The sequence below is a fragment of the Pseudomonas songnenensis genome (assembly GCF_003696315.1).
GTDB classification, from domain to species: Bacteria; Pseudomonadota; Gammaproteobacteria; order Pseudomonadales; family Pseudomonadaceae; genus Stutzerimonas; species Stutzerimonas songnenensis.
In genome coordinates this window covers 624,419-853,660 of the sequence record NZ_RFFN01000002.1, presented here as the reverse complement: position 1 = coordinate 853,660, position 229,242 = coordinate 624,419, and the positions used below count along the sequence as shown (strand labels likewise).

At 61.8% G+C, this 229,242-nt stretch carries 209 protein-coding genes, 2 tRNA genes, 1 other RNA gene and 2 pseudogenes (2 of these 214 only partly in view); 86 read left to right on the top strand and 128 right to left on the bottom strand.

The genetic code is table 11. The features are described 5' to 3' along the window. Window positions 1-997, top strand: partial view of a D-alanyl-D-alanine carboxypeptidase/D-alanyl-D-alanine endopeptidase gene (gene dacB / locus EA798_RS08400; RefSeq protein ID WP_122098631.1) — the 3' portion only. 461 nt of this gene lie to the left of the window's left edge; only the last 997 of its 1,458 coding nucleotides appear in the window; the start codon falls outside the window, past its left edge; its stop codon occupies window positions 995-997. A 38-nt stretch (window positions 998-1,035) separates the two neighbouring features. On the opposite strand, the gene rlmKL is transcribed toward dacB, so the two are convergent. After that, window positions 1,036-3,216, bottom strand: coding sequence for a bifunctional 23S rRNA (guanine(2069)-N(7))-methyltransferase RlmK/23S rRNA (guanine(2445)-N(2))-methyltransferase RlmL (rlmKL, locus tag EA798_RS08395; protein WP_122098630.1), 2,181 nt, complete (start codon window positions 3,214-3,216; stop codon window positions 1,036-1,038). Between the two features lie 357 nt (window positions 3,217-3,573). Between rlmKL and rmf the strand changes: the two genes are divergently transcribed. Further along, entirely contained in the window at window positions 3,574-3,789 is a 216-nt protein-coding gene (rmf, locus tag EA798_RS08390) for a ribosome modulation factor (RefSeq protein ID WP_003280740.1), read from the top strand. Window positions 3,790-3,881: 92 nt separating this feature from the next. Here rmf and EA798_RS08385 read toward each other — a convergent pair whose 3' ends face one another. Both EA798_RS08385 and EA798_RS08380 read right to left on the bottom strand, forming a co-directional pair. After that, window positions 3,882-4,913, bottom strand: coding sequence for a quinone-dependent dihydroorotate dehydrogenase (locus EA798_RS08385; protein WP_015276786.1), 1,032 nt, complete (start codon window positions 4,911-4,913; stop codon window positions 3,882-3,884). 110 nt (window positions 4,914-5,023) lie between these two features. Next, entirely contained in the window at window positions 5,024-5,245 is a 222-nt protein-coding gene (locus EA798_RS08380) for a DUF2835 domain-containing protein (RefSeq protein ID WP_106158484.1), read from the bottom strand. 164 nt (window positions 5,246-5,409) lie between these two features. Between EA798_RS08380 and EA798_RS08375 the strand changes: the two genes are divergently transcribed. After that, complete coding sequence (locus tag EA798_RS08375) at window positions 5,410-6,324, top strand: DUF6685 family protein (protein WP_122098629.1); 915 nt, start codon at window positions 5,410-5,412, stop codon at window positions 6,322-6,324. Window positions 6,325-6,465: 141 nt separating this feature from the next. Here EA798_RS08375 and EA798_RS08370 read toward each other — a convergent pair whose 3' ends face one another. Further along, window positions 6,466-11,316 (bottom strand): NAD-glutamate dehydrogenase, encoded by a 4,851-nt coding sequence (locus tag EA798_RS08370; protein WP_122098628.1) that lies wholly within the window; start codon window positions 11,314-11,316, stop codon window positions 6,466-6,468. 211 nt (window positions 11,317-11,527) lie between these two features. Between EA798_RS08370 and EA798_RS08365 the strand changes: the two genes are divergently transcribed. From EA798_RS08365 to EA798_RS08320, 10 genes are all read left to right on the top strand, one after another. Further along, a complete protein-coding gene (locus EA798_RS08365) occupies window positions 11,528-12,487 on the top strand; it encodes an AAA family ATPase (RefSeq protein ID WP_003298329.1) in 960 nt (319 codons plus the stop codon). Further along, a complete protein-coding gene (locus EA798_RS08360; RefSeq protein ID WP_122098627.1) occupies window positions 12,487-13,449 on the top strand; it encodes a DUF58 domain-containing protein in 963 nt (320 codons plus the stop codon). Before EA798_RS08365 ends, EA798_RS08360 begins: the two co-directional genes overlap by 1 nt. Beyond that, window positions 13,446-13,940, top strand: coding sequence for a DUF4381 domain-containing protein (locus EA798_RS08355; RefSeq protein ID WP_106158480.1), 495 nt, complete (start codon window positions 13,446-13,448; stop codon window positions 13,938-13,940). The genes EA798_RS08360 and EA798_RS08355 overlap by 4 nt, the downstream gene beginning before the upstream one ends. Next, complete coding sequence (locus EA798_RS08350; RefSeq protein WP_122098626.1) at window positions 13,933-14,952, top strand: vWA domain-containing protein; 1,020 nt, start codon at window positions 13,933-13,935, stop codon at window positions 14,950-14,952. The genes EA798_RS08355 and EA798_RS08350 overlap by 8 nt, the downstream gene beginning before the upstream one ends. Further along, window positions 14,949-16,676, top strand: coding sequence for a VWA domain-containing protein (locus EA798_RS08345; protein WP_122098625.1), 1,728 nt, complete (start codon window positions 14,949-14,951; stop codon window positions 16,674-16,676). Before EA798_RS08350 ends, EA798_RS08345 begins: the two co-directional genes overlap by 4 nt. After that, the gene (locus EA798_RS08340; protein WP_122098624.1) at window positions 16,673-18,301 is read left to right on the top strand and encodes a BatD family protein; all 1,629 of its coding nucleotides are present in this window, start codon (window positions 16,673-16,675) and stop codon (window positions 18,299-18,301) included. Before EA798_RS08345 ends, EA798_RS08340 begins: the two co-directional genes overlap by 4 nt. Before the next feature lie 172 nt (window positions 18,302-18,473). After that, window positions 18,474-19,694, top strand: a complete 1,221-nt coding sequence (locus EA798_RS08335; RefSeq protein ID WP_122098623.1) for a CmpA/NrtA family ABC transporter substrate-binding protein — start codon at window positions 18,474-18,476, stop codon at window positions 19,692-19,694. A 14-nt stretch (window positions 19,695-19,708) separates the two neighbouring features. Then, the gene (locus tag EA798_RS08330) at window positions 19,709-20,287 is read left to right on the top strand and encodes an ANTAR domain-containing response regulator (protein WP_106158475.1); all 579 of its coding nucleotides are present in this window, start codon (window positions 19,709-19,711) and stop codon (window positions 20,285-20,287) included. Between the two features lie 299 nt (window positions 20,288-20,586). Then, window positions 20,587-21,306: a hypothetical protein gene (locus EA798_RS08325; protein ID WP_122098622.1), complete on the top strand. Its 720-nt coding sequence runs from the start codon at window positions 20,587-20,589 to the stop codon at window positions 21,304-21,306. 147 nt (window positions 21,307-21,453) lie between these two features. After that, a complete protein-coding gene (locus EA798_RS08320) occupies window positions 21,454-21,897 on the top strand; it encodes a thioesterase family protein (protein ID WP_106158473.1) in 444 nt (147 codons plus the stop codon). Here EA798_RS08320 and EA798_RS08315 read toward each other — a convergent pair. Beyond that, window positions 21,894-22,832 carry a 1-phosphofructokinase family hexose kinase gene (locus EA798_RS08315; RefSeq protein WP_122098621.1) on the bottom strand — a complete coding sequence of 313 codons (939 nt, stop codon included), beginning with the start codon at window positions 22,830-22,832 and terminating at the stop codon, window positions 21,894-21,896. The two genes, EA798_RS08320 and EA798_RS08315, sit on opposite strands and share 4 nt — an antisense overlap. Before the next feature lie 364 nt (window positions 22,833-23,196). On the opposite strand from EA798_RS08315, the gene EA798_RS08310 reads away from it, so the two are divergent. Both EA798_RS08310 and EA798_RS08305 read left to right on the top strand, forming a co-directional pair. After that, complete coding sequence (locus EA798_RS08310; RefSeq protein WP_122098620.1) at window positions 23,197-24,408, top strand: nitrate/nitrite transporter; 1,212 nt, start codon at window positions 23,197-23,199, stop codon at window positions 24,406-24,408. 67 nt (window positions 24,409-24,475) lie between these two features. Further along, on the top strand, window positions 24,476-26,149 hold the full coding sequence (locus EA798_RS08305; protein WP_122098619.1) for a bifunctional protein-serine/threonine kinase/phosphatase: 1,674 nt from the start codon (window positions 24,476-24,478) through the stop codon (window positions 26,147-26,149). Window positions 26,150-26,152: 3 nt separating this feature from the next. On the opposite strand, the gene EA798_RS08300 is transcribed toward EA798_RS08305, so the two are convergent. Beyond that, window positions 26,153-26,461 carry a hypothetical protein gene (locus EA798_RS08300; protein ID WP_015276770.1) on the bottom strand — a complete coding sequence of 103 codons (309 nt, stop codon included), beginning with the start codon at window positions 26,459-26,461 and terminating at the stop codon, window positions 26,153-26,155. A 488-nt stretch (window positions 26,462-26,949) separates the two neighbouring features. Here EA798_RS08300 and nirB point away from each other — a divergent pair, with 488 nt between their 5' ends. Genes nirB through cobA form a run of 4 tightly spaced genes read left to right on the top strand, consistent with a single transcriptional unit; the run spans window position 26,950 to window position 33,265 of the window. Continuing rightward, complete coding sequence (nirB, locus tag EA798_RS08295; RefSeq protein ID WP_122098618.1) at window positions 26,950-29,400, top strand: nitrite reductase large subunit NirB; 2,451 nt, start codon at window positions 26,950-26,952, stop codon at window positions 29,398-29,400. Window positions 29,401-29,424: 24 nt separating this feature from the next. Then, window positions 29,425-29,754, top strand: coding sequence for a nitrite reductase small subunit NirD (gene nirD, locus EA798_RS08290; protein ID WP_043297066.1), 330 nt, complete (start codon window positions 29,425-29,427; stop codon window positions 29,752-29,754). 42 nt (window positions 29,755-29,796) lie between these two features. Then, window positions 29,797-32,502 (top strand): nitrate reductase, encoded by a 2,706-nt coding sequence (locus tag EA798_RS08285; RefSeq protein WP_122098617.1) that lies wholly within the window; start codon window positions 29,797-29,799, stop codon window positions 32,500-32,502. A 25-nt stretch (window positions 32,503-32,527) separates the two neighbouring features. Next, complete coding sequence (cobA, locus tag EA798_RS08280; RefSeq protein ID WP_122098616.1) at window positions 32,528-33,265, top strand: uroporphyrinogen-III C-methyltransferase; 738 nt, start codon at window positions 32,528-32,530, stop codon at window positions 33,263-33,265. An 85-nt stretch (window positions 33,266-33,350) separates the two neighbouring features. On the opposite strand, the gene EA798_RS08275 is transcribed toward cobA, so the two are convergent. From EA798_RS08275 to EA798_RS08240, 8 genes are all read right to left on the bottom strand, one after another. Further along, window positions 33,351-35,705 (bottom strand): efflux RND transporter permease subunit, encoded by a 2,355-nt coding sequence (locus EA798_RS08275; RefSeq protein ID WP_106158466.1) that lies wholly within the window; start codon window positions 35,703-35,705, stop codon window positions 33,351-33,353. Window positions 35,706-35,721: 16 nt separating this feature from the next. After that, entirely contained in the window at window positions 35,722-36,813 is a 1,092-nt protein-coding gene (locus EA798_RS08270) for a WD40/YVTN/BNR-like repeat-containing protein (protein WP_420849517.1), read from the bottom strand. A 316-nt stretch (window positions 36,814-37,129) separates the two neighbouring features. After that, the gene (pepN, locus tag EA798_RS08265; protein ID WP_122098615.1) at window positions 37,130-39,790 is read right to left on the bottom strand and encodes an aminopeptidase N; all 2,661 of its coding nucleotides are present in this window, start codon (window positions 39,788-39,790) and stop codon (window positions 37,130-37,132) included. Between the two features lie 226 nt (window positions 39,791-40,016). Then, complete coding sequence (locus EA798_RS08260) at window positions 40,017-40,850, bottom strand: DUF2797 domain-containing protein (protein WP_003280700.1); 834 nt, start codon at window positions 40,848-40,850, stop codon at window positions 40,017-40,019. Then, complete coding sequence (locus tag EA798_RS08255; protein ID WP_003280698.1) at window positions 40,850-41,128, bottom strand: YeaC family protein; 279 nt, start codon at window positions 41,126-41,128, stop codon at window positions 40,850-40,852. Before EA798_RS08255 ends, EA798_RS08260 begins: the two co-directional genes overlap by 1 nt. 68 nt (window positions 41,129-41,196) lie before the next feature. After that, entirely contained in the window at window positions 41,197-42,060 is an 864-nt protein-coding gene (locus EA798_RS08250) for a rhomboid family intramembrane serine protease (protein WP_122098614.1), read from the bottom strand. Continuing rightward, entirely contained in the window at window positions 42,057-43,025 is a 969-nt protein-coding gene (locus EA798_RS08245; protein WP_122098613.1) for a metallophosphoesterase, read from the bottom strand. Before EA798_RS08245 ends, EA798_RS08250 begins: the two co-directional genes overlap by 4 nt. Next, on the bottom strand, window positions 43,025-43,912 hold the full coding sequence (locus tag EA798_RS08240; protein WP_003280695.1) for an NAD(+) kinase: 888 nt from the start codon (window positions 43,910-43,912) through the stop codon (window positions 43,025-43,027). Before EA798_RS08240 ends, EA798_RS08245 begins: the two co-directional genes overlap by 1 nt. Before the next feature lie 226 nt (window positions 43,913-44,138). Here EA798_RS08240 and EA798_RS08235 point away from each other — a divergent pair, with 226 nt between their 5' ends. Further along, on the top strand, window positions 44,139-45,119 hold the full coding sequence (locus EA798_RS08235) for a DUF1853 family protein (RefSeq protein ID WP_122098682.1): 981 nt from the start codon (window positions 44,139-44,141) through the stop codon (window positions 45,117-45,119). A 38-nt stretch (window positions 45,120-45,157) separates the two neighbouring features. Continuing rightward, complete coding sequence (gene chrA / locus EA798_RS08230; protein ID WP_122098612.1) at window positions 45,158-46,378, top strand: chromate efflux transporter; 1,221 nt, start codon at window positions 45,158-45,160, stop codon at window positions 46,376-46,378. 4 nt (window positions 46,379-46,382) lie between these two features. On the opposite strand, the gene EA798_RS08225 is transcribed toward chrA, so the two are convergent. Further along, the gene (locus EA798_RS08225) at window positions 46,383-47,135 is read right to left on the bottom strand and encodes a sulfite exporter TauE/SafE family protein (RefSeq protein WP_122098611.1); all 753 of its coding nucleotides are present in this window, start codon (window positions 47,133-47,135) and stop codon (window positions 46,383-46,385) included. 109 nt (window positions 47,136-47,244) lie between these two features. On the opposite strand from EA798_RS08225, the gene EA798_RS08220 reads away from it, so the two are divergent. Further along, window positions 47,245-48,201 (top strand): LysR family transcriptional regulator, encoded by a 957-nt coding sequence (locus tag EA798_RS08220; protein WP_122098610.1) that lies wholly within the window; start codon window positions 47,245-47,247, stop codon window positions 48,199-48,201. Window positions 48,202-48,207: 6 nt separating this feature from the next. Here EA798_RS08220 and EA798_RS08215 read toward each other — a convergent pair whose 3' ends face one another. Then, window positions 48,208-48,549, bottom strand: a complete 342-nt coding sequence (locus EA798_RS08215) for a ribonuclease E inhibitor RraB (protein ID WP_106158457.1) — start codon at window positions 48,547-48,549, stop codon at window positions 48,208-48,210. A gap of 329 nt (window positions 48,550-48,878) precedes the next feature. After that, window positions 48,879-49,739: a polyamine aminopropyltransferase gene (gene speE, locus EA798_RS08210; protein ID WP_122098609.1), complete on the bottom strand. Its 861-nt coding sequence runs from the start codon at window positions 49,737-49,739 to the stop codon at window positions 48,879-48,881. Window positions 49,740-49,926: 187 nt separating this feature from the next. Here speE and EA798_RS08205 point away from each other — a divergent pair, with 187 nt between their 5' ends. Then, window positions 49,927-50,811, top strand: coding sequence for a DNA-3-methyladenine glycosylase family protein (locus EA798_RS08205; RefSeq protein ID WP_106158455.1), 885 nt, complete (start codon window positions 49,927-49,929; stop codon window positions 50,809-50,811). On the opposite strand, the gene EA798_RS08200 is transcribed toward EA798_RS08205, so the two are convergent. From EA798_RS08200 to aroC, 6 genes are all read right to left on the bottom strand, one after another. Further along, window positions 50,808-51,365 (bottom strand): histidine phosphatase family protein, encoded by a 558-nt coding sequence (locus EA798_RS08200; protein ID WP_106158454.1) that lies wholly within the window; start codon window positions 51,363-51,365, stop codon window positions 50,808-50,810. The two genes, EA798_RS08205 and EA798_RS08200, sit on opposite strands and share 4 nt — an antisense overlap. Before the next feature lie 3 nt (window positions 51,366-51,368). Beyond that, window positions 51,369-51,560, bottom strand: coding sequence for a PLDc N-terminal domain-containing protein (locus EA798_RS08195; protein WP_106158453.1), 192 nt, complete (start codon window positions 51,558-51,560; stop codon window positions 51,369-51,371). Between the two features lie 6 nt (window positions 51,561-51,566). Beyond that, window positions 51,567-51,776 (bottom strand): PLDc N-terminal domain-containing protein, encoded by a 210-nt coding sequence (locus tag EA798_RS08190; protein WP_015276750.1) that lies wholly within the window; start codon window positions 51,774-51,776, stop codon window positions 51,567-51,569. A gap of 267 nt (window positions 51,777-52,043) precedes the next feature. Then, complete coding sequence (locus tag EA798_RS08185) at window positions 52,044-52,589, bottom strand: 1,2-dihydroxy-3-keto-5-methylthiopentene dioxygenase (protein WP_106158452.1); 546 nt, start codon at window positions 52,587-52,589, stop codon at window positions 52,044-52,046. 117 nt (window positions 52,590-52,706) lie between these two features. Beyond that, entirely contained in the window at window positions 52,707-53,858 is a 1,152-nt protein-coding gene (locus tag EA798_RS08180) for an MFS transporter (RefSeq protein ID WP_038659095.1), read from the bottom strand. Window positions 53,859-53,932: 74 nt separating this feature from the next. Continuing rightward, complete coding sequence (gene aroC, locus EA798_RS08175) at window positions 53,933-55,024, bottom strand: chorismate synthase (RefSeq protein WP_106158450.1); 1,092 nt, start codon at window positions 55,022-55,024, stop codon at window positions 53,933-53,935. Between the two features lie 145 nt (window positions 55,025-55,169). Here aroC and EA798_RS08170 point away from each other — a divergent pair, with 145 nt between their 5' ends. Further along, window positions 55,170-56,129 (top strand): alpha/beta hydrolase, encoded by a 960-nt coding sequence (locus tag EA798_RS08170; RefSeq protein WP_122098608.1) that lies wholly within the window; start codon window positions 55,170-55,172, stop codon window positions 56,127-56,129. 80 nt (window positions 56,130-56,209) lie between these two features. Then, a complete protein-coding gene (locus EA798_RS08165; protein WP_106158448.1) occupies window positions 56,210-56,989 on the top strand; it encodes a hypothetical protein in 780 nt (259 codons plus the stop codon). Between the two features lie 10 nt (window positions 56,990-56,999). Here the strand turns inward: EA798_RS08165 and EA798_RS08160 are convergent, their stop codons facing one another. The 14 genes and pseudogenes from EA798_RS08160 to EA798_RS08095 all read right to left on the bottom strand — a co-directional run bounded on the left by EA798_RS08160 (window position 57,000) and on the right by EA798_RS08095 (window position 72,442). After that, window positions 57,000-58,223, bottom strand: coding sequence for a maltoporin (locus tag EA798_RS08160; RefSeq protein ID WP_122098607.1), 1,224 nt, complete (start codon window positions 58,221-58,223; stop codon window positions 57,000-57,002). Between the two features lie 110 nt (window positions 58,224-58,333). Next, entirely contained in the window at window positions 58,334-59,506 is a 1,173-nt protein-coding gene (locus EA798_RS08155) for an ABC transporter ATP-binding protein (RefSeq protein WP_122098606.1), read from the bottom strand. A gap of 11 nt (window positions 59,507-59,517) precedes the next feature. Further along, entirely contained in the window at window positions 59,518-60,360 is an 843-nt protein-coding gene (locus EA798_RS08150) for a carbohydrate ABC transporter permease (RefSeq protein ID WP_106158445.1), read from the bottom strand. Next, entirely contained in the window at window positions 60,353-61,270 is a 918-nt protein-coding gene (locus EA798_RS08145; RefSeq protein WP_122098605.1) for a carbohydrate ABC transporter permease, read from the bottom strand. The genes EA798_RS08150 and EA798_RS08145 overlap by 8 nt, the downstream gene beginning before the upstream one ends. A gap of 109 nt (window positions 61,271-61,379) precedes the next feature. After that, entirely contained in the window at window positions 61,380-62,627 is a 1,248-nt protein-coding gene (locus EA798_RS08140; protein WP_122098604.1) for an ABC transporter substrate-binding protein, read from the bottom strand. A 158-nt stretch (window positions 62,628-62,785) separates the two neighbouring features. After that, window positions 62,786-64,201 (bottom strand): ATP-binding protein, encoded by a 1,416-nt coding sequence (locus EA798_RS08135; RefSeq protein ID WP_167462920.1) that lies wholly within the window; start codon window positions 64,199-64,201, stop codon window positions 62,786-62,788. Window positions 64,202-64,220: 19 nt separating this feature from the next. Next, a complete protein-coding gene (locus tag EA798_RS08130; protein WP_015276738.1) occupies window positions 64,221-64,955 on the bottom strand; it encodes a response regulator in 735 nt (244 codons plus the stop codon). A gap of 56 nt (window positions 64,956-65,011) precedes the next feature. Continuing rightward, a complete protein-coding gene (locus EA798_RS08125) occupies window positions 65,012-65,974 on the bottom strand; it encodes a glucokinase (protein WP_122098602.1) in 963 nt (320 codons plus the stop codon). After that, window positions 65,971-67,859 (bottom strand): annotated as a pseudogene (locus tag EA798_RS08120) (dihydroxy-acid dehydratase domain-containing protein). The gene EA798_RS08125 and the pseudogene EA798_RS08120 overlap by 4 nt, the downstream one beginning before the upstream one ends. A 172-nt stretch (window positions 67,860-68,031) precedes the next feature. Further along, window positions 68,032-68,802 carry an SMC-Scp complex subunit ScpB gene (gene scpB / locus EA798_RS08115; RefSeq protein ID WP_122098601.1) on the bottom strand — a complete coding sequence of 257 codons (771 nt, stop codon included), beginning with the start codon at window positions 68,800-68,802 and terminating at the stop codon, window positions 68,032-68,034. A gap of 19 nt (window positions 68,803-68,821) precedes the next feature. Beyond that, complete coding sequence (locus tag EA798_RS08110; RefSeq protein WP_167462919.1) at window positions 68,822-69,520, bottom strand: segregation and condensation protein A; 699 nt, start codon at window positions 69,518-69,520, stop codon at window positions 68,822-68,824. Between the two features lie 157 nt (window positions 69,521-69,677). Beyond that, complete coding sequence (locus tag EA798_RS08105; RefSeq protein WP_208643717.1) at window positions 69,678-70,883, bottom strand: tryptophan--tRNA ligase; 1,206 nt, start codon at window positions 70,881-70,883, stop codon at window positions 69,678-69,680. A gap of 55 nt (window positions 70,884-70,938) precedes the next feature. Beyond that, window positions 70,939-71,562 (bottom strand): L-threonylcarbamoyladenylate synthase, encoded by a 624-nt coding sequence (locus tag EA798_RS08100; protein WP_106158437.1) that lies wholly within the window; start codon window positions 71,560-71,562, stop codon window positions 70,939-70,941. A 13-nt stretch (window positions 71,563-71,575) separates the two neighbouring features. Continuing rightward, on the bottom strand, window positions 71,576-72,442 hold the full coding sequence (locus EA798_RS08095; RefSeq protein ID WP_106158436.1) for a PHP domain-containing protein: 867 nt from the start codon (window positions 72,440-72,442) through the stop codon (window positions 71,576-71,578). 407 nt (window positions 72,443-72,849) lie between these two features. Here EA798_RS08095 and EA798_RS08090 point away from each other — a divergent pair, with 407 nt between their 5' ends. The 5 genes from EA798_RS08090 (at window position 72,850) to EA798_RS08070 (ending at window position 76,299) form a co-directional block, all read left to right on the top strand. Continuing rightward, complete coding sequence (locus EA798_RS08090; RefSeq protein WP_015276730.1) at window positions 72,850-73,149, top strand: YciI family protein; 300 nt, start codon at window positions 72,850-72,852, stop codon at window positions 73,147-73,149. A gap of 75 nt (window positions 73,150-73,224) precedes the next feature. Continuing rightward, complete coding sequence (locus EA798_RS08085; RefSeq protein ID WP_106158435.1) at window positions 73,225-73,602, top strand: SH3 domain-containing protein; 378 nt, start codon at window positions 73,225-73,227, stop codon at window positions 73,600-73,602. A gap of 14 nt (window positions 73,603-73,616) precedes the next feature. Next, the gene (locus EA798_RS08080) at window positions 73,617-74,294 is read left to right on the top strand and encodes a response regulator transcription factor (RefSeq protein WP_106158434.1); all 678 of its coding nucleotides are present in this window, start codon (window positions 73,617-73,619) and stop codon (window positions 74,292-74,294) included. 140 nt (window positions 74,295-74,434) lie between these two features. After that, window positions 74,435-74,848, top strand: coding sequence for a periplasmic heavy metal sensor (locus EA798_RS08075; RefSeq protein WP_106158433.1), 414 nt, complete (start codon window positions 74,435-74,437; stop codon window positions 74,846-74,848). A gap of 92 nt (window positions 74,849-74,940) precedes the next feature. Next, on the top strand, window positions 74,941-76,299 hold the full coding sequence (locus EA798_RS08070; protein ID WP_122098598.1) for a sensor histidine kinase: 1,359 nt from the start codon (window positions 74,941-74,943) through the stop codon (window positions 76,297-76,299). On the opposite strand, the gene EA798_RS08065 is transcribed toward EA798_RS08070, so the two are convergent. Together EA798_RS08065 and EA798_RS08060 are read right to left on the bottom strand one after the other, a co-directional pair. Further along, window positions 76,284-76,856 carry an NAD(P)H nitroreductase gene (locus tag EA798_RS08065; protein WP_106158431.1) on the bottom strand — a complete coding sequence of 191 codons (573 nt, stop codon included), beginning with the start codon at window positions 76,854-76,856 and terminating at the stop codon, window positions 76,284-76,286. The genes EA798_RS08070 and EA798_RS08065 overlap by 16 nt on opposite strands. Window positions 76,857-76,943: 87 nt before the next feature. Beyond that, the gene (locus EA798_RS08060; protein ID WP_106158430.1) at window positions 76,944-77,315 is read right to left on the bottom strand and encodes a YkgJ family cysteine cluster protein; all 372 of its coding nucleotides are present in this window, start codon (window positions 77,313-77,315) and stop codon (window positions 76,944-76,946) included. 187 nt (window positions 77,316-77,502) lie between these two features. Here EA798_RS08060 and EA798_RS08055 point away from each other — a divergent pair, with 187 nt between their 5' ends. Continuing rightward, window positions 77,503-78,954 (top strand): TrkH family potassium uptake protein, encoded by a 1,452-nt coding sequence (locus EA798_RS08055; RefSeq protein ID WP_106158429.1) that lies wholly within the window; start codon window positions 77,503-77,505, stop codon window positions 78,952-78,954. Here EA798_RS08055 and EA798_RS08050 read toward each other — a convergent pair whose 3' ends face one another. Both EA798_RS08050 and EA798_RS08045 read right to left on the bottom strand, forming a co-directional pair. Beyond that, complete coding sequence (locus tag EA798_RS08050) at window positions 78,955-79,887, bottom strand: DUF808 domain-containing protein (RefSeq protein WP_122098597.1); 933 nt, start codon at window positions 79,885-79,887, stop codon at window positions 78,955-78,957. Between the two features lie 81 nt (window positions 79,888-79,968). Next, window positions 79,969-80,982, bottom strand: coding sequence for an AraC family transcriptional regulator (locus tag EA798_RS08045; protein WP_106158427.1), 1,014 nt, complete (start codon window positions 80,980-80,982; stop codon window positions 79,969-79,971). A gap of 123 nt (window positions 80,983-81,105) precedes the next feature. Between EA798_RS08045 and EA798_RS08040 the strand changes: the two genes are divergently transcribed. From EA798_RS08040 to EA798_RS08025, 4 genes are all read left to right on the top strand, one after another. Next, complete coding sequence (locus EA798_RS08040) at window positions 81,106-81,423, top strand: Mpo1-like protein (RefSeq protein WP_106158426.1); 318 nt, start codon at window positions 81,106-81,108, stop codon at window positions 81,421-81,423. A gap of 253 nt (window positions 81,424-81,676) precedes the next feature. After that, on the top strand, window positions 81,677-83,065 hold the full coding sequence (locus EA798_RS08035) for an adenylate/guanylate cyclase domain-containing protein (RefSeq protein ID WP_106158425.1): 1,389 nt from the start codon (window positions 81,677-81,679) through the stop codon (window positions 83,063-83,065). A gap of 77 nt (window positions 83,066-83,142) precedes the next feature. Next, window positions 83,143-83,901, top strand: coding sequence for an AraC family transcriptional regulator (locus EA798_RS08030; protein ID WP_122098596.1), 759 nt, complete (start codon window positions 83,143-83,145; stop codon window positions 83,899-83,901). A gap of 130 nt (window positions 83,902-84,031) precedes the next feature. Continuing rightward, the gene (locus EA798_RS08025) at window positions 84,032-84,910 is read left to right on the top strand and encodes a DMT family transporter (protein ID WP_122098595.1); all 879 of its coding nucleotides are present in this window, start codon (window positions 84,032-84,034) and stop codon (window positions 84,908-84,910) included. Window positions 84,911-84,913: 3 nt separating this feature from the next. Here EA798_RS08025 and EA798_RS08020 read toward each other — a convergent pair whose 3' ends face one another. After that, complete coding sequence (locus tag EA798_RS08020; protein ID WP_015276716.1) at window positions 84,914-85,195, bottom strand: Rdx family protein; 282 nt, start codon at window positions 85,193-85,195, stop codon at window positions 84,914-84,916. Window positions 85,196-85,262: 67 nt separating this feature from the next. Between EA798_RS08020 and EA798_RS08015 the strand changes: the two genes are divergently transcribed. Then, window positions 85,263-87,449, top strand: a complete 2,187-nt coding sequence (locus EA798_RS08015) for a patatin-like phospholipase family protein (protein ID WP_122098681.1) — start codon at window positions 85,263-85,265, stop codon at window positions 87,447-87,449. 163 nt (window positions 87,450-87,612) lie between these two features. On the opposite strand, the gene EA798_RS08010 is transcribed toward EA798_RS08015, so the two are convergent. Both EA798_RS08010 and recQ read right to left on the bottom strand, forming a co-directional pair. Continuing rightward, entirely contained in the window at window positions 87,613-88,044 is a 432-nt protein-coding gene (locus tag EA798_RS08010) for a MarR family transcriptional regulator (RefSeq protein ID WP_015276714.1), read from the bottom strand. A gap of 183 nt (window positions 88,045-88,227) precedes the next feature. Further along, window positions 88,228-90,351, bottom strand: a complete 2,124-nt coding sequence (gene recQ / locus EA798_RS08005) for a DNA helicase RecQ (protein WP_122098594.1) — start codon at window positions 90,349-90,351, stop codon at window positions 88,228-88,230. Between the two features lie 173 nt (window positions 90,352-90,524). Here recQ and EA798_RS08000 point away from each other — a divergent pair, with 173 nt between their 5' ends. The 4 genes from EA798_RS08000 (at window position 90,525) to lapD (ending at window position 94,517) form a co-directional block, all read left to right on the top strand. After that, window positions 90,525-91,112: a UPF0149 family protein gene (locus EA798_RS08000; RefSeq protein ID WP_106158421.1), complete on the top strand. Its 588-nt coding sequence runs from the start codon at window positions 90,525-90,527 to the stop codon at window positions 91,110-91,112. Window positions 91,113-91,299: 187 nt separating this feature from the next. Continuing rightward, complete coding sequence (locus tag EA798_RS07995; protein WP_106158843.1) at window positions 91,300-91,719, top strand: YbaN family protein; 420 nt, start codon at window positions 91,300-91,302, stop codon at window positions 91,717-91,719. A gap of 49 nt (window positions 91,720-91,768) precedes the next feature. Beyond that, window positions 91,769-92,485, top strand: a complete 717-nt coding sequence (gene lapG / locus EA798_RS07990) for a cysteine protease LapG (RefSeq protein WP_106158420.1) — start codon at window positions 91,769-91,771, stop codon at window positions 92,483-92,485. A 58-nt stretch (window positions 92,486-92,543) separates the two neighbouring features. Next, complete coding sequence (lapD, locus tag EA798_RS07985) at window positions 92,544-94,517, top strand: cyclic di-GMP receptor LapD (protein ID WP_122098593.1); 1,974 nt, start codon at window positions 92,544-92,546, stop codon at window positions 94,515-94,517. 117 nt (window positions 94,518-94,634) lie between these two features. Here lapD and EA798_RS07980 read toward each other — a convergent pair whose 3' ends face one another. Both EA798_RS07980 and EA798_RS07975 read right to left on the bottom strand, forming a co-directional pair. Further along, a complete protein-coding gene (locus tag EA798_RS07980; protein WP_106158418.1) occupies window positions 94,635-94,976 on the bottom strand; it encodes a tryptophan synthase subunit beta in 342 nt (113 codons plus the stop codon). A gap of 60 nt (window positions 94,977-95,036) precedes the next feature. Beyond that, window positions 95,037-98,384 carry a retention module-containing protein gene (locus tag EA798_RS07975; RefSeq protein WP_122098592.1) on the bottom strand — a complete coding sequence of 1,116 codons (3,348 nt, stop codon included), beginning with the start codon at window positions 98,382-98,384 and terminating at the stop codon, window positions 95,037-95,039. A gap of 431 nt (window positions 98,385-98,815) precedes the next feature. Here EA798_RS07975 and EA798_RS07970 point away from each other — a divergent pair, with 431 nt between their 5' ends. The 3 genes from EA798_RS07970 (at window position 98,816) to EA798_RS07960 (ending at window position 103,770) form a co-directional block, all read left to right on the top strand. Further along, complete coding sequence (locus tag EA798_RS07970) at window positions 98,816-100,171, top strand: TolC family outer membrane protein (protein ID WP_106158416.1); 1,356 nt, start codon at window positions 98,816-98,818, stop codon at window positions 100,169-100,171. A gap of 31 nt (window positions 100,172-100,202) precedes the next feature. Further along, entirely contained in the window at window positions 100,203-102,353 is a 2,151-nt protein-coding gene (locus tag EA798_RS07965; RefSeq protein ID WP_122098591.1) for a type I secretion system permease/ATPase, read from the top strand. A 64-nt stretch (window positions 102,354-102,417) separates the two neighbouring features. Beyond that, entirely contained in the window at window positions 102,418-103,770 is a 1,353-nt protein-coding gene (locus EA798_RS07960; RefSeq protein WP_122098590.1) for an HlyD family type I secretion periplasmic adaptor subunit, read from the top strand. A 44-nt stretch (window positions 103,771-103,814) separates the two neighbouring features. On the opposite strand, the gene EA798_RS07955 is transcribed toward EA798_RS07960, so the two are convergent. Next, the gene (locus EA798_RS07955; protein WP_122098589.1) at window positions 103,815-104,402 is read right to left on the bottom strand and encodes a tRNA-uridine aminocarboxypropyltransferase; all 588 of its coding nucleotides are present in this window, start codon (window positions 104,400-104,402) and stop codon (window positions 103,815-103,817) included. A gap of 87 nt (window positions 104,403-104,489) precedes the next feature. On the opposite strand from EA798_RS07955, the gene EA798_RS07950 reads away from it, so the two are divergent. Then, on the top strand, window positions 104,490-105,161 hold the full coding sequence (locus EA798_RS07950) for a glutathione S-transferase (protein WP_122098588.1): 672 nt from the start codon (window positions 104,490-104,492) through the stop codon (window positions 105,159-105,161). Between the two features lie 13 nt (window positions 105,162-105,174). Here the strand turns inward: EA798_RS07950 and EA798_RS20805 are convergent, their stop codons facing one another. Both EA798_RS20805 and aceK read right to left on the bottom strand, forming a co-directional pair. Next, the gene (locus tag EA798_RS20805) at window positions 105,175-105,300 is read right to left on the bottom strand and encodes a PA1414 family protein (protein ID WP_256075639.1); all 126 of its coding nucleotides are present in this window, start codon (window positions 105,298-105,300) and stop codon (window positions 105,175-105,177) included. A 217-nt stretch (window positions 105,301-105,517) separates the two neighbouring features. Continuing rightward, window positions 105,518-107,239 (bottom strand): bifunctional isocitrate dehydrogenase kinase/phosphatase, encoded by a 1,722-nt coding sequence (aceK, locus tag EA798_RS07945; protein ID WP_106158411.1) that lies wholly within the window; start codon window positions 107,237-107,239, stop codon window positions 105,518-105,520. Window positions 107,240-107,367: 128 nt separating this feature from the next. Between aceK and EA798_RS07940 the strand changes: the two genes are divergently transcribed. Next, window positions 107,368-108,282 carry a DMT family transporter gene (locus tag EA798_RS07940; protein WP_122098587.1) on the top strand — a complete coding sequence of 305 codons (915 nt, stop codon included), beginning with the start codon at window positions 107,368-107,370 and terminating at the stop codon, window positions 108,280-108,282. A 48-nt stretch (window positions 108,283-108,330) separates the two neighbouring features. Here the strand turns inward: EA798_RS07940 and cysK are convergent, their stop codons facing one another. Further along, window positions 108,331-109,305 (bottom strand): cysteine synthase A, encoded by a 975-nt coding sequence (cysK, locus tag EA798_RS07935; RefSeq protein ID WP_106158409.1) that lies wholly within the window; start codon window positions 109,303-109,305, stop codon window positions 108,331-108,333. Window positions 109,306-109,429: 124 nt separating this feature from the next. Between cysK and EA798_RS07930 the strand changes: the two genes are divergently transcribed. The 4 genes from EA798_RS07930 (at window position 109,430) to EA798_RS07915 (ending at window position 113,175) form a co-directional block, all read left to right on the top strand. Continuing rightward, window positions 109,430-110,500 carry a DUF748 domain-containing protein gene (locus tag EA798_RS07930; protein ID WP_122098586.1) on the top strand — a complete coding sequence of 357 codons (1,071 nt, stop codon included), beginning with the start codon at window positions 109,430-109,432 and terminating at the stop codon, window positions 110,498-110,500. Between the two features lie 145 nt (window positions 110,501-110,645). Continuing rightward, window positions 110,646-111,494, top strand: a complete 849-nt coding sequence (locus tag EA798_RS07925) for an AAA family ATPase (RefSeq protein WP_106158407.1) — start codon at window positions 110,646-110,648, stop codon at window positions 111,492-111,494. 48 nt (window positions 111,495-111,542) lie between these two features. Further along, window positions 111,543-111,947 carry a GFA family protein gene (locus EA798_RS07920; protein ID WP_106158406.1) on the top strand — a complete coding sequence of 135 codons (405 nt, stop codon included), beginning with the start codon at window positions 111,543-111,545 and terminating at the stop codon, window positions 111,945-111,947. Between the two features lie 49 nt (window positions 111,948-111,996). Next, window positions 111,997-113,175 (top strand): vWA domain-containing protein, encoded by a 1,179-nt coding sequence (locus EA798_RS07915; protein ID WP_106158405.1) that lies wholly within the window; start codon window positions 111,997-111,999, stop codon window positions 113,173-113,175. Between the two features lie 63 nt (window positions 113,176-113,238). On the opposite strand, the gene EA798_RS07910 is transcribed toward EA798_RS07915, so the two are convergent. From EA798_RS07910 to EA798_RS07900, 3 genes are read right to left on the bottom strand one after another with little or no spacing between them, the layout of a single operon-like run. Then, window positions 113,239-113,754 carry a DUF2937 family protein gene (locus tag EA798_RS07910; protein ID WP_122098585.1) on the bottom strand — a complete coding sequence of 172 codons (516 nt, stop codon included), beginning with the start codon at window positions 113,752-113,754 and terminating at the stop codon, window positions 113,239-113,241. Beyond that, window positions 113,748-114,530 carry a class II glutamine amidotransferase gene (locus tag EA798_RS07905; protein ID WP_106158403.1) on the bottom strand — a complete coding sequence of 261 codons (783 nt, stop codon included), beginning with the start codon at window positions 114,528-114,530 and terminating at the stop codon, window positions 113,748-113,750. The genes EA798_RS07910 and EA798_RS07905 overlap by 7 nt, the downstream gene beginning before the upstream one ends. Before the next feature lie 39 nt (window positions 114,531-114,569). Beyond that, entirely contained in the window at window positions 114,570-115,046 is a 477-nt protein-coding gene (locus EA798_RS07900; protein WP_122098584.1) for an MFS transporter, read from the bottom strand. A 199-nt stretch (window positions 115,047-115,245) separates the two neighbouring features. Between EA798_RS07900 and EA798_RS07895 the strand changes: the two genes are divergently transcribed. After that, window positions 115,246-115,686: a universal stress protein gene (locus tag EA798_RS07895; protein WP_015276691.1), complete on the top strand. Its 441-nt coding sequence runs from the start codon at window positions 115,246-115,248 to the stop codon at window positions 115,684-115,686. A gap of 49 nt (window positions 115,687-115,735) precedes the next feature. Here EA798_RS07895 and EA798_RS07890 read toward each other — a convergent pair whose 3' ends face one another. After that, window positions 115,736-116,428, bottom strand: a complete 693-nt coding sequence (locus EA798_RS07890) for a DUF6901 family protein (RefSeq protein ID WP_106158401.1) — start codon at window positions 116,426-116,428, stop codon at window positions 115,736-115,738. Window positions 116,429-116,589: 161 nt separating this feature from the next. Beyond that, complete coding sequence (locus EA798_RS07885; RefSeq protein ID WP_122098583.1) at window positions 116,590-118,500, bottom strand: ATP-binding cassette domain-containing protein; 1,911 nt, start codon at window positions 118,498-118,500, stop codon at window positions 116,590-116,592. 292 nt (window positions 118,501-118,792) lie between these two features. Between EA798_RS07885 and EA798_RS07880 the strand changes: the two genes are divergently transcribed. After that, window positions 118,793-120,715 (top strand): transglycosylase SLT domain-containing protein, encoded by a 1,923-nt coding sequence (locus tag EA798_RS07880; RefSeq protein ID WP_122098582.1) that lies wholly within the window; start codon window positions 118,793-118,795, stop codon window positions 120,713-120,715. Window positions 120,716-120,770: 55 nt separating this feature from the next. On the opposite strand, the gene EA798_RS07875 is transcribed toward EA798_RS07880, so the two are convergent. The 3 genes from EA798_RS07875 to yegS form a co-directional block, all read right to left on the bottom strand. After that, complete coding sequence (locus EA798_RS07875; protein WP_122098581.1) at window positions 120,771-121,571, bottom strand: MOSC domain-containing protein; 801 nt, start codon at window positions 121,569-121,571, stop codon at window positions 120,771-120,773. A gap of 80 nt (window positions 121,572-121,651) precedes the next feature. After that, on the bottom strand, window positions 121,652-122,584 hold the full coding sequence (locus EA798_RS07870; RefSeq protein ID WP_106158397.1) for a chemotaxis protein CheV: 933 nt from the start codon (window positions 122,582-122,584) through the stop codon (window positions 121,652-121,654). Window positions 122,585-122,694: 110 nt separating this feature from the next. Continuing rightward, a complete protein-coding gene (yegS, locus tag EA798_RS07865) occupies window positions 122,695-123,606 on the bottom strand; it encodes a lipid kinase YegS (protein WP_122098580.1) in 912 nt (303 codons plus the stop codon). A 375-nt stretch (window positions 123,607-123,981) separates the two neighbouring features. Here yegS and EA798_RS07860 point away from each other — a divergent pair, with 375 nt between their 5' ends. The 11 genes from EA798_RS07860 (at window position 123,982) to EA798_RS07810 (ending at window position 137,645) form a co-directional block, all read left to right on the top strand. Beyond that, the gene (locus tag EA798_RS07860) at window positions 123,982-125,409 is read left to right on the top strand and encodes an undecaprenyl-phosphate glucose phosphotransferase (RefSeq protein WP_106158395.1); all 1,428 of its coding nucleotides are present in this window, start codon (window positions 123,982-123,984) and stop codon (window positions 125,407-125,409) included. 157 nt (window positions 125,410-125,566) lie between these two features. Further along, entirely contained in the window at window positions 125,567-126,004 is a 438-nt protein-coding gene (locus EA798_RS07855) for a low molecular weight protein-tyrosine-phosphatase (RefSeq protein ID WP_122098579.1), read from the top strand. 13 nt (window positions 126,005-126,017) lie between these two features. Further along, window positions 126,018-128,234 (top strand): polysaccharide biosynthesis tyrosine autokinase, encoded by a 2,217-nt coding sequence (locus EA798_RS07850; protein ID WP_122098578.1) that lies wholly within the window; start codon window positions 126,018-126,020, stop codon window positions 128,232-128,234. 129 nt (window positions 128,235-128,363) lie between these two features. Next, a complete protein-coding gene (locus EA798_RS07845) occupies window positions 128,364-129,446 on the top strand; it encodes a glycoside hydrolase family 5 protein (protein WP_122098577.1) in 1,083 nt (360 codons plus the stop codon). A 19-nt stretch (window positions 129,447-129,465) separates the two neighbouring features. Next, entirely contained in the window at window positions 129,466-130,653 is a 1,188-nt protein-coding gene (locus tag EA798_RS07840) for a polysaccharide pyruvyl transferase family protein (protein ID WP_122098576.1), read from the top strand. Between the two features lie 2 nt (window positions 130,654-130,655). Then, window positions 130,656-131,888, top strand: coding sequence for an oligosaccharide flippase family protein (locus EA798_RS07835; protein ID WP_122098575.1), 1,233 nt, complete (start codon window positions 130,656-130,658; stop codon window positions 131,886-131,888). Window positions 131,889-131,952: 64 nt separating this feature from the next. Then, complete coding sequence (locus tag EA798_RS07830) at window positions 131,953-133,203, top strand: Coenzyme F420 hydrogenase/dehydrogenase, beta subunit C-terminal domain (protein ID WP_106158389.1); 1,251 nt, start codon at window positions 131,953-131,955, stop codon at window positions 133,201-133,203. Window positions 133,204-133,247: 44 nt separating this feature from the next. Further along, entirely contained in the window at window positions 133,248-134,501 is a 1,254-nt protein-coding gene (locus EA798_RS07825) for a hypothetical protein (protein WP_122098574.1), read from the top strand. Continuing rightward, window positions 134,461-135,336 (top strand): glycosyltransferase family 2 protein, encoded by an 876-nt coding sequence (locus EA798_RS07820; protein ID WP_122098573.1) that lies wholly within the window; start codon window positions 134,461-134,463, stop codon window positions 135,334-135,336. The genes EA798_RS07825 and EA798_RS07820 overlap by 41 nt, the downstream gene beginning before the upstream one ends. Beyond that, window positions 135,329-136,096 carry a WecB/TagA/CpsF family glycosyltransferase gene (locus EA798_RS07815; protein ID WP_106158386.1) on the top strand — a complete coding sequence of 256 codons (768 nt, stop codon included), beginning with the start codon at window positions 135,329-135,331 and terminating at the stop codon, window positions 136,094-136,096. The genes EA798_RS07820 and EA798_RS07815 overlap by 8 nt, the downstream gene beginning before the upstream one ends. A 448-nt stretch (window positions 136,097-136,544) precedes the next feature. After that, window positions 136,545-137,645: a polysaccharide biosynthesis/export family protein gene (locus EA798_RS07810; protein ID WP_106158385.1), complete on the top strand. Its 1,101-nt coding sequence runs from the start codon at window positions 136,545-136,547 to the stop codon at window positions 137,643-137,645. A gap of 260 nt (window positions 137,646-137,905) precedes the next feature. Here EA798_RS07810 and EA798_RS07805 read toward each other — a convergent pair whose 3' ends face one another. Both EA798_RS07805 and pap read right to left on the bottom strand, forming a co-directional pair. Further along, window positions 137,906-139,090 (bottom strand): thiolase family protein, encoded by a 1,185-nt coding sequence (locus EA798_RS07805; protein ID WP_122098572.1) that lies wholly within the window; start codon window positions 139,088-139,090, stop codon window positions 137,906-137,908. A gap of 477 nt (window positions 139,091-139,567) precedes the next feature. Further along, entirely contained in the window at window positions 139,568-141,067 is a 1,500-nt protein-coding gene (pap, locus tag EA798_RS07795) for a polyphosphate:AMP phosphotransferase (RefSeq protein WP_106158383.1), read from the bottom strand. Between the two features lie 280 nt (window positions 141,068-141,347). Here pap and EA798_RS07790 point away from each other — a divergent pair, with 280 nt between their 5' ends. Both EA798_RS07790 and EA798_RS07785 read left to right on the top strand, forming a co-directional pair. Continuing rightward, window positions 141,348-142,085 carry a 4'-phosphopantetheinyl transferase family protein gene (locus EA798_RS07790; RefSeq protein ID WP_122098570.1) on the top strand — a complete coding sequence of 246 codons (738 nt, stop codon included), beginning with the start codon at window positions 141,348-141,350 and terminating at the stop codon, window positions 142,083-142,085. Window positions 142,086-142,352: 267 nt separating this feature from the next. Continuing rightward, window positions 142,353-142,760 (top strand): PA2817 family protein, encoded by a 408-nt coding sequence (locus EA798_RS07785; protein WP_038658904.1) that lies wholly within the window; start codon window positions 142,353-142,355, stop codon window positions 142,758-142,760. Between the two features lie 213 nt (window positions 142,761-142,973). Here the strand turns inward: EA798_RS07785 and EA798_RS07780 are convergent, their stop codons facing one another. The 18 genes and pseudogenes from EA798_RS07780 to EA798_RS07695 form a co-directional block, all read right to left on the bottom strand. Then, window positions 142,974-144,983 carry a polysaccharide biosynthesis protein gene (locus EA798_RS07780; protein WP_420849520.1) on the bottom strand — a complete coding sequence of 670 codons (2,010 nt, stop codon included), beginning with the start codon at window positions 144,981-144,983 and terminating at the stop codon, window positions 142,974-142,976. A 61-nt stretch (window positions 144,984-145,044) separates the two neighbouring features. Then, on the bottom strand, window positions 145,045-145,596 hold the full coding sequence (locus tag EA798_RS07775; RefSeq protein ID WP_122098569.1) for a sugar transferase: 552 nt from the start codon (window positions 145,594-145,596) through the stop codon (window positions 145,045-145,047). Further along, a complete protein-coding gene (locus tag EA798_RS07770; RefSeq protein WP_122098568.1) occupies window positions 145,593-146,582 on the bottom strand; it encodes a UDP-glucose 4-epimerase family protein in 990 nt (329 codons plus the stop codon). The genes EA798_RS07775 and EA798_RS07770 overlap by 4 nt, the downstream gene beginning before the upstream one ends. After that, window positions 146,582-147,772, bottom strand: coding sequence for a glycosyltransferase family 4 protein (locus tag EA798_RS07765; protein WP_122098567.1), 1,191 nt, complete (start codon window positions 147,770-147,772; stop codon window positions 146,582-146,584). The genes EA798_RS07770 and EA798_RS07765 overlap by 1 nt, the downstream gene beginning before the upstream one ends. A gap of 129 nt (window positions 147,773-147,901) precedes the next feature. Continuing rightward, window positions 147,902-149,935, bottom strand: a complete 2,034-nt coding sequence (locus tag EA798_RS07760; protein ID WP_122098566.1) for an acyltransferase family protein — start codon at window positions 149,933-149,935, stop codon at window positions 147,902-147,904. A 25-nt stretch (window positions 149,936-149,960) separates the two neighbouring features. Further along, on the bottom strand, window positions 149,961-151,172 hold the full coding sequence (locus tag EA798_RS07755) for a glycosyltransferase (RefSeq protein WP_167462913.1): 1,212 nt from the start codon (window positions 151,170-151,172) through the stop codon (window positions 149,961-149,963). A 95-nt stretch (window positions 151,173-151,267) separates the two neighbouring features. After that, window positions 151,268-152,278: a phosphotransferase gene (locus EA798_RS07750; protein ID WP_122098564.1), complete on the bottom strand. Its 1,011-nt coding sequence runs from the start codon at window positions 152,276-152,278 to the stop codon at window positions 151,268-151,270. Between the two features lie 110 nt (window positions 152,279-152,388). Beyond that, entirely contained in the window at window positions 152,389-153,279 is an 891-nt protein-coding gene (locus EA798_RS07745) for a hypothetical protein (RefSeq protein ID WP_147456780.1), read from the bottom strand. 29 nt (window positions 153,280-153,308) lie between these two features. Continuing rightward, window positions 153,309-154,079, bottom strand: coding sequence for a hypothetical protein (locus EA798_RS07740; protein ID WP_122098562.1), 771 nt, complete (start codon window positions 154,077-154,079; stop codon window positions 153,309-153,311). After that, complete coding sequence (locus EA798_RS07735) at window positions 154,076-155,491, bottom strand: polysaccharide pyruvyl transferase family protein (RefSeq protein ID WP_167462911.1); 1,416 nt, start codon at window positions 155,489-155,491, stop codon at window positions 154,076-154,078. The genes EA798_RS07740 and EA798_RS07735 overlap by 4 nt, the downstream gene beginning before the upstream one ends. Before the next feature lie 143 nt (window positions 155,492-155,634). Then, window positions 155,635-157,383 carry a glycosyltransferase family 4 protein gene (locus EA798_RS07730; protein WP_167462909.1) on the bottom strand — a complete coding sequence of 583 codons (1,749 nt, stop codon included), beginning with the start codon at window positions 157,381-157,383 and terminating at the stop codon, window positions 155,635-155,637. Between the two features lie 23 nt (window positions 157,384-157,406). Beyond that, window positions 157,407-158,675 (bottom strand): UDP-N-acetyl-D-mannosamine dehydrogenase, encoded by a 1,269-nt coding sequence (gene wecC / locus EA798_RS07725; RefSeq protein ID WP_122098559.1) that lies wholly within the window; start codon window positions 158,673-158,675, stop codon window positions 157,407-157,409. 1 nt (window position 158,676) lies between these two features. Beyond that, the gene (wecB, locus tag EA798_RS07720) at window positions 158,677-159,807 is read right to left on the bottom strand and encodes a non-hydrolyzing UDP-N-acetylglucosamine 2-epimerase (protein WP_122098558.1); all 1,131 of its coding nucleotides are present in this window, start codon (window positions 159,805-159,807) and stop codon (window positions 158,677-158,679) included. 33 nt (window positions 159,808-159,840) lie between these two features. Further along, entirely contained in the window at window positions 159,841-160,995 is a 1,155-nt protein-coding gene (locus tag EA798_RS07715; RefSeq protein WP_122098557.1) for an INTS11 family MBL fold metallo-hydrolase, read from the bottom strand. A gap of 239 nt (window positions 160,996-161,234) precedes the next feature. Further along, window positions 161,235-161,519 (bottom strand): integration host factor subunit beta, encoded by a 285-nt coding sequence (gene ihfB / locus EA798_RS07710; protein WP_015276650.1) that lies wholly within the window; start codon window positions 161,517-161,519, stop codon window positions 161,235-161,237. A 236-nt stretch (window positions 161,520-161,755) separates the two neighbouring features. Beyond that, the gene (locus EA798_RS07705; RefSeq protein ID WP_122098556.1) at window positions 161,756-163,426 is read right to left on the bottom strand and encodes a DEAD/DEAH box helicase; all 1,671 of its coding nucleotides are present in this window, start codon (window positions 163,424-163,426) and stop codon (window positions 161,756-161,758) included. 375 nt (window positions 163,427-163,801) lie between these two features. Further along, window positions 163,802-164,320 (bottom strand): annotated as a pseudogene (locus EA798_RS20915) (methyl-accepting chemotaxis protein); the annotation flags it as partial. 1,893 nt (window positions 164,321-166,213) lie between these two features. Beyond that, window positions 166,214-166,963 carry a spermidine synthase gene (locus tag EA798_RS07695; RefSeq protein WP_106158364.1) on the bottom strand — a complete coding sequence of 250 codons (750 nt, stop codon included), beginning with the start codon at window positions 166,961-166,963 and terminating at the stop codon, window positions 166,214-166,216. Between the two features lie 133 nt (window positions 166,964-167,096). Here EA798_RS07695 and EA798_RS07690 point away from each other — a divergent pair, with 133 nt between their 5' ends. Beyond that, on the top strand, window positions 167,097-168,446 hold the full coding sequence (locus tag EA798_RS07690) for a class II 3-deoxy-7-phosphoheptulonate synthase (protein WP_122098554.1): 1,350 nt from the start codon (window positions 167,097-167,099) through the stop codon (window positions 168,444-168,446). Between the two features lie 201 nt (window positions 168,447-168,647). Then, complete coding sequence (locus EA798_RS07685) at window positions 168,648-170,096, top strand: SLC13 family permease (RefSeq protein WP_106158362.1); 1,449 nt, start codon at window positions 168,648-168,650, stop codon at window positions 170,094-170,096. A gap of 104 nt (window positions 170,097-170,200) precedes the next feature. On the opposite strand, the gene efp is transcribed toward EA798_RS07685, so the two are convergent. The 3 genes from efp to ffs all read right to left on the bottom strand — a co-directional run bounded on the left by efp (window position 170,201) and on the right by ffs (window position 172,380). Then, window positions 170,201-170,767 (bottom strand): elongation factor P, encoded by a 567-nt coding sequence (efp, locus tag EA798_RS07680; protein WP_003280508.1) that lies wholly within the window; start codon window positions 170,765-170,767, stop codon window positions 170,201-170,203. A gap of 138 nt (window positions 170,768-170,905) precedes the next feature. Beyond that, window positions 170,906-172,060, bottom strand: a complete 1,155-nt coding sequence (gene earP / locus EA798_RS07675; protein ID WP_122098553.1) for an elongation factor P maturation arginine rhamnosyltransferase EarP — start codon at window positions 172,058-172,060, stop codon at window positions 170,906-170,908. Window positions 172,061-172,283: 223 nt separating this feature from the next. Continuing rightward, an RNA gene (gene ffs, locus EA798_RS07670) (signal recognition particle sRNA small type) lies at window positions 172,284-172,380 on the bottom strand. Window positions 172,381-172,687: 307 nt separating this feature from the next. On the opposite strand from ffs, the gene EA798_RS07665 reads away from it, so the two are divergent. The 3 genes from EA798_RS07665 (at window position 172,688) to EA798_RS07655 (ending at window position 175,340) form a co-directional block, all read left to right on the top strand. After that, window positions 172,688-173,674 carry an NAD(P)/FAD-dependent oxidoreductase gene (locus EA798_RS07665; RefSeq protein WP_122098552.1) on the top strand — a complete coding sequence of 329 codons (987 nt, stop codon included), beginning with the start codon at window positions 172,688-172,690 and terminating at the stop codon, window positions 173,672-173,674. A 113-nt stretch (window positions 173,675-173,787) separates the two neighbouring features. Then, entirely contained in the window at window positions 173,788-174,603 is an 816-nt protein-coding gene (locus tag EA798_RS07660) for a motility protein A (RefSeq protein WP_106158359.1), read from the top strand. Next, window positions 174,600-175,340, top strand: a complete 741-nt coding sequence (locus EA798_RS07655; RefSeq protein ID WP_122098551.1) for an OmpA/MotB family protein — start codon at window positions 174,600-174,602, stop codon at window positions 175,338-175,340. Before EA798_RS07660 ends, EA798_RS07655 begins: the two co-directional genes overlap by 4 nt. A gap of 14 nt (window positions 175,341-175,354) precedes the next feature. On the opposite strand, the gene EA798_RS07650 is transcribed toward EA798_RS07655, so the two are convergent. Then, window positions 175,355-176,287 (bottom strand): ZIP family metal transporter, encoded by a 933-nt coding sequence (locus EA798_RS07650; RefSeq protein ID WP_122098550.1) that lies wholly within the window; start codon window positions 176,285-176,287, stop codon window positions 175,355-175,357. 189 nt (window positions 176,288-176,476) lie between these two features. On the opposite strand from EA798_RS07650, the gene EA798_RS07645 reads away from it, so the two are divergent. The 7 genes from EA798_RS07645 to EA798_RS07615 all read left to right on the top strand — a co-directional run bounded on the left by EA798_RS07645 (window position 176,477) and on the right by EA798_RS07615 (window position 184,567). After that, complete coding sequence (locus tag EA798_RS07645; protein ID WP_122098549.1) at window positions 176,477-177,661, top strand: efflux RND transporter periplasmic adaptor subunit; 1,185 nt, start codon at window positions 176,477-176,479, stop codon at window positions 177,659-177,661. 4 nt (window positions 177,662-177,665) lie between these two features. Further along, a complete protein-coding gene (locus EA798_RS07640; protein ID WP_106158355.1) occupies window positions 177,666-178,886 on the top strand; it encodes an ABC transporter permease in 1,221 nt (406 codons plus the stop codon). Further along, window positions 178,879-179,607, top strand: a complete 729-nt coding sequence (locus EA798_RS07635) for an ABC transporter ATP-binding protein (RefSeq protein ID WP_122098548.1) — start codon at window positions 178,879-178,881, stop codon at window positions 179,605-179,607. The genes EA798_RS07640 and EA798_RS07635 overlap by 8 nt, the downstream gene beginning before the upstream one ends. A 174-nt stretch (window positions 179,608-179,781) precedes the next feature. Next, entirely contained in the window at window positions 179,782-180,645 is an 864-nt protein-coding gene (locus tag EA798_RS07630) for an MBL fold metallo-hydrolase (RefSeq protein WP_122098547.1), read from the top strand. Window positions 180,646-180,666: 21 nt separating this feature from the next. Further along, window positions 180,667-182,415, top strand: coding sequence for a bifunctional protein tyrosine phosphatase family protein/NAD(P)/FAD-dependent oxidoreductase (locus EA798_RS07625; RefSeq protein ID WP_122098546.1), 1,749 nt, complete (start codon window positions 180,667-180,669; stop codon window positions 182,413-182,415). Further along, window positions 182,412-184,190 (top strand): SulP family inorganic anion transporter, encoded by a 1,779-nt coding sequence (locus EA798_RS07620; RefSeq protein ID WP_122098545.1) that lies wholly within the window; start codon window positions 182,412-182,414, stop codon window positions 184,188-184,190. Before EA798_RS07625 ends, EA798_RS07620 begins: the two co-directional genes overlap by 4 nt. Then, window positions 184,187-184,567, top strand: a complete 381-nt coding sequence (locus tag EA798_RS07615; protein WP_106158350.1) for a rhodanese-like domain-containing protein — start codon at window positions 184,187-184,189, stop codon at window positions 184,565-184,567. Before EA798_RS07620 ends, EA798_RS07615 begins: the two co-directional genes overlap by 4 nt. A 68-nt stretch (window positions 184,568-184,635) precedes the next feature. On the opposite strand, the gene EA798_RS07610 is transcribed toward EA798_RS07615, so the two are convergent. Genes EA798_RS07610 through EA798_RS07595 form a run of 4 tightly spaced genes read right to left on the bottom strand, consistent with a single transcriptional unit; the run spans window position 184,636 to window position 186,017 of the window. Further along, on the bottom strand, window positions 184,636-184,833 hold the full coding sequence (locus tag EA798_RS07610; RefSeq protein WP_106158349.1) for a YgaP family membrane protein: 198 nt from the start codon (window positions 184,831-184,833) through the stop codon (window positions 184,636-184,638). Between the two features lie 13 nt (window positions 184,834-184,846). Continuing rightward, the gene (locus EA798_RS07605; RefSeq protein WP_122098544.1) at window positions 184,847-185,266 is read right to left on the bottom strand and encodes a YeeE/YedE family protein; all 420 of its coding nucleotides are present in this window, start codon (window positions 185,264-185,266) and stop codon (window positions 184,847-184,849) included. Window positions 185,267-185,268: 2 nt separating this feature from the next. Further along, the gene (locus EA798_RS07600) at window positions 185,269-185,703 is read right to left on the bottom strand and encodes a YeeE/YedE family protein (protein WP_122098543.1); all 435 of its coding nucleotides are present in this window, start codon (window positions 185,701-185,703) and stop codon (window positions 185,269-185,271) included. Beyond that, window positions 185,700-186,017, bottom strand: coding sequence for an ArsR/SmtB family transcription factor (locus tag EA798_RS07595; RefSeq protein ID WP_122098542.1), 318 nt, complete (start codon window positions 186,015-186,017; stop codon window positions 185,700-185,702). Before EA798_RS07595 ends, EA798_RS07600 begins: the two co-directional genes overlap by 4 nt. 183 nt (window positions 186,018-186,200) lie before the next feature. Here EA798_RS07595 and EA798_RS07590 point away from each other — a divergent pair, with 183 nt between their 5' ends. Further along, window positions 186,201-186,491, top strand: a complete 291-nt coding sequence (locus EA798_RS07590) for a metal-sensing transcriptional repressor (protein ID WP_106158345.1) — start codon at window positions 186,201-186,203, stop codon at window positions 186,489-186,491. 199 nt (window positions 186,492-186,690) lie between these two features. Here the strand turns inward: EA798_RS07590 and EA798_RS07585 are convergent. Next, window positions 186,691-186,766: transfer RNA gene (locus EA798_RS07585), tRNA-Gly, on the bottom strand. A gap of 5 nt (window positions 186,767-186,771) precedes the next feature. After that, window positions 186,772-186,847, bottom strand: a tRNA-Glu gene (locus tag EA798_RS07580). 225 nt (window positions 186,848-187,072) lie between these two features. On the opposite strand from EA798_RS07580, the gene EA798_RS07575 reads away from it, so the two are divergent. Both EA798_RS07575 and EA798_RS07570 read left to right on the top strand, forming a co-directional pair. Further along, entirely contained in the window at window positions 187,073-187,828 is a 756-nt protein-coding gene (locus EA798_RS07575) for a hypothetical protein (protein WP_106158344.1), read from the top strand. Window positions 187,829-187,884: 56 nt separating this feature from the next. Further along, window positions 187,885-188,562, top strand: coding sequence for a glutathione S-transferase family protein (locus EA798_RS07570; RefSeq protein ID WP_106158343.1), 678 nt, complete (start codon window positions 187,885-187,887; stop codon window positions 188,560-188,562). A gap of 52 nt (window positions 188,563-188,614) precedes the next feature. On the opposite strand, the gene EA798_RS07565 is transcribed toward EA798_RS07570, so the two are convergent. The 3 genes from EA798_RS07565 to msrB all read right to left on the bottom strand — a co-directional run bounded on the left by EA798_RS07565 (window position 188,615) and on the right by msrB (window position 190,490). Then, the gene (locus EA798_RS07565) at window positions 188,615-189,505 is read right to left on the bottom strand and encodes an ATP-binding protein (protein ID WP_122098541.1); all 891 of its coding nucleotides are present in this window, start codon (window positions 189,503-189,505) and stop codon (window positions 188,615-188,617) included. Between the two features lie 75 nt (window positions 189,506-189,580). Then, on the bottom strand, window positions 189,581-190,063 hold the full coding sequence (locus EA798_RS07560) for a glutathione peroxidase (protein WP_122098540.1): 483 nt from the start codon (window positions 190,061-190,063) through the stop codon (window positions 189,581-189,583). Between the two features lie 28 nt (window positions 190,064-190,091). Then, the gene (gene msrB, locus EA798_RS07555) at window positions 190,092-190,490 is read right to left on the bottom strand and encodes a peptide-methionine (R)-S-oxide reductase MsrB (protein WP_122098539.1); all 399 of its coding nucleotides are present in this window, start codon (window positions 190,488-190,490) and stop codon (window positions 190,092-190,094) included. A gap of 190 nt (window positions 190,491-190,680) precedes the next feature. On the opposite strand from msrB, the gene EA798_RS07550 reads away from it, so the two are divergent. The 4 genes from EA798_RS07550 (at window position 190,681) to EA798_RS07535 (ending at window position 194,061) form a co-directional block, all read left to right on the top strand. Beyond that, window positions 190,681-191,892, top strand: coding sequence for a pyridoxal phosphate-dependent aminotransferase (locus EA798_RS07550; RefSeq protein ID WP_106158339.1), 1,212 nt, complete (start codon window positions 190,681-190,683; stop codon window positions 191,890-191,892). A 4-nt stretch (window positions 191,893-191,896) separates the two neighbouring features. Then, complete coding sequence (locus EA798_RS07545; RefSeq protein WP_106158338.1) at window positions 191,897-192,367, top strand: hypothetical protein; 471 nt, start codon at window positions 191,897-191,899, stop codon at window positions 192,365-192,367. Window positions 192,368-192,455: 88 nt separating this feature from the next. Beyond that, entirely contained in the window at window positions 192,456-193,328 is an 873-nt protein-coding gene (gene htpX / locus EA798_RS07540) for a protease HtpX (protein WP_106158337.1), read from the top strand. Window positions 193,329-193,410: 82 nt separating this feature from the next. Beyond that, on the top strand, window positions 193,411-194,061 hold the full coding sequence (locus EA798_RS07535) for a DUF2959 domain-containing protein (protein WP_106158336.1): 651 nt from the start codon (window positions 193,411-193,413) through the stop codon (window positions 194,059-194,061). A 16-nt stretch (window positions 194,062-194,077) separates the two neighbouring features. Here EA798_RS07535 and EA798_RS07530 read toward each other — a convergent pair whose 3' ends face one another. From EA798_RS07530 to ccmA, 15 genes are all read right to left on the bottom strand, one after another. After that, window positions 194,078-194,737 carry a thiopurine S-methyltransferase gene (locus tag EA798_RS07530; protein WP_122098538.1) on the bottom strand — a complete coding sequence of 220 codons (660 nt, stop codon included), beginning with the start codon at window positions 194,735-194,737 and terminating at the stop codon, window positions 194,078-194,080. A gap of 57 nt (window positions 194,738-194,794) precedes the next feature. Further along, window positions 194,795-196,192, bottom strand: coding sequence for a sigma-54-dependent transcriptional regulator (locus EA798_RS07525; RefSeq protein ID WP_122098537.1), 1,398 nt, complete (start codon window positions 196,190-196,192; stop codon window positions 194,795-194,797). Further along, window positions 196,192-197,385 carry a sensor histidine kinase gene (locus EA798_RS07520; RefSeq protein ID WP_122098536.1) on the bottom strand — a complete coding sequence of 398 codons (1,194 nt, stop codon included), beginning with the start codon at window positions 197,383-197,385 and terminating at the stop codon, window positions 196,192-196,194. The genes EA798_RS07525 and EA798_RS07520 overlap by 1 nt, the downstream gene beginning before the upstream one ends. A gap of 146 nt (window positions 197,386-197,531) precedes the next feature. Continuing rightward, the gene (locus EA798_RS07515; RefSeq protein ID WP_106158332.1) at window positions 197,532-199,001 is read right to left on the bottom strand and encodes a sigma-54 dependent transcriptional regulator; all 1,470 of its coding nucleotides are present in this window, start codon (window positions 198,999-199,001) and stop codon (window positions 197,532-197,534) included. 398 nt (window positions 199,002-199,399) lie between these two features. Continuing rightward, window positions 199,400-199,696, bottom strand: coding sequence for a flagellar protein FliT (gene fliT / locus EA798_RS07510; RefSeq protein WP_106158331.1), 297 nt, complete (start codon window positions 199,694-199,696; stop codon window positions 199,400-199,402). Window positions 199,697-199,840: 144 nt separating this feature from the next. Next, window positions 199,841-200,281, bottom strand: a complete 441-nt coding sequence (locus tag EA798_RS20745; RefSeq protein ID WP_242504673.1) for a hypothetical protein — start codon at window positions 200,279-200,281, stop codon at window positions 199,841-199,843. 18 nt (window positions 200,282-200,299) lie between these two features. Continuing rightward, the gene (ccmI, locus tag EA798_RS07500) at window positions 200,300-201,520 is read right to left on the bottom strand and encodes a c-type cytochrome biogenesis protein CcmI (protein ID WP_122098535.1); all 1,221 of its coding nucleotides are present in this window, start codon (window positions 201,518-201,520) and stop codon (window positions 200,300-200,302) included. Continuing rightward, window positions 201,517-201,990, bottom strand: coding sequence for a cytochrome c-type biogenesis protein (locus EA798_RS07495; RefSeq protein WP_106158329.1), 474 nt, complete (start codon window positions 201,988-201,990; stop codon window positions 201,517-201,519). The genes ccmI and EA798_RS07495 overlap by 4 nt, the downstream gene beginning before the upstream one ends. Beyond that, window positions 201,987-202,517 carry a DsbE family thiol:disulfide interchange protein gene (locus tag EA798_RS07490; protein WP_106158328.1) on the bottom strand — a complete coding sequence of 177 codons (531 nt, stop codon included), beginning with the start codon at window positions 202,515-202,517 and terminating at the stop codon, window positions 201,987-201,989. The genes EA798_RS07495 and EA798_RS07490 overlap by 4 nt, the downstream gene beginning before the upstream one ends. 1 nt (window position 202,518) lies before the next feature. Continuing rightward, window positions 202,519-204,492 (bottom strand): heme lyase CcmF/NrfE family subunit, encoded by a 1,974-nt coding sequence (locus EA798_RS07485; RefSeq protein WP_122098534.1) that lies wholly within the window; start codon window positions 204,490-204,492, stop codon window positions 202,519-202,521. Further along, window positions 204,489-204,956: a cytochrome c maturation protein CcmE gene (ccmE, locus tag EA798_RS07480; protein WP_015276606.1), complete on the bottom strand. Its 468-nt coding sequence runs from the start codon at window positions 204,954-204,956 to the stop codon at window positions 204,489-204,491. The genes EA798_RS07485 and ccmE overlap by 4 nt, the downstream gene beginning before the upstream one ends. Further along, window positions 204,953-205,129, bottom strand: a complete 177-nt coding sequence (gene ccmD / locus EA798_RS07475) for a heme exporter protein CcmD (RefSeq protein WP_015276605.1) — start codon at window positions 205,127-205,129, stop codon at window positions 204,953-204,955. The genes ccmE and ccmD overlap by 4 nt, the downstream gene beginning before the upstream one ends. Next, window positions 205,126-205,881 (bottom strand): heme ABC transporter permease, encoded by a 756-nt coding sequence (locus EA798_RS07470; RefSeq protein WP_106158326.1) that lies wholly within the window; start codon window positions 205,879-205,881, stop codon window positions 205,126-205,128. The genes ccmD and EA798_RS07470 overlap by 4 nt, the downstream gene beginning before the upstream one ends. 92 nt (window positions 205,882-205,973) lie before the next feature. Beyond that, window positions 205,974-206,645: a heme exporter protein CcmB gene (ccmB, locus tag EA798_RS07465; RefSeq protein WP_106158325.1), complete on the bottom strand. Its 672-nt coding sequence runs from the start codon at window positions 206,643-206,645 to the stop codon at window positions 205,974-205,976. Further along, on the bottom strand, window positions 206,642-207,277 hold the full coding sequence (gene ccmA / locus EA798_RS07460) for a cytochrome c biogenesis heme-transporting ATPase CcmA (RefSeq protein ID WP_106158324.1): 636 nt from the start codon (window positions 207,275-207,277) through the stop codon (window positions 206,642-206,644). The genes ccmB and ccmA overlap by 4 nt, the downstream gene beginning before the upstream one ends. A gap of 135 nt (window positions 207,278-207,412) precedes the next feature. Here ccmA and fliK point away from each other — a divergent pair, with 135 nt between their 5' ends. Both fliK and EA798_RS07450 read left to right on the top strand, forming a co-directional pair. Next, on the top strand, window positions 207,413-208,942 hold the full coding sequence (fliK, locus tag EA798_RS07455; RefSeq protein WP_122098533.1) for a flagellar hook-length control protein FliK: 1,530 nt from the start codon (window positions 207,413-207,415) through the stop codon (window positions 208,940-208,942). Continuing rightward, on the top strand, window positions 208,939-209,271 hold the full coding sequence (locus EA798_RS07450; RefSeq protein ID WP_122098532.1) for an EscU/YscU/HrcU family type III secretion system export apparatus switch protein: 333 nt from the start codon (window positions 208,939-208,941) through the stop codon (window positions 209,269-209,271). Before fliK ends, EA798_RS07450 begins: the two co-directional genes overlap by 4 nt. On the opposite strand, the gene EA798_RS07445 is transcribed toward EA798_RS07450, so the two are convergent. From EA798_RS07445 to flhA, 15 genes are all read right to left on the bottom strand, one after another. After that, window positions 209,252-209,695 (bottom strand): rhodanese-like domain-containing protein, encoded by a 444-nt coding sequence (locus tag EA798_RS07445; protein WP_122098531.1) that lies wholly within the window; start codon window positions 209,693-209,695, stop codon window positions 209,252-209,254. The two genes, EA798_RS07450 and EA798_RS07445, sit on opposite strands and share 20 nt — an antisense overlap. Before the next feature lie 134 nt (window positions 209,696-209,829). After that, on the bottom strand, window positions 209,830-210,243 hold the full coding sequence (locus tag EA798_RS07440) for a DUF2802 domain-containing protein (RefSeq protein WP_106158320.1): 414 nt from the start codon (window positions 210,241-210,243) through the stop codon (window positions 209,830-209,832). A gap of 3 nt (window positions 210,244-210,246) precedes the next feature. Then, window positions 210,247-210,726 (bottom strand): chemotaxis protein CheW, encoded by a 480-nt coding sequence (locus tag EA798_RS07435; RefSeq protein ID WP_015276597.1) that lies wholly within the window; start codon window positions 210,724-210,726, stop codon window positions 210,247-210,249. An 82-nt stretch (window positions 210,727-210,808) separates the two neighbouring features. Next, window positions 210,809-211,618, bottom strand: a complete 810-nt coding sequence (locus tag EA798_RS07430; RefSeq protein WP_122098530.1) for a CheW domain-containing protein — start codon at window positions 211,616-211,618, stop codon at window positions 210,809-210,811. Between the two features lie 87 nt (window positions 211,619-211,705). Then, window positions 211,706-212,494 carry a ParA family protein gene (locus EA798_RS07425; RefSeq protein WP_015276595.1) on the bottom strand — a complete coding sequence of 263 codons (789 nt, stop codon included), beginning with the start codon at window positions 212,492-212,494 and terminating at the stop codon, window positions 211,706-211,708. 89 nt (window positions 212,495-212,583) lie between these two features. Next, a complete protein-coding gene (motD, locus tag EA798_RS07420) occupies window positions 212,584-213,426 on the bottom strand; it encodes a flagellar motor protein MotD (RefSeq protein WP_106158318.1) in 843 nt (280 codons plus the stop codon). Window positions 213,427-213,431: 5 nt separating this feature from the next. After that, window positions 213,432-214,172, bottom strand: a complete 741-nt coding sequence (locus tag EA798_RS07415; protein WP_014597056.1) for a flagellar motor protein — start codon at window positions 214,170-214,172, stop codon at window positions 213,432-213,434. After that, on the bottom strand, window positions 214,172-215,281 hold the full coding sequence (locus EA798_RS07410; protein WP_014597057.1) for a protein-glutamate methylesterase/protein-glutamine glutaminase: 1,110 nt from the start codon (window positions 215,279-215,281) through the stop codon (window positions 214,172-214,174). Before EA798_RS07410 ends, EA798_RS07415 begins: the two co-directional genes overlap by 1 nt. Before the next feature lie 53 nt (window positions 215,282-215,334). Continuing rightward, on the bottom strand, window positions 215,335-217,506 hold the full coding sequence (locus EA798_RS07405; protein WP_122098529.1) for a chemotaxis protein CheA: 2,172 nt from the start codon (window positions 217,504-217,506) through the stop codon (window positions 215,335-215,337). Between the two features lie 11 nt (window positions 217,507-217,517). Then, a complete protein-coding gene (locus EA798_RS07400; RefSeq protein ID WP_106158315.1) occupies window positions 217,518-218,312 on the bottom strand; it encodes a protein phosphatase CheZ in 795 nt (264 codons plus the stop codon). A 23-nt stretch (window positions 218,313-218,335) separates the two neighbouring features. Next, window positions 218,336-218,710 carry a chemotaxis response regulator CheY gene (locus EA798_RS07395; RefSeq protein ID WP_011913679.1) on the bottom strand — a complete coding sequence of 125 codons (375 nt, stop codon included), beginning with the start codon at window positions 218,708-218,710 and terminating at the stop codon, window positions 218,336-218,338. Window positions 218,711-218,784: 74 nt separating this feature from the next. Further along, complete coding sequence (gene fliA / locus EA798_RS07390) at window positions 218,785-219,510, bottom strand: RNA polymerase sigma factor FliA (RefSeq protein WP_122098528.1); 726 nt, start codon at window positions 219,508-219,510, stop codon at window positions 218,785-218,787. A gap of 17 nt (window positions 219,511-219,527) precedes the next feature. Continuing rightward, window positions 219,528-220,355, bottom strand: coding sequence for a flagellar synthesis regulator FleN (gene fleN, locus EA798_RS07385; RefSeq protein ID WP_106158313.1), 828 nt, complete (start codon window positions 220,353-220,355; stop codon window positions 219,528-219,530). A gap of 91 nt (window positions 220,356-220,446) precedes the next feature. Continuing rightward, on the bottom strand, window positions 220,447-221,736 hold the full coding sequence (gene flhF / locus EA798_RS07380; RefSeq protein WP_122098527.1) for a flagellar biosynthesis GTPase FlhF: 1,290 nt from the start codon (window positions 221,734-221,736) through the stop codon (window positions 220,447-220,449). A gap of 15 nt (window positions 221,737-221,751) precedes the next feature. Continuing rightward, window positions 221,752-223,872 carry a flagellar biosynthesis protein FlhA gene (gene flhA, locus EA798_RS07375; RefSeq protein ID WP_122098526.1) on the bottom strand — a complete coding sequence of 707 codons (2,121 nt, stop codon included), beginning with the start codon at window positions 223,870-223,872 and terminating at the stop codon, window positions 221,752-221,754. Between the two features lie 206 nt (window positions 223,873-224,078). Between flhA and sodC the strand changes: the two genes are divergently transcribed. After that, entirely contained in the window at window positions 224,079-224,600 is a 522-nt protein-coding gene (gene sodC, locus EA798_RS07370; protein ID WP_106158311.1) for a superoxide dismutase family protein, read from the top strand. Window positions 224,601-224,643: 43 nt separating this feature from the next. Here sodC and flhB read toward each other — a convergent pair whose 3' ends face one another. The 7 genes in view from flhB to fliM are tightly spaced (at most 40 nt apart) and all read right to left on the bottom strand, a layout consistent with a single transcriptional unit that may run on beyond the window. Then, complete coding sequence (gene flhB / locus EA798_RS07365) at window positions 224,644-225,780, bottom strand: flagellar biosynthesis protein FlhB (protein ID WP_015276584.1); 1,137 nt, start codon at window positions 225,778-225,780, stop codon at window positions 224,644-224,646. Window positions 225,781-225,813: 33 nt separating this feature from the next. Then, complete coding sequence (gene fliR / locus EA798_RS07360) at window positions 225,814-226,590, bottom strand: flagellar biosynthetic protein FliR (protein ID WP_015276583.1); 777 nt, start codon at window positions 226,588-226,590, stop codon at window positions 225,814-225,816. 6 nt (window positions 226,591-226,596) lie between these two features. Further along, the gene (fliQ, locus tag EA798_RS07355) at window positions 226,597-226,866 is read right to left on the bottom strand and encodes a flagellar biosynthesis protein FliQ (protein WP_003296594.1); all 270 of its coding nucleotides are present in this window, start codon (window positions 226,864-226,866) and stop codon (window positions 226,597-226,599) included. Window positions 226,867-226,878: 12 nt separating this feature from the next. Further along, window positions 226,879-227,658 (bottom strand): flagellar type III secretion system pore protein FliP, encoded by a 780-nt coding sequence (fliP, locus tag EA798_RS07350; protein ID WP_420849514.1) that lies wholly within the window; start codon window positions 227,656-227,658, stop codon window positions 226,879-226,881. Continuing rightward, entirely contained in the window at window positions 227,655-228,074 is a 420-nt protein-coding gene (gene fliO / locus EA798_RS07345) for a flagellar biosynthetic protein FliO (protein ID WP_106158309.1), read from the bottom strand. The genes fliP and fliO overlap by 4 nt, the downstream gene beginning before the upstream one ends. A 1-nt stretch (window position 228,075) precedes the next feature. After that, complete coding sequence (fliN, locus tag EA798_RS07340; RefSeq protein ID WP_015276580.1) at window positions 228,076-228,549, bottom strand: flagellar motor switch protein FliN; 474 nt, start codon at window positions 228,547-228,549, stop codon at window positions 228,076-228,078. Between the two features lie 40 nt (window positions 228,550-228,589). Beyond that, window positions 228,590-229,242, bottom strand: partial view of a flagellar motor switch protein FliM gene (gene fliM, locus EA798_RS07335; protein WP_013983226.1) — the 3' portion only. It continues 319 nt past the right edge of the window; 653 of the gene's 972 nt are visible here — the last part of the coding sequence; its start codon lies beyond the right edge, outside the window; the stop codon is at window positions 228,590-228,592.

The following is a 229,242-nucleotide window of genomic DNA, read 5'->3' as shown; positions in this document are numbered from 1 at the left end:
CGTTCAACCCGAGCTCCCGGTGTTCGATGACGACGGCGGAGACCAGAACAAGCCCTTTCTGGTCGGGCCGGATTCGTTGCTGGTCAACCTGAAGGCGCTGCGCTTCATCGTGCGCAACGATGGCGGCAAGGTGAACATTGCGGTCGAGCCGCCCATTGCCAGCGTGCGCATCGACAACCGCGTGCAGGCGCTGCCTGCAGCCAAGTGCCCGGGCTGGCCGGAGGTACTCTACAACCCGGTTGCAGACGGCGATGGCGTGACGGTGGTGGTCACCGGCAAGCTCGCCGCTGGCTGCAGCGCCCAGACCTATCTGTCCTTGCTGGACCACGAGCGTTATGCCGCAGGTGCTGTACGCGCGATCTGGGGTGAACTCGGCGGCAGCATCCTCGGCCGTGACCGGGTGGCTCAAGTGCCGAGCAGCGCACGGCTGCTGGCAAGGGCTTACTCGCCCGATCTCACCGAGATCATTCGGGACATCAACAAGTACAGCAACAACACCATGGCCAAGCAGCTGTTCCTGAGCCTTGGCGCGACCTTTCGCAACGAAGCCGACGCCGACGACGCCAAGGCGGCGCAGCGGGTCATTCGCCAGTGGCTGGCCAAGAAGGGCCTGATTTCCCCGCATCTGGTGATCGAGAACGGTTCGGGACTTTCCCGCGCCGAGCGCGTCAGCGCCAGAGAATTTGGCAATCTGCTGCAGGCCGCCTGGCGCAGCCCGTACGCTGCCGAATTCATCTCGTCGATGCCGCTGGCTGCCGTAGACGGCACCATGCGCAAGCGGCTACGTAATACGCCGGTCGCAGGCAAGGCACATGTGAAGACCGGAACGCTGAACAATGTGCGCGCCATTGCCGGATACAGTCGCGACGGTGATGGCAACGTCTGGGCGGTCGTGGCCATCCTCAACCATCCGCGTCCCTGGGGTGCCTCGTCGATTCTCGACCAAGTGCTGGTCAGCCTGTACAACCAGCGCAGCGAAAGCACAGCGCAACGCTGAGCACCGTAAGGCAGGCCCAGCGGCCTGCCGTTACGCAGTCACCGCGCCTGCAGTTTCCAGGCGCGGTGGATTCGCGGATTTCGACGGAAGTCTTCATCTAGCGTTGAGGCAGTGATTTCCTCCACCGCGTAACGATCACTCAAGCCTGCGTCGAGCGCGAACTTGCGGAAGTTGTTGGAGAAATACAGGGTGCCGCCCGCCGCCAGCCGCGCCATGGCCAGATCGAGCAACGCCAGATGGTCGCGCTGCACGTCGAACACCCCTTCCATCCGCTTTGAATTGGAGAAGGTCGGCGGGTCGATGAAGATCAAATCGTATTCGCCACGATCCTCCTCCAACCATGCCATTACATCCCCCTGCTCCAGCCGCTGCCGATCCGAAAGTCCGTTGAGCGCAAGGTTACGTCGCGCCCAGTCGAGATAGGTTTTCGACAGGTCGACGCTGGTAGTGCTCCGCGCCCCACCCTTGGCGGCGTGTACCGTTGCGGTAGCGGTATAGCAGAACAGGTTGAGAAAGCGTTTTCCGGCCGCCTCGCGTTGAATACGCAAGCGCAGCGGGCGGTGGTCGAGAAACAACCCGGTATCGAGGTAGTCGGTGAGATTGACCAGCAGCTTGACGCCACCCTCGGCCACCTCGAGAAACTCGCCCTGAGTGGCCTGGCGCTCGTACTGACGCGTGCCGGACTGGCGCTCCCGACGCTTGACCACCACCTTCTCCCGGGGAATACCCAAGGCCTGTGGAATGGCAGCCAACGCATCGAGCAGCCGAGCCTGGGCCTTATCCGGGTCAATTGAACGGGGTGGCGCATATTCCTGCACATGCACCCAATCTCGGTAGAGGTCGATTGCCAGCGCGTATTCCGGCATATCGGCGTCATACAGCCGATAACATTCGATGCCTTCCCGGCGCGCCCATCTGCCAAGCTGACGCAGGTTCTTCTGCAACCGATTGGCAAACATCTGCCCGCCTTCGCTGAGGCGCGCCTGCTCGACCGATGCCTGTTGCTGCGTACTTTCCTCGTTTGCGGTGCTGCGCTGACCGGTAACGAACTGATCCAGCTCGACCTTTATGAGCAACAGCTTGCACGGCAGTGCGCCGTTCCAGAACGCGTACTGTTTGTGGCTGCGAATGCCCATGCGCTTGCCGAGATCTGGCGCCGCGGTGAATACGGCAGCTTCCCAGCCAAGACAGGCCTGGCGCAAACGCTCGCCAAGATTCTGGTAGAGATAGAGCAGGCTCGCCTCGTCACCCAGGCGTTCGCCGTATGGTGGGTTGCAAATGACCAAGCCCTTCTGATTCTGGTCCGGGCGCGGTTCGAAATCGCCGACATCACCCTGATAAACCTTGATCCAGCTGGCCAGACCGGCACGCTCGATGTTGTTGCGCCCTGGCTGAATCAATCGCGGGTCGGCCTCATAGCCGCGAATCCACAGCGGAGGCTTGGCCAACCCGGCCTCCGCGCGCGCCACTGCTTCAGCGTGCAGGCGGGACCAGATCGCTGGTACGTGCCCGAGCCAGGCGCTGAATCCCCAGCGTTCGCGCTTGAGGTTCGGCGCAATGTCCGCCGCCATCATTGCTCCTTCTACGAGGAAGGTACCGACGCCGCACATGGGGTCAGTCAACGCACCGCCGGCAGCAGCGATACGCGGCCAGCCCGCACGGATCAGAATCGCGGCTGCGAGGTTTTCCTTCAACGGCGCAGCGCCCTGCTGCAGGCGATAGCCTCGCTGATGCAGACTGTGCCCGGACAGGTCCAGGGAAAGGACCGCCTGCCCCTTGTCGAGGCGCAGATGCACGCGCAAGTCCGGGTCGAGCTTGTCGATGCTAGGCCGCTCACCCGATGCGGTGCGCAGGCGATCAACAATGGCATCCTTGACCTTGAGTGCGCCGAAATGGGTGTTGTCGATGCCGGAACCGCGACCACTGAACTCCACAGCCAGGCTGCCGGCAGGCTGCAGGTGGTCCGCCCAATCGATGGCATGAACACCCTGGTAGAGCGTCTCGGCATCAACCGTAGGAAAACGGCTGATCACCAGCAACACGCGGTTGGCCAGTCGCGACCACAGGCAGAGCCGATAAGCGACCTCCAGCGCACCGAATCCACGAATGGCAGATGTCTGCTCGCGGGCTTCCTCCAGTCCGAGTGCGGTGGCTTCCTCGAGCAGCAGACCTTCGAGCCCCTTGGGACAGGTCAGGATCAGTTCATGGCGGTCGGTCATGGTGTTTCCACAAAAGGTGCTTCAGACCGTTTCGACCCTTTCGTCGGAACAGGCCCAGCAGAGAAAAGAAAAATCTGTAACGAAAATGATGTCGATAGCCCTGCGGAGCAGCTCCATTCCAACGCTTCGATTACCCCGGAATCCGGGCTTATGGGCAGAACCATAGATTCGTTACCTACTTATGACAAAACGATCATTCCAGCGCCTTCAGCATTGGGTTAGAACTCAACTCAGGCCGGCATCGCAATGGTGTCGGCGAAGTGCGCCACGCCGGCAGCGCGCTTCATAGGCAGTCTACCTGCCAGGTCTCGCCATGAGGCCACAGGAACACCAGTCAACCACTGAGGGCAATACCCAATGAGAAGACTCAAGCGTGATCCGATGGAACGAGCATTTCTGCGCGGTTATCAACATGGCATACATGGCAAATCTCGCGACCTCTGTCCTTTTTCGCATCCCAATGTTCGCCAAGCCTGGATAAACGGCTGGCGGGAGGGTCGCGGCGACAACTGGGATGGTCTGACCGGCACGGCCGGTCTGCATAGACTCAACGAACTTCACGCGGTCGGCTGATTCACCGATCCATCCGACTTGATACAGCACGCCCTATCCGGGCGGCGGGCTAGAAAGCCCAGGGGCTCCAACCGGAGCCCCTTCCGGCATCATCAGCGCGCTTGTGAACGCAACGCCGCGATCGCGTCAACCGCCTCGCGGATCAATGCCGGTCCCTTGTAGATAAAGCCCGAATACAGCTGAACCAGGCTGGCACCCGCCTCGATTTTCTCTGCCGCATGACGACCCTCGGTAATCCCGCCTACCGCAATGATCGGTAGCCGCCCGCCGAGTGTCTGCGCCAGCACTCTGACCGTGTGAGTGCTTTTTTCCCGTACGGGTGCACCCGACAAGCCGCCGGCTTCATCGGCATATGCCAGGCCGGCAACCCCTTCACGACCGAGCGTAGTGTTGGTGGCGATGATCGCATCCATCCCCGCCTGAAAAACCGCCTCGCCTACCAATGCAGTTTCCTCGTCGGTCATGTCCGGAGCGATCTTGATGGCCAGCGGCACACGCTTGCCATGCATGATCTCAAGATCCTCGCGGCGCAGGCGCAGCGCGTCGAGCAGCTTCTTGAGCGAATCGCCAAACTGCAGGCTGCGCAGGCCCGGCGTATTTGGCGAACTGACGTTCACCGTGACATAGCTGGCGTGGTGATAGACCTTATCCAGACAGAGCAGATAATCCTCATCGGCTCGTTCCACGGGAGTATCGAAGTTCTTGCCGATGTTGATACCGAGCACGCCTTTGAATCTGGCGGCCTCAACCCGCGCCAGCAGCGCATCTACACCATGGTTATTGAAACCCATGCGATTGATGATCGCCTCGGCCTCGGGCAGGCGGAATATCCTGGGTTTCGGGTTGCCCGGTTGCGGGCGCGGCGTCACGGTTCCCACCTCGATGAAACCGAAGCCCAACTGCGACATGCCGCGAATGGCCTCGCCATTCTTGTCGAGCCCGGCTGCCAAACCTACTGGGTTCGGAAAATCCAGCCCCATTACCCGCACAGGCAGACTGGCCGGAGATTTGCTCAACATCGCATTGAGCCCGAGACGGCCACCGGCGCCAATCAGCTCGAGGGAAAGTTCATGGGAAGTTTCCGGAGATAACTTGAACAACAGCTGGCGGGCCAGGTTATACATACGCAGCCTAAAGTCTCGGTAAATGTGGACGCGGAGTATAGCAGCCCAAGGCGGGGACAGCGCTGGCCCCAGCTACGAAAGAAGCCGCCTGAGCACCTGCGCCGACGGTGTTATCTCAAGCGCCGCAAGCACAGCAGATGTCCCTGTTCAGCGAATTCCAGCTCAAAGGAACCATATACACCTTCGTGGGTCAGAAACGGGCGCAGATGATGCGCAGGCAGGCTGACGCGCGTGCCGTCGCGGCTTCGGATCAGGACTCGATTCGCATGGCCCTGATATACCGCTTTCATTCGTTCGGCGGATAGCGCGATATCCAGCACCAGATATGGCATGGAGGCTCCTCAATGATCTATTCAGCGATATTGCCACATCAACAGGCGAGGATTGGCCAGGGCTGGTTGCCTGGCTACAGGCATAAGCATCAATGGTGCAAAGCCCGTGCGCAATCGTCACAGGTCTGCCACACTTCGGCCGTAGCCCTGAGAGCTCAAGCATCATGATGAGCCTGCCCGAGCCCATGCCTTTACTGACATCTCAAATCGCCAGACTTGCGCAACGCCTCGGGCTGCGCTCGAAGGCTTCGCTTCCCGTTCAGGCACGCGCCAGCAGCTTGCAACTGCCCTTCTCCCGTTTACCCGAACCCGAGCCCAGCATCTACTGGAATGACGGCCCCTGCCTGCAGCGTCTACTCGAGCTTCCTCGGGGCGCACTTTCCGGTCCGGTCCAGGAAGACAAGGCGCGCGCACACGCTGCGCTTGCTCGGCTGATCAGCAAGGATTGCACCCGGTCCCGGCTCGACCTGCGCCAGATCGACGGCTTTGGTGGACAACGCAAAAGCGGCCCGAGCTACCCAACCTTCGAGGCCTTCGCCACGACCCCCGCCTGCAGGCAGGTGCGGATCATCAGCTACAAGGATTTTCTTCGCGCGCTGAGCAGCGCCCTACCCGGATTCGACGAAGGGGCTCCGATAGAAGTGCGCCAGGCCAGCTGGCTCGGCGAGCGGCTTTACTGGGCAGGTGAGTACCACCTCGAAGCATTCGCCTGCGCCGTGGCCTATGCCCGCTTGCGCGGCCTGGAAGTGATGCTGACCGCGGACGTAACCGACTACCGCCTGGATCGCTCCGGCGTTCATGCGCTGGACGCCGATTATCACGCCGTGACCATGCCAGCCCAGGCCTGGAGCGACCGTGAGTTCATGGCCCTGCTTCTCGATAGCCAGGTGCCCTACGCCCGCTTGACCCTACTACGTGACACCAGCAATTCGGAACTCTTGTTGCTCGAAAAGCGCGACCCGACCGCCAACGCCATCGGCGAAGGCCTGAAGGCAGCTGGCGCGCCAGACCTCATCCGCTACCTGCGTGACCTGCCGCAGATCACCCGCTTCAAGGTGGGTGTACCCGCGCAAGACTGAAGCAGCGCCCACCGCGGTCTTCGCTCGCAAACCCGAACCTGAAAATGAAAACAGCGCACGGCCCTGGAGGCGGTGCGCTGTTTTGCTTCGGATCATGGGCTAGCCGTCCGGGAGCGGGAGCCCCCAGACAGCCAGCTAACCTCAGCCGTGCCGTGCCGATTGCGCCAGGCCTTGCAGCTCTCGACTGGCGACGGCGTATATGGCGTAGTCGTTGCCGCTCGCATTACGCAGCTCCGCCAACATCGAGCGCCACCGTGCCAGTGGCGCCGGCCGTTGCGCGAGCCAGGCATCGACTCGCTCACTGATCGACTCTGAGCCATTCTCCATCTGCAACACCGAAACCGTGATGCTGCGCTGCTGTGAATCCAGGTCATCACGGAAGCCTTCCCGGGCCAGCGCCTGCCAGTCGTTGCCTACTGGCATATTGGTCAACTGATGCAGATACCACGGTAGCTCCAGCGCCCCGCCGACGGCAAAGTACGCCGCGGCAACCTGCGCCGGAACCTGACCGGTCTCGTCGGCTGCTTCGAGGATCGGCAGCAGCGTGTACAGATGGTTAGTCCCGGCCACCATGCGAGCAAGCAGCTCGGGCACTCCGGCTTCGGTGTAGCGCCGATAGCGTTCCTGCCAATGGTCGCGGGTCGAGCCCTGCAGCAGCTCGTCGAGTTTCAACCCAAGGGCGGCGACGCGCGGACCGAAGTGAGCGACGTCACGCGCCGCGTCCAGCTCGCTGCGACGATTGCGCAGGAACCAGCGTGTGGCACGCCGCCCCAGGCGCATCAACTCATCCATCAGGCTCAGTTGCAACTCGGCAGGCACCTTGTGATCAAGCGCCTCGATCTGCCGGAACCAGTGCGGCAGGTGGAAGATATCGCGCACGATCACGTAGGCGCCGGCAACGTTCGCGGCGCTCATGCCGGTTGCCTCGTTCAGCCGCTGAACGAAGGTTATGCCCATGTTGTTGACCAGATCGTTGGCGATCTGCGTGGCGACGATCTCCCGCTTGAGGCGGTGCTGCAGCATCGCGGCGCGGAAATGTTCGGCGAGCTGTTGCGGGAATGCGCTGTCCATCTCCCGAGCGAGGTAATCATCGTCCGGCACGCGGGAGTCCAGCAGCGCTTTCTTGAGCTCGATCTTGCTATAGGAGATCAGTACAGAAAGCTCCGGGCGAGTCAGCCCCTTGCCGATGCTGGCGCGCTCGGCAAGCGCCTCGTCGGTGGGCAGAAACTCGAGTGCACGATCGAGCTGCCCCGTTGCCTCCAGCGCGTTGATCAACCGAACGTACTCGGCGGCCCGTTCGCGTGAGCGGTGTTGCGCCTGCGAAAGCGCCTGGGTCTGCTTGTAGTTGTTATGCAGCACCAGCTCGGCAACTGCATCGGTCATTTCGAACAACAGCTGGTTGCGCTGCTTGGCCGTCATGTCACCGGCACTGACCACCTCGTTGAGCAGGATCTTGATATTCACTTCATGATCCGAGCAATCCACGCCGCCGGCGTTGTCGATGAAGTCGGTATTGCTCGAGCCACCATGCAGCGCGTACTCGACGCGCCCCAGCTGGGTCATGCCGAGATTGCCGCCCTCGCCCACCACCTTGGCGCGCAGATCGGCACCATTGACCCGCACCGCATCGTTGGCCTTGTCGCCGACTTCGGCATGGCTTTCACCACTGCTCTTCACATAGGTACCGATACCGCCGTTCCACAACAGGTCCACCGGCGCCTTGAGCAGCGCGTGAATCAGCTCGGCAGGCGTCAGCTGATCCGCCTCGATGGCGAAGCGCTCTTTCATCTGTGGCGTGATCTGCACCCGTTTTGCCGAGCGCGGGAAGATGCCACCGCCCTCCGAGATCAGCGAGGCGTCGTAATCGGTCCACGACGAGCGCGGCAGATCGAACAGGCGCTTGCGCTCGATGAAGCTGCGCGCAGGGTCGGGGTTGGGGTCGATGAAGATATGCAGATGATTGAACGCAGCCACCAGTTGCAGGGTTTCCGACATCAGCAAACCGTTGCCGAACACATCGCCGGCCATGTCGCCGATACCGATGACGCTGATCACGTCGGTCTGCACATTGATCCCACGCTCGCGGAAATGGCGCTGCACGGAGACCCAGGCGCCGCGCGCGGTAATACCCATCTTCTTGTGGTCGTAGCCCGCCGACCCGCCTGAGGCAAAGGCATCACCGAGCCAGAAGTCGTATTCAGCCGCAATGCCGTTGGCGATATCCGAAAAGCTCGCGGTGCCCTTGTCCGCAGCGACCACCAGGTAGGGATCGTCACCGTCATAGCGCAGCACGTTGGCCGGTGGAGCGACCTGGCCTTCGCGCAGGTTATCGGTGATATCCAACAAGCCACTGATGAATATCCGATAGCAGGCAATCGCTTCGGCCTGAATATCATCCCGCGTGCCGCTGGTAGGCAGACGACGCGGCACGAAACCGCCTTTCGCGCCGCCAGGAACGATCACTGCGTTCTTCACCTGCTGCGCCTTGACCAGGCCAAGCACTTCAGTGCGGTAGTCCTCCTCACGATCGGACCAGCGCAGCCCACCCCGTGCCACCTTGCCACCACGCAGATGCACGCCTTCGACCCGCGGCGAGTAGACGAAGATTTCGAACATCGGCGCCGGTCGCGGCATTTCGGGGATCGAGCGCGGATCGAGCTTGAAGCTGAAATACGGTTTGGGCCGACCATTGGCGTCCGGCTGGTAGAAGTTGGTCCGCAGGGTCGCCTGGATCAAGGCCAGATAGCGCCGCAGAATCCGGTCCTCATTGAGCACTGCGACGTCATCCAGCGCGCTGATGATCGCCTGTTCCAACCGCTGTTGCTTGTCCGCCAGATCCTCGTCACCCAGCTTGCGCGCGAGGTAGAAACGCATCTTGAACAGCCGCACCAGCTCGCGGGCGATATCCGTGTGGTTGAGCAGCGCGCTGGCGATATAGCCGAGATCGAAGCCCATGCGGATCTGCTTGAGGTAGCGCGCATAGGCACGCAGCAGCGCCACTTCTCGCCAGGCCAGCCCAGCGGTAAGCACCAGCCGGTTGAAGGCATCGTTCTCGGCAACGCCGCCATAGATATGGATGAACGCATCCTGCAGCGCCTCGTTGATCTCCAGCAGATCGATTTCCAGCCCTTCTGCATAGGTGAAGGCGAAATCATGGATCCAGCATTCACGGCCGTTGCGGTCGCGCAGCCGGAAGGGAAACTCGCCGAGCACGCGCAGCCCGAGGTTTTCCATGATCGGCAGAATGTCCGACAGCGGCAGCGGCGTGTTCAGGTGATAAAGCTTGCAGTGCAGGCGATTTTCTTCTGCCGTGATCGGCTGGTAGAAACTCATCACCAGCGGTCGTTCTTCACTCAGCTCGAGCACATGCTGCATGTCGACGGTGGCCGATTGCGGCGAAAAACGTTCGCGGTAGCCGGCCGGAAAGCCCTTGGGAAATTCGCTGAGCAGATGGGTGCCCTTGGCTTCACCGAAGCGCTCGACCACCAGACTCTGATAGTCGTCCTGCCAGGTGCGACAGGCCTGCAGCACCTCCTGTTCCAGACGGACCGGATCGACCTGTACCGCTCTGCTGGGGTCCAGGCGCAGGATGAACTGCACCCGTGTCAGCACGGACTCGGAGAAGTAGGTGGAAAACTCGCAATCGCTTGCCTCGAGCCGCTCTTGCAGAACCTGCTGGATCTTGAGCCGCGTTTCGGTCGAGTAACTGTCACGCGGTACGTAGACCAGGCAGTAGCAGAAACGCCGGTAGGGATCGAAACGCAGGAACAGGCGCAGTCGGTTGCGCTCCTGGATCTGCACGATGGCGATGGCATTCTCGAACAGCTCGTCGATCGGGGCCTGGAACAGCTCATCACGCGGCAGCACCTCGAGCACCTGCACCAGCTCCTTGGCCAGGTGGGCGGAGCTGCCGAAATTGGCGCGCTGTACAACCGTCTCGACCTTGCGGCGAATGAACGGAATGCGCCGCACGCTCTGGGTATAGACCGACGAGGTGAACAGGCCGAGGAAGCGGCATTCGCGAACCACCCGCCCCTGGTCATCGAATTCACGCACCGAGACGAAGTCCGGATACGCCGGACGATGCACCCGGCTGGGCATCGCCGCCTTGGCAAACGACAGCAGCAACGGTTCACGCAGATAGCTCACCGATTGCGCGGTCAGTGACTGCTCCTCCTCGGAAAGCCCGGTGCGCATGGTGCGCGACAACCCCAGCAGCGAGCCTTCGTCATAGACGATCCGCCCGCCGTCCGCCTGCTCCTGCACGGAGAACTCTTCATAACCCAGGAAGGTGAAATGATCGTCAGCCAACCAGCGCATGAAATCGCGGATCTCGTCCAGCTCATCGCCATCGATACCCAGGTTGACCCGTTCCAACCGCCCTTGAAGCTCGACCGCCTTGCCCTTCATGGCGGCAAAATCGCCTACCACCTGGCGCACATCAGCGAGTACGCCCAGCAAAGATTGCTCCAGTTCGCGCAACGCAGACGGGCTGGCGCAACGGTCGATTTCGACGAAGATCAGCGATTCAGCGTGACTATCGACAGCGCGTTGGTCCTTGGGCAGAAGTTCGAGCAAGCTGCCGTCGGCGGCGCGGCGAACCTGCAGCACGCTGGTCTGCAGGGTGTGGATGCTGTAGCCGCGGCGCGTCAGCTCCATCCGTACCGAGTCGACCAGAAACGGCATGTCAGGGTGCAGCACCTCGACCACGCTGTGGGTCGACTGCCAGCCATGCTTCTCGAAATCCGGGTTGAACACCTGCACTTCGGGCGTGGCGGGATCGAAGCGCTCGAGCAGGCGCCAGCTGGCCAGCGTCGAACCAACCAGGTCACTCATGCGCCGCTCGGTAAGTTCCGGCAATGCGACGATACCGAAGAACTGTTCGGCGAACAGATTCAGTTGCGGCAGGATTTTGGTGTCTACGTGTTGCGCTAACGCTGTCTGCAATTGCTGCTGAAAGTCGGCCTTGCTGGCCGCTGAAAAGAACGCCATGTATGGCTCCGCTTGGCTTGCTGGGGAAAGGCTCGTCGGTAGTGACTGACGGCACAGGACGAAGGTTCAAGGTTAGTCTAGTTGAGGGTTAATGCAGTAAAGTGGCGCCTCTCCAACAGTCCGCTGCGACTGTCTGTAGCAGTCAATAGCAGCCGGCGGGCTCGCCAGCCACGTCAGCCGATTTGCCGCCCACCCTGGAAGAAGCGAAACGATGGATCACCGTGAATCGATAATCGCGCTGCGACAGTTCCTGTCCACCCAGATCCTGGGTCAGGAACGGCTGATCGAACGACTGCTGATCGCCCTGCTCGCCGACGGCCACATGCTCGTCGAAGGCGCTCCGGGCCTGGCCAAGACCCGTGCCATCAAGGAGCTCGCCGAAGGCCTGGAGGCCGAGTTCCACCGCATCCAGTTCACCCCCGACCTGCTGCCCGCCGACATCACCGGTACCGAGATCTATCGCCCGGAGACCGGCAGCTTCGTCTTCCAGCAGGGGCCGATCTTCCACAACCTGGTGCTTGCGGACGAGATCAACCGTGCGCCGGCCAAGGTGCAGTCGGCACTGCTCGAAGCGATGGCCGAGCGCCAGGTCAGCGTCGGACGCAGTACCTATGATCTGCCGCCGCTGTTCCTGGTGATGGCCACTCAGAACCCCATCGAACAGGAAGGCACCTACCCGCTGCCCGAAGCGCAGCTGGATCGCTTCCTGCTGCACGTGAAGATCGGCTTCCCCGATGCTTCGGTGGAGCGGCGCATCCTGCAGCAGGCCCGTGGCGAAGCCATAAACGGCGAGGCGGCACCGGAGCACCGGGTCAGCCAGCAGGCCATCTTCGCCGCGCGCAAGGACATCCTCGGCCTCTACATGGCCGACGCCGTAGAGGAGTACCTGGTCCAGCTGGTCATGGCCACGCGTACCCCAGCCAAGTTCGACGCCGAGCTGGCCGAATGGATCGCCTATGGCGCAAGCCCGCGTGGCTCCATCTCGCTGGACCGCTGCGCACGAGCCCATGCCTGGCTGGCGGGGCGCGACTTCGTCAGCCCCGAAGACATCCAGGCGATGCTCTTCGACGTGCTGCGTCACCGCCTGATCCTCTCCTTCGAGGCGGAAGCGGCAGGTATCGACCAGGACCGCGTCATCCAGCGGATTCTCGACGTGGTCGCGGTGGCCTGATGCAAGCGCAGGCGTCCGGCAGCGGACAGCCGAGCGAGCAGCACACCGGCATTCAGGTGACCCTGGCCGAGCTGATCGACATGCGCCATCGCGTCCGTGAAGTGCCCATCTTCTCCACGCCCCATCGCCGCAGCCCGCTGGTCGGGTTGCACCATTCCAAGCTGCGCGGGCGTGGTGTGGATTTCGACCAGGTACGTGTCTACCAGGCCGGGGATGATGTGCGCACCATCGACTGGAGGGTCACTGCGCGCACCCAGGAGCCACATACCAAGCTCTTTCATGAAGAACGCGAGCGTCCCATCTATATCGTCGTCGAGCAGAGCCCGCGCCTGTTCTTCGGCAGCGGGCGCCTGTTCAAGTCAGTGCTGGCTGCCCAGGCCGCAGCCCTCATCGGCTGGGCAGCGCTCAGCCACAACGACCGGGTCGGCGGTCTGGTATTCGGCAGCGAGCAGCAGGAAATCAAGCCACGGCGCAGCAAGCAGAGCCTGCTGCAGCTGCTCGATCGCGTCACGCAAGCCAACAACCGACTGCATCCCGAAAGCCCGCTCGATCCGGAGGCGTTCAGCATGGCGTTGCGCAGGACGCGAGAAGTGCTGCGTCCCGGCAGCCTGTCGGTGATTCTCTGCGACGAGCGCACCCTGACCGATGCGGCCGAACAGCAGCTCAGCCTGCTGGCGCGTCATGTCGATCTGCTGTTGCTACCATTGTTCGACCCACTGGATCGCGCACTGCCCGCCGCCGGCTTGCTGCGCTTCAGCGAAGGCAACGCGCGGCTGGAACTGGATACCCACGACGCTGCCCTGCGTCAGCGCTACCGCGAGCTGGGCGAAGCGCGCAGCGCGCGTTGGCAGCGCCTGGCCAACCGGCTGCGAGTGCCACTGATGCCGCTCGACACACAGGATGACCTGGTCGAACAGCTGCGCGAGCACCTGAGCGTCCGGCATCCGAGCGCACGGCCATGAACCCGCTCGACCAACTGGCACCGCTGATCAGTCCGGAGCCCGTTCACTGGTGGCCGCCCGCGCCGGGCTGGTGGCTGCTCGGGCTGATGCTGCTCGGGATGGTCGCTGCGCTCTGGCGGCTTCGCCACCGCCTGGTCACACGCAAACCACGCGCTCAGCCCGAGGCGCCGCTGGACCCGCAGCGTCAGGAGGCGTTGATCGAGCTGTCCCGCCTGAGCAAACCGTACGGCGGCCAGCCGGCCAGCCAGTGGCTGCAGCAGCTCAACGGGCTGCTCAAGCGCCTGTGCCGCATCCGCTATCCAGACGACCATCCGCACACGCTCAGCGGACGCGCCTGGCTGGCCTTTCTCGACAGCCGCTGTCCGGCCGCCGGGCTGACCCGCTGGATGATCCTGGTCGAAGGCGCCTATCGAGCCGAATGCCGTCTCGACGACAAGGCCATCGACGGACTCGAACAATCCGTCGACATCTGGATTCGCAAGCATGTTTGAACTGGCCTGGCCCTGGATCTTCGTGCTGCTGCCCCTGCCCTGGCTGCTGCGCGCACTGCTGCCGCCAGCCGACAGCGGCGAAGCCGCCTTGAAGGTCAGTTTCCTCGATGAGCTGCAACAGCTTGCCGGGCGCCGCGCCCGGGTCGCGCTGCCGGCCTGGCGCCAACAGTTGCCGTACCTCACCATCTGGTTGCTGCTGCTGTTCGCCGCAGCGCGCCCGCAGTGGCTCGGTGAACCGCTGCCCCTGCCCACCAGCGGCCGCGACCTGCTGCTGGCCGTGGATGTCTCCGGCTCGATGGACTACCCCGACATGCTATGGCAGGGCGAGGAGCTGACGCGTCTGGAGCTGGTCAAGGTGCTGCTTGGCGACTTCATTGAGCAGCGCCACGGCGATCGCGTCGGCCTGATCCTCTTCGGTAGCAAGGCCTACCTGCAGGCGCCCCTGACCTTCGACCGCCGCACCGTACGTGTCTGGCTTGACGAGGCACGGGTTGGGATTGCCGGCAGCAACACCGCCATCGGCGATGCCATCGGCCTGGCGGTGAAACGCCTGCGGGAACGACCGGCGAGCAGCCGCGTGCTGGTGCTGATCACCGATGGCGCCAGCAATGGTGGAGAGATCGAGCCGTTGCTGGCCGCCTCTTTGGCTGCCGAGGAAGGCGTACGTATCCATACCATTGGCATCGGTGCCGTTCCGGAAGAAGGGGGGGTGCTCAGCCGCTTCGGTTTCAATCCCGGCCTGGACCTGGACGAGCCCACCCTGCGCGCCATCGCCGATCAGACCGGCGGGGAATACTTTCGCGCGGCCTCCAGCGCTGAGCTCAAGGCTATCGGCGATACCCTGGATCGGCTCGAACCCGCGGCGCAGCAACCCACTCAGGCGCGCCTGGCCGAGGCGCTGTATTTCTGGCCACTGGCCGCGGCACTGCTGATCAGTCTGCTGATGGTCGCCGCCAGTCTGTGGAGCGCCCAGCTGCAGCGCCTGGCATGGCGGCGGGAGCAGCGCCGATGAGCCAACTCTTGCCCCACCTGCTGCGACCCTATTGGCTGCTCATCCTGCCACTGCTCATCTGGCTGCTGTGGCGGCTGTGGCATCGCCAGTTGCAGATCGGCCGCTGGCAGCGTCTGCTCCCCGAAGTCTTTCATGCGGCCCTGCTGACTCGCGGCCGGCTGAGGCATAGTCGACTACCCTGGCTGGTGCTCGGCCTTGCCTGGCTGCTGGCCGTCATCGCATTGCTCGGCCCAAGCTGGCAGCGCTTCGAGCAACCCAGCGTCAAGCGCAGTGACCCGCTGGTAGTCCTGATGGAGCTAACCCCATCGATGCTCGCCGGTGACGTGCCACCCACGCGCCTCCAGCAGGCCAAGCGCAAACTGCTCGACCTGCTGGAAAAACGGCAGGATGTGCAGACCGCCATGGTGGTATTCGCCGGCAGCGCCCATACCGTAGTGCCGCTGTCCGATGATCTGGCGACCACCCGCAACCTGCTGGACGCCCTGCATCCGGCGCTGATGCCCGAGCCAGGCCAACGTGCCGATCTCGCCGTGGCCAAGGGGCTCGCTCTGCTCGAGCAGGCGGGTCTGGGTCGGGGACGAATGCTGTTGATCGGCAGCAGCCTGGACGAACACGAGCGCGGCGCCATCAAAGCTCTGATGCAGGGGCGCGATGAGCGCCTGCTTATCCTCGGCGTTGGCACTGAACAGGGCGCGCCGATTGCCGGAGAGAACGGCAGCTTTCTCAAGGACGATCAGGGCGCCATCCTGATCCCCCGCCTGGACAACGCCAGGCTGCAGCGCCTGGCCACAGAGTTGGGCGGCCGCTACCAACAGGCGCGCCTGGGCGATGACGATCTCGCGGCGCTCGGCCTGCTCGATCAAACGGGAACGCTCCAGCACGACGAAGAACTCACCCGCCTGGAAGCCTGGCTGGACCAGGGCCACTGGCTCCTTGTACCGCTACTGCTGCTTGCTGCGTTGGCCGGCCGGCGCGGCTGGCTGTTCTGCCTGCCGCTATTGCTGCTGCAGCCGCAAGCGGCCAGCGCATTCGAGATGGATGACCTCTGGCTGCGGCGCGATCAGCAGGGGCAACGTCTGCTCGAGGCCCAACAGCCCGCCGAGGCGGCAGAACGCTTCGTCGATCGCCGCTGGCGGGCCACCGCGCGCTACCAGGCCGGCGACTATGCCGGCGCCGCAGAGCTGTTCGCCGAAGGCAATACAGCGGCCGACCACTACAATCGCGGCAATGCCCTGGCGCGCAGCGAAGCACTGGAAGCTGCTATCGAAGCCTACGAACAGGCACTGGAGCTACAGCCTGATCTGCAGGAGGCACAGCGCAACAAGGCCCTGGTGGAGGAACTGCTGCGCCGTCGACAGGAACAGCCCGAGCCCAAGCCCGAGCCGGAACAGCAGCAGGAACAGGCAGAGCCGAACGAGCCGCAGCCCCAGCCGCAGCCGCAACCGCCAGAGTCCGGGTCGGCCAGCGCACCCTCCCCTGACGACGCCGAGGGCGAAGCGGACCGTGCGGCCAGCAGCGCCGTGCAACCTTCTACGAGCGAAACGACAGCACAAGCGCCAGAACAGGATGCCGCCACGGCCCTGGCGCAGCATGAGGCGCTTCCCGATCAGGAGCGGCAACAGGCAATGGAACAATGGCTGCGCCAGATCCCGGATAACCCCGGCGAGCTGCTGCGGCGAAAATTCCTCTACGAGCAACGCAAGCACCAGGAAACCAGTCGATGATGCGCCTGATGGCCTTTCTTCTGCTCAGCATCCTTGCCAGCCAGGCTACTGCGGCCGGTCTATTCGCGCGAGTGGACCGCACCCAGCTGAGCATCGACGAGACCCTCGAACTAAGCCTGGAAAGCCAAGGCGGTGCAGTGTTCGGCAAGCCCGACCTGCAGCCGCTGGACGACCTGTTCGAAGTGTTCGATACCCGCCAGGTCAATCAGCTCTCCAGCAGCAATGGCGAGGCACGGGCAATCACCCGCTGGTTGATCACCCTGCGTCCGAAGCAGACCGGTTACGTGGTCATTCCGCCACTGCAGCTGGGCGACTGGCGCAGCGAGCCGATTACCGTGCTGGTCCAGGAGTCGTTGAAAAGCAGCGACGGCGATCAACTGGCACCAATTTTCATCGACGCCAGCGTCGACCAGGAAAGCGTCTACGTGCAGGCCCAGGTGATACTCACGCTGCGCATCTACCATTCGGTTTCGCTTTACGACGACAGCACTCTGTCGCCGCTGCAGATGCCCGAAGCCCTGGTCGAGCGACTCGGCGAGCCGCGCACCTACGAGAAAACCATCAACGGCATCCGGCATGGCGTCATCGAGGTGCGCTATGCGCTGTTTCCACAGAAATCCGGCGAGCTGACCATTCCCGCCCAGCTCTTTAGCGCCACTACCGTGACCGGCGCCAGCAACTCGCTGTTCGGCTCGCGCTCGGGACGATCAACCCAGGTGCGCTCCCCGAGCATCCCGCTAACGGTCAAGGCCAAGCCGGCGGATTATCCCGCCGATGCGCCCTGGCTGCCGGCGCGCAGCCTGACGCTGGTGGAGGCGTGGAGCCCGGAGCCGGAGCAGGCGCAGGCCGGCGAATCACTTACCCGCAGCCTGCTGCTCAAGGCCGAGGGCCTGACCAGCACGCAGCTACCCGCCATCGGCTCTGCGCAAAGCGCGGAGTTGCGCCGCTATCCGGACCAACCGAGTCTCGCGAACGAAGTCGGCGCCACCGGGCTGATCGGCAGCCGCGAACAACGCGAGGCGCTGATTCCCAGGCGCAGCGGCACGCTGCAATTGCCTGCGCTGGAAGTGGTCTGGTGGAACACATTGGAAGACCGGCTGGAGCGCACGACGCTGGACGAGCGCACCCTGAACGTCGCCGACAATCCGAATCTTGTGCAGCCAACTGCCGAGCAGCCGGCTGCAATCACGACGCCTGTCGAGCAGCAGGTGCTCTGGCCGTGGCAATTGAGCACAGCGTTCTTTGCACTCAGCACGCTCGTCGGCTTCGGCCTGTGGTCACGTGCGCGTCGGCAGCCGGCGGTGTTACGTGCGCTCCAGCCTGGCCCCACCCCGCGCAGCCTGCTCGACGACCTGCGTCGTGCCTGCCAGGCCAACGACTCCCATGCCACTCGCCAGGCGCTGGATGCCTGGGCGCGACAACAGCCGGAGACATTGGCGGACATGGCCGCCCGCTTCGTACCACTGTCCGATGCGCTGGATGGGCTCAATGGTGCGCTGTACAGCGAAGCCGGCCAGCGCTGGCAAGGCGACGCCCTGTGGCAGGCAATCCAGGCCCTGCCGCCGGCGATCACTCCCAACATCGAACAGGACCAGAACGCCCTGCCACCGCTCTACCCTCGCTGATCAGCTGTCTGAGCCAGGCGCCCCTCACCGGCACGGTGCGCTTCCACCGCGCCGTGCACCATTTCCACGCTGGCATATCGCTTGCTTCAGGCTTGGCACAGACCATACCTGAGCCGCCGCGGCAGTCGTCGACATGTACCGCGCGCTTCGCAAACGAAAAGGCCAACACAGCATGACGGACTCCTTCTCGCCGCACCGCCACGATGCACTGGCCTGGGTAGCCGGCAGCGACGCACCGGAAAAAAGCTCGGTCAATCTTGGCTTTTTGCCGCTCACCGATGCTGCATCGCTGATCGTCGCGGCCACTCAGGGCTTCGCCCAGCCGTTCGGCCTGACCCTGAACCTGCAGCGGCAGAGTTCCTGGTCGAGCCTTCGCGACAAGCTGATTGGCGGCGAGCTGGACGCGGCCCACGGGTTGTACGGACTCATCTATGCCGTACACCTGGGTATCGGCGGCAGCCCCGCCGTGGATATGGCGGTGCTCATGGGGCTGGCGCAGAACGGCCAGAGCATCAACCTGTCTGCCTCGCTGAAAGCCGCGGGCGTGACCAATCCCGAGGCACTGCGCAACAGCGTGCGCCAAAGCGGTGCGCGCCTGACCCTTGCGCATACCTTTCCCACCGGCACCCATGCGCTCTGGCTGTACTACTGGCTTGCCGCGAATGGCATCCACCCCCTGCAGGATGTGCGAACGCTTGTGCTGCCACCGTCGCAGATGGTGGCCTACCTGCGAGCCGGGCGCATCGATGGTTTCTGCGCCGGCGAGCCATGGGGCGCCCAGGCGATCGCCGAGGGTGTCGGCTTCACCCTGGCAACCAGCCAGTCGATCTGGCCGGACCATCCAGAAAAGGTGCTCGGTTGCACCCGGGCCTTCGTCGAACAGTACCCCAACACGGCCCGCGCGCTGGTGATGGCAATCCTCGAGGCGAGCCGTTTCATCGACCAGAGCCTGGAAAACCGCCGCAGCACGGCACAGCTGATCGCAGGACGGGAGTACGTCGACGCACCGCTCGCGGCCATCGAGCCACGTTTCCTCGGCGCATATGACGACGGGCTGGGCAATGCCTGGACCGACATGCATCCATTGCGCTTCTTCGCCGATGGCGCGGCAAACATGCCTTATCTGTCAGACGGCCTGTGGTTCATGACCCAGCTGCGGCGCTGGGGCCTGCTGCGTCAGGACCCGAACTACCAGGAGGTTGCACAGCAGGTCCAGCAGACCGAACTGTATCGTCAGGCCGCCGAAGCACTGGGTATGGCGGTGCCGCCATCGCCGCTACGCAGCGCCACGCTCATGGACGGCACCATCTGGGACGGCAGCGACCCGGCGGCCTACGCACGCAGTTTCGCCCTGCACGCCATAGCCGAGCAGACCGTGGCGGCTGCGCTTTGAGAAGGGAGACCGGTATGTTGCGCATCCTGCTGATCGACGATACCCCGCGAAAAATAGGCCGTTTGAAGAGCGCGCTGATAGAAGCTGGCTTCGAAGTGATCGATGAATCCGGCCTGACCATCGATCTGCCCGAGCGGGTCGAAGCGATCCGCCCGGACGTGGTACTGATCGACACCGACTCGCCCGGCCGCGATGTGCTGGAGCAGGTGGTACTGGTGAGCCGCGACCAGCCACGCCCGATCGTCATGTTCACCGACGATAGCGATCCGGGCGCCATGCGCCAGGCGATCCGCGCCGGTGTCAGCGCCTACATCGTCGAAGGCATCCAGGCTCAGCGGCTGAAACCGATCCTTGATGTGGCCATGGCCCGCTTCGAGACCGACCAGGCGATGCGGGCGCAACTCCAGGCTCGCGAGCAGCAATTGGCGGAACGCAAACGCATCGAACTGGCCAAGGGCATGTTGATGAAGATGCGCGATTGCAAGGAAGAAGAGGCCTATACGCTGATGCGCCGTCAGGCGATGAGCCGGCAACAGAAATTGATCCAGGTCGCCGAACAGATCATCGCCATGAACGAACTCCTCGGGCAGTAAAGCTGCCCGCCCGCGGTGCGGTAACGAGGCCCGGCGCACCGTCGGCGAGCACAGCCGTGGCCTTCAGGATAAGGAGCGTAGGAAGGCTGCTGCGCCAGCAACCGTAACGACGCGGCGACATCGGAAAAGGCTGCCATCGGCAGGCTGGCAAGCGGCTTGCTAGATGACATTGGCCGACCCAACGAAGGTGTCTGGCAAAGACGAAGGCGTCCCTTAACCGCATGCTGCCGCATGCCGGTTGGGACGCCTTTTTGTTGCACGCGCCGCCGTGCCGTACCCGTAGACAAGGGACTTGCAGAATGACCATCACCGCAACCTTGGCGATCGCCTGTGCCCTGCTGTTGCTGGGCCGCTACCTGAACGGCATGGCCAGCACCCAATATTCCCGGCGCGTTGCAGGCTTGCGCCTGCTGGCGGTTCACGAGGATCTGGAGATCCTGCGTCTGCTGCAGCAACATCGGGGTCTGGGAGCGCTGTCCGATGTTGCCGCGGTCACCCTGCGTTCTGCCATCGCGGCCAACCTGACGCAACGATTGCAACAACGTGCCGGTTTGCCCGATTCGTACGTGTTGACCGAGGCCTGGCTGGCTCTGCGTGAAACGCCAACGGATTTCGAAAGCCACAGTGTTCTGATCGAAACCGTTATAGGTAGCCTTGCGCAGCGAGCATCGCTGACCCACGAGGGCGCGACTGTCGCCCAAACCTGCCGTGAGCTGGAAGCGGTGGCGCGCCTGCGCGGCCTGTGCGTGATCGCATCAATGCAGGGTGGCTGCACGCCGGCCATGCAGGGGCGCCTCGAAATGCTCTGTCGCCGTATCGGCAGTGGCGTCGACATGGAGCTCAAGCGTCTGGTGGGCAAGCTGGAGCGCAACGTGGTCCACTCAGCCCAACCGCGCCTGAGCCCGCCCGAATGCTTCGCGCTGGTCACACCCTTTATCGATGCACGGCTGCAATTGATCCAGCAGCGCCTGCAGCACAGCGCTGCACAGGCGCAGCGCGGCTTGCCCGGGGGCGCGTGACCAAGCCCGAGCGTTCATGAACCCAGGGGAGCGTCTGGAAAAACACGCAGGCGGGTACCAGCCGTACGCGGCGGCAACCAGTACCATCTGCCCGGTGGAATGCCACCACGCTAGAATGCGCGCCTTTGATCGACAACCGAGCGACCCATGGCGCGCCTTGACCTGCAGTTCCCGGAAGACCAGTACTGTTTCTCCACCCAGCTCACCGTGCGCATCACCGACATCAACGCCGGCAACCATCTGGCCAACGATTCGATGATCTCGATGATCTCCGAAGCGCGGGCGCGCTTCCTGTTCGCCTATGGCGTGGCCGAAACCCGTCAGGACGGTGCAGGGATCATCGTCACCGATCTGGCCACGACCTACAAAGCCGAAGCCCATGCCCGTGACGCGCTGCTGTTCGAGGTTGGCGTGATGGACTTCAACAAGTACGGCGGCGACATCATCTTCCGCATCACCCGCCCTGCCGACGGCACGCTGATCGCCATGGCCAAGTCCGGCTTCGTCTTCTACGACTACTCCCAAAGCCGCGTCGTCGCCATGCCCGAAGCCTTTGCGGAGAAGTTTCCGCGGGTCAACCGGCTCGATTAGTGCGCGCTTTGCATCGCCTGCAACAGGCGCTGAACATCCTCGCGGTGGCATAACTCGGTACCTGGGCGCATCACCGTCGCGGCGCCGGCGGCGATCCCCTGGCACACCGCCTCAGGAATGGAACGTCCTTCTGCCATCGCCAGCACAATGGCTCCAAGCATGCTGTCGCCCGCACCCACCGCGCTGGCGACTGGCACTTCCGGCGAGCGCAGGCGGCCTACCCGGTCGCCATAGGCAAACAGGGCCCCTTCGGCACCTAGCGACAGCACGATGATTTCCGCACTGCCCTGCCCGATCAGGCTGCGCAAAGCTTGTTCCTGCTCGGCTTCACCACTGACGGTGCAGCCCATCAGGGTTCCGAGCTCGTCCAGGCTCGGCTTCATCAGATACACGCCGCCTTGCCGAGCCGCATGACGCAGGGGCTCGCCAGACAGATCAACAACCAGCCGGGCACCGATGCGTCGCGCCAACGCCAGCAGCTCATCGAAGAAACCCAGGCCGACGCCGGGTGGAAAGCTGCCACTCAGCACCACATAGGACGGCGCCGGGCGCAGCGCCGCGAGGCTGTCGAGGCAGCGTTGCAGCTCCTGCTCAGACAGCGCCGGTCCGGGTAACACAAAGCGATACTGCAAGCCCGAGTCCAGTTCGTCGACAGTGAAGCTCTCGCGGGTATCGCCGGCAATCGACACCGGCCGATGCACCAGACCCAGCTCATCCAGCGAACGTTGCAGCAGATCGCCGAAGGGACCGCCCGCCGGGTACACGGCCACTGCCTTGCCGCCCAGCGTTTTCACCACGCGCGCCACGTTGATTCCGCCGCCACCCGGATCGTGACGCGGTAGCGAACACCGCAACTTCTCGGTGCTGATCACCCGGGGAGTGCTGACGGAGAGGTCCATTGCGGGATTGAGGGTCAGGGTCGCAATCAGGGGCATCGCTTACTCCATGGCAATTGCAGACCAAGCCTATCAGCAACCGCAGCGGCTGGGCTTGGTGGAGTGCAGCCGAGCCTGCCCTGATTTGGCCCTTGCCTGCGCAGTCTTTGTGCGTTTTCCCGTCGTGATTCGCTGCCGGCGCGGCCTGACCCGCCTGAAGCGGGGCCTGTGCCGACTGGCACGCTAGATGCTAGATCCCCTTCAGGCAGGCCAACGGCGGTCTGCACAACACGACAAAGGCGTCGCACCACTCCTGCTCCGGCAGGCGTGCTGCGGCGCCTTTTTGTTTTCCGCCTCGACGACGGGGCGGTATGAGCAGCCCTGGCGGCCAACGCCGCACCATGAACGCCCTGGAGCCGATCCAATGAGCACGAGTTTCTGGAAAGCCGGCCATGCGCCGACCCTGTTTGCCTCCTTCCTCTACTTCGACCTGAGTTTCATGGTCTGGTACGTACTCGGCCCGCTCGGCGTGCAGATCGCCGCCGATCTCGGGCTGACCACCCAGCAACGCGCCTTGATGGTCGCTACGCCCATTCTTGCCGGCGCAGTGTTGCGCCTGGTGCTGGGTATCCTCGCCGATCGCACCTCGCCGAAAACCGCAGGCTTATTCGGCCAGAGCGTTGTCATCGTCGCGCTGTTCGTCGCCTGGCTACATGGCATCCACAGCTACGAGCAGGCGCTGCTGCTCGGCCTGTTCCTCGGCATGGCTGGCGCGTCCTTCGCCGTGGCGTTGCCGCTGGCCTCGCAGTGGTATCCGGCGGAGCATCAGGGCAAGGCCATGGGCATCGCCGGCGCGGGCAACTCCGGCACCGTGCTGGCGGCGCTGTTCGCGCCGGTGCTGGCGGCGATCTTCGGCTGGAACAATGTGTTCGGCCTGGCATTGATTCCGCTGGCGCTGACGCTGGTCATCTTCGCCAGCGTGGCGAAGAACGCGCCCAACCGCCCGGCGCCGAAGTCGCTGGCCGACTACATGAAGGCACTGGGCGACCGCGACAGCTGGTGGTTCATGTTCTTCTACAGCGTGACCTTCGGCGGCTTCCTCGGCCTGGCCAGCACCCTGCCCGGCTATTTCCACGACCAGTACGCCTTCGACCCGGTCAAGGCCGGCTATTACACCGCCGCCTGCGTGTTCGCCGGCAGCCTGCTGCGTCCACTCGGCGGCGCCCTGGCCGACCGCATCGGCGGCATTCGCGCGCTGCTGGTGATGTACACGGTCGCTGCCATCTGTATCGCCGCGGTTGGCTTCAACCTGCCCAGTTCCACGGCTGCGCTGGCGCTGTTCGTGGTCGCCATGCTCAGCCTGGGCGCCGGCAATGGTGCGGTGTTCCAGCTGGTGCCGCAGCGTTTCAACAAGGAAATCGGCGTGATGACCGGGCTGGTCGGCATGGCCGGCGGTATCGGTGGCTTCCTGCTCACCGCCGGGCTGGGCGCGGTCAAGCAGTCCACCGGCGATTACCAGCTCGGCCTCTGGCTGTTCGCCAGCCTCGGTGTGCTCGCCTGGTTCGGCCTGCATGGCGTCAAGCGTCGCTGGCGCACCACCTGGGGTTCGGCGGCAGTGACCGCGGCGCGGGTGTGATGCCCACGCAGATCCTGCAGGGCGCGAATATTGCTCTGCTGCAGTACGCAATCATTCGAGAGCGACCATGCCCCTGCGATTGAGCTATGGCGAGGCCAGCGCCGCCGGACCGCGCCCGGAAAATCAGGATGCGATACGCATCGTCACCCCGGCGCCTGGGCTGGCGACTGGCAAGGGCTATCTGTTCGCCCTGGCCGATGGCGTCAGCCAGTGCGCCGATGGCGGGCTGGCGGCCCGCGCGACCTTGCAGGCGCTGGCCTTCGACTATTACGCGACGCCGGAGACCTGGGCCGTCGCGCAGTCGCTGGATCGTGTGCTGGTGGCGCACAACCGCTGGCTGCAGGCCAACGGTGGTAGCCAGCCGCTGTTGACCACCCTCACCGCGCTGGTGCTGCGCGGTCGCCGCTTCACCCTGGCCCACGTCGGCGACTGCCGCGCCTATCGCTGGAACGGCACTCAGCTCGAGCGGCTCAGCGAAGACCATGTCTGGGAACAGTCGGGCATGCAGCATGTGCTCAAGCGTGCGCTGGGGCTGGATCAACACCTGGTGATGGACTACCTCGACGGCGAGCTGCAGGAAGGCGAAAGCTACCTGCTGCTCAGCGACGGCGTCTGGTCGTGCGTCCCCGAGCGCGACATCGCGCATATCCTGCACGATCAGCCTGACCTCGGCGCCGCAGCACGGGCGCTGGTCAATCTGGCGCACCAGAGCGGCAGCCAGGACAACGCCAGCGCTCTGCTGCTACGAGTGGATGCGCTGCCCGAAGCGGTGCTGGCCGACGCCCTCGCCCAACTCGATCATTGGCCATTGCCGCCGAAGCTGCGCCCCGGCCAGCTGTTCGAGGGCTGGCAGGTGAATGCACTGCTGCACGAGTCGCGACAGTCACTGATCTACCGCGTACTGGATGCCCAGGGCCAGGCCTGGCTGCTGAAGACGCTGCCACCCAGCCGACAGGACGAGGCGGACGCCGGGCCGGCGTTGCTGCAGGAAGAGTGGTTCATGCGCCGGGTCGCCGGGCGCAACTTCGCCGAACTGCATCCGCTGCCAGCACGCCAACACCTCTATTACGTGCAGCGCGAATACAGCGGGACGACCCTGGCGCGACGCTTCGAACGAGACGGCCCGCTGCCACTGGCCGATCTGCTACAGGTCGCGTCCCGGCTGATCCGCGCGGTCGGCATGCTGCATCGGCGCAACATCCTGCACCGCGACATCAAGCCGGAAAACCTGCTGCTGGGTGAGGACGGCGAGCTGCGTATCCTGGATTTCGGCCTGGCGTTCTGCCCCGGGCTGACTCGCGATCTACCCAATCACCTGCCCGGAACCCCGAGTTTCATTGCCCCGGAGGCATTCACAGGGGCCGAACCCAGCGCAGCGCAGGATCTCTATGCGACCGGCGTGACACTCTATTACCTGCTGACCGGGCACTACCCGTACGGCGAGATCGAAGCCTTCCAGCGTCCGCGTTTCGGCAATCCGACACCGGCCAGCCGCTATCGCCCGGACCTGCCGACCTGGCTGGAGGAAAGTCTTGGCCGCGCGGTGGCGGTCGATCCACGGCAGCGCTTCGAAACCGCCGAGCAATGGCTGCTTGAGCTGGAACAGGGCGAACAGCGCAGCGCCAGTCTCCGACCACGCCCGCTGCTCGAACGGGAGCCACTGAAGGTCTGGCGCGGCATGGCGCTGTTGTCGCTGCTGCTCAACCTGCTACTGATCATGCTGGTGATAAAAGGTGCGTGACGCTCAGCGACGGGTAATCAACCCCTGGCGCGCCACCCGGGTCAGCTCGCGCACGCATTCTTCCAGGCGCTCAGCGGTCGGTGCCTGAATGACGGCGAGATCGAAGCTGTCGGTGGCGAAACGTGCCAGCGACTCGTCGGCCGTAGCGAACTGGATAAGCAGGGCGCGGGATTTGCGATGACGTCGTGGCCACCCTTCGAGGTAGCGCAACAGGGACGGTTGGTGAGTACCACCAAGAAGGATTTTCGGATTGCTGGGGTGCAGGCCGCTGGTGATCGGGGCCAGGCGCAACTGGGCGTGCTTTGCGTTCATCAATTCAACTTCCGCCTCGAGGATTCCGCTGGGCAGCGGTGGGAGGCGACACCGGAACCAGCGCTTTAGCGGTATTTCGAAGCCATCGGCTCCAGGCGCCCCGCAAGTAGCTGACTAAATCGGCGCATGGGCGAAACTTTAGAAAGCTGGCCGCAACCTGTCAACGGCGTTTTTGGAGTCGCCTCCAGGGTGCTTCGCACCATCAGGGCGCAAGCCGCTGCATATCAGTGCAACGATCGACCCCAACAGATCCACTGCAAGCGCTCAAGCCCTTGAAAACCGGTGTATTGGCGAGTTGGCATAGCCTCTGCAAAGCAGAACCTTGAAGAATCATTTCGACCTGACCCTCAACGTGGAGCGGCAGGTCTCCCGACAGAGCGGGACACGGACAAAGGCGTCCTCACTGGGTAACCGGTGGGACGCCTTTTTTGTTGTTGAAAATTTTGAGCAGGCCGGACGGCACACATCGACTGGCACGGAGAACGGGTATGAAGAAACTCAAACTGGTGATGATCGGCAACGGCATGGCCGGCGTGCGAACCCTCGAAGAGCTGCTCAAGCTCACCAACGAGCTCTACGACATCACGGTGTTCGGCGCCGAGCCGCATCCCAACTACAACCGCATCCTGCTCTCCCCCGTGCTGGCCGGCGAGCAGCAGTTCGAAGAGATCGTGCTCAACGACCTCAACTGGTACGCCGAGAATGGCATCCACCTCATGCTCAACCGCAAGGTGGTGAAGATCGACCGCGCCCGTCGCCGGGTCATTGCCGATGACGGCAGCGAGGCCGAATACGACCGTCTGCTCATCGCCACCGGTTCCAATCCGTTCATCCTGCCGATTCCCGGCAAGGACCTGCAGGGCGTAATCGGCTACCGCGACATCGCCGACACCCAGGTGATGATGGAAACCGCCAAGACCCACAAACACGCGGTGGTCATCGGTGGCGGCCTGCTCGGCCTGGAAGCGGCCAACGGCCTCAAGCTGCGCGGCATGGACGTCACCGTGGTGCATATCGGCGACTGGCTGATGGAGCGGCAGCTGGACAAGACCGCCGGCACCCTGCTGCAGAGCGCGCTGGAAAGCCGCGGCCTGAAGTTTTTCCTGCCCAAGCACACCGCCGAACTGCTCGACAACGGCGAAGGCCGGGTCTGCGCGGTCAAGTTCAAGGACGGTGAGGTGATCCCCGCCGACCTGGTGGTGATGGCCGCCGGCATCCGCCCCAACAGTGAACTGGCCGAACAGGCCGGTATCCCGTGCAATCGCGGCATTCTGGTCAACGACACCCTGCAGACCTACGACCCGCGCATCTATGCCGTCGGCGAATGCGCCAACCATCGCGGCACGGCCTATGGCCTGGTCGCACCGCTGTTCGAACAGGCCAAGGTCTGCGCCAACCATCTGGCCATGCTCGGCTTCTCCCGCTACCTGGGTTCGGTGACCTCCACCAAGCTCAAGGTCACCGGCATCGACCTGTTCTCGGCCGGCGATTTCATCGGCGGCGACGGCACCGAAACCATCACCCTCTCCGACCCCATCGGCGGTGTGTACAAGAAGCTGGTGATCAAGGACGACGTACTGGTCGGCGCCTGCCTGTACGGCGACACCGCCGATGGCGGCTGGTACTTCCGCCAGGTACGCGAGGGCCAGAACGTGGGCCAGATACGCGACCATCTGATGTTCGGCGAGGGCGCCATCGGCGATGCCGGCCATCAGGGCCAGAGCAAGGCCATGTCGATGCCGGACGACATGGAGGTCTGCGGCTGCAACGGGGTGTGCAAGGGCACCATCGTCAAGGCGATTCAGGAACACGGGCTGTTCTCGGTGGACGAGGTGAAAAAGCACACCAAGGCCGCCAGTTCCTGCGGCTCCTGTGCCGGCCTGGTCGAGCAGATTCTGATCAACACCGTGGGTGGCGCCGCCGACGTCAAGCCGAAGAGCGAAAAAGCCATCTGCGGCTGTAGCGACCTCAACCACGGTCAGGTGCGCAAGGCCATTCGCGAGCACCACCTGATCAGCATCCCGGCGGCCATGGCCTTCATGGAATGGCGCACGCCGAACGGCTGCGCCACCTGCCGTCCGGCGCTGAACTACTACCTGATCTCCACCTGGCCGGGCGAGGCCAAGGACGACCCGCAGTCACGTTTCATCAACGAGCGCGCCCACGCCAACATCCAGAAGGATGGCACCTACTCCGTGGTGCCGCGGATGTGGGGTGGCGTCACCAATGCCGCCGAGCTGCGACGCATCGCCGACGTGGCGGACAAGTACCAGGTGCCGATGGTCAAGGTCACCGGCGGCCAGCGCATCGACCTGCTGGGTATCCGCAAGGAAGACCTGCCGGGTGTCTGGAAAGACCTGGACATGCCTTCCGGCCACGCCTACGGCAAATCCATCCGCACCGTGAAGACCTGCGTCGGCAGCGAGTTCTGCCGCTTCGGCACGCAGAACTCGACGCAGATGGGCATCGACCTGGAACACGCGCTGTTCAACATGTGGTCGCCGCACAAGGTCAAGCTGGCCGTCTCCGGCTGCCCGCGCAACTGCGCCGAATCCGGCATCAAGGACGTCGGCATCATCGGTGTGGACTCCGGCTGGGAGCTGTACATCGGCGGCAACGGCGGCATCAAGACCGAGGCCGGTGAGTTCTTTGTCAAGGTGAAGAGCGCCGGGGAGGTCATGGAATACAGCCTGGCGTTCCTCCAGCTCTACCGCGAGGAAGCCTTCTACCTCGAGCGCACCGTGCACTACCTGCAGCGCGTCGGCATGGATCACATTAAGAAGGCCGTGTTGAACGACGCCGAGCGACGCAAGGCGCTGCACCAGCGGTTGTTGTTCTCGCTTTCCTTCGAGCAGGACCCGTGGCAGGAGCAGCTCTCCAAGCCGCAGCTGAAGAAGGAATTCGACCGCATCGCCGTCAAGCAGCTGGAAAACGCCTGAGAACCCGATCTGGAGAAACACCGCATGAACTGGCTCGATATCTGCGCACTGGATGAGATCAACCCGCTCGGCTCGCGCATCATCGCCGGCCCCAAGGGCGATATCGCGATCTTCCGCACCTCCGACGATCAGGTCTTTGCCCTCGACGACCGCTGCCCACACAAGGGCGGGCCGCTGTCGCAAGGGATCGTGTACGGCAAGCAGGTCGCCTGCCCGTTGCACAACTGGCAGATCGATCTGGCCAGCGGCGAGGCCTTGGCGCCGGACGTCGGCTGCGCCCATCGCCACGAGGCACGCGTCGAGAACGGGCGCGTGCAGCTTTCGCTGAACCCGCGCAAGGAATGCGCGGCCTGACACACCGCAGTTGACCAGCACCTTTTCCCAGGAGACGACGCCATGCGTATGACAACCGCCTCGACCTGCTGCTACTGCGGAGTCGGCTGTGGCGTGCTGATCGAGCACGACGGCGAACGCATCCTCGATGTGGCTGGCGACCCCAGCCATCCGGCCAACTTCGGCAAGCTGTGCAGCAAAGGCTCGACCCTGCACCTGACCGGCGACCTCGACGCTCGCGCGCTTTATCCCGAGCTGCGTCTGGGCAAGGGCCTGGCCCGCGGCCGCACCGACTGGGACAGTGCGCTGGAGCATGCGGCCAGCGTATTCGCGGAGACCATCCGCGAACACGGGCCGGACAGCGTCGCCTTCTATGTCTCCGGCCAGCTGCTGACCGAGGACTACTACGCCTTCAACAAACTGGCCCGCGCCCTGGTCGGCACCAACAACCTAGATTCCAACTCGCGGCTGTGCATGTCCTCGGCGGTGGTCGGCTACAAGCGCAGCCTGGGCGCCGACGCCCCGCCCTGCTCCTACGAAGACATCGAGCAGGCTGATTGCCTGCTGATCGCCGGCAGCAACATGGCCTACGCGCATCCGGTGCTGTTCCGCCGCCTGGAAGAGGCCAAGGCGAAGCGGCCGGAGATGACCATCATCGTCGTCGACCCGCGGCGCACCGACACCAGCGAGTTGGCCGATCTGCACCTGCCGATCCTGCCCGGCACCGATGTCGCGCTGTTCCACGGCCTGCTGCATATCCTAATGTGGGAAGGCTGGATCGACCGCCGCTTCATCGATGCGCATACCGAAGGCTTCGATGCGCTGAAAAGCCTGGTGCGCGACTACACCCCGGCGATGGTCGCCGACCTCTGCGGCATCTCGGTAGATGATCTGCAAACCTGCGCACGGCTGATTGGAAGCGCGCCAGCCTTCCTCTCCCTGTGGTGCATGGGGCTGAATCAGTCTACCGCCGGCAGCGCCAAGAACAGCGCGCTGATCAACCTGCACCTGGCCACCGGACAGATCGGCAAGCCGGGCGCCGGGCCTTTCTCGCTCACCGGTCAACCGAACGCCATGGGCGGCCGCGAAACCGGCAGCCTGTCCAACCTCCTGCCCGGCCACCGCGACGCAGCCAATGCCGAACACCGCGCCGAAGTCGCGGCCTATTGGGGTGCCGAGCAGCTGCCCAAGCAGCCTGGACTGTCCGCCATCGAGCTGTTCGAGGCGGTGCGCGCCGGCAAGATCAAGGCGCTGTGGATCGCCTGCACCAACCCGGCGCAGTCGCTGCCGGACCAGCAGAACGTCCATGAGGCCCTGGCCGCCTGCCCCTTCGTCGTGGTGCAGGAAGCCTTCTTCACCACCGAAACCTGCCGCTACGCCGACCTTCTGCTGCCGGCCGCGAGCTGGGGCGAGAAGGAAGGCACGGTGACCAACTCCGAGCGCCGTATCAGCCATGTGCGCCGCGCCGTGCCGGCGCCCGGCGAAGCCCGAGCCGACTGGGCGATCACCTGCGATTTCGCCCGACGCCTGGAACGCCGCCTGCGTCCCGGCAAGCCGAGCCTGTTCGCGTTCGAGAATGCCGAAGCGCTGTTTGAGGAGTACAAGCCGCTCACCGCCGCCCGCGATCTGGACTACAGCGGCCTGAGCTACGTACTGATCGATACCCTCGGTCCGCAACAATGGCCGTTTCCGCCGGGTAGCGAACAGGGCACCGCGCGGCTGTATGGCGACGGTGTGTTCCCCACTGCCAATGGCCGCGCGCGCTTCATCGCCGAGCACTACCAGGCGCCGAAGGAAAAGCGCGAAGCGCGCTATCCGCTGACGCTCAATACCGGCCGGCTGCGTGATCAGTGGCACGGCATGAGCCGCACCGGCACCGCGGCGCGGCTGTTCGGCCATGTCGAGGAAGCACTGCTCGGCATGAATGCCGAGGACATGCGTCGCCGGCGCCTGCTGGACGGCCAGCTGGTGAAGGTGAAGAGCCGGCGCGGCAGCCTGATCCTGCCGGTGCAGAAGGATGGCAGCCTGCGCGCCGGCCAGGCCTTCCTGCCGATGCACTGGGGCGATCGCTTTCTCAAGGGGCTGGGCTGCAACGTGCTTACCCTGGCCAGCGTCGACCCTTTGTCGAAGCAGCCTGAACTCAAGCACGCCGGCATCGAAGTGGAGCAGGTCGAACTGCCCTGGCAATTCTTCGCGCTGGTTGAAGGCGATGTGCAGCGACGCTTCGAGGCGCTGCGGCCCTTGTTCGAAACGTTCGACTACGCAAGCTTCAGCCCCGGTGGTCGCGAGCGTTCGGCATTGCTGATCCGCGCCGCCCGGGACGTGGCGCCAACCGCTGCCGAACTGGATGCCATCGACCGCCTGCTCGGCCTCGACGACGGCCCGGTGCTGGCCTATGACGACCCGCGTCGTGCAGTCGGCAAGCGCGTACGCATCGAGGACGGTTGCATCGTCGCCCTGCGCCTGGCCGGCGAGACCGCCGCCCGGCAGTGGCTGCGCGGCCTCTGGGAAAGCGGCAGTGCCGACGCCGAACTGCGTCGCTGGCTGCTGGCGCCCCTCAGCGCGCCGCCTGGCGGCGCGACGATCAACACCGACCGCACCCTGTGCAACTGCATGAACGTCAGCCAGAGCAGGGTCCGTGCAGGCATCGAGCGCGGTCTCGATCTGGCCGGCCTCAAGCAGGAACTCGGCTGCGGCACCAGCTGTGGCTCCTGCGTGCCCGAACTCAAGCGCCTGCTGGCCCACCAGCCGGAACGCGCACTTCTCTGATACCAACCAAGACGAGGATTACCCCATGAGCGCAAAAGTCTGGCTGGTAGGCGCCGGCCCTGGCGACCCGGAACTGCTGACCCTCAAGGCCGTGCGCGCGCTGGGCGAGGCACAGGTGGTGATGATCGATGATCTGGTCAACCCCGCCGTACTCGACCACTGCCCGAACGCTCGCATCATCCCGGTGGGCAAGCGCGGCGGCTGCCGTTCCACGCCGCAGGCCTTCATCCACCGCCTGATGCTGCGCTACGCCCGCCAGGGCAAGTGCGTGGTGCGCCTCAAGGGTGGCGACCCGTGCATCTTCGGCCGTGGCGGCGAGGAGGCCGAATGGCTGTCGGCGCGCGGCATCGAGGTCGAGCTGGTCAACGGCATCACCGCCGGCCTGGCCGGTGCCACGCAATGCGGCATCTCGCTGACCCAGCGCGGCGTCGCCCGCGGCGTCACTCTGGTCACCGCGCACACCCAGGATGACAGCAGCCTCGAATGGCAGGCGCTGGCCAAAAGCGGCACCACGCTGGTGGTGTACATGGGCGTAAGCAAGCTGGAACAGGTCCAGGCCGGGCTGCTGGATGGCGGGATGCACGCCAGCACGCCGGTGGCGATGATCGAGAACGCCTCGCTGCCCCAGCAACGTGAATGCCGTTCGAGCCTGGCCACCATGTGCCGCGATGCCTTGACCTTCAAGCTGAAGAGTCCGGCCATCCTGGTGATCGGCGAAGTCGCGGCGCAGACGGTGGTGGAAGCCATAAGCCAGAGTGCCTGATCAATCAGGCGACCTGCGAAGAGAAAAACGATCCACCATAAAAAAACGCGGCCCCAGGGCCGCGTTTTTCCTTACCGCACGAACATTACGCCTTCTGGCGCAGCTTTTCCGGCTTGATCAGGAAGCGGGCCAGGGCCGGCAGCAGCCAGATCGCGCCGACCATGTTCCAGAGGAACATGAAGGTCAGCATCATGCCCATGTCGGCCTGGAACTTGATCGCCGAGAACACCCAGGTCACCACACCGATCGCCAGGCACACGCCAGTGAAGATCACCGCCTTGCCGGTGGATTTCAGGGTCTGGTAGTAGGCTTCCTGCAGGGTCATGCCCTGGCGCAGGAAGGATTCCAGGCGACTGTAAATGTAGATGCCGTAGTCCACACCGATACCCACGCCCAGCGCGATTACCGGCAGCGTTGCCACCTTGACGCCGACGCCCATGAAGGCCATCAGGGCGTTGCCAAGAATCGAGGTCAGCACCAGCGGCAGGATCACGCAGAGCGTGGCAGCCAGCGAGCGGAATGTCAGCAGGCACATGATGCTCACCGCCAGGTAGACGGCGATCAGCATGGTGGTTTCTGACGCGGCGATCACCTCATTGGTGGCTGCCTCGATACCGGCGTTGCCCGCTGCCAGCACGAACTCCAGTCCTTCGCGGTTGTTTTCCTCGGCGAAATCCTTCGCCGCGGCGACCACGTGTTCCAGCGTCTCGGCCTTGTGGTCGTTGAGGAACACCAGTACCGGCGCCAGCGAGCAGTCGCTGTTGTACATGCCTTCGGCGCGGGCGATGGAGTTGTTCAACACATGCTGGTTACGCGACAGCGTTTCCCATTTCAGGCTGCCCTCGTTCATGCCCTTGATGCCCTGGCGCGCGACCGAAACCATCGACACCGCCGACTGCACGCCCTCGGTGTTCTGCATCTTCCACATCAGCTCGTCCATGGCGGCGAGCGTGTCGTAGTGCGAACAGCCTTCCGGTGCGGTCTTGACCATCACTACCAGCACGTCGGAACTGGTCGAGTAGTTGCGAATGACGAAGTCGTTGTCCAGGTTGTAACGCGAATCCGGATGCAGTTCCGGCGCGCCCTGATCGAGGTCGCCGATCTTCAGGTTCTGCCCGTACCAGAGACCACCCGCCAGCGCGACCACCGCGATGGTGATGGAGATCGGCGCCACTTTGGGGCTGGCGAAATTCGACAGTGCGCGCCAGAACGGATGATCGCGCGAGGCCTCTTCGCGGGCCTGCTTGATCGCCCGCTGGCTGATACCCATGTAGGAGATCGCCACCGGCAACAGAATCAGGTTGGTCAGGATGATGACCGCCACACCCAGCGACGCCCCGATGGCCAGCTCGCGGATCACGCCGATATCAATCAGCAGCAGGGTGACGAAACCCACCGCATCCGACAGCAACGCCACCATGCCAGGGATGAACAGCTGACGGAACGCCATGCGCGCCGCCGTCACCGGATCTTCGGTGTAGCCGGATGCCATGGCAATGCCGTTGATCTTCTGCACGCCGTGGGAAATACCAATGGCGAACACCAGGAACGGCACCAGCATCGAGTACGGGTCGAGCCCGAAGCCGAGGGTATGCAACAGGCCAAGCTGCCAGGTCACGGCAATCAGCGTGGTAATCAGCACCGCAATGGTGCTCTTCAGGCAACGGGTGAACCACAGCAGCAGCACGAAGGTGATGCCGATGGCGACGATGAAGAACAGCGCCACGCCGACCAGCCCGTCAATCAGATCACCGACCTTCTTGGCGAAGCCGATGATGTGCACCTTCACGTTCGGGTTCTGCGCCTGGTACTTCTCGCGGATCTTTTCTTCCAGCTCGTGAGAGAACTTCTGGTAATCCAGTTTGATCTGCCGGCTCTGGTCTTCCGGGTCCGGGTAGGACTCGAGCAGCGGTACGTCAATGATGCTCGACTTGAAGTTGTTCGCCACCAGGCGGCCGATCTGCCCGGACTTGAGGATGTTGTCGCGCAGGTCCTCGAGGCTTTCGGGCGAGCCGTCATAGGTCTGCGGAATCACCTCGCCACCGGCGAAGCCTTCCTCGGTGACCTCGGTCCAGCGCACGCTGGGGCTCCACAACGACTTCATGTTGGAACGGTCGACGCCGTGGATGTAGAACACCTCGTCGTGGATCTGCCGCAACGTCTCCATGTATTCCTTGGAGAAGATGTCGCCTTCCACCGCTTCCACGGATATCCGCACGGTGTTGCCGAGGTTGGCCAGGTCGTTCTGGTGCTCGAGCATCTTCTGGATATAGGGATGCCCCAGCGGAATCATCTTCTCGAAGCTGGTCTGCGGCCGAACCTGGGCCGCCTGGTAGAACAGGAACGCGCTGATCAGCAGGCAGAGGACGACTACCGCCGGCCGGTTGTTGAAGATCAGGCGCTCGAGGAACGACGCCGGCTTCTGTTGGTGCTTGGTCATGCAGACTCTCCCGGCTTTATTGTTTTGGGGCCAGATCCGCGCCCGATGGCGAGGCGATGCGAACACCACCCTGCCCTACCAGGATCAGGTTGCCTTGGGAATCGGAGGTAACGCCCGACAGCGAGCGGCGGTCGGGACGGTTGACGAGTTTGAAGCTGCGGCCCTGATCGTCGCTGGTGAGCACGGCTCCGCCATGGCCAACCACCGCGATGCGACCATCGCGCAACAGGCTGCCATCGGCCAGACCGGACTCCAGCGCCTGGCCGTTGCCGTTGCTGAGTTCGATGGCCTGCCAGCTGTCGCCGAAATCAGCGGAGCGGAACAGGTGGCCGCGCAGGCCGAAGGCGATCACCACGCCCGGTTCCGAGCCGCTCACCACACCGAAGAACGAGCCCTGATATGGCGATTCGACCCGTTCCCAGGTCTCCCCCATGTCGGCGGAACGGAACATGCCGCCCATTTCGCCGACCACGAACAGGCCGGAGCCTTCGATGTAGGTAATGGCGTTGAGGTGGAAACCGTCTTCGTTGTCGAGCCGATCGCTGATGTCATCCCAGCTCTGGCCGCCGTCGATGGTTTCGATCAGTGCGCCGTAGGCACCGACTGCGATGCCGTGCTGTGAATCTTCGAACCAGACGTCGAGCAACGGCGCCTCGCGCTCGCGCTCCTCGTACTGCACGGCCCAACTCTCACCACCGTCGATGGTGTTCAGCACCAGAGCGTCGTGGCCGACCGCCCAGCCGTGCTTGTCATCAATGAAATCAATGGCCGTCAGCAGCTGACGGGTCGGCACCTTGGCCTGGGACCAGCTGTTGCCTTCGTCGTCAGAAAAGAGAATGTGGCCCCGATCACCCGCCGCAACGATGCGCTCACCGGCCTGAGTGATATCGAGCAGAAGATTGGAAGCGGCCTTGGCCGACTCGATCGAATAGCGGATCTGGCCATCGGCAGCGGCCTGAGCAGGCGCCGATGCCGCAAGCAGCAGGAGCGAGAACGTGCCGCATAGCGAAAGCATGCCGGCAACCGATGAGTGAAAACGCGACGCCCTCGCCTGGTTTGCAACCTTGGCGCGGCCGGATAGTGTGCGCCGCAGAACGGGCTCACTCATACATACCCCCTTTATTCTTATTAGGTAAGGCCTGATGTGCAGGCTCGGCCATCCTAGCCAGCTTACGCAGACAGGCACAATTGGCCGGACGTTATGAATTGTTAACTCTCACGCAATGATTGACGCGTGATCACCCAGGCTGATCGGGCCAGTGGCCAGTATGGCGCTTGGCCTTCCGGCCGTGGAAGTGACGATCGGACGCGGAGTGCCAGCGGATGGTCACGATACGCTGGACGGTTGTTATCGTGGAAAGCAGCCGGGGTACAGGCTCCAGGCAAAGAAAGGCCGATCGCATTGCACGATCGGCCTTGTGGAATCAGGCGAGGCTTTTGCTCACCACTTCGTAGACGTCGCTGGACAGCTCGCCGGACGCAAGAATGCGCTCCAGCTCGCCCTTCATCAGCGCCTGGCGCGCGCTGTCATACTTGCGCCAGCGGGTCAGCGGAGCCAGCAGGCGCGACGCGATCTGCGGGTTCAGGGCGTTGAGGGTGATCACCTGATCGGCAAGGAAGCGATAGCCTGCGCCATCGGCCCGGTGGAAGTTCACCAGGTTCTGGTTGGCGAAGGCACCGATCAGCGCGCGCACCTTGTTCGGGTTCTTCAGGGTGAACGCCGGGTGCTGCATCAGCGTCTGCACCCGCTCCAGACCGCCGGGCAACGGGTTACCGGCCTGCACGCTGAACCACTGATCCATGACCAGCGGGTTGTCCTTGAAGTGCTCGGCGAACGTCTGCAGCGCCTTGTCACGCTCCGCCTCGAACGGCGAATTGACCAGCACCGCAAGCGCGGTCAGGCGCTCGGTCATGTTGTCGGCCTGCTCGAACTGCTCCAGACAGGCTGCGACGACCTCCGATTGCTCGCTCAGCATCAGGTACGACAGGGCGATGTTCTGCAGGGCGCGCCGGGCAAAATGCTCGGCCGAGGCTACGTAGGGCGTGCTGCGCGAGGTTTCGCGATTGGCCTGGTAGCGTTGCCACAGCGGCTCGAACAACGCGTCGGCGATGCGCTTGCGGGCAAACTCGCGCGCCGCGTGTATCGCATCCACGTCCGCCACTTCGCTGATTTCAGCCAGGTAGGCCTCCCCCGGCAGCGAGAGCATCTCGGCAACCATCGCCGCGTCCAGTTCGTCGTTCTGCAGCAAGGTGCGCAGCGCCGTGATCAGGCGCTCGTCCATCGCCAGCGCCTCACCACGCTGATGCTGGCCGATCAGCTCTTGCAACACCTGCACCGACAACTGCTGACCCGCTTCCCAACGGTTGAAGCCATCGGAGTCGTGCTGCATGAGGAACATCAGCTGGTCGCGGTTGTACGGATAGTCCAGCTTTACCGGCGCGGAGAAGCCACGCAGCAGCGATGGTTGCGGACGCTCGGCGACGTCGATGAAGGTGAAGGTCTGTTCGGCTTCGGTCACCGCCAGCACGCGGCTGGTCCCGACGGCGGTGGCTTCACCGTCCAGACGCAGCGGCATGTCCGAACCATCGGCGGCGAGCAGGCCCAGCGCCACCGGGATCACAAACGGCTCCTTGGTCGGCTGGCCCGGTGTCGGCGGGCAGCTCTGGCGGAAGGTCAGACTGTAGCTCTTCGCCGACTCGTCGTATCGCTCGCTGACGGCCAGGCGCGGTGTGCCGGACTGGCTGTACCAGCGCTTGAACTGGGTCAGGTCCGCACCGTTGGCGTCTTCCATCGCCTTGACGAAATCATCGACCGTCACGGCCTGGCCGTCATGGCGCTCGAAATAGAGGTCGCTGCCCTTGCGGAAGCCCTCTTCGCCCAGCAGCGTCTGGATCATGCGCACCACTTCGGCACCCTTCTCGTAAACGGTCAGGGTGTAGAAGTTGGAAATCTCGATAAAGGATTCCGGGCGAACCGAGTGGGCCATGGGGCCGGCATCCTCGGCGAACTGGTGGGTACGCAGGTAGGCGACGTCCTCGATGCGCTTGACCGTCGCCGAGTTCATGTCGGCGCTGAACTGCGAATCGCGGAAGACGGTGAAGCCTTCCTTGAGCGACAGCTGGAACCAGTCGCGGCAGGTCACGCGGTTGCCCGACCAGTTGTGGAAATACTCGTGGGCGACGATGGCCTCGACGCGCTGGTGCGCGGCATCGGTAGCGGTTTCGGCGCGGGCCAGCACGGCGCTGGAGTTGAAGATGTTGAGGCCCTTGTTCTCCATGGCGCCCATGTTGAAGTCGTTGACCGCAACGATCATGAAGATGTCCAGGTCGTATTCGCGACCGTAGGCCTCCTCGTCCCACTTCATCGACTTCTTCAGGCTGTCCATGGCGTGCTGGCATTTGTCGACGTTCTCCGGCTCGACGTAGATGCGCAGCGCCACGTTGCGCCCGCTCATGGTGGTGAAGCTGTCCTCGATAGCCCAGAGGTCACCCGCCACCAGGGCGAACAGATAGGCCGGCTTCTTGAACGGGTCTTCCCAGGTCGCCCAGTGGCGGCCGTTGTCCTCGCTGCCGCTGGCGATCGGGTTGCCGTTGGAGAGCAGCACCGGATAGGCCTTCTGTTCGGCGCTCACCGTAGTGGTGAACTTGCTCATCACGTCCGGGCGGTCGAGGTAATAGGTGATCTTGCGGAAGCCCTCGGCCTCGCACTGGGTGCAGAACATGCTGCCGGACTTGTACAGCCCTTCCAGCGCGGTGTTGGTTTCCGGATGGATCACCACCGAGCTGTCGATGACGAAGCTTTCGCTGTCCGGCTGCAGGGTCAGGCAGTCTTCGCTGAGCTGGTAGTCGCCTGCGCCCAGCGCGCGGTCGTTCAGCGCGATGGACAGCAGCTCGAGTTCCTGGCCGTGCAGTTCCAGCGGCGGCAGCTTGCCGGCCGGGCGCTCGGGATTGCGGCGCATCACCAGCTGGGCGTGGACCAGGGTGCGGTCCTCGTACAGCTCGAAGGTCAGGTGGGTTTCATCGATCAGGTACTCAGGGGCCTGGTAATCCTTCAGATGAATGACTTTCGGTTGTTCGGTGCGCATGGAAACCTCGACGGCTGAGCTTCAAGCAACTAGCTTCAAGCGAAATGAGCGATGGATTGCAGCCCCTACGGGCTGCGGATGAGTTCGAGCTTAGCGTCTGTCGCTGCGGACTTGTAGGGTGGAAAACGGCGCAGGCTTTTGCGCGCGATATTTCCCCGGCTGTTCATCCCTGAGCCTGCGGTTGGCGGGCGGCGACAATCGGTGGATAAGCGAAGCGTTATCCACCCTAAGCCGTAGCGCTGGCGGCGACCTGATAAGCGGTGAACTTGCGGATATTGATCACGCCCGTGTCGAGAATCAGGTACTGGCCCTTGATGCCCCTGAGCGTACCTTCGACCACTGGCGTCTTCTCCAGATCGAGGCTGACCACCTTGGTCGGATAGGCCTCCACGGGATAGCGAATCTCCAGCACCTCGGCATCGGCAACCGGCTGGATCGCCTGCAGCCCGTAGCGCTGTTGCAACTCGCGCAGGCCATCGGCACAGGCGTCGAAGATCTGCTCGCGCATCTCGACCAGATCGATGGGATCGGCATCGCCCTTGAGCAGCGCGCGCCAGTTGGTGCGATCGGCCACCTGGCTGCGCAGCAGGTCTTCGACCATGCCGGACTGCTGGCGCGTGGCGACGCGCATGATCGGCAGCGCCTGGCTGGCACCCTGGTCGAGCCAGCGCGTCGGCAGCTGCGTGGCACGTGTGATCCCGACCTTGATGCCCGACGAGTTGGCCAGGTAGACCACATGGTCGGTCATGCAGAAATCCATGCCCCACTGCGGATCGCGGCAGGTGCCGAAATCGTGGTGGCATTTTTCCGGGCTCATGATGCAGACATCGCACTGCGGCAGCTTCTTGAAGCAGGGATAGCAGTAACCCTGACTGAAGCTCTTGTTGGTCTTGCGACCGCAATGGGTGCAGTTGATGGCGCCGAGGTATTCCAGACGCAGGGTCTTGCCGATCAGCGGATTGACCGGCACCCGTTCGTCGTTCAGGCAGAAGGAATACTGCGCCGGTGCGCCCAGCTGGATCGACATCTTGCTCAGCGCACCGCGTCCCAGTTCGAGCATCAGTGGCGAGTTCCCGAAGCGGGAGCGAACAGGCTGGTATCGATGGCCGGCTCGGCTTTCTTGCTCTTGGAAGCACATTCCTGACCGCCCATGAAGCCGGTGCGCTGCTCTTCCGGGAGGTTCTTCAGTTCCCAGGCAATCACTGCCTGCATGCAGGTTTCCTTCTGCTCGGGGGTCAGCTTGCGGCCGTCAGCCCATTTGCCGAGTTCGAGGGCCTGCTTGAGGCTCTGGTAGATTTCCGGGGTGATGTTTTCGGCAGTTTGGATAAAGGTCGACATGGCCAGCTCCGAGGGAAACGAGCGGCCATTCTACCGGGCTGTGGCGCTTTAGGGAAAAGCGCGGCCCGCTAGCGGCGCCGCGCCAGGGTGCCGCCTATCACGCCGGTCACGCAGCCTGCGACAAGGCCGCCGACATGCGCCGCGTTGGCAATGGCCAGCGCGCCGGAGCTGAGCACCTCGATGACGCCGGTGAGGCAGATCACCAGCCACACCAGCATCAGCACGACCACGCCGGGTGGCAGCCGGTAGGCCTCGTTGGGGGCAAGCTTCTGATAGAGCCAGCAATGCCCGAGCAGGCCGTAGAGCACGCCGGACAGGCCACCGAAGATGCCCGGCCCACCGAACAGGTACTGGGCGAAGTTGGACACCAGACCGAACAGCAACGTCAGCGCCAACAGCATCCAGGCGCGCTGAAGGGCCTCGATGCGCCGCCCCAGCTCCCAGAACCACATGCTGTTCATCGCCAGATGCAGGATGCCGAAGTGCACGAAGATCGGCGTGATCAGCCGCCACCAATGGCCGGCCGCGAGCGTCTGCTCCAGCGAGGTGAAATAGGCGTATTCACCATCGACCCGGAAGTCGACGAAGTTCAGCCAGCGGATCGTCGCGAAATTCTCACCGAGCAGGGTGATGGCCGCGACGACCAGGGTGATGACCAATATTGCCGCGGTCAGCGGGCTGGCACGCAGGGCGGCGACGAAACCGCCGCCGCGGCGCCGGGGTTGTTCGAGGACGACACTGTCATCGCCATGGGGATGCCGTGCGTACAGGTCGCGAACCTGCTCGACGACCTCAACCGGCACGCGCAACACCTGTTGATCGCCCTCCTCCGAGACCCGGCACGGCACCCGCAGGCGACGCAATAGGGCGATGAAGCCGCTGAGGTCCTCCGTCAAAGGCAGGCGCAACGCTTCGGCCACCGAGACGCTCACTGGAACACCGCCTGCACATCGACCCAGACGAACTTGGCCGGGTCCAGCCGGGTTTCGCGATCCAGTCGATAGGCCACCAGCTTGCCGTTCTTCACCGCGCTGTAGTCCAGGCAGGCCAGGTTGTCGCGAAGCGGCCCGGGACGGCCGCGACGCCAGTAGTGACCGACGAACAGCAACGGTTCGTCCGGGCCGTAGAGAAACAGCCGATTCTTCTGCTGTTGCGACAAGGGCATGCGCGCCGCATGGTCCGGCAGGCCGTCGGGCTGGAACACCACGTCACCGTAGGTCTGCGGGTTCTCTTCCCAGAACTTGGTGCGGAAGAAGGTGCGTACGAAGCCTTCCTCACTGGTCAGGGTCATCCCCTCGGGCAGCGGCATATCGGTGCCGCGCAGCAGGCGATCCAGCGCCTGGCAGATGAAGGTCCCCGGCAGGCCAGCCTCGCGCAGGATCGCCGGATTGATGCAGGCGTCGTTGAGAAACGGGCGCAGGCGTGCGATCACGCTGCTATCCCAGCAGGCGTGCACGACGCGGAAGCGATCGGTTTCGAGAAACAGCGGCAAGCCGTAGAACCAATTGCGAAAGGCTTTCCATTCCTCTGGGTAGTGTTCGAACTGCTGGAAGGTTTCCTGCAGCAAGCGGGCAAAACGCGGCGAATGCTCGCGGACGAAGTCGCGGCCGCTGCCCGGCGGTGCCGGCATGTACCAGCCCAGCGCATTGAACTCGTGATTACCCATGATGCAGTGGGCCTGCCCACGGTCGACCATGTCGTAGACCAGGTGCAGCGCCTCACGGATATGCGGGCCGCGGTCGATGATGTCACCGAGGAAGATCACCTGCCGCCGCGAATGGCGCCAGACACCGCCTTCCAGACGATAGCCGAGGGTGTCCAGCAGACGCGCCAGTGCACGACCGCAGCCATGCACATCACCAATCAGGTCGTAGCCGCGTTCGGGATCAAGCTGCATCAATCGCCCCCGCCGAGGCGGCTGCCCCAGCCCAGCTTGGTCCGACAGACTTCGTAGTAGTTGTGGTCCAGCGGGTGAATCAGGTGCAGCTTCTGCGGCTTCTTGCGCACCGTCACGGTGTCGCCCGGCGCGCAGGTGAAGTGGTTCTGGCCGTCGCAGGACACCTGCGGATAGATCTGCATGTTCGGCGACACCACGATCTTCAGCTCGCTGTTGCCATCGACCACGATGGGACGGCTCGACAGGGTGTGCGGGTACATGGGCACGACGACGATGGCGTCCAGCCGCGGATGCATGATCGGCCCGCCCGCCGACAGCGAGTAGGCGGTGGAACCGGTCGGCGTCGCCACGATCAGGCCGTCGGCCTTCTGGCTGCAGACGAACTGGCCGTCGATGTACAGCTCGAACTCGATCATGCGCGTGGATTTACCCGGGTGCAGCACCACATCGTTGAGCGCATCGCCCTCGCCGATCGGCTCGTCGAAGCGGCGTGCCTGGGCTTCGAGCAGAAAGCGATTTTCCAGGGTGTACTGGCCGTTGAGCACTTCGGCGACTTTCTCTTCCAGCTCATCCGGGCGGATGTCGGTGAGAAAGCCGAGGCTGCCACGGTTGATGCCGAGTACCGGCACCCGGTGCTTGGCCATCGCGCGGGCCGCGCCGAGCAGGCTGCCGTCACCGCCAACCACGATCACCAGGTCGCAGGATTCGCCCAGGCGCTGCCTTGAAGAAGTCTGCATGCCATGGCCGGGCAGCACCTCGGCGATGTTCTCTTCGAGAATCACATGCAGATGGCGTTCGACGAGAAATCGCTTCAGCCGGCGGATGGTATCCAGCACCTGGGAGCTACCCAGGCGGCCGATGATGCCGATATTGCGGAATTGCTCCATTGACGTTCCCTGGTGTGGCTGGGCGGATGGTTGCGGACAGTCGCAACGCTCGAAAAGTACCATGCAGCGCGCTGGCAACGTGACGATCAGCGATCGGCGCCAGCCTGCATTCCACCAACAGGCGTTAGAGCGCCCGAGCGGCGGCGGTGTTCAGCGGCAGCGGCAGCGGCAGCGGATTATCGGCGAAACGCCAGACCATCAGCAAACCGACGGCTATGCTGCATCCATGAGCCTTCGCAGTCTTGCCGACCTACCCCGCCGTCTCCAGCATCCGCAGGTGCGCGATCTTGCATGGACGATTCTATCGCCGCCCTTGTTGAGCGAAGCGCCGCAGCGCCAGCGCCATCCATTGCACGCATGCCGCTGGAGCAGCGAGCCGGAGTTGCTGGCAGCGTGGCTGCAGCAGCAGGATGCCGATCCGTCCATCCTCGAAGCCTGGTTGTCGCTGCACAGCATCCGACGACTCGGTCTCTATTACGAACGCCTATGGCAGTACGCGCTGTCCCAGGCACCGGGCATTCAGTTGCTCGCAGCCAATCTACCGGTTCGCCAGAACGGCACCACCCTGGGTGAGCTGGACCTGTTGTTCTGCGATGACGAGGGCGTGCACCACCTCGAGCTGGCGGTGAAGTTCTATCTTGGAACCGGACAAGGCGATGGCAGCCTGCACGCGCAATGGCTCGGCCCGGGCAGCCACGACCGCCTCGACCTCAAGCTGGCCCACCTGTGCGAGCATCAGCTGCCGCTCTGTAGCCAACCGGCGACATTGGCCGTACTGGCGGAACTGACCGGGCGCGCCGTACAGAGCAGCTTCTGGCTAGGCGGCTATCTGTTCCAGCCGTGGCCCCAGGGCTGCAAACCACCGCGCGGTGCGAATCCACTCCATCTGCACGGGCGATGGTTGCGCCAGGCCGACTGGCCGGGCTTCGCTGCGAGTTCGCCCGACTCGGTCTGGCAGCCCATTGACCGTGCCGCCTGGCTGGCACCGGCGCGCATCGCACCTGCTGACTTGTGGGACGCAAGCCGCTACGCCGATTGGCTCGCGGGCAACCCGGCGCAGGCACGGGCGCAACTGCTGGCACGGCTGGAAGCGGATGCGACCGGCGTCTGGCTGGAGCAGGAGCGGCTTTTTCTGGTTGCGGATGATTGGCCGCGCAACGGCGCAGCGACGCCTGAACGTCACCTGCCTGACATGTTCAGCGGATAGAATGCCGCCCGACTCGTCCCTGCACTTTTCAGAACCCCATGCCTAACGAATCCCACCACGATACGGCAGATAGCCGATTTGGCGCCTGGACCATCTTTCTGGTGTTTCTTCGCCTCGGCCTGACTTCCTTTGGCGGGCCGGTGGCCCATCTCGGCTATTTCCGCGCCGAGTTCGTCCAGCACCGCCGTTGGCTCGACGAACGCAGCTATGCCGATCTGGTCGCCCTGTGTCAGTTCCTCCCCGGCCCAGCCAGCAGCCAGGTTGGCCTGGCGGTCGGCCTGCTGCGCGGGGGCTATCGGGGTTCGCTTGCCGCCTGGGCCGGATTTACCCTGCCCTCAGCGGTTGCCCTGACGCTATTTGCGCTGGGCATCGCGCGGTGGGGTGATGCACTGCCGAACGGCTTTCTACAGGGCCTGAAAATCGTCGCCGTGGCAGTGGTTGCTCAAGCTGTGTGGGGCATGGCACGCACGCTTTGCACGGACGGGCCACGCGTAGCCATCACCCTGGCGGCCGCGAGCGCCGTGTTGCTGCTTCCCTTCATCTGGAGTCAGGTTGGCGTGATCCTCGTCGCTGGTCTGCTCGGACTGTTGATCTTTCGTCCAGTCGCCAGCGCGGAGCATGTAGCTGTGCCGGTGAGCGTGACAATACGGATGGCGTTGATAGCCTTGGCGTCGTTTTTCGCACTGCTCGCCCTGCTCCCGCTGCTCGCCAGCGGCACGGGCAACCAGGCTCTGGCCCAGGTCGATGCGTTCTATCGCACCGGCGCGCTGGTGTTCGGCGGCGGTCATGTGGTGCTGCCATTGCTGCAGGCGGAGGTGGTGCCGCCCGGCTGGGTGGACAACGATTCATTCCTCGCCGGTTACGGCGCTGCACAGGCGGTACCTGGGCCGCTGTTCACCTTCGCGGCCTTTCTCGGTGCCTCGATGAATGTCGGCCCCAGTGGCTGGCTGGGAGCTGCGCTGTGTCTGGCGGCAGTCTTCGTGCCCTCGTTCCTGCTGGTGATCGGGGTGCTGCCGTTCTGGGAAAAGCTGCGCAGCAATCGACGTACCCAGGCGGCTCTGGCTGGGGTGAATGCCGCCGTGGTCGGCCTGCTGCTGGCCGCGCTGTACGACCCTGTCTGGACCAGTGCGATCAAGGCGCCGGAACACTTTCTTCTCGCCCTTCTCGCGCTTGCCGGGCTGATGTACTGGAAGCTGCCGCCATGGCTGGTGGTGGTCAGCGGAGCCTTCGGTGGCTGGGCGCTCGCGTTGCTGGTCTGACCGATCAGCTTTCCAGCGCCAGCAGCACGGCGCTGGCCACCAGGAACAGGCTGAACAGCAACCGCAACAACCGTTCAGGCAGAGCATGCGCGAGCCTGACGCCGAGGCTGATGCTGAGCAGCCCACCGGCCGCCAGCGGAACCCCCAGCAGCCAGTTGACCTGACCATGCAGCGCATAGGTGACCAGCGTGACGCCGGTACTTGGTGCTGCCAATGCCAGCGAGAGCCCCTGGGCAACCACCTGCGAGGCGCCGAATACGCTGGTCAGAATCGGCGTGGCGATGACCGCGCCACCCACGCCGAACAACCCGCCGGCGGCGCCGGCACCTGCACCGAGCAGGCTGAGCCAGGGCCAGGGATGGCGTAGCTGACCGTCGCCCGGCGCCGGACGCCGGAATACGCGCAGCAAGGTGTATGCGGCCAATGCCAGAAGAAAACCGACGAACGCCATGCGCATGCGTCCGGCATCCAGCGACACCGCAACGGCCGCACCGAGGATTGCAAAGAGGAAACTGGTGCTGCCAAGCGCAACGGCATTGCGCCAGTCGATGCGATTACGCTGGTGGTAGCGCCAGATGGCGAGCAGTACGTTGGGTACGACCATCACCAGCGCGGTGCCCTGCGCCAGTTGCTGGTCCAGACCGAACAGCACCCCCAGCACGGGTATCGCGATCAATCCACCACCGATACCGAACAACCCGCCGAGGGTGCCTAACGCCAGCCCCAGCAGCACGTTCAATCCGATATCCAGCAACATGCGTCCGCTCCAGCGTCAATGAGGCGCCTATGCTACGCCGCCATGGCTGGCACCGGTACGCATAGCCGCGCACAATGGCTTTGCGAAAACCGCAAAAGCGAAAAATCAAATGCTGCCTGATGCCCTCTCCGCCCAGCTGAACCTGTTCATCGACGTACTCGATACCGGCAGCTTTTCGGCCGCGGCGCGCCGCCACGGTCTGACACCATCGGCAGTCGCTCGCCGTATCGATGCACTGGAACAAGCCCTTGGCTGCCAGCTGTTCAGCCGCAGTACCCACGCCGTTCGCCCGATGCCGGCGGCACTGGCATTTGCCGAGCGCGCACGACGGATCGTCCAGGAATTGCACCTGGCGCGTGCAGAGGCCGCCTCGCTGGACAGCGCGCCGGAGGGTCGCATTCGAATCGACGCGCCAGCGCCGTTCGGGCGTCGCCATCTGGCCCCGGCACTGGCCGAGTTTCTCCAGGCCTATCCCGGGGTGGACATCCAGCTGCGGCTGATCGACAGCTTCGTCGACCTGCACGGCGAGCACCTGGGTGAGGTAGATCTGGTTCTGCGCATCGGCCCGCTGGCCGACACGCGGCTGGTCGCGACACCTCTGGCGCCGATGGTGCGCATCGTCTGCGCCAGCCCGGCCTATCTGGAACGCCGAGGGATGCCGCTGCAGCCCGAAGAGCTCCCCGCGCATGACGGACTGGACTGGGATGCGCTGGCGCCGCCCCACGCATGGCGGTTCGAGCGTGACGGTCGGCCCCAGTTGCTGCGACCGGGCCGACTGCGCATGATGGCGAACAACGCCGAAGCACTGCTGACCGGCGCACTGGCCGGACTCGGCATCGCGCACCTGCCCACCTGGCTGATCAGCGATCAGCTGTTGCGCGGCGAGCTGCTGCCATTGTTCTGCGAAGGGGGGTTACCGCAACCGGAACCCAGCGGCATCTATGCGTTGCGCCTGACCCGGGAGGCTGACTCACGCAGCCGTTTGCTGCTGGAATTTCTGAAGAACCGCTTCGGCCCGGTCCCTCCCTGGGACCAGGCACTTCAGAGCGGTTTCAAGAGAGGATGAAACGGATCAGACGCTCAGGCCTTCGATTTCCTGGGTGACACCCCAGCCATCGAGCACTCCGCCGAGAGGTTCGACGAGGTGTTCGAGGTCCTGCTCGAAATCGCCGATACCGTCGAAGGTCGCGTACATCACTTTGCTTATCTGCAGATTCCAGCTTCCGTCCTCACGCGGAAACACTTGGGTATTGATGGTTTCGCCGCGAAATTTCCGTGCGGCTATCTGGGCGCGGTCCTGTTCCGGGAATACCGCGTAGAACTCGATGGGATGGACTCGGGCAAAATCGAAACCGCCCTCCTTCATCCGGCGCAGAACGGTGCTGCTGACATCCTCGTGGAAGGTGGTGCTCATAAATCAACCTCCTCTCATACCTGGATGAAGTTGCCACGAGCTCAGCGGGAGATCGGCTCCGTCGTCAAGACATCGGGCAAACGGAAGTCGCAACAGCTAGTCGAAGTGACGCGGTGGACACTGTCCACGCTGACAAGCTAGCAGGCCGTGAAGCTGACTGCACGAGCTATGTAGCAAACCGCCACGTCAGCTTCAGCGATCACGACCTCTGTCAGTAGAGCCCCGTGACGTACCGGCAGTTCAACAGGCCGGCGGATGCAAAAACGGCCCGAGCCGTTGCCGGAGCGGGCCGCCGAGCGGCGATTCGGGATCTATCCGCAGCTTAGCGCTCAGTCGTTACTGGGCTTGGCGATTGCGTGCAGGACGTACTGCGGCAGCGCGAAGGCAGCGATGTGCACGTGCGGGTTGTAATAGCGTGTAACGATGCCGCTGCCGACGAAACGCTGCAGCAAGGTTTCCAGCGGCAGCTTGCGACTCTCGGCATTGCAGGCACCCCAGGCGAAAGCCATCGCGCCACCCAGGTAGGTAGGCACTGCTGCCTGGTAGAAGTGCCAGTCGGCAAACAGGCCATGCAGGCGCTTGGCAGTCGTCTGCACCTCACCCAGTTGCATGAACGGCGTGCCGTTCTGGGTCACCAGGATGCCACCGTCGTTCAGGCAACGCCGGCAGGCCTGGTAAAAACGCTCTGAGAACAGCACCTCGGCAGGACCGATGGGATCGGTGGAGTCAGAAATGATGACGTCGAACTTCTCCTCGGTGCTCGTCACGAAGTGCATGCCGTCGGCGATCACCAGTTTCAGCCGCGGATCATCGAAGGTTCCGGCGGAATGGTTCGGCAGGAATTCCTTGCAGGTTTGCACCACGGTGTCATCGATCTCGACCATGGTGATGCTTTCGATGTCGCGATGGCGCGCCACTTCGCGCAGGACGCCACCGTCACCGCCACCGATGATCAGCACGCGGCGCGCCAGTCCATGGGCTAGGATCGGCACGTGGGCAAGCATCTCGTGATAGATGAACTCGTCGGCTTCGCTGGTCTGCACCACGCCATCGAGGGCCATGACCCGACCCATCCGGGCGTTTTCGAAGATCACCAGATGCTGGTGCTCGGTGTGCACGTCGTGCAGCAGCTTGTCGATCTGGAACCGCTGGCCGTATCCCTCGAAGAGAGTTTCCTGGAAGTCACTCATGGGGTATCTCCGTTGGCGGACACCGGCGCAGCGCTCCGGTGTCTGATGCAGGCTGAGGTGACGGACGATCCGAATCGCCCACCGAAAAGAGAGGCATTCTACGTTGACCAACATGACAGCGGGAGCCGCGGGACTGGAAAGCACACTTCAGGGCGACAAAGTGAATGACGGACGCTAGGGTCTGCTTATGACCGAAACCTTGCACTTGCCCTATCTGCAACCCTGGGACTGGCAGCAGTTCCATCGACATTTCGCCCTGCGTCTGCTGCCCGGCGTGGAGCGGCTGGACGCCAACGGCTACGCCCGCACATTGCGGTTCGGCGACGCCTGCGGCTGGCTCAGCGTGCGAGCGTTGGCCGATCGCCCGGTCCTCGAAATGACCCTCAGCGATTCCCTGCAGCACGCCGCCAGAGCGCTGGTAAGCCAGGTACGCAAGATGTTCGATCTGGACGCCGACCCACAGGCCATCGCGGCGCATTTCACCAGCGATCCCATATTAGGGCCGCTGATTGCGGTACAACCCGGCCTGCGTCTGCCCGCCGCCTACGACCCGTTCGAACAGGCCGTACGTGCGGTGGTCGGCCAGCAGGTCACTGTCAAAGCGGCAGTGACCATTACCCGTCGTCTCGTGGAGCGTCTGGGCGAGCCACTGCAGGGTGCACCCTCGGGGCTGGAGATGCTTTTCCCAACCGCCTGGGCCATCGCCGATGACCCATTGGAGAACATCGGCATGCCAGCCAGACGCGCACAGGCTCTACGACGCCTGGCGGCGGCGGTGGCTAACGGAGCACTGCAACTGCATGTGGCGGATGGTGCCGACGCACTTGTCCGAAAACTCTGCGACTTGCCGGGAATCGGCCCCTGGACAGCCGAGTACATTGCCTTGCGCGGATTCGGCGTTGCGGATGCCTTTCCGGCGGCCGATCTGGGCCTGCTCAAGGCCCCGTTGTGGGGAGAGGACGGCATCACCGCCAAGGCGCTGACGGCACGCGCAGAAAGCTGGCGGCCCTGGCGGGCCTATGCTGCCATCCACATCTGGGATAACTACGCCAAAGGAACCAAGGGTGGCTAGAACGGAGCGACGCGCGCCAGTATCACCGGCGGCTCTGCGAGCGGCAGCGCCAGAATCAGCCCCTCTCCCGATTGCGGGAAGATGCCCGTCAGTGCAGTGATATTGACCTGATGGGTCACCAGTACCGCGACCGAGCCCGGTTCCAGCGCCGCGACCGCCTGACGTAGCGCGGCCGTGTACTGCCGCTCGGTTGCAGGCAATGCAAAGAAGGAATCCAGCGCCGGGAGCGGTTGAACTTCGCCAAGGGCCATGCCTTCTGCCGTTTCCCGCGCCCGGCACCAGCGGCTGCTCAATATACGCACGTTCGTGATACCGGAATCTCGCAGCCGCACGCCCCACTGCCGGGCTTCGGCGCGGCCGCGTTCGTCGAGGTTGCGCTGGGTGGTGCAGTCATCGAGGCGAAAGCCGTCGGGGTCACCGAGGCCGGGCGCCGCAGCATGGCGCATGATCAGCACAGCACGTCCCTCACGCAGCGCCTGCCACCCACCGCGGTCATCTGCCTGCGCCACTTCAAGGCTGAACAACAGGCAGATCAACAGGCCAGCGCGACCCACGGTCTACAGGCGAGCCTTGCCGAACGGCCCGGCAGCGGCCGCCCACATGATCAGGCCCACCACCGGCAGCAGGACGATTACCAGAGACCAGATCACCTTGCGGCCTACCTCGATGGAGCTGCGCCAGACCTGCACGATGGCCAGGATATCCAGCACCAGCACCAGAATGGCGAACGGACCGCTCAGGCTTTCCACAACGGATTACCGGTATGGCCCGCGCGCATCGGGACGATTGCCACGCGGCCCCATGATTCCCCAGATGATCAGGCCGAGCACCGGCAGGAGGACGATCAACAGGACCCAGAGCACCTTCTTGCCGCTGGTGCTGTCGCTGCGAACGATGCTGATGATTGCCCAGATATCCAGTATCAGGATGAGCAGGCCGAAAATACCGCCGAAGGCATCTCCCATGGGTTCGCTCCTGTTTGGGTGAGTACCTAATCTAGGATGCCAGCGCGGCGGCAGGGTTCAGTTCCCTTGTCCAGAGCGGCTCGACAGCGAGCGCAGGCGAATCCAGCCGAGCAGCGTCCGGATGGCGCGCTTGGCACCGGCATCGGCCTCACCGCCTTCGCGACGCGCTGCTTCGCCTGCGAGTGCTTGCGGAAGCAGGAACAGCGCGTCGATGACAACGCGGACCGCGCTCGCGGTGCCTACGATATCCGCGAGGGCGTCCCGGTCTCAGTCGTCCAGGCGCGGGAACTGATCGGCGATGCGTTCGCCGGTGAACTCGGCGACCCAGCCTTCCGGATTGTTGAACAGGCGAATGGCAATGAAGTGCGGTTCTTCGCCCATGTCGAACCAGTGGCGCGTGCCAGCGGGCACAGTGATCAGGTCATTTTTTTCGCACAGTACGGCGTAGACCATGTCCTCGATATGCAGACTGAACAGTGCGCGCCCGGCAACGAAGAAGCGCACCTCGTCTTCGGCATGGCGGTGTTCGTCGAGGAACTTCGCGCGCAGCTCGTCCTTCTGTGGATGGTCGCGGGTCAGGCTGATCACATCGACCGTGACGTAGCCTCGCTCGGCCATGAGCTTGTCAATCTGCGGCCGGTAGGCGGCGATCACCTCGTCCTGGCTGGCACCGGCGGCGATCGGCGCGCTCGCCTCCCAGCGCTCCAGCTGCACGCCGACCTCGGAGAGGGTCGCGGCGATGTCTTCGGCGTGGGTCAGCACCTTGAGCGGCTGGTCGGGTCGGGTCTCGTGATAGACGCTGAGGACACTCATGTTCGGCTCTCCGAAAAAGTCGTCTGGTCGGTCGCTACCGGCCAGGCAGGAATCTAACTGGGCTGCGGGGCGCGCATTTTCAGTTCGCCCCGAAACGAAATTGGCGACGCGTGGCAGTCAGGCTCGGTGCTCCTGCAAGCGGAAGGCAATGATAACGGCTGCAGCCAATGCCGCCAGGCTGGCGATGGCGAACGACCAGCCCGGCCCGAGGCCGGACCAGGCATAGCCGGCGTAAAGCGCCCCCAGGGCCCCGCCGATGCCGGACAGACTCGCGTACAGCGCCTGACCCTGGCCCTGCTGGCGGTGGCCGAAACTGCGCTGAACAAAGTGGATCGCGGCGGCGTGGAAGCTACCGAAGGTCGCCGCGTGCATCAGCTGCGCGATCAGCAGCACGGCAAGATGATCGGCGAACTGTCCCAGCAGGACCCAGCGCAGCGCGGCGATCAGGAAGCTGGCCAGCAGCACCAGGCGAAGCGAGAAACGCGCCAACAGGCGCGCCATCACCAAAAACAGCAGAATTTCGGCCACTACGCCCAGCGCCCACATCAGTCCGATAAAGCTGCGGCTGTAACCGAGCGCCTCCAGGTGGATGCTGAAGAAGGTGTAGTACGGCCCGTGCGCCAACTGCATCAGCGCCACGCAGGCATAGAACGCCAGCACCCCCGGTCGGCGCAGCTGGGCGAGAAAACCACCCTCCCCGGCCACTTCGGCGCGCTGACGCGGATGGGCATTGGGCACCCAGAGGCTGCTCAGCACGATACCCACCATGACCACGGCCACGGCTGTCGGGTAAAGATCAAGACTCAGCCGCTGGAACAGCAGCCCGAGCCCGACCACCGCGAGGATGAAACCAATGCTGCCCCACAACCGGACCTGGCTGTAGCGCTCGGCCTGCTCATGCAGATGAGCCAGGGTGATGACTTCGAACTGCGGCAGGACGGCGTGCCAGAAAAAGGCATGCAACGCCATCACCATCGCCAGCCAGGCAAAGCTCTTGTCGAAGAAGATCAGACCGAAGGACAGCAAGGTGCACAGGGCACCGAGACGGACGATTTCCAGACGTCGCCCGGTGGCATCGCCCAGCCAGCCCCAGAGATTCGGCGCCAGACAGCGCATCAGCATGGGAATGGCGATCAGCTCGCCGATCCGCTCCGGCGAGAAACCCAGATGATCGAAGTACAGCCCGAGAAACGGCGCCGTGGAGCCGAGCAAGGCGAAGTAGAAAAAATAGAAGCCGGACAGGCGCCAGTACGGCAACGGAGCATTCATGCGCGGCAGGCTTCAGGCCGCAAACGGAGGCGTCGAAGCCAACCGCGTGCGGCTCGCAGCGTGTCGATTGCTGGTCAAAGCTGGCCCAGCACCGGCGTCGTTACCTGCACATCGGCGTTCTGCCCGCGATGACGCAGCAGGTGATCGAGCAGCACGATGGCCATCATCGCTTCGGCGATCGGCGTGGCACGAATGCCGACGCAGGGGTCGTGGCGACCCTTGGTGATGACATCCACCGGCGCGCCGCTGACATCGATCGAGTGCCCCGGTGTGGTGATGCTGGACGTCGGCTTGAGCGCCAGATGAGCGACGATCGGCTGACCACTGGAAATGCCGCCAAGAATGCCGCCGGCATTGTTGGAAAGGAAACCCTGCGGCGTCAGCTCATCGCGATGCTCGGTGCCACGCTGGGCGACCGAGGCGAAACCGGCGCCGATCTCAACGCCCTTGACCGCGTTGATGCTCATCAGCGCATGGGCCAGTTCGGCATCCAGGCGGTCGAAGATCGGCTCGCCAAGTCCCGGCGGCACGCCTTCGGCAACCACGGTGATCTTCGCGCCCACCGAATCCTGATCGCGACGCAGCTGGTCCATGTAGGCCTCCAACTCCGGCACCTTGTCCGGATCGGGGCTGAAGAAAGCGTTCTGCTCGACGCTGTCCCAGGTCTTGAACGGGATCTCGATCGGGCCGAGCTGGCTCATATAGCCGCGCACCTGAATGCCCAGGGTCGCCAGATACTTCTTGGCAATGGCACCGGCCGCCACGCGCATGGCAGTCTCGCGCGCCGAGCTGCGGCCACCGCCGCGGTAGTCGCGCACACCGTACTTGTGGTGATAGGTGTAGTCGGCATGGGCCGGGCGGAACTGGTCCTTGATCGCCGAGTAGTCCTTGGACTTCTGATCGGTGTTGCGGATCAGCAGGCCGATCGGGCAACCCGTGGTCTTGCCTTCGAACACACCGGAAAGGATTTCCACCTCGTCGGCTTCCTGACGCTGAGTGGTGTGCCGGCTGGTACCCGGCTTGCGACGGTCGAGGTCGCGCTGCAGATCTTCCAGCGACAGCTCCAGCCCGGGCGGGCAACCGTCGACGATGGCCACCAGCGCAGGACCATGGCTTTCGCCGGCAGTGGTGACGGTGAACAGCTTGCCGTAGGTATTGCCGGACATGCAGGACGCTCCGCGATCGACCGAAAAACAGGGGCCGAAAGTATACCTGAGGGCGCTGCGGTGTCATCGCCCCTGTTGCCGGCGCATACTGACCTTTGCGCCGATTGCCGCGTCCAACCTGCTCCGTGACCAACGAAGTTCATCCATGCGTGCCCTGCTGATACTGCTGCTACTGACCATGCCCTCTTTCTCACAGGCTCAGACCCTGCTCAATCAGACCTTGAACCTGGATACCGGCAACGGCGTGCTGCAGGGCAGCCTGCTGTTGCCCAGAAGCGAGCGACCGGTGCCGGTGGCGCTGCTGATCGCGGGTTCCGGGCCGACCGACCGCAATGGCAACAACCCGGCCGGGCACAACGACAGCCTCAAGCGGCTGGCCCAGGGCCTGGCGCGACAAGGCGTGGCCAGCCTGCGTTACGACAAGCGCGGCGTGGGCGCCAGCCTGGCAGCTGCACCGAACGAGCGCGACCTCAGCGTCGAGGCCTACGTCAGCGATGCCCTGGCCTGGAGCGCGAAGCTCAAGGGTGATCCGCGTTTCAGCGAGCTGATCCTCGTCGGCCACAGCGAAGGCGCACTGATCGCCAGCCTCGCTGCGCCGAAGTCGGGCGCCGCCGCGCTGATCAGCATTGCTGGCAGCGGCAGGCCGATCGACGAAGTGCTGCGTGAGCAATTGCAGGGCCGCCTGCCTCCGGCACTGCTCGCCACCAGCCAGTTCCTGATTGACCAACTCAAGGCCGGACGCCCCCACGCCGAAGTACCCGAACCCCTGCAGGTGCTGTTCCGCCCCAGCGTGCAGCCTTACCTGATCTCATTGTTCGCTTACGACCCGGCCGAGGCCTTCGCGGCGGTCGATCTTCCGGCACTGATCGTTCAGGGCCGACACGACATCCAGGTGGGTGTCGAGGACGCCGAAGCGCTGCAGCGAGCGAAGCCGGACGCCCAGCTGGCCCTGGTCGACGGCATGAATCACGTGCTGCGCATCGTGCCGGCAAGCGCCGCGCAGCTGGCCTCTTACGATGACCCGAATCTGCCGCTCGCGCGCGGCGTGCTTGAACACATCCAGCACTTTTTGCGCGCTAATGGCATCCTGCCAGCCTCCAGTTAGGCGCCGCGCAGCCGATAGCCCCGTGACGATGGCCCGATATCACTCCGGAACGAGCCGCCGCGCAGGCCAGGAACGCGCAGATGACCGACACCGAGACCGCCCAGAGCACCGACAAAGAACAGCCGGCACCGCCCAAGCATCCGTGGGCGGAGCTCAAGCCTGACCGTTTCCGCTTGCTGCGCCTGGCCCCGTTGCCAACCGAACGCGACGGCGGCGCACGCCCACTGCGCTTTGTCGAACTGGCGCAGCTGGAACGCCATACACCGGAGCAGAGCCTGCTGCGGCTGTTCGTCAACATCCCTGGCCAGGCGCGCTCACGCAAGAACAACGTGTTGGAGGTGTGGGCCGATCACCGCAGCAAAGAGCTGCGCTTCGGGCCGGACTCGGGTCTGCGGCTGGAGCCGGCCAATCGCGGACTCGGCCGTTTTTTGCTGGCACAAGGCGCGGCCTGGGCACAGCGACGCTGGGGACATTATCTGGTCGAGGGCGGAACGCTACCCAAGGATGTGACGAGCGACGACCAGCGCCTGCGCCGTGACCACTGCCTGCGCACCCAAGGGTTCGATATCGACTACCCCAAGGATCAGGCGGCCAAGGCGACCTACGGTGCGCCGCGGGTCAGCGCCCTGCGCCCCGACTGGAACAGCGAGAAGGTACAGGTCGTCGAGCTGCAGGATGCCGCGGCGATGCTGGAGCAGGCCGACCGCAACCTGCAGGCGCAGGAAAACCAGATTCGTGAACTGCAGGAGCGAATCGCCCGCTTCCGCCGTGAGGACGGTGCGCTGCGATTCACCATCGTTTGCCTGATCGCGCTGGCGTTGTTCCAGGCCGGACTGCTGATCTGGATGGCGACGCGCTAATCCGCGACGTTTACCACCAGTGCTCGACCTGCACGCCGAAGTTCGAGCCGTGTTGCGCATTGCCGAACGCACCGCTGTCGGATAACGCCGAGCCCTCGGCCATCAGGTTGGCGGCACGCTGCGCGGCATCGTTCCAGCTGGCGTAGGTGTAATACAGACGGAACTCGGGCCGCGCCCAGAAACCAGGGCCCGCGGGTGACCAGGTCGGCGCGACGGTGAACTTGCTCAGCTTGCGCGTGCCGTCGGTGGCATCGATCTGGTCATGCCCTACTTCGGCGACGAGTTTGAACTGCTCGCTGAACGCATAGACAGGCCGCGCGCCCACCGACCACCAGTCCTGATCGCCACCGTCGGCGCGCTTGTCCTTCTGATAGACCACCTGGAACTGGCCGCCGAAGCGTGGCGTCAGCTGCCAGTCGAAATACTCCACCACGCGCCAGCTCTTGGCACTGTCATCCAGCGTCACGTCGCCGGTATAGCCAAGGCCGGTGCCGGGCCCTTCGCCATACTGCAACGCCAGGGTGTTCTTGCCACCGAGAAAATCGGACTGCACGTGCTGCACCGTCACCGCCCAGCCACTGTTGGCATCGGCCCGGCTGGGTTTGTCGATGTAGCTGAGGCCGAACTCCAGCTCACCGCCGGGATTGCTGTCGAAGCCGCCGACGTTGAAGTCGTGGCGATTGACATAGTCTTTCTGGAACACGCTGTCCTTGCGCGAGAAGGCGTAGCTGTACTTCAGCCCGCCGATCTCCATGTCCTCGACACCGGCGCCGGTGGCGCTCTGGTTCCAGTAGTAGAAATCGGAGATATGGATGTCGTTACGCTTGTAGAAGCGCCGGCCAGCCCAGAAAGAGCCGTTGTTCAGCGCCGGCACCTTGCTCCACTCGGCATAGGCCTGCACCATCCGCGCCCAGCCATGATCACCGGTGAACTTCGGGGTATGGTTGTACTGGTTGTACAGCGCCGCCATGCCTTCCACGCTAAGCACCGAACCATCGGCAAAGGTGTACAGGTCGTGACGAAGGTCCAGCTCGCCGTACTGTTCACATTCGTTACCGAGGCGGTACTTGGTCGGCGCGCCGGGCAGCTGGAAGCACGATTGCGAGTCGCTGTTGACCGACTCACCGACGCCGCTGCGCATGTAGCCGGTGAATTCCAGAGCATGGCCGCTCAATGGCAGGGCCATCGCGGCAACGGCAGTCGCTACGCCCAGGGCTGTTAGGGTTTTTTTCATATCCACTCCGCTTTTGTTGTTATTGATCGCTGGATCGAGTCGAGACGACTCTGTTCATTCCTGTAACCGTCCACTTTCATCGGCCGCCCGCTGGCAAGGCAGGCGGCATTTCACTGCGCAGTGCCCGCTCCGTTGGAAACCAGTCGGGTGACCTTGCTCTCACGCACAGGCTCAGGCTGCACCACCCCCAGCCGCTCGCCGGTCTGGGCATCGAACAGCAGCGCCCTGCGCGGATCGAATTGCAGATTGAGCGTTTCCCCCACCCGCGGCGCCTGATCCGGCGCCAGGCGGCAGCAGGCCTTGACCTGATTCAGCGTGAACACCACCAAGGTGTCTGGCCCGGTGGGTTCCACCACTTCGATGTCGACCGCCAGAGAAAAATCCGCTGATCCTGCTGGAGCCAGGCCGATTTGTTCCGGTCGAATGCCGAGAATGAGTTCACGATCACGCAAGCCGTCGTCACTGGTGATCGGCAACGGCAATTCACAGCTGCCCTGCTCGCTGTTGAGCACCCCCACCCAGCGTCCGTCACGCTGGCGAATGCGCAGCGGTACGAAGTTCATCGGCGGCGAGCCGATGAAGCTGGCGACGAACAGGTTGGCCGGGTTGTTGTAGATCTCGTGGGGCGTGCCGAACTGCTGGATCACGCCATCCTTCATCACCGCAACCTTGTCGCCGAGGGTCATCGCCTCGATCTGATCGTGGGTGACGTAGACGGTGGTGGTCTTCAGCCGCTGGTGCATCAGCTTGATTTCGGTGCGCATCTCCACCCGCAGCTTGGCATCGAGGTTCGACAGCGGCTCGTCGAACAGGTAGATCTTCGGCCGCCGCGCCAGCGCCCGCCCCATGGCCACACGCTGCTGCTGGCCGCCGGAGAGCTGCGACGGCTTGCGCTCGAGCAGCGGCTCGATCTGCAGCAGCTTGGCGACCCGCGCCACCTCCTCCTCGATCTTCGCCGCCGGCACCTTGCGCATCTTCAGGCCGAAGGCGATGTTGTCGCGCACCGTCATGGTCGGATACAGCGCGTAGGACTGGAACACCATGGCGATGTCGCGATCCTTCGGGCTGGCCTGGCTGATGTCCTCGCCGTCGACGAGAATCTCGCCGCCGGTGATGTTCTCCAGCCCGGCGATGCAGTTCATCAGGGTGGATTTACCGCAGCCGGAAGGGCCGACGAGGATGAGGAATTCACCGGCGTCGATCTTCAGCGCGATGTCCTTCAGCGTTGCGATCTGGCTGTTGCCATAACTCTTTTGAACGTTGCGCAGTTCCAGGGAAGCCATCGTTGTTCTCCTCAACCCTTGACGGCGCCGGCAGTCAGCCCGCGCAGGAAATATTTGCCGGCGACCACGTAGACCACCAGTGTGGGCAGGCCGGCGATCATCGCCGCGGCCATGTCGACGTTGTATCGCTTGGCGCCGGTGCTGGTGTTCACCAGGTTGTTCAGCGCCACGGTGACCGGCTGGGTGTCGCCACTGGCGAACACCACGCCGAAGAGGAAGTCGTTCCAGATCTGGGTGAACTGCCAGATCAGGCAGACCATGATGATCGGCACCGACATCGGCAGCAGGATGCGCCCGAAGATGGTGAAGAAGCCGGCACCGTCCAGCCGTGCCGCCCGCACCAGCGCATCCGGCACGCTGACGTAGAAGTTGCGGAAGAACAGCGTGGTGAAGGCCAGACCGTAGACCACGTGCACCAGCACCAGGCCGGTGGTGGTGTTGGCCAGGCCGAGCTTGCCGAGGGTGAAGGACGCCGGTAGCAGGATCACCTGGAACGGCAGGAAGCAGCCGAACAGCAGCAGACCGAAGAACAGCTGCGAGCCACGGAAGCGCCACATCGACAGCACATAGCCATTGAGCGCGCCCAGCGCGGTGGAAATCAGCACGGCGGGGATGACGATCTTCACCGAGTTCCAGAAGTAGCCACCGATACTGTCCCAGGCCGTCAGCCAGCCCATCGCGCTGAACGCTTCAGGCCAGCTCAGCAGGTTGCCGGTGCGGATGTCCTCCGGCGTCTTGAAGCTGGTCAGCAGCATCACGATCAGCGGCACCAGGTAGACGGCGCAGGCCAGCAACAGGGTGGCATGGATGGTCAGGCGCCCGAGGGTCAGGCGCGGTTGCGCGAAGTCAGACATGGCGCTTGTTCCTCAGCTCCGAGTACAGATAAGGCACGATGATCGCCATCACCGCGCCGAGCATCAGCATGGCGCTCGCCGCACCCAGGCCCATCTGGCCGCGGGTGAAGGTGTGGGCGTACATGAACATCGCCGGCAGATCGCTGGAATAACCCGGCCCACCGGCGGTCATCGCCGCCACCAGGTCGAAGCTCTTGATGGCGATATGGGCCAGGATCATCAACGCACTGAAGAACACCGGACGCAGGCTCGGCAGCACGATGCGCAGGTAGATGGTCGGCAGGCTCGCACCATCCACCTGAGCGGCGCGGATGATCGACTGATCGACGCTGCGCAGGCCGGCGAGGAACAGCGCCATGACGAAGCCCGAGGCCTGCCACACCGCCGCGATCACCAGGCAATAGATGACCCGATCCGGATCAACCAGCCAGTCGAAGCGAAAGCCTTCCCAGCCCCAGTCGCGCAGCAGCTTGTCCAGGCCCAGGCCGGGATTGAGCAGCCACTGCCAGGCAGTGCCGGTGACGATCATCGACAGCGCCATGGGGTACAGGTAGATGGTGCGGATCAGCCCTTCGCGACGGATGCGCTGATCCAGCAGTACGGCAAGCACGACGCCGATAAGCAGGCTGATGGCGATGAACAGGCCGCCGAAGACCAGCAGGTTCTGACTGGCGACCCACCAGCGGTCGTTGTCCCACAGGCGCTCGTATTGCTGCAGGCCGACCCACTTGTAGCTGGGCATGAAGCGCGAATTGGTGAACGACAGCAGGAAGGTCCAGCCAATGTAGGCGTAGAAGCCGACCAGCACGATCAGCATGCTCGGCGCCAGCACCAGCTTGGGCAGCCAACGCTGCAGGGCGTCGAGCGGCGAGGCCTTGGCGGGCCTGGCTTGAAGCGCGATGGAGCTCATGGATTTGATCCCTCATGGAAATCCGGGATGTCGTCGCCCGCGGCACAGAGCGAGGTCTGTACCGGGACGAACGTTTCGGGAGCCGGGCGGAAGCGGTCCGCCCTTGGCGTTACTGCACGGCCTTGATCGCCGCCGCCAGCTGCTTGGCCGCCTTTTGCGGGTCGGCCTTGGGGTCGTTGAAGAAGTTGGTGACGACGTCGAACACCGCGCCCTGCACGTAGCTAGAAGCAGCCATGCCATGGGTCAGGCTGGGCTGCAGGCCGCTGCCCTTGGCGGCTTCCTTGAAGTCGGTCATCGACTGCTGGGCGCAGGCATCGAACTCGCTCATGTCCTGGTCCTGGCGAACCGGAATCGAGCCCTTGTTCTGGTTGAAGAAGGTCTGGAACTCAGGCTCCAGTACGGTGCGCGCCAGGTCTTCCTGGGCCTTGCGGTTGTCGTCGTTGCTGAGCTTGAACATCGCCAGGGAGTCGATATTGAAGGCAAAGCTGCCCTGGGTGCCGGGGAACGGCAGGCACTGGTAGTCCTTGCCAGCCACCTTGTTGGCGGCGGTGAACTCGCTCTTGGCCCAGTCGCCCATGATCTGCATGCCGGCCTTGCCATCGATGACCATGCCGGTGGCACGGTTCCACTCCCGGCCAGCGGCGTCGGCGTCGATGTAGTCGCGCAGCTTCTTCAGCGCGGTAAAGGCCTGGACCATCTTGTCGCCGGTCAGGGTGTCGTTATCCAGCTCGACGAAGGCCTTGTGGTAGTCGTCCGGGCCGAGAATGCTCAGTACGAAACCCTCGAACACGGTGCCGTCCTGCCAGGGTTGGCCACCGTGGGCGACCGGAATGAAGCCGACAGCCTTGAGTTTGTCGGCCGCGGCGAAGAACTCATCGAGAGTCTTCGGCGGCGTGGCACCGGCCTTCTCGAACACCTCCGGGTTGATCCACAGCCAGTTGACCCGATGCACGTTGACCGGCACGGCCACATAGGAGCCGTCGTATTGCATGATCTTGCGCACCTGCTCCGGCAGCAGTTCGTCCCAGCGCTCGCTCTTGGCGGTGTCATCGAGATTGGCGAGCAGGCCGAGTTCACCCCACTCCTGGATGTCCGGGCCCTTGATCTGTGCGGCGGACGGGGGGTTGCCGGAAACGGCGCGGGTTTTCAGTACGGTCATGGCAGCCTCGCCACCACCGCCGGCGACGGCGAAGTCCTTCCAGCTGTGGCCTTTCTGCTCGACCAGCTTCTGCAGGGTATCGGCCGCGCGCTTTTCGCCGCCGGAGGTCCACCAGTGCAGAACTTCGACTTCGCCAGCGTGGGCAAGAACAGGCAGGGCAAGGGAAACGGATAGAGCGAGACGATGGAACGCATTCATGGAGGGGCACCTTCTTGTTTTTATCCTGCAAGTCATGGTCGCTTGCGATGGATCGAGTCTATGCGCAGAAAAATGGACACTGGGTAACGAAGGGATGGCCGATGGTCACAAGGCCGTTACAAAGGGACGCGTCAGGTAACGCGGGGTGGACGCAGGACTCAGCGCGGCAGAGTCAGGGTTACCCTCAGCCCTCCCTGCTGCAGATTGCGCATGCTCAGCTCGCCGCCGTGGGCATGGGCGATGTTGCGCGCGATACCCAGGCCCAGCCCGTAGCCCTGCTGCTGCCCCGAGAGCCGCACGTGGGGCTCGAAGACCTGTTCGAGACGCTGTTCCGGCACGCCGGGGCCCTCATCATCGACATGCAACACCAGCGCCGCCTTGCCATCCTCGACATGCAGGTGGGCGCGCTCACCGTACTTCAAGGCGTTATCCAGCAAATTGCCAATGCAGCGCTTGAGCGCCAGCGGTTTGCCCGGATAAGGCGCCGACGCCTGGCCGTCCAGGGTTACCCGAGTGTGGTCACAGGCCTGATACGGCTCGACGATATGCTCGAGCAGCAGATTGAGATCCACTGCCTCGACGTTCTCGTGGATATCGGTGTCCTTCACGCATTGCAACGCACCCTTGACCAGCAATTCCAGTTCGTCGAGGTCACGGGTGAACTTGATCTGCTGGGCTTCATCCTCCAGCAGCTCGACCCGCAGACGCAGCCGCGTGATGGGCGTGCGCAGGTCGTGGGAAATCGCACTGAACAACTGGCCGCGTTCGGTCAGGTAGCGGCTGATGCGCTCGCGCATGTTGTTGAAGGCGCGACTCACCTCGACGATCTCGCTGGCTCCAGCCTCGGTCAGCGGCCGTACCTCGCCGCCTACCGACATCTCCCGCGCCGCCTTGGCCAGGCGCTTCAGCGGCCGGCTCTGCCAGCGCACCAGCAGGCCGATGAACAGCAGCAGGAAGGCGCTGGTCAGCACGATGAACCACAGCTGCTGAATCGGCAGGCCCTCGTCTTCCAGGCTGACGTAGGGTGCCGGCATCAGCGATGCGAGGTAGAGCCATTCCTGCGGGGCGATCTGGATCTGCGTCACTAGCACCGGCGGTGACAGTGGCTCCAGCCCCAGCGCGTAATGCGCCCAGGAGCGCGGCAGTTCGTCGAGCTTGATGCCGCTGTTGAAGATGCGCAGGTCATCCGGGCTGACGAACTCGATGGTCAGATCCACCTGGCCACCAAGCCGTTGACGCAACACCTGCTCGACCTCATGCAGGACGGCCCGCTTGCGCGGCGTTTCCGGAAGAATCTTCATGTCCAGCGGCTTGTCGTTGAGCGAGACGAAGAAGCGCGTGCCGCCCATGCTGCGCAATTGGTCGAGCACCAGCGGGCGGTAGCCCAGCGGCAGGGAACGGAAATAGCTGACGCTGGCCGCCATCGACTGCGCCAGGCTGCGGGCGCTGGTGAGCAGGCCTTCCATCTGGCTGGCGCGCAGTTGTGACAACCAGATCAGGCTCGACAGGCCTTGGGCCAACAACACCGCCAACAGGGTCAATAACAGCATGCGCCCGAGCAGCGAGCGCGGCACCAGCCGCGGGCGCCGCCGCTCAGTGCGCAGATTCATGGTGCGGCGTCACCTGGGTAGCCAACAGATAGCCGCTGCCACGTACGGTACGGATCAATCGCGGCGACTTGCCGGTGTCTCGCAGCCGCTGGCGCAAACGGCTGACCGCCATGTCGACGATGCGCTCCAGCGGCATCACCTCGCGACCACGGGTGGCATTGGCGATGGTGTCGCGGTCGAGGATCTGCTGCGGATGGTCGAGAAACAGCTTGAGCAGGGCGAAATCGGCACCGGAGAGAAAGACTTCCTCGCCGTCGGCATGGAAGAGACGATGGCTGATCATGTCCAGGCGCCACTCGTCGAAGGCCAGCACATCGCTGCCGCGTTCCTGGGCGAAGCTGACCCGCCGCAGCAATGCCTTGATCCGCGCCAGCAGCTCGCGCGGACTGAAGGGCTTGCCCAGGTAATCGTCGGCGCCGAGCTCAAGGCCGATCACCCGGTCCGCCTCGTCGGAGCTCGCCGTCAGCATGATGATCGGCATGGAAGCCAACCGTTCGTGCTGACGAATCCAGCGACAGAGACTGAAGCCGTCCTCGTCGGGCAGCATCACGTCGAGAATCACCAGATCGGCCGGCTCGGCACACAGGGCAGCGCGAAACTCACCGCCGTCCGGCACACCGCGGACCTGAAAGCCCGAGCGGCTGAGATAGGTCTGCAACAGTTCGCGGATTTCCTGATCGTCGTCGACCAGAAGGATGTTCTTACCTGCTTGGCTCACGTCACGTCCCTTTTCTTGTTGTTATGGGGTCACCCGTCGACCCGCCATGTCGCAGCCTAGGCTCCCTCCAACAACGGTTGCAATGCCACGCCCGCGCCTTCGAGGCCCGGATACGGCGCGGTCACCAGCCAGACCGGCAGGCGATCGAAATAGCGGCTCATCTGCCCCTTCTCGCGCAGCGCCTCGCTGAAACCGCTGCGCAGGAAGATCTCGGCGAAACGCGGCACCACGCCACCGACGATGTAAACGCCGCCACGGGCGCCGAGGGTCAGCACGTTATCGCCGACGATACGCCCCAGCCAACGGCAGAACTGCTCCAGCACCGCCGTCGCATAAGCGTCGCCGGCCAGCGCAGCCTTGGTGATACCTGCGGGCGAATCGAACGCCACCTGCTGTTCATCCAGCGCACAGCATGCACGGTACAGGGTCAGCAGCCCCGGCCCGCTGAGCACCGCCTCGGCATTCACATGGCCCTGGGAACGATGCAGATGCGCCCAGATCGCCGCCTCACGCTCGCTGCCGATCGGCAGGCAGATATGTCCGCCCTCTCCGGGCAACGCGCGCCATCCACCGCCGGACAGCGGCAGCAGCCCGGCGACCCCCAACCCGGTGCCGGGCCCTATGACCAGCCTCGGCCGTCCTGGTTCAGGCTCGCCGTCGCAAACCGTGATGCGCTCACCATCGTGCAGCCGCGTCATGCCGAGGGCCATGGCGGTGAAATCGTTGATCAGCAATAGCTCCTTCACGCCCAGCTCGCGGCAGAACGCTTCGCGGCTCAGCTGCCAATGGTTGTTGGTAAAGCGGAAAAGATCACCGCCCACCGGGCCGGCACAGGCCAGGCACACCGCCTCGAGGGTTTCCAGCGGCTGATCGACCTCACTCAGATAGGCGCGAATCGCCAGCTCCGGCCGTGCATGGTCGGCCGTGGGGATCACCCGAATCTGTTCGATGCGCTGGTCGCGCCATAGCGCGAAACGTGCATTGGTACCGCCAATATCTCCAACCAGCGCCGTCTTCACTTCAGCGCCTCCAGACTCTCGGTAAAGGCACTGGCGCCCTGCTCTGCGGTACTGAACGACGCGCGCATGAAGGCAAACAGCTCCCGACCGCAGCCGATGCCCATGTCTTCGGGTCGAATCGCCGGTTCCCGCGCGTCCCACTCGGCGGGATCGACCAACGCCAGCAGCTCTCCGGTTTCGCCGTCGACGCGGAGAATGTCGCCATCGCGCACCCGCGCCAGCGGCCCGCCGTCCAGCGCCTCGGGGCAGACGTGAATGGCTGCCGGCACCTTGCCGGAGGCGCCGGACATGCGCCCATCGGTGACCAGCGCGACCTTGTAACCACGGTCCTGCAGCACACCGAGGAAGGGCGTGAGCTTGTGCAGCTCGGGCATCCCATTGGCTTTCGGCCCCTGGAAACGCACCACGGCAATGAAATCGCGCTCCAGCTCGCCGGCCTTGAATGCAGCGGCCAGCTCGCTCTGGTCGATGAATACCCGCGCCGGCGCCTCGACCACTCGGTGCTCCGGCGCCACGGCAGAAATCTTGGTCACGCCGCGGCCGAGGTTGCCCTCTAGCACGCGCAGCCCGCCCTCCGGCGAGAATGGCCGCTCCGCCGGACGCAGGATGTTTTCATCGAGGCTCTGCGCCGGGCCATCGCGCCAGACCAGCTTGTCACCCTCGAGGAACGGCTCCTGGATGTAGCGCCGAAGACCTTTGCCGACCACGGTGTGCACGTCCTCATGCAACAGCCCGGCGTCGAGCAGCGTGCGCACCATGAACGGTACCCCGCCACAGGCGTGGAAATGGTTCACATCGGCCTGCCCGTTGGGGTAGACCTTGGCCAGGGTCGGCACCACCTCGGAAAGANCACATCGGCCTGCCCGTTGGGGTAGACCTTGGCCAGGGTCGGCACCACCTCGGAAAGATCGGCCATGTCCTGCCAGGTCAGCTGGATGCCAGCGGCGCGGGCGAACGCGGGGATATGCAGGGTGTGGTTGGTCGAACCACCGGTGGCATTGAGCGCGACCACCGAATTGACGATGGATTTCTCGTCGACCACCTGACACAGCGGTGTGTAGTTGCCGGCCTGGTGGGTCAGGCGCGTGACCTGGTGTGCCGCCTCCCGGGTCAGCGCATCGCGCAGGGGCGTGTAAGGGTTGACGAACGAGGAGCCCGGCAGGTGCAGGCCCATGATTTCCATCACCACCTGATTGGTGTTGGCGGTGCCGTAGAAGGTACAGGTGCCGGGGCTGTGATAGGACTTCATCTCCGATTCCAGCAGCTCCTCGCGGCTGGCCTTGCCCTCGGCGTAGCGCTGGCGCACCTCGGCCTTCGCCTTGTTCGGAATCCCCGAGGGCATCGGCCCGCCCGGCACGAAGATCGTCGGCAGATGGCCGAAGCGCAGCGCGCCGATCATCAGGCCGGGGACGATCTTGTCGCAGATGCCGAGCATCAGCGCTGCATCGAACATGTTGTGCGACAGCGCGACCGCCGTGCTCATGGCGATGACTTCGCGGCTGGCGAGGCTCATTTCCATGCCCGCCTCGCCCTGGGTCACGCCATCGCACATCGCCGGCACGCCACCGGCGAACTGGCCGACCGAGCCGATCTCGCGCAGCGCCTGGCGAATCATTTCCGGAAAATGCTCGTAGGGCTGATGCGCCGACAGCATGTCGTTGTACGCGGAAACGATTGCGACGTTTGCCGCGTTCATCAGGCGCAGGCTCTGCTTGTCCTGCGGCGAATTGCAGCCGGCGACACCATGGGCAAAGTTGGCGCATTGCAGCCCGCCTCGCTGAGGGCCCTCGCTGGCAGCGGCGGCCATCATCGCGAGGTAGCGCTCTCGCGTCTTGCGGCTGCGCTCGACCAGGCGCTCGGTGACTTCCAGAACTCGCGGGTGCATGCGTCTCTCCTGCTGCGGAATTTTGTTCTTCGACAACCATAAACCATACGGAGTCGGTTGGCGTTCGGACAGGACGCAAGGCCAATGGTTGCGCACGACGTGCAGCCGGAGCGCTGCGCCCGCAGCGGCCGGCCGCGGCAAGACCATTGGCGCCGCGGCGAGAGGCCTTCGCTCAGGGGGTCGATTGCTCCTCGTCGGGGTCGCTGTCCGCGGCTTGCGCTTCGAGCAGGTCGTCGAAGTCGGTCTTCAGGCCCTGCTCCATGCCGTCGAGTTCGGCCAGCAGGCTGCGGAAGCTGGTCTGCTCCCGCGCGGGCGCCGGCGGCTCGTCCACAGTCGCGTCGGCGCGGGCCTGCAGGGCGACGGGTACGGCCGCATCCTCGTCGTCGAGCAGTGGGCGCAGCTCAGGCTCCATCTCACGCAACACTGCAAGCGGCGGCAGCTCATCAAGGTTCTTCAGATTGAAATGGTCGAGAAACTGCCGGGTCGTGGCGAACATCGCCGGGCGCCCCGGCACGTCACGATGGCCGACCACGCGAATCCACTCGCGCTCCTGCAACGTCTTGACGATCTGGCTGTTGACCGCAACGCCACGGATGTCCTCGATCTCGCCACGGGTGATCGGCTGGCGATAGGCGATCAGCGCCAGGGTTTCCAGCAGCGCGCGGGAATAACGCTGCGGACGCTCCTCCCAGAGGCGGCCGACCCACGGCGAGAAGCGCTGGCGCACCTGCAGGCGGTAACCGCTGGCGACCTCCTTGAGCTCGAACGCGCGGCCCTTGCAGGATTTTTCCAGCACTTCGAGCGCCTTCTTCAGCTGTGCCGAAGACGGCCGCTCGGCTTCCTCGAAGAGTTCGCCGAGGCGCTCCAGGGAAAGCGGTTTGCCGGATGCGAGCAGAAAGGCTTCGAGCAGCGAAGCGAGATCCTTGGGATCGGACAGGTCCACGGTTGACTCCTGCAAATGCCTATTCGGTACGGCTGCGCACATGGATCGGCGCGAAGGGCTCGTTCTGCACCAGCTCGACCAGCGACTCCTTGATCAGCTCGAGCACCGCCATGAAGGTCACCACTACGCCAAGGCGCCCTTCCTCGATCCTGAACAGCGTGACGAAGGGGACGAAACCGCCTCCCTTCAGGCGCTCGAGCACTTCGCTCATACGCTCGCGGGTCGACAGCGCTTCGCGGGTGACTTGGTGACTCTCGAACATGTCGGCACGGCGCAGCACTTCGGCCATCGACACCAGCAACTCTTCCAGACTGACTTCAGGAAGCAGCTTGCGCGCCCGCGCCTCGGGCGCATCGAGACGCGGCACCTGCAGGTCGCGACCGACCCGCGGCAGCTCGTCGATGTCTTCGGCGGCGGCCTTGAAACGCTCGTACTCCTGCAGCCTGCGGATCAGCTCCGCGCGCGGATCGTCCTCTTCCTCGGCGATCTCTGCCGAGCGCGGCAGCAGCATGCGTGACTTGATCTCGGCGAGCATCGCGGCCATCACCAGATATTCGGCGGCCAGCTCCAGGCGCACCGATTTCATCAGCTCGACGTAGCCCATGTACTGCCGGGTGATTTCCGCCACCGGGATGTCGAGGATGTCGATGTTCTGCTTGCGGATCAGGTAGAGCAGCAGGTCCAGCGGACCCTCGAAGGCTTCGAGGAAGACCTCCAGCGCGTCCGGCGGGATGTACAGGTCAAGCGGCAGCTCGGTCACCGCCTCGCCATAGACCAGCGCCAGCCGTAGCTGCTCGCCGGGCTGGATCGCTTCGGGACTGGAGGACTCGGTGTGCTGCATGGAAATCCTTCGGAGCAGGCTGCTTATGCGCCACTCAGCGGTAATTCAGGCCCATGGCCTGGCGAACTTCGATCAGCGTCTCACGGGCTTCGTCACGGGCGTGTTCCGCACCTTCGGCGAGGATACTGCGGACGAGGTCGGGATTCTGCTCGTAGTCCAGCGCGCGTTCCTGCAAGGGCGCCAGATCCGACCTGATGGCATCAATCAGCGGCGCCTTGCATTCCAGGCAGCCGATGCCGGCACTGCGACAGCCCTGTTCGGCCCATTGGCGGACATCCTCACCCGAGTGCACCAGATGCATCTGCCACACCGGGCAGCGCGTCGGCTCGCCCGGGTCGCTGCGATGTACGCGAGCAGGGTCGGTGGGCATGCGACGGATCTTCTCCTCGATCTCGTTCGGCGTGTCGCGCAGGTAGATGGCGTTGCTGTTCGATTTTGCCATCTTGCCGCCGTCGAGCCCGGAGATCTTCGGCGATTCGCCGAGCAGTGCCTGAGGCTCTGGCAGCAACAGCTTGCCGCAGCCTTCCAGGTAGCCGTAAAGCCGCTCCTGATCACCGATGGTGATGGTCTGCTGCTCCTTGATGATGGCGCGCGCGGTGTTCAGCGCGTCGACGTCACCCTGCTCCTGATAGCTCTTGCGCAGGCTGACATAGAGCCGCGAGGTCTTCTTGCCGAGCTTGCGGATCGCCGCTTCGGCCTTGTCCTCGAAATCCGCTTCGCGACCGTACAGATGATTGAAGCGCCGCGCCACGTCGCGGGCGAATTCGATATGTGGCAGCTGGTCGGCACCGACCGGCACCAGCCCGGCACGATAGATCAGGATGTCCGCCGCCTGCAGCAGTGGATAGCCGAGGAAGCCGTAGGTATCCAGGTCCTTGTGCTGCAGGTTCTGCTGCAACTCCTTGTAGGACGGCACCCGTTCCAGCCAGCCCAACGGGCAGATCATCGACAGCAACAGGTGCAGCTCGGCGTGCTCGGGTACCTGCGACTGGACGAACAGGGTCGCGGAACTCGGGCTGACGCCTGCGGCCAGCCAGTCCACCGCCATATCCATGATGTTCTGCGAGATTTCGCTGGAGTTCTCGTAGTCGGTGGTCAGCGCATGCCAGTCGACGATGCAGAAGAAACACTCGTACTCGTGCTGCAGCCTGACCCAGTTCTTCAGCACGCCGTTGTAGTGGCCGAGGTGAAGCCGACCACTCGGGCGCATACCGGATACCACGCGCCGCTGCGAATCCATGGAGCTCAAAAGGGTGTCCTTAGTTGATAGTGTACGGGCACGCTGCCTTTCAGCCTCAGGCCATGAAGGGTGCTGGATCGCCACAACCGACCCGCACCACCTCGGGCTGGTCGTCGACCAGGCTGACCACCGTCGATGCTTCGACGCCACCGTAACCGCCATCGATGATCAGGTCTACCTGGTGCTCCAGCACATCGCGCATCTCGTACGGATCGCTCATCGGCAGCTCCTGTCCGGGCAGGATCAGACTGACGCTCATCAGCGGCTCACCGAGCTCTTCCAGCAGCGCCTGGGCGATTGGCTGCGCGGGCACACGCAGGCCGATGGTGCGGCGCTTGGGGTGCAATAACATGCGCGGCACTTCGCGGGTGGCCGAGAGGATGATGGTGTAGGGCCCCGGCAGGTGCGCCTTGAGCAGGCGAAAGGCGGCGGTATCGACCTTGGCGAACAGGCCCAGCTGCGAAAGGTCGCGGCAGGCCAGAGTGAAGTTGTGCTTGTCGTCCAGCTGGCGCAGCCGGCGGATGCGCTCGATGCCTGCCTTGTTGCCGATCGAGCAGCCAACGGCATAACTGGAATCGGTCGGATAGACCACCACGCCGCCCTTGCGGATGATCTCCACGGCCTGCTTGATCAGGCGCGGTTGCGGGTTGTCCGGGTGGATCTGAAAGAACTGGCTCATGGAAACTCCCTGTTCAGCTGGCAGCAGATGTGCGGCGCTCATGATCGAAATGTCTCCAAAGCGGCGACAGGTCTTCCGGCAGGCTGCGGTACAACCCAAGCTCCGACCAGTCGCCGGGCGCATGGAAATCACTACCGACCGTGGCCATCAGGCCCAGCTCGCGGACCAGCGTGGACAGACCGCCAACCTGTTCCAGCGGCTGCATGCCATTGACCACTTCCAGCGCATGACCGCCAGCCTGGGCGAAATCGATGACCAGTCGGCGCCGCTTGCTGCGCGTGAAATCATATTGCCAGGGGTGTGCCAGGCTGATCCAGGCGCCGGAGTCGCGCAAGGTCTGTACGGTCTGCTCAAGGCTTGGCCAGTGCTGCTTGACGTCACCGAGCTTGCCCGAGCCCAGCCACTTGCGAAATGCCTCGGCGCGATCACGCACGTGACCGGCACGCACCAGAAAATCAGCGAAGTGCGGGCGCGCTGGTGCGTTGCCGCTATCGCCGAGTTCCTGCTGGATCGCTCGAGCCCCTTCGAGCGCACCGGGCATCCCTTTCGCTTCGAGCCGCTGAGCAATCAGCTCGGCGCGGCGCCAGCGCCCCTCGTGCAACTGCGCGATCGACTGCTGCAAAGCCGGCGCCTCGGCGTCGAACGCATAGCCCAATACATGAATGGTAGCCCCGTTCCAAAGACACGACAGCTCGATGCCATTGACCAACTGCATGCCCAGCCCCTGCGCCGTGCTCCGCGCCTCGGCAAGACCGTCCACCGTGTCGTGGTCGGTGAGTGCCAGCAGCTGGATGCCCCGCGCATGAGCGCGTTGCACCAGAATGGCAGGTGCCAGCGCGCCATCCGAGGCGGTGCTATGGCAATGCAGATCGACAATCATCTAGTAAGGCACTCCGGTGAGGTGCTGAGACCTCGAGAAAAAAGCCGTCCAGCCCTGGCGATAAACTTCTCACCTGGCCCGATCAAACTGGGCGCTCGCGCAGACGGCCGGCTAGTCTAACGCCGCATCGTGGCTTTGGCTTGCATCGTCGCCGTTGCCGCATCGCCCCGTCACGTTCGCGGCGAAACCACCCCTGCTTCGACCGCTGATCCAGCCCAGCGTGCGATCAACCGGCTACCAGACATGCACAGCACTTTCGCGGCAAACGCGGTTTGCTATGATGCCGCGCTGCACGCCGGCAGCAGCCAGCGCGCCTGCACGGGCGCTACCCACTGACCTGCCGGTAGCTCACCATTGACCTGGGCTTTTAGCGTTACTCAAGCCATCGAAGCGAACGAGGACCGACCATGCTGTACGCCGTTATCGCCACTGACGCCCCGAACTCCCTGCAGAACCGCCTCGCCACCCGCCCGGCGCACCTCGCGCGCCTGGAGCAGCTGAAGAACGAAGGTCGCCTGGTGCTTGCCGGTCCGCACCCGGCCATCGACAGCAACGACCCGGGTGAAGCGGGCTTCAGCGGCAGCCTGGTTGTAGCCGAGTTCGACTCTCTGGAAGCGGCGCAGCAGTGGGCCGATGCCGATCCCTATATAGCCGCAGGTGTTTACGCGAACGTAGTGGTCAAGCCGTTCAAGAAAGTGCTGCCCTGAGCCGACACAGCAGGGAATAGCGAATCTGCCCCGGCCGCTGGCGCTCCACGGCCTCGTAAGGAAATAGGAGTTCCGATGCGTCAACGACCGCTCTCCCTGTTGCTTGCCCTGATGCTGCTTGCCCCGGTACTACACGCCGAGGAAGCGGTGCCGGAACCCCATGTTCCAGCAGACGAATCCAGCGATTCCATCGACATCGAAGAGATGCAAGTCGCGCCTGAACCACAGGCCGCGACGCCGGGTGCCGACACTACCCAAGCGTTGCTGCTGCGCCTGCGCGAAGAAAACCGACGCCTGCGCCTGCAATTGCAAACCGAGCAGGCGAAAGCGGCGCCGGTACTGCTGAACGATCAGCAGCAATGGTTCGCCGTGGGCGGTGCAGTCGGTGTCGTCAGTTTTACCCTGGGCCTATTGGTCTCGCGTGGCCGCCGCCGACGCCAGTGGCTCAACTGATCAATCGAGCCGACATGAGTGAACTACTGCTTATCGACGACGACCAGGAGCTTTGCGAGCTGCTGATCAGCTGGCTGGCTCAGGAAGGCTTCGTCGCCCACGCCTGCCACGACGGCAAGAGTGCGCGCCAGGCACTCGCAGAGCACCAACCGGCGGCGGTGGTACTGGACGTGATGCTTCCTGATGGCAGCGGCCTGGAGCTGCTCAAACAGCTGCGCAGCGAGCATCCGGAGCTGCCGGTATTGATGCTTTCCGGCCGTGGCGAGCCCCTGGATCGCATTCTGGGTCTCGAACTCGGTGCCGACGATTACCTGGCCAAGCCATGCGACCCTCGCGAACTTACCGCGCGCCTGCGTGCCGTTCTGCGCCGTAGCCAGCCGCCGGCGACGCCGAGCCAGGTCGAACTCGGCGATCTCTGTTACAGCCCCGCGCGCGGCATAGCCAGTGTCGGCGGTGCTGAGGTCAGCCTGACGTTGTCGGAGGGTCGCATTCTCGAGGCCCTGCTGGCCCAACCCGGCGAGCCGATGGACAAACAGGCCCTGGCCCAGCATGCACTGGGCCGCAAGCTCACCCTCTACGACCGTAGCCTGGACATGCACGTCAGCAACCTGCGGCGCAAGCTTGGCCCCCACGCCGACGGCAGCCCACGCATCGTGGCGCTGCGCAGCCGCGGCTACCTTTACGCCGTCTGACCGTCTTTACCGAGGCTTTACCCTGGGCTGACCGCGCTTGACCTTGCCCTGCATAGACTGAACTCATCCGGTCACAGCCCGCCGACAGCGTTCAGCATGCTGCGGCACGGCCGGTGTCCCTTATCCAGGAGAGTATTCAGATGCGCAAATCACTCGTAGCCCTGCTGTTCGCCGCCGCCCTGCCAGCCCTCGCCGTCGCCATGCCTGGTGGCATGCAGGATGGGCAGCACCCGGGCAAGCGTGCCCCCCACATGTTTCACGGCCTGGACCTGACCAAAGAGCAACAGCGCGAAATGCGCAAGCTGATGGGCGAGCAGATGAGACAGCGCCATGAAATCACCCAGCGCTATCTCGACAAACTGCCCGAAGCCGAGCGCAAGGCCATGCAGAACGATCTGGACGCCAGCCGGGAAAAAACCCACCAGAGCATGCGCGCCCTGCTCAAGCCCGAGCAGCAACAGGCCTTCGACGAAGGCATGAAGAAGATGGAAGAAAAGCGCGCCGAGCGTGCCGAGTTCCTTGAGTGGAAGGCCGAGCGCGATCAAAAGAACTGATCCCGGGCTTTCCTGAAACCTGCCCGGCCAGCTTCCCCCAGCGTGCGCAACGCAGAACGGAAGCTGGCCGGGCTTTGCCGTGGAGAAAACCCGTGCGATCACTGTTCTGGCGCATACTCGCGACATTCTGGCTGGCCATCGCGCTGGTTGCCGGCCTGGCGATGCTGCTTGGCCACGCGTTGAACCAGGACGCCTGGATTCTCGGCCGTCACCCGGCGCTGCAAGGTCTTGCCGAAACCTGGACGGAAGTCTACGAACGCCAGGGCCCGCTGGCCGCACAACGTCTGCTCGAACAGCACCGGCACCGCTCGCGCGTCGATGTGCAGGTGCTCGCCGAGAACGGCCAGCCGATCATTCGCGGCACCTTTCCCGCCCGCGCCGCCGCCTTCGAAGCACGCCACCAGAATCGCGAGCGCCAACTGCCCTGGCGTCGCTTGACGGCCGATTACACCAGCCCCACCAGCGGCGAAACCTATCTGTTCATTTACCGCATTCCGCATCCCGAGCTGCAAGCCTGGCACCGGGGCAGTCTGGCGTGGCCACTGAGCGCACTGGGCATCGCCCTGGTGGTGCTCACCGGCTTCAGCCTGCTACTGACGCTATCGATAACCCGTCCGCTGGACCGACTGCGCCGGGCGGTGCATGACCTGGGGCAGACCAGCTACCAACAGCAATCTCTGGCCCGCCTGGCGACCCGTCGCGACGAGCTTGGCCTGCTGGCCAGCGACTTCAACCGCATGGGCGCACGCCTGCAGGCACTGATCAGCAGCCAGCGTCAGCTGCTGCGCGATGTGTCCCACGAGCTGCGTTCACCACTGGCACGCCTGCGCATTGCCCAGGCACTCGCCGAACGTGCCAGTCCGAGCGAGCGGGAAGTGATCTGGCCGCGCCTGGCCAAGGAGTGCGACCGCCTGGAAGCCCTGATCAGCGAGATTCTCGAACTCTCTCGCCTGGATGCCGAGCCAGGCACCGCAGCGTGCGTCGATCTGCCAGCAATGTTTGAACAACTGGAAGACAACGCCCGCATCATCGCCCCGAACCAGCGCATCGACAGTCGGGTACAGCCGGGTATTCGACTGATTGGCTGGACGGACATGCTGGAGCGCGCACTGGACAACCTGTTGCGCAACGCCCTGCGTTTCAATCCAGAAGGAGTACCTGTGGAGCTGCATGCGCAGCGCGAAGGGAACGAGGTGGTACTCAGCGTGCGCGACCACGGCCCCGGGGTCGCCGACGAGCATCTACCGCAACTCAGCGAGCCCTTCTTCCGCGCGCCAGGGCAAACGGCTGCCGGGCATGGCCTCGGACTGGCCATCGCCCGCCGCGCAGCCGAGCGCCATGGTGGACAACTGGAGCTGACCAACCATCCCGACGGCGGCTTCGTTGCCAGTCTGCGTCTGCCGCTGGCGGACGATTCGGGCCAGGGCCAAAGCCTTCAGATACCGGGTTGACCATCCCAACCGGCAACGAAAGCCTGCGGGTCGAGCACCGGCGCCGTGCGCACCCGCCCCTCGGGTGTTCCAAGGTACAGGAAGCCCAGCACGTGCTCCTGCTCGCTCAATCCCAGCCCCTCGAGTACATGACGATCGTAGGCAAACTCACCGGTGCGCCACACCGCACCGATCCCCTGCGCGTGGGCAGCCAGCAGCAGGCCGTGGGTCGCGCACCCGGCAGCGAGCAACTGCTCGCCGTCCGGCACTTTCGGGTGCGCCTTGAGGCTCGCGATCACAACGATCAGCATCGGTGCACGCAGCGGCATGTTGCGTGCTTTCTGCACGGCCTCTTCGGAAGCCTCCGGGTTACGCAATTGCAAGGCGGCCGCAAACAGCTCACCGAGCTTGTGCCGCGCAGCGCCCTCGATGGTCAGAAAGCGCCAGGGATGCAGTTGGCCGTGATCCGGCGCGCGTAGCGCCGAGCGGAAGAGCAGATCGAGTTGAGCGGCATCGGGGGCCGGCTCGCACAGGCGAGTGACCGATACGCGATTGAGCAACAGGTCCAGAGCGTCCATCCATTACCTCCTAAGGCGGTCGGACATTCTAGAGGGTGTTGCCGCCGTATCGCGAGTGATGACCGCTACATGGTCCGGCCTGAATGCTCAGGCCACGCGATCCGGAGACAGATGCGGTTGCAACGGTGGCACCAGCGGTGGCAACCCATGTGCGGCCCGCGCCGCATCGCAGTGCGGATTGTGCTCGCCATTCTCCCAGGAGGCCTCGAACTCGCGACAGGTGCTGGATCGCTGTTCGTACATGCTGCAACGAACCCCGCAACCTACGTCACCCAGCAGGCCGACACAGCGGGCGGGTTTGCTGTCGGTGCCGAGCATGGCCACATGAAATGGCGAAACCTGGACCGTCAGGTGATCCGGAACCGCGCCGCCAGCCGATACGCATTCACCAAAATAGAAGGACACTCGAAAGTACGCGCAGCAAGCGCCGCACGTGAGGCAGGGATTTTCGATGGACATGGCAGGTGAACACCCAGAGACCGGAAATGGCCGGCGCCAGGGCGGCTATTCTATTCATGCCACTCGCCTTGGGAAGAGGCGACGGGCGCGCAGCGAAAACATTTTTCAACTAACCGCCGAGCGGTTTACTGCCGCGAAGACGCGGGTAGAATGACCGCCCTCTTTCACCGTGCCGAGCACCTTCTACATGGCCCTGCCGACCCTGCGCATCATCGGTTTCATTCTCGGCATATTTCTGATCACCCTTGCGGTCAGCATGATCATTCCGATGCTCACGCTGTTGGCTTACGAGCGCACCGATGATCTGCAGGCGTTCATCTGGGGCAGCCTGATCACCTTCTCCTGCGGCTTCGCCCTGGTCGCGCCGGGTCGACCGGCCAATACCCATCTGCGACCGCGGGACATGTACTTCCTGACGACGATCAGCTGGGTAGTGGTCTGCTGTTTTGCCGCATTGCCACTGATGCTGATACAGCACATCAGCTATTCGGATGCGTTCTTCGAAACCATGTCAGGCATCACCACCACCGGAGCGACCGTACTCTCGGGACTGGACAGCGCTTCCCCGGGGCTGCTCATGTGGCGTTCGCTGCTGCACTGGCTGGGCGGTATCGGCTTCATCGGCATGGCGATCGCGATCCTGCCGCTGCTGCGCGTCGGCGGCATGCGACTGTTCCAGACCGAGTCGTCGGACTGGTCCGAGAAGGTGATGCCACGCTCGCATGTTGCCGGACAGTACCTGCTGGTCATCTATGTGACCTTCACCATCGCGGCATTCGTGGCCTTCCTGCTGACAGGCATGAGCATCTTCGATGCCATCAACCATGCGATGTCGACCGTCGCTACGGGTGGCTTCTCCACCTCCGATGCCTCGATGGGCAAGTTCGGCCCATCCGCGCACTGGGTCGCGATCTTCTTCATGCTGCTCGGCAGCCTGCCGTTCACCCTGTATGTGATGACGCTGCGCGGCCATCACACCGCCTTGTTCAGGGATCAGCAGGTACGGGGCTTCGTGATGATGCTTGCAATCACCAGCCTGTTGTTCAGCGGCTGGTACTGGTTGAACAACGATATTCCCGCGCTGGATGCGCTGCGCATCGTGACGTTCAGCGTGGTATCGGTGGTTACCACCACCGGTTTTGCGGTGGATGACTACACCCAGTGGGGCGGTTTCGCCGTCATGGCGTTCTTCTATCTCACCTTCGTCGGCGGCTGTTCGGGCTCGACGTCCGGCGGGCTGAAGATGTTCCGCTTTCAGGTCGCCTATTCGCTACTGCGGGCCAACTTCAAACAGCTGATTCACCCCCGCGCTGTAATCCGTCAGCAGTACAACGGACACAATCTCGACGAAGAAATCGTCCGCTCGATTCTCACCTTCTCCTTCTTCATCACCATGACCATCGGCGTACTGGCGCTATGTCTGGCATTGCTGGGCCTGGACCCGATCACCGCGCTCACCGGCGCAGCGACTGCCGTGTGCAACGTCGGCCCGGGACTGGGGGAGATCATCGGCCCGGCGGGCAACTTCTCCACGCTGCCCGATACCGCCAAATGGTTACTGTCGATCGGCATGCTGCTGGGTCGACTGGAGATCATCACCGTACTGGTCTTGCTGACCCCGGCATTCTGGCGTCACTGATCAGGCTGCTGCTCCTGACCCACGCTTGAACAGCCGACCACCAAGCGTCACCAGAGCCAGCACAAGAGCGCCTGCGACGATGCCGAATGCGGCATCGAGCAGCGTCGGCAGCAGCCCGCCCAGCACCGCCCCGACGTAAGGCAGCCCGAGGGCGTCATGGGCGCTGCTCTCGATGAAATGATGCACGGCGCGGATACCGTGGGTGAGGATGCCGCCGCCGACCATGAACATTGCCGCGGTGCCGATGACCGACAGGGATTTCATCAGCCAGGGCGCGACACTGAGAATGCCGCGCCCGATGGCGCTGACCGCGCCACTGGCCCGCTTGCTCAACGCCAGGCCAAGATCGTCGAGTTTGACGATGGCCGCGACCAAGCCATAGACGCCCACCGTCATGAGAATGGCGATGCCTACCAGCACCAGCACCTGCTGGCTGAACGACGCCGCAGCGACCGTGCCGAGGGTGATGGCGATGATTTCGGCCGACAGGATGAAGTCGGTGCGCACCGCGCCACTGATCTTTTTCTTCTCGAACGCAACCATGTCTACCGAGGGGTCGGCAAGCGCCCTCACCGTCTCGACATGTTCGCCGCGATCCTTGTGCAGAAAGCGGTGCGCCAGTTTTTCGAAGCCCTCGTAACAGAGAAAGGCGCCCCCGAGCATCAGCAGGGGCGTGATCGCCCACGGCAGAAAGGCACTGATCAACAATGCAGCCGGTACCAGAATCGCCTTGTTGCGAAACGACCCCTTGGCGACGGCCCAGACCACCGGCAGTTCGCGGTCGGCCTTTACACCGGTTACCTGCTGGGCATTGAGGGCGAGATCATCGCCCAGCACACCGGCGGTTTTCTTCGCCGCGACCTTGGTCATGACCGACACGTCGTCGAGCACGGTGGCAATATCGTCAATCAACGCGAGGAGGCTGGTAGCCAATTGGGTGTCTCCGCTACTGGAAAAGGCGCATATCAATACCCGATCTGCTGTAGCTAAGGCTACGCCCATGCATGCCGGTTCCTAGGGTCGGGATCGTGCAGCCAGACGGTACTCGCCGGGCGTCATGCCGAACCAGCGTTTGAACGCACGGTAGAAATTGCTCGGGTCGGCAAAGCCCAGCAGATAGGCGATTTCCAGCGGCGCAAGATCCGGCTGAGCCAGATGCTGAACTGCCAGGTCGCGGCGGGTATCGTCGAGCAGTTGCTGGAACGTGCTCCCCTCCTCCTGCAGGCGCCGCTGCAAGGTGCGCTCGGACAGACACAGCGCCTGCGCAACAATCTCGCGCCGGGGTTCGCCCTGGGGAAGCAGCCGACACAGAATCTGCCGTGCGCGGTGTAACACCCGAGTGTCCGCGAACCGTGAAAGGTACTCACCAGCGAAACGATCGTGCAGCTGCGCCAGCGCCTCATTGGCAGTTGGCAGGGGCATTTCGACGTCGGCCTGACGGAACAGCAGCGCATAGCGCTGCGCTTCGAAGCGCAGCGGCGCCTGGAACAGTTGCCGGTAGGGCCCGAGATCGTCCGGTGCCGCCCCCTGAAAACTCACCTCCAACGGCCGCAGCATCGTTCCGCTCAGCCAGCGGCAGAACGTCAGACACCCCGCCAGCGAGCCTTCGGCGCTTTGTCGAGCCGGTGGCAACCGGTCACCGAGGATCGTCAGGCTCAGCCGATACCCTTCTGCACAGGGCTGGAAATCCAGGTCGGCCCCCTCGGCGATGATCCGCTGATAGCGCACCAGCCGGGCGAAACCCTCCTTCAGATTGCGGCTGGACATCAATGCATAACCAACGACGTTCAGCGCGGCGGGACGCACCTGGCGGGCCATGTCCAGGCCGATCGCCGGGTTGCCGGAAACCGCCACCGCACGCTGCCACAGGCGGGTCATATCGTCTTGCGCAAAACGCGCATCGGGATCGCTCAGGGCCGAATAATCGAGGCCCAGTTCGCCGAACAGCTGGCGGCAGTCGACCCCTGCGGACTCCAGGCTCTGGACGATGCCCTGCGCCCAGCTAGAGGAAGTGGTGCGTACGATCATGTGGTTGTTGTTCTTCTGGATGTCGGTCAGCTGCAGTCAAGGCTACTAAACTGGCCGTGATTGTCACTGACGCGAAAGGTCTGAGGTGCTTAATCTGGCCCCGACAATAACAGGAGGTAAGCCATGAGTACGCAAACCGCCGAACGCTTTACCCGCTTTGCCGACTTCTACCCGTTCTACCTGGCCGAGCACCGCAACCCTACTTGCAGGCGCCTGCACTTCGCCGGCAGCCTCTTGGTGCTGGCCATTCTGGGCTATGCAGTGTTCACCCAGCAGTGGCTCTGGCTGCTCGCCATGCCACTGGCGGGGTATGGCTTCGCCTGGATCGGGCACTTCATCTTCGAGAAGAACCGCCCCGCAACGTTTCAGTATCCGCTGTACAGCTTTCTGGGCGACTGGGTCATGTTCAAGGACATACTGACCGGCCGTATCCGCTTCTGAGAAGACGGCAGCATATCCGACGGGCGCTACGCCTGTTTTTCACCTCCGGTTTGGCGATGGGGCGTGGCTTGGTTATGATCTGTCGGCTGTCATGCAGGGCGGTCTCCACCAAGCCAGCTCTTCGACGGCGAGACTGCATGCCGAACCGTGCCATTTCTCCGCCACCGCCTTCGCTGCGGACGGAGCGCGCTCGCGTCAGTCTGCAAGGCGCTTAGAAAAGGCGTCGACACACTACCAGGGATCGTACGCATACATGACTTCCACCACGGTTGAGCGCCGCAACGGCCTCGCTACTCGCCCATTGCGCGAGTACTACTCGCGTGTGCTCGCCTATCTGATCTGCGCCGCGACGCTAGCCGCTGGTACCTACACCCAGTATTTCTCGATGGATCTGTTGTGGATGGTGCCGTATGCCCTGCTCTATCCGCACCTCGCCTATCACCTGAGCTACCGATTCAAGCGCGACCATCCCGAGCGTACCTCGCAGGTCCTGCTCTGCCTCGACGCACTGAATGCAGGTGCCGGTGTATCGCTGCTCGGTTTCTCGATCGTGCCCAGCCTGATGTTTCTACTGACGCTCAGCTTCAGCGCCCTGGTGATCGGCAGCCTGCGTAACCTGCTGATGGCCCTGATCTGCGCCGCCGCCGGAACAGGCCTGACACTCCTTGCCATACCGATGGAATACCAGGGCACCACACCGCCGCTGGTGTCGCTGGTCAGCATCCTGTTCACCACCCTGTACGTCTGCGCAACCGCCTACTTCGTCCACCAGCAAGGGCTGCGTTTGGCGATTGCCCGCAAGGAGATCGAAACGGAACAGGCCAAGGCCGCCCGTTTGGCGCGCAATCTGGCCAAATACCTTTCGCCACAGGTGTGGGAGTCGATCTTCACGGGCAAGCGCAGCGTTCGTCTGGAGACCCAGCGCAAGCGTCTGACCGTGTTCTTTTCCGACATCAAGGGCTTTACTGAACTCGCCGAGGAGCTGGAAGCCGAAGCACTCACCGATCTGCTCAACAACTACCTCAACGAAATGTCGAAGATCGCCCTCAAGTACGGCGGCACCATCGACAAGTTCGTCGGCGATTGCGTGATGGTGTTCTTTGGCGACCCGAGCACCCAAGGCTCCAAGAAGGATGCCGTAGCGGCAGTGTCCATGGCGATCGCCATGCGCAAACACATGAAGGTTCTGCGCCAGCAGTGGCGTGCCCAGGGCATCACCAAGCCCATGGAAATCCGCATGGGCATCAACACCGGCTACTGCACGGTAGGTAACTTCGGTGCGGATACCCGCATGGACTACACCATCATCGGTCGCGAAGTGAACCTGGCCAGTCGCTTGGAAAGCGCAGCCGAAGCCAGCGAGATTCTGGTTTCCCATGAAACCTACTCGCTGATCAAGGACGTGATCATGTGCCGTGACAAGGGGCAGATTCCGGTCAAGGGCTTCTCCCGTCCGGTGCAGATCTATCAGGTTGTCGACTTCCGCCGTGATCTGGGCGCCACCTGCAGCTTCGTCGAGCACGAGCTTCCGGGATTCTCCATGTACCTGGACACCAACGGCGTGCAGAACTTCGACAAGGAGCGCGTCATCCAGGCTTTGCAGCAGGCCGCGGATAAACTTCGCGACAAGGTTATCCTCTGATCTTCTGACCCACCGGCCACCTGCCGCCGACCCATTGCAGTGGCCCGCGATGTGCCTGCCTTCGAGACCGCCGCCAGATGTTATCGCTGCGCAATTATCACCACGACGTCATCGCCCACAGCCACGACCACCCGCAGCTGGTGTTCGGGCTGACGGGACTGCTGGAGTTCGAAATGGGTGGGCGCGCCAGTTGCGTCGGCGAACGGGGCCTGGTTGTCATCCCCTCCGCCACCCATCACGCCTGTGCCAGCACCGCCGGCAGCCACTGTCTGGTGCTGGACCTTCCCTCCGAAAACTGGGTCCGTGAAAACCTTGGCCATCACGCCGAGCGCAGCCTGCGACTGCTGGACCGACCGAATACGCTGCGCCTCGCTCCGGCACAGCAGAGCCTGGTCGCCTGGCTGGCGCGCAGTCCGATCAACGATTCGGTGATCGCTGCGCAAGGCACCGCGCTATTGCTGGCCAGCCTGGCCAGCACGGACCCGCCACTGCAAGACCGGCATGGCCTGCCGCTAGCGGCTATTGATGCGTTCATCGACCAGCACCTACCCCATCCGCTTCAGGTTGCCGACCTGGCTCGCATCGCAGGCTGTTCGGTGGCGCGGCTGCATGCACGCTTTCTCCACGAAACGGGCAGAACGCCCATGGAGCACGTGCGCGCGCGCCGCCTGCAACATGCCGAAGCCTTGCTGCATGAGACCCGGCTACCGGTCGCAGAGATTGCCGCACGTGTGGGTTATGCATCGCAGAGCGCCTTCACCGCAGCACTGGTGCGCGTGCACGGTCGCTCACCACGTATGTTGCGCCGCGAGTTGCGCGACAAAACCCGCGACTGACGCGAAAGACACAGTCCTGGCTGTCGACTTAGCATGGCTGTAACCACTGTGCATGGGCAGCCATGAACTCCCCCGCGGCATTCCCGTCTCTCCTGCTCAGATCGTGCACCTCAGACAGGTCGACCACCAAATGACCCCGCGTAACGCTCTGCTGGCGATCCACCTCGGCGCCTTGATGTTTGGCCTTTCCGGCGTGCTAGGGAAGCTGGCCGAAAGCTCGGCGCTGATCATCACCTTTGGGCGCGCGCTGTTCGCCGTGCTGGCTTTGCTGATCGTCGCCCGGCTGTTGCGGCCCAGCGGGGCGAGCCCGGACTGGCGCCAGGGCGCCGGCCTGGCACTGGGTGGCCTGCTGCTCGGTGCCCATTGGCTGACTTTCTTCATCGCCGTGAAGATCGCCGGCGTAGGCATCGCCACCCTGGGTTTCGCCAGCTTCCCGGCCTTCACCGTGCTGCTCGAAGGCCTGCTGTTCCGCGAACGTACCCGCCCGGTCGAGTTCGCCATGGTCGGGCTGGTTTGCGCCGGCCTGCTGCTGGTCGCGCCAGCATTCGACCTCAACAGCGGGCCGACCGCCGGATTGCTCTACGGGGTGCTCTCCGGACTGCTGTTCGCCTTGCTGTCGCTACTCAATCGCGCCGTTACCCGAGGGCTCGATCCGGTTCGCTCCGCGCTCTGGCAGAACCTGGCGATCCTTGCCGCTCTGCTGCCATTCAGCTGGTCGGCGATTCCGGCCATTCCCGCGCAGGACTGGCTGTGGCTGGCCCTGCTCGGCGTGCTCTGCACAGGGCTGGCGCACAGCCTGTTCGTCGCCAGCCTGCGGGTGCTGAAGGCGCGCACCACTTCGGTGATATTTGCCCTCGAGCCGGTCTACGGCATCGCCTTCGCCTGGTGGCTGTTCAACGAGCAACCGACACTTCGAATGCTGCTGGGCGGCGCCTTGATCATCATCGCCAGCGTCGTCACCAGCCGCCTGAAAAGCCCGCCAAGCATGACTGTGAAACCCGCAAGCTGACGCTCAGCGATCGTTGTGACCCAACGAGCGCTGTGGATCGATGCGGTCACGCACGCGCTGCTTGAGCTCCTTCGCCTCGGGGAAGCCGCCGTCATGCTTGCGCTCCCAGATCTGCTCGCCATCGCAGCTGATATGGAAAGTACCGCCAGTGGCCGGCACCAGGCTTACGCGCCCAAGATCATCGGCGAAGGTCGACAGCAACTCCTGAGCGAGCCAGGCGGCGCGCAGCAGCCACTGGCACTGGGTGCAATAAGTGATGACGATTTCCGGCTTGCTTGAGCTCATTGGCGACGACTCCCACTGGTTCATGGCGGCCTATAATAGCCGCCTTCCCACGCTCCCCGGTTCCGCCATGCTCCGCCTGTTCGTTTGCCTGCTGTTTCTGCTTGTCTTGCCTGCCTCGTTCGCTGAACCATCACAGCCGAAGACCGGCCTGGTCTTGTCTGGCGGTGCAGCCCGCGGGCTCGCTCATGTCGGCGTGCTCAAGGCACTGGAAGAGCAAGGCGTGCGCATCGACGCCATCGCCGGAACGAGTATGGGCGCGGTGGTCGGCGGGCTCTACGCCGCAGGCTACAGCGTCGCCGAACTCGAACGCCTGGCGCTGACACTCGATTGGCAACAGGTGCTATCGGACGATCCACCGCGCCAGGATATTCCCTACCGGCGCAAGCAGGACGATCGCGACTTCCTCATCAAGCAGAAACTCAGCTTTCGTGACGACGGCAGCCTCGGCCTGCCACTGGGCGTGATCCAGGGCCAGAATCTCGCGCTGCTGCTCGAGCGCCTGCTGGTGCACGCCAGCGACACCCGCGACTTCGATCAGCTGCCAATCCCCTTCCGCGCGGTTGCTACCGATATCGCCAACGACGAGAAGGTGGTCTTCCGCCGCGGGCATCTGCCGCAGGTGATCCGGGCAAGCATGTCGATCCCCGCGGTGTTCGCCCCCGTGGAGATCGACGATCGCCTGCTGGTGGACGGAGGCATGGTTGATAACATTCCCATGGATGTCGCTCGCGAAATGGGCGTCGACCGCCTGATCGTCGTGGACATCGGCACGCCGCTCAAGCCGCGCAAAGAACTGCTCACGGTGGTCGATGTGCTTAACCAGACCACTACGATGATGACCCGTCGCAACTCCGAGGCGCAGCTGGCCACCCTGCAGCCGCAGGACCTGCTGATCCAGCCGCCGCTGGCCGCTTACGGTTCCACCGATTTTGCCCGCGCAGAGCAGCTGGTCGATGCCGGCTACCGCGCCACCCTGGCATTGGAGGGGCGTCTGGCCGAGATGCGCGCCACTTCAGGCGGCAACCCCGCCCTCAGCCTTGCGCGCTCCAGCGATCCGCGCACGCCGATCATCACCGCGATACGCGTGGAGAATGATTCCAAGGTCAGTGACGCGGTGATCCGTCGCCACCTTCGTCAGCAGCTCGGCGAGCCGCTGGACCTGGAGGATCTGCAGAAAGACATGGGCACGCTCTACGGCCTGGATTACTTCGAACGCGTCGAGTACCGCGTCCAGCGTGGCAAGCTCGGTAACACGCTGGTCATCAATGCTCGCGAGAAGCGCACCGGCACGGACTACCTGCGCCTGGGCCTGAGTCTGTCTGATGATTTCCGCGGCGACAGCGTGTTCAATCTCGGGGCAAGCTATCGCAAGAATGGCATCAATGAGCTCGGTGCCGAGTGGCTGACTCGCCTGCAACTGGGGGATCGGCAAGAGCTCTACAGCGAGTTTTACCAGCCGCTCGATGCCGGCTCCCGCTGGTTCGTCGCACCGAATCTGTTCGTCGAGGCGCAGAACGTCGAGGCCATCCTCGACAACGATCCGATCGCCGAGTATCGCCTGCAACGTTACGGCTATGGCCTCAACCTCGGACGGCAGATCGCCAACAATGGCGAGATACGCTTCGGCATCGGCCAGGCCTGGGGCGAAGCCGATGTGCGGATTGGCGAACGTGATCTGCCCGATTTCAGTTTCACCGAGGGCTATTACGAACTGCAGTACTCGTTCGACACCCTCGACAACATCGACTTCCCGCGCGAGGGCGAAGACATCCGCCTGACCATGCGCCAGTATGACCCGAGCCTCAGCTCCGATCAGCGCTATCGCCAATGGAACATCAAGCTGGACAAGGCGCTTAGTCACGACGCCAACACCTGGGTGCTCGGCGGCCGTTACGGCCGCACGCTGGATGACGCTGAGGTGGTGACTTCGAGCTTTCTGCTCGGTGGCGCCCGCCAGCTGTCGGGCTTTCGCCAGGATGCGCTGGCTGGGCAGAACATCAGCCTGGCGCGCATGGTGTACTACCGCCGCGTGACGCCGCGGGCATTTCAGCCGCTGGATTTCCCGCTTTACCTGGGTGGATCGCTGGAACGTGGCCGGGTGTGGAACAACGACAATGCCTTCGACAGCGGCTACATCAATGCCGCAAGCATCTTCCTTGGCTACGACACCCCGCTGGGCCCGCTTAACTTCGGCTTCGGCTTCAACGACGAGGATGAGCGAGCGCTGTATATGAATCTGGGCCGCAGCTTTTAAGCGGCCCAGCACTCAGGATTCAGACATTCCACGGACAGGGACGAACAGACAAGCCGCAGACGCGACAGATCAGAAAGGTACGGCTAGCCGACGCAGATCGACCGGCCGGTGAGGCAGGCCAGGCCCGCTCTTCGACGTAATGCCAAAGAGCGTTACCGCAGGTTCAGCGCTTGTCCAGGTTGGCAAGAATGCGCGCATGCACCTGCTGGCACTTGCGCAAATCCTCTTCGTCGATACCGGCGAAGGCCTCGTGGCGCACTTGAGTGGAAATCGCCTCGATCTTCTCGATCAGCGGCAGAGCCGGCGCGCCGAGAGAAATCCGCTTGGCGCGGCGGTCCTCGGCCGATGCCTTGCGATGCACCAGCCCCTGAGCCTCCAGGCTGTCCAGCAGCCGAGCCAACGTCGGGCCTTCAACAGCCACGCTCTGCGCCAGCTCGCGCTGGGTCGGTTCGTGATCGAAACGGGCGAGATGCAGAAGGACCAGCCAGCGGGCCTGAGAAAGCCCGAGATCAGCCAGACGGCGATCAAGCTCCGCGCGCCAGCCGCGGGAGAGTTGCGCCAATTGCATGGCAAAGCGATGTTGCTCGGCATACATGAAACGGACATTCCCTGCAAAAACTAATTATTAGTCAGCTAACCACAGCTCCCATAAGCAGACAAGACGACCTTTGGTCCGTGATGGGGCTACAGTAGTCGCAATGATGGCACGCAGACAGTGCAAAAGCCTTGCGTAGTGCAGGTTCCACGGTTGCACCTCCTGATGGAGGGATGCACCTGGTTACAATTCGAACTCGACCTGCAGCGCAGCTCGCACGCAATAAAGCACCTGCTCCGGCACGCGTCCGGCGAACTGCCCGGCCACAGCGCTCACCGGCGGAAGCTCGCCTTCGCCGTCGAGGAAGGCTTCCTGAATCTCGCCGAGCAAGTCCTCCGGCAAATCGAGCGCCTGCTCAAGACTCAATTGCTGCAGGCCGATGGCCTCGGCGAGCATCGCGTAGACATTCTTCTCGCTGCAGTCGAGCTGCCGAGCGATCTGCGCCGGAGTCATGCCTGCCCGGGCCAGCGTGATCAACTCATGGCGCAGATCGGCAGGCGACTTGGCAACCTCGGTATTACCCTGCAGCACTTCGAGGAACGCCTGCCCGTAACGCTCCAGTTTGCGCGCGCCGACGCCGCTGATCATCGCCATGTCGGAAAGCGACGCGGGCTGGCTGCGCAACATTTCCAGCAGAGTGGCGTCGGGGAAGATCACGTATGGCGGCACGCTGTGCTCTTCGGCCAGCTTGCGCCGTAGCGTGCGCAACGCCTCCCAGGTTTCCCGTTCTTCGCTGCGTACCAGTTGGCTCGCCGCGCTGGCTGCAGGCTTTGGAGCCTTGCTGGACAGATCGCGGCGCAGCTCGAGGCTGACCTCCCCGCGCAGGAGCGGGCGACAGCTGTCGCTCAGACGCAACCCGCCGAAACCGTCGAGATCAACGTCCGCCAGGCCCCGCGCCACCAACTGACGAAACAGTGAGCGCCATTCACTTTCCGCCAGCGCCTTGCCAACGCCGAACACGGACAGGTGCTGATGACCGAGCCCACGCACCTTATCGTTATCGCGCCCCAGCAGGACATCGACCAAATGGCCAACGCCGTAACGTTGGCCGCTGCGGTAGATGGCCGATAACGCCTGGCGCGCAGGCTGGGTCGCATCCCAGGTCTGCACGCCATCGACGCAGTTATCGCAATGGCCGCATGGATTGGGTAACTCTTCATCGAAATACGCCAGCAGGGCCTGACGCCGGCAGCGGGTTTCCTCACACAGGGCCAGCATGGCATCGAGTTTGTGTTGTTCGACCCGCTTGTGCCGCTCATCGCCCTCGGAGTTATTGAGCATCTGCTTGAGAAAGATGACGTCCTGCAGGCCGTAGGCCATCCAGGCATCCGCCGGCAGGCCGTCGCGCCCTGCCCGGCCGGTTTCCTGGTAATACGCTTCCAGGGACTTGGGCAGATCGAGGTGGGCAACGAAGCGCACGTTGGGCTTGTCGATACCCATGCCGAACGCGATGGTCGCCACCATGATCAGACCTTCCTCGTTGAGGAAGCGCTTCTGATGATAAGCGCGCAGCTCGTTGGGCAAGCCGGCGTGATACGGCAGTGCCGGAAAGCCCTGCTCGGTCAGGAACGCGGCAAAGTCATCAACCTTCTTGCGCGACATGCAGTAGACGATGCCGGCATCGCCACGGCGCTCGGCGAGAAAGCCCAGCAACTGCTTGCGTGGCTGCTCCTTGGGCACGATGCGATAGAAAATGTTCGGCCGATCGAAACTGGAGAGAAAACGCTCGGCATTTTCCAGGTGCAACCGCTGGACGATCTCCTCCCTGGTTCGCATGTCCGCCGTGGCGGTCAGAGCGATGCGCGGCACGCCGGGAAACAGCTCGGAAAGCTGACCCAACTGCATGTACTCGGGCCGGAAATCGTGCCCCCACTGGGAGACGCAATGCGCCTCGTCGATGGCGAACAAAGCGATGTCCAGACGCTGCAGAAACGCCAGCATGCGTGGCTGGACCAGCCGCTCCGGCGCGAGGTAGAGCATCTTGATCTCGTTGCGCAGGATGCGGTCGGCAATGTCGCGCTGCTCGTCGGCGCTGAGGGTGGAGTTGAGGGCCACCGCGGAAACCCCGAGCTCATCGAGGGTCGCCACCTGATCGTCCATCAGCGCGATCAGCGGCGACACCACCACCGCCAGCCCGTCGCGCAACAGCGCTGGAACCTGATAGCACAGCGACTTGCCGCCGCCGGTCGGCATCAGGACCAAAGCGTCGCCGCCGCTGCCGACCCGCTCGATGATCGCGCCCTGGTTGCCGCGAAACGCGTCGTAGCCGAAAACGTCTTTGAGGATGCGCTGTGCCTGGTCGAGCATGCCGGTCTCCGAAACAAGGCGCGCAGTATACGCGAGCGAACCACCGAGTTCAGGATCGCTCCGCGATTGCGGACGAGACGTCGCCGACGAAGCGACATAGCGAAGGCGCGAGTAGCCTGCGCCCCACGGCTCGTCTAGAATCCGGGTTGTCTTCCAATCCAAGGTAGTTCCCGATGTCATTCGCCGAGCAACTCGCCCGCCTGCAAGTCTTTCTTGATGCAGATGACCTGCACGAGGAAGCACTGGATTACATCGCCGCCCATGGCTACCTGACCGCGCTGTGCATCTGCTCCGAACAGGTGCCCGAGCGTGAATGGATCGACGCACTGTTCTCCGAACCACCCCAGTACAAGGACGACACCGAGCGCGAGGCTATCGAGGCCACGCTGATTCAACTGAAGGCGCACATAGCCCGTCAGCTGGCCAGTGACGAGGACATGGAGCTGCCCTGCGAGCTGGATCTGGGCGAGGAGCCAGACGAATCAGACCTGCGCGGTTGGTGCATCGGCTTCATGGAAGGCGTGTTCATGCGCGAGGCGGTCTGGTTCGAGGACTCCGAAGAGGAAGTCAGCGAGCTGCTGCTGCCGATCATGGTCGGCTCGGGTCTGTTCGATGAGCAGCCGGAATTCGCCGATATCGCTGACAACCCAGAGCTGGTCGATGAGATGGTCGCGCAGATTCCGGAACTGCTGACCGCGTTGTACCTGATCTGTCACGCACCGGAAGAGAAGCCCGCACTGCTCAAGCCACGCCGCCACTGATTGGCTGCTCAGCGAATGCGATAGCGGCAAGCCTCCGCTGCCAAGGGCGGACGCGTGATACACCTGCAGGAAGGAGAGAGCCTCATGCATTTGCGTTCACTCTTTCTGAACTGGAAATGCGGCATCGGTGCTGGTGTGCACCGCCGCACTACCGGCAGTGAATCCAGAAGCGGCGGTGGGTAGCATCATGGCCCACCGGGACATCCAGCAGCACCGCAACCCTCTGGTTCGTTCAGCATTGCTTACCGCGGGCTGGCTAGCCGTTGCGCTGGGCGTCATCGGCATATTCCTTCCGGTGCTGCCGACCACACCGTTCCTGCTACTTGCCGCCGCCTGCTTCGTTCGTAGCTCGCGGCGGTTCTACAACTGGCTGGTGGACCACCCGCACCTCGGCCCATGGCTCCGCGATTATCTCGAAGGCAACGGCATCCCGCTCAAAGGCAAAGCGTATGCGATTGCCACGATGTGGGTGAGCATCGGCATTTCTTGCTGGCTGGTTCCGCTATTCTGGGCTCGCATCGGCATGCTGCTCAGCGCATCACTAGTAAGCCTTTACATCCTCCGGCAGAAAACCTTGCCGGTCGCCAAGATAGATCAACGCCGCTGAAGGCAGGTCGGTAGTCGACACTCCCGGATCGCTCGCTGGAGTTCCATCAATGCAGGCTTCCCAGCACCGCCCTGGCCGACCTTCCCGTCTGACGGCAGTTTTGCTAGCGCTTGCGCTGCTGCTGAGCCCGCTGGGCTGGTCGCCGGTCGTGCTGGCGGATTGGCAGGAATGGGACTTCAGCCGCATCTTCCGCACCGCTGAACAGCGCTACGGGCCGCTGAATGACTCGCGTGAACGCATCGACGCCTGGCGCTCACTATTGAGCGAGGCCGTGGCGCTAGGTGAGCGGGAAAAACTCGAGCAAGTGAACCGCTTCTTCAACCGCCATATTGCGTTCAGTGACGACACCCATATCTGGCAGCAGGAAGACTACTGGGCCACGCCGGTCGAAGCGCTGATAAAGGGCGCTGGCGATTGTGAAGATTACGCATTGGCCAAGTACTTCACCCTGCGCCGCCTCGGTGTACCCAGCGACCGCATGCGCATCACCTATGTAAAGGCATTACGTCTGAACCAGGCGCATATGGTGCTCACCTATTACCCGACTCCGTCTGCCGACCCTCTCGTGCTGGACAACATCGACGGCATCATTCGCCCCGCGTCGCAACGCAACGATTTGCTACCGGTTTACGCATTCAATGCCGAAGGGCTTTTTTTACCGGGTGCAGGGGGCGGGAAACGTAGCGGAGATAGCAAAAGGCTGTCACGCTGGCAGGACGTTCTGCTGAAGATGCGCGCCGAAGGTTTTCTGATTGGTGAGGGCTGAGTTTGCTGCCTTTTTCATCGCGAGCCGCGACTGACTGCAGCAGACCGGAGGGGGAAGTATGTCGTTACTCAAGCAGCTGTTTCTCGCAATCTGCCTGTTTCTGATCGTGGCCTTCACCGGCGGCTTCATAGCCAGCGTGGAGAACTCCCGAGAGCAATCCATCAATCAGTTGCGCTCGCATGCCCAGGATGCTGCGACTGCCCTGGCGCTCTCGATGACGCCACACGCAGACGACCCCGTCATGCTGGAGCTGCTCGCGAATTCGATCTTCGACAGCGGGTACTTCAGCAGCATCCGTGTCCTTCGAATTCCAGACGACAGCCCAATTGTCGAACGCAACGCAAACATCCAGCTACAGCAGGTGCCAGCGTGGTTCGCCGCAATCGTGGACCTGCCTCCCCAAGGCGGTGATGCACTGATCATGCGTGGCTGGGAACAGGCGGCGCGCGTCGAGGTATTCAGCCATCCGCAGTTCGCCTTGGCGAAACTGTGGGACAGCACCCTGGCCACCCTCCTCTGGTTGCTCGCCTGCGGTGCGGTGAGTGCGCTGTTGGGCGGGTGGTTGCTGCTCAGCCAGCTGCGCCCCCTGGACCGCATGGTCGAGCAGGCTCAAGCGATTACCCAGCGTGAATTCATTACCCTCCCACACCTGCCTCGCACGCCGGAGCTGCGTCGCGTTGTGCAAGCGATGAACCAGATGGTCGACAAGCTGAAAACACTGTTCGCTGAAGAAGCCGAACGTAGCGAAAAGCTTCGCCAACAAGCCTATCAGGACGACCTGACCGGACTTGCCAGCCGTCGTCTGTTTGACCTGCGCCTGGGCACCCAGCTTGCTCCGGCCGAACATCACGCGGAGGGCTATCTGCTATTGCTGCAGATTCACGACCTCAACGGCCTCAACCAGCGCTACGGGGCGCAGTTCAGTGACCGCCTCATCGTCGCCATTGGCGAGCAACTGATGCGCTTGAAAAGCCGCCGCGGCCGAGCAGACTGGCTGGCTGCACGCAACCGCGGCAGCGAGTTCGTACTCTTGGCTCCGGGCCTGCATCAGGACGAGGTTACGCCGCTGCTCGACGCGCTCAGTGGTGAATTGGAAACGCTGCGCCCGACGGGCTCGACGGACAGCATTCCTGTCGCGCACATCGGCGTGACGGCCTTTCGCCTCGGCGAAACCCCGCGGGACGTGCTCGAGCGAGCCGATCAGGCCTTGGCCCAGGCACAGGCCGGCAACAGCGCCTGGCAATTGCTCGAAGGTTACTGGGCGCAACCTCTGCGTGATCAGCACAGCTGGCACGAGACGCTGCAACAGGCGCTGGCCGATAGCGCCCTGGCGCTTTACGTGCAGCCGGTCGGCTTGGCCGCCGAACCAACACAGATACTTCACCACAAGGTGCTCGCCAGATTGCCGATTCCTTCGGGTGAACCACTGACCGCAGGGCGTTTCCTGCCCTGGCTCGAACGCCTTGGCTGGGCCGCACGCTTCGATTACATCATGCTCGAGCTGGTGATAGCTCGTCTAAAGCTGGCGCCACAGCCACTCGCGCTCAGCCTTTCGGCGGCCACCCTACGAGATGCCCGCCATCTGCAACAGGTTTTCGCGCTGCTGCACAGCAACCCGAACGAGGCCAGCCATCTGATTCTCGAACTGGACGCGCAGCACTTGCCCGTGGACGCCCACCTGCAGCACTGGAGCCAGAAAGTCCGGGCAACAGGAACACGTCTGGGCCTGCAGCACTTTGGCGGGGATTTCAGCAAGATCGGCAATCTGGCCCATCTCGGATTGGCGCATGTGAAGGTCGATGGCACCTACATTCGGGGCATCGACAAGGATGAAGACAAACGCCTCTTCATCGAAGCGATCTATCGCACTACCAACAGCATCGATCTGCCGCTTATTGCGGAGATGGTGGAGACTCAAGGCGAACTGAGAGTACTGGCGGAACTGGGCGTGCGAGGCGCCATGGGCCACCTCCTGGGCGCACCTCGCCCATGGCAAACCAGCATCAGGGAAGGATCTGCCTCGGACTCCTGAGCGCGACCGGGGCATGGCGATAAGCGGACTCATGAAGAGCGAAAGGAGACGCGGCAAGAGGATGCGACGCAGCGATGCGATGTCGCCTGCTGAGACGAGTTCTACCGGGTGCCTGGCCTAGATCAGTGACTGCTCTTCGTCGTCCAGCAACGTACTCAGCCCGCCCAGCCGTGCACGTGTCTGGGCACGGGCGTGCAGCTTGCGCTGCGCAGCTTCAGGCAGATCGGTAAAGCGTATGACACCGCGGGCGATCAGCACACCGACCAGATCCTCCACGACACGCGCCATATCCTGGTCAGATGCCTGCAGGCCAGCCAGCTGTACCTGCTCATCCCCGTGAGTCGCCAGCCAACTCTGCGCTTCGTCACTATCGGCACGCAACGTGCCGGTCATTCCGTCGAAAGGAACCGGTTCGACACGACGCAAAAGACCCAGCTCGTCCCGCTCTATGTAGAGCATATCGTTCTCCGTAAAAAGGCCCGCTACGCTGCCGCGTAGCGGGCCGACTCTCCACCAGCTTTAGCCGTTGTCGACTTTCAGCGCACCGTCGTCGAGCAGTCCCGAGATCACGTCGGCTACATCGTTGCCATACAGCGCACTCAAGTCCACACCATTGAGGGTGATGTCCTGAACTGGCGCACCGCCCGGTGTCAGGCTGACCGAGATAGTCGTCGAACCGCCACCGAAAGCGAAGTCCAGATAATCGCCCAGGGTCGCCGCGTCCTCCGGAACGCCAATGAGCAGCTGCGATAGATCGATGACATCCGTGTTGGTACCGGCCGGGTCAATCTGGAAGTCGGTGATAGTGTCAGTCCCCCCCCCGTCACCCACACGCCAGACGAAACTGTCGCGACCTGCACCTCCTGTCAGGGTGTCGTCACCCAGGCCTCCCACCAAGATATCGTCCCCGGCACCACCCAGCAGCGTGTCGTTGCCAGCACCGCCGTAGAGCGTGTCATTACCGGCACCGCCGTCGAGGTAGTTGTCACCACCATCTCCGGTCAACGTGTCATTGCCCGCGCCACCCAGTAGGTTCTCGATGCCGGTCAGCGTATCGCCTTGAGCCTCTCCCCCAATGCCGGTGCCCGCGACCAGATCGACAGTCACACCGGCAGTATCGGTCCGGTAATCCGCCGTATCGATGCCAGCCCCCCCATCGAGCACGTCGGCGCCCATACCGCCAGCGAGCAGGTCGTTGCCGGCCCCGCCGGAGAGGGTGTCGCTTCCTATACCGCCGATCAACGTGTCGTTGCCACCGCCGCCCATAAGGATATCGTCACCTGCATTGCCGGCCAGGTAATTGTCCGACTCGTCTCCGACCAGCGTATCGCTGAAGGCACTACCGAGGATGCCTTCGATGCCTGTGTAGGTGTCCCCAGCCGCACCTGCCGACCCGAGACCGGTCGCCAGACTGGCAGCAATACCAGTCGTGGCATCGCTGTAATCGACCATGTCGAACCCAGCCTTGCCATCGATTACATCAATCGCGCTGCTGGCTGCAATCACGTCGTTACCTACCGTACCGTCAAGCACAAAGGTGCCAGCGGAGTTCGCTGCGGTGATCTGCACGTTCAGCGATGCAGCGTTGCTAAGGTCGCCATCACCATCCTGAGCCACAACGGTGAACGATAGACTCTGATCATCTGGAAGCACCTCGCGGGTATACGAGAAGTCCTGAACGCGAATCCCCCCATTGCCGCCATTCTGAACATCGACTCGAACGACGAGATTCTCGAAAGACACACCCGGATCGATGACAACCCAACCATCTGCCGTCAGCGTGATGCCTAGCCCGGTACTTGTCGCTAAAGGATCACCGCCGACAACGCTGCCGTACGCCGCCCAGGTGATATAGACGGCGCCCTTTAGGTTGGACGTGAGATCCGCATAGAAGCGCAGGCTGTCCGCGCCGCCACTTTGGGTATAGAGGAACCCCGCGTTATCGGGAACAGAGCTGGCGCTACCCAAGCCAAAGCCATTTCCAGACACGTTGAGCAAGTCGCTATTGGAGCCACTGCCACTGTCCGGATTCGTAAAACTGGTTGGTAAGGTACCGGTGAACTTCAAACCATCGAACGTCCACCCATAGGTGGGGCTACTGATAGTGGTGACTGGGGTGCCCGGCTGAAGGCTGGTGAAGTCGATAGCCTCGGTGTACCCCGCCTCAGGCGCAATCAAATTGAAGCTATAAGTGCCGTTGGCGCTTACCGTCAGAGTGAATACAGATTCATTGGCAGAGGTCAGCGCCGTCAGTGTTGTGCTGACGAAAGTGTCGCCAACATAATTGTTGGTCGTTTGATACGTTACACCGCTCAACTGTGGCCCGGTGATTTCAAACCCAGCCGGTCCGTCAGCGCCCGGCACGACCGCGAATGTACCGTTCACGGTACCGATCTCATTAGGGATCACAGCATTTACAAAGGTACCCAGCGTTGGCACATCGTCAATGATTCCAACTATCAGGTTCGCCGAAGCCGATGTTGTGCCATCCGAGACGCTCACCTCAAAGACGTCGCTTTCGTCCACGCCGGCCACGTCGGTGGTCGGACTGGTCAGCTGGTATTGATAGGTGGCGATGCCGGTCAGCACGTCATAGCCGGTGACCGTCAAAGTACCGTGGGCACCGGCAAAGNCATTGGCAGCGGTCGGTACGTCGTCGACGATATCGATTACCAGACTGCCAGAGGCCGAGGCCGTACCATCGGAGACGCTGACCGCGAAGGTATCGGTTTCAGCCACGCCGGCCACGTCGGTAGTCGGGCTCGTCAATTGGTATTGATAGGTGGCGATGCCGGTCAGCACGTCATAACCGGTGACCGTCAGGGTGCCGTGAGCGCCAGCGAAACTGCTGCCCACCAGGCTGCCGATCGCCACGCTGGTGCCGTTGATGCTGACGCTCTGGATATCGTCCAGGCCATCCGCATCACCGATGGTGAAGGTGCCGCTGGCGAATTCGCTACTGGCGCTGGCATCGGAACCGGTGGCCAGGCCGGACTCAAACACCTGGGCACCGATCACGCTCAGCGTCGGCGCATCGTTGCTGCCAATGATGGTGATGGTGATCTGTGCGCTCGACGGGTCGCCGTCGGCGTCCTGCATGGTGTAGCTGAAGGTCTCGGTCAGCGTTTCACCGCTGTCCAGGCCCTGAACAACCGCAAGGCCGTTGTTAAGCACGTAGGTATAGGTACCGTCAGCGGCCAGGATCAGCTGACCGTAGAGGCCCTGCTGTGTGCCAGTCGTAACGACGGAAATGCCGCCGTCGGTCCCTGGCAGATCGTTGGCCAGAACGTTCCCTGTCACGCTGGGGGTATCCTCATTCAGGCTGTTGGTATCGTTGATTGCCGTCGGCGTTCCATCCACCACCGGCTCATCTTCAATCAGCGCATCGGTGACCAAGTCGGGAGATTCCGGCACAGAGGTCAAGCCTCCCGTGGGGAAGCCGATCGTTGGATCGATCGCACCACCAACTGCATCGAGCAGCACAAACGAGTGTCCGCCGCCTGCGCCGCCCGTACCGCCGGCGGCCGGGCCTGCAGCGGTCGCAGGAGCCAGCTGAGTCGGGTCTTCGCCCGCGGCGATGGCTTGCTGCAGCGCCTCGACGTCAGCGAGATCCGTCGCCGACGGCGCTGAACTGTCGCCCCCCTGGGCGTCTGCCAGCAATTGCTCGGTCAGCTGCAGTTCCGATCCACGACCCAAGGTCAGCTCGCCGCCTTGCACGAGGTCGATATCTACCGCACCACCTGCGGTAATGATCCGCTCACCGGCAAACACGCGATCCCCCTCGACCAGAGGGCGACGGAGTCCGTCCTCTCCCACCGCGAAAACTTCACCCACTACCTGCCTGACGGTTCCGATCAACTTAGCCATCTCATCCTCCGAATCGCCTGCCGGCGCGGCGAGACCGTGCTGCCGCTTGCCACTAATGGCGTTTTGCTTCTTCTAGTAGCCGATTAATAGCTTTTAACTATTATTCGAGCATCAAATAAAAGCTGTTCTGGCTCGCCCGGCGAGCTGCTGAACACTTTTAACTTAGCACCCTTTACTGCAATCAAACGTACTTGAGAAAAAAAAACAGACACTGACCAAAATCAATAAAACGCCCGCACCACGGGGCCTAAGATGTAATAGCAACTAGCTATTGGAGGCCTATTGCCTTACATTTTTTTTGCATAGGCGATTGGCAAAAGATGCCCCTATACTCGGTTGAAACGAGACAGGTATTAATCCATCCATTGGCCAATATCGATTGATAATATCAATAGTTGTACTCAGTCCACACTGACAAGCAGGGAACCAAAATGCGCAAACTGACCCCACTCTGGAGTGCAATGCTGTTGGCGATGGCTTGCACCCAAGCACAGGCGATGAGCCTTACCGAAGCGATTCAGAGCACCCTTGAAAACCATCCGGAACTGCGCGCCGACATCAACAGCCGGCTGACTGCCGATGAGCAGGCGAAAATGGCCAAGGGCGGCTATTTGCCTACCGTTGATCTTGTGCTCGCGTACGGACGCGAGCACACGGACAGCCCGACAACCCGTGCACTGGGCAACCACAACACTGAAACGCTGAACGCACGCGATGCCGAGGTTCGGCTGCGGCAGATGCTGTTTGACGGTTTCAACACGCCAAACGAAGTGGACCGTACCGAAGCGGTGGTGAACGCGAGGGCCTATCAGGTGCTTGGCACAACCGAAAGCCTCGCCCTGCGCACCGTCCAGGTATACCTGGACGTGTTGAAGCGCCGCGAGATGGTGGCGCTGGCGGAGAACAACCTGCAGGCACACCTGCGTATCAACGACCAGATCGGCCTGCGCCGCCAGCGCGGTGTCGGCAGCAACGCGGACGTCGACCAGTCCGAAGCCCGTCGAGCCCTGGCCGAGAACAACCTGTACACCGAGCAGGTGAACCTCGCTGATGCCGAAGCGAATTTCGTAAGCGTGGTTGGCCGCCTCCCGGACCAACTGGAAACACCGGCATCGCTACGCGGCGAGCTGCCCACCACCGTGCTCGACGCACGCCAGCGCGTGGTCGAGAACAACCCGTACCTGAAATCCGCACAGGCGGATGTTCAGGCTGCGGAGAAGCAGTACGAAATCGCCAAGTCGCCGTTCTACCCACGCTTCGACGTCGAGCTGGCCAGCGGCGCCAACGACAACGTGGGAGGCCAGGAAGGTCACTACAACAGCTGGCGAGCCGCAGTGGTGATGAACTACAACCTGTTCAACGGCAACCGCGACACAGCTCGCCTGCGCGGTGCTTCGCACCAGATCAACCAGGCGATGGACATTCGCAACAATGCCCTTCGCCAGCTCAACGAGAACCTCTCCCTAGCCTGGAACGCGATGGAGAACGCACGCCTGCAAACGCCCAAAGCCCGCGAATATGCCGATTACACCCGCAACGTACGCGAGGCCTATCAGCAGCAGTTCGGCCTCGGTCAGCGCACCCTGCTCGACCTGCTGGACAGTGAGAACGAGCTGTTCACCGCCAACCGACGCTACACCGATGTGCGCTACACCGAGGAGTTCTCGATGTACCGCGTCATCGCAGCGATGGGCGATCTCGCTCGCGTCAAGAACGTCGTGGTTCCCAGCGAAGCGACCGCTCTTTCCGAAGTGAAGAGCGAAGCGCGTTTACCGGAACTGAGATAAGCCTGCACAGGAGTTCGACCATTTGACGACCATGGAACGGGTAGCGCCGTCGAGCGATCCGCGGCTCAGCCACGACGATCCGCTGCTCGACGGGCTACTGATCCTGTGCAAACAGCACGGCTGCGTTGCCAGCCGTGCGAGTTTGAGCGCGGGTTTGCCGATGCCCAACCAGCGCTTGAGTGCGACACTGCTCCCGCGGGCAGCTGCCCGCGCCGGGCTGCAGGGGCGCGTGATAAAGCGCAAGCTGACGGCAATATCCGCCCTCAACCTCCCGGTTCTACTCCTGCTGAAAGATGGCCGCAGCGCGGTGCTAGCCAAGTGGGGCGACGACAACCAGGCGTTGATTCTGCCCAGCGAGGCCGAGGGCGGCGAGCAATGGGTGGCCAAGGACGCGCTGGCGGAGGACTACAGCGGCGAGGCGTTCTTCGCCCGCCCACGACATGAGCTCGAAGAGACACGTAACCCGCTGTTGCCGCGAGTGCATGCCTGGTTTCGCGACACGCTGAAGCTGTCACGCTGGCTGTACGCCGACGCAATGGTCGCCACGCTGCTGGTCAACACGCTGGGCTTGATGGTCCCGCTGTTCGTCATGCAGACCTATGATCGCGTGGTACCCAACCAGGCGACAGCCACGCTTTGGGTACTGGCCATAGGTCTGTTCATCGGAACGTCATTCGAACTGCTGCTGCGCGTGCTGCGCGCGCACCTGCTCGATACCGCCGGCAAAAAGACGGACGTGGTGCTGTCGGCCACGCTGTTCGAGCGCATCACCGGCATGACAATGAATTCCCGCCCGGCGACCGTCGGCGGTTTCGCACAGAGCATTCACGACTTCCAGGGGCTGCGCGACTTTCTTACCGCGGTCACCTTGACCAGCCTGATCGATCTGCCCTTCGCGCTGCTGATCATCCTGGTCATCGGCCTGATCGGCGGCTGGCTGGTGGTGATACCGCTCCTCGCCTTTCCGATAACCGCTCTGTTCGCGCTGATCATTCAGACCCGCCTGAGAGACACGGTGCAAAAAAGCCTGGCGCTCGCCTCCGAACGGCAAGCCTTGCTGGTGGAGACCCTGGGTGGCCTGGAGACGCTGAAGGCCTGTGGTGCCGAGAGCGAGCGCCAGCATCGCTGGGAACAGACTCACGGCGCGCTCACCCGGCTCGACAGCCATGCCCGGATGCTGTCTGCGATCGCAATGAACGGCACGCTTTTTTTACAGCAATTCGCCGGCATGGCGACAATCGTGGCAGGTGTCTACAGCATCATCGCCGGCGATCTCAGCGTAGGCGCACTGGTCGCCTGCTATATGCTTGGAAGTCGCGTGCTATCACCGCTGGGACAGATCGCCAGCCTGATCACCCGTCTGCAGCAGGCGCGGCTGACGATGAAAAGCACCGATGCGCTAATGGCACTGCCCCAGGAGCGTCAGGAGAAGCAACGCCCGCTGGAGCGGACTCACCTGAACGGTGCCCTCGACCTGCGACAACTGACATTCACTTATCCGGGGCTCAGCAGTCCATCGCTGCGCAACATCAACTTCCATATCGCGCCAGGCGAACGGGTTGGCATCATCGGCCGCAGCGGCTCGGGCAAGAGCACCCTGGCACGTCTGATCATGGGGCTGTACGCACCCGATGAAGGGCAGATCCTCGTCGACGGCCTGGATTTGCGGCAGATAGACGTAGCGGATCTGCGTAGCCAGATCGGCTATGTCTCGCATGACATGCCGCTGCTGGCCGGCAGCCTGCGCGACAACATGACCTTGGGCGCACGCTACGTCAGCGACGAGCGCATGCTTGAAGTGGCCAAGCTCACCGGCGCCTATGAACTGGCAAGACAGCACCCGCTCGGCTTCGACCGGCCTGTAGGTGAGCGCGGCCAACTGTTATCCGGTGGCCAGCGCCAGCTTGTGCTTATGGCGCGCGCCCTGCTGCTCGACCCGCCGATTCTGCTGCTTGACGAGCCCACCAGTGCGATGGACAACAGCAGTGAGGATGCACTGCGGCACCACCTGCTGGGCTGGTCCCAAGGCAAAACGATGCTGCTGATTACCCATCGCATGTCCATGCTCAGCCTGGTCGAGCGCCTGGTCGTACTGGACTGCGGACGCGTTGTCGCGGACGGCCCGAAAGCGGCGGTCATCGAAGCACTGCGCAAAGGGCATGTGGGGCCGGCGTCGGTATGAAACATGCCGACATGACGTATCGCGCACCGGCTGCAGTGGCAGCCATCCGCAACGGAGTTTCGCAATGATGCCTGGGCCGATGGTGTTTTTCGGCAAGTTTGGCCGCCGCAAGCAGGACACCGAGTACATGCCCGAAATCCAGGGCGCGATTCTCGAGGACTCTCCGTGGCTGGCTCGCCTGACCGTCTGGTTGACGACGCTGCTGCTCGCCGGAGTGCTGATCTGGGCCAACTATGCCGTGCTCGAGGAGGTGACCACGGGAGAAGGCAAGGCGATTCCCTCCAGCAAGATCCAGACGGTGCAGAACCTTGAGGGCGGCATCGTGGCGCAGATATACGTCCGTGAGGGACAGGTAGTGAACAAGGGCGACACGCTGCTGCGCCTGGATAACACGCGATTTCTCTCCAATCAGGAGGAAACCGAAGTGGAACGCTTGTCGCTGCTCGCACGAGTCGAGAGGCTGGCAGCCGAGGCGGAAGGTCGGCCGCTCGCCCTTCCGGAAGAGATCACCCGCGATGCGCCACAGTTGGCCGAAGACGAACGCGCCCTCTATGAATCGCGCCAGCAGCGCTTGCGCAGCGAGCAGCGAATCCTCAAGGAGCAGCTGACGCAGAAACAGCAGGAGGTCGCCGAATTTCGCTCCAAGCAGCAACAGTACCGTTCCAGCCTGTCGCTCATTCAGCAGGAGCTGAACATGTCGACTCCGCTTGTGGAAACAGGCGCGATCTCGCAGGTTGAGATCCTGCGACTACGCCGGAGCATGGTCGATGTGCGCGGCGCACTCGATGCCACCACGCTCGCTCTGCCGCGCGCCGAGGCAGCTGCCAGCGAAATCCAGAGCAGAATCGAACAATCCGAACTCGCCTTCCGTGCCGAAGCCTTCAAGGAGCTGAATGCCGCTCGCACGCTGCTGCAGAAGATCACCGCCACCAGCGTGGCGATCGATGACCGCGTCAGCCGCACGACGGTGGTCTCACCAGTACATGGCATCATCAAGCAGCTGAAGGTCAACACGATTGGCGGCGTGGTACAGCCCGGCAGCGACCTGCTGGAAATTGTGCCGCTGGAAGACAGCCTGCTGATCGAAGCCAAGGTGCGACCGCAGGACATTGCCTTCCTGCATCCTGGGCAGAAGGCAATGGTCAAGTTCTCGGCTTACGACTACACGATTTACGGCGGCCTGAAAGCCAATCTGGAACTGATCAGCGCGGACACCATCACCGACAAGGATGGGCGCAGTTTCTATCTGATCCAGGTTCGCACGGAGAAGAACTACCTGGGCTCGCCTGGGCACCAACTGGTGATCATCCCCGGAATGGTCGCTACCGTGGACATCATCACCGGCGAAAAAAGCGTGCTGGATTACATGCTCAAGCCCATTCTCAAGGCACGACACGAAGCACTGCGCGAACGTTAGGTCGGATCACTTCTGCTCGACACGACAACCGACCGGCACCGCAATCAAGCGCCGCCGGCGTGGTTGCGCTGGTATGTGAGCGCACCCATCGCGTCGATCTGCCCCTCGATCAGCGCGTCGAACGGACGTAGCAGCTCATCGAATTCCGCAGGCCTTTCCAGGATATTCAGTGCTGTGACGATCGCCTCGATGGTCGACAGCGCCCCCGGCATCGGTGCCTTGCGCAGACGATAGCGGGATGCCAGCCCTTCCGGCAGCGCTACCCGCGGCAGTGCTGCCAGCCATGGGTTGATATGCAAAATCTTGCGCGCCTTGCGCCAGGTCCCATCCGGCACGATCAGTCGGATAGGTCGGTCTGCGCCGGCAAGTGTGCTCAGCGGCACCGCCTCTTCGCCGGGAAACAACAGATAGCTCGGCACGTCGCCGCTGGATTCATCGGTGAAATTCTCGCCGACCCGCAGCTGCGCGTTACGCAACCCCAACACCGCCAAGCGCGCCGTATTCAAGGCGTGGCTCGCTTCGCTGGCATGCTGCAGGACAAGCACCTGAGTGCGACTATCCAGCGAGGGTATCAATGCACACAGACAGAGCGACAAGGGGCGCTGGCAGCGCGAACATCGTGGACGGGACATGGCTCACCTCGGCGGCGGAGTCTGCCATATCCGGCGTCAATGTGCAGACCGACTATGCTTGCACCGACCCCATGACAAGGAGCTGGCATGATCACAGTCCATCATCTGAATCACTCCAGATCGCATCGCGTCCTCTGGCTGCTGGAGGAACTGGAACTGCTCTATGAGATAAAGCGCTATCCCCGTGACCCGAAGACGATGCTCGCCCCCGCCGAGCTCAAAGCCGTTCATCCGCTGGGAAAATCGCCGGTGATCACCGATGGCGAACTGACGCTGGCCGAGTCGGCAGCCATTCTGGAATATCTGCTGGAGCGATATGGAAATGGCCGGCTCGCGCCGCAAAGCAGCAACGCGGAGTACCGCAGGTTTCGCTATTGGATGCATTACGCCGAAGGTTCGGCGATGCCGCCGATGTTGCTCAAGCTGGTATTCGACCGGGTCGCCACCGGGCCGATGCCCTTCTTTATCCGCCCGGTGGCACGCGCGATCGCCAAGGGCGCCAATCGGGCCTTCATCGGGCCGCAGCTAAAGACTCATCTCGATTACATGGAAGCGAAACTGGGGAAGTCCGACTGGTTCGCTGGAGATGCCTTCAGCGCGGCGGACATACAAATGAGCTTTCCGATCGAAGCGGCGCGCGCCAGAGCTGGACTGGACGAGAGCCGCCCGCGGCTGATGAATTTCCTGCAGCGCATACAACAGCGGCCCGCCTATAAACGAGCCGTGGAACGCGGAGGACCCGCCTTGCCCGCCGCGTAGCGGACTGGCCGCGTTACCGGGAAGCGCGGCGGTCCTGCTCGCGGCGGGCGCGCACTGGAATAGGCTGCATACGAGGCGGCTCGATCAAGCCAAGAGCGACCGCCAGCTTCCAGAACATTTCATTGAGCCTTGCTTTCATGGTCACACCCTCCTGCCAGATAACGGGTTACATCGGAGCCATGCAGGCTTCACGGACAGCATAATCCAACTTTCCAACTGACGCTCGTGCGCTTTGCTGCCGAGGGCTCCGCAATTAGCGCCGCTTTGTTACGGCGCTTTACAACTGCGACCGGGGCGGTGCAAAGGCGTTCCACCAGAACCTGTTCATCGGCGGCAAGGCACTACAGGTTGTACGCTCAATTACGGTCAGCCTTGCGCCGATAAGGGAACACGTCGATCACCTTGCCGCCGCGAATCGCGTCCTGCAGACCCTTCCAGTAATCCGCGTCATACAGCTCGCCATGCAGGCTGGCAAACAGCCGACGCTGCCCATGGTCGGCGAACAGAAAGCGCGGAAACTCTTCAGGGAACACGTCATTCGGCCCCACCGAATACCATGGCTCCGACGCCATCTCGTCTTCCGGGTAACGCGGCGGAGGGATATGGCGGAAATTCACCTCGGTGAGATAGCTGATCTCGTCGTAATCGTAGAACACCACCCTTCCATGGCGGGTAACGCCGAAGTTCTTCAACAGCATGTCGCCGGGAAAGATATTGGCTGCCGCCAGCTGCTTGATGGCAAGCCCATAGTCTTCCAGCACCTCGCGTACCTGCTGTTCGCTGGCGTTTTCCAGATAGAGATTAAGCGGCGTCATGCGCCGCTCGGTCCAGCAGTGGCGCACCAGCACGGTATCGCCCTGCACCTCTACCGTAGAGGGCGCTACTTCCAGCAGTTCGGCCAGGCATTCCGGATCGAACTTGGCCTTGGGAAAGCGGAAGTCGGCAAACTCCTGGGTGTCGGCCATGCGCCCTACCCGGTCGACGCTTTTCACCAGGCGATACTTTTCGATCACAGTGGCACGGTTGACGCTCTTGATCGGCGAGAAGCGATCCTTGATCAGCTTGAACACCGTATTGAAGCCGGGCAGCGTGAACACCGTCATCACCATCCCGCGCACACCGGGCGCCATGACGAAGCGATCGTCGGTGTTGGCCAGGTGATCGATCAGCGCGCGGTAGAACTCCGACTTGCCGTGCTTGTAGAACCCTATCGAGGTATACAGCTCGGCGATGTGCTTGCCAGGCAGGATGCGCTTGAGAAAGCCGACGAATTCCGCCGGGATCGGCACCTCGACCATGAAGTACGAGCGCGTGAAGGAAAAGATGATCGACACCTCCGCTTCGTCGGTGATCAGCGCATCGGCAACGATGCCTTCACCCTCGCGGTGCAACAACGGGATCACCAGCGGCCACTGCTCATCGCAGGTGAAGATGCGGCCGAGCAGGTAGGCGCCCTTGTTGCGGTACAGCACCGAGACGAACAGTTCGACGGTCAGCTCCGGGTCCTTGCAGACCCAATCGGGCAGCGTTTCGCACAGCTGCGTTTGCAACCGCTGGAGGTCTCCCGTCAGATCACAATAGGGTACGGCGAAGGCGTAATCGCTCAGGATCTGCTCCAGCATCCCCGCCAGATCGCCGTTGGGCCGGTAGGTGCGCGTCTGTGCCTGGCGCTCCTGAACGCGCACCGCCGGCCGGGTGGTATGGATAAACATGGTGCCATCACTGATGCAGTCATGGCTGAACAGCCCGCAGAAGATCGAGTTGTACCAGGTCTCCGAAAGCTCGTCGTCGAAGCGTGGATTGATCAGCTCGATATAGGCGCTCTTGATCTGCGGCCAGGCTTCGACCTGAAGCAGATCGGCATGATCGAAGCCGGCCAGCAAGCCACGCCGGGTTTCCCCGACCTTCTCCTCATAGAGATTGATGCGCGCTGCCGAGGCGCGCTGCGCCTCCTGCCACTGCGCCTGTTCGAAGCGAGACCGAGCACCTTCGGTGATCACGCGGAAGTGCTCGCGATAGTCGTCGAAACCGAGAAGGATCTGCCGAGCAATTTCAGCGGCCAGTTTCTGCTCCACCATGATGCACCCACTGCAGGACATGAACGTCCGCCGAGCTTAGCAGCACGCGGTTTGAAAGTCGGTTTCGGATTGCCTGTTGGCAGATGGGCGACAACACTTGCAGCTCCCTTGTGCTAGAAGCTCGCTTCATGCGTCCGCTCGATATGTTTCGCCTGCTTGCCCTCGCCGCCATCTGGGGCGCGAGTTTTCTCTTCATGCGTGTCATCGCGCCAGTCCTTGGCACCTTTCCCACAGCATTCTTTCGCGTGCTGCTGGCAACTGCAGGGCTGCTGGCAATCCTCGCCGTGCTGCGCAGGCGCTGGGATTTTCGCGGCAAGCTCGGCCTGTGCCTGGTGCTTGGCGTGATCAACTCGGGCGTACCGTTCGCCCTGTATGCGGTGGCCGCACAACTGATGCCGGCGGGTTATTCGGCCATCTTCAATGCCACCACGCCAATGATGGGTGTGCTGATAGGCGCGCTGTTCTTCGCTGAGGAACTGACGCTTGCCAAGGTGCTGGGAGTATTCAGCGGGCTAGCCGGTGTGGCACTGCTGATGCGCATCGGCCCGGTGCCATTGGATATGGGGCTGCTGCTCGGAGCCCTGGCATGCCTGGGCGCCACTGCCTGCTATGGTTTGGGCGGTTTTCTCACGCGCCTCTGGATCAACCGGGACGGCGGGCTGGATAGCGAAATGGTTGCCTTTGGCAGCCAGGCCGGCGCCGCACTGTGCCTGTTGCCACTGTTCGGATGGTCGCTGCTGAACGCTCCGCCGCAGAGCTGGGGCGATACCAGCGTCTGGCTCAGTCTGCTTGGGTTGGGCCTGGTCTGCACGGCGTTCGCCTACATCCTCTACTTCCGGCTGCTGGCCGATATCGGACCGGTGAAGACCCTGACGGTGACGTTCCTGATCCCACCGTTTGGTGTGCTATGGGGCGTGCTGTTTCTCGATGAGCCACTGTCCTGGGCCTACGTTCAGGGCGGTGCGCTGATCGGGCTGGCGTTGTGGCTGATCCTGCGCCAGGCGCCAGCCGCTCAGGCACAGGCCGACGCGCGACGCAGTTGATTTGCTCAACTGCGTCGCAATGCACTACTGCATTACTGCATTACTGCATTACTGCACCAGCTCCTGCTCGCTGAACATGTCGCTGAACAGCATGCTGGACAGGTAGCGCTCGCCCGAGTCAGGCAGGATGACGACGATGTTCTTGCCCTGCATTTCCGGTCGCTCGGCCAGTCGAACAGCGGCCGCCATCGCCGCACCGCAGGAAATGCCGCAGAGAATGCCCTCCTCGCGCATCAGCCGCAGGGCCATCTGCTTGGCCTCTTCGTCATCGACCAGCTCGACCCGATCGACCATGGACAGGTCGAGGTTCTTCGGCACGAATCCGGCGCCGATGCCCTGGATCTTGTGCGGACTGGGTTTGACCTCATCACCGGCAAGGGTCTGGCTGATGACCGGCGAGCTGGTCGGTTCCACGGCCACGCTAAGAATCTGCTTGCCCTTGGTGTTCTTGATATAGCGCGAGACACCGGTGATTGTCCCGCCAGTACCGACACCCGCCACCAGCACGTCGACGCTCCCATCGGTGTCGTTCCAGATTTCCGGACCGGTGGTCTTTTCATGGATGGCCGGGTTGGACGGATTCTCGAACTGTTGCGGCATGTAGTACTGCTCGGGATTCGAGGCGGCAATTTCGGTTGCCTTCTCGATCGCGCCTTTCATGCCCTTGGCCGGCTCGGTGAGCACCAGCTCGGCACCCAGCGCTTTGAGTACCTTGCGCCGCTCCAGACTCATGGACGCCGGCATGGTGAGCATCAGCTTGTAACCACGCGCCGCGGCAACAAACGCCAGACCGATGCCGGTATTGCCCGAGGTAGGTTCGACCAGCGTCATGCCCGGCTTGATCCGACCGCTGCTTTCGGCATCCCAGATCATCCCGGCGCCGATCCGGCACTTGACCGAATAGGCAGGGTTGCGGCCCTCGATCTTGGCCATGATGGTGACGCCCTTGGGGCCGAGGCGATTGATCATGACCAGCGGGGTGTTGCCGATGGAGCGTGCGTTGTCTGCAAATATGCGACTCATGGGAATGCCCTGTCCGAGGAGTATCAGACCAATCAGCCTATGCGCAGTCCATGCAGCAGTCCAGCCGAACTCACAACCGCGACCCGGGGTCCATCGTCAACATCCCGCTCATCTCCGGACCGCCATGACCCGTCGCCTGCTTCCCCTGTGGATCCTGCTCTCGATCGGCCTGCTGCTGATCCTCTTGCATCTCGCTCTGCCGCATCTGGTGCGCAACTACCTGAACGAGAAAATGGCCGACATGGGCGACTATCAGGGGCATGTCGAAGACGTCGACCTCGCCTGGTGGCGCGGCGCGTACCGTGTCGAAGGCCTGCTGATCGAGAAGAAGGACAAGCGCGTACAAGCACCTCTGCTCAAGGCGCCGGCGATCGACATCGCCATCAGCTGGGATGGCATTCTGCGACACCGAGAGATCGTCGGCGAAGTCGTTTTCGAGCAACCTCATTTGAATTTCGTCGATGGCGGTGACAGTGGCGACTCGCAGAATGGGGAAGGCGTCGACTGGCGTGATCAGCTCGACGCACTGGTACCGATCACGCTCAACGAGATTCGCGTCGTCGATGGCCAATTGTCGTTCCGCAACTTCTCCTCCGACCCGCAAGTACACGTCTACGCCAGCGATATCCAGGCCAGCCTGTACAACCTGACCAATACCGACGATGCCGACGGCACCCGGACAGCTTTCTTCGAGGGCACGGGCAAGCTGTTCAATCAGGCCCCCATCGAAGCGACCGCCAGCTTCGATCCGTTCACCGACTGGGAGGATTTCGAAGTCAATCTGCGCGTCACTGGAGTGCCGCTGAAACAGCTGAACGACCTCAGTCGCGCCTACGCCAATTTCGATTTCGCCGGCGGCACGGGTGACCTCGTCGTCGAAGTCGAAGCCAACGACAGTCAGCTCGACGGCTATATCAAGCCGCTGCTGCGCAATGTCGACATCTTCGACTACGAGCAGGACGTCGCCAACGAGAACAAGGGTTTCTTCCGCGGACTGTGGGAGGCGGTGGTCGGCGGCGGACAGGAAGTTCTGAAGAACCAGCGCAAGGACCAGTTCGCCACGCGTGTGGAGCTGTCCGGCACGACCAAGGAGACGGACGTCAGCCCGTTCCAGGCGTTCATCGCGATACTGCGCAACGCATTCGTCGAAGCCTTCACTGCGCGCTTCGAGCGTGCGCTGGACGAAGACGAATAACTGGAAGGCGTCACCAGAAACGCGCGGCCAGACATTCAGTGACTGAATGATGCGCTCGCGTTCACAGCCGCACGGCCTTCCCTTATAGTCCTCCACCTGACTACAACGAGTGCCTGCGTGCCAGGCCCCGCCGAAGGAATCCGCAATGAAATTCGAAGGCACCCAGTCCTACGTCGCCACCGACGACCTGAAACTTGCAGTGAATGCCGCCATCACCCTGCAACGTCCCCTTCTGGTCAAGGGCGAGCCAGGCACCGGCAAGACCATGCTGGCCGAGCAGCTCGCCGAATCGTTCGGCGCCAAGCTCATCACCTGGCACATCAAGTCCACCACCAAAGCGCATCAGGGCCTTTACGAGTATGACGCGGTAAGCCGCCTGCGTGATTCGCAGCTGGGCGTGGACAAAGTCCACGACGTGAAGAACTACATCAAGAAGGGCAAGCTGTGGGAGGCCTTCGAGAGCGACGAGCGGGTCATCCTGCTGATCGACGAGATCGACAAGGCCGACATCGAGTTCCCCAACGACCTGCTGCAGGAACTCGACAAGATGGAGTTCTACGTCTACGAGACCAACGAGACGATCAAGGCGACCCAGCGGCCGATCATCATCATCACCTCCAACAACGAGAAGGAACTTCCGGACGCGTTTCTGCGCCGCTGCTTCTTCCACTACATCGCCTTCCCTGACCGGGAAACGCTGCAGAAGATCGTCGACGTACATTATCCCGGCATCAAGCAGTCGCTGGTCAGCGAAGCCCTCGACGTCTTTTTCGATGTGCGCAAGGTGCCAGGGCTGAAGAAGAAGCCCTCGACCTCAGAGCTGGTCGACTGGCTCAAACTGCTGATGGCCGACAACATCGGCGAAGCCGTGCTGCGCGAGCGCGACCCGACCCGCGCGATCCCGCCGCTGGCCGGTGCGCTGGTCAAGAACGAGCAGGACGTGATGCTGCTCGAGCGTCTAGCCTTCATGAGTCGGCGCGCCAACAGCCGCTGATCGAAGCCGGCTTCGGTGAGCCGGCTGCGAACTCACTGGAGGAAGATCATGCAAACGCATACTGGTAGCTGCCTGTGTGGCGTCGTGCGCTATCGCATCGACGCACCCATCAACGAGCTGACTCACTGCCACTGCAAGATGTGTCGCAAGGCCCATGGCGCAGCGTTCGCCACTTACGCGAGCGTACCGCTGGAAGCCTTCCACATCATGTCGGGCAAGGACCAGCTGGGCGTCTACCACTCCTCCGAACACGTGACGCGCACCTTCTGTATCCGTTGCGGCTCGAATCTTCAGTTCGTCGACAACCGCGAACACCAGCTTGGGATCGCGGCCGGCACCCTCGATTCACCGCTACCGGAGCCGCCGCAATCGCATATCTACGTCGACTCCAAGGCCGACTGGTACGAGATTCGCGACGGGATGCCCCAATACAACGGCGACAGCCCCCGCTGAGCGCCCCGAACATTGCGCGCCAACCGCGGTGCGCCAGAGGTTTTCTGCCATGCTGCTTGGCCTGTTCAATGAGATGCGCGCCGCCAAGGTGCCAGTGTCGGTACGCGAACTGCTGGACCTGATCGACGCGCTCAAACACCGCGTCGTGTTTGCCGACATGGATGAGTTCTATTTCCTTGCGCGCACCGTGATGGTCAAGGACGAACGCCACTTCGACAAGTTCGACCGCGCCTTCGGCGCCTACTTCAAGGGCCTGGAAAACCTCGATCAGCATCTCGAAGCGCTGATCCCGGAAGACTGGCTGCGCAAGGAGTTCGAGCGCAGCCTGAGCGATGAAGAGCGCGCACAGATCCAGTCTCTCGGCGGCCTGGACAAGCTGATCGAAGAATTCAAGAAGCGTCTCGAGGAACAGAAGGAACGCCACGCCGGTGGCAACAAGTGGATCGGCACCGGTGGCACCAGCCCGTTCGGCTCGGGCGGCTACAACCCCGAAGGCATTCGTATCGGCGATGCCGGCAAGCGCCAGGGCAAGGCGGTGAAGGTCTGGGATCAGCGCGAGTACAAGAACCTCGACGATCAGGTCGAGCTCGGTACGCGTAACATCAAGATCGCCCTGCGTCGCCTGCGCAAGTTCGCTCGTCAGGGCGCGGCGGACGAACTCGATATCGACGGCACCATCGACCACACCGCGCGGGATGCCGGCCTGCTCAATATCCAGATGCGACCGGAGCGGCGCAACGCGGTGAAGCTGCTGATCCTGTTCGATATCGGCGGCTCGATGGACGCCCACGTGAAGGTCTGCGAGGAGCTGTTTTCAGCCTGCAAGACCGAGTTCAAACACCTAGAGTACTTCTACTTCCACAACTTCATCTACGAATCGGTATGGAAGAACAACTTCCGCCGCACCTCGGAGCGCACCTCGACGCTGGATGTACTGCACAAGTACGGCGCGGACTACAAGGTGGTGTTCGTCGGTGACGCGGCGATGGCGCCCTATGAGGTCACCCAGCCGGGCGGAAGTGTCGAGCACTGGAACGAGGAAGCCGGCTACGTCTGGATGCAGCGCTTCATGGAGAAGTACAAGAAACTCATCTGGATCAACCCCTACCCCAAGGACACCTGGGGCTACACCTCTTCCACCGGCATCATTCGCGAGCTGGTGGAAGACCGTATGTATCCGCTGACGCTGAGCGGACTGGAGGAAGGGATGAAGTTTCTGGCCAAGTGATCGCCTGGAGATGCCTGCAAGCCGGTGCGTCCGCACCGGGCCTGCCGGGATAGCCGCAAGTAGTCAGCGATACCCCTTGTAGCGCCGCGCTCGTGATCTGAATGGAAAGCTTGCCGCCACCAGCAGGCTTTCCACCAGCCAGGCCAGCAACAACGCGCAGCTCAGTCCCCAGGCGATGGCTTCGGGGACGAGCAGAACCTGATATCGGTAGCTGTTCCACACCTGTTGGCGCAGGCTGCGCTCGGCGCCGAGGAGTACATGCACGGCGCGCGCATACCAGGGCTGCTGCATCGCCTGCCACTCCCGTTCCAGCATCTGCGCGCGGCGCACCAGCTGCTCCACGCTTTGCGCATCGCTCTGGAAAACCGGGTCGTCACTGTCGCGGTAGTGCTGGACCAGCGCATGGATATCGCCATTGAAAAAGCGCTGCGCCGTCTCCTGAAAGCCCTGCAACCCCTGCTGAGCCTCCAGCCGCCTGGCTTCTACATGCTGGGCGTATGCCTCGATAAAGCCAGGCACCTGGATACCCACCAACAGGCCAAAGGCGAACAGGGTGAGGCGCAGGTAGCTTCTCAGCATTCGGTCACTTTTCCTTGGGCGATGCATTCGCCGAGCCGCCACAAACTCCATTGGCCGGGCTCATGCAATGTCCATTGTTCATTGTTGGTTAGCGGCTCGGTGGCCAGAACCGTGACGACATCATCAGGTGTGGTTTCGGCGTGGAAATTCACTGTCAGTTCGGCGTCTCGCAGCTGCGCCGGACCGAATGGAGCACGCCGGGTGATCTCTGCCAGCTTGGTACTGCAGAAACTGAACAACCACTCTCCATTGCTCAGCAGGCAGTTGAACACGCCCTTGCGGCGGTACTCGATGCACGCGCCCAGCAATACGGGCAAAACGCTTTCCGGCGCGCAGCGGTCAGGAAAGTCCAGACGGATCCGGTTCAACAGATCACAGAAAGCTCGCTCGCTGTCCGTGTCGCCAACCGGACGATAAATGCCTTTTGGCGGCTCGAAATCGGAGAGCTGGCCGTTGTGCGCAAAGCACCAATGCTGCCCCCATAACTCGCGAACGAAAGGATGCGTATTGACCAGGGAAACCTTGCCGACATTGGCATGACGAATATGGCCGATCACCACCTCGCTCTTGATCAGGTAGCGCTGCACCATCTTCGCCACTTCAGACTCGCAGCTGGCGACCGGATCCTGGAACAACCGCAGGCCGCGACCTTCGTAGAAGGCGATACCCCAGCCGTCCTTGTGCGGCCCGGTCTTTCCGCCTCGCTGCATCAGGCCGGTAAAACTGAAAACGATATCGGTGGGAACGTTGGCGCTCATGCCAAGCAGCTCACACATGCGTCATCTCCCGAGAGTTTCTGCCTCGTTCTGGCCGACTTATAGCCGCGGTTCGGTACGCATACGCCCACGTGACGGCGCGTAATCGCGCTCGTAGTCGTCGTCCCCTTGATCGTCCATGCGTTCGCGCAGCGTTCGGTTATCTTCATCCGCAGCCTGGCTCTCGCCGCGCCGTCCGTACTTGCGCTCGATGGGCCAACGAATGGCTACCAGCAGCAGATATAAGCCAAAGGCGATCAGACCGTACATCGCCAGATCAGCCACGGCACGCCACGCGTTGTTGCCGACCTTGAACGCCAGGTCCATGGCAGTAATGGCCACAGCAGGCGCGAACAGTTCCTTCGCCGGGTCGACGATGGTCGGGGTGAAGAGCAACACGGCAGCGAGCAAGCGCAGCGGCTCGCGCAACCAGCGCCACATCCAGCGCGTTACCCGGAACCAGAACAACAGGCACCCAAGCGCCGCTATCCCGTACAGGGTCCAGGCGAGCGAATAGTCGGAGTCGAACATCGGCATGGCGTTTTCTCGATACAGCGCGCGGCAACAAAGGCGGCCATGATAGCAGTCAGTGCCCCCTCGCCGTCATTGATGGTGACAACAAGCCACTGGCGGACCCACGAGCAAGATCGTATAAACCTCTTAAACGAAAGGGTAATCCCCATATCGCCGGACCGGCCACGGACTCTGGCAACCGGCACGAAGGAGAAAGCACGCCATGCCCTACAAACACATACTGGTCGCCATCGATCTGACCGAGGAATGCCACCCTGTCGTCGCCCGCGCGCAGGTACTTGCCAGTACATCAGGCGCCAAACTGAGCCTGGTACATATCATCGAGCCAATGGCCATGGCCTTTGGCGGCGATGTGCCAATGGATCTGTCGATGCTGCAGCAACAGCAGTTCGACCAGGCCCGTGGCCGCATGAACGGCTTCGCCGACAGCTACCCGGGTCTGGCTCCGGAAAACCGTCACCTCGCCTACGGACAACCCCGCCAGGAAGTGCATCGGCTGGCAAAGGAACAGGGTTGCGACCTGATCGTGGTCGGCAGTCACGGGCGCCACGGGCTTGCCCTGCTGCTGGGCTCGACCGCCAACGACATCCTGCACGGCGCGCCCTGCGATGTGCTGGCGGTACGCTTGAAGAAAGCGGAATAGGTATTCGTCGCTGCGCAGGATGGCCGCCACCCTGCGCACACCGAGCCGATCAGATCGCTTCGACGCCGTCGCCCGCACTCATGACAAGCGGCCGGATCTTCTGCAGTTGAGTCTCGAGTGAATAGGTCAGACTGGACGCCATCGAGAAGAACGTCAGAAAGGCCTTGAGATTGGAGTCGGCGTGACAGGTGTCGTGAATGCGCTGCCAGAACGCCTGATTGACCAGTTGCAGCTGCTGAAAGGAACGCACCAGTCCGCGCAGCTCCCAGTCGGCATGCCGGCCTTCGCGCAAGTTGAAATATTGCCGGGCCAGATACAGCGACACCGCGCGCAGAACGAACTCATGATTGCTGGCGAACGGCAAATGCTGCTTGGCCATTGGCTTCAGCCGTCCGAGCACCGGGCAGGCGCTGGTGGCCATGATCACGCCGAGCAGCGCGCGCAAGCCCTCATCCAGGCCAACCTGTTTGGTGTATTCACGCTCGGGCGTGCGTACCCACACCAGGGCCTTTTGTACGGCCGGTAACCCCTGGAAGTCCTCGATTACCCGGTGCAGATCGACCGCGGCGGGGCAATGACTGAAATCGTCCTTGCTCAGCGGGCAGTTCGAACAGCGCTGGTGATCGAGCCGGGTCCATTTCGGCGCCTGCGCGGCGACCTCCTTGTCGTACTCACGATCCAGTTCGATCCGGTAACTGAAGTCGTGTTCATCATCCAGGGTGATGCGGTATTCGATTGCCATTAACGCTCCATCATGACTGCATGATCCGATACGGATACTTAACTACGCGCCAGCAGGCTGGGCATTGATCCATCTCATAAGCCGTGATCGAGACCCGTTGCACCGCGCCCTCTCGCTGCGCGGCGCAGCTATGAAAACCGCGCCCGCGTATGCACGGCCGGTTACTCCTCGAGTTCGGCCCAGCGCTCCAGCAAGCCATCGAGCTCGGCCTGCAACGTCTCGAGACGGCTCAACACGGCAGCGGTTTTATCAGCCGCCTGCTGATAAAACGCCGGGTCGGAAATCTCCGCCTGCAAGGCCTCGATCGCCTTTTCCGCCTCGTCGATCTGACCGGGCAAAGCCTCCAGTTCGCGCTGCAGCTTGTAGCTGAGCTTCTTCTTGGCCGGCGCAACCTCGGCAACCACCGGAGCGACAGGCGCTTGCTGCGCTTTCTTCGCATCCTTCGCTTCGCCGCCGGACTCGGCAACACCCAGCAAGCGGGGCGAACCGCCCTGACGCAGCCAGTCCTGATAACCGCCAACGTACTCGCGCACTTCACCGCCGCCCTGGAACACCAGCGTGCTGGTGACCACGTTGTCGAGGAAGGCACGGTCGTGGCTCACCATCAGCACGGTGCCCTGGAAGCCAAGCAGCACTTCTTCAAGCAGTTCCAGCGTTTCCACATCGAGATCGTTGGTCGGTTCGTCGAGCACCAACAGGTTCGCCGGCTTGCTGAACAGTTTGGCGAGCAAGAGCCGTGCCCGCTCACCTCCGGACAGTGCCTTGACTGGCGTTCGGGCCCGTTGCGGACTGAACAGGAAGTCGCCGAGATAGCTCAGCACGTGTCGGTTCTGCCCATCGATGGTGATGAACTCGCGACCTTCGGCGAGGTTGTCGACCACGGTCTTCTCCAGCTCCAGCTGGTGACGCAATTGGTCGAAATACGCCACTTCGAGTTTGGTGCCGAACTCGATGGAGCCGCTGGTAGGGTGCAGTTCTCCGAGCAGCAGCTTGAGCAGCGTGGTCTTGCCGGTACCGTTGGCGCCGAGCAAACCGATGCGATCGCCGCGCTGGATGACCATGGAAAAGTCCCTGATCAGCGGCTCGCCACCTACGTGAGCGAACGTCACCTGCTCGGCGACGATGACCTGCTTGCCGGACTTTTCCGCGGTTTCCACCTGGAAAGTGGCCTTGCCTTGGACATTACGGCGCTCGCTGCGCTCCGCGCGCAATGCCTTGAGCGCACGCACACGACCCTCGTTACGGGTGCGCCGCGCCTTGATGCCCTGGCGAATCCACACTTCTTCCTGAGCCAGCTTCTTGTCGAACAGCGCGTTGGCCGTTTCCTCTGCCGCCAGTTGCTGCTCCTTGTGCACCAGGAAGCTGGCGTAGTCCCCGTTCCAGTCGATCAGGTGACCACGATCCAGCTCGAGGATCCGAGTCGCCAGGTTCTGCAGGAACGCCCGGTCGTGGGTGATGAACAGTACGGCACCGTTGAAGCCGGTCAGTGCCTCTTCCAGCCAGGCGATCGCGCCGATATCCAGGTGGTTGGTTGGCTCGTCGAGCAGCAGCAGATCAGGCTCGGACACCAGCGCCTGAGCCAGCAATACCCGTCGGCGCCAGCCACCGGACAACTCGGCAAGCGTACGGTCGGCGGGCAGCTGCAGGCGACTCAGGGTGCTGTCGACCAACTGCTGCAAACGCCAGCCATCCTTCGCTTCGAGCGCCTGCTGCACGTGCATCAGCTTCTCGAGGTCGGCCTCGTCCTGGATGTTCTGGCTGAGGTGGTGGTACTCGGCGAGCAACTCGCCGACTCCGGCCAAGCCCTCGGCGACCACGTCGAAGACGGTGCGGTCATCCGCACGAGGCAGTTCCTGCGGCAGCTCGCCTATCTTCAGGCCCGGAGCACGCCAGATTTCACCGTCATCGGCGCTGCGGTCGCCCTTGACCAGGCGCAGCATGCTGGATTTGCCAGTGCCATTGCGGCCGATGATGCAGACCCGCTCGCCCCGCGCAATCTGCCAGGACACGCCGTCCAGCAACGGCGTAGTGCCGTAGGCGAGGGATACATCGGTGAACTTGAGCAGGGTCATGGCTACCTCCGGAAAACAGGGCGCGCATTCTATCAGATAGCTGCCGGCCGCCCGCTGCGGGCGCCGCTTTATCGGCCGCACGGGCGCGGTCGCGCCCTTTCGGCGGACAGCGCGGTAGCGAATGGCGACGTACGCTCGTCGGAAGTGCGCGTTTGTTTGTTACCGGAGCTTAATGCGCGTTTAACTGGCCGATGCGGCAGGCTAAGCTAGCCCCTGCAGCAGGCCGTTTCGTGTGTCGCCCCGGCACTCACGTAGCCTGTCACCTCAACGCCCCCCGTTTTACGGATGTACCATGCGCGGCCGACTCTCCAGTTTGTGTTTCTGCCTGTTTGTTTCAGTAATCGGCCTGGATGCGTCCGCCGCCAGCCTCAGTCAACAACGCCAGTACTACGACGAAGCCAAACAGGCCCTCGCCAAGGGCGACAGCGGGCCGTATCGCCGCTATCAGAGCGCGCTGCGTGACTATCCCCTGGAGCCATACCTTGCCTACGACGAGCTGACTCATCGACTGAAGTCGGCGAGCAACCAGGAAGTCGAGAAATTTCTCGCCGAGCATGGCGATCTGCCACAGATCAGCTGGATGAAGCTGCGCTGGCTGCGCCTGCTGGCTGCTCGCGGCGACTGGCAGACCTTTACCCGCTATTACGACCCGAAGATGAACTTCACCGAGCTGGACTGCCTGTTCACTCAGTATCAGCTGCGTAACGGTCTCCCTGGCGCTGATGCCGCGACCGAGCGGCTGTGGCTGGTGGGCAAATCGCAGCACAATTCCTGCGACCCACTGTTCGAGCTTTGGGAATCCAAGGGTCTCCTGACCGAAGACCGACGCTGGAAGCGCACCAAACTGGCCGTGGAGAGCGGCAACTACGGGGTCGCCAGCTTCCTGGTGAAACGTCTGCCTACGCTGCAGAGCCAGGGTCAGCTGATGATCGACGTCGCGCAGAAACCTCAGCTGCTTCGCCAGTCTGAACGCTTCTCGCCGACCAGCCCGGCGATGGCCGACGTCGTTTCGATCGGCCTGCGGCGCCTCGCGCGCCAGGACCCCGAGCAGGCGCTCAATCTGCTCGATGGCTACGCCCACCGCTTTGCGTTTTCGCCCGAGGAGAAGGTCGCCATCGCCCGGCAGATCGGGCTGACCCTGGCCAAACGCTTCGATGCACGCGCGCTCAAGGTCATGGCCGAGTACGATCCGGAGCTGCGCGACAACACCGTCACCGAGTGGCGCACCCGTCTGCTGCTGCGCCAGGGCCAGTGGGATGAAGCCTACAAGCTGACGCAGCGCTTCCCGGATGAGCTGGCCAATACCAACCGTTGGCGCTACTGGCAGGCGCGCAGCCTGCAAATGGCCAAGCCGGAGAGCAAGCAGGCCGCCCTGCTCTATCAGCCGGTGGCTGAGGAGCGGGACTTCTATGGCTTTCTGTCGGCCGACCGCATCCAGGCGCCTTACAAGCTGAACCATCAGCCACTGGCGCTCGATCCGAAGGTTGTACAGAAGGTGCGCAATACCGCAGGTATTCGCCGCGCACTGGAGTTCCACGACCGCGGGCAGATCGTCGATGGCCGCCGCGAGTGGTATCACGTCAGCCGGCTGTTCAGCCGCGACGAGATGGTCGCGCAGGCGCGCATCGCCTATGAAAAGGAATGGTACTTCCCGGCCATCCGCACCATCAGCCAGGCCCAATATTGGGACGACCTCGATATCCGCTTCCCCATGGCCCATCGCAATGCGCTGGTCCAGGCCTCACGGGCGCGCGAGATCCATCCCAGCTGGGCGTTCGCAGTGACCCGCCAGGAAAGTGCGTTCATGGCCGACGCTCGCTCGCATGTCGGCGCCACCGGTCTGATGCAGCTCATGCCTGCCACCGCCAAGGAAACCGCCAAACGCTTCAACATCCCGCTGGCCTCGCCGCAGCAGGTGCTCAACCCGACCACCAATATCCAGCTGGGCACCGCTTATCTCAGCCAGATCTACGGGCAGTTCAATGGCAACCGCGTGCTCGCCTCCGCCGCTTACAACGCCGGGCCCGGTCGCGTCCGCCAATGGCTGCGCAACGCCGAGCACCTGTCGTTCGATGTGTGGGTGGAAAACATTCCGTTCGACGAGACCCGCCAGTACGTGCAGAACGTGCTGACCTACTCGGTCATCTATGGGCAGAAGCTGAACTCACCGCAACCGCTGGTGGAATGGCACGAGCGCTACTTCGAATCGCAATAGCGAGCGCCATTGACGATGGCCGGCGCGGGCCGGCCATCGTCACGCCTATCCGCCGTCATGCGAGAACCTCTACCGGCTCACCGACTGCTAGCTCGCCTGTGCCTTCTGCAATCAGGTTCTGCCCGAAGAACACCCCACCCTGCCCTTTGCGATACGACAGCAGTGTGTTCAGCGGCTCGCGATCCGGCTCGCGCTCTGCTGTGAACGGGTCAAGTGTGGGAATGACGCAGCGGGAACAGGGCTTGACCACACGAAAGGTCAGCTGGCCGATACGAATACGCTTCCAGCTGTCCTCGGCGTAAGGTTCCGCGCCGCTGACGACCAGATTCGGGCGAAAGCGCAACATATCCAGTGGACGCCCGACACGGGCGATCAGGTCATCCAGCGATGCCTGGCCAATCAGCAGAAACGGGAATCCATCGCTGAAGGCCGTACGCTCGCCGAGCCGCGCATAGTCGAGATCGACCTGAATGCCATCGTCCGGCGGCATGTATACGAGCCGACAGGCCTGGCCAAGAAAGCTGGTCAGCCAAGCAGCCGCCTCTTCTCCGGCATCCGGCACAACGGCATTGGAACTCCAGATCTGCACGCAGCGCATTTCGCGCGCATCGGGCACCGGCACCAGCACTTCCGGCATGCCTGGCGCCGTCAGCCGCAGGGCCATCTGGCGCTGCCAGCGTGCCTGCAGCAGCGCCATCCGCGGCGCCACGCGCTGGGTGAGGAAGCGCCCGGTTCCGGCTGCGACTACCATCCAGCGCCGGTCGCCAACCAGGCCGAGCGCATCACTGGCACCGTGCTGCAGCGATTCACCGGCGCCGGACTTGAGCGGAAAGCGATAGAGCGATGAGAGATGCATGCCGCGCCTCCTCGAAGGGAAAGCGCAGCAGCATAGCAGGCGCCGGCCGCTCTATTCAGCAGCCGGCGCGGAGGAATGGATCAGACCTGCTCGTCCAGTTTCAGGCGATCCTGAATCACGTCGACGAGCTTTTCAGGCTGGAACTTGGAGAGGAAGTTGTCGCAGCCGACCTTCTGCACCATCGCCAGGTTGAAGCTGCCCGACAGCGAGGTATGCAGGACCACATAGAGATCGCGCAGTCGCGGGTCATGACGAATCTCGGTGGTCAGTCGATAACCATCCATCTCCGGCATTTCGGCATCGGTGAAAACCATCAGCAGCTTGTCGGTCAGCACCTCGCCCGCATCGGCCCACGCCTTGAGCATGTTCAGGCCCTTCAGCCCATCGCTCGCGGTGTGGATCTTCAGACCGAGTTGGCTGAGGGTCTCGCGCAGCTGCGACAGCGCAACGCTGGAGTCATCCACGCAGAGCACTTCACGTCCACGGGCGCGCTCGAGGATCGGATCGGCCAGGCGCTCGGCAGAAATGCTGGTGTCGTAAGGCACGATCTCCGCGAGCACCTTCTCTACGTCGATCACCTCGACCAGCTCGTCGTCCACCTTGGTGATCGACGTCAGGTAATGCTGGCGCCCTGCCGTGGTGGGTGGCGGCATGACCGCTTCCCAGTTGAGGTTGACGATGCGGTCCACGCCGCCGACCAGAAACGCCTGCACGGTGCGGTTGTACTCGGTGACGATGATGGTGCTGCGCTCATCCGGCACCAGCGGCCGCAAGCCGATGGCTCTGGAAAGATCGACCACCGGCAGGGTCTGGCCGCGCAGATTGACCACGCCGCAGACCGAGCTGTGCCGGTGGGGCATGAGCGTCATCTTCGGCAGCTGGACGACTTCCTGAACCTTGAAGACGTTGATGGCGAACTTCTGCCGCCCGCCAAGCCGGAACATGAGAATCTCCAGGCGATTCTGCCCCACGAGACGGGTGCGTTGATCGACTGAATCGAGAATGCCGGCCATTTCCAGGCTCCTTGGGAAAACGTGGTGATAGGAGTATCGGCCGCGTCGCCCATCGCTTTATGCATCACCGGGTCTTTTTTTCACAATCGGACGCCCGGTCGAAGCCGTATCTAAGGCACCGAGGAAGCGGGCCCCAGCAGCGGACAGTCGGCTGGCAAGTGCAGGCGCAACGCCCCGGCACGCACATCGAAGCGCAGATGTGCGCCCGTGGAGGGTTCGCCATCCAGATTGATATCGATGGCGCTCGGTGCCTCCACCTCCAGCCAGGGCACCCGGGCACTGACCGACACTGCGTCGACGCCCAGCAGACCGCCGCTGAGCAGCGTACCCAGTGTGCCAACCGCATCGGCAGGCGCCGGCACGATGCACACGTCCAGCAGACCGTCATCGATCTTCGCCTGCGGGCAAAGCAACTGACCGCCGCCGGCCTGTCTGCCGTTACCGATGCCCAGCGCAAGAAACTCGCCCTCCCAGTCGAACCCGGGCCCGCTGAACCGGCCCCGCGCCGAATGGATCTCGGCGAAGCGAGTCAGACCAGTCAGCAGGTAGGCGCCGCCCCCCAAGACTCGCTTGAGGTCTTCCGATGTGCTGGCCGTGACCTTGGAGCCGAAACCGCCGGTGGCCATGTTGACGAACGGCTGGCCGTTCATTTCGCCAACGTCGACCCAGCGGGCGGGTTCATCCAACAGACCAAGCGCCTCGAACGGATCCGGTGGTATGCCAGCAGCCTTGGCGAAGTCGTTGGCACTGCCCAGCGGCATGAGGGCGAGGCTCGCCTGCGCTTGCGCTTCGAGCATCGCCTCGGCCACCTCACGCAACGTGCCATCTCCGCCACCGGCAACCAGCTTGGAATAACCGGCATCCAGCGCTTCGGCGACCAGACGTTGCGCATCGCCGGGCTCCCAGGTGACCCGCACCGCGAGGTCCCAACCATAGTCACGCTGCTGTCGCACCGCCTCGCGCACCTCGTCGTTCAAGGCCTGTTTCCCGTGCAATATCAGCAGCGCCTTGGCATCGCTCATGGTCGTTCCTTCCTCTCGATTCACGTCGCTGCATACGACCCAGCCGGAGGGCGGAAGTTGTGGCAGACAAGCGCAGCGGGATTAATCCAAATCTTCGATAAATGCTGCCACTGGTCACTACGGCCGCTCTGATTAGCCCACCGAGATCAAGCAACATCTTGCTCAAACACGTTTGAAAACAGCTATTTGCGCGCCTTTCGAGGATTAGCTCATTTTTTTGGCTGCCCGCTGACTACCACTGAACTCATCCCGAGAGGCACGGTCGGAGCAGGAGTCCCGATCACGGTTGCGATGGCGGCCTGCTATCAATCCCCCGCGTACCGCGGCGATTAATTCGAGATTTGAGCCAGCTTTGAGCTGAGGATGGAGCCTTGTATGCGCGTACAGTCAGTTGGAACCCTTGAATATGCTCACCCGAGTTTCGTCGATTACTTCCTCGCCAGCATTCGCCTGATACACGGCCTCACGGCCATCCTGCCGGGACTGCTGCTGCTTGCATTCATGGATCTGCCCACTGGCGGCACATTCAGTGCTTTCCTCGGCTTCTTCGCGGTCCTCAGCATCATCATCTTCCAGACCGCCGGCATCTACAGCGAGGAGGTGTTCAGCACCCTGCTGCGTTTCCGCGTGATGCTCATCGCCTGGGCCGCAGCCTTCAGCTTCCTGATCTTCATGCACCAGGGCATGGGCCTTTTCGGCTATCTGGAGGCCAAGCACCTGGCGTTCTGGTTCTTCACCAGTGCCGCCCTGTTCGGCGCAGAACGCCTGGCGATGCTCGCCCTGTTCCGCCGGCTCATGGCGCGCGGCATGTTCCTGCAGAACGCGGTCATCCTTGGCGGCACCGACAACGGTATCCGCGTTGCCGAATACCTGCAGAACCATCGCGACATCCGTACCGGCGTGCTCGGTTTCATCGATGACCGCCTTGAGCGTCTGCCCAAAGAGCTGGCCAACCTGCCCCTGCTCGGCAACACCCGCGATCTGGAGCGGATGATCCGCGACGAGAAGGTCACCCAGGTCCTGGTCGCCCTGCCCTGGTTCGCCGACAGCCGAATCGGCCAGGTAATCGCCGAACTGCGCAAACTGCCGGTGAACGTTCTGCTGGTGCCTGACATGGTCGCCTTCCGCCATGCCGACAAGCGCATCACCGAAATCGGTGGTCTGCCCACCCTCATCGCCTCGGATCTGCCGCTGCGCGGCTGGTCGCCGATGTTCAAGCGCCTCGAAGACATCGTGATCTCGAGCATCGCACTGCTCGCCGCGGCTCCGGTCATGCTGGCGATCGCCCTCGCGATCAAGCTCGATTCGCCCGGCCCGGTGCTCTTCAAGCAGAAGCGCTACGGCTACAACAACCGTCTGATCGAAGTCTTCAAGTTCCGCTCGATGTATCACGAGAAGTCCGACGCCAATGCCGATCGGCAGACCACCCGTGGCGATGACCGCATCACGCGTGTCGGCCGCTTCATCCGCAAGACCAGTCTCGACGAGCTACCTCAGCTGTTGAACGTCTTCCTCGGCAGCATGTCCATGGTCGGTCCTCGTCCTCATGCCACCGCCACGAAAGCAGCTGGCGTGCTGTTCGAAGACGCCGTGGCGGAGTACTCCTCCCGTCATCGTGTCAAGCCAGGCATTACCGGCTGGGCGCAGATCAACGGCTATCGGGGTGAGACCGACACCTTGGAAAAGATCGAGAAACGTGTCGAGTTCGACCTCGACTACATCGAGCGCTGGTCGGTCTGGTTCGACCTTTACATCCTCGTGCGTACCCCGCCAGCACTGATCTTCAACAAGGACGTGTACTGATCGACGCACGCTTCGCGTGCCGCCGAAAAGACTGGATAACGCCACGCTGCATTAAAGCGTGGCAGGAAGGAACTAATGACTCTCCCCAAAATCTCACATTCGTTCACCCCGGGCCGTACCCCGGCGGCTGCGAACCAGCGGCCACGAGGTTGATTTCATGTTCAAGAACATCTTGATCGTCTGCGTCGGAAACATCTGTCGAAGCCCCACGGCCGAAGCCTTGTTCGCACACAGACTAAGCGGCCAGCACCTGACGATCAGCTCGGCAGGGATTGGCGCATTGGTAGGTAACCCGATGGACAAGACCGCCCACGAAGTACTGCAGGACAACGGGCTGGAGCTTCCGGCCCACTGCGCGCGCCAGGTCGACAGCCACATGCTGCACCAGGCCGACCTGATCCTGGTGATGGAGCATAGCCACATTCAGCACATTCGCCAGATCGCACCCGAGGTGCATGGCAAAACGTTTCTCATCGGCAAATGGCAGGACGAGCTGGAAATTCCGGATCCGTACCGCCAGTCCAAACCCGCTTTTGAACATGTCCACAATCTCCTGACGAAATCCGTCGAGAGCTGGCTTCCTTACCTGAAATGAAGAAGGAACTTCGATGACAACCATGCCCCGCCCAATCTATGAAACCAAAGAGGACAAGGACATCGACCTGGCCCACCTCTTTGACACCTTCATAAACAATCGCGTGCTGATCATGAGCATTACCGGGTTCTTCGCGGCCCTGGGGATCGCTTATGCCTTGCTTGCTACACCGGTCTACCTTGCCAGCGCGATGATCCAGATCGAGCCCAAGAGCGGCCTGCCGAGCCTGACCGATGTGGTCAACAACAATCCGCCGGTGTCCCCGGCGCAAACCGAGATTGCGCTGCTGAAGTCGCGCTCGGTCGTTGGCGGCGCGGTCAGCAACCTGAACCTCGACATCAACATCACGCCCCACCACTTCCCGATCATCGGCGGCTTCATGGCACGCCGGTTCGAGCCGAGCGAAGAAGGCGAGCTGGGCTGGCACCCGGCCGGCCTGGGCGGCTACGCCTGGGGTGGCGAGACCCTGAAGGTCACCCAGCTGGAAGTACCGGACAAGGTACACGGCAAGGAGCTGACCCTCGAGGCTGCCGAAAACAACGGCTTCATCCTGCGCGATAAGGACGGCGAAGTCGTCGTGCAGGGCGTAGTCGGCGAGCCGGTAGAAAACGAAGGCTATCGCGTCACCGTGGGTGAGCTAAATGCACGCCCGGGCACCACGTTCACCGTGGTGAAGAACCGTACCTACAACACCACCGAAAGCTTCCAGCAGCGCCTGTCGGCTGCCGAGCGCGGCAAGCAGTCGGGCATCGTCAACGTGACTCTCGAGGACACCGATCCGGCCCACGCTATCCGCGTACTGGAAGAAGTGGCCAATCTGTATGTCGAGCAGAACATCGCCCGTAACGCGGCCGAAGCGACCCAGAGCCTGGAGTTCCTCAACGAGCAGATCCCGACCGTACGCCGGAATCTCGAAGCGGCACAGACGGCGCTGAACAAGTATCAGACCGGCTCTCGCTCGGTAGACATCACCGCGGAAACGCAGTCGGTGCTCGATCGCATCGTTGACATGGAACGTCAGATTTCCGAGCAGAACCTCAAGCGTACCGAGATGGAGCGTCGCTTCACCCGCCAGCACCCGAACTTCCAGGCGCTGATGAATCAGATCAACCAACTGCAAATGCAGAAGGAAGAGCTGGAGAAGCAGATCGGCACCCTGCCGTCGACTCAGCAGGAACTGCTGCGTCTGACCCGTGACGTGGAAGTTTCCTCGGAAACCTACTCCATGCTGCTGAACAAGACCCAGGAGCTGGACATCATCCGTGCCGGCACCGTCGGTAACGTTCGCATCATCGACCATGCCGCAGCGGATCTGGAAAACCCGGTCAAGCCCAACAAGCCGCTGGTCGTGATCGTCGCCACCCTGCTGGGCGCCCTGCTCGCCACTGCCTTCGTCTATGTGCGTGAGGCACTCAAGCGCGGCGTCGAGAACCCGGAAGACATCGAGCGCACCGGCACTCCGGTATATGCGTCGATTCCGTTCACCGAGAAGCAGGCTGCGCTGGAGAAACGCCTGGCCAACTTCAAGCGTGACAAGAGCACAGCTTCCTATCTGCTGACCATCAACGACCCGGCCGACCTCGCCACCGAAGCCATGCGCAGCCTGCGTACCAGCCTGCACTTTGCGATGATCGAGGCCAAGAACAACGTCCTGATGATTACCGGCCCGAGCCCGGCAGTCGGCAAGTCGTTCGTCACCACCAACCTGGCCGCCGTGGTTGCGCAGTCGGGCAAGCGTGTACTGCTGATCGACGCCGACATGCGCAAGGGTTACCTGCACAAGGTCATGCGTTGCGACGGCGACAAGGGGCTGTCCGACATCCTCTCCGGCCGCATCACCCTGTTCGATGCCATCCAGAAGACCCAGCTGAACAACCTGCACGTGATCACCCATGGCCAGCTGCCGCCGAACCCGTCGGAGCTGCTGATGCACGAGAACTTCTCGCGCTTCGTCAAGGAGATCAGCCACATGTACGACCTGGTGATCTTCGATACCCCACCGATCCTGGCGGTTACCGATGCGGCACTGGTCGGCAGCCAGGCAGGTACCACGCTGATGGTCACCCGCTACGGTCTGAATGGCCTGAAGGAAATCGAAGCGGCCAAGCGTCGCCTCGAGCAGAACGGCCTGCTGGTCAAGGGCGTGATCTTCAACGCCGTGGTCCGCAAGGCATCCACCTATGGCGAGTACGGCTATTACCAGTACGAATACGCCAGCACCAATAAATAAGTGATTCGCATGGCGGCGGGGTCAACCCGTCGCCATGCCGAACGCCGCCCCCTTTTTTTTCGTATCTGCCCGGTACTGACCTTGCGAGCGTCAGCGGACATTTTTTTTGCTTGAAGATAGGTGTTAGCGATGACCAGACACTCCAACCGGCCTGCAAAGCGCTCGACCCGACTGGCTGTGGCCCTGGTCGCCGCGCTGTCGGCAGTCGGCGTGTGCGCCGCCGACTGGCCTGTCAATGATGAAGGCGGCCTGGCCCTGCATGGGGTCAACATCTCGGGCGCCGGCTTCGCCCCGCACATCACCCCGGGCAAGAACGGTACTCACTACTTCTACCCCGAGAAGAAACACTTCAAGTACTACGCCGATCAGGGCATCCGCCTGATCCGCTTTCCGTTCATCTGGGAGCGTGTGCAGCACTCGCTCGACTCCGGATTGAACTTCGATCAGATCCGGTTGTTGAAGAAGACCCTGGATCTGGCCGCGCAGAACGGCCAGAAGGTCATTCTGGACATGCACAACTATGGTCGTTACCACGGCGAACTCATCGGCTCCAGCAAAGTGCCTTACGAGGCCTATGCATCGGTGTGGCGCAAGCTGGCCGAGCACTTCAAGGGCCATCGCGGCCTGCTCGGCTACGACATCATGAACGAGCCGCACAGCACGGTCGGCCTCTGGCCGGGCGCCGCCCAGGCGGCCGTCGACGCCATCCGCGAAGTCGACGATCAGACGTTGATCTTCATCGAGGGCGAGCGCTGGTCGAGTGCCTATCACTGGCCACAGGTGAACGCCAACTTCCTGATCAACGATCCCGCTGACCGGATCGTCTACGAAGCCCACCTGTACTTCGACAAGGACTTTTCCGGCAAGTACATGGCGCAGACCAGTAACGATATTGACCCGATGCTTGGGGTAGAACGGGCTCGTCCATTCATCGAATGGCTGAAGAAACATGGCCAGAAGGGATTCCTCGGCGAGTACGGCATCCCGGACGACCTGCCCGAGGCAGCCGTCGCCATGGACAACCTGCTCGCCTACCTCAACGACAACTGCGTACCCAGTGCCTATTGGGCCGGCGGCCCCGGCTGGGGCACCTACAAGCTTGCGATCGAGCCGCGCAATGGCAAGGACCGTCCGCAGATGGAGCTCATGCGCAAGCACCTGGCGAACGACTGCACCGCCATCGGCCCAACCCCTGCGCAAAACGCTGACTGATTCTGGAGTGAAATCGAACATGAAATTCGGATTGCTGTGGCATTCGTTCTCATCCGGCAACCTCGGGGTTGGCGCACTGAGCATTTCCAACATGCTGCTGATCGACGAGGCGGCCCGCAAATGCGGGATCACGCCGGAGTTCCTCATCATCGGTTCGTCCGGCCCCTGCGATTACCCGCCGTCCACCGAGCGCTTCAAGTACGAATTCATCGAGTTCAACGAGAAGGCGCTGCTGAAGAATCCCCACGGCCTGTACCAGGCGATCAGCTCCTGCGACGCTGTGTTCGACATCGGCGAAGGCGACAGCTTCTCGGACATCTACGGCGCCAAGCGCCTGATCAAGCTGCTGGTCAGCAAGGGCATGGCTCTGGGCGGCCGTGTCCCGCTGATCCTGTCGCCGCAGACCATCGGCCCGTTCAAGGCCGACTGGGCCACCAAGACATCGGCATGGGCGATGAAAAAGAGCACCATGGTCTTTGCCCGTGACCACCAGTCGTTCGACGTGCTCAAGCAACTGGGCATCGTCAACCGCGACGAGGTCATCGACGTCGCCTTCGCCCTGCCCTTCGACCGTCAGCGCGAGCATCGCGATCCGAACAAGCTGGCCGTCGGGCTCAGCGTATCGGCACTGCTGCACCACGGCGGTTACGAAGGCACGGCCAACCAGTTCGGCCTGCGCGCCGACTACAAGGCACTGACCGATCGACTGATCCGCACCCTGCTCGAGCGCGGCCACGAAGTGCACCTGGTACCGCATGTGATCCCGATCGGTTTCCCGGCCGAAGATGACTACACCGTCTCCCAGCAGCTGCAGCAGCAGTATCCGGAGCTCAAGCTGGCGCCGCGCTTCAAGGGACCGATCGAGGCCAAGTCGTATATCAGCGGCATGGACTTTTTTGTCGGCGCACGCATGCACGCGACCATTGGCGCCTTCTCCGCCGGCGTACCGGTCGTGCCGCTGGCCTACAGCCGCAAGTTTGCCGGCCTTTACCAGTCGCTCGACTATCACCGCGTGGTCGACCTCAAGACCGAAGACACCGAGAGCGCACTGGAGCTGGTTCTGGCGCATCTGGACAACCGTGAACAGCTCAAGGCCGAGGTCGCCGCGAGCGGCGCGATCATCCGCCGCAAGCTGGACGCCTACAGCGCGGCGCTGGAGCAGATCCTCGCCACGTTGCACCAGCCTCAGGCCGCGTATCAGAGATAACCATGCGCGATCACGCCCTGATGGGGGTTACCACGGCGGCTCGTACCGCCGTGCAGCTTGGCACCCTGTTGATCCTCGCCCGCACGCTGGGACCGAGCGATTTCGGCTTCATTTCGATCGTGATCACCTGGTCGACCATCGTCGCCCTGGTGACCGACTACGGCTTCGGCATGCGCGCGCTGCGCGACATCGGTGCCGAGCGTCATCGGGCGGGCGAAATCATGTCGGCCAGCCTGGCGGCGAAATCGGTATTGGTGCTGCCTGCGTGCATCGTGCTGCTGCCGATCATTCTGTTTGTCCTCGATCTGCACACCACCGAGCGTTTCGCTGCGGTGCTGTTCCTGCTCGGCACCCTGGCTTCGTCCTACGGCGATCTGGGACTGACGGTGTTTCGCAGCATCGGCCAGTTTCACCGCGAGACGAAGATCGTGGCGGCAACTGCGCTGGTGCACTTCGTGCTCATCGGCGCGGCGATCCTGCTGCGCAACGACGTGCTGGCGATCGGCGTGGCGTTCCTGCTGTCGCGGCTGATCTATGCGACCTTTGCACTTCGCGCACTGTCGAAGATCCTCGCGCTGGGCGGCATCCTGCGCAGCTCCTGGCAGGTGCTGGCAGAGCGATTCAGATCCTCCACCAGCTTTGCCATCGACAGCGGTGCGACCAATATCTTCGCCCAGCTCGACGTCATTCTGGTCAACCACCTCGCCGGCCGCGAAGCGGCGGGTATCTACTTCGCCGGCTCACGCCTGATTCAGGGTGCGGTGCCGTTCAGCGTGCTGCTGGCCAGCGTGCACATCCCGCGTTTCGCCTACCAGCTGCACAACAAGACGGCCGGCCTGATCCGCTATGGCGCGCGCATCCTCGGCGAATACACCGGCATGGGCCTGATCTTCGCACTGGCGTTCTTCTTCATCGGCCCCCTGTTCACCGACTACTTCCTCGGCGCCGCGTACGCGGAGCTGAACACGCTGTGGCTGGCCTTCGCCTGCTTTACCGCGGCGCGCTTCGTCGCCGCCGGCCTGGGCGTGCAGTTGCTGGCCATGGGTACGGGCTTGCTACGCACCTTCGGCATCATCGCCTCGGGCGTGATCACGGTGGCCTGTTACTGGATTTTCATCCCCTCGCACGGGATACAGGCGGCGCCCTGGGTGTCCACTCTGGGCATGGTCGTCCTGACGTTTATCTACGGTTATGCGGTGCTCAACATCTATCGCAAGCAGCGCCAGCCCGCATGACCGCGCTCGTTAAATACTGCCAGCCGCGCTTTGTGCTTGGCTGGCCGCTCAAGGGAAGGCAGGTATGAAAGCTTTATTGAATCGCGTGCTGAACAACGACCTCTGCAGTGGCTGCGGCATGTGCAGCTCGGTGGCCGATGACGACGCCATCAAGATCCGACTGACCGGCGATGGCTATCACCGCCCGGTACTGAACAGCCAGTACCAGAACAAGCCGGTGGCCAGCGAGCAGACCAGCGCAGCGTTCGCCAAATCATGCCCGGCGCTGAACCTGGATATCCGCCCTTACAAATCGGCCAACTACCACCCGATCTGGGGCGAGATCCTCGACACCATGAAGGGCTATGCGACCGACAATGAAATCCGTCAGGCCGGCTCCTCCGGTGGAGTGATCTCGGCACTGGCGCAGTATTGCCTGGAAAACAAGCTGGTCGACGGCGTCATCCAGATTCAGGCCTCGCAGACCGATCCGCTGGAAAACGTCGCGACCATCAGCCGTTCGCGGCAGAACATCATCGCCTCCTCCGGCTCGCGCTATGCACCAGCCAGCCCGGGTGAAGCGTTGAAGTGGGTGGCGATGTCCACCGAGAAGTATCTGTTCATCGGCAAGCCCTGCGATGTTGCCGCGGTACGTCAGATGCAACAGCACGATCCACGCCTGAAGGAAAACATCCCCTTCATCGTCTCCTTCATGTGCGCCGGTACGCCGAGCCTGCAGGGCACCGAACAGGTGCTGGACAAGCTGGAAGTCGAGCGCAGCGACGTCACCGCCTTCCGCTACCGCGGCGACGGCTGGCCGGGGCTGACCAAGGCGACGCTGAAGAACGGCGACGAACGCACCATGACCTACAACGACTCGTGGGGAAAGGTGCTCAATCGCCATCTGCAGACCCGCTGCAAGATCTGCCCGGACGGCATCGGTGAGTTCGCCGATATCGTCTGCGCCGATGGTTGGGAAGGCGATGAGAAAGGCTATCCCTCCTTCGAGGAGCGCGAAGGCAACTCGCTGATTCTGGTACGCACCGCAAAAGGCCGCGAACTTTTTCGCAACGCGGAGGCCGATGGCGTTGTCAAAGCGGAAGCTTTCGATACGAACAGCATCTTTGCCATCCAGCCGTTCCAGTACTACCGCCGCACGACAATCCTGCCGCGGTTGTGGGCGATGAAGCTGCTGCTGCTCAAAACCCCTTCGTACAAAGGCTTCGAGCTTGGCAAAGGGATCAAGGAGATCGGGTTCTATCAGAGCTTCAAGGCGTTTACTGGCCTGCTGGTACGACGCAAGAAGATCAAGAAGCGGGCGCTGGAAACAGCTTGAAAGGCTGTAGCGCTCAAGGAACCAATACCTAAGGACTCAGGTTGATGACGAATTTCAGTTCACGCTTCTTCTTTTTTCCGTTGCTGATCATAGCGATCGTGCTGCACTTCGCCGTGTTCGGGGACAGCCCGCACAACCCCTACGGCATCAAGGGTCTGAACGAGCTGTACCTCGCCATCTGCATCATCTTCACCATTCTGCTGCTGCTCGCATCCGCGGAAGACGCACCGCGTGAATTTCGCATCCTGATGTACTACTGCGCCTACACCACCGTGGTGTTCCTGGTGATGCCGGCGATATTCGCCTACTACACCTACGGCCAGCCGATCGTCTTCGGACTGATCGAGGAGCGCCGGGTACTGGCCGCGCTGGGCTTCGCCCCGCTGCTGTTCCTTGGCAAGCGCGTCAGTACCTTGCAGTTCGAGCGGGCATTCCTCTATGCCGCACTGATTGCAGCGTTCTTTTCCTGGTGCTTCAAGTTCGGCGTGATCCCGGACATGCGTCCGGAAGTGCGCTCCGATGACCGCCCGGACCGCTCCTCCATCGGCCCCTTCCTGATCTGTCTGGCCTACTTCTATTGCATCCAGATCTGGTCGAAGGGCGCATCCCCGATCAGCGGTGCGGCGCGTAGCAAGACCCTCTATCTGGTGATCGCCGCGGTGCTGCTGATGACCCTGGTGTTCGCTACCCAGACCCGCCAGCTGATCGTGTTGTGCCTGGCCTTCACCCTGTTCTGCCTGCGCGCCAAGGCCATCATCTGGGCCGCCTCGCTGTCGATTCTGCTGTCGCCGTTCTACTTCTATCCGAGCCTGCTGGAAGTCCTCGGACTCAACGTCGAGTTCTACGACAGCACGTTCGAAGGCGTGGAGGACGGCGCCCGTTCGGTCACCATCGCGCTGATCTTCGACCACCTGAAGCAGGTCAACTGGCTGCCCAGCGGCTCACTGTCGCTGATGTGGCAGGACGGCTTCATCCCCTACTTCGGCGAGCACTTCTTCCTGTCCGACGTCGGCATCATCGGCACGCTGTTCCGCTTCGGCTTCCTGACCTTTCTGATCGTGCCGATGACGCTGTTCGTCTATCACCGCATCGCCAAGAACATCGCCAGCGACATGAGCTTCATCTACGCGACGATGCTGGCCCTCTTCGTCATCTGGCCGCTCAACGGCCTGTTCGAATACGGCCAGTCAGTCATCGCCATGTTGTTCGTCATTCATGCCCTACGGGCCCGTTACCTCCGCAGCCAGGAACCTATCCATGAACGTCGCGCTTATCCTCAACTACAAGGCAGCTACTGAAACCATCAGTTGCGTTGAGAGCCTGCTCGCTCATTGCCCGGCTCTCAACCATGTGGTGGTCATCGACAACGATTCCCAGGACGGCTCCGTCGTGGCATTGAACCAGTGGCTCGAGGCTCGGCCTCGCCACAACGTAACGCTGCTCGCCAACCCGGAAAACAACGGTTACGCCGGCGGCAACAATTACGGGCTGCGCTGGGCACTGGACAACCTGCCGGTGACCAACTTCTGGATCGTCAACAACGACACCTATGTCGACAGCGATGCGTTCACCCCGCTGCTCGATGCGCTGAACGAGAACGACCGCCAGTTCGTCGGCTCGGTCATCCTCAGCGCCGATACCGGCCGCCTGGAATGCTACGGCGGCGGCAAGCTCTATCCGCTACTGGGCAAGGCCAAGCTGCTCGGCAAGGACCAGACCCTCGAGGCGATGGCGCAGAACAGTGAACAACCCGATTACCTGATGGGCTGCAGCCTGGCCTTCTCGGCCAAACTGGTGGAGCGCATCGGGATGATGGACGAGGCGTACTTCATGTACTCCGAAGAGGTCGACTGGCAGTTCCAGGCGAAGAAGAAAGGCATCTCGATCCGCGTCGTGCCCGAAAGCCGCCTGTTCCACTACGGCTCGCTCAGCTCGGGCGGTCGCTCGGCCTTCTATCACTACTACCGCAACCGCGCGGCGACCCGTTTCAACAAGCGCTTCTACGGCCAGGGTTTTGCGCTCGCGTCGGCCTGCTTCCTTTCGGCGATTACCGTCATCAAGGAGTTCAACCATCCCAGCCTCGCCTGGTCCGGCGTCAAAGGCGCTTTCAAGGGAGTAACGATGAGTGTCTAACGAGACTAACCACGCGTTCGGTGTGAATTTCTACACCGGCAGCAAAGCGACGTTGCTGAACTGCATTCGCGAGGGGGTCAAGCAGCCCTACTCGTTCGTGGTGACACCCAATGTCGACCACCTGGCGCAGCTGCAGGAAAACCCTGCACTGCGTGAAGCTTACGCCAAGGCGCGCCTGCGCCTGTGCGACAGCCGAATTCTGCAACCGCTGTTGCAACGTCTGGGTGTACATGTGGAAGAGGTGATCCCGGGCAGCGATCTGACGATGGACCTGCTGAAATGGGCCGACCGTGATCGCCTGCGGGTGGTCCTGATCGGTGCGACCGAACAGGAATGCACCAAGCTCCGGGCGCTCTATCCCGGCATCACGCTTTATCACCACAATCCGCCGATGGGCTTTATCAATCGCCCGGACGAAGTTCAGCAGGCCTTGCAGTTCGTCAGGGATAACCCCTCCGAACTAGTGTTTTATGCAGTTGGCGCGCCCCGCCAGGAAATACTCGCCAGCTCTATCGAAAGTCATGAACGAACCGGAATGGGCTTCTGCATCGGCGCATCCATTTCTTTCGCCACCGGCAGTATCAAGCGCGCACCGGTATGGATGCAGAACTGCAAACTGGAATGGCTGCACCGTATGTGTTCCGAGCCTAAACGGCTGGTTAGGCGCTATGCCCATGACGCGCTGTTCATAGTTCCAGCCTTTATGCGGGAGAAAAACTACCGCGCGCAAAAAACAAGGCCGGTGAAACAGGATAGCTGAGGCAATTTATCGAAAAATTGGCTGATATTGCCTTGAACCGCGGTGAACCCAGCCGGATCGGGGCGGTCTATCCCTTCTGTGTGAGCGTGTCAGGATGGCAATTCAACATCTAACTAAACACCGGCGCCGTCTCGCCTCGTTCGTACTGCTGCAGCACGCGCATAAACAAGTAAAGGATTAAACCTGCCAAGGCGACAGCTGCAGTCTTACAACTGGGAGGGAAAGAAAAAAGCTTTCCGCGTGGCTGAATATAAAAGCTGCTGGAGATGAACATTCAGGAAGGAGAAATACTTTGGCTACCGATCAAACTTGGTCGCTGAGGAGTGTGGAGTGATGACTCCGGTCCTCTTGGAAAGGCGAAAAAACAACTCGAATGCCTCAGGCAAAAAAGTGAATCAAGCCGTCTCACTCTTTGAACAACAACCACTCCGTCAAGGATGAACAACCCATGAAACCATTTATCGCTCTTGCTTTTACTTCCGCCCTCGCGCTGCAGGGTTGCGCTTTCGCCCCTGGCCAGTATCTCGATCCCGATGAGTTCAAGGAGGGCGCCGAAGCCGAACATGGCACGGTGCAGCTGATCCGCATCACCCCCGAGATGCTCAAGGGCGAACTGGCCTCCGACAAAGGCACCTCGAGCAAGCAAGAACTGCTGAACTACAAGCCCAGCGCCTACCGCATCGGCGCGAACGATTTGCTCTACATCACCGTATGGGACCACCCGGAGCTGACCGCCCCGTCCGGCCCGCAGCAGCAGCTGGATGCCAACGGTCGTCTGGTACGTCCTGATGGCACCCTCTTCTACCCGTACATCGGCAACGTCGATGCCGCCGGCAAGACCATCGAAGAGCTGCGCGCCACTATCGCCCGCCGCCTGACCAACTACATCGACAGCCCCCAGGTGGACGTGTCCATCCTGCGCTTCGGTAGCCAGCGCGTAGTCGTTTCCGGTGCATTCAACACCGCCGGTGAAGTGCCGCTCACCACCGCCCCGCTGACCATTACCCAGGCAATTGGCCAGGCGGGCGTTGATACCGAAACCGCCGACCTCACCGGTCTAACCCTCAAGCGTGACGGCCGCGAGTACATGCTCGACGTCGACTCGCTGAACCGCCCGGACTCCTGGCTGCACCAGGTTTACCTGAAAGACGGTGACCAGTTGCACCTGCCGTACAACGACCAGCGCAAGATCTACGTGCTCGGCGAAGTCAACCTGCCGCAGGCGTTGTCCTTCAAGGCCACCAGCATGAACCTGATGGACGCGGTCGGCACCGCCGGCGGCATTCGCCAGGAAACCGCTGACGGTGAAGCGCTGTACGTAATCCGCGGCGCGGAAAACATGGCTGAAGGTCAGGCCAAGGTGTTCCAGCTGAACGCCAAGTCGCCGACTGCCTTCGCGCTGGCCAAGCACTTCCCGCTGCAGCCTCAGGACGTGGTGTTCGTTGGCCCGGCCAACATCACTCGCTGGAATCGTTTCATCAGCCAGCTGCTGCCCTCGGCTAACGTAGTGGGTATTGGTGCGGCAGCCGAGTACAACCTGTCTCGCTAAGCCCCAACTAACCCAACCGATGGTTGGGTGATGAAAAGCCGCAGAGTCATCACTAGATGCTCTGCGGCTTTTTCGTATGTCGGTATCGGCCACTGCCCACGCGAATGCATACGTACAGCTGGATGCGAACCTGTTATCGGCGGCGGAGCTCTACTCGGCGCCAATTAGAAAGGCCTGCCCCCCCCGGACCCACGCAGCCAAACAAAAAAAGGCCTGCTACAGCTTGGTAGCAGGCCCGCTTCACGCCGGTTTGGACGGTGTTAGCGCACCGTTTCGAACAACCCGGCGGCCCCCATTCCACCACCCACGCACATGGTCACCACGCCGTAACGCAGTTCACGCCGCTGCAGTTCACGGATGATGTGCCCGGCGGTGCGCGAGCCGGTCATGCCGAACGGGTGCCCGATGGAGATCGAGCCGCCATTGACGTTGTACTTTTCGTTGTCGATGCCCAGCGTATCGCGGCAGTACAGGCACTGCGAGGCGAAGGCTTCGTTGAGCTCCCACAGATCGACATCGGCAATCTGCAACCCTTTCGCCTTGAGCAAGCGCGGCACCGCGTATACCGGCCCGATACCCATCTCTTCCGGCTCGCAACCGGCGACGGTGAAGCCGCGGAAGAACGCGCGCGGCTTGAGGCCGAGCTCAATGGCCTTGTCCAGGCTCATCACCAGCGTCATCGAGGCGCCATCGGATAGCTGCGAGGCATTGCCGGCAGTGACAGACCCATCTTCAGCGAAAACCGGCTTGAGCCCCGCCAGGCTTTCCAGCGTGGTATCCGGACGGTTGCAATCGTCACCGTCGACCACACCCTCATGCACAGTACGCTCGCCGGTGTTCTTGTCTTCGGTGAAGTACTGGACGTTCATCGGTACGATCTCGTCCCTGAACAGCCCTTCGGCCTGCGCCCGCGCAGTGCGCTGCTGGCTCTGCAGGGAATAGAGGTCCTGCTGCTCGCGCGTCACGTTGTAACGACGCGCCACCAGTTCGGCCGTCTGCCCCATGGTGTGGTAGATGCCCGGCACACGCTCCTGGATGATCGGGTTGAACAGGTGATCGGTGTTGCGGCTCTTGAGCGTCAGAGTGATCGACTCCACCCCGCCGGCGACGATGATGTCGCTGCAGCCGGAAGCAATCTGATTGGCCGCGACCGCGATGGCCTGCAGGCCCGACGAGCAATAGCGATTGAGCGTCATGCCGGCGCAGCCGATCCCCAGCCGCGACAACACCGCGACGTTGCGGCCGATGTTGTAGCCCTGCGCGCCCTCGTTGGAACCCGCACCAACGATGCAATCCTCAACCAGCGCCGGGTCAAGATCGTTGCGCGACAGCAGCGCATCGACGCAATGTGCCGCCATGTCATCGGGACGGGTCATGTTGAACTTGCCACGGAAAGACTTGGCCAGGCCGGTCCGCACGCTATCGACGATCACTACTTCACGCATGGCATACCTCGGAGACTAGGAGCGGTCGCGGGGGTCTTGTGACGGCGCCAAGCGCACGAATTGTTCCACGACCGCCAAGTGGACGGTGACCGGAGCATAGAGGCCGCCTCGCGGCGCTGGCGACGACCATTCAGCTTGGATATGCACGGCCATCGCCTTGCCGGCCCGACCGAGGACGTGGAGAAGTTCGGCAGCAGTCTCGTGGGCAAGCGTCTGGGCGAAGCTCGCTGCAGATCGATCCGCGGGCCAGCCCACCCACACCCTCATGGCGCGCTGGAGTGAGGGAGCGGTCTCGACTACATGCTGCTGCTTGCTGTTCACGGATACTGGCACCTACGGCCGCCGAGAGCGCACTTACGGCACGAGCAGATAGAAACGTCGCAAGAGTGGGAGCGGTTTGGTCGCGCAGCGTTGCGGCAACGACGCGTCAAACCCCGCCTGCAATCACGCAAGCAAGTACCAGGCGGCCCAGCCCGGCTAGCGCCTTTTCTCGATCGCCGCCTCCAGCGCTTCATTCAACGTGCGTAACACCTTTATGCGGGCAAAGCGTTTGTCGTTGGCCTCCACCAATGTCCAGGGCGCGATCTCGGTACTGGTGCGATCGACCATATCAGCCACGGCATGCCCGTAGTCGTCCCAACGCTCGCGGTTGCGCCAGTCCTCCTCGGTGATCTTGAAGCGCTTGAATGGGGTTTCCTCGCGCTCCTTGAAGCGCTTGAGCTGGGTCTTCTTGTCGATGGTCAGCCAGAACTTGACCAGAACCACGTCGGCATCGACCAGCTGCTCTTCGAAATCATTGATTTCCGAATAGGCGCGCAGCCATTCATCCGGCGCGCAGAAGCCTTCCACTCGCTCCACCAGCACGCGCCCGTACCAGGACCTATCAAAGATGGTGAACTTGCCGCGTTCCGGCACGTTGCGCCAGAAGCGCCAGAGCCAGGGCTGCGCCCGCTCTTCGTCGGTCGGTGCCGCAATCTGCACCGTGCGATACATTCGCGGATCCAGCGCGCCGGTTACGCGGCGAATCGCGCTGCCCTTGCCTGCCGCATCATGCCCCTCGAACAACGCCAGCACGCCGCGCTTGCGCAGACTACGGTCGCGCAGCAGTCGTGATAGCCGCGCCTGCTCCTCGGCAAGTTGCTGCTGGTAGGCGTCCTTGTCGAGCTTCTGGCTGAGGTCCAGGCTGTCCAGCAGGCTAAGGTGATCGAGATCCACCTGCAGCGGCGCCGAATGGGGCTGGGCCACACTCTGACCGGGTCGTTCCGCGGCGGCCAGTGCAGCCTGCAGGCCTTCCAGCAGGATGCGGCCAACTGTCAGACTCCGATAACGCTCATCGGCACCTTCGATCACATACCAGGGTGCAAAATCCCGGCTGCTGAGGCGCAAGATCTTCTCACCGTGGCGCACGAACTTGTCGTAAGTCTTCGACTGCTGCCAATCCAGCGGGCTGATACGCCAGCTGTGCAGCGGATCGTCCTTCAGTGAATCGAGCCGGGCGTTCATCCGCTCCTTGGAAAGATGGAACCAGAACTTGAAGATCAGCGCGCCCTCATCGCAGAGCATCCGCTCCAGGCGCTGGGCTCGCGCGGTGGCCAGCTTCAGCTCGGCACCGCTGATGCGACCATGCACGCGATCTTCGAGCATCTTGCTGTACCAGTTACCGAAAAAAATCCCGGTATGCCCCTTGGGCGGCAGGCGCCGCCAGAAACGCCACGCAGGCGGATGCGCAAGCTCTTCGTCGCTGGGCACATCGAAACTGTCGACCCGAATCAGCCGCGGGTCCATCCACTCGTTGAGCAGCTTGATGGTCTCGCCCTTGCCCGCCCCTTCGATGCCGTTGATCAGGATAAGTACGGGAAACTTCGCCTGAGCCTTGAGCCGGTACTGCGCCTGCAGCAGCGCTTCACGCAACTCGGGCACAGCCGCATCGTAGGTCGCCTTGTCGATGGAGTGACCAATTTCAGCTGATTCAAACATCGTTTTCTCCGCCCGGATGGATGCCTCAACCCTAGCAGGCACGCCGAGCGCATAGCGAGGGAAACGCAGATTTAGATCGCGCGAGGTTGATCCGCGTCGGAGCACTGCACCGCGGAATGAACAAGCCGATGGGGAGCCGGTACGTCCATCTTCAAGTGGCGCAGAGAATATGAGCGCCACACGATTTGCTCAGGGGCGGCGTCAGCCAAGTCACACGAGCGAGACCGGGCCGATGATATGCCAAACGCATCCTGACATTGCTTGAGGCAGAATAGCGGGCATGAACGACCAACGACCCTACCCGCGCTGCTGTTCGACTCCGGTCGACCACTGGCCTCTACCTGAACCGCTCACCGGCGTTCGTCTGCTGAGCACGTCTTTCGATCCAGCATTGCTCGATCCAGAAGATTTTGATCGCTGGGGAATTCCCGTGCAGAAAGGTGTCCGCAAACGGCAGGCCGAGTTTCTTGCCGGCCGCCTCTGCGCCCTGGAAGCAATGCGCGGGCTAACCGGCAAGCCCTTCGTGCCGCCGGTGGGTGAAGACCGGGCGCCGCAGTGGCCACAGGGGATAGTGGGCTCGATCACGCACAGCGCAGGCTGGGCCGGCGTGGTCGCCGGTCACCGGCAGCATTGGGATGGTCTGGGGCTGGATATCGAACGACTGCTGACGCCCGAACGCGCCGATCGCTTGGCCAGCGAGATCCTCACGCCCAGCGAGCTGGAGGGCTACGCGCTCATGAGCCTCGGCGAACGAGCCGCACTCGTCACCCGCACCTTCTCCCTGAAGGAAAGCCTGTTCAAGGCGCTTTACCCCTTGGTGAGACAGCGGTTTTATTTCCAGGATGCCGCCGTAGCGGAGGTTACGCAGCACGGCACCGCTCGCCTCCATTTGCTGATCGACCTGCCAGGGGACTGGCGCAAAGGTGCAGAACTCGATGGTCAGTTCGCTACCTTCGACGGTTACTTGCTCAGCCTGGTATGCATTCCAGCCCGTCCTTCGTCGGTCGCCTCGATTTAGCGCCCTACGCCTGCGCCGGTTTGCACGGTTGAGCTATTCGGCAATGGGGACCGGTCCAGCACCCGAAACGCGCAGGGCAAACTCGCGTACGCGGAACGAACCGGCAATAAAGCAGCCACGCTTGGGACAAGCGCGTGCCATACCACCCGATCCAGCCCGCGCCTTAAAAACCGAACCCTCGGCGCAGCAGCAGGTCAACCAGACACCCCATTTCACCGGCGCGCACGCCTATAATCGCGCCTTTCAAAAAACCGACACAGGTGAACCATGGCCAATCCATACCACGATCACAACCTGGCCCTGCTGGCCCATCTGCGCGGCATCCTGCTCGCCATGGGCGAAGCCGAACAGGTCTCGGAAGAAAGCCACGCGTTGTTCCTTGAACGCTTCGACGAACTGATCATGAACCTGCAGAACGTGCCGGAAGAGCGCCATATGGGCCAGGACCTGATCTGCCAGGTCTTCCATCGCTACCCACAGATCGCCCACCTCGTCCCGCGCGACCTGCTGTGGTTCTTCGGCGGCGATTGCCTGCACTTCATGCCGGATGATGAAATCGCCGTCTTCCAGCAACTCGAAGAGCGCCGCTACGAAGCCGAGCAGAACGACGAGCCATTCGACTGGAACCGTGAAAAGCAGCTGCTGAGCATGCCGGATGAGGGTGCGCGGCACTGATATCTGGCACCAGCCGGCCAAATGGCAAGGAGTATTTGACCAACTGAGAGGAAAATCAAAGGTCGCGAATGGTGGGGGCAGAAGCCCCCTTGGGAAGGAAAGTACTCTCACGGTGGAGGCTGTTGCAGAGCAGATTTAAAATCGCGCCTACCCAACAGCTGGGGTGTTCAGAAGCTGTTAGAAGACCACCTCCCCCTGACATCACTCTACTTACTACTCGGGCTCCACACGCCGTTGCTGGTAGATCCAGTCGACGATTTCCCCTTCTGGCACATACCCGCTCACCAGTTCACGAAGCAGCTGCCGCACCTGCGGGTAGTCATCGCTTTCTACCGCCCTGAGCAGTTTTGCCAGCCTGTCCTTGAGCACGTCCCAATCGAGATGCTCCTCATTGGCGCGCATGATCATCGGATGTTCGGTGGCGTTCACGTCGTCGCCGATCAACAGTTCTTCATACAGCTTTTCGCCGGGCCGCAGGCCGGTGTATTCGATAGCAATATCCCCATGTGGGCATTTCTCAGAGCGCACACTCAGGCCGGACAGATGAATGAGCTTCTCGGCCAGCTCAGCGATCTTCACCGGCTGCCCCATATCCAGCACAAACACTTCACCACCCTGCCCCATCGACCCCGCCTGGATAACCAGCTGGGCCGCTTCGGGAATGGTCATGAAGTAACGGGTGATCTTCGGATGCGTCACCGTCACGGGCCCGCCCGCACGGATCTGTTGATAAAAGCGTGGAATCACAGAGCCCGACGAGCCCAGTACATTGCCGAATCGCACCATGGTAAAACGGGTTTTGTTGACGTGGTGGACGCCTTCTTTGCTTCCGAATAGTACAGGTGCCGGCTCACGGCTCAAGGCTTGTAAAACCATCTCCGCTACACGTTTGGTGCTACCCATTATATTCGTCGGCCGAACTGCCTTATCGGTGGAAATGAGTACAAAATTGGAAACGCCAGCCTGCATCGCCGCCTGCGCAGTATTAACCGTACCGACTACGTTGTTCATGACGCCTTCCGCCACATTGTGCTCCACCATCGGCACATGCTTGTAGGCAGCAGCATGATACACCGTTTGTACGCCCCAGGTTCGCATCACATCCAGAAGTCGGTCCATGTTACGGATCGAACCCAAGATAGGCACCAACCGAGTGGACAGTGCCTCTCTCCCGATACGCCGCTCCAGCTCGAGGTGAATGCTGTAGAGATTGAACTCGCTGTGTTCGAACAACAACAAGACTGCTGGTTGGCTCGCGATTATCTGTCTGCACAGCTCTGAGCCGATCGACCCCCCGGCGCCCGTTACCATGACCACCTGGCTTCTGATGCAGCGTTCGAGTAAGTCTTGGGCCGGGGGCACAGCATCCCGGCCAAGCAAGTCCGCAATGTCCACTTCCTGAATATCATCGACCTGGACCTTGCCACTTGCCAGGTCCATGAATCCCGGCACGCTCCTTACATGGAGCGGATGGTACTCAAGCATCTCCAGTATTTCTCGGCGACGAGCCCGTGTGGCTGACGGGATGGCCAAAAGTATCTCTATTGCACCGGTGTCTTCTACCATTTGGCCAATGTGTTTGGCGGAATACACGTGAAGGCCAGCAATAGATCGATTGTACAAATTCGGATCGTCGTCGATAAAAGCCACCGGCCTCATCACCCGCCCTAGCCTAAGGGCCGCCACCAATTGATTCCCTGCCGCTCCGGCACCGTAGATGGCAACTTTCGCCAGCCCGGCATCTCGTGTTTTGAATTTGCTCAACGACGCGGGTGTAAACCAATTACCCATAAAGTAATGGCGCATTATGAGCCGCAGCCCACCGATCAGCACAAGAGTCACCCACCAGTAGTTAAATACCATTGAACGGGGGATTAGTTTGGGCGCGGGGGTATACCAATAAATGGCAAGAGATAACGAAAGAGCTGAAAGTGAGACAGCTTTAACGATAGTCATCAGCGCGTCATTACCGAAATAGCGCATGACGGCGCGGTACATACCCAAGCGCACAAAAAAGGGAATCGAAACGACCGGGGCTATAGCGAACAACCAGGCGTGGCCACCAAATGGTTCTGCAAACTCGGCATTACCAAGGCGGACATAGAAAGCTAACCATAGCGCCAACCAAACCAGCAAAACGTCCACGGCAACCTGAATCAGCCGCTTCTGCCGGCGCGGCAAACGAACCAGATGGGTTCTCAGTTTCTCAGCCAACCTAAGCATAAAAGTATTTTTCTTCGGCGAATGGAACGACATTGGAATTACAATGAACCAAACCAGCAGGTTAGTTCACAATGCGATCTCCAGTGCCCCCTCCAATTATAGTCTGGACGATATATTTCACATAAGTCGCCAGCGTAAGGCTGGAGATCATTTTTTGATCCATTTCCGCAAGCAACGCAGGGGTCGACATGTCCACGCCCTGTACCTGCGCCAGCCCAGTAATTCCAGGGCGAACAGCATACACGTCCCTCTTGGCGCGCTCACGGGTCAGCTCTTCCTGATTGAACAAACCCGGGCGGGGGCCAACCAAGCTCATTTCGCCTTTTAGAACGTTCCATAACTGGGGGAGCTCATCCAACTTGGCCCTGCGCAAAAAACTACCAAATCGCGTTACGGATGAACTGCTGGCCAAGTGTGACGGCACCGACGCCGTGCCTTGCGCCATCGTCCGAAACTTCACCAAAGTAAAAGGCTGCTGATGCCGCCCGACACGCACCTGGCGAAATATTGGTGAGCCCGTATCAAACATACCGATAATCGCCAGCACTATAAACACCGGCGCACCAACAACCAGCCCCAGAACGGAAAGTACTATATCGAACGTCCGAATCACACGCGGCCTCCCTGGATCAAGGTAACAAAACAGCGACGGATGCTTTCCTCAACGGAGTAGCAGGGCTGCCATTCGAGCAGCTCGCGCGTCTTGGTGATATCCACTTGGAGCGAGCCCAGAAGTCGATGGGCCAAAGCACGTTTGCCCAGTAGCGTAGCACCGAAGTTGAGAACCCTGGTCGGAAGTGGGATCAGCCGTGCGCGCTTGCCCATCGCCGTGGCCAGGCTACAGACCAACTCGGGGGTTGAAAGATCCTGTCCATCGCCGGCAAGGAATACCTGATTGGCGGCAGCGGGATGATCAATGCAGCGAACGATCAGATCGACGAGATTATCGATGCCCACCAGCGAGCGCTTATTGTGGATGGCACCGAAGGGAAGCGGAATCTCGTGCTCGACCAACTTGATCATGCTCCCGAAATTACCTTTGACGCCCCGTCCATACACAAGCGGAGGACGAATAATGACGACTTCCATGCCAGTTTCGGCGGCCAGCAGCTTCAACCCTTGCTCAGCCTCCAGCTTGGAAAGCCCGTATGCATCTTCCGGCGCAGGCAGGTCATCCGCATGGAAAGGCTCGCCCGATACCGTCGCCTCACCATTGACCTTGATGGTGCTGATAAAGACGAATCGCTTCACACCTACAGATGCAGCCTGTTTTGCCAGCTTGAGCGTGCCAACAACATTTACCGCCCGGAAGGCAGAGAGCGAGTCCACGTCCGACTCGTTCATTACATGGACACGTGCGGCGCAGTGAACGACTGCATCTACCCCATTGAAAATGCGTGGATGGAACGCTCCGTTCGCCACATCGCCAAGTTCGACGCATCTCACTGCTTTTCCAATACAAGCGCCGTTGGACACAATCAACTCAGTGATTGGAAGCGTTCGAACTGCAGCAATGGGTTGAAAGCCCTCCATTGCCGCCAAGCGAAGCAGCAAGGCCCTACCAACGAAGCCGTTCGCCCCGGTCACGAGCACGTCCATCAATCGGCCTCCCGAACGAGCTCAAGAACGTCTTCCGCCATGGCCTCCATAATTCGGCGACGGGAGAAACGCTCGACGAACTCCGGACGCGCCTTTGGCTCCAGGCTCAATTTTTCCATTGCAGCAATTGCGCCCTCGACATCACAGGGCGCAAACACCTCTGCGTTTGTAACTTCAGTTTCGACAAAATCCGCTGCAAACCCGGCAACGCCCGCCAATATGGGCTTACCGGTCGCCGCATACTCGAACAGCTTGGACGGCAAAACCCGCTGAAAGGCGCTGAAATCGTTCAAATGCAGAAAAAGCACATCCGCCTGCTTATACATGTCGAGCAACCGCTCGCGCTCAACTGGCGAAATAAATTCCACGTTGTTCAGATCAACTCCGGCTACAGCATCTCGCAGGGCCTGCAAGCGCCCTCCAGCACCGACGATACAAAAGTGCGCACGCGCGCCCAGGCGTTGCGCAAGCGCCGGGATGATCAGATGCAGCCCCTGCCCATCCCCGATGTTGCCGGCATACAGAATATATAGCGGCTTTCCGGGAGCTTTAAAGGCAAGCCCGGCCTCCGGGAAGTTGAGAAAATCGTCGTCCACCCCATTTGAATACAAGGAGAACCGTTGCTTCGGATATCTAGGCTGGAAATAGCCCAGGAAGCCAGCCGCAACCAGATTTACCTTCTCGGCCCGTCCAACGGCCCAACGCTCGAGTGCAGCAAAAGCAACCGACAAAGGCTTTCCAAGCGGAGCGATAAACAGCTCTCTCAAGTTTTCAACGAAGATGTCACGGATGTCCAGATACAACCGCGCCCGCTGGCGACGAGCGATCCAGCTTCCCAAAACAGCCGTCATCAACCTTGATGAGGTCGCCATCACAACGTCATAGCGACCTCCGCCTGCGATTTGATTGGCCTGCCAAGCAAAAGCTGCGAACGCCTTTGCCTGATCGACAAAACCGCTCTTATGCACTGGCAGCTGGACGCGCCGGATGCATACGCAGCCTTGCTCCTCGACCGCGAGCGCCTCACTGGCGTGGGAGTGGTAGCGGTTGGGCTGTGTGGTTAGCACATCAATATCTATTTCTCCGGCCGTCCGCGCACAAAGCGCATCAACCAATGCCTTTACGCGAAAAGAGCCAGCGGAGAGATCCGGTGGATAGAAAAAGCTAAGCAGCAGGATTCGTTTACGCATCAATTTGGTTCTGTTCGTCGGCAGCTGGCGCCAAGAAGTTGGCTATCCAGCGTTCTGTTCCACAGGCTTGGCATGTTCATTCGGAGGACGTTAGCCAATGCTGAGTGCAGCCGACTACTGCTGTAATCTTCAGTAAACTTCACTGACTTCGCCTCGCTTAAGCAGCGTATGCTCCAATATGGGGGATCCCTTCTTGATCACCCCGCTTCCGTGCGAGGCAAAGACCCCTGGCACGCCTTGCTCACGCACGATCCGCCTGCCTATGGCCCAAGAGCCCTCCATGCTCAGATGGCCAGCGTCGAAATACACTAAGCGTCCATCTAGATAGGCGCTGCACGCTCCCGCTGGGCACAGCTGCTTGCGCGGGTCAAAAAAGTGCACATTGGGCCGCCCTGCTAGCGCCGATAGCTGATCATTGACTGCCGCCACCCCTGGCCGCTCGGCGCCACTCTCGCTACACATCAGCATCGGTAGCTTCAGAGCTTTCTGCATACATTTGCGATTGACCGCCAAGAAGGTCGGTACATTTGCCAGGATTATCACCTGCTTGCCTCGCGCAACCAGCTCATCCACAGTCGCCTTCAGATCTTTGTGGAAGCTTTCGCTACGACGCGCGTGAGAAGCCCACGCCGCCCCGAGGATCACAGTGGAGTACGCGTCCAAGTGCTGACGGACCACGTCAATAGAGGCCAAGCATCGCTCCAAGCGCTCCGGCCGCTGAGTAGCCGCCGCCCCCTCCAGCAAGGGCGGACAGCTGCTGTGTGCCGCATTGCGAAAGGCAAACCCGCTTACTTCAGCGAAGGCGCCCAGCATGCCAACGTAATGCGCCGCATTTGAGTCGCCCCAAACCAAGACCGAGGGTTCCCGCTCGGAGTTGATGATGCAGGCCCTGTTCTGCAAATCAGCCTCGCTCAAACGTGAACGCTGACATACATAGGGATAGGCGTAGGCGGCTGGCGCGGGGCTCAAGCGTTTAAGATCCGCTCGGAACTGCGCATCAAAGCCGTAGAGGCCAAGGCCACCGCTCCACAGGATGACGCCGCAGAGCAGCGACAGAACCGCGGCGTTGGCCGCGACGAGCCGCAGCATCACCCGGGAGAAGTCCCAGCGCAGCCGGCGACAGGGCTTCTCTACCCAACGGTAGCTGGCTACCGACAGTACCAACATCAGGCCGAACAGCAGCACACCGGCCAGTGGCTCGACGACGCCGTACACATAGCGATAGAAGGCCAACACCGGCCAGTGCCACAGGTACAGCGAATATGAGATCAGCCCAACCAGCACCAGCGGCCGCAGGGCCAATACCCGGCTTATACCCACGACACTGCCGCTACCAGCCCAGATCAGCAGGGCGGCGCCCACGGTCGACGGCAGCGCTTTGACTCCGGGAAACCCCATATCCTCGGTGATCCAGCCCAGGCTAAGGACAATCAAACAGGCACCGATCAGCCCGAGCAACAGCCTGACCCAACTTGCCATGACGGCATGTCCACGGCTCAACCAGATCGCTAGCAACGCGCCTATAAGCAGCTCGCCGGCCCGCGCCGGCAGCATGTAATAAGCGAACATTGGCTCCCGAGGGAAAAGCATCTCCGCCAGAACGAAGGAAGCGATCGTCAGCAGCAACGTGACAGAGAGTAGCCAGCGCCGGGCGAAGCGCGTCAGCAGAGTGACAAGGATGATCGGCCAGAACAGGTAGAACTGCTCCTCCACCCCAAGCGACCAGAGGTGCAGCAAGGGCTTTAAGTTGCTGTCCTCAGCGAAGTAGCTGGTATCGAGGAAATAATTGAAATAGACGTTGGCGGCTGAAAGCAACGCCGCGAGAGACGAGTAGCTCAGCGTGCTTAGATCTTCGGGCAACAGAATGAAATGCCCAACCGTCAGGGTAGCTAGCAGCACGACAAACAGCACCGGCAGGATGCGCAGCGCACGTCGCCGGTAGAACTCCGACCAGGAAAAGCCCTGAGCCGAGCCAGCATCCTTGATGATGTTGCCGGTGATCAAAAAGCCGGAGATCACGAAGAAGATGTCGACTCCGGCAAAGCCCCCCGGCAGCAGGCTGGCATCAACGTGAAACAACACCACTGCCAACACCGCAATGGCGCGCAGGCCATCAATATCCGGACGGTAATGGGATTTGGTGTCGTGAGCAAGAATCGTCATGGTTACTTATCTATAGGTAGTGCGATCAACCGAGAATCCGGTGGTACAGCTCGACCAGCAGGTGCTCCTGCACCTCCCAACTCAAGGCAGGCGCCGCCGCGAGGGCGCAGGCCGCATGATGCACGCGCAACTGCGCATCGCCGACCATGCAACGCAGCGCAACGGCGAGCGCCTCGCTGTCTCCTGCGGGAACCAGCAGACCGAGGTCGTGCTGGCGTACGATGCGGCGAATTTCCGGCAGATCGGAGGCGATCACCGGCAAGCCCGCCTGTACGTACTCAAAGAGCTTGTTGGAGTCCGTTGTATAGTGATTTAGGCAAGTGTTCTCGATCGGCTGCACGCCGATATCGGCCGAGGCGGTATAGGACGGCAGGTCGGCCAGCGCGACGGTTGGGATGAAGCGCACCCGGTCTTCGAGCCGCAGCTCCTGCGCGATCTGGCGAAGGCTGGCATCCAACCGCCCCCCGCCGATGAACACGAAGTAGGCCCCCGGCACCTTGGCGGCAACTCGCGTCAGACGTTCCAGGCCACGCCCCTGCTGAACCCCCCCCTGGTACAACACGATGGGCCAAGACTGGTTCAGGCCCAGCTCATGACGAATGCGCTCGGACGCCTGGGGCCGCTGCTCGCGTGGCCGGTTCTGCAACACCAGCGGGCGGGCGATGCCGTAAGCACGGGCAAAGAACTTTGCGCGTGCCTCAGTGGTAGTGATAGTGCCGTTGGCACGTGGCATCAGCGCCCTCTCGACCAGACCGACCAGTTTCCGAAGGCTGCTATAGCCTTCGCGGCTGGTACTGATCTCATGGGCATCGTAGACCAATCGTGCCCCCGACAAGCTGGCCGCCAGCCAAGCCGTCGGCAGGGTGTTCACATCATGCGCGTGCACCACGTCGGCGCGCAGGCGCACCATATGCCAAAGCAATGCGAGGTGAGTCCAGCCACGGGCGGCGATGCGCATCGCCTGGGCGACGGGGCTCATATGGCCGATGCGCCCACCATTTTCCGGCGCCGCAGGATATCCACGAGTTACCGGCCGGCTCAGTCGCCAAAACGGACTGCGGGCTACACGCACCACCTCGACACCATTGGAAACCACCTCGCGCTCCAGGGTGATGCCTGGTAAATGCAGCGCATGCACGATCACCCGATGCCCAGCAGCGCTTAGGCTTTCTGCCTCCTTGAGCACGCGCGCGTCATTGCGAAACTCGTTCCAAACGATCATAGCAATATTTGCCACACGGTCTCCTCTTATCATCGGGCAGAACAATGAATCCAATATCCTGGCAGCCAATATTCACAGGCCATATGGCGAACATTAAAAGACTTTATGATTCACAATACTTTACCTACCCCCTCGAGCGTTAGGCCATTTTCAAAGCTAAACAATCTACCAAAAAGATCGAGACCTTGGCAGATTCGCTCAGGGGCCTTGAGTTGTAGTCCTGTAGACAATGCCCATAGAACTTGCTGTATGCACATAACCTTCAACGCCGAATCACAATCGAACGCAACACCCAACTTGGCGAGCTCGCTTACATAACTTTCAGCAACAAGACGCCGCCTCCGCTCGTCCAAAACAGCAAAGCACCGCAAACTCGCACCTAGCGGTCCGATAGAAGCGCTATCCCAATCGGTAATAACCACCCCACCCGCATCGAGCAAAATAACGTTTGCCGGCTTGCAGTCATTGTGATTAACAAACTTATTTTCTCCAACATTAAGCACACTGAGCATCAGCGACTCGTATTGACAATAGAAAGAAACCAGACCAGCCCTTCGCGCGACTTGAGGATGAACAACATTCAAGTCAGAACAAATTTTTCCTCCCCATAAGGCACCAATTGGAATACCCCCGGTAGAAAATGCTGCAGCCGCGACGATATTACAGCGCGCCAGCGCCGCCGCCACTGAAACCAACTGCTGATCTGAAAAATCTTTGTAACTTTTGAGGCATACCCCATGCTGATAGGACCACACACCATAACGACAACCTAAAGACACGAAACTTCCATAATATTCAGGCACAGGCAGCCCTAATCCAGATATACGCCTAGCAATCAGGTATCGTTTCAGCGAAATTCTATCAGCCTTTACAAAAACCGAGATGACCGCCCCTTGGTCGGTTGCCAGCTCAACATTCCAAAACTTTCGCTGACTACAATATGAATACACTTGCTCCAACTGATTAACGCTCTCTACTCGAAGCGCAACACGTTTTGCTCGCCCAACACAGCGAACTATCTTGTAGACCTCTCGATCCGAAAACCTAGGGGCGACCGTTTGATAATAACAAGAAGAAAGAAGTATCAAACCTTTCCGAATATAGGAGATTAACAAGCTCAAGAGACATCAACCTGATGATTAATCGATATAATGTACTGCAAGACTGTGGCAAAACTGGACCCACTAAGAGCTCCAGGCAAATAACCTGCCCTGCTTGCTAAAATCAAAAATCAAAAATCATGCTGCCCTAAACGCGCATACAATGCTTTAACTTTATTTTTTTGGCTATCACTCTTCGCCAATCTTGTTGCAGTACGCGCGTACTCAAGCGCCAGCTCGGGCTTTCCCTGCCTATGGTGGTGCAGCGCTTTTTCAATGGAGGTCACGAAGCATGTCACGTTAACAGGCACTTCAGGAAATTCGCCATCATAGACAATAGAGAGCACTAGAGATTTTAGCTTCCCTATCTCAAGCAGATACTTTAGACAAGCATGACCAGAGAAAGGCAATTCGAGCACCTTGGCTTCAGGATACGACGAAACAACATAGGCCTTAACAAAAAAAATATCTTGCTTGCGCATAGGGTCGACCATAACAAAAACAGGGTTCTTTGTCAGGCCGAGGCTGCCTAAATCCTCGTGCTTGAACAGCTCTTCGCTAAAGCGCCCTCTGGGAGAAAAAAGCAAAGGATGTGCTGAGTTTTTTGGCGCAGCGGCTATCACAGTTGCCCCAACAGCTCCGGCGTAGTAGACGGCGGCATAAGCTCCTAGGCTGGAACCATAGGTAAAAACTCGCTTCCCAACGGTTACCGGAAGCACGCACTCACGAAACCTCTCGAACGATAGAGATTGGTACTGCGTATCGTTGTCCTGATAGCAAACCACGACACTGAATCCTTGCGCCAACAGAAAATCCAACCCAAAAGCTGGCGACCGTTTGGTGGACCTTGTCCTATTGAACACAACGAAAAGAATATCTGAACCGTTGTCGTAATAATTAATCAAAAAAGAATCCGACTCTCCTAATCGCTTGTATTTAGGCCTATAGGCGCGCGGGCTTCCCTTTGCGACTCCAGAGACTACTCTAACCACTTTAGATATAAAAAAATCCCAATAGCTCACAACCTATCACCTACAACCAAAAGTGATATTTAATTTTGCCAGACCTGCAATTCGTCACGCCCGAAACGCGGCCCGCGAAAATTATTTATTACTCTTGGTATTTTCCTGAAAATCTGCCTCAAGATAATGATTGCTATAATCGCAAAAAAAACAGAGCCCTGCCCCCCCCTTAGCAGGTCGCTCACCAAAAAAACAAATGAGGATAGAAACCCAAACACACCAAAAAGATTTACCACCGAGATAAAGCCTCCCTTGTGAAGAATCCTTGTCCCTTGAAAAGCCTTAAAAGCCACAAAGGTAGACACAGTAAAAATATAAACCAAGGAGAAAGCGACAAGTCGGAAATTTATGATTCCAAGCACAACAGTAGCAATCAAGACGAAAAAAGTATCAGACAGCCCTCTTGCAAACATCGAATATGTCTTATGGAATCGTAATCCCGTTAACTTTTCATTCCTAGGCAATCTCGCCATCGCGACTGCCCCCCCCTTGGTTAATATCCTTGTGTTTAATATTTCGCAAAGTTGATGGATGACAAAAAATGCAACAGAAAGCATCACCAAAAACATAATTAGCTGAGAGCGATCAAATAGCGATATATAACTAGGAAAATAGCTCGGAATTGATTCAGACCCTATCAAAATAATTACTTTAAGCGGAAGCACGCCACTTATAATCATTGAAACTTGAGATACTAGCGTTACCACGATGCTTCCGAGCGAGAATCCAGGCGAAGCCCTTAATAACTTCAGAGCAAACATAATTCTAGACTTTTGCGTCGCTAGCAAGCCGCGCTTCATTTTGCCCACCTGATTACCATTCTGCGAAGCCATTTTTTAAAGCTAACGTTTTTTCCATCTGTACCTTTTACGATTCGCTTCTTCTTACTTGCGTCCAAACGCCTATATTCGCCAAGCGCCCTCTTAATCGCAACTGCTTCCGAATGAGATACAACCTCTTGGATATCAATACGGGTGTCCAGATCGATAAACTGCCTAGCGGAGGCGCTAGAGGCGCTAGTAATTTCGCCAAACCATTTCCGCGTTTCGTCCTTAACAAGACAAATGCTACGAAACGTTTGTTCCCAAGTAGCGAAAGAGAGATCAACCATTCCGATCACTCCTTCCGAATCATACACGTTTGACTCATCAACCATGCGACAGATATCGCTACGCCCTAACATCTCATACAAACCCGGTAATTTATGCCCATGCTCAGCATAATACAAACCTACTGCCGGAGTGCAGGCCAAAGAGCTAAGTATTACTGCGTGAAACCTAGAGGTTATAAGGCAATCTATCGCCGCGAGCTGGGAAATATATTCATCAATTGATGAGGGACGCGCTAGCGTAACTCGCCGATCATAACCTGCTTGATTCAGCTCTTCCCGTATATGCTCAGCCAGCTCTTCGTCAGCATTACACTGAACAAATAATGTCACTTGATTTAGATCACTGCGCTCAAGGAATAACTTGACGGCACTTATTGCAGAGCGAGATGACAAAGAATTATTATAGTTACTCTGGCGTTGAAAATCTCGCCGCTCAAGAGACCGGTGAGTCCCGACGCGCAAACCCTGTCCATCTGGCCTCACCGCCACACCTAAATGATGCACTTGCTCCTTCTTTGGCTTGGCGAGATAAGGACCATTAATAAAGAATGCCATGTCTAGCAGAGTGGGGCTATCGACGAGGGGAAAAATTTCACCCGACGTTTTTTCCCTATAAGCGAAGCCCCGTGCACCACCAAGGGCTTGCCTCACAAATTCCTCCGCCTTTTGACTTTCGAACGGGCCAAAACTGGCCGGCAAGAACGCATAAGCGAGACCAGCCGCCTGCGCTGCAAGCGCAGGGATTGCACGCCAGAATAAATTATGCCAGTTAGCATTTTCTGCATAAGAAAAGAAGTGCTCACCGCCATTTATAAAGACAAGATCACAATCGCCAAAACCAAAATCCTCTACGAATAGCTCGCAGTTATTGGCATAGCGAAGGGCTGCTGATGCAGACGTATTAATTGAATAAAATTCACAACCTGAATAACCTTTAAAACTATCCTTTCCGGAGCACCTATCTCCGTCGCCATTCAAAAAGAAAACTTTCAGACTGACTGAGTGACCGCACACATGGCTCAACAAATCGATGAAGCCGCGATTAATCGCTAGATCACCTATGTTGCTTGAGAAGTGACCGTAAAAGAGTGCAAATTTCATAACCATCTCAATGTGAATTCTCTAGTAAAACGACGGGTGACCAGTCGCAATTTCCCCCTAACAGTCACCACCCAAGTGCTGCGGCGCCTTTGCCGTTGAAGATCGCTTTTTTGAAGAGGTACGAGCGCGAGCTAATGTTTAGCTCAATGTTTCCCCGGCGACGCACCATTGGTTACATAGAAATCTATAAGTGACTGAATTACCTGCCTCCATTGATGGCATTCCCTTACTTTGACATATGCATTTTGCGCCAGCCTCTGCCGAAGGTGCTCGCTCTCTGCGAGCTGGATCAAGGCTTCAGCCAGAGAGCTTGAATCACCTGCCCGGTACAGCAATGCTGTTTCTTGATGTTTGAAAATCTCTTCTAGAGCCTCAACATTCGATACAACTAAAGGAATTCGCATTGCCATCGCCTCAAACGGCTTCAGAGGTGAAACTAGCTTGCATACGGTATAAGGCTTGCGTGGCAAGGCGATTACGTCAAGCTGCGAGAAATAGCGTGTCACCTCAGAGTGACTGACAGCGCCAGCGAATACTACATGCGCGGATATGCCAAGCAGCTCGGCCTGCCGACGTAGATTCACTAACTCGTCGCCATCGCCTACTATTAATAGTTTGCTGTTGGGTATGCGGCGAATCAACATGGACATGGCGACGACTAGATCATCTAGCCCTTCGTACTTAACCACGGATCCTATATAGCCACAAACGAAGGCGCCCTCGGCTATTCCCAGCTTTGCGGACATTGCCTGATCGCGAGGTGTGCTTTTGAAAAACTCCAAGCTCACCGCGTTTGGCAGAAGTTTAAGATGATTCTTAGGTACGCCTCGGCGGACCATTTCAGCAGCCAATGATTTAGTTAACGTAAAAACCTCATCTGCATGGGCAGCCACATGGGTTTCGAGCCTACGTTCCAGAGCAAAGCGTTCGGTTTGCTCCCAACCCGTTTTCTTTGAAGCTGCGGTGTACTCCCAGAGCCCGCGCATCTCGTAGCAGAACGGCAAGCCAAGCCTCCGGGCGGCAATTAATGCAGGTAGAGCCGCCTCATAGTTGGAGGCTGCATGAATCACGGCAGGGCGCAGGCGCCGCGCAGTCTGCTCCAGCACATCAGCCGCCTGCAGTAAGTACTGATCATAGGGCACCTCGCGCCGATGCTTCCCGGGCAGGCGTTCGTAGGGCACATCGTCAATGTAGTTGAGCGTAGCGGCATCCAGATTGCGCGAGTCCGGACGGTCGGCTGGATAGCCGGGGCGGGTCACGCAGTGCACAGCCCATCCCTGGTTCTTGAGCGACTTGAGCAAGTGATGGGTGCGGGTGGTGTAGCCCGTCGTGTGATAGGGGCGGGAACTGGAAGCCACATAGAGTATGCACTGCGGGTTGGCGATATAGTCACCAGGAACGGCCGCCTCAGGGATCTCCGGCAGGCTATCGAGCAGCCGCTGCGCCCCGCGAATTTGCAGCGCCTTCTCCTGTTCCGGCAGGCTCAAAGCGGCACTTGGCAACGCCTCTAGCAGAGCGCTCGACTCACGGATGGCGCCAGCGTCCCAGAGCATCATACCGTTGCGTCGACGGTTGTCCTGCGAGCTTTGCAGACGCAGAGAACTCCGGGCAAGGTCGGCCGCGCTGACTACATCACGAATCAGTTCTCGTCGCGCCAACTCTTGGTAGGCTTTGGCCTGCAGAGACTTTTCACTCAAGTTCTCTATCAACGCACGAGCGGCATCAATGCCTTGGACTTCATAGGCCTCAAGCACAACCCAGTAGCGCCAAGCGATTATTCGCCTGAGACGTTGGATGCCGTGAATAATAGAGACCGGGAGGTGTCGCTTAGCTCGCCAACGCAGGACCCAGTACACCTGCAGATAAAGCTTTTTCGGTGAAAGATTCAACATGAGAGCTCCCGACCGATAGCCCATCAGCCCCAGATGCCTTTGGTATCAATCAGATACTGCCCCGCCGCGAAAGTGGGCTTGGCTGCGCGGAAGGGAGAATGATCGACCAGCAACACCGCGACGTCGGCGCTTGCCAGCGCCTCTTCCTGGCTCACCAGTTGCACACCTGCGGCTTTCAGCTTACCAGGCAGGCTGTCAATGTTGGGCTCAACGGCCAGCAGACGCGCAGCGAACTGTTCGGCCAGCGCCAGGGTGATGCCCATCGCGGGGCTTTCACGCAGATCGTCAATGTCCGGCTTGAAGGCCAAACCAAAACAAGCGATGGATACCTCGGCAGCGGTCTTGGTCGGATTCGCTTGCAAGTACTCAGCCACCGCCACCTTGACCTTATCGATCACCCAATGCGGCTTGCCGTCGTTGACTTCGCGGGCAGTGCGAATCAGGCGAGCCTGTTCGGGAGTCTGGCTGACGATGAACCAGGGATCGACCGCAATGCAATGACCGCCTACGCCCGGACCAGGCTGCAGGATGCTCACACGCGGGTGACGGTTGGCCAAACCGATTAGCTCCCAGACATTGATATCGAGTTTGTCGCAAATGATCGAAAGCTCATTGGCAAAAGCAATGTTCACATCACGGAAGCTGTTTTCGGTTAGTTTGCACATTTCGGCGGTGCGCGCGTTGGTCACAATGCACTCGCCCTCGACAAACGTCTTGTAGAGCGCCGCTGCCGCTCCAGAGCATTTACGCGTCATACCGCCGATGATGCGATCGTTCTCAACCAGTTCGCGCAGTACATGTCCCGGTAGGACACGCTCGGGGCAATGGGCGATCCGAATGTCGGAAGACTCCCCATGGGTCTGTGGAAAGCTGAGGTCGGGGCGAGCAACGGCCAGCCATTGAGCCATCGCTTCAGTCGCGCCCACCGGGGAAGTGGACTCCAGAATGACGAGGTTGCCCTTGGCCAAGACCGGTGCAATCGCCTCACTTGCAGCTTCGATATAGGACAGGTCCGGCTCATGGTCAGCCTTGAAAGGTGTCGGCACTGCTATGAGAAAAGCATCAGCCGGTTCGGGCGTTGTAGTGGCGCGCAGATAGCCCTCGGTAACTGCTGCGTGCACGACCATATCGAGATCCGGCTCAACAATATGAATCTCGCCACGATTGATGGTCGCAACCGCGTGCTCATTTACATCTACACCAATGACTCTTTTCTTGCGCGCAGCAAAGACTGCTGCAGTTGGCAATCCAATATAACCAAGCCCAACCACGGAAATAGTTTCAAAGTTCATATCAATTCTTCTTGAGTTGCGAAAGTGCTTCGAGAATACGTGTGCATGCAAGGCCATCCCCGTAGGGATTGTGGGCAAAACTCATTGCACGGTATGCCTCATCATTAGTCAGCAACTGTTTCAGGCTACCGGTGAGCGATTCGACTTGCGTGCCTACAAGTTTCACCGTGCCGGCCTCGACCGCCTCCGGTCGCTCGGTGGTGTCACGCATCACAAGGACAGGTTTGCCCAGCGAGGGAGCTTCTTCTTGTATCCCACCGGAGTCCGTGAGAATCACGTGAGAACGGTTCATCAGATAAACGAACGGCAGATAGTCAAGCGGCTCGATCAGATGAACATTGTCGATGCCGGCAAGCAGCCGGTTTACCGGCTCTCGTACGTTTGGATTCAGGTGGACGGGATATACGATTTCGATATCCGGGAAAGCTTTCGCCGTCTCCGCCAAGGCCTGGCAGATTCGCTCGAAACCGCCGCCAAAGCTTTCTCGCCGGTGTCCAGTCACCAACACAAGCCGGCTCTGGGCGCGAAGGAAACTAAACTGCTCTTGGAATCGTTGCTGAAGCCCGGTGTCCTTATCGAGCTTTGCCACAACCTGAAGGAGAGCATCGATAACCGTATTACCAGTCACCTCGACTCCGCTTGTGATGCCTTCTCGATGCAGATTCTGGCGAGACGTTTCCGTTGGTGCGAAGTGGATGGCGGCAAGCGCACCAGTGAGTTTGCGATTTCCTTCCTCTGGCCATGGAGAATAGAGGTTTCCCGTCCTCAGGCCAGCTTCAACGTGAGCCACTGGAATCTGGCTGTAGTAAGCTGCAACGGTAGTAGCAAATGTCGTGGCTGTATCACCATGCACCAATACTACGTCGGGCTTGAACTCGGCGAAAACAGCCTTCAACCCCTGCAGAATGGCGCAGGTCACGTCGGTCAGGTCTTGCCCCGGCTTCATGATGTTCAGGTCGAAGTCGGGTTGTAGCTCGAAGAGCTCCAGAACCTGGTCCAGCATCTGGCGATGCTGCCCTGTGACACAGACTTTGGCGTCGAACCGGTTATCACTATTTAGTGAAAGGGCCAAAGGAGCCATTTTAATGGCTTCAGGGCGTGTGCCGAAGACACACAGGGTTTTAACTGTCATACCGTATCCATAGCTTGAGCAGGCGCGAGGGCCTTATTGCGGAATTTCCAGCTGCAACGGTTGTTGCTTGTCCTGATAAATAGCGGCGAGCCTTGCGGCCAGTGCTTGCTTTGCTTTTGATTCGCCGTGAACGATGCGTATGTGAGATGGCCGTCGGCGCATGCTGGTTACAAATCTCACCAAGCCATCCTGGTCTGCATGAGCAGAGTAGCCGCCAATGGTCGTCACACCGGCTTTGATTGCCAACCGCTCGCCGTCGAGATCGACGTAACCGCCTTTTGGGCCAAAGCTTTGAATAGCCTGACCAGGCGTGCCTGCCGCCTGGTAACCAACGAACAATACGTTGTGTCTCTGGGCGCCCAGCATGGCTTTCAGGTAATTGACGATACGCCCACTAGAGCACATGCCGTTACCGGCAATAACGATTTCCGGACGGGCGCTGCGTGCCAGATATCCAACCATTCGTAGATGTTCGGCATGGCTGTCAACTGTCAGTAGCTGCTCGAACCCCAGCGGGCGGCGGCCTGATTGTACACGCTTGATGGCCTCCTGATTCCAGAAGGGCTTCAGTTCACGATAGGCTGCAGTGAAGCGATTGGCGAGCGGAGAGTCGAGGATGATGGGGAGTTCTGGCCAATTCTTTTTTAGGCCAGACGCCTGAGCACCGTCAGGCCAGCTGACTTCAACCCTATCCCGGAGTGATGCTGCGGACTTAGTTTGAGCGCGATGGATAATGTCTTCCAGCTCATATAGCAGTTCCTGGGTACGGCCATTGCTGAACGCAGGAATCACTACTGTCCCGCCATCTTGCAAGACCTGCCCGACAACATGCTCGAGGCGCTGACGACGGGTGCGGCGATCCTCGTGCTGCCGATCACCGTAAGGGCTTTCGATAACAAGGATGTCTGCACGACAAGGTGCTTTTGGCGCGGGCAACATCGGCGCGTGCGGCGCGCCAAGGTCTCCGAAAAACACAACTCGCTTGTTCTCACCAAGTGTCCGTATCGTATCGATCGGAAATGCAATACCTAGACTGTCCTGCCCCGTCTGCCCCTCATTGGCGGTGTCGCCACCCTGAAATAGACCGCAGTCGATGAGGTAGCTGTTGACGGCATCGGCATGTAATTGGTGGCACGAGCCGGTCACTCCGGTAGTCGATCCGTAGTGAGTGATTCGGGGGAAAAGCATCGGTTAGTTCCTTTAACCTGGCACCGTGACGGACATCGCAAAACGGCCGGCATTGTGCCATGCGACTGTCCCTACACCAAGTGTGGCCATCATAAATAGTTGGCCGTGAACGGAACTTTCACTAAGAGCTTTAAAGAGAGCTAGCAGCCCGGCGACCTGCCGCGCGAGGGGAAAAGGGACTTACCTATGTGTGCGCATCGAAACTACGAACACGCCAAACTTTTAATAAGCAGCGGGGCCTAGTCCTCTTCGTTCACCCGATCCCGCAACTCCTTCCCCGGTTTGAAATGCGGGACAAATTTTCCGTCAAGGCTAACGGATTGGCCGGTCTTGGGGTTACGACCGACGCGGGGTGCACGGTAGTGCAGGGAGAAGCTGCCGAAGCCGCGGATCTCGATCCGGTCGCCAGTGGCCAATGCCTGTGCCATTTGCTCGAGCATGGTCTTGATGGCCAGCTCGACATCCTTGGACGAAAGCAGCCCCTGCTGGGTGACGATACGCTCGATCAACTCCGACTTGGTCATGGTTTTCCCTTCGTTTTCAAGCGGCTAGATCATTCGGGTTGCGGTCGTTTGTAGCATGTTGTTCAGAGTTTGAACAGCCCGTGAAGGATTGACGAGGAAGGCGCATTTTGTTTATTGGCACGCAAAAGCGAACCTGTTATCGGTGTTATCGCTAGCAATTGAGTGCAGGGCTGACCTTTCTTTAGGCAATAAAAAAGGCGGGCTATAAGCCCGCCTTTCATTCAACTACCTAGCGCTCAATCTTCGCGATAGCGACGCAGCTTGAGCTGCTTGCCGCCGACGCGGGTGTCCTTGAGCTTGCCGAGCAGGCGGTCGAGGCCATCTTCCGGCAGTTCGACCAGGCTGAAGCTGTCGCGCACCTGGATGCGGCCGATGGCTTCGCGAGCCAAACCGCCTTCATTGAGGATGGCGCCAAGCAGGTTGCGCGCGGCGATGCCGTCACGCGCGCCCAGCGGGGTGCGGCAGCGGGCGCGGCCTTCGGCCAGAGGGACCGGAGCGCGACGCTCACGATCACCGCTACGCTCGGGACGATCCGAACGTTCGCTGCGCTCACGCGGGCTGCTGGTCGGGACCAGCGGCTGCTCTTTCTCAACTTCGGCCAGGGTCAAGGCCTGACCATTGGTGGCCTTGCGCAGCAGCGCAGCAGCCAGGGCGCGAGGGCTGCAACCGATGTCGGCGACCAGCTTGTCGAGCAGCTCACCGTGGCTGGCTTCGGCGTCGGCTACCAGCGGCGCGAGGCTGTTGGTGAGCTTCTTGATGCGCGCATCCAGTACCTGCTGGGCGTTGGGCAAACGTGCCTCAGCGACCTTCTGGTTGGTCACGCGCTCGATAACCTGCAGCATGCGACGCTCACGCGGGGTGACCAGCAGCAGCGCACGGCCTTCACGACCGGCACGGCCGGTACGGCCGATGCGGTGTACGTAGGACTCCGGATCGTAGGGCATGTCCACGTTGAATACGTGGGTGATGCGCGCGACATCGAGACCGCGGGCGGCGACGTCAGTGGCGACGACGATGTCCAGGCGGCCATCCTTGAGCGATTCGATAACACGCTCACGCTGGTTCTGGGCGATGTCGCCGTTCAGCGCGGCAGCCTTGTAGCCCTTGGCTTCCAGTGCGGCGGCCAGATCCAGGGTGGCCTGCTTGGTGCGCACGAAGGCGATCAGGGCGTCGAAATCCTCGACCTCCAGCAGACGCAGCACAGCCTGGATCTTCTGGTCGGCGTGGACCATCAGGTGCGCCTGCTCGATGCGAGCGACGGTCTGCGTCTTTGCAGCGATCTTGATGTGCTGCGGCTCGCGCAGGTGCTTCTCGGCAATGGCGCGAATGGAGTGCGGCAGCGTAGCGGAGAACAGCACAGTCTGACGGCTCTCTGGCATCGCTTCGAAGATCACTTCGAGGTCGTCCATGAAGCCCAGCTTGAGCATTTCATCGGCCTCGTCGAGTACTAGGAAGCGAATAGTCGACAGCAGGCCGCTGTTGCGGCTCAGGTGGTCGACCAGACGGCCCGGCGTCGCAACGATGACCTGCGCGCCCTGGCGGATGGCCTTGAGCTGCGGACCCATGGGCGCGCCACCGTAGACAGCGACGACGGTCAGGCCGGGCATCTGCTTGGAGTAGGTTTCGAATGCCGTGGCGACCTGCAAGGCCAGCTCGCGGGTCGGCGCAAGGATCAGTGCCTGCACTTCCTTACGCGCCGGATCGATCTTGGACAGGATCGGCAGCGCGAAGGCTGCGGTCTTGCCGGTACCGGTCTGCGCCTGGCCGATCATGTCGTGGCCGCCAAGGATCACCGGGATCGCCTGGGACTGGATGGGGGATGGTTCTTCGTAGCCGACTGCGCTGATGGCAGCCAGAACAGCGGAGTGAATACCGAGTGCGGCAAAGCCGCCGATTTCCTGGGTCATGGGTCTTGTCTCTGATGCTCCGCAAGACCCATTGTTCCGAAGCTGCGCATGCCGTGCAAAACCCGAAGGTCACCCTGGCAGCCTGGTCGGCGGGGTTGCGAAAACGTATGAATGATGAATCGTCAAGGATAGTCCGCTCGAAGCGGACAGCAGCCGAAGCGGCGCTTCGTGTGTTGCAGTACCTGAACGCAGGCTGGGTTTCAGCCGGCGCGTACTATACCGGATTAACGTGACGCTGTGCGGGTATTTTACGTGCCAAGCGGAGATCCGGTCATGCTACCTACGAGCCGCAGGCGCCGCGAAGGCGCATCCCCTGCCAGCTACGCAAGGCTGCATGGCTTTGTGGGAATGCGAGGCCATCGCGGCAAGATCGCTTCAAGCTGCGTCGCTGTTAGCGGCACTGACGCGAAAGCGACCGACCAGTTGATGTAGCTTGCCGGCCGTATGGCGCACACGCTCGGCACTGCCCTGCAACACGCCCAGGGTCTGCCCCATCTCGCTGGAGGCCTGCTCGACGCCGCGGATGGTCTGACCGTAGTGCAGGCTGCGCTCGTTCAAGCCCTTGATGATCTCGAACATGCGCTCCACGGTTCGATGCAGGTGCACATTCTCCGACGACGCCTCCTCGGTCAGGCGTAGGCTGCGGTCGACGTTCTGCACGCCACCCTCCATGAACGACACGGCTTGGCGCGTCTCGCCCTGCAGACTCTCGACCTTGATGCGGATGTCCTCCGCGGCCTTGGCCGTGCGCTGCGCCAGCGAGCGCACCTCGCCCGCCACCACCGCGAAGCCGCGGCCATGATCGCCCGCTCGTGCTGCTTCGATTGCCGCATTCAGCGCCAGCAGATTGGTCTGAGTGGTGATGTCACTGATCAGCCCGACGATCTCATCGATCTCACCCATGCGGCTGTCGAGCAGTTGCACGCTCTGCGAGGAGCGCTGTACCACGTCACGAATGGACTCGGTGCCTTCGCGGACGGTATCGAAACGCTCGCGGGCGCGCTTCATTACATCGTCCATCGCTATCTTCATTTCCTCGGCAGTCATGGAAGCCTGCTGGATTTCCCCCAACTGCTCCTCTACCAACAACAGCAGTTGATGGGTGGACTCGGCGACTTTGCCAGTGGTCTGCCCTGCCTCGCTACTGCGGGCGAGCATCAGCTCGTTATCATGCCGCACATGCCTGGAGACCTGGATCACCTGCCCCACTACACCGTCCAGGCTGTCGATAAAACTGTTGACCCAGCGCCCCATGTCGCCACTCTCGTCGCGTTGCATGGTACTGCTGTCGACTCGCTGGCGCAGGTTGCCCTCGCCTTCGGCAAGCGTACGGATGACTTCGGTCATTTCCTGCATGCGCGCGGCCAGGCGTTGGGGCCCGAAAGACGCGAAGGTCCAGGCGCCCAGCATGAGCAGCACGCCGTTGAGCAGATTAAGCGCTGTATGCGACAGGCCACTGTACTCCTGCAGCAGACCGCCGATGATGAACAGCGTGGTCACGGTACACAGGTACGTCTTCATCAACCCGACGCTCAGCGAGCGGCGTCGATAGACCTCCTCCAGGTCGGCCTCGCACATCATGCCCCAGCGATCCGGCGAGCCCGGCAACTGAAAGGTCACGCCCTTGCCGATCACCGGAATATGGCGGTAATCCGAGTAGCCGGGATAGGTGACGAACAGATTCGAGCCGTTGGCGATGGTTTCCCGTACTCCCGGATGCAGTTGCCCGGTGGCGGGATCGGTGAAACGCAGTTCGAGCTCGGTGTGCTGCTGCACACGCACGGTCCCCCAACGGGTATGCACGCCGCTCTTGAGGTTCTCGCCGTGGCTGAAAGTCGCATCCTCGAAACGCGAGCGCGACAGCGCCGTGCCGGCCTGAACGGCGCCGTCGAAACGCGAATCGACCATGAACAGGTAGTTGTCACCCGATTCCGGGTAGACGTGGCCGGCCTCGCGCTGAATGAGGTCACCGATCACATCGTTGGGAACCCGCGCGCAAATGCAGCCCAAACGCTTTCCGCCGACCTGCACCGGCTGATAGAACATCAGGGTCACCGCATCATGAAAGCGTGATGTGCTGGCACCCAGGCGCAGGGTCAGCGGGTCGCGGTAGGGACCATGCAGGAATGGCTCGCTCAGACCGTGGGCCACCGCCCTGCCATCGAGATCTTGCTGCCCGACATGGGCCGCACAGGTGGAGGCCAGCACGCGGCCTTGCGGATCGATAACGAACAGCTCGGACAGATCGGGCAACTGGGCGTGTTTCTTCTCCAGCAGCTCGGCATCCGCATGGGCCAGTCCTTCGCCCAGGTTCGAAGCCAGGTCTGCCAGATGCTCCCAGTGAGCACTTACCCAGTTCTGCAGGATGCGTACACGGGACTGCGCAACCCCCTCGAAAACCTGCTCCACGGCGGGATAAACACCGCGGTTCAGCCAACAGGACCAACGCATCTGTAGCTTGCCGGTACGCCCCAACCAGGGCAGCCAGTGCCGTTCGCTGGCGGAAAGAGGCATCTGATGGCTTTGGAGTTTCAGCACTGAGCGTTCCTTACTGCGGGGAGAACATACTGGCCAATAGCAATTAGCAGACCAGCCTGCAGCTTTACGCACCAGAAAGGCTCACGGGCCGACCGGAGTCCGCGAGATGGCTGATCCAAAGCGCTAACGCCGGAGCGCTCTGCCGTGCCGCTGCAGCCGATTCTGGACGGCCGCGCCTGTAGCAGACGCACCGATAGCGCTCATCCGGAACCATTGCAGGGATGCCCGCGCACCGCAATGGAGCGCCGCTTAGCTGGCGGGGCGTAACGCCGCGATCAGCGAGTCCAATGTGTACCCGAGACGCGGCGCGAGGGCTTCGGCACGCTGACGCAAACCGCTCACGTCCAGCTGCTGGTCGAGATCAGCCGGCACCAGCAGCACTACGTTGCCCTCCTTCACCGGACACTCCCAGTAGTGCCGGTGGTACAGGCCACGCAGCAGCGCGGCCCCCAGCGGGCGGTCATCATCGGTGCCCCACTGATTGATGATCAGCCAGCCACCCGGATTGAGTTTTTCCTGACAGCGCTTGAGGAAGGACCAGGCCAGATGTGCAGCGTCCGGGCCGGTATCGTTATAGAGGTCCACAAAGATCAGATCGGAAGTTTCCGCGGTATCCAGCAACCTGGTGGCGTCGCCGATGCGTATATACAGGCGCGAATCGTTCTGCAGGCCCAGATAGCGCATCGCGAGCTCCGGCACTGCCGGTCGCAGCTCGATGACCTCGACATCCTCCAGCGGCAGGAACTGCAGGCAAGCCTGGGTCAGGTTGCCGGCGCCCAGCCCGAGAAACAGTGCCGTCTCCGGCTCAGGATGACAAAGCCCACCCAGCAGCATGGCGCGGGTGTAGTCGTACTCCAGCCAGGCTGGATCGGCAGTGAAGACGCAGCTCTGCTCCACGGCCGCGCCGAACTCCAGAAAGCGGTACTCGCCCACCTCCAGCACACGAATCAGCCCGAACGCATCATGCACTTCGGCGAGCAAGCGCTCCTCTTTGTCCATCGATATGCTCCGCAGCTATCCGATCGCCATCATGTCGGCGAAGCGCATCTTACGCAGCCCCATAGGCCATCGCTATCTCCGAGGCCCTGGGCGTTCAGGTAAAATCGCCGCACTCTTACCAATTGGAACGATCATGACCGACGCCTGGAGCCCCGAAAGCTGGAGAAGCAAGCCCATTCAGCAGCAGCCTGAATACCCGGATGCCGATCACCTCAAGCGCGTTGAACAGGCCCTGGCTGGCTTGCCGCCCCTGGTGTTCGCCGGCGAAGCCCGCGAGCTGAAGCGGCAGTTCGCCGAGGTTACCCAGGGCCGCGCGTTCCTGCTCCAGGGTGGAGATTGCGCTGAGAGCTTCGCTGAATTCTCCGCCACCAAGATTCGCGACACCTTCAAGGTGCTGCTGCAGATGGCCATCGTCATGACCTTCGCGGCCGGCTGCCCGGTGGTCAAAGTCGGGCGCATGGCCGGCCAGTTCGCCAAGCCACGTTCGGCCGGCGACGAAACCATCGAGGGTGTGACCCTGCCGGCTTATCGTGGCGATATCGTCAACGGCATCGATTTCAATGAGAAAAGCCGCGTGCCGGACCCGGAGCGCCTGCTGCAGGCCTACCATCAGTCCACCGCCAGCCTGAACCTGCTGCGCGCCTTTGCCCAGGGCGGGTTCGCCGACCTGCACCAGGTGCATCAGTGGAACCTGGACTTCATCGCCAATTCCTTATTGGCCGAGAAGTACCACCAGCTCGGCGCACGTATCGACGAAACGCTGAAATTCATGCGCGCCTGTGGCCTGGATGGCGCGCCGCAGCTGCGCGAGACCAGCTTCTTCACCGCCCACGAGGCGCTGCTGCTCAACTATGAGCAGGCCTTCGTCCGCCAGGACAGCCTCAGCGGCGGCTGGTACGACTGCTCTGCGCACATGCTGTGGATCGGTGACCGCACCCGCCAGCTGGATGGCGCGCATGTCGAGTTCCTGCGCGGCGTCGGCAACCCTATCGGGGTGAAGGTTGGCCCGAGCATGGACAGCGAAGAGCTGATCCGCCTCATCGACATCCTCAATCCGCAGAACGATCCGGGCCGCCTGAACCTGATCGTACGCATGGGTGCCGACAAGGTCGAAGCCGGCCTGCCGCGACTGGTACGTGCAGTGCAGAACGAAGGTCGCCATGTGCTGTGGAGTTCCGACCCGATGCACGGCAACACGATGAAAGCCTCCAGCGGCTACAAGACTCGGGACTTCGAGAAGGTACTTGCTGAAGTCCGTCAGTTCTTCGATGTGCACCGCGCCGAGGGCAGCTATCCCGGCGGCATACATATCGAAATGACTGGGCAGAACGTCACCGAGTGCATCGGCGGCTCCCGACCAATCACCGAAGCCAGCCTCTGCGACCGCTACCACACCCATTGCGATCCGCGCCTCAATGCCGATCAGTCGCTGGAAATGGCCTTCATGATTGCCGAGACGCTGAAGCAGTTGCGGCCAAACTGATCCACCCTCTTTCAGCGAACAGTCCAACCACGTCGGGCAAGGCGATGCCTGTCCGACCGACTGCTACGCTGCGTAGCTGGCTAATAGTCAGAAAAACGATTAATTCGCGAGCTAACTAATCGCTGTTAGAATCTGCGACGTTTTGACTCGGGTTCCCTACGCCCTCTCGCAGCCGAGTCGCTTACCCAGAGGAAACGCTGCATGTCCGATTCGCCCCAGAACAAGGGGGCCGCCATCGCCGCCTCCATCGGCCTGTTTCTCGGCCCACTGCTTCTGCTGCTGTGCATTCTCACCGAGCCGCCGGCAGACCTTTCGCGCACTGCCTGGCTGACCGTTGGCATGGCTGCGCTGATGGCGGTGTGGTGGTCGACCGAGGCGATACCGATCCCGGCCACGTCATTGCTGCCGATCCTGCTCATTCCCGTACTCGGCATCGATACACTGGCCAAAGCGACGGCGCCGTACGCCAACCCGACCATCTTCCTGTTTCTTGGAGGCTTCCTGCTTGGGCTGGCGATGCAGCGCTGGAATCTGCACAAGCGCATCGCCCTGGCGACGCTGCTGGCGGTGGGCAGCGCGCCCAGCCGGCAGATCGCGGGCTTCATGATCGCTACCGCGTTCATCAGCATGTGGGTCAGTAATACGGCGACCAGCATCATGATGCTGCCGATCGGCTTGTCGGTGATCAGCCTGCTGGTGGCCGGTAGCGACAAGCGCGACGGCGAGCGCTTCGCTATCGCGCTGTTGCTCGGCATCGCCTATGCGGCGAGCGTCGGCGGCATCGCCACACTGATCGGCACGCCACCGAACGCACTGCTGGCGGCTTTCCTGCGCGAGAACTACGACGTGCACATCGGCTTCGGCCAGTGGATGCTGCTGGGCCTGCCGGTAAGCCTCGGCATGTTGCTGTTCATCTGGTGGTGGCTGACCCGCGGCGGCTTCACGCTATCGGGCGGCGACAGCCGTGCCATGCTGGAAAAGGAAATGGCTGCACTCGGCCCGATGAGCAAGGCCGAGAAGATGGTCGCGGTGGTGTTCAGCCTCGCCGCCCTGGCCTGGATTTTTCAACCGCTGCTGGCCGAGCACGTCAATGGCGTGAACGACACCAGCATCGCCATGGCCGCCGCCCTGTCGCTGTTCCTCATCCCGGTAGATCTGCGCCAACGCGTATTCCTGATGGACTGGGAGCAGGCCAACAAGGCGCCCTGGGGCGTGTTGCTGCTGTTCGGCGGCGGCCTGTCGCTGGCCGGTGTGATCGGCGCTTCCGGCCTCGCCGAGTGGATCGCGCAGAGCCTCGGCGGATTTGGCGCCCTGCCGCTGATCCTGATGATCGGCCTGGTGGCACTGGTAATCACCTTCCTCACCGAGATCACATCCAATACCGCAACGGCCGCCGCCTTCCTGCCGCTGCTGGGCGCGCTGGCCGTGGCCCAGGGCCTGTCGCCTGAGATGCTCGCGATCCCCGCGGCCATTGCCGCCAGCTGCGCCTTCATGATGCCGGTGGCAACACCGCCCAACGCCATTGTCTTCGGTACCGGCCAGATGCACATCCAGTCGATGATCAAGGCAGGCTTTGCGATCAACCTGTTCGGCGTCGCACTGGTGACCCTGCTTTGCTACGGCCTGGTCGGACTGATCTGGGCGAGTTGACTGATACCGCGAGGAGTCGAAGGCCCTGCGCCAGCAGCGCGGGGCCAGAACGCAAAAAGCCCGGCACTAGGCCGGGCTTTTCTACGAGAAGTCTGCGAGACCTATCAGGCCTTGACGCGGGACTTGTACTCGCCGGTACGGGTGTCGATTTCGATCGAGTCGCCGATTTCGCAGAAGGCGGAAACCTGCAGCTCGGCACCGTTCTTCAGGCGGGCAGTCTTCATCACCTTGCCCGAAGTATCGCCACGTACGGACGGCTCGGTGTAGACGATCTCACGGACGATGGTGGTCGGCAGTTCAACCGAGATCACCTTGTCGTTGTAGAAAACGGCTTCGCAGACATCGGTCATGCCGTCTTCGATGAAGGTCATCACGCCTTCGAGGTCATCTTTTTCGATTTCGTACTGGTTGAACTCGTCGTCCATGAACACGTACAGCGGGTCAGCGAAGTAGGAATAGGTCACTTCCTTGCGCTCGAGGATGACCGGCTCCAGCTTGTCGTCGGCCTTGTAGACGGTCTCGGTAGCCGAACCGTTGAGCAGGTTCTTCAGCTTCATCTTGACCACGGCACTGTTACGACCGGACTTGTTGAACTCGGCTTTCTGGATGACCCAGGGTGCGCCGTTGATGATGGCCACCTGGCCGGCACGGAACTCTTGTGCGGTTTTCATACGAAATATCCGAAGGGAATTAGAGACAAAAAACAGGCCGCGTATCATAGGGGCTGTTCCCGTTCTGTCGCAAGCCGCGTTGCTGCGCGAGGTGACGCAGGGTCAGCGGTGTTTCGCAAAGCGATGCACAGCAACGAACTAACCGTGGACCGCTCTCAACCAATCCGCGTAGAAGAACACCAGCTTGCCGGCCAGATCACCATTGGCCACCTGCTCATGCGTCCAGCCTTCGGCGCGCCCGAGCAACGCGGGATACTCGCTCAGAAGAACGCTCCACGCGTCGCCGGCGCCCTCTCCAGCATTCCACGCACGCCAGAAGCCACGCAGCGCTTGTTCGGCCGCCGGCGGCAAACCATGCACGTACAGGTCGAGGAACGCATTGAGCTTGTCCCAGTGCGCGTCGTCTTCCTGCGGATAGATGTGCCACACCAAAGGACGGCCGGCCCATTGGGCGCGAATGAAGGACTCTTCACCCCGCACGGCGTTGAAATCGCAGCTCCATAGCAACAGGTCGTATTCGTCCTGGGTCATGAACGGCACGATGGAGATCTGCAGGCTGCCACGCTGATAGTGGTCCCCCGCCTGTACGCTCGGCATGCCGAGCCAGGCTGCCACATCGCCCAGCACACGCCCCTCCGGCACCAGCAACTGGTTCAGGCGTGTATCGCCAGCAAGCGCATCCAGCCAGCCAGCCACGGCAGGATTTTCATAAGCGAACAACGAAAGCAGCCGCGCTTCGGGCTGCCTCTCGACACCGAGGGCGGCGAGAAACTCGGCCTGCTGCAGGGGGTCAGCCTGGAATCTGGCGCGGCGCTGCATGAGATCGGATTCGCGGATAAGACCACCGGTATCGGCCTCGAAACCGGGAAAGAAGAAATACTTCTGCAGCCCGTTGGCCTGCAGCGACGGCAGCGCGTGGCAACCGATGATCCAGTCTTCAGCGCTCAGGTACTCGAGATTCAACCAGAGTACACGCCGGCCACTGGCTGCCATCGCATTGATATAGGCCTGTGGCAGGTTGCAGGCGAACGCCTCGATCACTACATCGGCGGGCTCCGCGCCTGGCCACGTTTTCGACCAGTGCCTGACCTCTACCCCATCAATAGTCTGCTGCTGGTCATGGGCACTGGCAGCCGGACAGAGCCGCGCAAAGGTCTCCAGGTCATCCACCCATAACCGCACCGGCTGCCCATGCTCGGCGACGAGCTGGCGAGCCAGCCGCCAGGTAACGCCGATGTCGCCGAAGTTATCCACGACGGCGCAGAAGATGTCCCACTTCGCTTTGACAGACAAACCTATGCTCCTCGAAAAAAACCGGCACTTGGTGCAATGGATAGATCGCGCAGGATACAAGGTTGCGCCAGATGACGGGCTTGCCTGCAGCACAGCAAGGCTTCCAACGGAGCATTGCGGCCTGCTCGCTAAAAGCCAGACGTGCGAATACGCCCGAGCCCGCGAAGGTCAGCGAAGTCAGACAAACAGAAAGAGGGGAAACAACTGTCGTTATGGAGGTGAACCCTACCAGCCACACCCCGGCACACAATGTCACCGCTGCGGCTGCTCCCTTCCGGGCCTGACCGGGTTCACGGCTGATCGTTGCGAGGGGACCGGCAGGGCCCACCATAACAAAACCCGCCTGGCGGCGAGCGGCGCCATTGTACCGGCTTATCAGCAACTTACAACCACCGACTACAAGCAGCGCATTGCAGCGACCGATTGCTCCGTGACCCGCGACTCTTTACCGCCGGTCAGTAACTGGAAAAAGCGCCAAATCACGTTGTGCATTGCGTCGAAAGCCTCTAGCCAAAGGCCGGCGTCTGTTCGAGGATGAGCAGGCTCAAGCGCTATCGAACGCTTGTCATGAAACCATGCTGCATGGCAATCGCTGTGCAGTCGATGGCAACAGCACACGAGGTAATCATGAGCAAGGCTCCAATCGCCATCATCGGAACCGGCATTGCGGGGCTCTCCGCCGCGCGTACGCTTCACGATGCCGGGCAGGCAGTACATTTGTTCGACAAGAGCCGTGGCAGCGGCGGCCGCATGGCGAGCAAACGCAGCGATGCGGGCTCGCTCGATCTGGGCGCTCAGTACTTCACCGCCAGGGATCGCCGCTTCGGCGAAGCCGTGCGCCAGTGGCAGACCGAAGGCTGGGTCGACCAGTGGTCGCCGGGCATGTATCAGTTTCGAAATGGGCAACTGACTCCCTCCGCCGATGAGCAACTGCGCTGGGTCGGCACGCCGGCCATGAGTTCGATCACCCGCGGCCTGCTTGGCGCGTTGCCGGTGACGTTCAGTTGCCGTATCACCGAGGTGTTTCGTGGCGAGCGGTTCTGGACGCTGGTGGATGCCACCGGCGCCAGTCATGGTCCGTTCAGCCAGGTCATCATCGCCGCTCCGGCGCCGCAGGCAGCCGCACTGCTGGCAAGTGCGCCAAAGCTGGCAGCAGTGGCGGCGAGCGTTGCCATGGAGCCAACCTGGGCCGTCGCGCTCGGCTTTGCGACGCCACTCAATACCACGCTTGAAGGATGCTTCGTTCAGGACGATGCACTGGACTGGATCGCCCGCAACCGCAGCAAGCCCGGCCGCAACGGCGAGCTTGATACCTGGGTGCTACACGGCACCAGTAGCTGGAGCCGCCAGCATCTGGACCTGTCCAAGGAGGCGGTCATCGAGCGGCTGCATGGCGCGTTCGCCGAACTGATCGATTGCGTGGTACCGGCTCCGGAATTCACCCTGGCGCATCGCTGGCTGTATGCCAGACCAGCGCAAGCCCATGAATGGAACGCCCTGGCCGATGCCACACTGGGAATTTATGCCTGTGGCGACTGGTGTCTGTCCGGCCGCGTCGAAGGCGCCTGGCTAAGCGGGCAGGAAGCGGCGCGCCGACTGCTGGAGAATCTCTAACCGCCCCACGCTTTGAGCGGCTGGCCCTGCCCTGACCCAGGTCAGCCGCCCGCTTCCGGTCAGCTGTTATCATCGCGCGCTTCCCGTACGACCCTCCTTGCAGCGGAGCCTCGATGAATCCCTCGACCCTGATTGGCATCCTTGCGAGCATCGGCCTGCTGGCAGTCGTCCTGCTTTTCGCAGCCAAGGAGCCGGCACTGTTCATCGACCTGCCAAGCCTCGGCATCGTGCTGGTGGGCACTCTGGCGGCGACCTTCATCAGCTATCCGCTGCGCGAAGTCACCCGGGTATTCGGCCTGCTCTGGACCGTGCTGCGTAACGAACGCCTGTATACCCGCCAGGATCTCGACGAGCTGGTGCAGATATCACGGCTGTGGATCAGCGGCGATCTGGTGGCCGTCGAAAAGGCCGTGGAAAAAGTCAGCAACCCGTTTCTGCGCACCGGGGTGCAGCTGGTGATCGACAACACGCCGGAAGAGGACATTCTGGAGGTCTTGCAATGGCGCATCGCGCGCCTTCGCGCCAGGGAAAATGCCGAGGCGCAGCTGTTCCGCGCGATGGCCAGCTATGCCCCGGCCTTCGGCATGATCGGCACGCTGGTCGGGCTGATCAACCTGATGTTCATGCTTGGCAGCGGCGACATGGACCTGATCGGCCGCAGCCTGGCCGTGGCACTGATGACGACCTTTTACGGCGTGCTGCTGGCCAACCTGATTCTCAAGCCGGTCGCCGTGAAGCTCGAGCGGCGCACCGAACAGCGCGTGGCATTGATGAACCTGGTAATGCAGGGCATCTCGATGATGTGCAACCGCCGCAGCCCGGCCTACATGCGCGAAACGCTCAAATCCTTCATCGCCCATCATGACGACGAGATTCGCGATGGCATCCCCGCCGCGCCGCCTGGCAAGCCGCAGGAAGAACGACCGTGAATGGCCAGACGTCCCACGGCAGCCGCTTCTCCAAATGGCATATCGAACCGCAGCGCGAAGAGGAGCAGGAAGCCTGGCTGATCACCTACCTCGACATGCTCACGCTGCTGCTGGTGATGCTGGTCATCATGCTGGCGATGGCCGGCAAAGGCGACGGCAAGCAGAACGAACAGGCGATCGTCGATTCGACAGCGCTGCAGGCGGCAAGCGGACCGAGCGTCGGACTGGATATGTCGGCGTCGCCGATTCCCACGATCGCGCCCGTGCCGCTGCCACCAGTCGAGACCGAGACTGACGAGATTGACGACAGCGACCCCAAGTCAGACATGGCGCTGGGCGACGATATCGAGGTAATCGTCAACGAAGGCAGTATCAGCTTTCGTATCAGCAGCGAACTGCTCTTCGGCTCCGGTCGCGCAGAGTTGGAAGATGCAGGGTTGGACGTGATCGACCAGCTGGTCCCGACGCTCGCCGCCAATCGTTACCGCATCGTCGTCGAAGGCCACACCGACAACCTGCCGATCCTGACCGAACGCTTTCCGTCCAACTGGGAGCTTTCGGCCAGCCGCGCCAGCAGCGTGGTGCGCTATCTGCAGCTGGCCGGTATCGAGGCGACGCGCTTGAGTGCGACCGGCTACGCCGATACACGCCCTATCGCCGACAACGGCGACGAGCGCGGGCGCGCCAGCAACCGGCGCGTCGAGTTGATCATGCAGACCGAGCCGGATCAACCCTGACTGCCGCCATCCGATCAGCCAAGCGCCGTATCGAGGAACATCATCACCGCAAAACCCATCATCAGGCCCAGCGTGGCTGGCGTCTGGTGCCCGTTGCGGTGCGTTTCCGGGATCACCTCGTGGGACACGACGAAGATCATGGCACCCGCCGCCAGGCCAAGGCTGATCGGATAGGCAATTGCAAAGCCGCTGGAGATGCCGATGCCCACCAGCGCACCGAGCGGCTCCATCAGCCCCGATGCCGCCGCGACCAGCACCGACCCCAGGGCTGACAGACCCGTGGTGCGCAACGCCAGCGCAACGGCCAGCCCTTCGGGAATGTCCTGAATCGAGATGGCGGTGGTCAACGGCAGGCCGACGCTCAGGTCGCCATTGGCAAAGCTCACGCCGATGGCCATGCCTTCGGGAATGTTGTGCAGCGCAATCGCAAGCACGAACAGCCACACGCGGTTGAGCCGTTCGCACTCGGGCCCGCACGGCCCGGTGCTTTCATGCTCGTGCGGGGTGAAGTAATCCAGACCGAGCATCAGCAACACGCCGAGGCCGAGCCCCACAACGACGGTCAGCGCCGCAGCCGGGCCGTTGCCGAACAGCTCGCGCCCGGCCTCGATCCCCGGCAGGATCAGCGAGAAGGCACTGGCTGCAAGCATCATCCCCGCCGCAAAACCGAGCATGCTGTCCTGGGTACGCGTGGAGATACCCCGCAGGCCGATAGCCAGAAAAGCACCAAGCGCCGTCGCCACGAAGCCTGCAGTACCACCCAGCAGCGCATAGCGAACATTGGCCGACTCGCCGCTTTGCAAGGCGTTCGCGGTCCCCGCCACCAGCAGTAGCAGCACCGCTACTGCCGTAGCCGCAAGACCGAAGGTGATCCAGGGGTTGGCTTGCGCCTGCGCGATCCAGGCGGCACGCAGAGTGGCCGCCGGGCTTTGGACGGTGGACGCCATGATTTCAGAATCCTTGATGCGGGAGCCCAGTGTACTCCGCTGCGCCGCTTCCCAGAGCCTATGGTCATGATAGGTACAGGCCATCGCATGATGGGCGGCCCCCAACACCTGCGTTGTACCCCCGCGGGTATGACCGTAAGCTTGACGCGTTCGATGGCCCGAAGAGGCCGCATTTAGGAGTGGTACCTCGTGCCCGCCGCAAAATCCATTCGTCGCGCGCTTTTGTTCATCAGCGTGGCCCTGCTGCTCGGCGGCTGGCTCATCTGGCGTCAATTACAAGGACCGGAACTCCCCGGTTACCGCCTGGAGACACGCCCACTGGTACAGCGCGTGGTCGCCAGCGGCGAGGTGGACAGCCAGTCGCTGGCCCAGGTCGGCAGCGAAATCACCGGCGTCATCGCAGCTCGCCATGTGCGTGAGGGTGACGCGGTAGAGGCTGGCGACCTGCTGCTCGAGCTACGCGACGATGAACAGCGCGCCCGTCTGCGCGAGGCCGAAGCGGCCCTGCAACAGCTGATCGACTCCACCCGCCCGCAGGCGCAGGCGACCCTGCGCGAAGCACAACACAACCTCGAACAGGCAAGTCGCGAACTGAAGCGTCGCGAAACACTCTTCGAACGCAAACTGCTGGCATCCGAGCCACTGGAGCAGGCGCGCCGGGCGGAGCTCACCGCCCGCGTGATCCGTGACCGCGCCCGCTTCGCCGCCGCAGCCCTGGCCGAGGGTGGCAGCGAGGAGCAGGTGTTGCGGCAGCGACTGGAAGCGGCCCGCGCCACGCTGGCGAAAACCCGTATTCATGCGCAGGTCGCCGGCATCGTCCAGACACGTGACGTCGAGCCGGGCGACCTGGTACAGCCGGGCCGAACCCTGCTGACAATCGCCCGCTCGGCCAGCAACGAAATCCTCTTGCCCCTGGACGAGAAGAATCTGGCGCCGATCGCGCTGGGACAGGCTGCGAAGATCATTGCCGACGCCTACCCGGAGCGCGTGATGCCGGCGCGGGTCAGCTTCATCGCGCCAAGCGTCGATACCGCCCGTGGCACCATCGATGTTCATCTTGACCTTGAGGAGCCCGCCGACTTTCTGCGCCAGGGCATGACCGTGTCGGTGAACATCGAGACCGGCCGCCGCGAGCAGGCCCTGGTGCTGCCCAACGATGCGCTGCGTGCGCGCGACGGCCTGCGCGCTCAGGTACTACGGATCCGCGAGGGGATCGTCGAACGGGTAAACGTGCGCCTGGGCTTGCTCGGCACGGCGCTGAGCGAAGTCGTCGAGGGGCTGGCTACGGGCGATCTGGTGTTGATCGGCGATGCCGAGGAAGGTCAGCGCGTACGCGTGCTGGAACAGCCGATGCCTCACGGCATTCAGGACTGACGGAATGCGCCTGGCCGACTCGCTGTGGACCGAATGGAAGATCGCCCTGCGCTTTCTGCTGGACAACCGCATGCAGACCCTACTGATCACCTTCGGCATCGCGGTAGGCTCAGCCGTTATCGTGTTCATCACCGCGCTGATCACCGGGTTGCAGGCCAACGTGATCGAGCGGACCCTCGGCACCCAGGCGCATATCCGCATCCTGCCGCCGGACGAAGTCAACCGCATTCTGCCCGCCGATGAGGTCAGCTGGTCGCTCGTACTGGAAAGCCCGCGGGCACAGCGTCTGCGCTCGATCATCAATTGGCAGGACATTCGCGACGTGCTCGATCAGGACACACAGATCCTGGCCGTGTCGCCAGTCATCAGTGGCCCGGCAATCGCCCGCCGCGGCGTGGCCCGGGCGTCGGTTGCGCTGCTCGGCATCGATCCGCCGCGCTATCAGCGCATCATCCCGCTGGCCAATGATCTGATCGCCGGGCGCTTCGTCGTCGGTGCCGGCAATGCGGTTATCGGCAAGGAGCTGGCGCGCGATCTTGGCCTGGGTATCGGCGACAAGCTGCGCCTGGACGCTGGCGAAGGCCGGGAAGCGGTGGTGGACGTCGCCGGCATCTTCGAGCTGGGCGTGCGTGAGCTGGATGCACGCTACGTCTATCTGGATCTGAAGCAGGCGCAAACGTTGCTCGATCTGCCGGGCGGCATCACGGTGATCGATACCACGGTCGCCGAGATTTTCGAAGCAGACCGCATCGCGAGGCGCCTGGCTCGGCTCACCGGATTACGCGCGGAAAGCTGGATGGAAACCAATGGCCAGCTGCTCAACGCGCTGAGTTCACAAAGCATGACCACTGAGATGATTCGTGTGTTCGTCGGCATCTCGGTCGCCTTCGGCATCGCCAGCGTGCTTGCCGTAAGCGTTGTCCAGCGCACCCGGGAAATCGGCATCCTGCGCGCGATGGGCAGTCCGCGCGGGCAGATCCTGCGCGTCTTCCTGCTGCAAGGCGGGCTGCTCGGGCTGCTCGGCTCGGCCTGCGGCGGCGGGGTCGGCTGGGGCCTGGTTCAGGTATTCAATCTGTTCGGGCCACGCCTGTTCGAAATCCCCGTCGATCCGACGCTGGTACCGCTGGCAATGCTGGTCGCGACAATCACCGGCGTCCTCGCGGCGGCGATGCCGGCGCGGCGCGCGGCACGCTACGATCCGGCGGTGGCGATCCGCTATGTCTGAACCCACAATCAAGCGCGCAGGCGAAGTCCTGCGCCTGGACCAGGTCCGCAAGGCATTCAATGTCGGTACGCCACTGGAAACCGAAGTTTTGCACGGTATCGACCTGTCGCTGTGTCGCGGCGAACTGGCGGCACTGATCGGCCCATCCGGTTCCGGTAAAAGTACGCTGCTCAATCTGATCGGCCTGCTCGATGCACCGAGCTCGGGCGAACTGTATTTGCTCGGCCAGGCCACGCGCGACAGTGATGATGAGGCCCGCACCCGGCTGCGCAATCAGGTGATCGGCTTCGTGTTCCAGTTTCACCACCTGATTTCGGCCTTCAGCGTCCTGGAAAACGTCCTGATGCCGCTGATGATCCGGCACGGCAAACCTTCGTCTGCCGATATCGAACTGGCGCGAGGGCTGCTTGACGAGGTTGGCCTTAGCGCCTTCGCCGACAAGAAACCCACGCAGATTTCCGGCGGCCAGCAACAGCGGGTCGCCATCGCCCGTGCGCTGGTGACCCGTCCTCCCCTGCTGCTGGCTGACGAGCCGACCGGCAATCTCGACACTCGTACTGCACAAAGCGTGTTCGAGCTTTTCCACCGGATCAACGCGCAGTTCGGCTGTGCGGTGCTGGTAGTGACTCACGATCCGCGCCTTGCAGCGGATTGTGCCAGGACCATTCAACTGGTCGACGGCCTTGTCGTCAGCGACGAAGCCAACCCGTCGAGTCGCTGAGGGTACCGGTGCCGGCGCGTTCTTCAGCGCCGGCCAATCCCGCGTTTCCAACGGACGCGCATCGCTGTCCAACGGATAATAACTATTAAATCTAAGCATATAACCTAATTCAGGACTAAGATCACCCTCACGCAGATACCCCTACCGGTATGCAGAATGGATAAGGAACACACGATGAACGCCCATGTTGAAGCCTTTTTCGATCCAGCAACCTTCACCTACAGCTATGTAGTCAGCGATCCGGTAACCCGGCAGTGTGCAGTGATCGATTCGGTGCTGGATTACGACCCGGCCTCAGGCCGCACTTCGCACGCCACGGCTCAGCGTCTCGTTGACTATGTGCGCGCCCAGGGGCTAACGGTGCAATGGCTGCTGGAAACCCACGTGCATGCCGACCATCTGAGCGCGGCCCCGTACCTGAAGCAGCAATTAGGTGGTCGGCTGGCGATCGGCGACCGGATCACAGTAGTGCAGGACACCTTCGGCAAGCTGTTCAATGCCGGTAGCGACTTCGCCACGGACGGCCGCCAGTTCGATCATCTGTTCCACGACGGCGACACCTTTCAGGTCGGCAACGTACAGGGGCGCGCCATCCATACACCGGGACACACCCCAGCCTGCATGACCTATGTGATAGGCGACGCCGCGTTCGTCGGCGACACGCTGTTCATGCCCGATTACGGCACCGCCCGGTGCGACTTTCCCGGCGGCGACGCGCGCACGCTGTATCAGTCGATCCAGAAGCTGTTCACCCTGCCAGGCGAGACCCGGGTGTTCATGTGCCACGACTACAAGGCCCCCGGTCGCGACGAGTTTCTCTACGAAACCACCATTGCTGCCGAGCGCGAGCACAACGTCCACGTTGGCGCTGGCATCACGGAAGAAGAGTTCGTCGCCATGCGCACCGCACGCGATGCCACGTTGGGCATGCCCACGCTTATCCTGCCCTCGGTCCAGATCAACATGCGCGGCGGCGAGCTACCCAAGCCTGAGGGCAACGGCACCCGTTACCTGAAAATCCCATTGGATGTGCTGTAGCTACGAGTGGAGGCCGTCGACATGCAAACAATAAAACGACTGACCCCTTTCATCTCTGTCGCCGCTCAACTGCAACCGGCGGATATGGCGCAGCTGGCAGCCAGCGGTTTTCGCTGTGTCATCAACAACCGTCCTGACAATGAGGATGAAGGGCAACCTGCCAGCGCGATCATGCGTGCCGCGGCCGAAGCCTCAGGACTGGAGTACCACCACCTGCCTGTCGTATCGGGGCAGATCAGCGATGCCGATGTCGCCGCATTTCGCTCGCTGCTGGAGCGAGTCAAAGGCCCCGCCCTGGCGTTCTGCCGAACTGGAACCCGCTCGGCCTCGCTGTGGGCGCTGGCCGAAGCGCACCACCTCGATCCTCAGGTGCTGGTTGAGACCGCTCAGCAGGCGAACTACGACCTCAGCGGCCTGCTGCCTCGGTTGGAACAGTATTGGCAATCGACGACTGACCAACCGCTACAGGCTGCTGGAAAATTAGCGGTCACACCGCGGTACGACGTACTGGTGATTGGCGGTGGCGCCGCCGGCTGCGCCGTGACTGCCAGCCTGCTCAAGCGTGATCCCGATCTGCGCATCGCGATCATCGAGCCGCGCGACCAACATTATTACCAGCCCGGCTGGACGCTGGTGGGAGCCGGTGTGTTCGACCGCGCCAACACCGAACGCGCAATGAAACGCTGCATTCCGGCCAAAGCGCAGTGGATCCGCGCAGCAGCCGAAGCCTTTGAGCCAGAACATCAACAGATCGTGCTCGAGGACGGCAGCCGCATCGGTTATCGAGCACTGGTGGTCTGCCCGGGCCTGAGCCTCGACTGGGATGCCATCGAAGGCGCCCGCGAGAGCCTCGGCAAATACGGTGTGACCTCCAATTACGCGTTCGAGCTGGCACCCTACACCTGGCAACTGGTACAGGGTCTGCGGCACGGCAAGGCACTGTTCACCCAGCCTCCGATGCCAATCAAATGTGCCGGAGCGCCGCAGAAAGCCATGTATCTGTCATGCGACCACTGGCTCCGGCAGGGTGTGCTGAAAGATATCCAGGTGGACTTCTGTTCGGCAGGTGCCGTGCTGTTTGGCGTAGCGGATTTCGTGCCCGGACTGATGAGCTACGTTGAACGCTACGGAGCACAGCTCCAGTTCAACAATCGCCTGACGGCGATCGACGGCCCGGCGCGCAAGGCCAGCTTCAACGTCGTCGACAGTGATGGCCGTAGCCGTACCGAGGAGCGCGAGTTCGATCTGTTACACGTGGTCCCACCACAGCATGCGCCGGACTTCATTCGCCATAGCGGACTCAGCAACGCCGATGGCTGGTTCGAAGCCGAGCATGAAACGCTTCGCCATCCGCGCTTCGGCAATATCTTCAGCCTGGGCGATGTCTGCTCTGCGCCAAACGCCAAGACCGCCGCCGCGGTCCGCAAACAGGCGCCGGTTGTGGCGGAGAACGTCCTCAGCGTGCTTGGCGGCAAGGGCCCGCGAGCGATCTATGACGGCTATGGTTCCTGCCCGCTGACCGTGGAGCGCGGCAAGGTAATCCTGGCCGAGTTCGGCTACGGCGGGAAGCTGCTTCCGACCTTCCCACTCGATCCACGGGTGCCCAGACGGCTCGCCTGGCGGCTGAAGACGCAATGGATGCCCTCAATCTACTTCGACATGATGCTGAAGGGGCATGAATGGCTGGCAGAGCCTAAGCACCTTGACTTCGAGCCACGACCGGCTGATGCGCCTAACGCCTGCAACTTCACCCAAGAGAAGAAGGGATGATGAAACGGCTGGCCCGCTTGCTGCCATGCCTGGAATGGGCGAAGCATTACGATCGTGCGGCCGCAGCCAAGGACAGCCTGGCGGCGCTGATCGTGACGCTGATGCTGATCCCGCAAAGCCTGGCTTACGCCATGCTCGCCGGCCTGCCTCCGGTGACCGGCCTGTACGCCAGCATGTTGCCGCTGATTGCCTATACCCTCTTCGGCACCAGCCGTACCCTGGCCGTTGGCCCGGTGGCGGTGGTCTCGCTGATGACCGCCGCGGCACTGGGCCCATTGTTTACCGCTGGCAGCGCGGAATATGTCGGCGCGGCCATGCTCTTGGCGATGCTGTCCGGGGCCGTACTGGTGATCATGGCCGTGTTGCGACTGGGCTTTCTGGCGAACTTTCTCAGCCATCCGGTGATTTCCGGGTTCATCAGCGCGTCGGGAATTCTCATCGCTCTCGGACAGCTGAAGCACATTCTAGGTATTTCCGTTGGCGGCGAAAATGCGCTTGAGCTCACTGCAGGCCTGATCGCTGGCTTGCCACAAACGCACCTGCCGACCCTTGCGATCGGCCTCACCAGTCTGGTGTTTCTCTATCTGGTCCGCGGCCACCTCGCCAAGTGGCTGCAAGGCCTGGGCATGACCCCACGCATGGCGGCCACCCTGAGCAAGACCGGCCCGGTCGCCGCACTGCTTCTAGCCATCGCCGCAGTCGGCGTGTTTCAACTTGCCGAGCTGGGTGTTCGAGTGGTCGGAGAGGTGCCCCGGGGGCTGCCGTCCCTCGGCCTGCCATCGCTGGATCTGGCGCTGGCCATACAGCTCTTGCCGGCGGCCGTGCTGATCAGCCTGGTCGGATTCGTCGAGTCGGTATCGGTCGCCCAGACTCTGGCGGCCAAACGCCGTGAGCGTATCGAACCCAATCAGGAGCTGGTCGCGCTCGGTGGCGCCAATGTCGCCGCGGCGCTCAGCGGTGGCTTTCCGGTAACTGGCGGTTTCGCCCGCTCGGTGGTCAATTTCGACGCTGGCGCCCAGACCCCTCTGGCCGGCGCTCTGACCGCCGCCGGTATTGGCCTTACCGTACTGTTCTTCACACCGCTGTTTCATAACCTGCCCCATGCCGTCCTGGCCGCAACCATCATCGTGGCAGTGCTCAGCCTGGTGGACCTTGCCGCGCTGCGGCGCACGTGGCGCTATTCCCGCCAGGACGCCGCAGCGATGGCTGCAACGATGCTTGGTGTGCTGCTGGTGGGGGTGGAAAGCGGCATCATCCTCGGTGTGGGGCTGTCGCTGCTGCTGTTTCTCTGGCGCACCAGCCAGCCACATGTCGCCGTGGTTGGCCAGCTGCCCGGCAGCGAGCACTTCCGCAATATCGAACGTTTCGCCGTCGTGCAGAGCCCGAAGGTACTGTCGGTGCGCGTGGATGAAAGCCTGTATTTCCCCAATGCGCGTTTTCTCGAAGATCGCATTGCCGAACTGGTCGGTCGCTACCCGCAGGCCGAGCATCTGGTGCTGATGTGTCCAGGCGTAAACCTGATCGATGCCAGCGCATTGGAAAGTCTCGAAGCCATCACCGCCCGCCTTCACGCTGCCGGCGTCCAGCTGCATCTGTCCGAGGTCAAAGGACCGGTGATGGATCGGCTGCGCCGCAGCGACTTCCTCGAGCACTTCGGCGGCCAGGTGTTCCTCAGCCAGTACGAAGCGTTGCTCTCTTTGGACCCGCAGACCACCCATCACGCCGTCGAACGACAGCGTGATCATCTTTCCAGCATGAAGGAGAACGCAGGATGAAAAGCGCCCATGATCTAGTCGAACAGGCCCGCACCGGAATCCAGGAGATATCGATGAGCGAAGCCGAATCCGCGATCCAGGCTGCGGACGTACTGATTGATGTACGCGAGCCAGACGAGTTTCGCGAGGGGCATATCGAGGGTGCGCTGAACATTCCGCGTGGCGTGCTGGAGTTCAAACTCAGCGGCGCGCCGGAACTGAGCGCTCGCGACCTGCACATCGTGCTCTACTGCAAGACCAGTGGCCGCGCCGCTCTAGCCGCGGCGTCGCTACAGGAAATGGGCTACCTGAGCGTTAAATCCATTGCCGGTGGCTTTGATGCCTGGGTGGCAGCAGGCAAGCCGGCCATCAAGCCCAGCCTGCCGAGTTTCGACTGAGCCATTCGCCAAGCCACAAAAAAGGCCGACATCGCTGTCGGCCTTTTGTATTTGTGCGCTACTGACACTCAAGACTTGGAGCACGCCTTGCAGGTCTTGATACCAAGCAGCGTATAAGCCGGGCAGAAGCGGAAGATGCCAGTGGCCAGGGGCAGCAGGCCAATCCAGCCCCACGCGCCGATTACCCCCGCCAGGCTCAGGCCTATGAGTGCCAGACCGACGACGATACGTAGTGTCCGATCAATGGTTCCAACGTTGGCTTTCATAATGACCTCCCGGTCAGCAAACGCGCCGGCGTTCCAGCGCAGAGAACAACAGCATCCCGCCAAGCATGGCGATGACGAAAAGCACCACCTGCCAGTGACCACTCAGCAGCACAGCGACTGCTGGCCCCGGACAGATGCCGGCGATACCCCAGCCCACCCCGAATAGCAGGCTGCCGCCGATGAGCCGCCCATCGAGCTCACGCTTGCTGGGCAATTGCATCGGAGCATCCAGCAACGAGCGATCCCGCTTCCTGGCCCAGGTGAACGGCACCAGCGCCGTGCCGATGGCGCCCGCCATGACCAGCACAAGCGAAGGATCCCAAGCACCAGCGAGATCGAGAAAACCGATCACCTTGGCAGGGTTGGCCATCCCTGAGAGCAACAATCCCAGACCAAACAGCAGTCCGGCGATAAACGAAGCCAGTTTGCGCATGTTCATCCTCCCAACAGATGACGCAGGACAAAGACGGTCACAAAGCCCGCCGCCATGAACATCAAGGTCGCGACGATCGAGCGTGGCGATAGCCGCGAGATTCCACAGACGCCGTGACCGCTGGTACAGCCGGAGCCGTAGCGCGTGCCGATACCAACCAGCAACCCTGCCACCACCAACCCGATCCAACCGGACTGAAACTCCATAACCGGCAAGGCACCAAACAGCATCCAGAGCAACGGAGCGAGCAGCACGCCTAGAAGGAATATCAGCTTTTCGCCACGTCCTTCGGCGCCCCGATCCAGAAGGCTGGCCAGCAGGCCACTGATGCCGGCGATGCGGCCATTGAGTAGGATGAAAAGGCTCGCCGCCGCGCCGATCAGTACGCCGCCGGCAAGCGCTGTCCAGGGTGTGAAGTTGCCCCAATCGATAGTCATTGCTGCCCTCTCTCGCAAAACAGCTGATACAGGGTGGTGATCACGGCGAGCGCCTCTGAACTGCTGATCCGGTAATAGATCTGCTTGCCTTCACGCCGTGTAGCGACAAGCCCCTCACGCCGCAACACCGCAAGCTGCTGCGAAAGGGTCGGCTGCTGGATGCCGAGGAGCTGCTCCAGCTCGGTGACGTTCCGTTCGCCCTGCGACAGCTGACAAAGCAGCAACAGCCGGTCAGGGTTTGCCAGCGCTTTCAGCAAAGCCCCAGCCGAAGCAGCGTTGGCTCGCAGTTGATCGATATCCAGTTCGGGAGTCATGGCCGCGGAAAAATGATTAAGACAAATACAATATATTTATTTATATATTGTTATGCAAGAGCCCACCGAAAGATGTTGGCCGCGGACTTCGGCATCGATAGCATGCCCCTACCCGTATAGGAGGCCGACGCTCCAGTCCTGGAGCATCGTCACCTCCCCTCCCAGTGATGTAGAGGTAGCCGCATGAATGACCAGACCACGCCCAGCGAACCTGCAGACCTGCAGCATCAACAGCAGGCCATGCTGAAACGGCTCGCGAGGGTCGAGGGGCAGGTGCGCGGTATTCAGGCAATGATCAAGCGCGGGGAGGATTGCGAAGCGATCGCCCAGCAGTTCTCCGCTGCTCGTAGCGCATTGGACAAGGCATATCGACTGATGCTGACCTGCCTGATCGAGGAGGCTTTGCACGACCAGGCTCAGGATACCGGCGAGACTCTGGCCAGAGTGCGCAGCATTTTCACCAAATACACCTGAAATCAGTGGATCAGGCCAGGCGAACGATACGGCTGCCACGGAAGGATCATGCGCTGGGCGGCTTTGGTCGAGGCCGTCCCGATGGCCGCGCCAATGGCAATTCCACCAACACTTCCCTATGCACCGGCAGAAACGAAAAAAGCGACCCTAACGTCGCTTTTTCGTTCTTCATCGCCTCATGGAAGGCTTGAAGAGAATTTGGAGCGGGAAACGAGACTCGAACTCGCGACCCCGACCTTGGCAAGGTCGTGCTCTACCAACTGAGCTATTCCCGCAAATATGGCGTCCCCTAGGGGACTCGAACCCCTGTTACCGCCGTGAAAGGGCGGTGTCCTAGGCCACTAGACGAAGGGGACGCTGCCCGGAAACTTCAGCTTCATTCCGGCTTCCAGCGCTCTGCTTAGTGCTTCACGCTGCAAGTGGCGCGCATTCTATGGAGCCGCCTGAACCTCGTCAAGCGTAGTTTGAAAATTTTTTTGCACCCCCACCAAACGGCAAGCAGAGCTATCAGCCCAATCGCCGAGCCACTACACTCAGGCCAAAAGCCAGCGGCTCGAGAGGTGCGGTTAGTGTCTCCACTTATGATCACAGGATTGATCCTGGCCGGTGTGTTTCTACTGGTCAGCATCGTCTACACCATTCAGATCGTTGAAAAGAGCAATCTGGAAAAAGCGCGCAAGCGTGCAGACCTCTCTGATCGCTGCCGTCGGTGCGCCGACCTCTCCGACGGCCTGCCGGGCCAGATGATGACGCCCGCGCTCAAACTGCTGCTTACACGTCTCGAGCTGAACCTCAGCGAGCGCCTGCAGCCGCTGGACAAAAGCAATGACAAACTGAGCGCGCGCATCCAGACGCTTCGCAGCGAGGCTGCAAAAGGCGAAGCCATCCAGGTAAGCAATCCACCACGCCAGATACTGACCGAAGCTCAGGCCAAGGAAAGCCGCTTCATGCTGGAAGATCTCCACGCACAGATCGTGCGTGCTGCCAAGGAAGGGCTGCTAAAGCAGACCGAGGCCAAACACTGGGTACAGGACATCCAGCGCATGCTGGCGATATTGCATATCGAGTACTTCGCCGGACTGGGCCGACTCGCGCTGCAACAGAACCAGCCCCAGCGTGCGCGCCTTGCCTTCGAGCGGGGCATCCAGCATATCCGTCGGCAACCCGCACCGGCTGCTTACCAGGCTCAGCTCAAACAGCTGGAAGCGCTGCTGGAACACTCCAACGCGCTGGTACTGAACCATGAGCGTCCGAAAGCAGACGAACCAAGCGAGCTGGCGGAAGGCATGAAAGCATTCGATGACGAAGATCTCTGGAAGAAGAAAAACGTGTACTGACGGGCAGAGGCCTGTCGACGAGATCGAACCAGCAATAACCCGCCACGGAGAACAGTATGACAATGACCGTGTTTGGCGTCCCCCTCTCGCCATTCGTGCGTAAAGTGCGCCTTTGCCTGCTCGAAAAAGGGCTCGAATACCGGCTCGAAACGGTTATGCCGTTTACACCACCGCAGTGGTATCTGGAGATCAATCCCCTCGGCCGTATCCCTGCGCTCAAAGATGGTGACTGCACCCTCGCTGACTCGAGCGTCATCTGTCAGTACCTCGAGGAAGCCTATCCCGAAACGGCAGGCCTTTACGGCGAGAATGCGCAAGAGCGTGGACGCGTACGCTGGTTGGAAAAATACGCAGACTACGAACTGGCACCACTGACCACCTTTACCGTTTTCCGTAACCGCATCCTCAAGCCGACCTCCGGCCATCCGTGCAACGAAGAGGCCGTGCAAGCCGCCGTGCAGGAAAAGCTCCCGTCACACTTCGATTATCTGGAGGGGCAACTCGGTCAGCAGCAGTTCTTCGTTGGCGACAGTCTTTCAATGGCTGACATCGCGGTCACCTGCCAACTGATCAACATGGCCCATGGTGGTGAACAGCTCGACGCACAACGCTGGCCCAACCTGGCCGCCCACCACGCACGGATGCTGGCATTGCCTTCGGTCGCCAGCCTGCTGCCGGACGAGCAGCGCATGAATGCCAAGCTGAAGGAAATGGGCAAGCCCGTCACAGCCTGATAGGCCAGCAGCACAACACGGCCCGTTGCTCTGGAGCAGCGGGCCGGCGACATCAGCCCTGCCCTTGCAGCAGACGTTTGCCTACCCATTGACGCGCGTACTGGTAGGCGCAACGGCCATTACGATTGCCCCGCCCGCTGGCCCAGCAAATCGCATCCTTCTCCAGCGCCTCATCCCAGCTCCACTGCAACTGTGCCTTACGTGCCAGCGAATCGATCCAGTGGCGCACCACGCTGAGGTAGTGCTGCTGCGTGAACGGATAGAACGACAGCCACAGCCCGAAACGATCGGACAAGGCAATCTTGTCTTCCACCGCCTCGTTCGGATGCAGCTCACCATCGACCATCTGCCAATTTTCGTTGTCGCTCTGACGCTCGGGCACCAGGTGCCGCCGATTGGAAGTGGCATATAGCAGGACATTCTCTGGCGCACGCTCCAGCGATCCGTCGAGCACGCTCTTGAGCACCCGATAGTCACCTTCACCTGCCTCAAACGACAGATCGTCACAGAACAATACGAACGCCTGTTGCAGCCCTGCCAGCTGCTCCACCACCCGCGGCAGATCGGCCAGATGGTCGCGCTCGATTTCGATCAGACGCAGCCCGCTCTCGGCGTACCCGGCCAACAGGGCACGGATCAGCGAGGACTTTCCGGTACCACGAGCCCCCCAGAGCAGCACATGGTTGGCCGGCAGCCCATCGACGAACTGACGTGTGTTCGCCGCGAGCAGATCGCGTTGCCGATCAATACCGATCAGATCCCCCAGCTGCATATCCAGGCTGACCTGCAACGGCGCCAGATGGCCACTGCGTGCATCACGTTGCCAACGTGCGGCCAGCGTATGCTCCCAATCAATGCTCGGCGGCTGGGATGGCAACAGCGGCTCTATGCGCGCCAACAAATCCTCGGCGCGCCGCAGAAAGGCTTTCAACTCGACATCCATTGCTTACTCCCGGAAACGAAAAGGCCCGGCATGACCGGGCCGAACAGGCAGAACGACTCGCTTCAACCCCCAGCATCAGAGCAGCGCTTCGATCTCCTCCGCCAGCGCCTGCGGTGCGGTGCGTGAGGCATAGCGCCGGACCGTCTTTCCCTGATCGGTGATGAGAAACTTGGTGAAATTCCACTTGATCGCCTTGCTACCCAGCAAGCCAGGCGCCCGCTTCTTCAGTTCAATGAACAGGGGATGGGCGTCACTGCCATTGACCTCGACCTTGCCGAACAGCGGAAAGGAGACTCCGAAGCGTCGCTCGCAGAATGCCGCAATCTCTTGCTCACCGTCCGGTTCCTGCCGACCGAACTGATTGCAAGGAAAGCCGAGCACCACCAGCCCGCGCTCGCCGTAACGCTGCCACAGTTCCTCCAGCCCCTTGTACTGCGGAGTGAAGCCGCATTGACTGGCGGTGTTCACGACCAGCAGTACCTTGGCGCCGAAGTCCGCCAGCGTCTTCGTTTCTCCCTCGATGGTGACGCAGGGAATGTCCAGCAATGGATCGTGCATGCGCGGCTCCTTGCGACCGACAAGGCACTCAGGCCTCGCGCGGCTTCAAATTGAGAGAGGCAGAATTGATGCAGTAGCGCAATCCGGTCGGCTGCGGGCCATCCGGAAACACATGACCAAGATGAGCATCGCAACGCGCACATCTCACCTCGATCCGGTGCATGCCGTGGCTGAAATCATCCAGGCTGGCGATGGCCGTAGCGCTCACCGGCTGAAAATAGCTGGGCCAGCCACAGCCGGAATCGAACTTCGCGTCGGCATCGAACAGCGGCTCGTCGCAGCAGGCGCAATGGTAGATTCCCGGTGTCCTGGTGTCGTTGTACTTGCCGGTGAAGGGTCGCTCGGTGGCGCCCAACCGACAGATCTGGAACTGTTCGTCGGAGAGCTCCTCGCGCCAGACATCGAGCGGTTTTTCCAACTTTTCCATCGATACACTCCTCAGCTCAAAAAAGGCCGATCTGTACCTTTTCCGGTGGTCGGGGCGCACGTATCATGCGTCCCTCTTCGACGCCTAGTCTGGCAGCGGGGTTTCCGACTGCCAAGGCGCCCGGGTTCATGCCAAACGTGACCAGCCATTTCCGGAACTGGCGCGTTTTCACTTCGGGACACTCAGGATCATGCAGGTCAGCAAATCGAACAAGCTCGCCAATGTCTGTTACGACATCCGTGGGCCCGTGCTCAAGCACGCCAAACGCCTGGAAGAGGAAGGCCATCGCATCCTCAAGCTGAACATCGGCAACCCGGCGCCGTTCGGTTTCGAAGCACCGGAGGAGATCCTCCAGGACGTGATCCGCAATCTGCCTACTGCCCAGGGCTACAGCGACTCGAAAGGTCTGTTCAGCGCCCGCAAGGCAATCATGCAGTACTACCAGCAGAAGCAGGTGGAAGGCGTCAGCATCGAAGACATCTATCTTGGCAACGGCGTGTCCGAGCTGATCGTGATGTCCATGCAGGCGCTGTTGAACAACGGCGACGAAGTGCTGATTCCTGCACCGGACTACCCATTGTGGACGGCTGCGGTGAGTCTGGCCGGCGGCAAGCCGGTGCATTACCTCTGCGACGAACAGGCCAACTGGTGGCCGGACCTGGCCGACATCAAGGCCAAGATCACGCCTAACACCAAAGCGCTGGTGCTGATCAACCCGAACAACCCGACCGGCGCGGTCTACCCGAAAGAAGTGCTCGAAGGCATGGTGGAGCTGGCACGTCAGCACAAGCTGGTGCTGTTTTCCGACGAGATCTACGACAAGATCCTCTACGACGACGCCGTGCACATTTCCACCGCTTCTCTCGCCCCGGACGTACTCTGCCTGACCTTCAACGGGCTTTCAAAGTCCTATCGCGTCGCTGGCTTCCGCTCTGGCTGGGTAGCGATCTCGGGGCCGAAGCACAAAGCGCAGAGCTACATCGAAGGCCTGGATATCCTCGCCAACATGCGCCTGTGCGCCAACGTACCGGCGCAGCACGCGATCCAGACCGCGCTGGGTGGATATCAGAGCATCAACGATCTGGTGCTACCACCGGGTCGCCTGCTCGAGCAGCGCAATCGCACCTGGGAACTGCTCAACGACATTCCGGGCGTCAGTTGCGTCAAACCAATGGGCGCGCTTTACGCATTTCCGCGGATCGACCCGAAGATCTGCCCCATCCACAATGATGAGAAGTTCGTCCTTGACCTGCTGCTTTCCGAGAAGCTGCTGATCGTCCAGGGCACGGCATTCAACTGGCCGTGGCCGGATCACTTCCGCGTGGTCACCCTGCCCCGCGTGGACGATCTGGAACAGGCCATCGGCCGCATCGGCAACTTCCTCAAGACCTATCAGCAGTAAGCCGATGGACCTGCAGATCGACGATTTCTACAAGGATGCGGCAGCCGGCCTGCTAATGCTTTACCAGGCCTTCCCGCGCAAGGTTGCGCTATATGTCGAGGATCTGATCGGCCGGGAAGAGCCCGACGAGTTCGGCCTTCCCACCAAGCGCCACCAGAGCTGCCTCGGTGCACTGCTCTGGCTGGCCGATGAAGGTTATATACGCTTCGACAGCACCATTCAGTTTCAGGCTCTGGATCAGGCGGTGCTCACCGAAAAAGGCTTTATTCGCCTGACGCGGGCCGTACCGGGATACATCGCCGGCGACCGCAGCCTGCCGCCCAGCGTGTTGCGCATCCAGGCCAGCCTTGCCCATCAGCTGCGCGATGCGCTGAAGGGCGGACATGGCGAGCGTATTGCCCAGCTGGCCCGGCTACTGTTCGAAAACAAGCCCGACTCACCTTCGCACTCCAGCCTTGCCGCACAGACGACATAGCTTGAAATAGTCGCCCGGTTGAATAGCTCAGGGGCGCACCTTATATAGCCTATCGTTCTTCAATTCCTACCCTGGAGTCTGCCGCAACATGATGCGCATTTTCTTGTTCCTGGCCACCAACCTTGCGGTACTGGTCATCGCCAGCATCACCCTGAAGCTACTCGGGGTCGATCGCTACACCGGCCAGAACTACGGCAGTCTGCTGGTGTTTTGCGCAGTGTTTGGCTTCGCGGGCTCGTTGATTTCGCTGTTCATTTCCAAATGGATGGCAAAGATGAGCACCCGCACGGAGATCATCAGTCAGCCACGCACCCGGCACGAGCAGTGGCTGCTGCAGACCGTCGAGCAACTGTCGCGTGAAGCCGGCATCAAGATGCCCGAGGTCGGCATCTTCCCGGCCTACGAAGCCAACGCCTTCGCCACCGGCTGGAACCGCAACGACGCACTGGTAGCCGTCAGCCAGGGCCTGCTTGAGCGCTTCTCCCCGGATGAAGTGCGCGCGGTGCTGGCCCACGAGATCGGCCACGTCGCCAATGGCGACATGGTGACCCTGGCGCTGATCCAGGGCGTGGTGAACACCTTCGTCATGTTCTTCGCGCGAATCTTCGGCAACTTCGTCGACAAGGCCATTCTCAAGAACGAGGACGGCCATGGCATCGGGTACTTCGTCGCGACGATCTTCGCCGAGCTGGTCCTGGGCATCCTTGCCAGCATCATCGTCATGTGGTTCTCGCGCAAACGTGAGTACCGCGCCGACGAAGCCGGCGCCCAATTGGCCGGCACCAGCGCCATGATCGGTGCCCTGCAGCGCCTGCGCGCCGAACAGGGCGTGCCGGTGCATATGCCCGATACGCTCAAGGCGTTCGGCATCAACGGCTCGCTGAAGCATGGCATGGCCGGGCTGTTCATGACCCATCCTTCACTGGAAGACCGCATCGAAGCCCTGCGCCAGCGCGGCTGAGTTTGCGCGAATAGAAAAAGGGCGACGCAAGTCGCCCTTTTCGTTTGTCTATGCTGACTCAACCCGCATACAAGGAATCGCCATGCGCCGTTTCATAATCGCCTGCTGCGCTCTGCTCGCTCTGTCCGGCTGCCAGAGCGCCTACTACTCCGCCATGGAGAAGGCTGGCATTCACAAGCGCGACATTCTCGTCAGCCGAGTGGAGGATGCCCGCGACTCGCAACAGGAAGCCAAGCAACAGTTCAAGGACGCCCTGGAGCGCTATCGCAGCGTTGTCGAGGTCAAGGGTGGTGATCTGGAGAAACGCTACGAAGCACTCAATCGCGAGTACGAAGCCAGCGTAGCGAGCGCCCGCGATGTTCGGACTCGCATCGAGGCGGTAGAGGACGTAGCCGAAGCGCTATTCAAGGAATGGGAAAACGAGCTCAAGCAATACAGCAACGCCAGCCTAAAGGCCGCCAGCGCCAAGGAACTCAGCCGCACCCGCGCCGAGTACCGCACGTTGCTTCAGCGCATGAAGGCTGCGGAGAAGCGCATCGAGCCGGTACTCAGCGTGCTCAGGGATCAGGTACTGTTCCTCAAGCACAACCTCAACGCCCGCGCTATCAGCGCCTTGCACGGCGAATACCGCACGCTGCAAGGCAACGTCGACCAGCTGATGGCGGAAATGCAGCGCGCCATCGACGAGGCCGACACCTTCATTCGCCGATTACAGGCGGATAACCGATCTTGATCCCGCGCAACGGCGGCTAACCCCGCCGTTGCAATCTGTGGAACTGCTCCTCAAGCCGCTGCAGACCGCGCTCACGCATACGCGGATTGCGCTCCAGCACCTCCTTGGCCTCCAGCAACTCGACATCCCATCCCGCGGCATACAGCTCGCGCACTTCGCGTGGACTGACAGCAAACGGCGGGCCGTCCATTTCCGTCTGGTCATAGTCCAGCGTGACCAGCAGTTGCTGGCAGCCAGGCGGCAGGATGGCCGTCAGCAGCATGGCGTAGCGCTCACGCATCGCAGGTGGCAGAGCGATCAGCGCCGCACGGTCGTAGACACCCTGGCACGCAGCCACATCGTCGGCACTGAGCGCGAAGAAATCGCCACAACGGATTTCCACCGCGCCGGCGCGATAGACCCGGTACGACCCTTCCTGGGAAACCTCGGCTTCAAGCTGCTGTTCTGAGAAAAACGCTTCGACAGCTTTCTGACTCAGCTCGACGCCCAGCACCCGATAACCCTGCCCGGCGAGCCAGGCCAGATCCAGACTCTTGCCACATAACGGCACCAGTACCGTGGCCCCTGCCGGAACGGCCAGCCGCGGCCAGTGACGGCGAAGACCGGGATGTACGTCGTCAAGATGAAAACCGATCTCGTTGCGAGCCCAACGCTCCTGCCAGAAGTCTTCGTGCACCTGTGAACCTCCATCCTGTGATGGCGGCAGCTTATCAGAGCCACGTCACAGCGCACGTCAGCTGGTATAGAGCGCCGCCTCGACGTCCATCCCGGCGTCGCGCATCTGTGCAAGCTTGTAGCGCAGCGTGCGCGCACTGATGCCCAGACGATCAGCCGTTTCCTTGCGCCGCCCACGTTCCGCACGCAAGGTATCAATGATCAACTGAAACTCGCGCCGCCGCAGATCATCGCCCAGCGCGGAGCAGGCCTCGCGCGGCCCTTCGGCAATGAGATCGGAGGGCGTCTGCGCAACCGCAACAGGAGCCGGCAGGCTGGCAACATTACTCACGCCCGAGAGACACAGATCCTCGGGCTGGATCAGCCCACCCTGCTGCAAAATCAGCGCCCGCTGAATGGCGTTGTCCAGCTCACGTACATTTCCCGGCCATGGATGCTCAAGCAAGGAGCGTTGTGCCGGCACCGAAAGCTGCGCTGATACCTGCCGCATCTTTCTGGCGTGACTGGCCAGCAAGCGTTCGGCCAGCGGCAGAATGTCAGCGGGGCGCTGGCGCAACGGAGACCACGACAAGGGAAACACCGACAGGCGATAGTACAGGTCCTCGCGGAAGCGGCCTGCCGCAACCTCGGCAGCCAGGTCACGGTTGGTGGTGGCAAGTACGCGGATATCCAGCGCAATAGGCCGGCGTCCGCCCACACGCTCGACCTCACGTTCCTGTAGCACACGCAGCAACTTCGCCTGCAACCCTAGCGGCATTTCGGAGATTTCATCGAGCAGCAAGGTGCCACCATCGGCCTGCTCGAACTTGCCCGGTTGACTGGCGATCGCTCCAGTAAAGGCGCCCTTCTCATGCCCGAACAGCGTGGCCTCAAGCATGTTGTCCGGGATCGCCGCGCAGTTGATGGCGATAAACGGCTTTTTGGTTCGCGGAGATTGCTGGTGAATGTAGCGAGCCAGTACCTCCTTGCCGGTGCCGGACTCGCCGGATATCAGCACCGTCGAATCGCTTTGCGCCACGCGCCGGGCAAGACTCAGCAGCTGCTGACTGGATGCGTCACAGGCCACCGGACCTTCTGCATCGGCAGTATCGAGGGCGCCATTGACGTGGCGACGCAATAGCTCCAGCAGCGTGTTCGGCTCGAACGGCTTGACAAGATAGTCGATAGCCCCTTCGCGCATTGCATCCACCGCGCGCGCCACGGCACCAAAGGCAGTCATCAGCAGAACCGGGATCTGCGGATAGCGCTTGCGGATCAGGGCAAGCAGCTCGTGCCCATCCATGCCAGGCATGTTCACGTCACTGACAACCAGACTGAACACATCCTGCTGCAGTGCGCCCAACGCCGCTTCGGCACTGTCAACGGCACGGTATGCGTAGCCACCCAACTCCAGCGTTATGCCCAAGGCTTCGCGCAGGGCCTGGTCATCTTCCACCAGAAGTACCTTGGCAGCCATCAGGACCTCCCAGGGTTGAGAGAGACCGGAATCAGCGGCAGCTTCACCGAAGCACAGGTACCGCGACCGGCGCGCGAGCGCAGCTGCAACTCTCCGCGATGCGCCCTGGCGACGGCCTTTGCTACCGCAAGCCCCAGCCCGGTCCCCGTAGCGCGGGTGGTGAAAAACGGCTCGCCCAGGCGAGCCAGGATATCGGCATCAACACCTTTGCCGTTGTCGCTTATGCAAACGCGCAGGGTTTGCTCACGGCAATACAGATGGATCTTAAGGCGTCGCTCTCCTTCACAGGCCTGAAGGGCATTTTCGACAAGGTTGAGCAAGGCACCGATCAGGGTATCTCGGTTGCAAAGAATCTCTCCACCGTGCACATCGCATTGCCAGCGTACCGCAACACCCTGCAGCGGTGACTCGGCCGCCGACCGTAGTGCACCCATCAACTCCACTGGAGTCAGCCGGTCATTCAACGGCAAATCGCCTCGGGCAAAGACCAGCATGTCGCGAACCTGATGCTCCAGCTCATGCAGACGGGCCTTCAGGCTACCGGCGAAGCGGCGCTGTTGTTCTTCGTTCAAGCCGCCCTGCTCAAGATGACTGGCATACAGCAACGCAGTGGACAGGGGCGTACGGATCTGATGGGCAAGCGAGGCTACCATGCGCCCTAGAGAGGACAGTCGCTCATGACGCGCCAGCTGGTCCTGCAAGCGCCGCGTTTCGGTAAGGTCGGTGAGCAAAACCAGCTGACCGGGCTCGCCACTGAGCGAGCGAGTGGCGATCGATAGTCGACGGCCGTTGCGTAGCGAAACCTCATGCCCGTCGTCCTTGCGCGGCGCGAAGCAGCGAGCGATGACGTCGCGCCAGGGCGCGCCTACGAGAGGTTCGCCAAGAAGCTCAAGGCCGACCGGGTTGGCGTCGCGCACGACGCCTTGTCCATCAATCACGATTACGCCGCCAGGCAACAGATCGAGAACGTTCTGCAGTCGCTGGGCGAGACGCTCCTTTTCCTCCAGCTCCTGCCGGCGCAGCGCTCCCGCCTCGGCCAGTCGCCCTTCTAGCTCATCGACGTGCGCGCGCAAGAAATCCTCCGACGCTCCCAGCTGGCTGGACAACTGGCGAAAAAGCTCGAATGAACCGGTCAACGCGAGCGTATCTACCGGACGTAGCGGGTCTGCCGAAGGCCTTGTGAGGAGTTTCACGGGTCCACTTGTGCCTGTCAAAAGATGGTCGGTCGGATGCACCGAGCAATCTTCATGCCCAACACAGGGCTTGCAGCGGCAGCCAGAGCTAATGACTGGAAACGAAAAGGCCACCGCTAGGGTGGCCTTCGTCCGGCAGTGTGGGCTTAATCGCCCATATCGTCGTCGCGACGGTTCATGCCGTACTTGCGCATCTTTTCCACAAGTGTCGTCCGACGGATACGCAGACGCTCGGCAGCCCGAGCAACCACGCCGCCCGCGTCTTCCAACGCCTGGTGAATGAGCCCTTGTTCAAGGTTGCCAAGGTACTCCTTCAGATCAAGGCCTTCGACTGGCAGCATGGCCTGCGCCTCGGGCACCACCATCGGCGCGCTGATGGCGGCGCGCTCCTCCATCTCGTCATGCAAGCTAGTCGCGTACTGCTCGTCATCGTCATCGACGTGACGAAACTTCTTAGGCAGCTCCATGACACCGATCACGCCATACGGATGCATGATCGCCATGCGCTCGACGAGGTTGGCCAGCTCACGAACGTTGCCTGGCCAGTCGTGGCGGCAAAGAGACATGATCGCAGCAGAATTGAAGCGAATAGAACCGCGCTTCTCATGCTCCATACGCGATATCAACTCGTTCATCAGCAACGGGATGTCTTCGACGCGCTCACGCAGCGGAGCCATTTCGATGGGGAAGACGTTCAATCGATAGTAGAGATCCTCACGAAAGGTCCCCTCCTCGATCATCTTCTCCAAATCCTTGTGCGTGGCTGCAATGATGCGAACGTCGGCATTCTGCGTACGGTTGCTGCCGACGCGTTCGAAGGTACGCTCCTGTAGAACCCGGAGCAGCTTGACCTGCATGGGCAGCGGCATATCACCGATCTCATCAAGGAACAGCGTGCCGCCCTCGGCCAGTTCGAAGCGACCGGAACGAGCCGTGATGGCGCCGGTAAAAGCACCCTTTTCGTGACCGAACAGCTCGCTTTCCAGCAGCTCAGCGGGAATCGCTCCGCAGTTGACGGGAACGAAAGGCCCCTGGCGGCGCTTGGAGTGGTAATGCAGGTTTCGCGCGACCACCTCTTTACCGGTACCAGACTCACCAAGGATCAGCACACTGGCTTCCGTATCGGCAACCTGCTCCATCATCTGCCGAACATGCTGAACGGCCCTGCTGGTGCCGACCAGACTGCGGAACAGATTGGGCTCGCGTTGACGACCACGGGACTTGGCCTGATCGTACATCTCGCGATAGATCTGTGCGCGGTGCAGGGAGTCGAGAAGCTTGTTGTAGCTCGGTGGCATCTCCAGACTGGTAAGCACCCGGCGCCGGACATCGTCCGGCCAGTCCGCAGGAACAGGTTCGCCGATCAACATCAGCGGAACGTTCTCGTCCCACTTGCTCATCTGTTTGATCAGCTCTGCAGCGCCCCCCCTCAACGAGACATTGCCCAGCATGACGCCATTCACCACACGACTGGACTCCAGACCGGCGACCGCGTCCTGCCACTCATCACTAGAGCAGGCCAGATGATCTTCACTGAGAAAATTCAGGATGACCGTCAGATCCCGCCGACGGTCACGATCATCGTCTATCAACAAAATCTTGGTTTCACGCCACATCTTGTTTATAGGGCCCTATAGAGGCTTAAAGGAGGCCTGCGCTCGCATCCATGAAAAGAAGGCGATCACACTCATGGCAGAAGACAGGTAGATTAATGAAAAAATGAACTGAGTCAAATTTATGGCGTGAATTAGCGACCAAAGAACGAGCGAAAAATCAGCACCTTGTGAGACGACTCTGCTTTCGCTGGGCGAGTTCAACGCACGATGGCGTCAATTAACCGGATTTGTAGCGCAGTAGCCGTCGATCCGACGCGTTTACGTCGAAATAATGGCGACATAATGCCACACATTCTGTAATGATAAAAATGGCGAAATAGCGCGCAACGCAGTCCGATGGCAGGACTCGCTAGAGAAGGGAGATACGGGGCGATTAGGGTACGAGCGTCAGAGCAGATTTAGCCAAACAATTTGTAGAGCTTGGCGCTCTGTTTTGGCGGATTCAACTGACGTAACTCGCCAGCAACGCGGACCCGCTCCATCTGACAAGTCATTACCAGCTCACCGTAGAGGTCGAGCAATTCCTGCAGACGCTGGCGCACCTGATCGTTGTCACGCTCACGCGCCTGCATTGCCTCATCCACAGCGCTCCGACACTCGCGATCAAGCAAGCCGATCGCTGCCCAGTTCTGCTGAGCCAGCGCATCGCGCAGCGCGGTACCGGTTTCTTCGAGGCGCTTGAGGGAAGCAATCATGATCGACTCCTGGGCCTGGGCCCGATGCGACGGCGTTTGCCGAGTCAGCTGGGACGTTGCAAAGCAACGCTGCTGACCCTGTATCGGCAAACAATGATTCGCCTTTAGCAAGGAGCGTCAAAGTCTCTACCCGCGCATGCCCGCTCAGAAACGGTTACGCAGGCCTGTCGGAACGCTGGGCGGTGCGACAGGTTCCCAGGGGCCGTCCGGGCGCCCCGAACAGAACCAATCTCCGTCCCAGCGATAGTAGAGCCGCTCACGATAGAAGAGATCGCGACCCTCCACGACATAGACCCCGAGACTGTTATCCCAGTGCGCAGGTACATGGGGCGGAGGCGCGTAACGCGGATGGCTTTTCTGGGTGGCAGGCGCTCGCGGCACCGACGGCGCCTTGATGGGCGGGGGAGCGATTATCGGACCGCTCGGCTCCGGGGCACGAGGAGCAGGGGCAGGCATTGGCGGCTGCGGCGTGGAATCATAGGGACTCCCTGCGCAGGCGCCGAGCAACAGCGTCAGTCCTAGCAGAGCGGCACGCAGACCGAGCCGCACAGGCGTAAACAAGCGTACTGACGTTAACGTTGCCATCTTTACCTCATGAGTGAATCAGCGAGCCTCGGCGCGGTCGATCACCAAACGCACGGCGCTCTGCTCGCCGCCGGTGTCGACGGCTTCGCTTTGACCCATCCACTCCCCTTTTGTTGCGTCGCCGGAACGTGAAATCCGCGCCATCACCATGACCTGCTCGACACTGGAAATCTTCAACGAAGGGACCATGGCATCGGCGTCACCCAGGGTGATGGTTGCTGGCAGATCGGCAACTGTCAGACGCTTGGCCGCCAGCGGAACCGGAGGTCCCGAAACCGCCCGAGCAAAAACGAACACGGTGTCCTGCGGCGCCACAGACGCCACGACCTTGGGGTCCAGGGCCACCTGGATTTCCAGCGTGGTGCCTGCGACATTGGCAGCACTGGCAGACGGCTGTGCCTGCTCAACTGCCGGATCGCCGTCGATCTGCTGCCGGGCACGCTCGATTCCGCCGCGGATAGCTTCACGCGAAGGGTCCTCTTCCGGCAGTGCCGCTACCAGCTGTTCCCAGAAACGTACGGCATCCTGATAACGCGACTCCTCGTACGCGGCGATACCAAGCAGGCCAAGGCTCGTCAATTCTTGCGGATCACTCTGAAGTGCCTCGTCAGTGAGCGCTTGCAGTTCTTCGGACCACTGACGATCACGGGCGAAGTACAGGGCCTGCGCCCATTGGCCAAGGAGCTCAGGCTGGCGCCCGGCGATTTCCACGACACGTGAAAAAGCCTTGGCCGCATCGCCCGGACGCTCCTGATTCATATAGGTGCGCCCGAGGAAATACCAGGCCTCGGCCGAGTCTGGCTGTTCCTGAACCGCCTGTTCCAGGTGAGCCGTCATTTCTTCGACTGTGCGCGGTTGCTCCGAAAACTGGCGAGCCATCTGCACCTTGTCACTTGCGCCCCAGTGCATGTAGAGCCCGTAGCCCACCAGGGGCACCAGCACCGCCGCGATCAGCGGTACGCTGCGACCAAGCTTGGCGATCCGCGGCGTGTCACTGCCCTCGGTGTCCTCCAGGAGCTCGCGCGCAGCGTCGGCCCGCCCAGCTTCCAGCTGCGCGTCACTCAAGGTGCCGGCGCCGTGCTGAGCGACAAGCTCAGCCAGACGCTCCTCATACAGCGCTACGTTCAGCGCGGTACGGTCTTCCTCGGCCTGGGCCCTACGGCCGCGGAGAATCGGAATAAGCAGGAAAGCCAATGCCACCAGCAACAAGGCGCCGGCGGCGATCCAGAAATCGGTCATGAGTCTTTTTTATCCAGAAGCTGGGCGAGACGCTCGCGCTCGGTCTCGGAAAGGGTATTCGACGCAGGGGTCTTCTCGACCCGACGACGGCGCACCAGGATCATGGTCAGCACACCGAAGCCCAGCACCAGTAAGCCAGCCGGCCCGTACCAAAGCAGGAGCGTCTTCGCATTCACCGGCGGGTTGTACCGCACGAAGTCGCCATAACGGTCCACCAGATAATTGATGATCTGGTCGTTGTTCTGACCTTCTTCCAGCATCCGGAAGATTTCCTGGCGCAGATCCATGGCGATCGGCGCGTTGGAATCAGCAATATTCTGATTCTGGCACTTGGGACAGCGCAGCTCTTCGGTCAATGTCCGATAGCGCTCGCGCTCGGCCTCGTCCCGGAACTCGTACGTATCGATTGCGGCCTGGGCTGTCGTGGCCAGAAGAAGGCCAAGCAACATAGCGTGGATGAGTCGCTTCATTCGTCCACCAATTCCTGATAAAGCGCTGCCAACTGTTCGCGCCAGACCCGATCATCGATCACACCCACGAACTTGTGACGAATGACGCCCTGCTTGTCGATCAAAAACGTTTCGGGCGCACCGTAAACGCCAAGGTCCAGGCCGAGGCTGCCGCGCTCGTCACGGATGTTCAGCTGATAGGGATCGTGGAATTCGCTCAACCATTTGAGTGCCGCAGCGTTGTCGTCCTTGTAATTGACTCCGTGAATCACCACACCCTGAGCTGCAAGGCGGTTCAGGACCGGGTGCTCCACCTTGCAGGCGACGCACCAGGTTGCCCACACGTTGACCAGCGCCGGCTTGCCTTTGAGGTCCTCGGCGGTGATGACGCGCTGCTCGTCTTCCACCGACGGCAGAGAGAACGCCGGCAGTGGCTTGCCGATCAGTGCCGAAGGCAGCTCGGAAGGATCGAGAAACAGGCCGCGATAAAGGAACACCGCTACCACCAGAAAAATCACCAGCGGCAGCAACATCAGCAATCGTTTCACATCAGGCTCCTTGCGCCGCCATACCCAGCGCCTCGCGCACACGGGTCTTTACCTTGACTCGATAACGACGATCGCTCGCCGCCAGCACACCGCCAAGCCCCATCATCAACGCGCCAAGCCAGATCCAGCGCACGAAGGGCTTGATGTGCACGCGCACAGCCCAGGCGCCATCGCCCAACGGTTCACCCAGCGCGACGTAGAGATCGCGGGTAAATCCGGCATCGATGCCGGCCTCGGTCATTGGCATCTGCTGCACGGTGTACAGACGCTTCTCCGGATGCAGCGTCGCGATCTGCTTGTCGCCATCGAGCACGCGGATGGTCGCCTTGTCCGAGGTGAAGTTCGGCCCCTCATGATGCACCGCACCTTCGAAGACGAATTCGTAGCCGCCAAGCGACAGGGATTCACCGGGAGCCAGGCGCAGGTCACGTTCGGCACTCTGGTGACTGGTGAGCACCACGCCAATGGCACACACAGCCAATCCTAGGTGCGCCAAATGCATACCCCAGTAGCTCGGTGCCAGGCTGCGCATACCTTTGAGCAGGCCCTTGTGACGCGTCTTGTCCAGCAGATCACGAATGCTGGCGATGACCACCCAGGCCGCCAGCAGCGACACTGCAAGCACCGCCCAGTTGAAATCGCCGAAGAGCAACGAGCCCAGCCCGCCTAGCACCACACTGGTGATCAGCACCGGCGTAAGCATGCCGAGCAGCCACTTCAGCGGCGTGTCCTTCCAGCGCACCAGGATGCCTACACCCAGCGTAACCATCAGCGCGCCAATCAACGGCACGAACATGGCGTTGAAGTACGGCGGCCCAACGGAGAGCTTGGCGCCGGACAACGCATCCAGCAGCAACGGATAGAGCGTGCCGAGCAGAATCATTGCGGTGGCCACGACGAGCAGCAGGTTGTTGACCAGCAATAGCGTTTCGCGAGACCAGAGACCGAAGCCGACCTGACTCTTTACTACCGGCGCTCGCAGCGCGAACAACGTCAGCGAACCGCCGACCACCATCAGCAGAAAGACCAGAATGAACACGCCGCGCTCAGGGTCAGTAGCGAATGCATGCACCGACGTCAGTACGCCCGAACGAACCAGGAAGGTGCCGAGCAAGCTCAGGGAGAACGCTGCGATCGCCAGCAAAACTGTCCAGCTCTTGAACACGCCACGCTTCTCGGTAACTGCGAGCGAGTGAATCAGCGCAGTTCCGACCAGCCAGGGCATGAAGGATGCGTTTTCCACCGGATCCCAGAACCACCAGCCGCCCCAGCCAAGCTCGTAATACGCCCACCAGGAACCCAGTGCGATACCCAATCCCAGGAACGCCCAAGCAACTAGCGTCCACGGACGGGACCAGCGCGCCCAGGCGGCATCCAGACGCCCGCCAAGCAAGGCGGCAATGGCGAAGGCGAAAGCAACCGAGAAACCGACGTAACCCATGTAGAGCATCGGCGGGTGCACGATCAAACCGAAATCCTGTAGCAACGGATTGAGGTCGCGACCGTCCACCGGAACCTGAGGCAGCAGGCGCTCGAAGGGATTGGACGTGACAATCAGGAACAGCAGGAAGCCGATGCTGATGAGTCCCATGACCCCCAGTACGCGCGCCAGCATGTCCTCCGGCAGCTGACGGGAAAACACCGCCACGGCGAAGGTCCAGCCAGCCAGGATGAAAGCCCACAGCAACAGCGAGCCTTCGTGCGCCCCCCAGACGGCGCTGAACTTGTAGTACCAGGGCAAGGCACTGTTGGAGTTGTGTGCAACGTAGGCGACGGAGAAGTCGTCGACCATGAATGCATAGGTCAGGCAGGCAAAGGAGAAGCCGAGAAAGGCGAACTGGCCCCACGCAGCCGGTTGCGCCAGGCCCATCCACTGCCGGTCGCCGCGCCAGGCACCGATCAGAGGGAGCGTGGCCTGCACCACCGCCAGGCACAGCGCCAGAATCATCGCCAGATGGCCGAGCTCAGGAATCATTTCGCATACTCCTGCTTGCCGCCTTCGTAGTGTTTCATCATGCCGCTCTTCTCCAGCGCCTGAGTCACTTCGGGGGGCATGTAGTTTTCGTCATGCTTGGCCAGTACCTCGTCGGCAACCAGCACGCCATCGGCGTTGACCCGACCCAGCGCGACGATGCCCTGCCCTTCGCGGAACAGGTCCGGGAGAATCCCCTGGTAGGTGATGGTGATCGCTTGGGCGCCATCGGTGACGCGGAAGGCGACACTCAGCGAATCATTGGTGCGCTTGACCGATCCTTCCTCGACCAGTCCACCCGCACGGATTCGGGTGCCCTCCGGCGCTTCACCCGCTGCAATCTGGGTCGGTGTGTAGAACAGGTTGATGTTCTGCTGCAGGGCGGACAACGCCAGCGCCACGGCGATACCGACACCAGCGACAATCGCCAGGACGATGAAAAGACGCTTCTTGCGCACCGGATTCACTTCGATTCCTCCCGGCGCAAACGACGCGCCTCATCTTGCAGGTAACGTCGACGCGCCAGTACAGGCAATACGACGTTGAGAATCAGGACAGCCAGGCTGATGCCGTAAGAGGTCCAGACGTACACGCCATGATTGCCCATGGCGATGAAATCGGCGAAGGACGAAAAGTTCACGAGTTGTTTCCTACCAGAGCCTTGACCTCATTCTTCACCCAGCTGGCACGCGATTCACGGCGCAGCACTTCCAGGCGCATGCGCATCAGCAGCACTACGGTAAAGAAGCAGTAGAAACCGATCACCATCACCAGCAGCGGCAGCCACATCTCCACGGGCATGGCTGGTTTCTCGGTGACCTTGAAGGTGGCGGGCTGGTGCAGCGTGTTCCACCACTCCACCGAATATTTGATGATCGGAATGTTCACTACGCCAACGATGGCCAGCACCGCGCAAGCCTTGGACGCGCTGTCACGGTTACTGATTGCCTGGCCGAGCGCAATGATGCCGAAGTACAGGAACAGCAGGATGAGCATCGAGGTCAGGCGCGCATCCCAGACCCACCAGGCGCCCCAGGTCGGCTTGCCCCAAACAGCGCCGGTGAGCAGTGCGATGAAGGTCATCCAGGCGCCGATCGGCGCAGCCTGCTGCAAGGCGACGTCGGCGAGCTTCATTTTCCAAACCAGCCCGACCACACCCGCCAGGGCGAGCATGACGTAGATGGACTGGGCCAGGAAGGCAGCCGGCACGTGGATATAGATGATCCGAAAACTGTTGCCCTGCTGGTAATCCTCGGGGGCAAACGCCAGCCCCCAGATCACGCCGACACTGACCAGCAGCACGGCTGCCCAGGCCAGCCAGGGCAGCCAGCGACCACTGATCTCATAGAACCATTTGGGTGAGCCCAGCTTGTGAAACCATGTCCAGTTCATCGGATGACTCATCGTCCAGCGAGCCCCTGACTGACAGGGCCTCGAGATTCGTTACATCGACCAGGCGCAAGCGCCGGCCATCTGGTGTGTCGCTATTCGCCAACGCTGATCTTCAGCCCGGCAGCTATCGCAAAGGGTGTAAGAGTAACGGCCAGCGCGGTCAGACTGGCCAACCAGAGCAAATGCCCGACTGCCGGTAGCCCTTGCAGAGCCGCTTGAAGCGCACCACTGCCGAGGATCAACACCGGTATGTAGAGAGGCAGGATAAGCAATGCCAGCAGAAGCCCGCCGCGCTTGAGCCCTACCGTCAGTGCTGCGCCAACCGCACCGAGCAGGCTCAGAATCGGCGTACCCAGTAGCAGCGAGATCAGCAGCACCGGAATGGTCCCAATCGGCAGCCCCAACATCAAGCCCAAAAGCGGTGCCAGCAGAACCAGCGCCAAACCGGAAAAAGCCCAGTGTGCCAGCACCTTGGCGAGCACCAGGAGCGCGAGGGGGTGCGGCGAAACGACCCACTGTTCAAGCGATCCATCCTCGAAATCGCTGCGAAACAGTCCATCGAGCGAAAGCAGCACTGCCAGCAGCGCAGCGACCCATACCAGGCCAGGCGAAATGGTTTGCAGCAGTTGCGTTTCCGGCCCTACCGCCAATGGAAACAAAGCGATGACGATGGCGAAGAACACCAGCGGGTTGGCCAGCTCGGCAGGACGGCGGAACAACAGGCGCGTCTCCCGCGCCAGCAGCAATGTGAATACGCTACTCATGCTGCCCGCTGCCCCAGATCCAATTCACGATAGCCGGCAGGCTTTTCCGTCAGGCTGTGGTGCGTGGTGAGCACGACCAGTCCACCCTGTTCGCAATGCGCAGCCAGATGTCTCTCAAGCTGCGCCACACCGTGCTTGTCGAGGGCAGTAAAGGGTTCGTCGAGAATCCACAGCGGGGGCGGAGCGAGATAGAGACGCGCAAGGCCTACGCGACGTTGCTGCCCGGCAGAGAGAGTGTGGCAGGGCACGTCCTCGAAACCGCGCAGTCCTACTTCAGCAAGAGCGTGCCAAATGGCTTCGCGGTTGGTCGGCTGGTGCAATGCACAAAGCCAGGTAAGATTCTCTTCTGCCGTCAGCAAGCCCTTGATCCCGGCAGCATGGCCGATCCACAACAGATTGCGGGCCAGCTCGCCACGCTGGGCATTGAGTGACTGCCCCTTGAGCAATACTTCGCCAGCAGTCGGCTGCATCAGTCCGCAAAGCAAACGCAGCAGACTGGTCTTGCCGCTGCCGTTGGGTCCCGAAATCTGCAGCATCTCTCCGCTCTCGAGCCGCAGGTCGAGCTTGTCGAAAAGCAGCCGCCAATCCCGCTCACAAGCGAGCGCTACAGCTTCGAGAAAGGGAGTTGACACGCTAGCGACACCTCAAGATGAAAAAGGCCTGGCCGCTATACTTCGGGAGCAGGGCCAGGCGGGCGGAATTATACATGGCAACCCTTGGTGCCGAGGGCCGCAAACGCGAAAGGTTGTAAGAGCATTTGAGGAAAGATGACCGAGATCAAGAGTACCACCGCTCTGCCACCGGCCAGCGCGCAACGCCCGGCAATAGCGGCTAGCGACCTGGCATTGAAGCTGCTTCAGCCGATGCAAGGCCTGCTCGCGGCGGGTGAAAATGCGGAGGCGGAAGTCATCAGCATCAGAGAGGCGGCGCAGGCGTTCCGACTGGTGCTGCGTCTAACCATGGGCAGCGGGCGCCAGGCAACCGTTGAGGTCAGCAGCAACAAGGCCCCTCCTCCCGGCGCGGCGTACATCATCACCGCACTGTCGGATACCCGCCTGCTCGCCTCTGCGCAACCGGCGGGACGTCAGCCCGCGTCGATGATCGATCTTCAACAACTGCCCGTTGGCAGCGTCATTCAAGGCCGAGTGGTCGCGACCAGCCAGCAGCAATCAGATGACGGCCAGAAGGTTTTCAAGGCGGTCATCAGCCTGCTCAACTCTTCAATAGCTGGACAGAAACTGAACATCGAGTCGACCAGCCCCCTGGCGCTCGGCAGCCTCCTGACGGCGCAGGTCAAGGGCGGGCAATCACTGGCCTTTGTTCCCCTGAGCGGGCGCCTTGATCAGCTTCATCTCGGCGAACAGCTTGGAGCCCAACAGAACCGCCAGGCCTCGCTGGAAGGGCTGTTCAAGGCGTTGCAGGGCTCCACCGCCGGGTTACCGGACGGGCTGCGCGCCGCCGCTGAAAAACTGCTTGGATCGATACCGGAGATGCAGCAGCTTGGCGACGCCAAAGCCCTCGCGGCAGCGCTGGCAAGAAGTGGCGTGTTCCTCGAGGCGCGCCTGCTGGCCGGACAGACTGAAGGACTGCAGGGTGATCTGAAGGCCGGACTGCTGCGCCTGCTGGCGCAGATGCCCAACCTTCCCGGCAGCACGCCGCTGGCCGGTGCCCAGGCGGGAGCAACGCTCGGCCAGGCACTGCCAGCCTTTGCTCGGCAAGCCCTGGGTTCTCTGGCACAAAGCAGCGCCCGCCAGCTCGCAACCGGATTCCCGCTACCGACCCGCCTGCCGCCCGGCCTGGAGGACGAAGCGGACCTCGAAATGCTGCTCAAGCTCGCAGCCGCTGCGGTATCGAGGCTGCAGACTCATCAGCTGTCCAGCCTCGCTCAGACTCAGATCGGCCCGGATGGGGTACTGCTCACCACCTGGCAGCTGGAACTACCGATGCGCGATCAGCGCGACATCGTGCCGCTGCAGATAAAAATGCAGCGCGAGGACCAGCCCAAGCGAAATGACAAGGAACGTGGCGAGCCGCTCTGGAAGATCGAACTCGCGTTCGATGTCGCACCTCTCGGCCCACTGCAGGTCCAGGCCCAGCTGACTCGCGGTACGCTGTCCAGCCAGCTCTGGGCCGAACGCGGCGCGACGGCCCAGCTGGTCGCCGCCGAACTCACCCACCTTCGAGGTCGGCTGCAGGCTGCGGGACTGAACGTCGGCGAACTATCCTGCCGACAAGGCACTCCACCGCAGGGACCGAGCACCACGCTCGAACAACGCTTCGTGGACGAAAAAGCATGACCGACAAACAGCTGCGCCAGGCCATCGCCCTCAGCTACGACGGCGTCAATGCGCCGAGCCTGAGCGCCAAGGGTGACGATGAGCTGGCAGAGGCAATCCTGGCGATTGCCCGCGAGCACGAGGTGCCGATCTACGAAAATGCCGATCTGGTGAGGCTGCTGGCAAGGCTGGAACTAGGCGACGAAATCCCCGAAGCCTTGTATCGAACCATCGCCGAGATCATCGCTTTCGCCTGGTACCTGAAGGGCAAGTGCCCGCCCGGGTTTCAGGCAGCGAGCCACGAGCAGTCCGCGCCTTCATTGCCGTTACTCAATGGGCCTGGGCATTGAGCGTTGCGCCAGCCCGATCTTCTCCAGTGATCTGTGGAAAGTCGTGTAGCTGCCAGGCGAAATAACCCGAGCGAAAATAGAAAACCTGCTGGTAGCCCCAGGCAACGGCCATGCGTGCGGCCTCTGCGCCTCGTGGACAGATCTCGCTGTCGCAGTAGATAACCAGCGGCAGCTCCCGGGGCCACTCCCGAGCCGCCAGATTGACGAAATCACTGGCAAGATCGAAATGCACAGCGCCTTCGACATGGCCCCATAGCCATTCACGGTCAGAACGCACATCGATGAACACAGCGCCGAGCTCATGCAACCGCTTGGCCTGGAAAACGTTGACGGTCATTGCCCCGTCAACGTTTTCGGGCGCTTCGGCGGCCTGTACGGAGGCAGAAGAAACCACGCAAAACAGCAGAATCAGTACGCACCGCATCACTGCCCTCCTCGTCCCCAGCCCGAGACATGGACGCGCTCAGCAACACTGAGCCGATGAGGTTTGGAATAGGCGGGGTGCCGGAGGTTCCGAATGACCGACGGGACGACAGCCAAAAGCGACGATGATCACGCTCAGGGCTTCTGGCGAGCCTTGTGCAACTTGCTCATCAGCTCGGCCTCGGACTGCGAAAGCCCACAGGTCTGGGTGAGGTCATCAATGCTTGCACCCATGCCGACCAGCTTGGCGGCCTGGGACAGGGCGAAATTATTCGGGTCCCGCTGCTCGAGCTGGGAGAGTTTCTCTGGCAAGGGCGCAACCACGCGACCCAAGTCGCGGAGTTCGTCGCCCATACGCAAGCTACCTTCCAGATAGGCATCCAGACGGCTGCTCAACTCCTTGATTCGCTTATCCCTGCTCGCATCGCGCTGCTGCTGTTGTTCTGCCAGCAGGCGCTGCCGTCTGAGCAGCCACAGGCAAAAGCCCAACAGCCCCAGACAGCAGAAAGCCAGCGCAACCAGCGATGCGACCAGCGACGCGATCAGCATGTATCAGATGCTCTCAAGCTCGGCCCATTCTTCTTCGCTCATCATCTTGTCGAGTTCGACCAGAATCAGCAGTTCGCCGTTCTTGTTGCAGACGCCCTGGATGAACTTGGCGGACTCGTCGTTACCCACGTTCGGCGCGGTTTCGATCTCGGACTGGCGGAGGTAGACCACCTCGGCAACGCTATCGACCATGATGCCGATGACCTGGCGGTCCGCCTCGATGATGACGATACGGGTGTTGTCGGAAACCGGCGCAGTATCCAGACCGAAGCGCTGGCGCGTGTCGATAACCGTCACCACATTACCGCGCAGGTTGATGATACCGAGCACATAGCTAGGCGCGCCCGGCACCGGAGCGATTTCGGTGTAACGCAGCACTTCCTGCACCTGCATTACGTTGATGCCGTACGTCTCGTTATCCAGACGGAAGGTCACCCATTGCAGAACAGGATCTTCGGAACCCTGCGCAGACGTCATCTTCATAGTCCCACCTTCTTCAGTTACCGCTATGGCGGTCGATTCTATCGCTGGGCCGCGCGCAGGGCGCGACCATATTTGAAAGTATTCAGTGTGCTCGCGGCTTTGCGGAACCTGACAGCTGCTTGACGGCTCCGCTGGCGATCAGTTCGGCAAGTGCGGTCACGTCGACCAGGGCGCACATGTGCTCGATCACCGTACCCGCCAGCCACGGGCGCTGGCTGCGCTGCGTGCGCCATTTGACTTCACTGGGGTCAAGGCGGATCGAGCGGCTGACCTGATGCACCGCCAAACCCCACTCGTAGCCCTGAACCGAAATCACATACTGCAAACCCTCTCGGAAGTCGTCGCGGTAACGATCCGGCATGACCCAGCGCGCCGTGTCGAGCACCTTCAGATTGCCCGCCTGGCTGGGCAGTATGCCAAGAAACCAGTCAGGCTGACCGAACAGCGGTGTGAGCTCCTGGTCAGCCAACGGGTAGATCGACCCCAGGCATACCAGCGGCACTGCGAGCGTCAAACCGGCAACATCGAACAGCAGGCATTCAAATGGCTCCTCCGCCCAGGCCGGCTGGCCGTCAGCGGTGACCTCGACGGGCGCAGCCGGAGTCTGTGGCGCCACCTCCACCTTTACCACCGGCTCGACGCTCGGCGTCGATGGCAGCGCCACTTCAGGCGTGACGACCGCAGGCGGTGTCGGCGGTATCGGCTGGACGATCTCCAGGCGCGGCGGCTGGATCTGGCGGGTGTCGCGCAGCTGCTCCTCGAGCACGGCAGCCTGAAACTCGTCCTGGCTGACCGAGTCCGCCAGCTCGATGGCGGCCTCCTGCAGCAACCCATCGAGATAGGACTGCAGCGCCAGCTGGGAACGGGTTTCTGTAAGGACGGTGCGGCTCATGGAACGAACTCGAGAAGAGAATCTGAACAGGCTATCGGCCAACTGCGCGATAAACTTGAGCTGTCAGGCGCCGAGCGGCACGGCATTTCACGCTACCTGCGGCGCGGCTTGCGACGCCAGCAGGTGCTTGAGCAATGCCCGGTAAGCGAGCACAGCGCGGCTTGCCGGATCGAACTGCGAAGGCGTGAGGCCGGCACGACTGGCGTCTCTCAGGCGCGTGTCGATGGGGATGAACGCGGGCCAGAGGTGATCGGCATAGCCGGCGCGCAAGACTTTAAGCGTATTCATCGAGGCCTGGGTCCGGCGATCGAACAGCGTCGGCACGATGGTGTACGGCAGTGCCTGCTTGCGCGAACGGTTGATCATCGCCAGCGTGCTGACCATCCGCTCCAGGCCTTTCATCGCCAGGAACTCGGTCTGTACCGGAATGACCAGCTGCTGGCTGGCCGCCAGGGCATTGACCATCAGCACACCGAGCAGCGGCGGACTGTCGATGATCGCGTAATCGAAGTCCTGCCACAGCTGCGACAGACTCTTGGCAATCACCAGGCCAAGACCGTTCTGCCCGGGTGACTGGCGCTCCAGCGTTGCCAGCACGGTACTGGAAGGCATCAGCGAAATACGCTCATGACTGGTAGCCAGCAGCAGTTGCCAGGGCAATCCCTCAGGCACGGTGCCCTGATGCTGGAAGAGGTCGAAGACGCTATGTTCCAGGTTGTCCGGATCGTGACCGAAATAGCTGGTCATCGAGCCGTGCGGATCCAGATCAAGCACTACTACGCGCTTGCCGGAATCAGCCAGCAAACCTGCCAGCGCGATCGACGTGGTGGTCTTGCCCACCCCACCCTTTTGATTGGCTACAGCCCAGACTCTCATGCTTTTCCACCCGGTTCGCTGCTGACCGGCATTGCGCCCCCTCATGGGTGACGCGACGGTGTTTTTTTGACGATTGCGCCTACAGACGCCTACATGGCTCGAGCCGGTGCAGGTTGTGTGCCAGCCCGACGCAGCGCCTCGTCAGGTCGTGCATTGCTGCTGCCCATACCGCTGACGCTGCGGCGCACATCCAGATTGCGCGATACCACGAGGATCACCCGGCGATTACGCGCCCGCCCGGCGGCGGTCGCGTTGTCAGCCACTGGCTGGAACTCGCCATAACCCACCGCTGCCAACCGTGACGGATCCACCCCCTGCGCCGCGAGCATTCGTACCACGCTGCCGGCACGCGCCGCAGAAAGCTCCCAATTGGTCGGAAACTTGTCGGTGCTGATGGGCAGGTTATCGGTGAAACCCTCGACATGAATCGGGTTGTCAAAAGGCGCCAGAATCCCGGCCACCTTTTCGATGAGGGCGAATGCGTGGTCGTTGGGCAGAGCATCTCCGCTGGGAAACAGCAGGCTGGAGTTCAGCTCGATTTCGATCCACAGTTCATTGCCGCGTACCGTCAGTTGCTCGTTGGCGATCAGCTCACCGAACGTCTCGCGCATGCTCTGCGCAATACGCTCCAGCGGATCGAACACCGGCTCCCCGTTCAATACCGACTGAGCGGATGGATCGTCGACCTGGGATACATCGGGCTCGGTGGTACGCGGTCGCTCCTCACCGATAGGAATGGGCTTGACCGAGCGATCGACCTGATTGAACACGCCGACGAGCGAGTCCGAAAGGATCTTGTATTTGCCCTCGTTGATGGAGGAAATCGAGTACATCACTACGAAGAAGGCGAACAGCAGCGTAATGAAGTCGGCGTAGGAAACCAGCCACCGTTCGTGATTCTCGTGCTCTTCCGGCGCTCTGCGTCTGGCCATGGCGGTCAGTCCATGAAGCCTTGCAGCTTCATCTCGATGGAACGGGGATTCTCGCCCTCGGCAATGGATAGCACGCCTTCCAGCAGCATCTCGCGATAGGCAGTCTGCCGCTGGACGACGCTCTTGAGCTTGTTGCCGATCGGCAGCACCAGCAGGTTGGCGAACGCGACGCCGTAGATGGTCGCGACGAACGCCACGGCGATCCCGCTGCCCAGCTGACTGGGATCTGCAAGGTTGCCCATCACGTGAATCAAGCCCATCACGGCACCGATGATGCCGATTGTTGGCGAGTAGCCGCCCATGCTTTCGTAGACCTTGGCGGCACGCAGGTCGCGGCTTTCCTGCGTATACAGATCGACTTCGAGGATGCTGCGGATCACCTCCGGTTCAGCGCCATCAACCAGCAACTGCAAGCCCTTGCGCGCATAGGGATCAGGCTCTGTCTCGGCGACAGGCTCAAGACCGAGCAGCCCCTCCTTGCGTGCCGTATTGCTCCAGGTGGTCACCATCAGGATGCCGCGGGCCAGGTCGATGCGCGGCGGAAAGAAGATCCAGCGAGCGATGCCCATCGCGCGCATGAATACGGCGATAGGGGTCTGCAGCAGCACCGCACCCAAGGTGCCGCCAAGCACAATCAAGGCGGCAGGCCCGTTGAGCAGCGCCGAGATATGGCCGCCTTCGAGGAAGTTGCCCCCGACAATGGCAACGAACGCCAGCAACAGCCCGATAAGGCTGAGCACATCCATCAGATACAGGCCTCGGCAAGGTTGCGCCCGATCTCGTCGAGACCGTAAACGGCGTCACTGAGGTTGGCCTTGACCACGGCCATCGGCATGCCATAGATCACGCAGCTGGCTTCATCCTGCGCCCACACCTGGCTGCCGCTCTGCTTGAGCAAGCGCGCCCCTTCCCGCCCATCGGCACCCATGCCGGTCAACACCACGGCGAGCACCTTGTCATGGAAGGATTTGGCAGCCGAGCCGAAGGTCACGTCGACACAGGGCTTGTAGTTCAGGCGGTCATCGCCCGGCAGGATGCGCACCGCACCCCGCGAGTCGATCATCATCTGCTTGCCACCCGGTGCCAGCAACGCGAGCCCGGGACGTAGCACATCTCCGTCCTCGGCTTCCTTGACACGAATACGGCAAAGCTTGTCCAGGCGATCGGCAAACGCCTTGGTGAATGCCGCCGGCATGTGCTGGATAAGCACGATAGGCGCCGGAAAACTGGCCGGTAGCTGCGTCAGTACGCGCTGCAACGCCACGGGGCCGCCGGTGGAGGTTCCGATGGCAACCAGTTTGTATGCCTTGCGCTTGGGCGCAGGCGAACGAGCAGCCGGCGCAGCGGGAGCCGTACTGGTGGAGCGCAGCGTATTGGTGGACGCGCTCGGCACAGCACCACGCGACGCAGCCGGAGGCGGATTGACGCTTGAGGTGCAAAAGGTGCTGTAGCGCCGGTTACTCCGCGAAATGGTATGCACCTTTTCGCAAAGCATCTGCTTGACCTTGTCCGGGTTGCGCGAAATGTCTTCGAAATTCTTCGGCAGGTAATCCACCGCGCCGGCATCCAGCGCATCGAGCGTGACTCGCGCACCCTCGTGTGTCAGCGAAGAGAACATCAGCACGGGCGTCGGACACCGCTGCATGATCTGCCGCACGGCCGTGATGCCGTCCATCATCGGCATCTCGTAGTCCATGGTGATGACGTCCGGCTTCAGCGCCAACACCTGGTCAATCGCCTCACGACCGTTAGTGGCAGTGCCGACGACCTGGATATTGGAATCAGAGGAAAGGATTTCCGAGACGCGCCGGCGAAAGAAGCCGGAATCGTCGACCACCAGGACCTTGACTGCCATACATCACTCCTAGCGGCAGCGCGCCCAACGGAGGGCCGCGCCGCCTGACTGAATCAAATCCGGCGTGCGTAACGCTTGAGCATGCTCGGAACATCGAGAATCAGAGCGATGCGGCCATCGCCGGTGATGGTTGCGCCGGACATGCCAGGCGTGCCTTGGAGCATCTTGCCCAGTGGCTTGATGACCACCTCCTCCTGCCCGACCAGTTGATCCACAACGAACCCGATGCTCTGGTTGCCGACGCTGAGAATCACCACGTGACCTTCGCGTTGCTCTTCCTCGGCAGCACTCTGGACCAGCCAGCGCTTGAGATAGAACAGCGGCAGCGCCTTGTCACGCACGATCACCACTTCCTGGCCATCGACGACATTGGTACGCGACAGGTCGAGATGGAAGATCTCGTTGACGTTCACCAGCGGGAAGGCGAAAGCCTGATTGCCAAGCATCACCATCAGCGTCGGCATGATCGCCAGTGTCAGCGGCACCTTGATCACCACCCTCGAGCCCTGGCCCTTGGTGGAGAACACGTTGACGGTACCGTTGAGCTGGGAAATCTTGGTCTTGACCACGTCCATACCGACGCCACGGCCGGAGACGTCGGAGATCTCGGTCTTGGTCGAGAAGCCAGGCGCGAAGATCAGGTTGTAGCATTCCAGATCGCTGAGCCGATCTGCCGCGTCCTTCTCCAGCATGCCTTTTTCCACGGCCTTGGCACGCAGAACGTTGGCGTCCATACCCTTGCCGTCATCACTGATGATCAGCAGGATGTGGTCGCCTTCCTGTTCGGCGGACAGCACCACTCGACCGGTACGCGGCTTGCCGGCGGCCTCGCGCTCCTCGGGCATCTCGATGCCGTGGTCGACGGCGTTGCGCACCAGGTGCACCAGCGGATCGGCCAGGGCCTCGACCAGGTTCTTGTCGAGGTCGGTTTCTTCACCGACCAGCTCGAGGTTGATCTCTTTCTTCAGACTGCGCGCCAGATCGCGTACCAGCCGCGGGAAGCGGCCGAACACCTTCTTGATCGGCTGCATGCGCGTCTTCATCACCGCGCTCTGCAGGTCGGCGGTGACCACGTCGAGGTTGGACACGGCCTTCGCCATGGCCTCGTCGCCGCTATTGGAACCCAGGCGCACCAGGCGGTTACGCACCAGCACCAGCTCGCCGACCATGTTCATGATTTCATCGAGGCGCGCGGTATCCACGCGCACCGTCGTCTCGGCTTCGGCTGGTGCTTTTTCAGCCACAACAGCCGCCGGTTTGCTGACAGCAGCAACCGGTGCAGCCTTGGCTGGGGCAGCACGGGCGGGCTCAGGCTTGGGCTCCGGCTTGCTCGGCACAGCAGCCGCTACCTCGGCAACCGCGGGCTCGAACTTGCCCTTGCCGTGCAATTGATCCAGCAGTGCTTCGAACTCGTCGTCGGTGATCTCATCGCTTGCACTGGCGTTACTCGCAGGCGCCGCGGCCGCTGGCGCGGCCGGCTCGGCAGTTGTGCTACCTACCGGCTCGAACTTGCCCTTGCCGTGCAGCTGATCGAGCAGCGCTTCGAATTCGTCATCGGTAATCTCGTCGCTCGCCGGTGCAACCACGGCCTCCGGCTCAGGCGCAGCGCTGGCGGCACTGACCGAGAACTGACCCTTGCCATGCAGCTGATCGAGCAACGACTCGAATTCGTCGTCGGTGATCTCGTCGCCACCACTGCTGACCTGCTCCGCTGCCGGCTCATTGTCTGGCGACTGAACGGCGGCGAGCATCTGCTCGAATTCGGCATCGACGGACTCGGCCTGTGGCTCGGCAGCGACCGGCGATTCGACCGGTGCTGCGGGCTCGTCGGCCGAGGCAGGCTCAGCAAGACGCGCCAGTGCGGCCAGTAGCTCACGGGAAGCGGGAGTCGGCTCGACGCGTTCGCGGACCTGACTGAACATCTCGTTCACGGCGTCCAGCGCCTGCAGAACGACATCCATCAGTTCGGAATCGACGCGACGCTCACCCTTGCGCAGGATGTCGAAGACGTTTTCGGCGATGTGGCAGCACTCCACCAGCTCGTGGAGCTGAAGAAACCCTGCACCGCCCTTTACCGTGTGGAACCCGCGAAAAATCGCATTGAGCAACGCCATGTCATCGGGGCTGCTTTCCAGCTCCACGAGTTGCTCGGACAATAGTTCGAGAATCTCGCCGGCCTCTACCAGGAAGTCCTGGAGGATTTCTTCATCGGCGTCGAAGCTCATATTCACTTCCCCTAAAAGCCCAGGCTTGAAAGCAGATCATCGACATCGTCCTGGCCGGAAACGACGTCTTCACGCATATCGGCATGCATCTGCGGACCTTCACCGTTGGAAGGCATTTTTTCTTGTTTTTTCTGCTCTTGCTCGGCGCGCATGGCATCGCGGTCGTGCTGGATGCCAGCGACGCGATCCACCTGCCCCGCCATGAGAACGAGATTGAGCAAATTGCTTTCGAGCTCGGTTACCAGACGGGTAACCCGCTTGATCACCTGACCGGTGAGATCCTGGAAATCCTGAGCAAGCATGATTTCACTGAGGTTCTGCGACAGTTGGCTGCCATCGTTCATGCTGCGCTGCAGGTATTGGTCGATGCGCTTGACCAGCTCACGGAACTGCTCGGCATTCATGTCGCGACGCATGAAGCGCTGCCAGTCAGCCGTCAGGCTCTGGGCCTCGTAGCTCACGTAGTTCACCAGCGGCGCGGATTCCTCGACGAGATCCATGGTGCGATTGGCGGCTTTTTCGGTCATTTCCACGACGTACGACAGTCGATCAGTCGCGTCGGTGATGGGTGACGGATCACCGCCGGTCGCGCAGGTGTCCATCTCCAGCTTGACGATGGCGTTGTGCAGCTCGCGGGTGAGCTTGCCAACTTCCTGATAGAGCCCGTGATTGCGCACCTGATTGAGCTCATTGAACATCTGCGTCGCTTCATCGAAGCGACCCTGCTGCAGACTTTCGATCAACTTGGGTGCATGCGCCTTCAGAGTCGCTTCGAACTCTGCCAGGCTTTGGTCTGCTTGCGTCATAGTGCCCTCGCGGCGTTGCTGCTTCAGCCGTTGACGCGCTCGAAGATCTTCTCGATCTTCTCCTTGAGCACCTGGGCAGTGAAAGGCTTGACCACATAGCCGTTAACCCCGGCCTGTGCCGCTTCGATGATCTGGTCGCGCTTCGCTTCGGCGGTCACCATCAACACCGGCAGGTGCTTGAGGCGCTCGTCGGCACGAACGGTGCGCAGCAGATCGATACCGCTCATGCCCGGCATGTTCCAGTCGGTCACGAGGAAGTCAAAGCTGCCACTCTTGAGCATCGGCAGCGCGGTCGTACCGTCATCCGCTTCGGCGGTGTTGGTGAACCCCAGATCACGCAGGAGGTTCTTGATGATTCGTCTCATCGTCGAGAAGTCATCGACAATGAGGATTTTCATGTTCTTGTCCAAGTCGACCTCCGTAAGTCCCAAAATGCCTCAGCAAACCGAGCACGTCATACCGCAAACAATCGTCAATTGGCGCGCCATTCGCCGAGGCGTGCACGCAAGCGCGCAGCACACTGGCTATGCAACTGGCTCACACGCGACTCGCTGACTCCCAGCACCTGCCCAATTTCCTTCAAGTTCAATTCTTCGTCGTAATACAGCGACAGCACCAGCTTCTCGCGCTCGGGCAGGTTGGCAATGGCATCAACCAGGGCCTGCTGGAAGCGTTCATCCTCCAGATCGCGGAACGGTTCCGGGTGGAGGCTGGCAGCATCTTCCTGCAGCTCCCCATGTTCACCCTCCTGCAGCAGATCATCGAAGCTGAACAGGCGGCTGCCCAGCGTGTCGCCGAGAATGCCGTAATACTCATCGAGACTTAGCTTAAGTTCGGCCGCAACTTCGTGATCTTTAGCGTCGCGACCGGTTTTCGCCTCGATCGCACGGATCGCCTCGCTGACCATCCGCGAATTGCGGTGCACCGAGCGTGGTGCCCAGTCGCCCTTGCGGACTTCGTCGAGCATCGTTCCGCGAATGCGGATACCGGCATAGGTTTCAAAACTGGCGCCCTTGCCGGCGTCGTATTTCTTAGCTGCTTCCAGCAGTCCGATCATTCCGGCCTGAATCAGATCGTCGACCTGCACACTGGCAGGCAGACGCGCCAGCAGGTGGTAAGCGATTCGCTTGACCAGCGGGGCGTACTGATCAATCAGGCGGTACTGAGCATCCTTTGCCTGAGCCTTGCTGTAATACATAGCGGATCCGGCACCTGTCATTCGTGGCTTTGTGGAGCTGGGCTGATGAGGCGTTCTACGAAGAATTCGAGATGACCGCGCGGCGTGGCGGGCAAAGGCCAGGTATCAACCTTCTGCGCGATGGCCTTGAACGCCAGCGCGCACTTGGACCGCGGGTAGGCTTCATAGACCGCACGCTGCTTCTGTACAGCCTTGCGCACGGCTTCATCGTAAGGCACTGCGCCGACATACTGCAGCGCCACATCCAGGAAACGCTCGGTCACCTTGGTCAGCTTGGCAAACAGGTTACGGCCTTCCTGCGGGGCGTGGGCCATATTGGCCAGCACACGGAAACGGCTGATGCCGTAGTCACGGTTGAGCAGCTTGATCAGAGCGTAAGCGTCAGTAATGGACGTCGGCTCGTCGGTCACGACCAGCAGCACCTCCTGCGCGGCGCGCACAAAGCTCACCACTGAATCGCCGATACCTGCGGCGGTGTCGATGATCAGTACGTCGAGCTCGTCGCCCAGCTCGCTGAATGCCTGAATCAGGCCCGCGTGCTGCAGCGAAGACAGCTGCACCATGCTCTGCGTACCCGATGCAGCCGGCACCACGCGGATGCCGCCCGGCCCCTGGATCAGCACGTCGCGCAGATCACATTCTCCGGCAATGACGTCGGCCAGGGTGCGCTTGGTGGTAAGCCCCAGCAATACGTCGACGTTGGCCAGGCCAAGGTCGGCGTCAAGCAACACCACGCGCCGGCCGAGATCGGCCAGTGCCAGTGCCAGATTGACCGACACGTTGGTCTTGCCGACGCCACCCTTGCCGCCGGTCACCGCAATCACCTGTACGGGATGCATACCCATGTTCACATGCCTATATCTTGCTGGGGCCTTGCGGCCGGCGATGCGCCCGCATGGCACGCATCTGATTCATTCAGGTACTGCTCTCGCAGCATCATCCGGCCCGCCGTGACGAGCTGTTGTACAGCCCGGCGAACATATCGGCCATGGTTTCCTCGCTCGGTTCCTCGCCAGATTGCAAACTCACCGCGCGACTGACCAGCTGATGGCTGCGCGGCAGGTGTAGGTCGTCCGGAATCCGGGGGCCGTCCGCGAGGTACGCTATCGGCAAATGCTGGCTGATCGTGAGGCCGAGCACATCACCAAGACTGCCTGCTTCATCCAATTTGGTCAGGATACAACCAGCCAGGCCGCAGCGACGATAGTTGTGCCACGCCGCCTTGAGCACCTGGCTCTGACTGGTCGCGGCCAGCACCAGATAATTCTTCGATTTCACGCCGCGATCCGACAACGCCTCGAGCTGCATGCGCAGCGTCGGATCGCTGGCGGGCAGGCCAGCGGTATCGATCAGGATCACGCGCTTGCGCGCCAGCGGAGCGAGCGTCTTGCTCAACGACTGGCTCGGGTCGATCTGCAGCACCGGCACGTCGAGGATACGGCCAAGCGTCTTGAGCTGCTCCTGGGCGCCGATCCGATAATTGTCCATGCTGACCAGCGCGATGTTCTGCGCGCCATACTTCAATACATAGCGTGCCGCGAGCTTGGCCAAGGTAGTGGTCTTGCCGACACCCGCCGGACCAACCAGAGCGATGACGCCGCCCTCTTCCAGTGGTTCGGTCTTGCTGACCTTGATCGCCTGCGCCAGGTACGCCAGCACCATGCGCCATGCCTGGCGCGGCTCGGTGATACCGGCAACCTTTTCCAGCAGACTGCGCGACAGCTCGGCCGGCAGGCCCAGGCGCTGCAGGCGGCGCCAGAGGCCGGCCTGCTGCGGACGACGGCTTTGCTCCTGCCCCCAGGCGATCGAGCCCAGCTGGACTTCGATCAGTTCACGCAGACCATGCAGTTCCGACTGCATCGCTTCGATCGCGCGGGAATCGACCGCAGCGGTTGCTTCGGCCACAGCTGAAGGCTGAGGGATGCTCACGGCGGCGGGCTTCTCGTCAACCAGTTGACGATCCTGCATCTTCGCACGCGGTGCGGCACTCAACTCGGCATGGGCATTGGCCAGGCGCGCCTGCGTCTTGCGCAGCTCGGCTTCCAGCGCCGGGTTGGGCTTGTTCGCGGCCGGCGCAGACTGCATCGGGTAATCGAGCACGGCGGTCAGCTCGACGCCGCCGGCCACCCGGCGATTGCCGATGATCACGGCATCGGCGCCCAGCTCGTCACGCACCATTTTCATGGCGATGCGCATATCGGCGGCGAAGAAACGTTTGACCTGCATGGCCTGTACCCTCGGTTAATTCTGACCCACCGTCGAGACGATGGTGACCTGCTTGTTGTCCGGTATTTCCTGATAGGCCAGAACATGGATGTTCGGCACTGCCAGACGCGCGAATCTCGAAAGCATCGCCCGAACTGGTCCGGCTACCAGCAGAACTGCCGGCTTGCCGAGCATTTCTTGACGCTGTGCCGCTTCTACCAGAGACCTTTGCAACTTTTCGGCCATTCCTGGTTCCAGCAAAATTCCGTCTTCGGAGCCTTGCCCGGCCTTCTGCAAGCTATTGAGCAAGATCTGTTCCAACCGAGGCTCCAGCGTGATCACAGGCAGCTCCGGCTCTAGTCCCACAACGTTCTGCACGATTGCACGGGACAACGCCACTCGCACGGCAGCGACCATTGCGGCGGGATCTTGACTCTTGGCAGCGACGTTGGCGATGGCTTCAGCAATGGTGCGGATATCACGCACAGGCACCTGCTCCTGCAGCAGCGCCTGCAGCACCTTGAGCAGGGTCGACAGCGAAACCATCCCCGGGACCAGTTCTTCGGCCAGCTTGGGCGAGCTCTTCGCCAGCAGCTGCAGCAACTGCTGGACCTCCTCGTGCCCCAGCAGTTCATGGGCATGCTTGTGCAGAACCTGGTTGAGGTGCGTGGCGACGACGGTACTGGCATCCACCACGGTATAGCCGAGCGACTGCGCCTGGTCGCGCTGGCTCGCTTCGATCCAGACAGCCTCCAGACCGAACGCCGGATCCCTGGCGGCGATACCGTTGAGCGGACCGAACACCTGCCCCGGGTTGATCGCCAACTCACGGTCCGGATACACCTCGGCTTCGGCCAGGCTGACGCCCATCAGGGTCAACCGGTAGGCGTTGGGCAACAGATCGAGGTTGTCACGGATGTGCACCGAGGGCATGAGAAAGCCAAGATCCTGCGACAGCTTCTTGCGTACACCCTTGATGCGCGCGAGCAACTGACCACCCTGATTGCGATCAACCAGCGGAATCAGTCGATAGCCGACCTCCAGGCCGACCATGTCCACCGGGGTCACATCATCCCAACCCAGCTCCTTGGTTTCCGCCGAGCGCTGGGCCGGCAGCATTTCCTGCTGCTTCTGCACTTCCTGCTCGGCTTTCTTCTCGACCTGCTTCTTGCGATGCCAGATCCAGTACGCACCCGCCGCAGCGGCAGCGCCGAGCCCGAGGAAGGACAGGTGCGGCATGCCGGGAACCAGACCCATCGCAATCATGATCGCCGCGGCCACGGCGAGCGCCTTGGGCGAGGCGAACATCTGCCGCTGGACCTGCTGGCCCATGTCCTCGGAGCTGGTGACGCGGGTCACCATGATCGCTGCCGCGGTGGACAGCAGCAGCGACGGGATCTGCGCGACCAGACCGTCACCGATAGTCAACAGGGCGTACACCTGGCCCGCTTCGCTGAAACTCATGCCGTGCTGGGCCATGCCGATGCCGACACCGCCGATCAGGTTGATGAAGAGAATCAGCAGGCCGGCGATGGCGTCACCGCGCACGAACTTGCTCGCACCATCCATCGAGCCATAGAAGTCCGCCTCGGACGAAACCTCGACACGGCGCTTCTTGGCTTCATCCTGATCGATCAGGCCTGCGTTGAGGTCGGCGTCGATGGCCATCTGCTTGCCGGGCATGGCATCCAGGGTAAAGCGCGCACTGACCTCGGAAATCCGTCCGGCGCCCTTGGTCACCACGACGAAGTTGATGATCATCAGGATCGCGAAAACAACGATACCGACCACGTAGTTGCCGCCGATCACCACGTTGCCGAAGGCTTCGATCACGTGACCGGCGGCCGAGCCTCCTTCATGGCCGTTGATCAACACCACGCGGGTCGATGCCACGTTCAGCGCCAGACGCATCAGGGTGGCGACCAGCAGAATGGTCGGGAACACGGCGAAATCCAGTGGCCGCAGTGCATAGACGCTGACCAGCAGCACGACGATCGACAGCGCAATATTGAAGGTGAACAGCAGATCCAGCAGGAACGGCGGCACCGACAACATCATCATGCCCATCATCACAAGCAGCAGCAGCGGCACGCCGAGGTTGCCGCGCCCCGCGCCCGTCAGGCCATTGCGAATATTGATGAGTTGCGTGCGATCCAACGTAGCCCCCGGCGTGCAGAACGAATTCTTGACGCAAAATGCGCCTCGCCCGGGATATAGCAAGAAGGGGTCCAACTTCCTCGGCGCGTCCCAGAGCGCGCCGTACGGTTTGGCCTACCCGGCAAAACACGCGAACGCGACCGCCAACTGACAGTCACACTAGCACCGGCGACAGCCCGTCGCCGTTTGTGCAAAGGAGCTTTCAGATGAAACAGTGGATCATCGCCGCGCTGGCCGGCTGCACCGCCCTCGCCGCTCAAGCCGAAACACTGAGCGTGAAGGTCAACGCCGTGAGCGCTCAAGGCATCGGTGAATCCGTCGGCAGCGTGAAGATCGAAAGCAGCGAATACGGGCTGGTCTTCCAACCCGAACTAAGCAGTCTGGAACCTGGCATTCACGGCTTCCACATCCATGCCAAAGGCAGCTGCGAGCCTGCTGAGGTAGACGGCAAACTGACCCCGGCAGGTGCCGCGGGCGGTCACTGGGATCCGAAGAACAGCGGCAAGCACGGCGAGCCGTGGGGTGACGGGCATTTGGGTGATCTGCCCGCGCTCTATGTCGACAGCGAAGGCAAGGCCGGCCAACCCGTCCTGGCCCCGCGCCTGAAAAGCCTTGGCGACATCAAGGGGCTGGCGTTGATGGTCCATCAGGGCGGCGACAACCACGCCGACCATCCGCAACCACTCGGCGGTGGCGGAGCACGGGTTGCCTGTGGCGTGATCGAGTAACCGCAGCGGTACGCGGCGCGCCCATGGGCCGCCGCGTGACGGATCATTCGTCGCGACGCAGATCCGGCGGAATGGGTACATCATTCAACGGGTCCGGCCGACGACCCTTGCCGGCGCGGTACTGACGCAACTGATAGACATAGGCCAGAACCTGCGCCACGGCCAGATAAAGACCGGCGGGAATTTCCTGATCCAGTTCGGTGGAGTAGTACACCGCCCGCGCCAGCGCCGGCGACTCCAGCACCGTGACCTTGTGCTCCTGGGCAATCTCGCGAATCTTCAGCGCCACGAAGTCGCCACCCTTGGCCACCAGCCGAGGCGCCCCGCCCTTGTCGCCGTCGTACTTCAGCGCAACAGCGAAGTGCGTCGGGTTGGTGATCACTACGTCAGCCTCCGGAACGGCCTGCATCATGCGTCGCTGCGCAGCCTCGCGCTGCAGCTGACGAATTCGCGATTTGACCTCCGGCTTGCCTTCCGAATCCTTGTATTCGTCCTTGACCTCCTGCTTGGTCATCATCAGCTTCTGCTTGTTGTCCCAGAGCTGGAACGGCACATCCACCGCGGCGATGACAATCAGCCCGCAGGCCATCCACAAGGCACACCAGCCGACGATCTCCGCGCTGTGCATGATCGCCAGGTCCAGCGGCTGCTTGGCGATTGAGAGCAGGTCGTCCTGATAAGCCGAGAGCACCAGCAGCGCGACGCCGAGCACCACGAGGAACTTGCCCAGGGCCTTGAGCAGCTCCACCAGTGCCTTGGTGGAAAACATTCGTTTCAGTCCGGCAGCCGGGTTCATCCTGCTGACCTTCGGCGCCATGGCCTTGGCCGAGAACAGCCAGCCGCCCAGCGAGACGGGCCCGACAATCGAGGCAATCAGCAAGGCGATGAGCAGCGGCATGATTGCCTCCAGCGCCATCAGGCCGCTGCCCATCAACAAGCGCACCATCGACCCTTCGTCGAGCAGCGTTTCACGGCTCAGTTCGAAGGTACCTTGCATCATCGCCATCAGGGTCTGTGCCAGACTCCCGCCGGAGGCCAGCAGCCCGCCGATGCCGCCGAGCGTCACCGCGACCGTACTGAGCTCACGGGAGCGCGCCAGCTGCCCCTTCTCACGAGACTCGCGCAGGCGTTTTTCTGTGGGTTCCTCGCTTTTGTCGGCACCGCTTTCGCTCTCAGCCATGAGCGACCTCCAACAGATACGGGAAGCAATGCATCAACGGGCACCCGCCAGCTCGCGCAGCATCAGAAGCGCCTCGCTGACGAAGATCTGGTACTGCGCGAAGATGTCGGCCATGCCGATCCAGACGATGATCAGGCCCAGCACCAGCGTCAGCGGAAAACCGATGGAGAAGATGTTCAGCTGCGGCGCGGCCCGCGTCATAAGGCCGAACGCCAGATTGACCACCAGCAGCGCCGTGATCGCCGGCAATACCAGCAGCAGGCCGGCACCCAGTACCCAGCCCAGCTTGCCCGCCACTTCCCAGAAATGATTGGTCGACAGACCTCCCCCCACCGGCAGGGTGACAAAGCTCTCGGCGAGAATTTCAAGCACTACCAGGTGGCCGTTGACCGAGAGGAACAGCAGGATCACCAGCATGTTGAAGAACTGACCGAGCACCGGCACCGAGATGCCGTTGGCCGGATCGACCATCGAAGCGAAACCGAGGCCCATCTGCATCGCCAGCATCTGCCCGGACACGATGAAGACGTGGAAGAACAGCTGCAGGACAAAACCAAGCATGACGCCGATCAGCAGCTGTTCGGCGATCAGCAGCAGCGAGGCCAGGCTCAACGATTCGACCACCGGCATTGGCGGCAATGTCGGCACCAGCACCAGCGCAATGGCCAGAGCCAGATAGAGCCGTACTCGAACCGGAACCAGCTGGGTGCCGATGATCGGCATGCTCATCAACAGCGCAGCGATGCGAAACAGCGGGAGCAGAAACTGCCCCACCCAGCCGCCGATCTGCGCATTGCTTAGCTCCAGCACGTTCGGCTACCCGATCAGCAGCGGGATGTTTTGGACCAGATTCTGCGTGTACTCCATCAGCTCACGGACCAGCCAGGGCCCGGCCCAGATCAGCGTCAACAGCATCACCAGCAGACGCGGCAGGAAGCTCAGCGTCTGCTCGTTGATCTGGGTGGCTGCCTGGAACATGGCCACCACCAGGCCCACCAGCAGACTCGGCACGACCAGCACGCCGACGATCATCGCGGTCATCCACAGGCCTTCACGAAACAGGTCCACCGCTACTTCAGGAGTCATCTGCTTGCTTCCCTAAAGGGTGCCGAAGCTGCCGGCGAGAGTACCGATGATCAGCCCCCAGCCATCCACCAGGACGAACAACATGATCTTGAACGGCAACGAGATGATCAGCGGCGAGAGCATCATCATGCCCATCGCCATCAGCACGCTGGCCACCACCATGTCGATGATCAGGAACGGAATGAAGATCATGAAGCCGATCTGGAAGGCCGTCTTCAGCTCCGAAGTGACGAAGGCCGGCACCAGGATGGTCATTGGTGCGGCTTCCGGCGAAGCGATATCGGTACGCCGCGAAAGCCTGACGAAAAGCTCCAGATCGCTTTCGCGGGTCTGCGCCAGCATGAAGTTCTTCAAGGGCACTTCGGCGCGGGAAATGGCCTCCTGCGCCGGTATCTGCTCGCTCAGATAAGGCTGCAGCGCGTCCTGATTGATGCGGTCGAACACCGGCGCCATGATGAACAACGTGAGGAACAGCGTCAGGCCGATGAGAATCTGGTTCGATGGCGTCTGCTGCAGGCCCAGGGCCTGACGCAGGATGGAAAAGACGATGATGATCCGGGTGAAGCTGGTCATCAGCATGACGAACGCCGGAATGAAGCTCAGCGCCGTCATGATCAGCAGAATCTGCAAGCTGACCGAATATTCCTGCTGCCCTTCGGCGTCGGTGGTCAGCGTTATTGCAGGAATCGACAAGGGATTGTTGCCCTGCGCCAGGATGCCGGACGGCTCCTGTGCCAGGGCAAGCGGGCCGCACAGCATCAGCACCGCCAGTAGCAGAATGCGCAACATCAAGGCTTGTCCTTGTGATCCTTGCCGAGCAGCTCCATCAGACGCTGGGCGAATTCGGGATTGGCCGGCTCGGCGTCAGGAAGATGCACTGGCTCCTGCATCACATGCAGCGGCGTGATACGGCCGCCACTCAGGCCGATGAGTACCTGCTCGCTGCCGACCTGCACCAGCACCAGGCGCTCGCGCGGCCCTAGCGCCTGACTGGAAATCAGCTTGATCACCTGAGTGCCACGGGGATTCATCTGCTGCACGCGCCGCAACAGCCAGGCGAGCAGAAAGATCAGCCCGACCACCAGCAACAGGCCGAGCATCAGCTTGGTCAGCTGCGCGCCCATGTCGGTACTGCTCATGCTGGTGGCAGGCTCCGCAGCCAGTACCGGGAGCGCGACCAGGGCGCTCAGAAATGCAAGCGACCGCATCTCAACGCAGCTTCTTGATACGTTCGGTGGGGCTGATCACGTCGGTCAGCCGGATGCCGAACTTCTCGTTGACCACCACCACTTCGCCATGGGCGATGAGCGTCCCGTTGACCAGCACATCGAGCGGCTCACCGGCCAGACGGTCCAGCTCGACCACCGAACCCTGGTTGAGCTGCAGCAGGTTGCGAATGCTGATCTCGGTGCTGCCGACCTCCATGGAAATCGAAACAGGGATATCCAGAATCACATCCAGATTCGGCCCTTCCAGTCCCAGCGGCACCGCGGTGGATTTCGGTGCACTGGCGAAATCTTCCAGCGGTGCACGCGGCGCAGCCGGGGCCGCAGCTGCGGGCGCCTGGTTCAGCAGCGCATCGATATCGTCCTGGCTGGCATCACCAGCTTCGGCCAGCGCTGCTGCCCACTCATCAGCCAGCGCCTGCTCTTCGGGAGAAGTGTTGTCGCGTTCGTCTGCCATCGTTAATCCTCGATAGGCTCGAATTGAGTAAAGGGCCGGTTCAACGTGGGCGAACCACGGGTTCCAGCACCTGCAACGCCAGGTTGCCCTTGTGGGCGCCCAGCTTGACCTTGAATGCCGGCATGCCATTGGCACGCATGATCATGTCTTCTGGCATCTCTACCGGAATCACGTCGCCGGGTTGCATGTTCAGAATGTCGCGCAGCTTGAGTTGCCGTCTGACGACGGTGGCGCCGAGCGGCACGTTGACGTCGAGAATGTCTTCGCGCAGGGCCTTGACCCACCGCTCGTCCTGATCGCTGACGTCCGACTGGAAGCCGGCATCGAGCATCTCGCGGATCGGCTCGATCATCGAATACGGCATGGTCACGTGCAGATCACCGCCGCCGCTGTCCAGTTCGATGTGGAAGGTGGACACCACCACCACTTCGCTGGGGCTGACGATGTTGGCCAGCGCCGGGTTCACTTCCGAATTGACGTATTCGAAGTTGACGTCCAATACCGCATGCCAGGCTTCCTTGAGGTCGGCAAATGCCTGATCCAGCACCATGCGCACCACGCGCAGCTCGGTCGGGGTGAATTCGCGACCCTCGATCTTGGCGTGGCGACCATCGCCACCGAAGAAGTTGTCCACCAGCTTGAACACCAGCTTGGCGTCGAGAATGAACAGCGCCGTGCCACGCAGGGGCTTCA

Excerpts from the sequence above, each read along its gene's own strand:
- rlmKL (WP_122098630.1), bottom strand. The coding sequence starts at position 3,216 with ATGACCGACCGCCATGAACTGATCCTGACCTGTCCCAAGGGGCTCGAA.
- rmf (WP_003280740.1), top strand. The coding sequence starts at position 3,574 with ATGAGAAGACTCAAGCGTGATCCGATGGAACGAGCATTTCTGCGCGGT.
- EA798_RS08385 (WP_015276786.1), bottom strand. The coding sequence starts at position 4,913 with ATGTATAACCTGGCCCGCCAGCTGTTGTTCAAGTTATCTCCGGAAACT.
- EA798_RS08380 (WP_106158484.1), bottom strand. The coding sequence starts at position 5,245 with ATGCCATATCTGGTGCTGGATATCGCGCTATCCGCCGAACGAATGAAA.
- EA798_RS08375 (WP_122098629.1), top strand. The coding sequence starts at position 5,410 with ATGATGAGCCTGCCCGAGCCCATGCCTTTACTGACATCTCAAATCGCC.
- EA798_RS08370 (WP_122098628.1), bottom strand. The coding sequence starts at position 11,316 with ATGGCGTTCTTTTCAGCGGCCAGCAAGGCCGACTTTCAGCAGCAATTG.
- EA798_RS08365 (WP_003298329.1), top strand. The coding sequence starts at position 11,528 with ATGGATCACCGTGAATCGATAATCGCGCTGCGACAGTTCCTGTCCACC.
- EA798_RS08360 (WP_122098627.1), top strand. The coding sequence starts at position 12,487 with ATGCAAGCGCAGGCGTCCGGCAGCGGACAGCCGAGCGAGCAGCACACC.
- EA798_RS08355 (WP_106158480.1), top strand. The coding sequence starts at position 13,446 with ATGAACCCGCTCGACCAACTGGCACCGCTGATCAGTCCGGAGCCCGTT.
- EA798_RS08350 (WP_122098626.1), top strand. The coding sequence starts at position 13,933 with ATGTTTGAACTGGCCTGGCCCTGGATCTTCGTGCTGCTGCCCCTGCCC.
- EA798_RS08345 (WP_122098625.1), top strand. The coding sequence starts at position 14,949 with ATGAGCCAACTCTTGCCCCACCTGCTGCGACCCTATTGGCTGCTCATC.
- EA798_RS08340 (WP_122098624.1), top strand. The coding sequence starts at position 16,673 with ATGATGCGCCTGATGGCCTTTCTTCTGCTCAGCATCCTTGCCAGCCAG.
- EA798_RS08335 (WP_122098623.1), top strand. The coding sequence starts at position 18,474 with ATGACGGACTCCTTCTCGCCGCACCGCCACGATGCACTGGCCTGGGTA.
- EA798_RS08330 (WP_106158475.1), top strand. The coding sequence starts at position 19,709 with ATGTTGCGCATCCTGCTGATCGACGATACCCCGCGAAAAATAGGCCGT.
- EA798_RS08325 (WP_122098622.1), top strand. The coding sequence starts at position 20,587 with ATGACCATCACCGCAACCTTGGCGATCGCCTGTGCCCTGCTGTTGCTG.
- EA798_RS08320 (WP_106158473.1), top strand. The coding sequence starts at position 21,454 with ATGGCGCGCCTTGACCTGCAGTTCCCGGAAGACCAGTACTGTTTCTCC.
- EA798_RS08315 (WP_122098621.1), bottom strand. The coding sequence starts at position 22,832 with ATGCCCCTGATTGCGACCCTGACCCTCAATCCCGCAATGGACCTCTCC.
- EA798_RS08310 (WP_122098620.1), top strand. The coding sequence starts at position 23,197 with ATGAGCACGAGTTTCTGGAAAGCCGGCCATGCGCCGACCCTGTTTGCC.
- EA798_RS08305 (WP_122098619.1), top strand. The coding sequence starts at position 24,476 with ATGCCCCTGCGATTGAGCTATGGCGAGGCCAGCGCCGCCGGACCGCGC.
- EA798_RS08300 (WP_015276770.1), bottom strand. The coding sequence starts at position 26,461 with ATGAACGCAAAGCACGCCCAGTTGCGCCTGGCCCCGATCACCAGCGGC.
- nirB (WP_122098618.1), top strand. The coding sequence starts at position 26,950 with ATGAAGAAACTCAAACTGGTGATGATCGGCAACGGCATGGCCGGCGTG.
- nirD (WP_043297066.1), top strand. The coding sequence starts at position 29,425 with ATGAACTGGCTCGATATCTGCGCACTGGATGAGATCAACCCGCTCGGC.
- EA798_RS08285 (WP_122098617.1), top strand. The coding sequence starts at position 29,797 with ATGCGTATGACAACCGCCTCGACCTGCTGCTACTGCGGAGTCGGCTGT.
- cobA (WP_122098616.1), top strand. The coding sequence starts at position 32,528 with ATGAGCGCAAAAGTCTGGCTGGTAGGCGCCGGCCCTGGCGACCCGGAA.
- EA798_RS08275 (WP_106158466.1), bottom strand. The coding sequence starts at position 35,705 with ATGACCAAGCACCAACAGAAGCCGGCGTCGTTCCTCGAGCGCCTGATC.
- EA798_RS08270 (WP_420849517.1), bottom strand. The coding sequence starts at position 36,813 with ATGAGTGAGCCCGTTCTGCGGCGCACACTATCCGGCCGCGCCAAGGTT.
- pepN (WP_122098615.1), bottom strand. The coding sequence starts at position 39,790 with ATGCGCACCGAACAACCGAAAGTCATTCATCTGAAGGATTACCAGGCC.
- EA798_RS08260 (WP_003280700.1), bottom strand. The coding sequence starts at position 40,850 with ATGCTCGAACTGGGACGCGGTGCGCTGAGCAAGATGTCGATCCAGCTG.
- EA798_RS08255 (WP_003280698.1), bottom strand. The coding sequence starts at position 41,128 with ATGTCGACCTTTATCCAAACTGCCGAAAACATCACCCCGGAAATCTAC.
- EA798_RS08245 (WP_122098613.1), bottom strand. The coding sequence starts at position 43,025 with ATGCAGCTTGATCCCGAACGCGGCTACGACCTGATTGGTGATGTGCAT.
- EA798_RS08240 (WP_003280695.1), bottom strand. The coding sequence starts at position 43,912 with ATGGAGCAATTCCGCAATATCGGCATCATCGGCCGCCTGGGTAGCTCC.
- EA798_RS08235 (WP_122098682.1), top strand. The coding sequence starts at position 44,139 with ATGAGCCTTCGCAGTCTTGCCGACCTACCCCGCCGTCTCCAGCATCCG.
- chrA (WP_122098612.1), top strand. The coding sequence starts at position 45,158 with ATGCCTAACGAATCCCACCACGATACGGCAGATAGCCGATTTGGCGCC.
- EA798_RS08225 (WP_122098611.1), bottom strand. The coding sequence starts at position 47,135 with ATGTTGCTGGATATCGGATTGAACGTGCTGCTGGGGCTGGCGTTAGGC.
- EA798_RS08220 (WP_122098610.1), top strand. The coding sequence starts at position 47,245 with ATGCTGCCTGATGCCCTCTCCGCCCAGCTGAACCTGTTCATCGACGTA.
- EA798_RS08215 (WP_106158457.1), bottom strand. The coding sequence starts at position 48,549 with ATGAGCACCACCTTCCACGAGGATGTCAGCAGCACCGTTCTGCGCCGG.
- speE (WP_122098609.1), bottom strand. The coding sequence starts at position 49,739 with ATGAGTGACTTCCAGGAAACTCTCTTCGAGGGATACGGCCAGCGGTTC.
- EA798_RS08205 (WP_106158455.1), top strand. The coding sequence starts at position 49,927 with ATGACCGAAACCTTGCACTTGCCCTATCTGCAACCCTGGGACTGGCAG.
- EA798_RS08190 (WP_015276750.1), bottom strand. The coding sequence starts at position 51,776 with ATGGGAGATGCCTTCGGCGGTATTTTCGGCCTGCTCATCCTGATACTG.
- EA798_RS08185 (WP_106158452.1), bottom strand. The coding sequence starts at position 52,589 with ATGAGTGTCCTCAGCGTCTATCACGAGACCCGACCCGACCAGCCGCTC.
- EA798_RS08180 (WP_038659095.1), bottom strand. The coding sequence starts at position 53,858 with ATGAATGCTCCGTTGCCGTACTGGCGCCTGTCCGGCTTCTATTTTTTC.
- aroC (WP_106158450.1), bottom strand. The coding sequence starts at position 55,024 with ATGTCCGGCAATACCTACGGCAAGCTGTTCACCGTCACCACTGCCGGC.
- EA798_RS08170 (WP_122098608.1), top strand. The coding sequence starts at position 55,170 with ATGCGTGCCCTGCTGATACTGCTGCTACTGACCATGCCCTCTTTCTCA.
- EA798_RS08165 (WP_106158448.1), top strand. The coding sequence starts at position 56,210 with ATGACCGACACCGAGACCGCCCAGAGCACCGACAAAGAACAGCCGGCA.
- EA798_RS08160 (WP_122098607.1), bottom strand. The coding sequence starts at position 58,223 with ATGAAAAAAACCCTAACAGCCCTGGGCGTAGCGACTGCCGTTGCCGCG.
- EA798_RS08155 (WP_122098606.1), bottom strand. The coding sequence starts at position 59,506 with ATGGCTTCCCTGGAACTGCGCAACGTTCAAAAGAGTTATGGCAACAGC.
- EA798_RS08150 (WP_106158445.1), bottom strand. The coding sequence starts at position 60,360 with ATGTCTGACTTCGCGCAACCGCGCCTGACCCTCGGGCGCCTGACCATC.
- EA798_RS08145 (WP_122098605.1), bottom strand. The coding sequence starts at position 61,270 with ATGAGCTCCATCGCGCTTCAAGCCAGGCCCGCCAAGGCCTCGCCGCTC.
- EA798_RS08140 (WP_122098604.1), bottom strand. The coding sequence starts at position 62,627 with ATGAATGCGTTCCATCGTCTCGCTCTATCCGTTTCCCTTGCCCTGCCT.
- EA798_RS08105 (WP_208643717.1), bottom strand. The coding sequence starts at position 70,883 with ATGGATTCGCAGCGGCGCGTGGTATCCGGTATGCGCCCGAGTGGTCGG.
- EA798_RS08100 (WP_106158437.1), bottom strand. The coding sequence starts at position 71,562 with ATGAGCCAGTTCTTTCAGATCCACCCGGACAACCCGCAACCGCGCCTG.
- EA798_RS08095 (WP_106158436.1), bottom strand. The coding sequence starts at position 72,442 with ATGATTGTCGATCTGCATTGCCATAGCACCGCCTCGGATGGCGCGCTG.
- EA798_RS08090 (WP_015276730.1), top strand. The coding sequence starts at position 72,850 with ATGCTGTACGCCGTTATCGCCACTGACGCCCCGAACTCCCTGCAGAAC.
- EA798_RS08085 (WP_106158435.1), top strand. The coding sequence starts at position 73,225 with ATGCGTCAACGACCGCTCTCCCTGTTGCTTGCCCTGATGCTGCTTGCC.
- EA798_RS08080 (WP_106158434.1), top strand. The coding sequence starts at position 73,617 with ATGAGTGAACTACTGCTTATCGACGACGACCAGGAGCTTTGCGAGCTG.
- EA798_RS08075 (WP_106158433.1), top strand. The coding sequence starts at position 74,435 with ATGCGCAAATCACTCGTAGCCCTGCTGTTCGCCGCCGCCCTGCCAGCC.
- EA798_RS08065 (WP_106158431.1), bottom strand. The coding sequence starts at position 76,856 with ATGGACGCTCTGGACCTGTTGCTCAATCGCGTATCGGTCACTCGCCTG.
- EA798_RS08060 (WP_106158430.1), bottom strand. The coding sequence starts at position 77,315 with ATGTCCATCGAAAATCCCTGCCTCACGTGCGGCGCTTGCTGCGCGTAC.
- EA798_RS08055 (WP_106158429.1), top strand. The coding sequence starts at position 77,503 with ATGGCCCTGCCGACCCTGCGCATCATCGGTTTCATTCTCGGCATATTT.
- EA798_RS08045 (WP_106158427.1), bottom strand. The coding sequence starts at position 80,982 with ATGATCGTACGCACCACTTCCTCTAGCTGGGCGCAGGGCATCGTCCAG.
- EA798_RS08040 (WP_106158426.1), top strand. The coding sequence starts at position 81,106 with ATGAGTACGCAAACCGCCGAACGCTTTACCCGCTTTGCCGACTTCTAC.
- EA798_RS08035 (WP_106158425.1), top strand. The coding sequence starts at position 81,677 with ATGACTTCCACCACGGTTGAGCGCCGCAACGGCCTCGCTACTCGCCCA.
- EA798_RS08030 (WP_122098596.1), top strand. The coding sequence starts at position 83,143 with ATGTTATCGCTGCGCAATTATCACCACGACGTCATCGCCCACAGCCAC.
- EA798_RS08025 (WP_122098595.1), top strand. The coding sequence starts at position 84,032 with ATGACCCCGCGTAACGCTCTGCTGGCGATCCACCTCGGCGCCTTGATG.
- EA798_RS08020 (WP_015276716.1), bottom strand. The coding sequence starts at position 85,195 with ATGAGCTCAAGCAAGCCGGAAATCGTCATCACTTATTGCACCCAGTGC.
- EA798_RS08015 (WP_122098681.1), top strand. The coding sequence starts at position 85,263 with ATGCTCCGCCTGTTCGTTTGCCTGCTGTTTCTGCTTGTCTTGCCTGCC.
- EA798_RS08010 (WP_015276714.1), bottom strand. The coding sequence starts at position 88,044 with ATGTATGCCGAGCAACATCGCTTTGCCATGCAATTGGCGCAACTCTCC.
- recQ (WP_122098594.1), bottom strand. The coding sequence starts at position 90,351 with ATGCTCGACCAGGCACAGCGCATCCTCAAAGACGTTTTCGGCTACGAC.
- EA798_RS08000 (WP_106158421.1), top strand. The coding sequence starts at position 90,525 with ATGTCATTCGCCGAGCAACTCGCCCGCCTGCAAGTCTTTCTTGATGCA.
- EA798_RS07995 (WP_106158843.1), top strand. The coding sequence starts at position 91,300 with ATGGCCCACCGGGACATCCAGCAGCACCGCAACCCTCTGGTTCGTTCA.
- lapG (WP_106158420.1), top strand. The coding sequence starts at position 91,769 with ATGCAGGCTTCCCAGCACCGCCCTGGCCGACCTTCCCGTCTGACGGCA.
- lapD (WP_122098593.1), top strand. The coding sequence starts at position 92,544 with ATGTCGTTACTCAAGCAGCTGTTTCTCGCAATCTGCCTGTTTCTGATC.
- EA798_RS07980 (WP_106158418.1), bottom strand. The coding sequence starts at position 94,976 with ATGCTCTACATAGAGCGGGACGAGCTGGGTCTTTTGCGTCGTGTCGAA.
- EA798_RS07970 (WP_106158416.1), top strand. The coding sequence starts at position 98,816 with ATGCGCAAACTGACCCCACTCTGGAGTGCAATGCTGTTGGCGATGGCT.
- EA798_RS07965 (WP_122098591.1), top strand. The coding sequence starts at position 100,203 with ATGGAACGGGTAGCGCCGTCGAGCGATCCGCGGCTCAGCCACGACGAT.
- EA798_RS07960 (WP_122098590.1), top strand. The coding sequence starts at position 102,418 with ATGATGCCTGGGCCGATGGTGTTTTTCGGCAAGTTTGGCCGCCGCAAG.
- EA798_RS07955 (WP_122098589.1), bottom strand. The coding sequence starts at position 104,402 with ATGTCCCGTCCACGATGTTCGCGCTGCCAGCGCCCCTTGTCGCTCTGT.
- EA798_RS07950 (WP_122098588.1), top strand. The coding sequence starts at position 104,490 with ATGATCACAGTCCATCATCTGAATCACTCCAGATCGCATCGCGTCCTC.
- EA798_RS20805 (WP_256075639.1), bottom strand. The coding sequence starts at position 105,300 with ATGAAAGCAAGGCTCAATGAAATGTTCTGGAAGCTGGCGGTCGCTCTT.
- aceK (WP_106158411.1), bottom strand. The coding sequence starts at position 107,239 with ATGGTGGAGCAGAAACTGGCCGCTGAAATTGCTCGGCAGATCCTTCTC.
- EA798_RS07940 (WP_122098587.1), top strand. The coding sequence starts at position 107,368 with ATGCGTCCGCTCGATATGTTTCGCCTGCTTGCCCTCGCCGCCATCTGG.
- cysK (WP_106158409.1), bottom strand. The coding sequence starts at position 109,305 with ATGAGTCGCATATTTGCAGACAACGCACGCTCCATCGGCAACACCCCG.
- EA798_RS07930 (WP_122098586.1), top strand. The coding sequence starts at position 109,430 with ATGACCCGTCGCCTGCTTCCCCTGTGGATCCTGCTCTCGATCGGCCTG.
- EA798_RS07925 (WP_106158407.1), top strand. The coding sequence starts at position 110,646 with ATGAAATTCGAAGGCACCCAGTCCTACGTCGCCACCGACGACCTGAAA.
- EA798_RS07920 (WP_106158406.1), top strand. The coding sequence starts at position 111,543 with ATGCAAACGCATACTGGTAGCTGCCTGTGTGGCGTCGTGCGCTATCGC.
- EA798_RS07915 (WP_106158405.1), top strand. The coding sequence starts at position 111,997 with ATGCTGCTTGGCCTGTTCAATGAGATGCGCGCCGCCAAGGTGCCAGTG.
- EA798_RS07910 (WP_122098585.1), bottom strand. The coding sequence starts at position 113,754 with ATGCTGAGAAGCTACCTGCGCCTCACCCTGTTCGCCTTTGGCCTGTTG.
- EA798_RS07905 (WP_106158403.1), bottom strand. The coding sequence starts at position 114,530 with ATGTGTGAGCTGCTTGGCATGAGCGCCAACGTTCCCACCGATATCGTT.
- EA798_RS07900 (WP_122098584.1), bottom strand. The coding sequence starts at position 115,046 with ATGCCGATGTTCGACTCCGACTATTCGCTCGCCTGGACCCTGTACGGG.
- EA798_RS07895 (WP_015276691.1), top strand. The coding sequence starts at position 115,246 with ATGCCCTACAAACACATACTGGTCGCCATCGATCTGACCGAGGAATGC.
- EA798_RS07890 (WP_106158401.1), bottom strand. The coding sequence starts at position 116,428 with ATGGCAATCGAATACCGCATCACCCTGGATGATGAACACGACTTCAGT.
- EA798_RS07885 (WP_122098583.1), bottom strand. The coding sequence starts at position 118,500 with ATGACCCTGCTCAAGTTCACCGATGTATCCCTCGCCTACGGCACTACG.
- EA798_RS07880 (WP_122098582.1), top strand. The coding sequence starts at position 118,793 with ATGCGCGGCCGACTCTCCAGTTTGTGTTTCTGCCTGTTTGTTTCAGTA.
- EA798_RS07875 (WP_122098581.1), bottom strand. The coding sequence starts at position 121,571 with ATGCATCTCTCATCGCTCTATCGCTTTCCGCTCAAGTCCGGCGCCGGT.
- EA798_RS07870 (WP_106158397.1), bottom strand. The coding sequence starts at position 122,584 with ATGGCCGGCATTCTCGATTCAGTCGATCAACGCACCCGTCTCGTGGGG.
- yegS (WP_122098580.1), bottom strand. The coding sequence starts at position 123,606 with ATGAGCGATGCCAAGGCGCTGCTGATATTGCACGGGAAACAGGCCTTG.
- EA798_RS07860 (WP_106158395.1), top strand. The coding sequence starts at position 123,982 with ATGCGCGTACAGTCAGTTGGAACCCTTGAATATGCTCACCCGAGTTTC.
- EA798_RS07855 (WP_122098579.1), top strand. The coding sequence starts at position 125,567 with ATGTTCAAGAACATCTTGATCGTCTGCGTCGGAAACATCTGTCGAAGC.
- EA798_RS07850 (WP_122098578.1), top strand. The coding sequence starts at position 126,018 with ATGACAACCATGCCCCGCCCAATCTATGAAACCAAAGAGGACAAGGAC.
- EA798_RS07845 (WP_122098577.1), top strand. The coding sequence starts at position 128,364 with ATGACCAGACACTCCAACCGGCCTGCAAAGCGCTCGACCCGACTGGCT.
- EA798_RS07840 (WP_122098576.1), top strand. The coding sequence starts at position 129,466 with ATGAAATTCGGATTGCTGTGGCATTCGTTCTCATCCGGCAACCTCGGG.
- EA798_RS07835 (WP_122098575.1), top strand. The coding sequence starts at position 130,656 with ATGCGCGATCACGCCCTGATGGGGGTTACCACGGCGGCTCGTACCGCC.
- EA798_RS07830 (WP_106158389.1), top strand. The coding sequence starts at position 131,953 with ATGAAAGCTTTATTGAATCGCGTGCTGAACAACGACCTCTGCAGTGGC.
- EA798_RS07825 (WP_122098574.1), top strand. The coding sequence starts at position 133,248 with ATGACGAATTTCAGTTCACGCTTCTTCTTTTTTCCGTTGCTGATCATA.
- EA798_RS07820 (WP_122098573.1), top strand. The coding sequence starts at position 134,461 with ATGAACGTCGCGCTTATCCTCAACTACAAGGCAGCTACTGAAACCATC.
- EA798_RS07810 (WP_106158385.1), top strand. The coding sequence starts at position 136,545 with ATGAAACCATTTATCGCTCTTGCTTTTACTTCCGCCCTCGCGCTGCAG.
- EA798_RS07805 (WP_122098572.1), bottom strand. The coding sequence starts at position 139,090 with ATGCGTGAAGTAGTGATCGTCGATAGCGTGCGGACCGGCCTGGCCAAG.
- pap (WP_106158383.1), bottom strand. The coding sequence starts at position 141,067 with ATGTTTGAATCAGCTGAAATTGGTCACTCCATCGACAAGGCGACCTAC.
- EA798_RS07790 (WP_122098570.1), top strand. The coding sequence starts at position 141,348 with ATGAACGACCAACGACCCTACCCGCGCTGCTGTTCGACTCCGGTCGAC.
- EA798_RS07785 (WP_038658904.1), top strand. The coding sequence starts at position 142,353 with ATGGCCAATCCATACCACGATCACAACCTGGCCCTGCTGGCCCATCTG.
- EA798_RS07780 (WP_420849520.1), bottom strand. The coding sequence starts at position 144,983 with ATGCTTAGGTTGGCTGAGAAACTGAGAACCCATCTGGTTCGTTTGCCG.
- EA798_RS07770 (WP_122098568.1), bottom strand. The coding sequence starts at position 146,582 with ATGGACGTGCTCGTGACCGGGGCGAACGGCTTCGTTGGTAGGGCCTTG.
- EA798_RS07765 (WP_122098567.1), bottom strand. The coding sequence starts at position 147,772 with ATGCGTAAACGAATCCTGCTGCTTAGCTTTTTCTATCCACCGGATCTC.
- EA798_RS07760 (WP_122098566.1), bottom strand. The coding sequence starts at position 149,935 with ATGACGATTCTTGCTCACGACACCAAATCCCATTACCGTCCGGATATT.
- EA798_RS07740 (WP_122098562.1), bottom strand. The coding sequence starts at position 154,079 with ATGAAGCGCGGCTTGCTAGCGACGCAAAAGTCTAGAATTATGTTTGCT.
- EA798_RS07735 (WP_167462911.1), bottom strand. The coding sequence starts at position 155,491 with ATGAAATTTGCACTCTTTTACGGTCACTTCTCAAGCAACATAGGTGAT.
- EA798_RS07730 (WP_167462909.1), bottom strand. The coding sequence starts at position 157,383 with ATGTTGAATCTTTCACCGAAAAAGCTTTATCTGCAGGTGTACTGGGTC.
- wecC (WP_122098559.1), bottom strand. The coding sequence starts at position 158,675 with ATGAACTTTGAAACTATTTCCGTGGTTGGGCTTGGTTATATTGGATTG.
- wecB (WP_122098558.1), bottom strand. The coding sequence starts at position 159,807 with ATGACAGTTAAAACCCTGTGTGTCTTCGGCACACGCCCTGAAGCCATT.
- EA798_RS07715 (WP_122098557.1), bottom strand. The coding sequence starts at position 160,995 with ATGCTTTTCCCCCGAATCACTCACTACGGATCGACTACCGGAGTGACC.
- ihfB (WP_015276650.1), bottom strand. The coding sequence starts at position 161,519 with ATGACCAAGTCGGAGTTGATCGAGCGTATCGTCACCCAGCAGGGGCTG.
- EA798_RS07705 (WP_122098556.1), bottom strand. The coding sequence starts at position 163,426 with ATGACCCAGGAAATCGGCGGCTTTGCCGCACTCGGTATTCACTCCGCT.
- EA798_RS07695 (WP_106158364.1), bottom strand. The coding sequence starts at position 166,963 with ATGGACAAAGAGGAGCGCTTGCTCGCCGAAGTGCATGATGCGTTCGGG.
- EA798_RS07690 (WP_122098554.1), top strand. The coding sequence starts at position 167,097 with ATGACCGACGCCTGGAGCCCCGAAAGCTGGAGAAGCAAGCCCATTCAG.
- EA798_RS07685 (WP_106158362.1), top strand. The coding sequence starts at position 168,648 with ATGTCCGATTCGCCCCAGAACAAGGGGGCCGCCATCGCCGCCTCCATC.
- efp (WP_003280508.1), bottom strand. The coding sequence starts at position 170,767 with ATGAAAACCGCACAAGAGTTCCGTGCCGGCCAGGTGGCCATCATCAAC.
- EA798_RS07665 (WP_122098552.1), top strand. The coding sequence starts at position 172,688 with ATGAGCAAGGCTCCAATCGCCATCATCGGAACCGGCATTGCGGGGCTC.
- EA798_RS07660 (WP_106158359.1), top strand. The coding sequence starts at position 173,788 with ATGAATCCCTCGACCCTGATTGGCATCCTTGCGAGCATCGGCCTGCTG.
- EA798_RS07650 (WP_122098550.1), bottom strand. The coding sequence starts at position 176,287 with ATGGCGTCCACCGTCCAAAGCCCGGCGGCCACTCTGCGTGCCGCCTGG.
- EA798_RS07640 (WP_106158355.1), top strand. The coding sequence starts at position 177,666 with ATGCGCCTGGCCGACTCGCTGTGGACCGAATGGAAGATCGCCCTGCGC.
- EA798_RS07635 (WP_122098548.1), top strand. The coding sequence starts at position 178,879 with ATGTCTGAACCCACAATCAAGCGCGCAGGCGAAGTCCTGCGCCTGGAC.
- EA798_RS07630 (WP_122098547.1), top strand. The coding sequence starts at position 179,782 with ATGAACGCCCATGTTGAAGCCTTTTTCGATCCAGCAACCTTCACCTAC.
- EA798_RS07625 (WP_122098546.1), top strand. The coding sequence starts at position 180,667 with ATGCAAACAATAAAACGACTGACCCCTTTCATCTCTGTCGCCGCTCAA.
- EA798_RS07620 (WP_122098545.1), top strand. The coding sequence starts at position 182,412 with ATGATGAAACGGCTGGCCCGCTTGCTGCCATGCCTGGAATGGGCGAAG.
- EA798_RS07615 (WP_106158350.1), top strand. The coding sequence starts at position 184,187 with ATGAAAAGCGCCCATGATCTAGTCGAACAGGCCCGCACCGGAATCCAG.
- EA798_RS07610 (WP_106158349.1), bottom strand. The coding sequence starts at position 184,833 with ATGAAAGCCAACGTTGGAACCATTGATCGGACACTACGTATCGTCGTC.
- EA798_RS07605 (WP_122098544.1), bottom strand. The coding sequence starts at position 185,266 with ATGCGCAAACTGGCTTCGTTTATCGCCGGACTGCTGTTTGGTCTGGGA.
- EA798_RS07600 (WP_122098543.1), bottom strand. The coding sequence starts at position 185,703 with ATGACTATCGATTGGGGCAACTTCACACCCTGGACAGCGCTTGCCGGC.
- EA798_RS07595 (WP_122098542.1), bottom strand. The coding sequence starts at position 186,017 with ATGACTCCCGAACTGGATATCGATCAACTGCGAGCCAACGCTGCTTCG.
- EA798_RS07590 (WP_106158345.1), top strand. The coding sequence starts at position 186,201 with ATGAATGACCAGACCACGCCCAGCGAACCTGCAGACCTGCAGCATCAA.
- EA798_RS07575 (WP_106158344.1), top strand. The coding sequence starts at position 187,073 with ATGATCACAGGATTGATCCTGGCCGGTGTGTTTCTACTGGTCAGCATC.
- EA798_RS07570 (WP_106158343.1), top strand. The coding sequence starts at position 187,885 with ATGACAATGACCGTGTTTGGCGTCCCCCTCTCGCCATTCGTGCGTAAA.
- EA798_RS07565 (WP_122098541.1), bottom strand. The coding sequence starts at position 189,505 with ATGGATGTCGAGTTGAAAGCCTTTCTGCGGCGCGCCGAGGATTTGTTG.
- EA798_RS07560 (WP_122098540.1), bottom strand. The coding sequence starts at position 190,063 with ATGCACGATCCATTGCTGGACATTCCCTGCGTCACCATCGAGGGAGAA.
- msrB (WP_122098539.1), bottom strand. The coding sequence starts at position 190,490 with ATGGAAAAGTTGGAAAAACCGCTCGATGTCTGGCGCGAGGAGCTCTCC.
- EA798_RS07550 (WP_106158339.1), top strand. The coding sequence starts at position 190,681 with ATGCAGGTCAGCAAATCGAACAAGCTCGCCAATGTCTGTTACGACATC.
- EA798_RS07545 (WP_106158338.1), top strand. The coding sequence starts at position 191,897 with ATGGACCTGCAGATCGACGATTTCTACAAGGATGCGGCAGCCGGCCTG.
- htpX (WP_106158337.1), top strand. The coding sequence starts at position 192,456 with ATGATGCGCATTTTCTTGTTCCTGGCCACCAACCTTGCGGTACTGGTC.
- EA798_RS07535 (WP_106158336.1), top strand. The coding sequence starts at position 193,411 with ATGCGCCGTTTCATAATCGCCTGCTGCGCTCTGCTCGCTCTGTCCGGC.
- EA798_RS07525 (WP_122098537.1), bottom strand. The coding sequence starts at position 196,192 with ATGGCTGCCAAGGTACTTCTGGTGGAAGATGACCAGGCCCTGCGCGAA.
- EA798_RS07515 (WP_106158332.1), bottom strand. The coding sequence starts at position 199,001 with ATGTGGCGTGAAACCAAGATTTTGTTGATAGACGATGATCGTGACCGT.
- fliT (WP_106158331.1), bottom strand. The coding sequence starts at position 199,696 with ATGATTGCTTCCCTCAAGCGCCTCGAAGAAACCGGTACCGCGCTGCGC.
- EA798_RS20745 (WP_242504673.1), bottom strand. The coding sequence starts at position 200,281 with ATGGCAACGTTAACGTCAGTACGCTTGTTTACGCCTGTGCGGCTCGGT.
- ccmI (WP_122098535.1), bottom strand. The coding sequence starts at position 201,520 with ATGACCGATTTCTGGATCGCCGCCGGCGCCTTGTTGCTGGTGGCATTG.
- EA798_RS07495 (WP_106158329.1), bottom strand. The coding sequence starts at position 201,990 with ATGAAGCGACTCATCCACGCTATGTTGCTTGGCCTTCTTCTGGCCACG.
- EA798_RS07485 (WP_122098534.1), bottom strand. The coding sequence starts at position 204,492 with ATGATTCCTGAGCTCGGCCATCTGGCGATGATTCTGGCGCTGTGCCTG.
- EA798_RS07470 (WP_106158326.1), bottom strand. The coding sequence starts at position 205,881 with ATGAACTGGACATGGTTTCACAAGCTGGGCTCACCCAAATGGTTCTAT.
- ccmB (WP_106158325.1), bottom strand. The coding sequence starts at position 206,645 with ATGAGTAGCGTATTCACATTGCTGCTGGCGCGGGAGACGCGCCTGTTG.
- fliK (WP_122098533.1), top strand. The coding sequence starts at position 207,413 with ATGACCGAGATCAAGAGTACCACCGCTCTGCCACCGGCCAGCGCGCAA.
- EA798_RS07450 (WP_122098532.1), top strand. The coding sequence starts at position 208,939 with ATGACCGACAAACAGCTGCGCCAGGCCATCGCCCTCAGCTACGACGGC.
- EA798_RS07445 (WP_122098531.1), bottom strand. The coding sequence starts at position 209,695 with ATGCGGTGCGTACTGATTCTGCTGTTTTGCGTGGTTTCTTCTGCCTCC.
- EA798_RS07440 (WP_106158320.1), bottom strand. The coding sequence starts at position 210,243 with ATGCTGATCGCGTCGCTGGTCGCATCGCTGGTTGCGCTGGCTTTCTGC.
- EA798_RS07435 (WP_015276597.1), bottom strand. The coding sequence starts at position 210,726 with ATGAAGATGACGTCTGCGCAGGGTTCCGAAGATCCTGTTCTGCAATGG.
- EA798_RS07430 (WP_122098530.1), bottom strand. The coding sequence starts at position 211,618 with ATGAGCCGCACCGTCCTTACAGAAACCCGTTCCCAGCTGGCGCTGCAG.
- EA798_RS07425 (WP_015276595.1), bottom strand. The coding sequence starts at position 212,494 with ATGAGAGTCTGGGCTGTAGCCAATCAAAAGGGTGGGGTGGGCAAGACC.
- motD (WP_106158318.1), bottom strand. The coding sequence starts at position 213,426 with ATGGCCAGACGCAGAGCGCCGGAAGAGCACGAGAATCACGAACGGTGG.
- EA798_RS07415 (WP_014597056.1), bottom strand. The coding sequence starts at position 214,172 with ATGGATGTGCTCAGCCTTATCGGGCTGTTGCTGGCGTTCGTTGCCATT.
- EA798_RS07410 (WP_014597057.1), bottom strand. The coding sequence starts at position 215,281 with ATGGCAGTCAAGGTCCTGGTGGTCGACGATTCCGGCTTCTTTCGCCGG.
- EA798_RS07405 (WP_122098529.1), bottom strand. The coding sequence starts at position 217,506 with ATGAGCTTCGACGCCGATGAAGAAATCCTCCAGGACTTCCTGGTAGAG.
- EA798_RS07400 (WP_106158315.1), bottom strand. The coding sequence starts at position 218,312 with ATGACGCAAGCAGACCAAAGCCTGGCAGAGTTCGAAGCGACTCTGAAG.
- EA798_RS07395 (WP_011913679.1), bottom strand. The coding sequence starts at position 218,710 with ATGAAAATCCTCATTGTCGATGACTTCTCGACGATGAGACGAATCATC.
- fliA (WP_122098528.1), bottom strand. The coding sequence starts at position 219,510 with ATGTATTACAGCAAGGCTCAGGCAAAGGATGCTCAGTACCGCCTGATT.
- fleN (WP_106158313.1), bottom strand. The coding sequence starts at position 220,355 with ATGGGTATGCATCCCGTACAGGTGATTGCGGTGACCGGCGGCAAGGGT.
- flhF (WP_122098527.1), bottom strand. The coding sequence starts at position 221,736 with ATGCAGGTCAAACGTTTCTTCGCCGCCGATATGCGCATCGCCATGAAA.
- sodC (WP_106158311.1), top strand. The coding sequence starts at position 224,079 with ATGAAACAGTGGATCATCGCCGCGCTGGCCGGCTGCACCGCCCTCGCC.
- flhB (WP_015276584.1), bottom strand. The coding sequence starts at position 225,780 with ATGGCTGAGAGCGAAAGCGGTGCCGACAAAAGCGAGGAACCCACAGAA.
- fliQ (WP_003296594.1), bottom strand. The coding sequence starts at position 226,866 with ATGACTCCTGAAGTAGCGGTGGACCTGTTTCGTGAAGGCCTGTGGATG.
- fliO (WP_106158309.1), bottom strand. The coding sequence starts at position 228,074 with ATGCGGTCGCTTGCATTTCTGAGCGCCCTGGTCGCGCTCCCGGTACTG.
- fliN (WP_015276580.1), bottom strand. The coding sequence starts at position 228,549 with ATGGCAGACGAACGCGACAACACTTCTCCCGAAGAGCAGGCGCTGGCT.